The organism is Clostridium saccharoperbutylacetonicum N1-4(HMT) (assembly GCF_000340885.1).
Taxonomy (GTDB): Bacteria; Bacillota; Clostridia; order Clostridiales; family Clostridiaceae; genus Clostridium; species Clostridium saccharoperbutylacetonicum.
Genome location: NC_020291.1, coordinates 3,169,530 through 3,400,215 on the forward strand (window position 1 = coordinate 3,169,530; position 230,686 = coordinate 3,400,215).

Here is a 230,686-nt window from a genome sequence, read left to right on the forward strand (position 1 = left end):
TAAATGTATAATTTCTTCAGCACGTTTTCTTAAAAGTATCCCTTCATCTGTTAAAGTTATTCGACGTTTTCCTCTAATAAATAATACTTTTCCTAGTTGTGATTCTAAATCTTTCATTTGTCTTGATAATGTGGGTTGTGTTATATGCAAGTATTCTGCAGCACCAGAAATACTTTCTTCTCTTGCTATGGTTAAAAAATATTGCAAAGTTCTAAGCTCCATAAATTTCACCTCTATATTATTATAAAAATATTTACTATGCCTTTCAAGTATAATAAATCATGAATTATAAGTATTTGTGTTTTTTATCATGCTTATTTAGAATAATAAGTAAGGAGATGATGATATGAATGATCAAAAGTTAAGTGAAGATAATATATTAACTTACTTGGAATATTTAGGATGTGATCAAGAGACGATTAATTTATATTTGAAGTGTGAATATGCACATGATTTAAAGAGTCAAATTCAGATATTAAGAAAATATAGATGTATCCTTATTGAGAAAATTCATAAAGATCAAAGACAAATTGAAGACTTAGATTGTTACATATATTCATTAACAAAGAAAGAGTGATCCATATAGCAATGAAAGAAAATTTAGACATATTAGATTTCAAATTAACTCATAATAATTTGAAAAAATAGAAATATCAAATACCGAAAAATATTTATTTGGTCGGTATTAATCGAAGAAGACAAACTAATTACAGTATTATTTCATACTAGATTTACCTATTTTGAAAGGAGAACAATATGAAAAAAACAAGTATTACTTTATCAGTTTTTATCTTGATGAACTTTGTTATTACAATGACAGCATTTGTGTTTAATGGCATTTTAGATAAGGTTGCCATTTCCCTGAACATTTCGGTAGCTAATTCCGGTTTGTTGAATACCATGTATTCGTATGGTGCTGCATTTGGTGTTCCTATTACCTTGATCTTATTTAGGAAAATCGAACGCATCAAGATGTTGAAGATTATTTTATTTATTACGATACTGATGACATTGGCACTTGTCTTTGCACAAAACTTTGTACAATTACTAATAATTCGACTTGCTATGGGGATTTCCGCCAATAGCTATGGAGCATTGGCTATTTCAACGGTTTTATCGCTTTCTGCCAAAGGAAGACAAGGTCGTACTATGTCTTTTCTTATTATGGGATCCTCATTAGCACTTGTAATTGGTATTCCACTGACACGTCTTTTATCATCTCTACTTGATTGGCGCAGCATTTTCTGGATATTAAACATTATTATGATTTTGTCTCTCATTTACTTTCAAAGGTATCTACCTGAAGGTGATCATGAATCCACAAAACTAAATTTAAAAACTGAATTGAAATATTTTAAGGATGGAAAAACTTCATTGATCATCATATATTCTACAGCTATGTTTATTGGGTATGGCGCATTTTATAACTATGTTACGCCTTATTTACTGATTCTTTTTCCATCAATTGAAACTATGATGAGTATTATTTTGGTTATTCTAGGGATTGCTAGTTTCACAGGTAATTTGATTGGTGGTTATGTATCGGATCGCATAGGTTACGTTAAATCTTTGTTATTAGGAGCTGTACTTCAATTGGTATTTATGCTATTGATTTTTGTATCTCAACCAGTTAAGTGGTTATGTATATTTTTTGTAATACTTTGGTTAATGAGTACCTGGTTTACAGGACTGCAACTCAATACTGGAATTGCACAAGTTACACAAAATAAATCTAATTTCATGATTAGCATTAATAGTTCAGCGATTCAATTGGGTACTGCTATTGGTTCAAGTTTGGCTGCCATCAGGATTTCAATCAGTGGAATTCAAAGTATTATCTTTATTACTCTCTTAACAAGTTTGATAATTATTGTGATTCAATTGATTTCTATTAAAAAATATTCATAATATGCTCTTCAAACATATAAAGGTATTTGAAGTTACGAATAGGTTATCATAATTACAAATTTATAAGATTATTAAGGATAAATATTAGTAGGTATAAGGATAAGGTTTTTTCTATTGGTATAAAAAAGTTATAGAAAGTAATGGAGAAAATTTAGATCAAATAATATAGAGGTTGTCTAACAAAGAATAAAAGATACAGTATATTTTATATTGTAAATTTCAAAATAGGTATCTTAAAATTACAAGATAGTAGTTTTAAGGTACCTATTTTATTAACCAATAGATATGAATGAATTGGACTATTTTCATAATTATAAAAAATATAGCATATCATGTCATATTAAGTTATAATGTGATTATTATAATAACTACATCATTATAAAAACAGCCATTAATTTGATTGTTTTTCTTACAAACGGAAATACTCTTATAATTATATATGATCTAAAAAACAAATGTAAAAATTGAAAGGATGAACATAAATGATTGATGGTATAAAATATAAGAAAATATTAAAAGAGTTACCTTTTGGATATGCATTACATAAAATAATTTTAGATGCCAAAGGTGTTCCGGTTGATTATGAATACATAGAGGTTAATGAAGCCTTTGAAAAGTTTATTGGTTTAGAGAAGAAAGATATTATTGGTAAAAAAATAACGGAATTATTTCCTAGTATGGATAATAGTGATTTAGAGTTAATTAAAAGTTATGGGAATGTTGCTATAAATAATTTAGAAGTTGAATTTGAACAGTCTTCTAAAAAAATGAAAAAGTGGTATAAAGTTCAAGCATATTCGCCAAAGAAATATTATTTCATTGCTTATTATATTGATGTAGCTAATCAAATAAAGGAAAGAGAAGTTTTTAAAAGTATACTTGTATCAATTACTGAAGGAATAATAGCAACTGATTTGTTTGGACGAATTAAGATTATTAATGAGACAGCGGAGTTGATTACAGGTTTTAAGGAAAATGAATTGGCTGATGGAAATATATTTGAGATTATAGGAATATGTGATGGTACTGGAAAAGACATTTTTGATTTTATAAATAAAGGTGGAGTATTAAAGGAAAGAAAGAATATTATTAAATCAAAAACAGGAAGAGAAGTTCCAATAGAATATAGTATATCTCCAGTGAAAGATAGTAATGGGGATATATATGGAATTGTAATTAGTTTTAAAGACATAACTGAAAAAATTAGCAAAGATAAAGAACTTGATTATGTAACTTATCATGATAGTTTAACTGGAGCTTATAATAGAACCTTTTTCAATAATCAAATAGAGAATATAGATAAAATGGATAATTATCCATTATCTATTATAATGGGAGATGTAAATGGTTTAAAACTTACCAATGATGCGTTTGGACATCTTATGGGAGATAGATTACTTAAATCAGCAGCTGATATTATGAAAAGAATTTGTAGGAAAAGCGACCTTTTAGTAAGATGGGGTGGCGATGAATTTATTATTTTACTACCTAAAACTTCATATGAAGATGTTGCCCAAATAAGTGAAAGAATAAAGGAAGAATGTCTAAAGGAAAACATAGAATTATTAAATATATCAATTTCTTTAGGCTATGATACAAAAAAAGACAAAGATGAAGACATAATGAAGATAGTTACTAATGCTGAGGAAATGATGTATAAAGTAAAAATGCTTGAAAGTAAAAGTACTAAAAGCAGGACGCTGAAATTAATAATTAATACTCTACATGAAAAAAGTGAAGAGGATGGATTGCATTCAAAGAATACAAGAAAAATTTGTAGGTTAATAGGGGAAGCTATTGGAATGACAAAAGAAAAAATTTCAGAACTTGAAATTTTAGGGGAAATTCATGATATAGGAAAAGTAGCTATATCAAAAGATATTTTAAATAAACCTGGAAAGTTAAATGAAGCAGAATGGGAAGAAATGAAGAAGCATCCACAAATAGGATATCATATAGTTTCTTCTTCAAGTGATATAGCATTTTTAGCTGAAAGTGTTCTTGCACACCATGAAAGATATGATGGTACTGGTTATCCTAAAGGTCTTAAAAGTGATGAAATACCATTAATGGCAAGAATTTTAAGCATAGCAGATGCTTATGAAACAGAAGTAAACAATAGAAAATACAGAGAAAAATTAAAAAAAGAAGAGGCAATTGCAGAATTATTAAAAAATTCAGGAAGTCATTTTGATCCTAAATTAGTTAGGATATTTATCGATAAAGTTATAGATAAACTATAAGTTTGTTCTCAATTGTTGGAATAATTCTTGTGATTTAGAATGAAAAACCGCAAATTTGCGGTTTTTTCTTTGGTAAAAAGTATTAGATTAAGTATTTACTAATTATTACACATTTTGCATCAAGAGTTCAAAAAATACAAAAAATAACTATAATATACATAGACTGTATTCTAATATGGGTATTTTTATGATATATTTTATATATAAATATATTTTTTTGTATTTAAGTGTCTGAAAATTTTTAAAATTAAAATTATTTATTTATGAGAGGTGAGAAAAGTGGTTAAATTATTAAATAATACTAAATTAGGGTATAAATTAATTACAATTTTACTTATTCCCGTGTTTGCATTAACTGCAGTTAGGCCAATAACATATTAGGCCTATTATTTTTATTAAATATGATTTTACAGAAATTAAAAATACGGGGAGATGAATTTTTTTGATAAAGGAATTAAAATTAGGAACAAAAATAATTTCATTACTTATAGTACTTGTTGTTGTATCTACAGTGACAATAGGAATAATTTCAACAAATTCACAAGTTTCTATTATCACTAATAATCTAACATATACAACAAAAGAATTATCAGCAGGATTAAGTGAGAAAATTAACGCGTTTTTAAATGAACATACTTCAGTCTTGGAATCTGCAGCAGTAACAAATGACATAAAATTATACAATAATGAAGATCAAACAAAGCTTCTTGCTCAAATAAATAAAAAACATTCAGATTTTGTACTTATCTTTGTAACTAATGCTTCAGGGAAGCAAATAGCAAGATCAGATGGAAAAACTCAATTTGATGATTTGTCAGATAGAGATTACATAAAAACAGCATTATCAAGTAAAAAAACAGTAGTTAGTGATGTTATAATCTCGAAAACAACAGGAAAACCTGCAGCAGTTATAGCTGTACCAATATTTAATGAAAATAACCAGCTTCAAGGTGTTCTAGGTGGGACTTTGGATTTAGCTGTAATAGATGAAATGAGAAACAAAATTAAAATTGGAGAAACTGGATACGCGTTTGTAACTGATAAGCAAGGTCAAATATTAGTGCATCCCGATCAAAAAATGAAAGAAGAGAGAACTAATGTTTCAGATATGGAAGTTGTAAAGAGAGCTTTAAGTGGTGAAGCTGGAGCAATTTCTTATGAATATGGAGGTGAAGAAGTATTCGGAAGTTATACTGCTGTTCCAATTACTGGGTGGGCAGTTGTAGTAAGACAAACTCAAGATGATGCATTTTCTACAATTAATAATATTAAAATTAAAATGATAGGTATAGGAGTAGTTATTTTAGCAATTACAATTATAGTTGGAATTATCTTATCTAAAAGTATGGTTAAACCATTGCTAATATTGACGCAAGCAGCAAAACAATTATCTCAAGGGAATTTAAAGTATGATTTTCATACAAATATAGGTGGAGAAATTGGTGAATTATCGAAAGCATTTATAGATATGAGAGAAAATTTAATAATATTAGTTAAGCAAATATCTTTAGCAGCAGATAATGTAACAGTTTCATCTAAAGATGTATTGGATTCATCGAAGCAAGCTGAAATGGTCGCTGGCCAAATTGCTGATACAACAACACAATTAGCAATGGGAGGAGATGAACAAGCAAGAAGCGTTCAAAATACATTAGGTGCAATTAACAAAATTGTTGAATCTATTGATGAAATTGCAGAAAGCAGTAAAAATTCTTTTGAATCATCAGTTAAAGCAGAAGATTTAGTTAAAACTGGAAGCGGAATTGTTGAGACACAAAATTTGAAGATGAAGGATAGCACCAATGCAGTTGAGGAAGTAGCTAAAGTAGTTTTTGTATTAAATGATAAGACTGTTCAAATTGGACAAATTATACAAGTAATTGAAAGTGTTGCAGAGCAAACAAATTTATTGGCATTAAATGCGGCTATTGAAGCTGCAAGAGCAGGAGAACAGGGAAAAGGGTTTGCAGTTGTAGCAGATCAAGTTAGGAAACTTGCAGAAGAATCTCAAGCATCAATTGGAAAAATTCAAGCAATTATAAAAGATATTCAAAATACAACGAATACAGCAGTTGATAGTGTTAAAAATGCAACTGAAATTATTAATAGCCAAAATCAATCAGTAGAAAATACTTCAATAATATTTAATGATATTTTGAAAAATGTTAACCTAATAGCAAAAGAGATTAGGGAGGTTTCTAATTTTACGGATGGAGTGAAAGATGCAGGTGAAAATATTCAGCAAGATATGGAAAGAATTTTAGCTGTTTCAGAAGAAACAGCAGCAAGTACACAGGAAGTAACTGCGTCTACAGAAGAGCAGGCAACTTATAGTGAAAATATTGTAAATGAAGTTGAAAAATTAAGTATATTGGCTGCTGAGCTAAAGAAATGTATAAGTACATTTCAAGTATAGTCACATTAATAATAAGTATAGAGATATAAATGATGATGGAACTCACTTTTGTGGGTTCCTTTGTTTATAGCATTTTATGTTGCTTTTAAAATAGTTTTTTTAAAAGTGAATATATAAATAATAATTAATATTTAAAAGAAAGAGTATTGTTAATTAAAGTTGTAATATCTGAAGTGTGGTCTTTTAAGAAAAAATGTCCTCCAGAAAATTTTAAAAAATTACATTGTTTTTTTGTATGATATGTCCATTCTTCAATTTTACTAGCTGTTAAAAAATCATCTTGACCATATAAAATAGAGAAATTGCAAGGTAAAAGTTTGTCTTTTTTACAATAAATATAATTCTCTACAGCTTTGAAATCTGTTTTTAATATTGGAAGGAAAAGTTTTGACCATTCTTCATTTTTTAGAGCTTCTATTGGAGTTCCTCCTAATTGTAATATTTTTTGCTTAAATTCAAGATCGTTTAAATTATTGATTGGGTTAAAGCTATTTTCTATATGAGGTGCTAGTTTGCCTGAAAAGAAAACATGTGTAGGTGAATTGAAATTTTCAGATATTAATTTATAGCTAAGTTCATAAGCAATAAGAGCGCCCATACTATGTCCAAATAATGAATATTCATCTCCTTTATCTAAATTTTTTTCTATAATAAGAAATACATCTTCTAAAATATCATTTATGTTTTCTAATAAAGGTTTGTTAAATCGATTTCCTCTACCAGCATATTCTATAGGAATTAATTTAATTGAAGGATATAAAAATTTTCTCCATTTTTCATATATAACTGAGGAACCGCCAGCATAAGGGAAACAAAAAAGTTTGATTTCTTTCATAGTTATATTTTTCCTTTCACTAATACTAAATGTTCAGATATTGAGTGCAATCTAATACCTATTTTAAGTTTTTATTTGTTCAAGTAGATTTAAAGAGTATAAATTTTTTAATATAATTTCTCTTGGAAAGGAATCCTGTATTGTACAAACAGAAAGTTTGTAATTTTTATCAATATCAAATTGTTTAAAGAAGCAATTTGTAAAATCATTTTTTGTCTGAAGTATAAATTTATTTTTATGAATTTCAATTGAAAAGGAACGCAAATCTAGATTTAACCCCATACCATAGGCTTTAATATAGCTTTCTTTTAAGGTCCATAAATCATAAAAATGCTCTATTCTTTTTAGAGGAGCAATTTTAATAAGGTTAAAATACTCTTTTTCTGAAAAAAAATGTTTTGCAATATCTAAATCAAATCTATCAACCTTCTCTATATCAATGCCTATTTCGCAATCATTAATAGCACATACAACCCAGTCGCCAGAATGTGAAATATTAAAAAAGATATGAGGATCATTTATTAAATAAGGTTTACCATATGCGTTGTAGTTAAATTTTATATTTCGAATTTGAAAATCACAAAGTAGAGCTTCCCTAATTAAGATATCTCCAATTAACGACCTGTCCGCATCTTCTTTTTTTATGAATTTATTAATTTTTTTTTGTTTTTCTTCAGATAAAAAAGATAATAAATTATTAAATAATGGTTGTGGAATGTTTTGAGTTATTTTTAATGCATATAGTTTCATTATTAACATAAATCCTTCCAAATAACAGAAATGTAAAAATGAACTAAGGATTTATGTCAAGTATATTGGCATAAATCCTTAGTTATAATTGACTTGAAAATTATTTGAATATGTATTAACAAATTTAAATAATTTTAGCCCCATGGAGCACTTTCGTCTAAATGCACCTTTGCTGGGTTTGAATTATTAGTTTTTGCAGTAGTAGCATTTAAGACTAGAGTTAGCGCAAAGCAAGATAAAAATAGAGATACGCCTTTTATTAATTTCTTTTTCATATTATCACCTCAATTGCATTATACTACAAAATATTTTTAAAATGCAACAATTATAATTTAAATTTTGTGGCATTAACTAAAATTTAACATTTAAAATCTAAATTATTATGAAATATAGTTTGTAAGTGGTGTATTTTTATTTAATTCTAATGTCATTAATATATATTTTTTGGCTTCATCAATGTTATTTTCTTCTAAATATATAATGGATAGCTTATTATAAATTATAGTTAATTCTTTATGTTTATTAAGTTTGTTAAGGATCTTAATAAGATTAAAGTATAGTTCTTTTAATTTTGAAGTGCTATGCAGAATTTCATATATACGTGCAAGTTCAGAAATTCCTTTTAATATATATTCATAATCAATATAAATTTCAGCTAGCCTTAGTCCAGATTCTATTAATTCTATTGCATCATTTAAAAGACCTTGCTTAATAAAAACTCCTGATTTTTCAATGATTGTATGAGATAAATTTGTCGTATTAGTTTTTAATTTAAATTCTTCGGCCATATTAAAATATTTTAGACTATTAGTAAGATCATCCTTGTTTAAATACGCTAATCCTAGATTGTTATAAATGTATCCTAGTGGAGGAATATCAGATGTAATTTCATTTAATAAAGACTGATATGTAGTTATTGCAATATCATAATTAAACATAGCCTCATAGCAGTTCGCTTTAAGGATGATAGCGTTAACATAGTCAATAAATTCATTTTCCTTGTTAATTAAAGTCAGGTAAAGATTAATATATTTTAAAGCTTCTTCAGTTTTTTTTAATTCCATATAGCATTTTGAGCCGTTGTATAACGATCTTTTTTCTATTGTTTTATCCTTATACATTTTTGCATATTCGTTTGATAAATGAAAAAATGATAATGCTTGTGCATAACTTAATAACATAGCATTGCAAAGTCCAACTTTTAAATATAGATGAGCTATTTTTTCATTTTGATTTATATTTTTTAAAATGTCTATTGAACAATTATAATAAAAAAAAGCATTATAGTAATCTTTTTCACTATAATAATAATCTCCTGATTTCTCATTACAAATAGCTTTTATACTTGTTAAATTAAATTTATCAGCTATTTCTAGAAGTTGATTTATTTCTGTAACATTATTAATTTCTTCAATTTTTTTAAAACAATATAATTCAGCATCTTCTGCTGGAGATCGTAGTAAGAATTCAGAGCTTATGTCTAAGGAAATATCAAGTTCCTCAGCTCTTTTTTTAAATTTTTCAACTAGAGTTGAAGCAACTTTGCTGTTCAAATCTCTTTTCCCTATCTCAATCATACTAATTAGTCCTCTAGTAATGTTATCATCAGTTAAATCTTCTTGCCTCATCTTTAAATACTTTCTTGTTGATTTAAGTTTTTGACCATTAGTTAAGAATTTCATTTTAACCACCTTAATTTGAATTTTGTACTAGTTATTATAAATGATTATAACACTAATTAACAAGAAATTAAAAAAACTTTTATTTTCAAAAAATATATTATGCTAAAAAAACATAATGCAACAAAAATAATAAATATTTGTTGCATTATGTTTTTTGTTATTATATAATCCAATTAAAACATAAATTTTTAAAATTTGTATAAATTTCATGTTAAATTATGGGTTTATTTCTATTTATATTATTTCATAAATAGAGTTGAATTATTAAATTAAAAAAATGGAGGAATTGACTATGTTATTTGAAGAAATTAGGGGAATGATTTGTGAACAATTAGGGATTGAAGAGAAAGAGGTGAGATTAGAAACAACTTTTGAAGAATTAGGTGCTGATTCATTAGACTTATTTCAAATAATAACTGATCTTGAAGAAAAGTATGAAATTCAAATAGAAGATGTGGAAGGATTGAAAACAATCAAAGATGTTATAGAGTATGTAGAAAAAAGTAAATAATACTAGATTCAATTTTGTCTGTAGTTCGGATGGCGATCATACTAATAAAATTTACATAGTTTTAGGAGGGTTTATAATGGAAAACAATAGAGTTTGCGACCTATTAGAAATTGAATATCCTATATTTCAGGGGGCTATGGCGAGAATTGCAGATGCTTCTTTAGTTTCAGCAGTAAGTGAAGCAGGAGGACTAGGAATAATAACAGGAGCAGCACCAACTGAATGGGTAAGAGAACAAATACAAAAAACTAAGAAATTAACAAATAAACCTTTTGGCGTAAACATAATGCTAATGACAGAAAATGCCGATGAAATAGCAGATCTAGTTTGTGAAGAAAAAGTGCCAGTAGTAACAACTGGAGCTGGAAGTCCAGGGAAGTATATGGAGAAGTGGAAAGCTCATGGCATAAAGGTTATACCAGTAGTTGCTTCAGTAGCACTAGCTAAGAGAATGGAAAAAGCGGGAGCTAATGCAATTATAGCTGAAGGAACTGAATCAGGAGGGCATGTAGGTCAATTAACAACCATGGCCCTAGTTCCTCAAGTTGTTGATTCTGTTAATATACCTGTTATAGCAGCAGGTGGTATAGGAGATGGTAGAGGGGTTGCAGCTTCATTTATGCTTGGAGCAGAAGCAATTCAAATTGGAACAAGATTTTTAGTAGCCAAAGAATGCACAATACATCAAAATTACAAGAACAAAGTATTAAGTGCTAAGGATATAGACACAGAAGTAACAGGAAGACCAACTGGTCATCCTGTTAGAGTTCTTAGAAATAAGCTTACAAGGAATTTTCTTAAGTTAGAGAAAGAAGGAGCATCAATTGAAGAATTGGAAAAACTTGGTGTGGGCGCGCTGAAAAAAGCTGTTGTTGATGGAGATATTGATAATGGATCACTTATGTCTGGTCAAATAGCTGGGCTTATTAATAGAGAACAAACTTGTAAAGAAATGATTATAGAACTATTTGATGAAGCAAAAGTTTTGTTCACGCAATTTGGATATAGATAAGGGCAGGAATATAGTAGTATAAGTTGATGTCGAAGTGTCAATATAATGGAGGAAAACTTTAAATATGAAAAGAAGAGTTGTTATTACTGGAATGGGTGCTTTAACTCCAATTGGTAATAATGTTGATACCTTTTGGAATAGTACAAAAGAAGGAATGTTGGGGATAGATTTCATTACTGCAATAGATAAAGAATTGATGGATGTAAAAATTGCGGGAGAAGTAAAGAATTTTAACCCTGAAATTATATTTGGAAAAAAGGAAGTAAAAAGGTTAGATAGGTTTGTTCAGTTTGCTTTAGCCGCATCTGACGAAGCTATAAAAGACTCTGGGATAGATTTAAATAAAATAAATACAGAGAGATTTGGAGTGATGTTAGGGTCTGGTGTTGGAGGTTATGAAACTACTGAACAAGGAGTCACTCAGCTTTATACGAGTGCAACAAACAAATTAACTCCATTTTTTATACCAATGTCAATAATAAACTTAGGAGCAGGAAATGTAGCTATAAAATATGGTTTAAAAGGACCATGTACATCAGCTGTAACTGCATGTGCAACTGGAACAAATAATATTGGAGATGCATTTAGATCAATAAAGCATGGCTATGCAGATATAATGCTTTCAGGTGGTACTGAAGCGGCAATAACCAGACTTGGCATTTCTGGATTTAATAGCATGAGAGCCTTGAATACTAGTAATGATCCAGCAAACGCATCTATTCCTTTTGATAAAAATAGAAGTGGATTTGTAATGGGAGAAGGAGCTGGAGTCGTAATCCTTGAAGCCTTAGAACATGCAATAATGAGAGGGGCTAATATTATTGCTGAAATTGTAGGTTATGGTTCAACTTGTGATGCATATCATATTACTTGCCCAGACACAGAAGGAAATGGTGCTTCCAGAGCCATGAAGTGTGCTATAGAAGAGGCTGGAATAAAATTAGAAGAAGTTTCATATATAAATGCTCATGGTACTTCAACAGAACTAAATGATAAATTTGAAACCATAGCTATTAAAAAAACTTTTGGACAAGGCGCTTATAAAATACCAGTATCTTCAACAAAATCTATGACAGGACATCTTTTAGGAGCAGCAGGTGCAATTGAAACAATAATATGTGCAAAAGCACTTCAAGATGGTTTTATACCACCAACAATTGGATATAAAACAAAAGATGAAGAGTTAGATTTAGATTATGTGCCTAACAAAGGAAGAAAGCAAGATTTGGAATATGCAATGACTAATTCCTTAGGCTTTGGCGGTCATAATGCAACATTATTATTAAAAAAATGGAAATAACACTAGATACGAAGTAAGAAGTTAGGATAAAAGTTAAGAATATATCTAAAATTACTCAAAACTCTTAACTCCTAACTAATAACTGATTAATTTGGAGGTTTTTATGGATTTTGAGAAGGTTGAACAGTTAATTAAATTGGTAGATGTTTCAAGCTTGGCTTTTTTTGAGATTAAAAATGGAAATGAACATATAAGAATGGATAAATCATTAAATAGAAGTATTTCCAATAATGCTACTAAATTTGGTAGTTGTAATAGTATTGCTGACATGCCAGTAATTAAAGAAACAATTGAAAAAGAAAAAGTTGAAACTCAGATAGTTGAAGTGAATGAATTAGAAAAGTCTGAAAAGGAAACTATGATAGAAGATAAAAATTTAAAGGTTATAACTTCACCTATGGTTGGAACCTTTTATTCTTCAGCTTCTCCAGAAAGCGAAGCATTTGTAACAGAAGGTGACACAATAAATAAAGGAAAGATTATTTGTATTATTGAAGCTATGAAACTTATGAATGAAATAGAAAGTGATGTTAATGGTGTAGTTATTGAATGTTTAGCTAAAAGTAACCAAATGGTAGAATATGGGCAACCACTTTTTAAAGTCAAGGGGGAATAAGATATGCTTAATATTAATCAATTGAAAGATAGTATTTTGCATTGAAGTAGGATAGGTGAGAGTAATGTTAAAGAAGGTACTAATTGCCAATAGAGGCGAAATTGCAGTTAGAATAATTAGAGCTTGCAGAGAAATGGGAATAAGTACAGTTGCAGTTTATTCAGAAGCAGATAAAGAAGCTCTACATACTCAATTAGCTGATGAAGCTGTGTGTATTGGTCCTGCAATGCCTAAAGATAGCTATTTAAATATAACAAATATTTTAAGCGCATGTGTTTTAACAGGAGCTGATGCTATACATCCAGGCTTTGGATTTTTATCTGAGAATCCAAAATTTGCAAAGATGTGTAGACAATGTAACATAAAATTTATTGGGCCTGATTATGAAACAATAGAAATGATGGGAAACAAAGCAGAAGCTAGAAAGATAATGAAAATATCAGGAGTTCCTGTTGTTCCTGGATATGAGGGCGAAATAAGAGATGAAAATCATGCCTTAGAAATAGCAAAAGAAATTGGATATCCAATAATGATAAAAGCATCAGCTGGTGGTGGTGGAAAAGGAATAAGAATTGCTCATAATGATGAAGAATTTTTATTAGGCTTTAAAACTGCTAAAGCAGAAGCAAAGGCTTGTTTTGGGGATGATTCTTTATATATAGAAAAATTTGTTCAAAAACCAAAGCATATTGAATTTCAAATATTAGCAGATGAACATGGAAATGTAATTCATTTATGTGAAAGAGAATGTTCTATGCAAAGAAAAAATCAAAAGGTTTTAGAAGAAGCTCCATCTAATGTACTTACGCCGGAATTAAGAGAAAAGATGGGTGAAATTGCAAAAAAGGCAGCTCTTGCAGTAGATTATAAAAATGCAGGAACTATAGAATTCTTATTTGATAAAGATAATAATTTTTATTTTATGGAAATGAACACAAGAATACAAGTAGAACATCCAATTACAGAAATGATTACAGGTATTGATTTAGTTAAGCAACAACTAAAGATAGCAGCAGGAGAAAAACTTGAATTTACTCAAGATGATATAAAAATAAAAGGGCATGCAATAGAATGCAGAGTCAATGCAGAAGATCCAGAACATGACTTTAGACCTTGTCCAGGAAAAATAGAAGAGCTTTGCATTCCAGGGGGGATGGGAGTAAGGATTGATTCAGCAATATATTGTGGGTATAAAATACCACATTGTTATGATTCAATGGTAGCTAAGCTTATTACTTTTGGAAATCATAGGAATGAAGCAATTGTGAAAATGAATAGAGCTTTGATAGAATTTGCAGTTGGTGGAGTTAAGACTAATATTGATTTTCAGTTATCTATACTTGAAACAAAAGAATTTCTAGAAGGGGATTACGATACTTCATTTTTAGCAGAAAAGATGGTGAATAAGAATGCTTAAGGACTTATTCAAAAAGAAGAAATATGGTGTAGTTAAACATTTAATAGTAAAAAAGAACCATTCCGATAATAAGCCTAATATTCCATCGGGAATGTGGAAAAAATGTGATAAGTGTAATTCTATGATTTATATTGAAGATTTAGAAAAGTCTAAATATGTTTGTCCTAATTGTGACTATCATTTTAGGTTAAATTCTGAAGATAGAATAAAAATATTTTTTGATAAACATACTTTTATAGAATTATTTAAAAACTTAAGAACTACAAATCCGTTAAACTTTAAAGATTATGAAGAAAAACTAAAGGGTAGAAAAACAAATAGTACAGAAGCTGTTGTTACTGGAACTGGAAAAGTATATGGAATTGAAGTAGCAGGTGCAGTTATGGATAGTTTCTTTATGATGGGAAGTATGGGAACGGTGGTTGGAGAAAAGATTACAAGACTAGTAGAATATGCGACAGAAAATAAACTGCCATTAATAATTTTTACAACCTCAGGTGGAGCTAGAATGCAGGAAGGTATCTTTTCATTAATGCAAATGGCAAAGATAAGTGCAGCTATTGCAAAGCATGATGAAGCTGGATTTTTATATATAACCATACTTACAGATCCGACAACTGGGGGGGTAACAGCAAGCTTTGCTATGGAGGGAGATATTATCCTAAGTGAACCGAATGCACTTGTTGGCTTTGCAGGAAGAAGAGTAATTGAAAATACAATTAAAGAAAGTCTTCCAGATGATTTTCAAAAAGCAGAATTTTTAATTAAAAAAGGCTTTATAGATGGAATTGTACCGAGAAGAAATATGAGGGAATTAATACATAAAATTCTTGTTTTACATGAGGTGAGAAACTATGAATAAGGATTTGATAAAGATAAATGTAACACCATGGGAAAGTGTTGAAATAGCAAGACATAAAGATAGACCAACTGGAAAATATTATATTGAAACAATATTTAAAGACTTTATTGAGTTTCATGGTGATAGAACTTATGGAGATGATAAAGCTATAATTGGAGGTATTGCATCGCTTAATGACATAAGTGTTACAGTAATAGCAATTACAAAGGGATCTAACACAGTTGAAAATATAGAAAGAAATTTTGGAATGCCAAATCCTGAAGGATATAGGAAAGCATTAAGGCTTATGAAGCAGGCTGAAAAGTTTAAAAGACCTGTAATATGTTTTATAGATACTCCAGGGGCTTTTCCAGGAATTGGTGCTGAAGAAAGAGGCCAAGGACAAGCTATTGCAAACAATCTTTTTGAACTTAGCAGACTAAAAACACCTATAATATCTATTTTAACAGGCGAAGGCGGAAGTGGTGGAGCTTTAGCACTTGCAGTTGCTGATAAGATTTTTATGTTGGAACATTCTATATATTCAATTCTTTCCCCAGAAGGTTTTGCATCAATATTATGGAAAGATTCAAGTAGAGCAAAAGAAGCAGCAGCTGTTATGAAGATAACAGCTAAAGATTTAAAAGATTTTAATATAATTGATGACATTATTAGAGAACCTAGAGGTGGAGCACATAAAACTCCTAGTAAAACAGCAAAAAATATTAAAGAAGTAATTGAAAATGCATTTGAAGAATTAAAGAATAGAGAGATTAACCTTTTATTAGAAGATAGATATAAAAAGTTCAGGCGAATGGGAGACTTTTATTAAGCTAGAATAAATAATAAAGGGCTGAGCTTAGTTTAATTATTTAATGGATTATAATTGAATAAATGTAAAAAAATAAAATGAAATTTAAATTAAATTTATACTATATATGTTGTAAAAATAATTATTTAAGACATAAGGATTTCGGAAGGAAATCACCATTCAGTGATAATTCTAAAATATATATTATCACAAAGAATATTACATAAAATAATAAAAGGGGGACATGGAAATGGATGTTAATAAAATTAAGTCAATGGATATTGAGGCACAAGTTTACGAACTTATATCTAATGTGACAGGTCATAAAGTTGAGGATCTTGATTCAGAAATGTTTCTTGAAAGTGATTTAGGAATTGATTCTATAAAAATGGTTAATTTGATGAATCAGTTAATGAAATTAATTCCAACGGAAGAATTGGATAATTTCATAGCTGTTTATCCTATGACACACTTAATGTCATTGCAAACAATAGAAGAAATTGCTTCAATGTTTGAGGCGTTTTTTGGGACAGAAGAGGAAATGCATAATGAAAATACTGATAAAATAATTGAAATAGATATTAAAGCACAAGTATTTGAAATTATATCAAATGTAACTGGACACAAAATTGTAGACCTTGACTTAGAAATGTTTCTTGAAAGTGATTTGGGAATCGATTCAATTAAAATGGTTAACTTAATGAATCAGCTAATTAAGCTAATACCAGATGAGGAATTGAATAATTTTACTGATATATATCCTATGACTTACTTAATGTCTTTGCAGACAGTAGATGAAATTATTTCTATGTTCGAAGAATTTTTTAGTGAAAAATCATCAAAGGAAAGTCAATCAAAAGAATTGGAAATTTTAAATGCTCAATATCCATTCTTAGCATCGTATTGGTCAGTTGGCACTTTAACTATTTGTTCTGGAGTAAAAATTGAAGGTGAATTGAATTTAGAGCTTCTACAGGATAGTTGGCTTGAATTAGTTAAAAGACATCCAAGTTTAAGTGGTAGTTTTACAAAGGAAGCAGGGGTAAAGAGTTTCAAAGATTACAAGCTAGAAATTCAAAGTGATCTAAGATTACCTAAAATTCAAGTAGAAGATGTAAGAGGGTTACCTGTAGGTGAACAAACTCAAAAAATAAAGGGAATTATTGAAGATATTATTAATAAACCATTTGATATATTTAGATTTCCACTTCATAAGTTCTTAGTAGTTGAAACAGATAATAATAAATTCGAGTTAATATTTGCAAATAATCATTTGGTCTCTGATGGTCTTGGAAATCAACAAATAATGAGAGAAATTATTGAGATATATTCTTCAAAAATAAGTGGTAAAAGTTCAAATTTATCACATGGAACATCAGTGGAGAATTACAATAAAGTAGTTTCAGAAATAAATAACTGGAATAGTCTAGAAGAAAATAAAAACTTAGAAAAATACATACAAGCTTATGGAAAAACAAAATATAGATTTAATCCTTTTAATAAGGAAAAAGTTAAAAATGAATTTGCTACTGTGAAAACTCAAAAATATTGGGTAAATAAAGATATAACTAAGCGCTTATTAGAAAAATCTAAGGCTTGGAGAGTTTCATTATTTACACTTATGGTTGCTGCTTATTTAAAAGCAATAAATGATATGGACAAAGAAAACAATGAAGTTATTATAAATTTACCAACTAGTGGTAAAGTTTACCCTAACATTGATGCTATAGGAATTATAGGATGCTTTGCACAAAATATGGCATTAAATTTTAATTTAGATGCTACAAAAGAGGAATGGAAGACAGTAGTTGAGAAAATAGATAATGAAATTAGAAAAAAAATATATGAAGGAATAGATAGAGCTCAAATAAACAGTACAGCTAAAGTAACTAGAGAACAAGATATGCTTGAAGATGGAGAAATGTCCAAAATGACAGCTGCAATAATACGTTCAAGTTTAAAATCTAATTTATATCTTTCTTTTGTTGGTAATACAGAGCTTCAAGAAAGTTATGGTTCTTTAAAGATAGTTGATTATGAAGCATATACGTCAACTAATGCCGGGGCTATAGATAATCTTGTAGAGATATTTAAAGATCAAATTATGATTACATCAAACTATGATAGTGTATGTTTTGATGGAGATAATATTAAGTTATTAATTGAAAAACTCATAAATAATCTTAATGATATGGCCAATTCACAGCTAGAAGATAAAGCAGAAAGTTTAAATAGAGAAATTTCGGAAAATAACGTGCTAATTGATGAACTTATGAAGATATCAGAAGAGGTTTGTTTAAGGTCAATTTCTAAAGAAGATATTCATAAAGATTTAGGTGCGGAATTTGGTGTTGATTCATTGCAGGTGATCCGCATAATTACAAAAGTGTCTAAGCTACATAAAGGAATTGATAGAGAGGCTCTATTTAAATGTAGAACTTTAAATGAAATGGCTTTAATAATTCAAAAAAATATTAGTAGTCATGAGAGTAAGGTTGAACTAGTAGCAGAGATTATAGATAATGAAGAAATTCCATATATGAAAATTGTAAGGCAATGTAAATTAACACCTGATGCAATAGCTATATTATATAAAGATGAGAAAATTACTTATAGAGAATTAGATGAAGAATCCAATAAAATTGCTAATTATTTGATGGATAACGGCATTAAAAGAAATTCACTTGTTGGAATAATGGTATTTCCAGGACCAATGATGTTAATTGGTATGATAGGGATAATGAAGGCAGGAGCAGCTTATGTACCAGTAGATCCAGCTTATCCAACAGATCGTATTCAATACATAATGAAAAGTGCTGGTATAGAAATCTTGCTTACGGAACACGATTTAAAAGAAACCTTGAGTGAACTTATAGAAAAAGATTCACCAATAACTACCCTTGTATATTTAGATTATGGCAAGGTTATGGATTCAATGGGCAATTATAATCAAGTCCCAAAAGAGATGTGGCTGCAATTTTCTGAGGCTAGCCCTAAATATATAAATTCTCCAGATGATTTAATGACAATTTTATATACTTCTGGCTCAACAGGAAATCCTAAAGGGGTTATGCTTGCACATAGAGGCTATATGAATAGATTAATATGGCATCAAGATACCTTTAAACTTAAAGAAGGAGAGCGTGTTGCTCAAAAAACTTCTTGTTGTTTCGATATTTCTGTTTGGGAACTTTTCTGGCCTTTAATGTATGGAGGGGTAGTTTGTCCAGTCAGAAAAGAAGTTGTAAAAAATCCATGGGGCTTAGCAAAGTGGCTTATAGAGACTAAAATAAATATAATGCATTTTGTTCCATCTTTATTTGGTGAATTTGTAAATTCCTTAGAGGATGATGACTATGAGTTTAAGGATTTAAGATGGCTCATTTTTAGCGGAGAGGCTCTTCCTATGCCAACAATTCAAAAATGGATAGATAAGCATGGATTAGCTACAGGACTTGCAAATCTATATGGGCCAACAGAAGCATCAATTGATGTTACTTGTCATATTATTGATAGAAGACCTGGAGACAAAGGGGAAAATACCATTCCAATAGGAAAACCAATTACAAATGTGTTTATTAAAGCCTTAGATGAAAACATGAAGGAAGTACCGGATGGAGAAATTGGAGAGCTTTGGATTGGTGGTATTCAACTTGCCAAAGGTTATAAAAATAATAAAGAAAAAACAGAGGAAGCCTTTAAACCTAATCCATTCAAGGAAATCCCTGGAGAATATTTATATAAGACAGGAGATTTAACTACAAAGTTATCAGATGGAAGTTTTGATTACCTTGGAAGAATTGATAATCAAGTTAAAATAAGGGGATTTAGGGTAGAACTTGGAGAAATTGAAGCAGTGCTAGGAGCTCATCCTTCTATAAATGAAGCGGCTGTAATAGCAGTTGATTATATTGATGGACAGAAGCAATTGATAGCATGGGTTTCTGGAAATAAGGTCGAGGACAATGAATTAAAAGAATTTATATCAAAGAAGCTGACTTATTATATGATACCTCATCGTTTTGAATGGCTAGCAATTTTACCTAAAACACCAAATGGAAAATTAGATAGAAAAGCACTAAATCAAATGTATGATAAAAGCACTACTGGAGCTAGTAGTATAGAATTGGAAGCCAAAGAACCTGAAACACAAGAAGTAGTGATGAATGAAGTTCCTTTATCACCTGCACAAAAGTTTTTGATAAATTATTTTGATTATCCATATCAATGGACTGGATATACAAGATTTTTATATAAGCAGCCATTAGACTTTGAAATGTTTAATAAAGCTTTAACCATTGTAACTAATAATTATGATGCATTAAGATGTGTGTTGGTAAAAGAAGCTGGCAAGTGGATGCAGAGATTTTTACCAGAAAATCAAGAAGTAGAAGCAGATTATTATGATGGTTCTCATATGGATGATAAGGAAAGGGATGAAGCTGTTAATAATTTAATTAATGAAATCATTGGAGAATTAGAAGTTGATAAGTGGCCGCTTTGGAAAGTAGTAATAATAAAGGTTAACGATTCTGCTTATGATATTTCTGTTATAGGTCACCATCTTATGTCTGATCTTATAGGAAATCAATTATTGTTTAAGAGAATATGGGCAGTTTATGGACAGCTTATTTCTGGAACTAATGAGGTCAAACTAGAAGAGCAGAAATCATATAAGGACTTTGTTGTAAAGGTAAATAAAGAAAAAGAGCATAAAGCAGTAGAATTTGTAAGATATTACAAAGAGCAATTTCCTTCAGAATTGTCAGCTTTCAAGATTTCGGAAGATTTTAATTTAGGTGAAAACACTGAAGTATCAGCTAAGTCAGAAATATTTACTTTAGACAAAGCTGAAACCATAAAGTTACAAACCACAGCGAAAAAGTTTTTTAGAACAAGTTTATATAACATATTACTTGCTCCACTTTATAAAATGTTACAGAAAAAATATAACAAATCATGGGTTGTTGTAAGTCACAGGATGAATGGTAGGGAGTTAGGAAATGAAACTTTCTTTGAAACAGTAGGGAATTTTGCCATAAATTATCCAGTTGGAATCAAGGTGGAATATAACGAAGAATGGTCAGAAACAGTTAAAAAGATTGAAAATGGAATGAATCAGGTTCCGCTAAAGGGAATAAGTTATGATTTGGTTTCAGATGAATTACCTTCATATATGTATCCAGATTTGAACTTAACATCTATAAGAGCTAACTATTTAGGAAATAGAGATATTACAAATTATGATGTATTTGAGTTTTCAAAAGAGGGAAGTGACAGAAGGTATTCACATCCTAAGCAAAAGAGAATTTCATCAATTGAATTCTTCTTCTCTATAGTAAATGGGGAATTACTTTTAGAAATAGAATACTCTAAAAATATGTATGAAGAGTCAACTATAAGGCAGCTTGGAGAAGCGTATATTAACACTGTTAAGGAAATGATTAATTATATACAAGATGAAAAAAAATCAATGGAAGAAAAAACGTTAAAACCTATTTCCTTTATATCAAAAAGTAAAAAACAAGGTACTCTTTCAGGAAAGGTGGTAATAATAACTGGAGGAGGAAGAGGTATTGGAAGAACTATAGCAATTGAGATGGCAAAAGAAGATGCTCAAGTTGTTATTATATCTAGAACAATCAGTCAGCTTAAGGAAACTCAATCAGAAATTGAGAAATTTGGAGGAAGGGCTATTTCTATAGAAGCTGATATAAGTGATTATAATTCAGTTGAGAAAGCTGTAAATAAAGTTATTTCAGAATTTGGTAAAATAGATGTTCTTGTAAATAATGCAGGAATAACAAAACTAGAAGGCTTTACAGATACTAATATGGAGGAATGGAGAAAGATAGTCGAGGTTAATTTGTTTGGTACTTATAATATGTGCAAATTAATAGTTCCTTATTTATCTAAGCAGAAGTCAGGAAAAATAATTAATTTAGGTTCGGATTCTTCCTTTATTGGATATCCTTTAATGAGTGCCTATTCAGCTTCAAAACATGCAGTTTTAGGACTTACAAAATCCTTAGCAGAAGAGTTAAAGCTAAGCAATATTCAGGTAAACGCAATTTGTCCATCTTTTGTAGAGACAGATATGACTCCAGGTGGTTTAAGAAATAGTGCTATGCCAACAGAAAAAGTAGCTGATTTAGCTATATTCTTAGCTTCGGATAAATCTGATTATATAACTGGTGAAGCAATTAAAATATATGGTAAGCAAGACATGTATTGGTTTGGAGCTAAGCAGATGCAGGCTATCAGAGCAGTAGTTAATAGAAAATAAAGGAGATTTTGCAAAAATGCATTTCAAAGACAAAATACAATTAGTGTTTTTAGATAATAAATGGATTATTTATATGATAGGTTTACTTATTGGTGTTGCAATGGGGATTATTAATCCCCTTGCCTCTACCCATTTAAAGGAAAATAATGTGGGGAGTTTATGGATAGGTATAATTTCGTCTTCTTTTTTCTTGGCTATGTCAATGGGATCAATGTTTATTAATAAGAAGTTAAGAAACAAAGGCATTAAGGAGACTATATTAATAGGCGGAGTGATTGCAGCTGTAGCAACTATTATTTTTCCAATGGAGTCTAATTTATTTATTTTACTTCTATTGATGCTGATTATAGGTTTTGGAATAGGGTTAAATATGGTTGGAATTCAAACTATACTTCAGGAGTTAATAAAAGAAGAGATAAGGGGAGTTATAAGTGGAGTTTATTCACTTAACTTTGCTATAGGGTTTGTATTTAGTTCTGTAGTAGGTCCTGTGCTTTATGAAGTTAAACCTTGGATTCCATTTATGATTGCAATGGTTGCACTTTTATTATGCCCAGTGGTTGTTAATTTTAGCTTTAAAGAAAAATTGTTATTTCCAGTGATGGTGAAAGGTAATATGCATAAAAAGATATCTGTAGGACTTCAAGGGGCATTTTTGTATGGAGTTACAGAAACTACTCTTACAACTCTTTATCCTGTGTTTCTTATATATCAAGGTTATGGTATACAGGATACTGGATATGCCTTGGGAGTATTTGTTGTAGGGAGTATTCTAGGAACTATGCCTATAACATATCTTTCGGATAAATTTGGACGCGAAAGGGTTTTATTGCTTAGCATTTTTACATCTATATTTACAATTTTAGGAATTTCAATCTTTAGTAATTTTACATTAAGATTAATATTCTCATTTCTATCAGGTTTTATTATTGGACCATTATATCCAGTGGCTTTAGCAGTTTCAATACAAAAGCTTAATAAGGAAGAAATAGCTCTTGGAACCTCGTTATTCACATCTTTTTATGGTGTGGGATCAACTATTGGACCGCTTATATCTTCAATAGCTATGAGCTTATTAGGAGATGATCATATTTTTACTGTTTGCTTACTTCTTTTTAGTATTTTTATTTTTATAACATTTATTAAAAGAATTAAAGATAAGACAGAGGTTTTTAGTTAAATTAGTTATGAGTTTAGGAGGGAAAGCAGTGGGCTTTTCTAAAAATAGCAGATTATTTTTATAGTATGGGAGATGTAAAGATGAGCGATATAAATAATGTGAAAATGTCGATTTCTTGTGGAAAAGATATATCAGATAAATATACAAGTAAACAGAATATAGCTAATTTATTAATAGATTCAGCTAAAAATTCAAGAGATAAAGGTATAATATTTATTCAAAATGACAATTCAGAAATTTTATTAACTTATGAAGAAATTCTTGAAAAAGCTATGTATTGCTTAGGGTCACTTCAAAAAAATAGTTTAAAACAAGATGATTTTGTAATGATGTCATTCCAAGATAATATTGATTTTGTCGTAGCTTTTTGGGCATGTGTACTAGGTGGTTTTGTACCAGTTCCGATTTCTCCACCTTCAGCATTTAAAGGCAAAAATGCTTCTTTGGAAAAGCTTATAAATGTATGGAATACACTAGAAAAGCCTATAATGCTTTGCGATGCCTCAATGATAACTAATATGAAAAATAATGATATTTATCCTGAGTGTCAACAAATTGATATGTTTGATATATCAGTTTTAAGACAAAGTACAGAAAAAGGTCACATTAATTTGACTTCAACTGATAAGCCTGCATTTATACAATTCAGTTCAGGAAGTACAAATACACCTAAGGGAGTAGTTTTAACACATAAAAACCTTTTAACTAATATAACGGGAATAATCGAAAGTGCTCAGCTGACCTCTGAGGATAAAGTTCTTTCATGGATGCCGTATTATCATGATATGGGATTGATAGGATTTCATTTGACGATGGTTACACTAGGTATGTTACAGGTAAATATGAGCCCAATGAAATTTGTAAAAAGACCAACACTTTGGATGGATTTAGTTTCAAAATACAAAATCAATCTAACATCTAGTCCTAACTTTGGATATAGGTTGCTGCTCAAAAAAATTACCGATAAACATCTTGAAAGTTGGGATTTAAGCAGTTTAAGATTGATTTTTAATGGAGCAGAACCTATTTCAGTACCATTAGTTAGAGAATTCATGGAAAAGCTATCTATATGCAAGCTGCCAGAAACAAGCATGTATATGGTGTATGGTATGGCAGAAGCATGTTTAGCAGTTGCATTCCCAAGGGTAGGGACTAAACCAGAAAGTCGTTTTATTAGTAGAAATAGCCTTATAAGCAAGTCTTTAGCAGAAGAAGTTACTGAAGATAATAAAGATGCATTGCAGGTTGCTGATGAGGGATATGCTATTTCTGGTATGCAGATTCGTATCGTAAATGATGATGGAGAGGTAGTTCCAGAAAAGCTGTTAGGAGAAATACAAATAAAAGGTGATAATGTTACTTCTGGATACATTAATAATCCTGAAGCAACTGAAAAATCCTTTCAAGATGGATGGCTTAAAACTGGAGACACTGGTTTTATGATTGATGGAAAGCTATGTGTAACAGGACGTATTAAAGATATAATTTTTGTGAATGGACAAAATTTATTTGCATATGATATAGAGTTTAAATTAGAAGAAATGGATGGAGTAGAGCCGGGAAAAGTTGTAATAGGCGGTTGGCATGATGAAAAAGAAGGAAGAGAAAAAACAGCTATTTTTTCAGCTCTACGCGTAAAACAAGAGAATATTAAAGAATTTTATGGAAATATGTTAAGAAAAGTAAATGAAGCCTTTGGTATAATGGTTGATTGTGTGGTTCTAGTCAAAGCTATTCCTAAAACTACTAGTGGTAAAGTAAGGCGTTTCATGATGATACAAGCTTTACTTGATAAGGAATATGAAGATACAACCTTTACAGCAAATGAATTATTAATAGATATAGAAGAAAATAAAGTAGAAGCAAAATCAGAAGTAAGTACTGTGATAGAATCTTTAATATTAAATAACAATACAGATAAAATAAGAGAAATATGGGCAACAGTATTAGAAATGCCAGCTGAGAGTATTGGATATAATCAATCCTTCTTAACCTTAGGTGGAACTTCTATAAAAGCAGTTCAGATTTTAGGTATGCTTGAAGATGAATTCAATTTAGAGTTAGGTCACGATATACTTATTAATTGTAAGACAATAAAAGAAATGGATGAATATCTGATAAGATTATCGAAAGGTGATATATCAGGAGTTAATATTATCAAAAAAACTTCTAATGGAATTAATGAAGAAGACGATATAGCAGTAATAGAAATGTCTTGCCGTTTTCCAGAAGCATCAAATCCAGAAGAATTTTGGAATAATATTGTAGCTGGTAAATGCAGTATTGATGAAGTGCCAGAAGATAGATGGGACATAAATCAATATTATAGCAAAACTAATGATTTTACAAAGACAAATTGTAGAACAGGTGCCTTTATAAATGACGCCTTTGATTTTGATGCCAAATTGTTTAATATTTCTGATGAGGAAGCAGCAGTTATGGATCCTCAGCAAAGAATTATATTAGAATTAGTATATGAGATATTAGAAAGGGCAGGATATTCTAGAAAAACTGTAAGTGGAAAGCGTTTAGCATTGTATATTGGTGCTGGTACCAATACATATCAAGAGTATCATTTAAATACTTTGAATATGACAAATCTTAAGAATTTTGAAAGCTTCAGTTCACTTACAGAAGAAGAACAAGGATCAATACTTAATGAATGGAAAAATAAATTAGGAGTAACTGAATTTCATCCTAATCTACTTGTAGACAATATTATAAACATGATTGCTGCAAGAGCTTCTCAAGAGTTTGATTTAAAGGGGCCTAGTATAACAGTAGATACAGCATGTTCTTCTTCCTTAGTAACTATACATTTAGCTTGTGAAGCACTTAAAAAAGGTGAATGTGAATTAGCTATAGCAGGAGGAGTAAATTTATTACTTACACCAACTCCATATATTTATCTTAGTAATGCTGGAGCACTATCTACAAGTGGGGAATCAAGAGTTTTTGATGCAAAGGCTGATGGACTTGTTCCAGGAGAAGGTGCAGGCTTAGTTTTATTAAAACCTCTTAAAAAAGCTTTAAAGGATAAGGACAAAGTCTTAGCTGTAATAAAAGCTAGCTCTATAAATAATGATGGACATTCAATAGGGGTTATGGCACCTAATCCAAATGGTCAGCGTGAAGTAATTGAAGCCTTGTATTTAAATAATGATATTGATCCAAACGAAATACAATATGTAGAAGCTCATGGTACTGGTACAAAAATTGGAGATCCGAGTGAAGTAAGAGCTTTAAAAAGTGCCTTTAATAGATGGAAGCCTAAAAACAATTCTATAGCTATAGGATCAATTAAAGCAAATATTGGTCATCTTTTAAATGGTGCTGGAATAGCTAGTTTTATTAAAGTAGTTTTAGCTATGAATAATAAAATAATGCCTCCTAATGTAAACTTAAGCGAGCTTAATCCTTCAATTAAATTTGACAAAACTCCATTCTATACTATGCTTGAAGCTAAAGATTGGAAGGTTCAAGAAGGAGAAATAAGAAGAGCGGCAGTAAATTCCTTTGGTTTTGGTGGTACTAATTGTCATATGGTTATTGAAGAAGCTCAAGAAATTGGTAAGGAGGAAACTGCAAGAGAGTATGAGCATGATAAGCATATTCTAGCATTATCGGCAAATTCGAAAAGATCTCTTCAATTGAAGATTAACAATTTTGTAGAATATTTAAAAGCAAATAAGGAAATGAATCTAGGTGATATATGCTATACAGAAAACACATGCAAAACACTGTTTAAATACCGCTCAAGTATTATAGCAGAGTCAATTGAGGATTTAATAAACAAACTAGAAAATCTTCAAATAGATAATATAAATTGTGATGGTCAGCACAAAATCGCATTTATGTTTACTGGACAAGGTTCTCAATATGTTGGTATGGGAAGAAAGTTATATGAAAAGCTACCTATTTTTAGAGAATATGTTGATGAATGTACAGAAGCATTTTATCCTCATCTGAACCAAAAAATAACCGATTTAATTTATGGCGCTGACGCAGATGAAAAAATTCTTGAACAGACTAATATAACTCAACCTGTAGTATTTACTATGGATTATGCATTTGGAAAACTTCTTTTAGATTTAGGCATTAACCCTGCTTATATGCTTGGACATAGCGTTGGAGAATGGGCAGCAGCTTGTCTTTCAGGTGTAATAAATTTACGAGAAGCTGCTGAAATAATAACTGTCAGAGGAAAGCTTATGGGTGAATTACAATCTGAAGGCAGTATGTGTGCAGTATTTACATCAGGAGATAAACTTGAGCAATTACTTAAAAATTTCGATGGAAATGTATGGATAGCTGCATATAATGTAACTCATCAGGTTGTATCTGGAGAAACAAAAGATGTGGATAAATTCTGTACAATATTATTAAAAGAAGGAGTAGGGATGAAAAAACTTAAGGTTTCTCAAGCTTTCCATTCACCGCTTATGAATCCAATGCTGGATGCATTTAGAGAAGTTCTTAACAAGGTGAACTTTAAGACTCCTAATATCCCCATAGCATCAAATGTAACTGGACAAATAATGGATAAACCTTTTGATACAGAATATTGGGTAGAACATATCCTTTCATCTGTAAAATTTGAGCAAAGTATTAAGTGTTTAGCAGGCAATTCAGTGGATATTTTTATTGAGTGTGGGCCTGATAAGGTGCTGGCAAGAATGGCAGGAGGGATACAAAATGTTGGTAATAAAACAATTTTATCATCATCAGATCGTAAAGGAGATTCTTTAGAGATAATTTTAAAAACAATATCTTCACTTTTTAATTTAGGAATTGATATAAGTTTTGAAAATTTTGAAAGTGGTATCTACTATGAGAGAGTTAAATTACCTATATATCCATTTGAAAGAAAGACATATAAACCTGATTTCGGAAGAGAAAGTATAAAAGTTCCAAATGAATGGTTCTATAATTGGAAGTGGGCGCCTGGATTTCAAGAAGCATTTAGTTCATTGCAAGCAGGGAATGTAGTGATATTTGATGATGGAAGCGGTATTAATGAAGAAGTTGAAAAACTCCTTGATCCAGATAAAAACAAAGTTTATTCTATTAGAGCAGGTGAAACATATTCATATGATGGCGATAGAAAATTTGTAGTTAATCCATTAATAGAAAGCGAGTATGTTGAAGTTTTTAATGCTATTCCAGGGTCAATTGCTACAGTAATACATCTTTGGAACTTAAAACAGGAGATTTCTAACTTGGAAGCTGTATTCAATGAAAGAGTAATAAATGGAAATCTTTATAGTGTTTTATATATAGGAAAAGCTTTGTCGAGATTAAATGTAGAAGGTATTAAGTTATTATTAGCAACAAATTTAGGTGTTCCTATAGATGAAAAGCATAAAATTTCAGCTCCGCACCAATCTATTGCTATAACCTTGACTCTTGCTTTAGATCAAGAAAATAGTTTTATAAATGCACATTGTGTTGATCTAGATAAAAATGAGTTTGAATCTAATAGAGAAATAGCTAAAGTTTTGTTTAATGAAATAATGAGTGAAACAAATAGCGAAGGTATTGTTGTCATCAGAGATGGAGTAAGATATATTAGAGATTTAATAAATGTTATAGAATTAAATGAGACTTCGGAAATTAAATTTAAAGACGGTGAAACATACCTGATTACAGGAGGGTTAAGCGCAGTAGGTGGTGCGATAGCTAAAGCAATTGTAAAGAAAGCTAAAGTAAACCTAGTTTTAACAGGACGCAAGGAATTGCCGTTACGAGAAGAATGGAATAAGGAAATTGCTAATAATACTAAAATTTCTAAAAAGATTGAGTTGATTTTGGAACTTGAAGAATTTGGAGCAAGTGTTTCTTATGAAGTTGTAGATGTAACTAAAATGGATGATATGAAAGCTTTAATGATTAGAATAAATAATAGATATGGTTCTATTCATGGAGTGATTCATGCAGCAGGAACAGTTGATTCATCTAGTTATAAGCTTCTAAATAAAGAAATTCAAGTAGTGAACGACGTTATTGAACCTAAGCTTCAAGGGGCTGTAATAACTGATTTAGTTACAAGGAAAGAACCTTTAAAATTTTTTGTTATGATTTCATCAGTATCTTGCTCAAGAAAGATTTGGTCAGCAGGGCTTGGAGATTATTCTGCGGCAAATTCCTTCCTATCTGCTTATAGTTTTTATAGAGCAGGTCAGGATGCACCAGGAAAATCCATTGCAATAAACTATTCATTGTGGGCAAGCATTGGAATGGGAGCTGACTTAGGAGAAGGTGCTGATTTAGCTTTAAAAGCACAAGGATTAAATCCTCTTGCACCCAAAAAAGCTGTTGAAGCCTTTATGAGAGTTTTGTCAGATGGAAATCAAAGCGTGGTTCATATAATAGATAAGATTGAAAATTCTAATCAAAAAGAAGCTTCTAAAACAAAGGCTGTGAAATTTAATTTCAAAAAAGTAAATAATGTTAAGGAGGTTGTGTATAGTGTTATTGCTGAGCAATTACACATTGAAAAGGATCATTTGGATATTGGTCAAAATTTCCTTGAATTAGGTTTAGATTCTCTTGGTGCTATAAAAGTTATGGAGACGTTAGGAAACAAACTTGGAATGGAATTATATCCTACCTTGATATTTGAATACCAAACACCAGAAACCTTGGCAGAATATATTGAGAAAGTTTATACTCAAGATTTTGATGAAGCGGCAGCAGATAAACTAGAAACCATCAATGAAGATAATGCTAAGGATAAAAAAGTTAAAGATATTGCAATAATTGGAGCAAGTCTTAGAATACCTGGAGCAAATTCATTAGATGAATATTGGGAAATCTTAGAGCAAGGTAAATGTGTAATAAAAGAAATTCCAGAAGAAAGATGGGGTGGAAAGAACAGCTTTAGTACAGATCAAAACGCTGATCATACTTCGTATTGTAAATATGGAGGCTTTATAGAAAATCCATATAATTTTGATCCATTATTCTTTGGAATGTCTCCTAGTGAAGCCACTGTGACTGACCCTCAACAGAGAATTTTCTTAGAGATTGCATGGGAAGCACTACAGCAGGCAGGTTATGGAGGAAGATACAACTCGAATAATATAGGTGTATTTGTTGGTTGTGAACAAAATAATTATGCAGAGCATTTTGCGAATTACAGAACTTACATGGAATTAAAAAACAGTCTATTGCAAAATCAGGTGTTTAATAATATGAGTGAAGAGCAAAAACGTGAAATAATGAATAATATCTTTAATGTATTGCAGCCAGCAAAGATGGTATCTGATGCAGTTGCTGGGAATAGCTTAAATGAAGTTGCAGCAAGGGTAAGTCATTGCTTAAATCTCACTGGACCGAGCTTGACCTTTAATTCTGCATGTTCATCGTCACTTTCTGCATTACATTTTGCTTGTGAAAGCATTAGAACAGGAGAAAGTAAGATGGCAATAGTTGGAGGTGTAAATTTGAATATTACTCCAACAAATTTTGTAGGCTTAAGCAGAGTTCAAGCGCTTTCTAAAACAGGAACTTGTTATCCATTTGATAACAGGGCAGATGGTATGGTACTTTCAGAAGGTGCAAGCGCAATATTATTAAAACCTCTTGAGGAGGCTATTAGTGATGGAGATAATATAATGGCTGTAATTAAAGGCTCGGCTATTAACAATGATGGACATTCTCAAGGTATAACAGCGCCAAGACCTCAAGGACAGGCAGAAGCAATAAGAAAAGCTTATTTAAAAGCAAAGGTTAATCCTGAAACTATATCTTATGTTGAAACTCATGGTACTGGAACGCCACTTGGAGATCCAATTGAAGTAGAAGGTATGAGCCAAGCCTTCCGCTCCTTTACAGCAAAAAAAGAGTTTTGTGCTATTGGATCAGTTAAGTCTTCAATAGGACATATGTTGTCAGCCTCAGGAGTAACAAGTTTGATTAAAGTTCTTTTAGCATTTAAAAATAATAAAATACCACACACTATAAATTATGACAAATCAACAACTAATGCAAATATTGATTTTCCAAATTCACCATTTTATGTTGCTAGTGAAAAGCCTAAGGAATGGAGAAGTAATGGAGAAGATCCATTAAGGGCAGGAGTAAATGGTTTCGGCTTTGGTGGAACCAATGTTCATGTGATTTTAGAAGAAGCTCCAAAAGTAAGTAATCGTGAAAGGGATGAAGAAAAATTCCCATACTTATTACAGTTAACTGGTAGAAATCAAAATGTTGTACGAAAAATAGCTGCTAATTTAAAGAAAGATATTGGAAAGCAAGAAAACTTAACTGTTTCATCGATTTGCTATACTATGAATAACAATCAAAAAGAGCTAAGTACTAAAAATGCAGTAGTGATAAAATCTAAAAAACATTTATTAGAGGTACTTGCTAACATAGAAAAGGATATTGACACTGAGGATATTTACAAAGGTAGATCTAATCCAAATCGTCAAACAGAAGCGTATCTTGTTTTAGATGATAGCATCAAGAATATTAAAAATTATAAAGAGGATTTATTCTCACATATTGTAATATTTGCTGATGCATACAATGAATGTATGGATAGCTGTAAACAACTTAAGGATTTAAGCAGTGAAGAAATCGAACGTGTGGAAATATTTGTAGTGCAATATGCACTAGGTGTTATGTTGAGTGAGTTTGAAGTGAAGCTATATGGAATAATTGCAGAAGGAACAGGAATTATAGCAGCAGCTGTGTTAGCAGGAATGATAAGTCTAAAACAAGGTATAGCAAATGTTCTTGATACAACAATAATAGAAAATAACGATAGTTTTAAACTTGATTCAGGTGAAGTGTATGTAAATTGTCCTATATTAACACCAGCAGGGGTTATAGAAAGGGAAGAGGATATTTTTAAAAATATTGAAGCAAATATTCAAAGTTTAAAGGGATTTGTAAGTAAGAATCAAGTTGTTATATATCCAGATAGCCTTCACAAGATCAAGACTAAGGAAATTTATGATGACAAATTATTTAATTTCATTGAAATGGATTTGGAGAGTAATTCGGTTGAAGCTGTTATGAGGACATTCGCTAAGCTTTATACTTTTGGCGTAAGGTTTAATCCTAATAAGTTCTTTGCTAGTAACGAGAAGAAAGTCAAATTATCTACTTACCCTTTTGAAAATGAAGAATATAAGGTTTCTGTTTTAAAAGAGCCAGATTTTAAAGAATTAAAGTCATCAACAACATTGAGTAAAAAAGGTTTATTAAAGCTTGAAAAAATTAATGTACTTACTGAGGTTGAAAGAAAACTGATTAGTATTAATTTGGCTAAAGACATAAGATAGGTAATTATTACGATTTGGGCTAATTATACTGTAAATCATATGAAAGAAAATAACAAAATAAAAGTTCTTTGTTAATTCTTTCATATGGTTAAATTTCTATAATGTGGAGGTGACTATACTTGATAAGTATAAAGAAGATAGTAGTGATTGTTATTTGTGCTGTTATTGTAGTTTTAGGTATTTGGGGATTAAAGTATTTAATATCTATACAACAATATCAAAAAATTATTAGTAATTTAAAGATTGACACTATAGATTTATCAAATATTCATGATGGAAAGTACACAGGTTCTTTTAATACTGAGTATGTTGGGGCGGAAGTTTCAGTTGTAGTTAAAGACAAAAAAATTACTAATATAACTTTATTAAATCATAAGAATGAAAGAGGTAAACCTGCAGAGGTTATTTTGCAAAATGTTGTGAAGGCTCAGAGTTTGCAAGTAGATACAGTTTCAGGAGCAACGAATAGCAGTAAGGTGATTTTAAAAGCTATTGAAAATGCATTAAATTCAGCAAAGTAATTAAGCAAGTGTTTAAATTAAAATAAACAAACTGGATATTGGCATTTATTTTTGTATAAATTTTTTTGATTATTAAAATTAGGTCAAATATATTTTGTGAAGTAATATTAACGTAAAAAAATATATTGAATTATAAAAATTTAAGATGCAGCCATAAATTTGGCTGCATTTTTTAGAAAATAATAATATAATTTTTAATTAAAAAATTCAATTATACCAAGAATTATAAGTAATATTCCTGAAAATAATGGCGCGTATCTGCCACAAAATGTTCCTAATATATTATTTCCTATGGATTTTCCAAGTATAATTATAAGAATACTAAATATGAATGTAGAAATTACTGTTATATTAATGTTTACTCCTGTTATACTGGCGGCTAAGCCAGTACCTAAGTTATTAAACATTAATCCAAGTCCTACAAAGGATGCTTCTTTTATATTCAAATCACCAGAATTATCTAAATCAGATTTTACAGCATACTCAGCCATATCTTTAGCATTTTTTAATGCAATATCATTTGCTTTGTTATTATTTATAATATTTAAAATGCTTTGGAACAAAAAATACATACCTAATAGGATAATAATTATTGCACCAAAAGAATTAGTTATTGATATTGGGAAAAAACTTGATATATAAATTCCAAGTGACATAGACAAAAAAGTTCCCATAGATGTTATAGTAGCAATTACAAGATTTGCAATTATGCCTATATTTATTTTTTTAATTCCATATGCGATACCTATAACTAAATTATCCAAATTTGATGATAGACTATATAATAATGCAGATAAAATTAATGCCATCTTGTACCCCCATCAAGGTTTATCTTTCAATATATGATAAAAAAATCAAAAAGTTGATCGAAAGTGATGGTAAATAAACAGTGTTATTTTTAGTTAAAGAAATTTCTAATATTTACAACATCCAAAACAAGCTGAAGTGAAAACTTTTTAATGAATTCAATTACTTGTACAGCACCAATTAAAACTTTTAATAAAACCAGAGGCTAATTGATACTTGGAAAATATATACTATTGCTTATTTCTGAATTCAAGTAAATTTCTTTTATTAGACACATTAAATTTCTTATATAAATTCTGAAGGTGTTTCTTTAAGGTGTAGCTGCTAATAAAAAGTTTGTCTGCAATTTGATCACTGTCCATATCTTCAAAGATAAGCTGCAAAACTTCCTCTTCACGATTTGTTAAATTATATTTTGAAGCAAGATGAGTTATTGAATAAGAGGTACTAGAAGAGTTTTTATCATCTTTTGTGTAGAACTCATAAAAGCGAAGATTTAAATGATCACTAAAAGCTTTAACAAGAAACATTTCGTCAGAAGTAAAATCTCCTTCTTCCCTTGAACGATAAATTGTTAGTACGCCTAAAAACAAATCATTATAGACTAAATTAAGTTGTATGGAATAGTGAAGTCCAAAAGGTTCATAACATTTTTTATAGAGTGCAGTTTTTATTCTTTCTTCATCTGGCATTAAATCACTTTCACGAATAAGTAAGCATTGTCCACTCAGCATTACCCAGCGAGTATAGTCTTCATCTTCATTTAAAAGATAATGTTTTTCAGTTTCTGAATAAACTTCAGGTACACAAATTGGCTCACAAAGCAGATTTTTTGAATCGGTATGATCAGCCATTAAAATACTTGAAGCAGTATTTGGAATTAGCATCTTAAGTAAATTTAAAAATGTAATCTTCATAGTATTAAAATCTGGGATACTATATATTTGATATATTATATTATTTACTAAGAGAAATTCGTTATTTTGCATAGTAATACCTCACTGTAATTATGAAATTATTAAAAATAGTTTATCACACTAGGTATTTATTGTACATATTAGTAAAAATGCTTAAATATTGAGAGCAGCATATACTAACTAAGAAAAAATCTACTTATAAAGGAGTATAAGTACTCTTAAAATAATTCAACAACAATACCTTAGTATAATTGTAATAAGTAGTAACCTTATTTTATAATAATATCAATAAGAGAAATATAGGAAATACAAAGGCGTATTAATGTTTTAACACTAACATAATACGCCATTTTAATTTTAGAAAGGAAGTACTTATTATGGAACAAAAAGCTCAAATTATTGAAGATTTAAAGAAGGTAATAGGATATATTAAGAGTGATGAACTAACAAATGAGGAAAAAGAAAAAATAACAAAGGACACGGTTAATTATTTTGATAATTATGTAAGTCCGGGCTGGCTGAAATATAGAAAATCTGTATCAACAAATGCAGCAGTTGTTGAGTGGACTGATAAAGGAGCTTATTGTACGGGATTATATGGAGAAGAGTTTATAGATTGTCTTGGTGGATTTGGAATTTACACCTGCGGACATAGAAATGATGAGATTCTTGACGTAGTAAAGGCTCAACTTGATCACCAAGCATTACATTCACAAGAATTACTAGATCCTTTAAGAGGGTATCTTGCAAAAGCTGTTGCAGATATTACACCTGGAGATTTAGAATACTGTTTCTTTACAAATGGAGGTGCAGAAGCAGTAGAGATGGCGTTAAAGCTTTCAAGAATTGCAACTGGTGGAAGATGGTATGTTTCAACTGTAGGAGCCTTTCATGGAAAATCTATGGGAGCTGTTTCTATGGGGGGAAAGAGTACTTATAGAGTCCCTTATACACCAATGGTACAACAAGTTCAACACGTTGAATATGGTAATGCTGAAGATATGAGAAAGGTAATAAGAAATCTTGTAGCAGTAGGAGAAAAAGTTGCGGCAGTAATAGTTGAGCCTATACAAGGCGAGGCAGGAATAATTATTCCTCCTGAAGGCTATTTAAAAGAAGTTAGAAAAATATGTGATGAATACGGGGTAGCATTAATCTTTGATGAAATTCAAACTGGTATGGGTAGAACAGGGACAATGTGGAGATGTGAAGCAGAAGGAGTAGTACCTGATATTATGACCTTTGGTAAAGCTTTTGGTGGTGGGATTATGCCAATCACAGGAATTATCTGCAGGCCAAAAATGTGGACACAAGAATTAATTGATAATCCATGGCTGCTAGGTTCTCCAACCTTTGGAGGAAATCCTGTATGCTGTTCTGCTGCTCTTGCAACTATAAAATATATGTTGGAAAATAATGTTCCAGGACAATGTAAAGAAAAAGGAGCATATTTAAAAGCAGGGTTAGAAAGATTATGGAAGAAATATCCTGAAGTAATTAATGAAGTTAGAGGAACGGGATTAATGCTAGCAGTAGAATTTTGTGAAAGTGAAGTTGGATATGACGTTGCAAAAGGTATGTTTAAGAGAGGCGTTATGACAGCTGGAACTTTAGTAAATGCAAAATGCATTCGCTTTGAGCCTGCGGCTGTAATAACAAAGGAAGATATGGACAAGGTTATAGAAAGAATGGATGCTGCTTTAGAAGATACTAAAAAGGAATTTAACTTATAAAGCATATTATTTGAAAGTTATAAGTCATAAAATTGAAAATTCCCCTTTTCAGTGAGTTATTTCTTTCTTTTATATGAATAAATTTTAGGTGAGAGATGTTATATATTTTTTATATAGCATCTTTTCTTCCATGTGAAGGAGTTATGTATATGAAACAATTTATATTATTTCCAGTAATATATAAATATGAGAATTGTGAAAGCTTTTGTAGAGAATTTCGAATTGGAAAAGGTGATTTAGTAATTACACATAAGAGGATTTATGATATTTATTTAAAATCAAATATAAAGGAAGCAGCGGTTTTGCTTAAAGAAAATTATGGGAATGGAAATGCATCGGATGAAATTGTTGAAGGAATGTATGAACATATAAAGCGAATAGCTTATGAACGAGTGATAGCTATTGGAGGTGGATCCATTTTAGATATCGGGAAGTTATTTGCTTTAAAGCACATTTCATCAGTACAGGATTTATATTTTCGTAAATTAGAAATTATAAAGGAAAAAGAACTCATATTAGTTCCAACAACCTGTGGCAGCGGAAGTGAAGCTACTAATGTTTCGAGCTTAGAATTGAAGGCGCAAAATCTTAAAGCAGTTTTAAAATCAGATGAATTATATGCAGATAGTGTTATTATAATTCCAGAAGTGTTGAAAAGCCTTCCTTTTGAAGCCTTTATTGCTAGTTCGAAAAAAGCCCTTACTAATGCTATAGATGCTCATTTATCACATAAAGCTACAACATACACTAAGATGTTTTCAAGGACAGCTATTGAAATAATATTGAATGGATATAAAAAGATTATAGCTGATGGAGAAAATACTACTAATACTTTACTAGATGAATTTCTTTTAGCAAGTAATTATGCTGGAATCGCTTTTGGAAATGTAAATGGTAACGAGGTTCAAAGTGAAATTATTCATCAAGGTTTTATGGGAATTAGTGAGTTATTAGCTAAAATAATGGGAGGAAATGGAGAGTGGACTTTTGATAATATAGAAACATTATTATTACAAATAAGTAGACTTTGACTATTGACTTGGAGTGAACTATAGATGTTATAATATCAAAAAAGGAGGTGATTTCCATGACAATAGCTGAAGTAAGTAGAAAATTTGAACTTACTCAAGATACCCTTCGTTATTATGAACGTATAGGGTTAATTCCAGAAGTTAATCGTAATAAAAGTGGAATTAGAGACTATAATGAGGAAGATTTGAGATGGGTAGAATTTATAAAATGTATGAGGAATGCTGGCCTCCCAATTGAAGTTTTGATTGAATATGTTACTTTATTTCAACAAGGAAATGAAACAATTGATGCAAGAAAAGAAATATTAAAAGACCAACGTGCTCAATTAGTACAAAAGATTGAAGATATGAAAAAAACCTTAGAGCGTTTAGATTATAAAATAGAGAGATATGAAAATGGTGAAGTTGCTAAAGACAGTATACTAATGAAACCAGAAAATTAGATTATTAATATCATGCATAGCTAAGTTATAAATTAAAACCTCTGTACACTTTGTTTGTATGCAAAAAGTGTTGGAGGTTTATATTTTTACAGCTAAAGAAGAAAATTGTATTAATTTGCAGTTAATTCAAAGTGATAGGATAGATATGTAGATTTATTAATAATTAAAGTATAGTTTAGGAGGAAATTTTAAAATATGAATAAGAAGGGAATTTTTATTGTAACACTAGCATTATTGCTATCAAATGCTATGGCTGGCTTAGATGGAACAATTGTAAACACGGCATTACCTGCAATTATAAGTGATTTACATGGAATTCAATACATGGGATGGATAGTAGCGGTCTTTTTATTGGGAATGGCCGTAGTAACTCCTCTTTGGAGTAAATTAGGAGAAAGGATTGGAAATAGAAAAACTTATCAAATAGCCACCTTATTGTTTGCAATTGGTTCAATATTTCAAGCATTATCAAGTGATATTATCTTTTTCCTGATTGCAAGAACTATAATGGGAATAGGAGCAGGTGGAATGAATACTATTCCATTTATCATTTATGCAGATTTATATACAGACTTAAGAAAGAGGGCAAAGGTTATTGGATATGCTACAGCAAGTTTTAGTGCAGCTGCTATTATTGGTCCGTTAATTGGTGGGTGGATAGTTGATACTTTCAGTTGGCATTGGGTATTTTATATTAATGTACCAATTGCATTAATCTCTATAGTGAGTGTTCAGTTTTTCTTTAAAGAGAGTAAAAGAATTTCTAAAGGTGAAAAAATTGATTATTTAGGTGCTGGAATTATGGTAATAAGTTTAGTTACACTTTTAACAGGAATTCAAATGATAGAGACAGCATCCATCAGTTTTGTTAGTATCATACTTATTGTAGGTCTAATTTTATTAATAATATTATTTAAAGTTGAAGAAAAGGCAGCTGATCCTATAATTCCTAATAGACTTTTTAAAAATGGTCCATTAGTAGTTGATTTCATGTTGTTTGCTCTTTTATGGGGAGCTTTTGTTGCTTTTAATATTTACATACCAATGTGGGCACAAGGATTACTAGGAGTAAGTGCTTTGATTGGAGGAGTGACTCAAATTCCAGGTTCTATTACGAATTTTGGAGGGTCAGTAATTGGACCAGCTATACAGCCGGCATTAGGAAAATATCGCACTATTGCTTTAGGAACATTAGCTTTTATAATTTCATTTGGCATCATGGTATTAGCTGGAATAACAATACCGATGTGGGGGTTATTAATAGCAGGAGCCTTTGAAGGTTTTGGTTTAGGTTTGAGCTTTAACATTTTACAAATAAGTGTACAGCAGGATGCAGAAAAACGAGATATTCCAATTGCAACATCGTTTGCATACTTATTACGTATTTTAAGTCAAACTTTTATGTCTTCAATATATGGAGTAATATTAAATAATGCTTTAAATAAAGGTGTTGCTGAAACTCATGGAGAAGTTACTATTGAAATGCTAAATAAATTAAGTGATTCACAAACATCAGGTGATTTACCAAAAAATTTATTACCACTTATGAAACAGATTATGTATGGTGGATTACATAATATAATGTTAGTTGCACTAGTTTTGTTAATTGTTGCTTTAGTTTTTAATGTTGGATTACAATTAAAAATACAAAAAAGGAAAGTTGCTTAAATGTTCTATATTAATATTTGCTTACTTAATTGAGAAAATTTCATAATTAAGTTACTTACTAATTTTTATCAATATATAGTAGATATAATTTGATTAACTATACTATATATTGAAGATTAATATTATTGATTCAAATTATTATTTAAAATCCTCAATTAAGTAAATAAAAGAACTAGCTACAGATATTTTAGAATAGTATTTGTGCTAGTTCTTTTATTTTAGGAATTTAATAAAAATATCATAAGTTATTTATGTAAATATCATTTTAAACAAATGTATGTAGATATTATTTAACATATCACTTATGTCCATTAACATTAAATATAATTAGTAAGTATTATTTAGCAAGTAATTTATTTGTTACCCAAGTTAAAGCAGCTTTGTTTACATCTTCGCCTTGATATCCATGTGGAGCTTTAGAGTTAGACATAAAAATATTTTCAATACCAGCTTTAATAAGCGCATCTCTAAGTCTTAAACTTTGTTGAATTGGTACTAAAGTATCATGTCCTCCATGTGCTATGAACATTGGTGGGTCATCTGAAGTTACATTATTTACAGGACTAGCAAGTTCAGCTAACTTAACTTTATCCCAATAAGGAGAATTAGTTTCATTTTTATCTCTGATTTCTCTAAGAACACCTATACCTTGTCCTTTTTGAGTAAATCCAAGTAGTTTAGATTCGTTTGAATCTGTAGAATCATGTGTTGCTACAGCATCTACATGAGATTGAAGTAATGGATCCATTTCATTTGACATTGTTAATAAATCGGTTGGACCATAAAAATCAACACAAGCCATTACTTTACTTGAATAATCAAGGTTACCACCCTCATCTCCTTCAAGTTCTTTTATATCACCAGTAGTAGCAAGCTCAGCAGCTAAATGTGCACCAGCAGAAGTACCGCATACTGCAATTTTATCTGGATCAAGACCATATTCTTTTGCATGTGCACGTATATATCTTATAGCACCTTTAACATCATAGATTTGTGCTGGAAAAGCAGCTTCTGAATTTAAACGATAATCTATAGACACAAAAGCAATTCCGTTATTTAATATACTTTTAAAAATTTTGTATGAAGATGTATTATCACCAGACATTTGGCCAGTAGGTTGACCTGCTTGATTTTGTGCAGGGGCTTTTGGAGCATTTGAATCTTTAGGTGCATCATCACCTTGATAATCACTCATAGCCCAACCACCACCATGAATGTATACAAGTACAGGAGTTGCTTCAGTTTTAACTTGTGGTTTAAAGATGTTCATTTTTAAATCTTTTTTATCTCCATTATCATTATTAACAGAAGCAAAAACAACGTCTTTATATGTAGGGGCTATGCTTGTTTGATCTGTAGATGAAGATGTTGCAGTCGTTGCAGCAGTTGTTTTTTGTGAGCAACCAGATAAAGGTAGTGCAAAAGTTGCTGTTAGTAAAAGTGTAAGTGATATAATTTTAATTTTTTTATTCATATTTTTCCTCCTAATATTTGTAAATAGCCATGGTTTTGATACTTTAAACAATATTGTTATAACTTATTTTTCTTCAGATTGAAATTTGATCAAGTTATCTAAAGTCCTTTTTAGGAAACTTTCATACAAGACTACTTCATCATCAGTAAAGCCATCATAAAATATTTCACCAGCTTCATCTATAATACTCTTGTTTAAATTTACAAGGAATTCATCTCGATTTACAACTTTAACAATAGTTTTACGTTTATCAGTTTCACATGGAATTAATTTAATATGATCAGCTTTTTCAAGTTTAGAAAGTGTACTTGTTAAAGTTGATTTTTGAAGATGAGTAATTCTTGTAATATCTTTTATAGATATTTGATCTTTTTGCCAAAGTAAAAACAAGAGTCGTGATTGTGCAGCGGTTAAAGTATCAACATTTGATTCACGATGTTTTTTTGATAAGATCCTATCCAGTGATGCATCTATTGATGCGGATAATAAAACAGAAGCTCCTTTTATAATATTCATTTTTACCTCCATATTTCAAAAAAATAGTTTGAATATTTTGATTCAAGTTTCTAGTTATATACTGAAAAATATAGTTAGTTATAAGTCATATATTTTTTATGTTAATATTTTTAAGTTAGACATTTATTTATAATTTAGTAATTTTGTCATACTATAAAGTTTTGAGTAAAATATAGATAAATTGATTATAAAGTTAAAAAAATATTTATCTATTGTATAAAGTTAATAATTATTTTAATAATAAAGAGTACTATGGAGTAGATTTTTTTAGGAGTGATTGTATGACAGAGTATATTAAAGTTAAAAGAGCTGGATTAAATCTAGCAGGAATAATCGAAAAACCAGAACTTAAAGATGGAGAAAAATGTCCACTAGTTATTATTATGCATGGTTTTACATCGGATTATCAGTGTCCTCTTCTTGTTAAGATATCAGATGAATTACTTAAAAATGGTATTGCATCTTTAAGATTTGATTTCAATGGACATGGGGAAAGTGATGGATTATTTGAGGATATGACAGTTATGAGTGAAGTTGAGGATGCTAGGGAAATTTTACGCTATGCAAAGAAGCTTGATTTTGCAGAAAGTATTAGTATCCTTGGACATTCACAAGGAGGTGTAGTGGCTGGGATGGTTGCAGGGTATTATCTAGATGATATTACTTGCCTTGTGCAAATGGCGCCAGCTGCAACTTTAAAGGATGATGCAATAAAAGGAACGCTAATGGGTGTAGAATATAATACTAAGCATATCCCAGAATATGTTGAATTTGATAATAAACGCTTAGGAAGTCTATACTTTAGAATAGCACAACATCTTCCAATATATGAAGTATCATCGCAGTATAATGGGCCTGTAAGTCTTATCCATGGAACAGAAGATGGTGTGGTTAGTTGTAATGCATCTAAAAAATACCACGAAGTATATGCAGATAGTGAATTACATTTGCTTGAAGGAGAAGATCATAGCTTTTTGCATAATATGGATAAAGCTGTAGCTATTGCAGTAGATTTTATTGGGAAAAAATTAAAATAGTTTTTGTACAGCTTAGTTTACATATCAAACTAAGCTGTAATTAGTTATACTTTATTATATAATATTAAGTAATTTAGTAGAATAGGAGCCATACTTATGAATATAAATGAGTTAATAATATACAATAAAACAATTCCTAAAAGAGAAGCAATTTATGTGAATTACCCAAGTAACTTATCACAAGAATTATGCACTTACCTTTCTCAAAAAGGCATTGAAAAGTTATATTGTCACCAAGCTGAAATGTTTGAAAAAGCAGATGAGGGGAATAATATTGTAATAACTACATCTACAGCTAGTGGAAAGACTCTAAGTTTTTTGCTGCCAGTTATTCAAGAAATTTTATCAAATCCTCTAGCAAGAGCAATTTTTATATATCCTACAAAAGCACTTGCAAGTGATCAATACCGTGCAATACTGCCATACTTAGAATATTTCGGAGCTAATAGAATTTCGGCAGGAGTCTACGATGGAGATACGCCTGTAAATGAACGAAGCAGAATTAGAAAAAATGCAAATATAATTTTAACTAATCCAGAAATGATTAATGCTGCATTTTTACCGAATCATAGTAAATTTGGTTTTGAATTTATATTTTCTAACTTAAAATATGTAGTAATTGATGAACTGCACACGTATAGAGGAGCCTTTGGATCACATCTTGCTAATGTATTTAGAAGACTTGGAAGAGTATGCAGGTATTATAATTCAGTACCGAAGTATTTATGTAGTTCGGCAACAATAGCAAATCCAGTTGAACTTGCAGAAGAAATCTGTGGACAGAAATTTATTGAGGTTCATAAAGATGGCTCTCCAGCTCCAAAGAAAAATTTCAAGCTTGTCCAACCACCTAAGATTATGGGCAATGATAAAAAATATTATGGACAGTTGCAATCAACTTCAGTTGCTGCTGAGTTAATACCTGATTTAGTGGAAAATGATAATAGTTTTATTGCCTTTGCTAAATCAAGAAGGAATGTGGAAGTAATCTTAAAGGAAGCAAGAGATAAGCTAGAAACAGAAGTTTTTTTTGGTGGATCTTTAAAAGATAAAATATCTGGATATAGGGGAGGCTATACTCCACTAGAACGTAAAGAAATTGAAAATAAAATGATTACAGGAGTTTTAAGAGGACTTGTATCAACAAATGCCTTAGAACTTGGAATAGATATAGGAAAGATTGACACTACAGTTATTGTTGGATATCCAGGAACTAGGGCATCCTTTTGGCAGCAAAGCGGAAGAGCTGGTAGAAGTGGAATGGAAAGTACAAATTATCTGATTTTTGATAATCTGCCTTTTGATCAATATATAGCAATAAATCCTGACTGGCTCTTTGAAGGAGGAAGTGAAAATGCAGTTATTGATAAGAATAACTTATTAATAGAGCTTGCTCATATACGTGCTGCAGCTGCAGAAATACCATTGACCTTAGATGATATAGATGTCTTTCCTGATCTTGGAGAGACTATTCCTGTTTTAATTAGAGCAAGTGAATTAGCTAATCAAAGTGGAAAATTTGCATGGTGTGGAAACTCATTTCCAGCAGGAGATTTTAGTTTAAGGAATATAGATAAAAAAAGATATAAACTTATCAATAAAGAAAATAATAAAGAAATTACTGAAATGGATGAAATGCAGGCCTTCCGCGAAGTTCATAATGGCGCAATCTACATGCATGATAGTGTTCAATATCAGGTGGTAAAACTTGATTTAGAAAGTAGAACTGCTTTTGCAATTCCTTTTAATGGCAATTATTATACTATGCCAGGAGGTATTACAAATATCAGAATAATTCAAGGCAGCAAGGATGTAGATTATGAGAGAACTAAAGTTACCTTTGGAGATGTAAATGTTGATGATATAGTTTATATGTATAAAAAGCTTCAATTTCATAATCATCAAAATTTAGGTTTTGAGCAGTTAGATAAACCTTTATCAAAGGATTTTGATACAGAAAGCACCTGGATAAAAATTCCTGAAAATGTTGTCAATGTATATAGAAGACTGCTTCAAGAAAGTCAAAATGGAATGATTATAAGAAATAATCATTTTGAAGGTGTGTGTTTTGCTATAAAAAATGCAACAATGATGGCTACTATGACAGAGCAAGAGGATATTGGAGTTACAATGTCTAATAATGCAGTAGAAATACGTGAAAATTATGATAGAGAAGTATACATGTTTGTTTATGATAAATATGTAGGTGGTCTTGGATATGCAGAAAAAGTATTTGACTTAATTGCAGATATTATTAAAGAAGCAATTAAAATGGTCAGTGGCTGCAAATGTGATAATGGCTGCGCTGCTTGTATTGGGGATTATCAGTTAAATAAGGCTATGGTTCTATGGGGATTAAAGAATTTATTAGAAGAAATAGAAGCACCTAAAGATATTAAGTTAATAGAATATGCACCATCAACTTTCATTAGAAAGCCATTTAAATTTGTAGAGTTACAAGAAAAATGGAAAGAATTCTGTGAATATATTAAAGAAAATGGAGATAGCTTTGGAAAATTCTTGAGCACAATTCCAGTGGTTGAAATAGAAAATCGTACTTTAATCCTAGTTTTGAATAATACTTTTTATAAAGAATGGGTAATGGAAGAAAGTAATAAAAAGAGCATAATAAACATTATTTCCTTTAATACCGATGCTCCAGTAGGAATTGAGTTGCGAGTAAGAATTGAAAAAATAGAAGAAGACAGAAACAATGTGAAAAATAAATTACAAAGAAGATATAGAGATCTTGTGGAATAGGAGGGCATCATGCATTATGAAAAAGATTTAGAAAGATTAAATGAATACCAAAGAGAAGCAGTCCTTGATGAAAGTGATGCATGTGTTGTAAATGCTAATGTTGGAAGTGGAAAAACAACAATCTTAATTTCAAAGATTATATACCTTCACTATGCAAAAAATATTAGTTACAAAGATATGATAGTGCTAACTTTTACTAATAAAGCAGCAAATGAAATTAGAGAAAGGTTACTGGTTTCTGATAGTACTATAAAGCCTGAAGAGTTAGAGGGATTTGGAACTTTTCATAGTGTTGCTCTTAATTTGCTTAAAAATAAATTTTCAATTGAAGAAATGGGATATACAAAGGATTTTCTAGTAATAGAGCCTGAGGAAGAGTTAGATATTGCTCTGCAGATAATACAGGAAGAAAAGCTTAAAATTAAATATAAAAATAGATTAAAAAAGCGATTAGAAAAGGCTATGTCTATTGAAGAGGAAGAAGAAAAGACTTCGCCTTATGATGATGATATATTTAAGTTGGCCAACTTGTTAAAAGAAGAAAAGATAAAACAAAACAAGATGTCCTTTTTAGATATATTGAAAAATGCCACTACTTTATTAGAAGATAATAAGCTTTCATCAAAGTGGATTATAATAGATGAAGTGCAAGATAGTGATAAAATCCAGCTTGATTTTATAGATAAACTAAAAGGTGAAAATACAAAATTATTTGCAGTAGGTGATCCAAATCAAGTTATTTATACTTGGAGAGGGAGCTCCTTAAATGTGGTTTACACTTTAAAGCATAAATATAATGCAAAAGAGTTATCACTTCCAATAAATTATCGCTCCAACAGTTTTATTTTAAGTGCAGCAAGATATTTTCAGCAAAGTGGAAATGAATTAATAGGAGCCAGAGAAGCTGGAAATAAGATAAAAGTGAAAAAGCAATACAATTCCTTTAATGAAGCATGTTATCTTGCAGATAAAATCAAGGAAATACATAAATCGGGTGTTTCATATAAGGAAATAGCAGTTTTTTATAGATTACAGGAACAATCGCAAGCTTTCGAAGACGTATTCTTTAAAAATGATATTCCATATGAAGTATCTTTAAAGAAAACTATACGAGATATTCCAGTCTTAAATTGGGTGATTAAATTATTTAGATTTTGTGTAAATAATAATGATTTTACATCAGGAGTTTATGTTCTTAGTGATAAAGAGTATGGTGAAAGAATGACAGAAAAAACTGCTAAGATAATAGTTAAAGAACAGAATACAATAAGGTCAGAGTTACTTTTTAAAATGCATGAATTCATTAATACCTGTTCTGAACCTAAAGATTCAGAACAGCTTTATAATTATTTTGAATTTGATAAATATATAAAACCAACATCATCTACTTATACTGAAGATAAAGAATCAATTTGCACACTTATAAATATTATTATAGAGTATGTTAAGGAAAAACATATGCCATTTATATCTGGTCTTAAAGATTTTATAAATTCTTCTGCATTATATGGCGTGAATATCTTAAAAAAGGATATAAATAATGAAGCAGATTCGGTTAAATTAATGACGCTACATGCTTCGAAGGGGTTAGAATTTTCTTATGTGTTTATTACAGGGGTAAATTATGGACTAATTCCACTACAGACTAGAGATTTTGAGGAAGAAGAGGAAATGAGATTGTTTTTTGTTGGGATTACAAGAGCAAAAGATTATCTAGAACTTTCTTATTATACAAATCCAGATTACAAAAAAGTAGCACCTGGAGAAAGCAGATATATTCGTATGATTCCAGAAAAGCTTATAGAAAATGATGAAGTTAAAAATGAAAGTGTAAATTTACAAGAACTTAAGAAACAGATTATAGAGGCAAGAAAAATTATTAAGAATAATGATGCTGAAATTGAAAAAAGCAGAGTGAGTGAAGAAAATAAGGAAGAAATAATAGCTTTAAAAAAACAAAAAGAAGAAAAACTATTTACTGAAGGCCAGCGAGAAGATAATATACTTATTTCAGAAAATGAAGAGCCATTGATGGATGTTAAAGTAAATAGAGAGGTATATTTAACAGATAAAGTTAATGAAGAGGAATCTGTGGTTAATGAAATAGTAAGAGATGCGTCATCTAAACAGGTGACTCACAAAAAATATGGAACAGGAAAAGTTTTAAAAGAAGATGAAATGATGATAGAAGTAGAGTTTGAAAATTATGGAATTAAGGAATTTATAAAAGCTTTTAGTGAATTCGACTTTCTATAGATATTATTTAAATATGGGAGACTATTTTGTATATAATTTTATTATGATTATAACTAAGCATTAATCAGTGGATTTCAGCCAAAGTTGATATGTTCTAAATAATTATTTTTATCAATATAAAAAGATTGTAGAGAAAAATATTGTTTTTTAGACAAAAAGAATGACTTACTCGGGGGAATAAGTCATTAAAAAAATTACAGAATTAAAAATTAGGGTTAAATTAATTATAAAATACAACAAATATTTTGGCAAAACATTTCATAATTTATATTATTACTAAACTTTACAAAAAAACTCAACAAGCGATATCGTAAAATGTTGAAATTAATAATAAAGTATTAAAATAGAGAAAAAAAAGCAGTAATGAGTAAAATGAAAATAAGTGAGAATTATGATAAAAAATAGTAAAATTAAGGTGGGTAAAAAATACTATGAGAGGTGTGATTTTATGCAAATGTTATGGGACAGTAAATTAGCAGTTGGTGTCGATAAAATTGATAATCAACACAAGGAATTATTCAACAGGATGAATAGCCTAATGGATGCAATGAAAGAAGGTAAAGGAAAAAATGAGGTTATGGGAACGTTGAAATTTTTAGAAGAATATGCCAATAGACATTTTTCAGATGAAGAAGAACTTCAAAGGAAAAATAATTATCCGAAATTTGAAATTCAACATAAAGAACATGAAGAATTTAAAATGGCGCTAAAGGATTTAAGAATGAAGTTAGAAGAACAAGGGGTATCTGCAATGCTTGCTATTAATTTGCAACAAAGCATGTGTGGCTGGTGGAAAAAGCATATTAAAGAATTAGATATGGATTTAGGAAAATATCTAATGAGTGTATAATATAATTTTATAATTGTAAATGTATTCAAAAGAGGGCTGGCATAATTCTCTAGATAGTTATTCTTTCATGAAAAGATAACTTATTATAATACATATAAGTTATCTTTTTGAATAGTTATTTGTTGAGAAATAAATGGGAATAATAAAAATAAATTAGGGAATTCAAGGGAAGGGAATGTTATTTAATGATGTATTTATAGGGAATTGTAAATATAAATGGGGGAAGTATATGAGAGTTTTATGTAAAAGATGTGGTTTAAATTGCCATTTGGATGAATATAAGGAACGATTAGATAGTATAATGGTCAAAAAAAATTATAACTTATTAAATGATGAGGTTATTTCATTAAGCGAATTTCTTGATGATTTGGTTTATAATTGTGTATATTGTGAAGAAGATAGGCCTTATTTAAAGGGAAAAGTTTCAAATGAAAATTTATATTATTACGGGAATAATCATTTGTTTATTAATTTATATTTATATATAATGGATGAAATAAGAAATAAAAAGATTATATATATATGTACTGAACAAAATGTATATGAGAGATTAATAGAAATCTTATTAATTAATAGGGTTGCCATTGATAATGTGAAATTTAAATCATTACAAGAGGTAACATTAGAAAATAAAGATTTAAAGCATGTTAACCTAGAAAAAGAAGTAAGAGATTTTTTTCACCATGATGATAAGAAATATAATGGGATTAGTTGGATAGTTGATCCTCTATATATAAGAAATTCCACAACTCAGAAAAACTATTTTGATTTAAATAATAAAATTCATGAATACATAAAAAATATAAATTTAAATATTTTATTTATATATGATGCTTATGAAAGTATGCATAGAATGAAAATGGCAATACCTGGGGAAATGGAAAAATACTTGAAGTTTTTAAGTGATAAAAGTTTTAGTGTGGAACGAGTGAGTGGAAGAATTATATAATTAAGGATTTCTTGAAAAAATAGCTTAATATTAAAATGGAAATAGGTATTATGGATTATTAAGAAAATAAATCCGAATACCTATTTTTAATTGCAAAAATTCTAGCTAATAATTTATAAGTGAAATATGATTGGGTGGTACTTCATTAATTACTGTTGAACAATTATATAAAAGTAATTCATTTTGATAAGCAACAATATACTTGTCCAAATTTTGAGATAAAGAAACTATAAATTTATTGGTTGGGCATAAGCTAAATAACAAAAGATTTAGCAAGAACTTTCTTAATGAGATTTTATTTCTTAGTCTAAATAAATTATAATTAGTCATAATAACACCTCTTCCTATTCATTTTTACTTTATCTGTAAATATATTGTAATATATATTTGTAATTGTTTTCAAATATAATCGTAATACAAATTGTCTTATGTGGTTACATAATTTTTATTAATATGATATTATTTTCAAAAATAGAATTAATTAGTGAATAAATTATAGGTAATAGTTTTATAATTTAGAGTGTGTTTATTAATTAATTATAATTAATAAATTATAAAGAGATGAAAGGAGAAATCTTATGAGTAGCAGGGAAATAAGTCAAAAAGATGTGGAAATGCTTATTGAAATACAAAAGAAATATTTCGATACACATATTACAAAGGATATTAAATTCAGAATTGAGCAATTAAAGATTTTAAAAGCTGGAATAAAAAAATATGAAGACGAAATTTCAGAAGCACTTTATAAAGATCTTGGTAAGCATAAGAATGAAGCCTATATGACTGAAATTGGATTTTGTTATCACAGTATAGAATTTGCAATAAAAAATTTGAAGAAATGGGCTAAGCCAGAAAAAAGAAAGACTCCAATTTACTTAATGCCTGCAAAGAGCTATATTGTCAATGAGCCATATGGAATAGTACTTATAATAGGACCATATAATTATCCGTTTCAATTACTTATTGAACCGTTAGTAGGTGCAATAGCTGCTGGAAATACAGCAATTATAAAAGCGTCTGAAATGGCACCTAATATTTCAATGGTTGTCAAAAAACTTTTTAATGAGACATTCTGCAAAAATTATATAGTATGTGTGGAAGGAGCAATAGAAACAAATATATCATTAATAAATGGAAAATTTGATTACATCTTTTTTACAGGAAGCACTGCTGTGGGAAAAATAGTTATGGAGGCAGCCGCGAAAAGTTTAATCCCAGTTACTTTAGAACTAGGAGGGAAAAGCCCAGTTATTGTAACTGAAAGTGCAAATATAGAACAGGCTGCAAAAAGAATTATCTGGGGAAAGACAATTAATGCAGGCCAAACCTGTGTGGCACCAGATTATGTATTAGTACATGAAAAGGTAAAAGATGAACTTATTAAAGAAATGAAGAAGGCCCTTAATAAATATTTTGGAGAGAATATTGAAAAGAGCGAATCATTTGGAAGAATTATTAATGAAAAACATTTTAAACGGATTAAAGCAATGATTGAGAGAGATAAAGAGGGAATCGTATTTGGAGGAAATTGTCTAGAAGAACAAAAGTACATCGAACCAACGTTAATAGAAATATTTTCATGGCAAGCAGCGACTATGAATGAAGAAATATTTGGGCCTGTGCTACCAATTATGACATTTAGAGATATAGATTTAGTTATAAAGGCGATTAGAAAGTTGCCTAAACCTTTGGCACTTTATTTGTTTACTAAAAATAAAGTAGATGAAAGTAAAGTTATAAAAGAGATAAGTGCTGGAAATGTATCTATAAATGATACAATCTCTCATGTTGCAAACCCATATCTTCCATTTGGGGGTGTTGGTAACTCAGGAATTGGTTCTTATCATGGAAAGGATAGTTTCCTAACATTTTCACACAGAAAAGGAATATTAAAAAAACATTCTGGAATAAGCAATTCGGTTCAGTATCCAGCTTTTACTGAGAAGCAATTAAATCTTATTAAGAAAATTTTTAAATAATAGATTCAATTAGATTGATTTTAAATGGACGCTTGTGATATTTATAATTATGTTATAATTAAGTAAGATTAAGAATAAATAACTTGTTATATATTAAGCATTCTACGCAAATGAAAGGAATGATAAAAATGCACGAAGTAACAATGTGTCAAAGTTGTGGATTACCGTTTAATGAAGAGCATAAACATTTTATAGGAATAGAACAAGATGGAACTAAAAGTATCTATTGTACAAATTGTTATAGAAATGGGGAGTTTATCCATCGTAATATATCGATGGAAGAAATGATCGAGTTACTTATTCCTATTTTAGGCAGGGAAATTGGGGAAGAGAAAGCAAGAAAAGAAATGACAACTTTATTTCCGACTCTTGAGCGCTGGAAATAGTGGTCTTAAATAATTATATTTCTTTATAGTATTTTATAATTACTATGAAATTAACACAGACAATAAAAAACTGAAAATGACAGGATTAAATAATTTCATAGATATAGAATATTATTGAGAGGTGAAATTAATGGAATGGATTGGAGCACTTAAAGTTGCAATTAAGTATATGGAAAAACATTTGTTGGAAAATATTAATGCAGATGAAGTAGCTGATTCTGTATATATGTCGCCATTTTATTTACAGAAAGGGTTTAAGATTATGACAGGATACTCAATAGGTGAGTATATTAGATGTCGAAGACTTTATATGGCAGCATTAGATGTTCTAGCAGATAAAGAAAAAATTATAGAACTTGCATACAAGTATGGTTACGACACTCCAGAAAGTTTTACAAAAGCATTCTCCAGGTTCCAGGGGGTATCTCCAAAACAAATAAAAGGAGATGCAAAAAAAATACGAACATTTTTACCTCTTAAAATTAATGTATCAATTAAAGGAGGAAATGATATGGATTATGTAGTGGAAAAGATGAATAAAATGAAAGTGATAGGATATGAGAGGGACTTCTCATATGAGGCAGCCTATCAAGAAATTCCAAAGTTTTGGAGTGAGTTTTGTGATAGTTGTACAAACGGAAAAGATAGTGAAGATAAACAAAAAGCCATTGAAGAATGTTCTATTGGAGAGTTTGGAATCTGCATTGAAGATGATGATAAGCAAAATGGATTTCATTATATGATTGCAGGAAAGTACAATGGAATTAATGTACCTGAAGGAATGAAATTATATGAAATTCCTACACTTGAATGGGCAAAGTTCAAATGTACTGGCCCTATGCCAGGAGCACTACAATCTGTAAATACTCAAATCTTTAAAGAATGGCTTCCGGGTAATCCTGATTATGAAATTGCAGCCGGAATGAATATTGAGTGGTATTCCAAAGGGAACTCAAATTCGTTTGATTATGAAAGTGAAATTTGGATACCAGTTAAGAAAAAGTAGAAAAAATATGATAGCAAAATCCTAATTACTAATTGTGATTAGGATTTTTGTTTTGTTAAATAAAAAATTTCTTGAAAAATACGCATTATAAAATAATAAGATTTTAATCTAATTTTAATCTTTCTTATATTTTAGATTAATTTTTACTAAGTATTATATAAGCAAGATAAACAAAAAATATGGAGGTTGATTAATATGGAAAGAAATGAAATGATTAAAATTTTGATGGAAAAGGCTAAAATAAGTTATGAAGAGGCAGAAAAAGTTTTAATACAATGTGATTGGGATCTTTTAGATTCTATAATTTATTTAGAAAGAAACGGCAAAATTGAAAATGATGCTACAAATACTATAATAACAGTAGAAAATGAAAATAAAAAAGAAAGTGAGGAAAAGGAAAAGATGAAAAGTGGAGGTATTGGTGAAATCTTTGGCAGAATCTTTAAGTTTATAGGTAAAGTAATAAGTAAAGGTAATGACAACTACTTTGAAATCAAAAAAGAAAATAAAAAACCTATAAAGATATCTTTAACTATATCGGCACTATTATTGATAGTTGCATTTTGGCCAGTTGGAATATTATTAGTAATTGGTTTATTTACAGGATATAAATATTCTTTAACAGGTCCAGACATTTGTAGTGATAAGGTTAATGAAGTTTTATACAAAGCGTCTGAATCAGCTGATAATGTAAAAAGTGATTTTAAAGAAAGTTATAAGGGATAGAATTAAGTGTTCAACTAATAGAGGTTTTGAGATTATTCGAAACCTCTTATTTATATTAAAAGCTTAAGAAAAATGGTATAATTTATAAGATAGATATGGAGGAATAAATATGGAAGAGCATAAGCTTATAGAAAGATTAACGAAAGAAACTAATATAAGTTATGAAGATGCAAAAATTGCCCTTGAAATATCAAATTGGGATGTTTTGGATGCAGTTATATGTTTAGAAGAGAAGGGTAAGATCCAAAGACCTTCTAGTAGCATATTTTATACCAATGAAAATAAAGGGAATTATAATCGTAACGAAATAACTAATATACAGCAGCAAGAAAACAAACAAAATTGGAAAAAGAGGGAGCATAATTTTGAAGGTTTTTTTGTAAAAGTATGCAAGTTAATTGATACTTGTAATAATATTTTTCTTGAAATAAGAAAAGAGAATAAAACTTTTCTTAGAATTCCTATTACAGTAATTCTTGTATTGGTAGTGTTTGCTTTTTGGATTTTTATTCCTTTATATATATTAGGTCTTTTCTTTGATATAGATTTTTCACTTTCAGGACAAAGAATAGAAATCAATAAAATCAATCAAGTTCTCAAAGCTATATCATTAAATGTGAAAAGGTTAAAAGATAAATTTAAGAAAGGATATTAAGATGGTTAAGATTTTAATTGTTGAAGATGATGAAAAACTGGCAAGATTTGTAGAATTAGAGTTAGTACATGAAGGCTATGAAATATTAAAAGCAGATAATGGAAGAACTGGTCTTGAAATTGCAGAAAATGGGCAAGTCGATTTAATTCTTTTAGATATAATGATTCCAGAAATAAATGGCTTGGAAGTATTACGTAGAATAAGAAAAGCTTCAGATCTGCCTGTAATAATGTTAACTGCCAGAGATGCTGTTATGGATAAGGTTTCAGGACTTGATGCAGGTGCAGATGATTATATAACAAAGCCTTTTGCAATAGAAGAGTTATTGGCTAGAATAAGAACAGCATTAAAGAGACGAAGAGGCAGTGAAAAAATAGATTCTGATATAATAAGCTGTGGATTATTATCTCTTGATAAGATAAGGCATAAGGTTATGTATGACAATAAAGAAATAGAATTAACAAACAGAGAATTTATGTTATTAAAAATTTTATTGGAAAATAAGAATATAGTACTAAGTAGAGATATACTAATGGAAAAAGTATGTGGCTATGATTTTATTGGAGAAACTAATGTAATAGATGTTTACATAAGATATTTAAGAACTAAAATAGATGACATCTTCAAAATAAAGATAATTTCTACAGTGCGTGGAGTAGGGTATGTTATAAAAGATGAGTAAGGAAAATAAAACAAAGAATGTAACATCTATTGCAATAAAACTTAATTCTATTTTTGTGAGAAAATTATTTGTTAAATTTTTATGGATAGATATATTTTTAATAGTATTTCTTATTGTTTATTGGTGTATAGATAATGAAATTAACTATTATGGAAACTTTATAATGAATGCCAGAAGAATATTTAACTTTTTTCCTTTAGAAAATTCAAATTATACTGTGATTTGGGATAATGGCAAAGTTATGGTTAAAGATGCAAGTAGTTTTTTATACATGGTTCAAAGAGTACTTGGAGCTATAGGGATTATAGAAGGACTATTTGTATTAAAGGAAATTGTTTTTGGAACAATAAAGATAAGAAAAACTCTAAAGCCTCTTGATGAAATGGCTAAAACTGCAAGCAGACTTAGCAATATGAATTTTGATGAAGAGAAATTTCAAAATCTTGAAGAAGCTATTTCTAAAATTAGTTCAGTAACTTCAAATGAAAGAATTTATACTGGAGACAGTGAGCTGCATGGATTGGAAGATGCTATAAATAATCTTTTGGAAAGAATGAGAGATTCCTATAGGCAGCAGGCTAGGTTTGTTTCTGATGCATCTCATGAACTTAGGACACCTATTTCAGTAATTCAAGGCTATGCGAATATGTTGGATCGTTGGGGAAAAAATGATGAAAGTGTATTAAATGAATCTATTGCTGCTATAAAAAGCGAAGCTGAAAATATGAAGAATTTAGTTGAACAGCTACTATTTTTAGCTAGAGGAATTAATGGTACTACGCAGATTGACTATAAAGAATTTTTACTAAATGATATGATTAATGAAGTATTAGAAGAGTCGAAAATGATAGATGAAAAGCACGTATATAGATATGATAATTCAGAAAAAATTATAGTATATGGAGACTTTGGCTTACTTAAGCAGGCAGTAAGAATATTAATTGAAAATGCTGTTAAGTATACTGAAGAAAATGAAGTTATAACATTAAAAACGGGAAAAAATGAAAAAGGAGAATCTTACATTTCTGTTCAGGATAATGGTATAGGGATGGGTGAAGAAGATATACCGCATATATTTGAACGATTTTTTAGAGCTGATACAGCAAGAGTTAGAAAGAATGGTGGAACTGGATTAGGATTGTCTATAGCGAAATGGATTATAGATGGGCATAAAGGATATTTTTCTGTATTAAGCAGGAAAGGTATAGGAACTAGAATAACAATATTTTTACCTAAAAATTAAATATATGATTTTTAACTAAGGCATGTTAAAATTAAAACAAATAAAACATTGGAGGAAGAAATATGAAACAACTTGATATAGGAAAAAGTGGGTTAAAAACATCTGAATTAATTTTAGGATGTATGAGAATTGCTAACCTTTCAGCAGATGAAGTTAAACAATTAGTAGAAACTGCAATTGAATGTGGTATTGACTTATTTGATCATGCTGATATTTATGGTGGTGGAAGAAGTGAGGAACTTTTTGGAGAAATAATGACTTCTTCACTAAGGGATAAAATCAAAATTCAAACAAAATGTAGTATAAGAAAAGGATATTATGATTATTCAGCAGAACATATTCTTACTTCTGTTGATGGTAGTTTAAAACGTTTAAATACAGATTATGTAGATACGTTGCTGCTTCATAGACCAGATACACTTATGGAGCCAGAAGAAGTTGCTTATGCTTTTGATAAATTACATAGTAGTGGAAAGGTTAAAAATTTTGGTGTAAGTAATCATAATTCAATGCAGATAGAATTATTACAAAAATATACGAATCATAAGATTATAGTTAATCAAATGCAGCTTAGTATTACTAATACTGGTATGATTGATTCAGGACTAAATGTAAATACTCAAGATGAGAGAGCAATTGATCGTGATGGTAGTATTTTAGAATATTGCCGTTTAAAAGATATAACTATTCAAGCTTGGTCGCCATTCCAATATGGCTTTTTTCAAGGCACTTTTTTAAATAATGATAAATTTCCTGAATTAAATAAGGTACTTGATAGAATTGCTAAAGAAAAGGGCGTATCAAATTCTGCCCTAGCAATTGCATGGATTTTAAGACACCCAGCTAAAATTCAGCCTATAATTGGATCTACAAATAAAAGCAGATTAAAAGATATTTGTACTGCTACTAATGTTACCCTATCTAGAGAAGAATGGTATGAAATTTATCTTTCAGCAGGTAACAAATTGCCATAAATATTTACATTGACTTTAAAAGAAAAGTTTAGTACAATTTTATAAATTAATAATTAAAATTAATTGTAGCTTCGTATAACTCCAATAATATGGTTTGGAGGTCTCTACTAGGAACCATTAATTCCTAATTACGAAGAAGATATATCTATTATGATATGTCTTCTTTGTGATTAGGAATTTTTTTATGAATAAATATACAAAAAGGAGAATAACATGAAATTTTTTGATTTACCAAAAATTGATTTACACTGTCATCTAGATGGGAGTCTTAGACCTGAAACAATAATATCTATAGCAAAGGAAGAAAATATTGATATTCCATCTTTTGATATAAATGAAATTAAGAAGCAAGTAATTGTTCCTCTTGAATGTCCATCTCTTAATGAATATTTGAAGGCTTTTATGATTCCTAATATGGTAATGCAATCAAAGGAAAGTTTAAGAAGGGTGACTTTTGAACTTTTTGAAGATGCAGCAAAGGAAAATGTAAAATACATGGAAGTTAGGTTTGCACCAGTTCTTCATACAGTGAAAGGGGTGGAAATTGAAGACATAATCCAAAGTGTATTAGAAGGAATTCGTGAGGCAGAAGATAAATATGAGATAAATGGAAATTTAATATTATCTTGTATGAGAAATATGTCAGCAGATATTGCAAGGGAAGTAATTGAAAAGGGAAGGAAGTTTTTAGGTAAGGGTGTAGTAGCAGTAGATTTATGTGCAAATGAAGAAGAGGGTTTTTGCGAAAAATTTCTGGAACCAATAAGTTTAGCACGAAAATATGGATATAAAGTTACAATTCATGCAGGTGAAACTGGAATAGGTAAAAATGTATTAGATGCAGTAGAACTATTGGGAGCAGAAAGAATAGGACACGGCATCTTTATAAAAGATCATATGGAAGCTTATAAAATAGTAAAGGATAAAAATATTGTATTAGAAATGTGTCCAACAAGTAATGTACAAACAAAAGCAGTTAAAAACTTTAGTGAGCATCCAATATATAATTTTCATAAAGATGGGATTAAGGTGACAGTAAACACAGATAACAGAAGCGTTTCTAATATTAACATGAAAAAAGAATTTGAGATAGTATCAAAGGAATTTAATATTAGCAGTGAAGATTATAAACATATTTATTTAAATGCTATCAAAGCAAGTTTTGCTGATTTTAAAATTAAAGAGAAATTAAAAAAATTTTTATATCAAATCAAATAAATATTTCTATTATCTTATGATAATACTACTATTATGTTATATGAAAGTAGGGAGTTTTATTGAAGATATCAAAAAGATTATTATCAATCTTTACAATTGTATTTTTCATTATTTCCATGATAGTAGGATTTATTAATATTAAAGTAAAGGCAGAAGGAGTTTTATTTAGAGAAAAACCAGTTAAAATAGCGGTATTTTTATATAATTTCAAAGATACATATATTTCTTTAGTTCGTGAAAATTTTGAAGAAATACAAAAAAATAACCAAGGACAAGTTGAGTTTTCATTTTATGATGGAAAAAATGATCAGAAAGAACAAGATGATGAACTTGATATAGTACTTGAAGGGGGAAATGCTGATCTCATATTTTTAAATTTAGTAGATACTAATACAACAATGGAGGCTATTAATAAAATTAAGGCTAAGAATTTACCTGTTATTTTATTTAATAGAGAGCCAGTTGATATAAATGCAATTAAATCATATAGCAAAGCGTATTTTGTAGGAACAAATGCAGCTGAAGCTGGGAAAATGCAAGGAAAAATTATAATAGATGAATGGAATTCAAATAAGAATATGGATAGAAATGGTGATAATGTGCTTCAATATGTAATGTTGATGGGGGAAGAAGGTAATATTGAGGCAATTGAAAGAACAAGATATTCTGTTTCTACAATTAAAAGTGCTGGAATCGAAATTCAGGAACTTGCTATTAAGGTATGTGATTGGAATAGAGAAAATGCAAGAAGGGCTATGGAAGAAATATATTTACTATTTGGAAATAGAATAGAGGCAGTAATTTCAAATAATGATGAAATGGCAATAGGTGCTATCGAAACCTTACAGAAAAATGGATATAATAAAGGCGACAAAACGATTACTATTCCTGTAGTAGGAGTTGATGCTACACCAGAAGCCAGAAAGTTAATTCAGGAAAAAATCATGACAGGTTCTGTTATTCAGGATCCGCATATTATGGCTGAAGTAATATATAAAATGGGAATGAATCTTGTTTTGGAGAAAAAACCACTTGATGGGATACCATATTCCTTTGATGATACTGATGTAGCAGTTAGATTACCATATCATGAATATAAAGGTTAATTTTCATATAAAAAATTTTTAATAATATTCTAAAACAATAGAACTTTTATTTTTTCAGTAGCTTTTTTTAGTATTTCGTTATTCGCCTTTCAACATCTAAGATTTCAAAATATAACAAATACATATTTTTATTATTTGAAAATAAAGAAATATAAACAAAGTACACTTTATGTGAATTGTGCATAGAATCAAATAAAAAATAAGTTCATTAAAGTATGAACTTATGAAAAATAATATTTTAAAATATTACAATTATTTAGCATAATTATAATAAGGTATTTTAATTGTAATGCCTGTTCCGTCGAATTTATAATCAGTGTCATCAATAGGACTTCTTCCAGATGCTAGATTGATTGCTACCTCATAAATTGCCTTTGCATGAAGTTTAGAGTCTTGAACAACTGTACCTGTCATAAAACCTTGATCAATTAATTTCTTGGCTTCAGGTGCACCACCAAGCCCAACAACAGGAATATATTTTGAACTGTCACCTTTGTTGAATCCATACTTTTGAAGTGCTTCAATTGCACCTATGGCCATATTATCATTATTGGAAATTATTGCTTCGATTTTACCATTAAAAGTCAAGAACTCTGACTCAATTGCTGTCTTTGCACAATCTCTTTGCCAATTACAAAAAGTTGAGAAAAGCTCCTCAGTTTTTATTCCAGCATTATTAAGTGCACTAATAGGATACTTACTTCTGTCAAGTGTTAAGAGATTGTTGGATGGACCTTTTAACATGATATATTGAATTGTATTATCTTTATTTTTATCTAAAGTGTTCTTATGAGACTTCCATTCATCAGCTAGGAGTTCACCTTCTAAATTTCCACCTTGTTCAGTGTCACCAACTATAATAACAGATGCAGGATAAGATTTAACAATGTTTGTTAATGAAGATGTAGTAGGGAAAAATAAAATTAATGGGTGTTTCGCTGTAATTATTTTATTAAGAGCATCGCTGACTTCGTATTCATTGGAACTGATAGGAGCCACTACAAAAACATCAAAACCTGAGTTAAGTTCTTTAGAAATATCTGCATTTTGAACAGATTGATTTGCTTTTCCATCAAAAATAGTGAATTGGATTTTATCTCCACTTTCTTTTTGAAGTTCTCCTAAGCTCTTTTTTAAATCAGAATTAAACACATTACTAAGGTCGACTAAGAAGACTCCTACCTTAATTGTTTTTTGAGTAGGAATGTTTGGGCTTGCATATGAACTATTTTCAATACTATGCAATAGTAATATAAAAGTTACAATAAATAGTGAAATTTCTTTAAATATTTTCATTTTAGTCCTCCATAAGCTTTAACTTTATTAAAAGGTATAGTTATAGACTTTCTATAATTCATAGAATTTATTCGTTGCGGTACATAACATTATATGAATTCTATACTAAGTTTGAAGTTAAACTAACAATATAAGAAAAAACGAACAGAAGTTCTTGTATTGGAATGTATTGTCGAGCATAATGGAGAAGATTATAAATGTTTTTGCAATAAATTAATAAGTGAATGCATAACTGTAATAATGAATGGAATAGAGAATCAGAAGAGGAATGCAAAGTATCACCTAATGGATTTTGCACATTGTTAAAATGAGATAGAATAGTAATTGGGAAAAGAAGAAAATTGGAACATCTAATAAATTCTCAAACCCCTTTATAAAATAGTTAAGACATTTATAGAAATAAGGGTGTCTTTTTTTATACAATAAATTGTTAATAATTACAATATAAACAGTATTTCTTTTTTTGCTATGATGAAGTAGCGAAAGGAGGGATATAATGGAGAAAGTGAAAGTAATCAATCAAAAGATTTGTGAAATGAGACAAGCTTTGCTAGATTTAATCAACGAAAAACCAACTCTGATAGATCAAGAAGTTGTCACAGCAAGTCAGGAACTTGATAAAGCTTTGAATGAGTATAATAATTTACTTAACAAAGTAGACAAGTAGAAAAGGGGAGGGATTGAAAAGTCTCTCCTTGATTATTTAAGAAAATGAATTTGCATTTTTTAATACGTAATTTTAGTAACATAGGCATCACATATCAATTGAAGTGTGGTGCCTTTTGTTGTATTTAGAATACCACCGGTTACGGGTGGTATTAACTTAGTTTTAAGTATTTTGAATAAAAGTGTCAGCCATAACTCTATTATTATTGATATAATATTTGATTACTGTTTACGTGGTATATATTCATGATAAGGCATATTAATTGTAACCCCAGTTTCATCAAATTTATAATTTGTACCTTGAAGCGGGTTTAAATTATTAGCTAAATTCATTCCTACAACATAAAGAGCTTCAGCTGTTTGATTTGGATCTTGTGATACAGTACCTGACATAATTCCTCTATCAATTAAATCTATAGCTTCTGGTATTCCGTCAATCCCGAAAACAGGAATATATGTTGAGTTATCTCCTTTATTGTAGCCATATGATTGTAATGCATTAATAGCACCTATGGCCATAGCATCATTATTTGAAATTATCGCTTCTATATTTTTTCCATAGCTTAAAAATAGCAGTTTAATGGAATCTTCTGCACATTTCTCATCCCAATTACAAGTCTTGGATAGAATTTCTTGAGTTTTTATTCCAGATTGATTAATGGTTGAAATAGAATATAAACTTCTTGCAATTGTCACTGTAATATTCTCTGGACCAGTTAGCATAATATATTGCAATATATTATCTCCATTCCTATCAATATCATTTTTGCTTGAATTCCATTTATTTACAACAAGATTGCCTTGTAAAATACCTGATTGAATAGCATCAGTCGATATAACTAGAGCTTTATTATAAGATTTAATAGGACTTATTTCAAATGGTACTGTATTAAATAATATTATTGGAATATTTTTTTGCTTTGCTTTGTAGATAACTGATTCAATTGTACCTTGATCTAAACTGACTAAGTTTAATAACAATAGATCATAATCACTTTGAAGAACAGAATCTAAAAGAGTATTTTGTATCTCCTGATTTCTTTTACCATCATAAAATGTAAAATTGACACTACTAGTGTTTTTATTTTGAATTTCTTCTAGTCCTTTACGAACTAAAGAAATATAAGGATCATCAAAAGTAAATAATAATACAGCAGTTTTAATTTGTTTTTTTGGAATAACCTGTGAATTAGCATGTATCTTAGTATAAGATAGTGACATGATAGTCACTATAATTATAATGAGAAATAAGAATAGAGTTTTGAATATTTTCATTTCAAAGCCACCTTTCATATTTAGTATGGCATTAAAATTAAATAACATTCCTTAATACCAATGAATGAAAAAATAAAAGCAGCAAGTATTCGAAATCCTTGTTGCTTTTATTTTAATGGACATATATCATAAAAACGAAATGTAACATGAACTTTTTTGTTAATGCACATAGAGGATTAAAACAACATGGAGAAAATGTCGTTTATGTTAATAAATATATTGTAGAGAAGAAGAGTTCTCGGTATATAGAGTTATTGAAATTATGAACTAATAAAAAAATAGGAATCATACATAAAATATGAGTCCTTTAAGTATATACATGAACTAAGAATGTTTGGTTACTAGTATTATATCGGTTTTTTTGAAAAAAGAACAAAAGACAGTAAATTATTAATTAATTCGCTGTCTTTTGGCAACCTGCCAAGCTATAAAAGATTAGCAATTATAGTATTAGTAAATTCCCAATATTTATACTATGGATTATTTTAGTTTTATATAATATAATATTCCACAATAACATTAAGGTGGTAATTTTATTTTATGAAGAATATGACTATAGATAAAATCAAAAATACAATAAGAGATCTTCCAGAAGGTGAACAAGAAGTAATATTATAGTTAGCGGAAATATTTAAAGGTGAAGAAGAGAAAATATTAGAATATTGTAAAAATTAATAATCGTAACATATGATACATAAAACAAATGATAATTATAGTATTATTACATCATACAGTAAGCATAATACTAATTATATATATGAGAAAAATGAATTCGCCAAAAAATCGTAAAAAAGAAATGAATAAAATTATAGTATTTTGCACATTAAGGAAATCAATAAAAAAAAGAATAATGACTTAATTGCAATACATTAAGCCATTTAAATTTAGGAGGAAAAAATATGAGCGCATTTTTAGGGAAAATACATTATTGGTTATATGATAAAATAAAATTACATGAGGCATTAGTAGTTAATATAGCTGAATTAGCAAATAAGAATGGTTATAATAGTGTAGCATTAATAAATGATAGTTATGCAAAATACGGAGCACCAATAACAGGTTCATTAGAAGATGAAATTGAGCATACTAATATTCATGGTTGGCTTCAAGAAAGAATTACAAGTGTAGAAAGCAGATTGGCATACGTTGTAACTGAGTTATTAAAAGAAAATGTAATTACAAAGGAAGAGATTACTTATATATTCTCTCAGAATGGAATCGCTGCAATGAAAGAAATAGGAATTAATGAAGCTACTCCTCAAGAACTATTTAACTTAATATTTGATTTTATGCTTGAAGGGATGCCTTGTGATAGGGTGAATGATATCATTGAAAATAGCGAAACAGCAATTACATGGGAAACAACAATGGATCTTCATAAGCGTTTTTGGGATGCAGTAGGAGGAGATGTAAATAATTATCATGATTTCAGAGAGGCTTGGATTAATGGATTTTTAAGTGCAAGTGCTACAGGATATAAATATACTAGAGCAGAAGGCGGGATAAATAAAATAAGTAAATAGGAGTGATTTTAATGGATGGAATTAACTTAATGATTGAAGAGCATAAAAATATAAAGAGAATGTTGCTAGTAATTAGAAAAGCGTGTCTTGGTATTATGAATGGAAAAGAAATTGATTATGCTGATTTTGAAAGAATAATAGATTTTGTAAGAAATTATGCTGATAATCACCATCATGGTAAGGAAGAAAAACTCCTGTTTAATAGAATGGTTGAAGAAATTGGTGGACCAGCTGAAAAGTTAGTAAAATTCGGAATGCTTGTAGAACATGATTTGGGTAGATTCCATATCAAAGAACTTGAAGAGGCACTTACAAAGGTTAAGCTAGGTGATGCTGATGCAAAACTTGATGTAATAGCTTCAGCTATAGGATATGCTAATCTTCTAAATAGACATATAGATAAAGAAGATAATGTTGCATATCCTTTTGCAAAGAGAGAACTTTGCAGTGATACCTTAAATAAAGTTAATATGGAATGTGAAGCTTTTGAAGAAGATATGTCAAAAAACGGAGTTCAAGACAAGTATATTAAATTATTAGAATCACTTGAAGAAAAATATAATTAAGTAATTAATTACTCCTAAAGTTACCAGTATAATAAAAGCTATTTTAACAATACTATTATTGTTAAATAAATTATAATTTTAGGAGGAAAAAATTATGAAACCAGAAAAAATGAGTTCACCTAATACAGGAATCAAATGTGTTGTTAACACATGTCACTATTATATGTCAGGAGATCATTGTACTGCACAACAAATAGAGGTACAGCCAAAAAATGCACATGATACTCAAGAAACAGATTGTGCTACATTTATGCCTGAAAATCAAGGTTTATAAAAGTCTCAGTTATGACATTGCAAATTCTTAAAAAATTTCAAAGTTTAAGGAGAAAATAAAATGGATAACCATGAGATAATATGTTCATGTATGAATGTTTCGGTACAAGATTTAAAAGATGCCATAAAAAATGGGGCAAAATCTTTTGAGGAAGTACAAGAAGTTACTAATGTTGGCACTGGCTGTGGTGGCTGTGTTGAAAATGTTAAAGATTTAATTGAGGAATTATTAGAAAAATAATAATAAATCAAAGTCTGTAAGCTAAAGTGAAAATTGATTACGACCACTTATATGTAGATGCTAATATCTTAATATAAGTGGTCGTAATTTTTTGACAATTATTTATGAAAGGATTATAAAATAATGAAATTTAGTTTGTCATGGTAAATTTTAAAAAATTAAGCTCTCAGTTTGAAGAAATTGTTAGGAAGCCAACTGGAAATTATATCACTCGGAATTTTAATTCCAGAAATGCTTTCTCCTAGTTTTTTCAAGTGAGTGGAGAGAGTGGTAACATTCTATTCCATCGAGAGCATTTAAAGAAACTATTGAATTTAGAAATTCTTCATGGTTATTGGTATAATATCCGTATAAATGAGCAAGGAAAGCTTTACCTCCAGCCTTATGTATTAAAGCAGCCACTTCTGGAACTGTAAGATAACTTTTAGTTTGATCAAGAAAGAATGGGCTATCAGGATTATTTACACAAGTTCTATAAAAGGCATTAAGTTTATCCCATATTTCTTTAGAAAAGAATTTTTCATTTTCAGGATATTTTTTTATATCTGCATGCATTGTTTGTGTTGCAAAATATTTTCCATTAATTGATAAACTTTCACTATATTTAATTCCAAGGTTCCTGCATACTTCCATCATTTTTCTAAGATAAGTATTTTCTCTTTCCAGAAACTTTTCATCAGAAACTATGCCAAGAGAATTTATTTTCTCCAAATTTATACCATATCCCAATACCTCAATTGGTGTACCATTATGTACAACTGAAAATTCACACCCAGGTATAATTTCGCCATCGAAATAATCATGTATGTTAATATCGTTAAGTTTTCTATAAGCACCAATTGAATCATGATCGGTAATGGAAATATATTTTAAACCTGCTTTTTGTGCCTCAATTAGAATTTTCTTAGGTTCATCAGAACCATCTGATGAAGTGGTATGAATATGTAAATCAATCATTTAAATATGCTCCTTGTTATTATTTTCATGATTTATTTTAAAACAATATTTAAAAAATGGCAAATATGAATATATAAAGTATAGTTTAAGTTTGAAAATATTATATGCGCTTAATTTTATGGAAACATGAGGTTTCTATTTGTAATTTAAGTAACTAGTTGGTATTTGATAAGTTGAATATATATTTTGAACAAATTTATTGACAATTGCATAGATATACATTATAGTTATTTTCATATAATGTTTATAAAAATACTAGGAATTTAATTCAGTTAGGAGTTTTGCGCATATAAAGAGAGCAGCTATGCTTTAATAAGAAACTTTAAAATAGTTATGAGTTAAATAGTTAAATTATATTTGAAAGTCAGTGTAATATTGATAGAAAAAGTTATGTATTAAATTTTTCTATTATATTTTTCATGGTCAAAACCTATTAAACATATAAGAATAATTATAGCGATTGAAAGGAGAGGAAATTGTGAAAAAAAATAAGGGGGCTATATTAGTAATTTGTATTATTTTATTTGTTGGTATTTTTGTTAGTTTAAACAAATCGACAAAAAGTAATGCAGCTGATAGGAAATCAAAGGTTGAACTTTTAAATGTATCTTATGATCCTACAAGAGAATTTTATTCTGAATTTAATGCGAGTTTTTCACAATATTGGAAACAAAAAACTGGGCAGGATGTGTCTGTAGATCAATCACATGGTGGGTCAGGAGCGCAGGCAAGATCAGTTAGTCAAGGTTTAGATGCTGATATTGTTACACTGGCACTTGGAAATGATATTGATCAGATTAGTAAAACAGGTCTCATAAAGAAAGATTGGCAAAATCAATTTAATGAAAATAGTGCGCCATATACATCTACAATTGTTTTTCTTGTGAGAAAAGGAAATCCAAAGAATATAAGAGATTGGGATGATTTAATAAAAAATGATGTTTCAGTCATAACACCAAATCCAAAGACTTCAGGTGGAGCTAGATGGAATTACTTGGCTGCATGGGCTTATGCAGCACACAGAAATAATGGGGATCAAGAAGCAGCAAAGGATTTTGTTTCAAAATTATATAGTAATGTTAAAGTATTGGATTCAGGTGCTAGAGCAGCAACAACAACTTTTGTGCAGAGAAAAATGGGGGATGTGCTTATAGCTTGGGAAAATGAAGCATATTTAGCGCTCAATAAACTTGGAAAAGACGAGTTTGAAATAATAACACCTTCACTTAGCATTTTAGCTGAACCACCAGTTGCTATTGTTGATGAGGTAGTTGATAGGAAAGGTACGCGTGAGGTAGCTAAAGCTTATTTAGATTACTTGTATAGTAAAGAAGGTCAAGAAATCGCAGCACAAAATTATTATAGACCTAGAGATAAGGAAGTGGCTGAAGAATACAAAGGTAACTTTCAAGATATTAACCTAGTTACAGTGGATAAGGAGTTTGGAGGATGGGCTAAAGCTCAGACAACACATTTTGCTGATGGGGGGACTTTTGATCAAATATACAAACCTTAAATCAGTTAGGAGTTATGAGTTAAGAGTTGTGAGTTGATGGCAGTTTACAATTTACAGTTCACAGTTTAGGAAGAAAAATCTTCGGACTTTTCTTAGAAACGTGCAATAAGTAAAAAGGAATAAATAGAAATTATTTTTAGGATTGGAGTGTTTGAAATGGGGAGGAGCAAAAGGGTGATTCCTGGCTTTGGAATTACTATGGGTTTTAGTCTTTTGTATTTGGGGCTTATCGTATTAATTCCTTTATCTATACTAGTTATGAAGGGAGCAGGAATTGGAATAGGGAGTTTTTTTAACATTATATTTCAAGAAAGAGTTTTGCATGGATATTGGGTAAGTTTCATGTGTGCGCTGATTGCGGGAGCATCAAATAGTGTATTTGGAATAATTCTTGCTTGGGTTCTAGTAAGATATGATTTTCCATTAAAAAGGTTTGTTGACGGTTTAATTGATTTACCCTTTGCATTACCGACGGCAGTTGCTGGTATAGCTCTTACAAGTTTATATTCTGAAAATGGACTAATAGGACAGTATTTATACTCATTAGGAATAAAGTCAGCATTTTCATTATTTGGAATTACAATTGCACTTATTTTTGCAGGAATTCCTTTTGTTGTACGAACTATTCAGCCTGTATTAGAAGATTTGGATAATCAATATGAAGAAGCAGCACTAATGCTTGGAGCAAGCAAAATAAGCATATTTTTTAAAGTAATATTTCCAGAAATTCTTCCACCTCTGCTAGCTGGATTTGGACTTGCCTTTGCAAGAGGTGTTGGTGAATATGGAAGTGTGGTTTTTATTGCAGGGAATATGCCTATGAAAACAGAAATAGCCCCACTTTTAATTATGTCTAAGCTTGAACAGTATGATTATAATGGAGCGACTGCAATAGCATTAGGAATGTTGCTTATATCATTCTTAATATTATTTTCAATTAACGTAATTCAATGGAGATTAAATAAGGTTAAGCTGATATAAGGGGTGAGATGATATGGAAAGCAGGTTAAATCAAAAAGAAAATAATATTATTAAATACACGTTGATAACTATAAGTATTTTATTTTTAATCCTAATGTTAATAATACCACTAATAACTATAATTTCAGGTGCTATGTCTGAAGGTGTGAGGGTTTATATTAAAGCAGTATCAGATAATTATACTTTGAAAGCTATAAAGCTTACTTTTGTAGCTACAATAGTTTCTGTAGCATTTAACACTCTATTTGGTTTATGTGCAGCATGGGTAATGACTAAGTTTAAATTTAAAGGGAAAAATTTACTTGGAACCTTTATAGATTTGCCTTTCGCAATTTCTCCAGTAGTAGTTGGATTATTACTTGTATTAACATTTGGAAGAGGAAGTATATTAGGGGATTTTTTGAAAAATTATGATATAAGAATAATTTTTACAACTTATGGAATTGTTCTGGCTACGATGTTTGTAACATTTCCATTTGTAACAAGAGAAATAATACCATTAATGAATACTCAAGGAACCGATGAAGAAGAAGCAGCAGCAATGATGGGTGCAAGTGGATTTTATATTTTTAGAAAAATAACTCTACCTAATATAAAATGGGGACTTATATACGGAATAATTCTTTGTACAGCAAGAGCTATGGGAGAATTTGGAGCGGTATCAGTAGTATCAGGGCATATAGCAGGAAGGACAAATACTTTGCCACTGCATGTAGAGGTTCTATATAATGATTATCAATATGCAGCTGCATTTGCAGTAGCTTCTATCTTAGTAATTATTGCAGTGATTATTCTTATATTAAGAAATTTTGTCGAGTGGAAAAGTAAAAAGGAGGGCTAATGGATGTATGTTGAGCTGAAAAATGTAAATAAAACATTTGCAGATTTTAAAGCGTCTGATAATGTTAACTTTAAAATAGAGCAAGGCAAATTAATAGGGCTTTTAGGTCCAAGTGGAAGTGGAAAAACTACAATACTTAGGATGATTGCTGGCCTTGAAACTCCAGATAGCGGTGACATTATTATAAATGGGGAAAAAGTTAATGATGTTGAACCAGGAAAAAGAGGCATTGGGTTTGTGTTTCAAAGTTATGCTTTATTTAGACATATGACAGTATATGATAATGTAGCATTTGGACTTGTAATACAAAAAGCTAAAAAGGATGAAATACAGAAAAGAGTTATGGAGCTTATAGAACTTATTGGACTTAAAGGGCTTGAAAAAAGATATCCTGGCCAATTATCTGGAGGACAGAGACAGCGTGTAGCTTTTGCACGAGCCCTTGCACCAAATCCAAAATTATTATTATTAGATGAACCTTTTGCTGCCATAGATGCAAAGGTTAGAAAAGAACTTCGAAGCTGGCTTAGAGAAACCATATCCAAGCTTGGAATTACAAGTATCTTTGTAACCCATGATCAAGATGAAGCTGTAGAAGTAGCAGATGAAATAATAATAACAAACAAAGGGAAAATAGAGCAAAAAGGAACTCCAGTTGAAATCTATAAAAATCCTAAAACACCATTTGTAGCACAATTTATAGGAGAATCTAATCTTATAGAAGATTACACCAAATTAAAAGGTTTTGAAGATGATGTTAGAGAAACAAAAGCTATAGTTAGACCTGAGTTTATACAATTGGCTAAAAATGATTCTGAAATATTAACTCCTCTTGCAGCTGAAAAAGGAATTGTAAAAGGAACAGCCTTTAGAGGAAGTAATATTGAAGTAGATGTTCAAATTGGAGAGCAGTTATTAAGCGGATACAGAAGCTTAGAAGAAGAACCATTAAAAATTGGAGAAGAAGTTTTGGTTTTAATTCATAGGGTATATGCTTTCAATGATAAAAATGCAAAAGTAATTGAAAATAAAATAAAGACACAAGAGATGTCAGTATTTATTTAAAATTCCTAAGGAGGATAAAGCATGAAAATAGAAAAACTTCAAACTGATGTCTTAATCATTGGTGGTGGGACAGCAGGATGTTATGGAGCAATTACCATAGCTGAAAATTCTAATAAGAGCGTTATAGTTTTGGACAAGGCTAACATAAAGCGAAGTGGCTGCTTAGCAGCTGGTGTTAATGCACTTAATGCGTACATTGTAAAGGGAAGAAAGCCACAGGATTATGTTGATTATGCAAAACAAGATGCAGAAGAAATAGTTAGAGAAGACTTGCTTTTAACAATGTCAGAAAATCTAAATAAGGTTACTAAAAGACTTGAAGACTTTGGACTCGTAATATTAAAAGATGAAAATGGCGAATATGTAGCTAGAGGGAACAGAAATATAAAAATTAATGGTGAGAATATAAAACCATTATTAGCAAATGAAGTTACAAAACATTTAAATATTAATGTTTTAAATGGAGTAAATGCAATTGAGTATATAGTAGAAGACAATGAAATAGTAGGTGCTTATGCTGCATCAGTCCATGAAGATATATTTTATGTAATAGAAGCAAAGGCAGTGATTTGTGCAACAGGAGGAGCAGCTGGATTATACAAACCTAATAATCCTGGTTTCTCAAGACATAAAATGTGGTATAGTCCATTTAATACAGGTGCAGGTTTTGCTATGGGAATAAAAGCTGGAGCAGAAATGACAACTTTTGAAATGAGATTTATAGCTTTAAGGTGTAAGGATACTATATCGCCTACTGGAACTTTAGCTCAAGGAGTTGGAGCAGAACAGGTAAATGCTTTAGGCGAAGAATATCAATATAAATACGGAAATACTACAGCTCAAAGAGTATATGGAACAGTTAAAGAGACTTTAGAAGGAAGAGGGCCTTGTTATTTAAAAACTGAAGGAATAACAAAGAAACAAGATGAAGATTTAATGAAGGCATATCTTAACATGTCTCCAAGCCAAACTTTAAAATGGATTGAAAATGGCAAGGGACCAAGTGAAGATAATGTTGAGATAGAAGGTACTGAACCATATATTGTTGGAGGTCATACAGCAAGTGGATATTGGGTTGATACTGATAGAAGCACAACAATTAAAGGTCTTTATGCAGCAGGAGATGTAGCAGGAGGATGTCCACAAAAATATGTAACTGGAGCTTTAGTTGAAGGTGAAATAGCAGCGTTAGCAGCTTTAAATTATATAGATGGAAAAGAAAATAAAGAGATTAAAGAAGAAGTTATAAAAGATAAAGTTAATTATATTAATAAGTTCTTAAATAATGAAAAAGATTTATTTGGTATTGATGACTTAGAAGAAGCTATGCAAAAAGTAATGGATACTTATGCTGGTGGAATAGGAAGTCATTATCAATATAATGAGACGCAATTAAACTTAGCTGAAGAAAAAATAGAAAACCTTGAATCTTTAAGTGAAAATTTAAAAGCTGAAGATATGTATGAGTTGATGAAAGTCTTTGAATTAAAAGAGAGACTAACAGTTTGTAAAACTGTTATAGCTCACTTAAGAGCAAGAAAAGAAACTAGATGGCATAGCTTTGGAGAAAACCTAGATTATCCAGAAAAAGATGATGACAAATGGTTAAAGTATGTTAATTCTAAATTTGAAGATGGAAAAGTAAAAATAATCTTTAGAGATTTAATAAATGGTGGTGATAAATATGAGCATTAAAATTGATAAAAATCTCTGCGTAGGTTGTACAAAATGCAAAAATGTTTGTCCAGGAAATTTAATAACTATGGATGAAGATAATAAAGCAATCATCAAATACCCTAAAGATTGTTGGGGCTGTGCATCTTGTATAAAAGAATGTAAAGCTCTTGCTATAAAGTACTATTTAGGTGCTGACATGGGTGGAAAAGGAAGTCTGCTTTATGTAAAAGAAGATAAGGATATTATGTCTTGGATAATTGAAAAGAGTCATGGAGAGAAAAAAATAATAGAGGTTAATAAGAAAAACTCCAACGAATACTAGGAAGCAGTTTATAGGTATGGTTGAAAAGCCTAGGGCTTTTTGGAAAGGAGATATAAAAAAGTACGCAGCACAATTAGGAGTTTTTTACCTAAAATGCAGGTTAAAGCATTAAGCATAATAAATTTTAATAAAACAGGGGGATTACTAATGAGTGAATTATCACATCTTGACAAATTAGAAGCAGAAGCAATTTATATTATTAGAGAGGTAGCAGCAGAATGTGAAAAGCCAGTAATGTTATATTCTATTGGTAAAGATAGTTCTGTTATGCTACACCTTGCAATGAAAGCATTTTATCCTGAAAAGCCACCATTTCCTTTTATGCATATTGATACTACATGGAAGTTTAAAGAAATGATTGAATTTCGTGATAAGACAGCAGAAAAATTAGGAATTGAGATGATTGTCCATTCAAATGAAGATGGTATAAAGCAAAGAATTAATCCTTTTGACCATGGATCAGCTTATACTGATATCATGAAGACACAGGCTTTAAAACAAGGTTTAAGTAAATATGGTTTTACAGCAGCCTTTGGTGGTGGCCGTCGTGATGAAGAAAAATCTCGTGCGAAGGAAAGAATTTTCTCTTTTAGAAATGAAGCACAAGCCTGGGATCCTAAAAATCAGAGACCAGAAATGTGGAAACTTTATAATACTAAAATTAATAAAGGTGAAAGTATGAGAGTATTTCCAATTTCAAATTGGACTGAAAGCGATATTTGGCAATATATAAAGCGTGAAAATATTGATATAGTTCCTTTGTATTATGCAAAAGAAAGACCATGTATTGAACGTGATGGAAATATCATTATGGTTGATGATGATAGATTAAAGTTATTACCAGGCGAAAATGTAGAACACAAAAAGATAAGATTTAGAACCCTTGGTTGTTATCCATTAACAGGTGGTTTTGAATCAGATGCAGTTACTTTAGATGCAATAATTGAAGAAACCCTTAGTGCTGTATCATCTGAAAGAACGACTAGAGTTATCGATAATGAAGCAGCAGGCAGTATGGAAAGAAGAAAGAGAGAGGGGTATTTCTAAGATGAAGAGTTTATTAAAGTTTATAACATGTGGTAGCGTAGATGATGGTAAGTCTACTCTTATAGGACATATTTTATATGATTCAAAGCTTTTATATGCAGATCAGGAAAAAGCTTTAGAATTAGATAGTAAGGTTGGTAGCAGAGGTGGAGCAATAGATTATTCTCTATTATTAGATGGTTTAATGGCAGAACGTGAGCAGGGAATTACAATTGATGTTGCATATCGTTACTTTACAACTGATAATAGAAGCTTTATTGTAGCAGATACTCCAGGACATGAAGAATATACTAGAAACATGGCTGTTGGAGCATCTTTTGCAGAACTTTCTATAATATTGTTAGATGCAAAGCAAGGAGTATTAGTACAAACAAGAAGACATGCAAGAATATGCTCTTTAATGGGTGTAAAAAACTTTGTGTTTGCAGTAAACAAAATGGATTTAGTAGGATATAGCGAGGAAAGATTCTTAGAAATTGAAGCACAAATTAAAGGTTTAGAAGAAGAACTTTCTTTAGAGAATGTTTATATAATACCAGTATCAGCTACTGAAGGTGATAATGTTACAAAGAAATCAAAAAATACACCATGGTATGATGGTGATGCCCTTTTACCATATTTAGAAAATGTGGATATCAATACAAAGTCAGAAGAAGGCTTCTATATGCCAGTCCAAAGAGTGTGTAGACCTAATCATACTTTTAGAGGCTTCCAAGGAGAAATTGAAGCTGGAAGTATTTCGGTAGGCGATGAAATTATAACGCTTCCTAGTAATGAGAAGGCATTAGTAAAAAGCATTCATATTACAAACAAAGACTCACAAAGTGCAGGAAAAGGACAGGCTGTTACAATACAACTTAATAAGGAAGTAGATGTATCTAGAGGATGTGTGCTTACAAAAAACTCAAATATTAGAACTAGTAAGTCCTTTAGTACAAAAATTCTTTGGATGGATGATTCAGAATTAGCAGCAGGGAAAGAGTATTTTGTCAAAGTTGGAACAAAGATGTTAACTGGTGTTGTTACAGAGGTTAAATATAAAATAGATGTTAACACAGGAGAGCACTTGCCTACTAATGTTTTAACTAAAAACGAAATAGCAGCATGTAATATTTTACTTTCTGAAAAGATTGTAGTAGATAAATTTGATGCACATAAAACTTTAGGAGAGCTTATTTTAATAGATCGTATTACTAATATGACATCAGCGTGTGGTGTTATAGAAGGTATTAATAATAATGAGATTAAAAATGAAAAGTTTACTTTTGGATATAAAGAACTAAAAGCAAGAGGAGAGCTTTTTGAGGAATTTTATTATGAAGCGGAAACTTCGTCTATATTTAAATATAAAGCAGAAGAAAAAATTTATACTGTTGGTGATGAACTTCCTATAAAAGGTGATAGTTATGAATATCCTGAGAATTTTGATATATTAATTCTTCGTGATTGGATTGCAATTGAGGTTAGGAATAAAAAAATTACTAATATCAAGTCAATTAATAATTATGAATATCAGGAACTTCCAATAATTAATGGAAGAGGCTTTGGAGTAAATGCGTATTCTACTGAGGAAGTTGCAAGTTTCTTAGAAGAATACAAAAATAATAATGAAAATTCTCTAGGAACTTTTTTAAGAAAATGGACTAAGTTTGAAATTTACAGAAGAATTGCATTTCATAGTACAAATAGAGAAAAAACGGAAAAATCTAGAGACTATACAATTTAGAGATAAATAATTATAGAAATTACTATAAAAGTTTAAGCCATACTTATAAAGTATTTTATATGTATGGCTTTATTAATAAAACTTAATAAATATTCTTTTAAAATTAATATAATTAATTTAAGATGAATATTATTAATAAATTATTAAATTTTATTAAAAAACGGAATGTTTTACCAAAATTAGAAAAAATAATACTTTTAATATACTGATTTATATATTATAGTAATAATATAATATAATTAGGAGGGAAGAGGCTATGAAATCAACAGGAATTGTAAGAAAAGTTGATGAACTTGGAAGAGTTGTAATTCCAAAAGAAACAAGAGAATTACTTTCTATTGCTGTAGGTGATTCGTTAGAAATATTTAAAGATGAAAATACAGTAATATTAAGGAAATATGCTCCTGGATGTACTTTTTGCGGTAATATGAAAAGCATTACCCAATATAAAGGTGTATTTATCTGTGAAGAATGTATGGAGAACTTAAAATCAAATACATAAAATTGTATGGCATAATTTGATGATAAAAGGGCCTTGATACCGCATGTTCAATTGAATTTGCGGTATTTTGGTATTATGTAATTATATATAATAAGAAGAAGAGGTGTTTTTAATGAAAGTATTGCTTATTAATGGAAGCCCTAAGGATAAAGGTTGTACTTATACAGCTTTAAGTGAAATTGTAAAAGAATTAGAAGAGGAAAATATAGAAACTGAGATTTTTAATGTAGGAAATAAACCAATAAGAGGCTGTATAGGTTGTGGTGGATGCAGAGAAAGTAATAAGTGTGTATTTAATGATGATTGTGTAAATGAGATTATAGAAAAAGCCAAAGAATGTGATGGATTTATCTTTGGTTCACCTGTACATTATGCTGCTGCCTCTGGAGCAATAACCTCAGTATTAGATAGATTTTTCTATTCTTATGGTAAATTTCTTGCAAATAAGCCTGGCGCAGCAATTGTAAGCTGTCGCCGTGGTGGTTCTACAGCTGCATTTGAGCAATTAAATAAATATTTTACCATTTCAAATATGCCTATAGTATCATCTCAATATTGGAATATGGTTCATGGAAATACTCCTGAAGAAGTTAAGCAAGATTTAGAAGGAATGCAGACAATGAGAACTTTAGGAAAAAATATGGCCTGGCTATTAAAATGTATTAATGCTGGTAAGGAAGCTGGAATTGAGATTCCAGAAAGAGAAGCTAAAACATTTACTAATTTTATTCGTTAGTAAGGAAAAATTTAGTGATACAATAATTTAATCCATACTCATTCTTAGATATAGATTTAAAATGAGTATGGATTTTTAATTATAAAAAACTTGTAAATAAATTTTAATTAATTAATTAGTTGATTATATGTTAAGAGTTTAAAAGAAAGTTCTAATTTTAGTAATTTATTGGTACTATCAAAAGATATATCAAATAAATTTTGAATTTTATTTAAGCGATAAAAGAAGGTACTTCTATGTATATTTAGTTTGTGAGAAGTCTCATTTGCATTTCTATTATTTTCTATATAAGTCTTAAGAGTTTCATATAAGTCTGATTTATTCTCTTTATCAAAATCTATAAGCTTTCGAAGAAACGGATGAATTAAATTTTCTAAGCTTATCTTATACAAATCATTATTAGAATTGCTTGCCATGTAAAACATATAGTATTCAACGTAATCATCAAAGTAATATATATGTTTGCTGCTTTTCATGGATGAAGATAATTTCAAAGTATATATAGTTTGATAAAAGAAGTCTTTAATGAACTTTAAATTTTTAAAAACAAAACTGATTCCACACTTTAAGTTATTTAATTTTAAAAATTCTAGGAGACTATCTTCAGCAGTGATCACATATTCATTAGAATTACTTACTAGAATTATAATCATGTCTTTGTAATATGCAGCTATAGAATTTCCTAATATATTTTTTAATTGATTAATTAGTTGCTGTAATCCGAAATTATGTCTAAAATCGTTATATTTTTGTTTGAAAGGTATAGAGAGCATTAATAAATTTTCTTCTAAATTAAATTTACTAAATTGCAATCGCTTTTTGAAATATTCAAGGTTATCAATTTTATTTTCTAATAAATCTACTAAATAATATTCTTCAGCTAAGCCAGAGTTGCTTATAAATAAATTTTCTTTTTGAATTTGTATGGATAGAACCTTGGAGAGTATGTCCGTATATTCTAAATCACTCTCTTTCAATTTCCGAATGCTTTCTAAGACACCAATATAACCAATAGTTATATTATTGATTTTGACAGAGCAAAAAATCAAATTTTGTTCAGAATAATGAAAGAAAGAATTACTTGTATTATAAATTGTATCGATGCACTTAGATTTTTGCATAAGATTAATTGTATCAAATATAAGATAATTTTCTCCATTGTAAGTTTCAATGCTTGAATTTTCAGCTTCAGCATATTTAGAACGGGTAATAATTCTATAACTTGTATCTAAAAGAAAAATAGGATTTTGCAAAAAACTTTCGGCTTGATTTAGAATTTCATCTATGGTGTCTTGTGAAAATAAAGTATCATATAAATCTAACTTTTTCTTAGTTAAGTCATTTTTTTCATTCATAAGTATCTCCTAAATTATAATCATATTAGAAAAATGTCTAAGTTATATACAATTTAAAGTGCTTTTTTCAGACTTTTTTCTGATGTAGTCAATTTTCAATCATGTTAATATTATAACAAATGAATTAGTTTTGTAAGTCAAAAATAATTTATAAATTAAATATTGTAGAAAAATAATATAAAAAATTAATGTTACAAAAGGAGATTTAATTATGGCTTTTACTGTATTAGGAATCACTGCAGGAAGAAAGGATTCAAATTCTGAAATTTTACTTAAAGAAGCGTTACTTGCATGTCAGGAACAAGGTGCAGAAGTTAAGATGATAAACTTAAGAGATTATAATATTATAGAATGTTCAGGTTGTACAGTATGTACACATGGTATGACTAATGGAAAGAATGTTGGATGTACTTTAAGTAAAAAAGATGACAAAGAAGCTATTATGGAGGTTATGTTAAATGTAGATGCAATAATTGCATCAGCACCAACATATGATTTAATGCCAACAGCAACATTTTCTAAATTTATGCATAGAAATTTAGCATATGAATCAGCCTTTTTAGAATCTATTGGAGCTATAGAACATAAAGATAGAGTCGCTGGCTTAATTGCTGTAGGAGGTTCTACTCGTTCATGGCAGTCAATGGCCTTAGAAAGTATGCAAGCTACTTGTTTCACAAATGACTTTAATGTTGTAGATATGTATTTAGCAACAAGAGTACCAGCTCCAAAACAATGTTTACTACATGATGATATGCTTGAACGTGCTCATAAGATGGGTGAAAATATAATGAAATCATTAAATACACCAGTAGCAGAAAGAAAATGGCTTGGTGATGAAGGTATGGGATGGTGTCCACATTGTCATTCAAATGCGTTGATTTTAGGAGAACCACAATGGGATGGATTATTGTTCCCAGTTGAATGCCAAGTATGTGGTGCAGGCGGTAATTTAGAAAAGACAGAAGGAGGTAAGTGGAAGTTTGTAATTCAAGAAGATGGATTGAGTCGTGATCGTACAGATACTAAAGGTAGACAAGAACATGTAAAAGAAATTATGCATACACAAGGTGGTTTCTATACAGAAGAAAATTTAGCCACTGTTAAAGAAAAATTTATTAAATATAAAGATTTGAAATTCCCAACTATATAATAAAGTTTATTTTATTTAGAATTAAACCAACTACGTTTGGACTGCTTAATGCTAGCTTGGCATTAAGCAGTTCATTTTACGTTCAATTTTAACTTTTAAAGAGTTGGATAATTTATATTATTTACTGTTTGTAATACTGTTTTCCATAACAAGTTCCATTAACTTTTCAAAAACATCACTTTCTATTTTACTAAAGCCTTCGAGCAGAAAATTATGCCACCTATCTTGGATTTCTATAATCTTAGGATAGATTTTTATAGCTTTTTCTGTAGGAAAAACATTAAATGCACGCCTGTCGAATGAATTAATTTTTTTTGTTATATATCCTTCTGCTTCTAGTTGGCCTAAGAATTTTGTAACTGTACTTTTATCTATAATTAATTTATTGGACAATTCATCTTGTGTCTGTCCTGGAGTTTCGCAGATACAAACTATATATATGAATTGACCGCTTTTTAATTCAAGTTTTTCAAGATTCTCCTTATAAAATATCTGAGTACGACGATGGGCTACAGATATAAATTTTGATAAATTATTCATAAAAAAGCTCCCTTTAATAAAGTTTCAAATGCAACATTGATTTTATAAAAAAAAACTATAAATGTCAATGAAAATACCATAAATACCAGCAAATAATTCTTGTTTCTTGACAAATATGTAGAAGTAGTCTACAATAATAGTTGCATAAGAAACTATTATTGATCGTAAATATATCTGTTTATTCTTAATTGTTACTTATCAAGATAATTTTATTCGAGAAAGATTTTTCGAAATAACAATTTTCAAGATAGTGTCTAGTATCATACGTAACTCATCTTTTCCACGAATATTTAGAATTACTAATTTTTTTTATGAAATTTAAAGTTATATATGTTCTAATTATCAATGTTCTCATTATTAATTAATGATAATATTTTTTGCGATTTCTTAAATTGAGATTCAGAAGTAATAATATGTAAAAGGTGCATGTGGTAACATTTATAGGTATGTTTTATCTATAATTATTTTTGTTCGAAATTTATATACATTTATATACATATATGGATATAAAATGAAAAATATTTGCTGAGATAGTAAAATTTGAGGTTAAAATATATTTAATAATGCGCACTGAAATGATTTATTAGAGATTGCAACATTAATGATATGTGTATGGTATAAGTAGATAAAGTCTATAATATTAGTTTTAGTTATTATAAGTAAGTACAAGAAAATTGAATAAAAAGTGTATCTAATTGTAAAGAATAAAGATAAATTGTAATGCTACCAATTATATAAGTTGAGGAGTGAAAATTATGTTTAAAGTTGATGAATACATAATGTGTGCTAGAAATGGTGTATGTAGAGTTATTGATATAGTAGTTCCGGATATAAAAAGAGATAATAACTCAAGTGAATACTATAAATTGCAGCCGGTATATGATAATAAGAGTATCGTATATATTCCAGTTAATAGTGATAAGATTATAATGAGGGAACTAATATCAAAAGAAAAAGCTAAGGATTTAATAAATAATATTAATTTAATAGAGGATTTATCTTTTGCTGACGATAAGGTTCGTGAACAAAAATACAAAGAGATAATACATACATATAAATGTAAAGAATTAATTAAGATAGTTAAAACCTTGTATTCAAAGAAAAAGAAAAGTTCTGTGGAAAAAAGTAGAAATACTACTATTGATAATAAATATTTAAAAGTAGCAGAGGACTACTTGTTAGGAGAACTTTCAATTTCACTTGATATATCTAAAGAAGAAGTTGAAAATTATATAGTTGAATCTATGAAAAGATATGCATAAATTTTAGTATAAAATATTAACACGTTGATTGATAGAATTGAGGTTCTTGAATCAACGTATTTTTTTGTATTTAGGAATGTGATGAAATTGGATAAGTGGTATAAATTTTAACTATAATATAGTATAATAATTGCTAGGCAATAATAGAAAATTATATGAATAATATTTTTATATGTTTTAAATTAAAATTTATAATAGATAAGGAACAGAAGAAATGGCAAATGAATTAGAAAAATATTACAATAAGTTTTGTGAGGATAAAAGATTAACGAGAAAGTATGCACAAGTTGAGTTTTTAACATCCATGAAGTATATTCATGAATTTTTAGGAAATAATACTGGTGCTAAAATTTTAGATGTTGGTGCAGGAACAGGTAGATATTCTATTCAATTAGCAAATGAAGGCTATGATGTTACAGCAATTGAACTTGTTAAACACAATTTGGGTATTTTAAAGTCAAAAGGAAGTTCAGTTAAAGCAATGCAAGGAACTGCTTTGGATTTATCAAGATTTTCGGATAATTCTTTTGATATGACTCTGGTATTTGGACCGATGTATCATTTATATAAATTCGAAGATAAAGTAAAAGCACTAGAAGAAGCAAAAAGAGTAACTAAGGCTGGTGGAATTATTTTAGTAGCTTATTGCATGAATGAATATAGCGTAATTACTTATGGCTTTAAAGAAAATAATATTCGCGCAAGTATTGATAATGGCAAGCTTAGTAAGGACTTTCATGTAATATCTGAACCAGAAGATTTATATGAATATGTGAGAATTGAAGATATAAATAAGTTAAATGAAGAAGTAAAATTAAATAGGATCAAATTAATTGCAGCAGATGGTCCAGCAAATTATATGAGACCTGTTTTAAATTCAATGGATGAAGAAACATTTAAACTGTTTATGGATTACCATTTGTCTACTTGTGAAAGACCAGACTTAATTGGAGCAAGTGCACATACATTAGATATTTTAAGAAAAGAATAAATATATACATATAATAACTGCCAACGTTGAAAATATAAATCCTTGTTGGCAGCTATTGATATATGTAATATAAATATCTAATGATTAGAATCATTAAATTTCATCAATATATTCTAATCATCTAATGAATGGTAAATTGGTATCATATTTTCATAAGTGCAATAAGAATTAAAACCTAATTGTTTTAATTCATTTTTTGTAGCTTCAATATAAGCCCCTAAATGTTCTTTTTTATGTGTATCAGAACCAATGGTTAAGATTTTTCCACCAAGGTTTTTATACAATCTTAAAATATCTTTTGATGGTGTTAGATCATTTAAATCATAACGGTGTGATGAAGTATTGATTTCAATACCTTTTCCGTCAGAAATGACAATTTTAAGAATATCTGTAATGATAGTTTTAACTTTTTCAAAAGGATATTCACTGATTTCATCATATCTCTTAATCATATCTAAATGACCTAAGACGCTGTAATTTTTATAATGTTTAACCAGATGTAATATTTCTTGATAATAAAGTTCATTATATTCTTTTTGGGATTTCTCACTTTGAAAAGCTTGGTTCCAGAATTCTTTATCATCAACTTGATGGCAAGAAAGTATTATAAAGTCAAAGTTGTATTGATTAAACAATTTTTGGAACTTACCAATTGTATGCTTTTGCATACCAAACTCCATTCCTATTTTAATATTAATTTGGTCTTTATATTTTTCTTGAAGAGATTTTATTTCTTTATAGAACTTTGTATAATCAACATTGGCAATAGGGCGTTCTCCATCGTATTGAATTTTTTCGGGTTTATCCCAGTCTGATTTGACCACATAATCTACATGGTCAGTAATACATATTTCATTTAAACCAATGTCTATAGAATCGTTAACTAAATCTTCCATAATATAGGAAGAATCATCACTATAGTTAGTATGAAGATGATAATCACATAACATAAAATATACCTCCTAGGTTAACTCATATTCTTTTAATTTAACTTAAATTGTAGGTTTATTAATAAAATATCTTATTCTAGCTAATAAAACAACTATTAGTAATTATAATTTCACAATAAGTTATTTTTAAATTATAGAATGAAAAAACAAGATGTTTTATAAAAAAACAAATTTTAAATACTAAGCTTCTGTCACAAAATACTCAAAAGACCACAAATAGAAAGTCGATTATGGTATATTAAGGGTGAGAAACGAAATTAGAATCAAAAAATAATGACTTAATTTACTTTAATTAAGAACAAATATAAATGGAGGTTTTTAATATGTTACATAAGAATTTAAAAAGTTTTCCAAAGGATTTTTTATGGGGAGCTTCAACATCAGCTTATCAAGTTGAAGGAGCTAACTTAATTGATGGTAAAGGACCATCTTGTCAAGATATAAAAAAGGTACCTGAAGGAACTTCAGAATTAGATGTTTGTGCAGATCAATACCATCGTTATAAAGAAGACGTTGCTTTAATGGCAGAAATGGGCTTTAAGGTATATCGTTTTTCTATCTCTTGGTCTAGATTAATTCCAGAAGGAACTGGCGCAGTTAATCCAAAAGGAATAGAATATTATAATAATTTAATAGATGAATGTTTAAAACACGATATTATTCCATTAGTTACAATGTTCCATTTTGATATGCCAGCTGCTTTAGATAAACGTGGAGGTTGGTCTAAAAGAGAATCAATTGATTGGTTTGTAAATTTTGCAAAAGTAATGTATGAAAACTTTGGAGATAGAGTTAAATATTGGCTAACTATTAATGAGCAAAATGTATTGACTTTAATGGGAGATGTTATTGGTACAACAATGATACCAGAAGGATGTACAAATATAAGAAAAGAATTATATCAACAAAATCACCATATGCTAGTTGCTCAAGCAAAGGCTATGGCTTTATGTCACGAAATGATCCCAGATGCTAAAATTGGTCCAGCTCCAAATATAGCATTAGTTTATCCAGCAAGCTGTAAACCTGAAGATAATTTAGCAGCTCAAAATTTAAATGCAATTCGTAATTGGTTATACTTAGATATGGCTGTATATGGTAAGTACAATAATTTGGTTTGGTCATTCTTAGAAGAAATTGATGCTGTTCCAGAAATTCAAGAAGGTGATATGGAAATTCTTGCGTCTGGAAAACCAGATTTTATTGGATTCAATTATTACAGTACAGCTACGGTTGAAGGTTATAATATGGAAAAAGATGCAGCAGGTAAAAAAGATCAACAAAGAGGTATGGATGAACCAGGTGTATGTAAGAGCTTCAAAAATCCTAATTTACAAACAACGCAATTTGGATGGGAAATTGATCCTGAAGGTTTTAGAGCTACTGCAAGAGAAATTTATTCAAGATATAGATTACCTTTAATAGTAACTGAAAATGGTTTAGGAGCTTATGATAAATTAGAAGAAGATGGTTCAATTCATGATCCATATCGTATTGAATATTTAAGAAAGCATGTTGAACAACTTCGTTTATCAATTACAGATGGAGTAGATATGATGGGATATTGTCCTTGGTCTGCAATTGATTTAGTTTCAACTCATGAAGGTGTTGTTAAGCGTTATGGATTTATCTATGTAGATAGAGATGAATTTGATATGAAGACTTTAGATCGTTATCGTAAAGATTCTTTCTATTGGTACAAGAAAGTTATTTCTACTAATGGTGAAGATTTAAGTGAATAATAAGTAATATAAAAGAGATTATAACCACTAATCAGTTTAAATTTGATTAGTGGTTTTTTGACTAAACCTCAAAATTTGTTGTATTGTTAATATAGATATACAATGCAAGAATTAGACTTATGGAACAATTGCCGAAATCAGATACATTTATCTTCCACAGGACTAATGAAATTTTCGCTGGAAGGTTCTAAGTGGAAGGTTGCACCCATTTCTGCATGTTCCTAAAGTAAATTTATGACAAGCAGAAAATGAAACAACCTTCAACTAATAACCATCATCAGCTCAATTTCACATGCCTGATTCCAGAAAAATGTATCTAATTTCTAGTGTAGTGTTACGATTATAATTTCTCAATGATGCATGTATATTCCATTTATAAATTTGATTATTAATTTAGATATCTATATAATGAATGAATTAAATATTATATTGAATTTATTTAACAAAGTCTAAATAAATGATAATAATTGAAAAGAGAGGAGGAGCATAAACTTATCTTTAATTTATATATAAATTCTAATTAAGAGTATAGTATACAATTCAATTCAAAAAATCTTGAATGGATTTCGCTGTTAGCTGATAATTGAACATTAACAATTGCAATATATATGGATAAGTTTATGAAACGCATATGGAACGTGGAATTTTAGTAACAGGTGGTGCTCATGGTATTGGAAAACAAACATGTATAGATTTTTTAGAAGCAGGCGATAAAGTTTGTTTTATTGATTTTAACAAAGACTTAGGTGAAGAATTTTCTAAGAAATATGAAAATTTATATTTCTATCATGGAAATGTTTCTAAATCAGATAATTTAAAAGGCTTTGTTGAATTTGCAAAAGAAAAACTAGGTAGGATAGATGTACTTGTTAACAATGCTTGTAAAGGAAATAAAGGAATTTTATCAGATTTAGATTATGATGGTTTTGATTATGTTTTATCAGTAGGGTTAAAAGCACCTTATGAGCTTAGCCGTCTATGTAAAGAAGAACTTATAAAAAATAAGGGGAGAATTATAAATATTGCATCTTCAAGAGCCTTTCAATCAGAACCTGACAGCGAGGCTTACGCTAGCACAAAAGGCGGAATTGTAGCATTAACCCATGCTTTAGCTATGTCTTTAGGTCCTGATGTGTTGGTAAATTGTATAGCGCCAGGATGGATTGATGTTGATGAGAGTGAAAGTTTTAGTAAAGAGGATATTGCAGCATTGCCAGCTGGTAAAGTTGGGACTCCTAAAGATATATCTAGCATGATTCTGTTCCTTTGTAAGCATGATTTTATTACGGGAGAAACTTTTGTTATAGATGGTGGTATGAGTAAAAGAATGATCTATCATAATGATTGGAATTGGAAATATAGTATTGATGATAAGTAATGTAGTATAGATTTTTTATGATATTGCCACTGTTATTGGTAAATCGAAATAAATGAAGAGCTTAAACGGATATAGTAAGAAAATTACTTGATAAGTTTAAAAAAAATTTTATAGCCATAAGAGGAGTATAACTATGAAATTTGGAGAGTTAAATAGTTCTATATTTGATTCCTTGTATGATGGGGTTCTTATTGCAGACAAAGATAATAATGTTGTATATGTAAATCCAGCATATACGAGAATAACTAAAGTAGAAGCAAAGGATATAATAGGAAGAAAAATTGGAGATGTTAGAATAGGAAGTAGATTGCCAGAGGTAATTAAAAGTGGTGAAAAACTTTTGGGGATTAAAAGAAGTGTTAACAATGTAGAGTATTTTGTTAATATGGTTCCTGTATTTGAAAATGGAGAAGTTGTTGCAGGAATATCCATTTTAAATGAGATAAATGATATTTATAAACTAATGGAGGAATTAAATAATTCCAAGCGGATTATTAAGGATTTAAAGAAAAAGATAAAAGCAAATGATAAGGCAAAATATACTTTTGATAGTATAATTGGAGAAGATACCAAAACAGAAGAATTGAAGAAGTTTGGAAAGAAAATAGCAAAAAAGAAGGTAAACATACTTATCACAGGAGAAAGTGGTACAGGAAAGGAGCTATTAGCTCAAGCAATACATAATGGAAGTGATAGAAGAGATGAACCATTTATAGCTATAAATTGTGCAACATTTGAAGCAAATTTTCTAGAAAGTGAGCTTTTTGGATATGAGGAAGGCGCTTTTACAGGAGCTAAAAAAGGTGGAAAAATGGGGCTTTTTCAAAAAGCAGAAGGTGGAACTATTTTTTTAGATGAGATTTCAGAAATGGATTATAATCTTCAAGCAAGGCTGCTTAGAGTGTTGCAGGAAAATATTATAAGGCCAATTGGAGCTATTAATGAAATATCTATAGATGTTAGAATTATTGCAGCAACTAACAGAAACTTAGAAAATATGATAATTAACAAAGAATTCAGAGCAGATTTATATTATATAATAGCAGTTTTTACAATAGATACAATCCCTTTAAGAGAGAGAAAGGGTGACATTGAACCGTTAATAAATTATTTTTTGGGAGAATCAGAACAGAAATTTAATAAGAAAGTTAAACTTTCAGAAGAAGCCTTTAATGTTTTGTATAATTATAAATGGGAAGGAAATGTTAGAGAATTAAAAAACATAATTGAGTTTGGCGTTATGATGACGGATGAAGCTTTAATAAGAGTTGAACATTTACCTAAAAAGCTTCAAATAGAAGGTATAAAAGAAAGTGTTATAAATGTAAGACTATTAAAAGATGCGGTCAGAGAATTTGAAGAAAAGGAAATTAATAAAGTTATTGATATTTATGGTAACACATTAGAAGGAAAGAAAAAGGCTGCGGAAGCATTAGGAATATCTCTTGCTTCCTTATATAATAAAATGCAAAATCTCCGTTAGAGGAGAACAAAAGGTTACGCCTTTCTTAGTTTACAATTTACAGTGTACAATTTACAGTTTAGGTAAGAAATGCAAGGCATTTCTCTTAATTATTTATTTCATCCTTCATTGTAAATTCCTATATTTTTTTAATTCGAAAAGTTATCCCAAGATTTTGCTTGATTATTTGCCTAAAGAATAAAAAAGTGAGTCATTATCTTATATAAAGTTATAGGGTAATGGTTTACTTTTTTTATTAATAATTTTTAGAAGAATACTAATTCTAAAAATTTAGAAATTATATATTGGAATTCTAATTTATTAGAATAGAGCTATAATTAAGATTCTGTAGACATTTAAATTGTTGTTATATAAGTATTTATAAATAAAATTCTAAAATTTTAGAATTTTATGTTTTAATATTTAGGATTTTATATTTTTATTAGATTTTATGAATTAGCATTATAACAAGAATTAAAGACTAAATAATAAAATAATTATAAGTTGGCATAATAATTGCTTTAAATAAAAGTGAAGAATTAAATAAAGGAGATAATATAAATGAAAAGCATTAGAATTGGTGGCGGAGCTGGATATGGAGGAGATAGGATTGAGCCTGCAGTTGATTTAATTAAGTATGGAAAGCTTGATTATATTATATTTGAATGTCTAGCAGAAAGAACTATTGCACTTGGACAATTGCAAAAGCTTTCTGATAATAAGAAAGGTTATAATGAACTTTTGGAATATAGAATGGAAAAAGTATTACCATTAATAAAAGAAAAAAATATAAAAGTTATAACTAATATGGGAAGTGCAAATCCAATCTCAGCAATGAAGGTAATAAAAGAAATGGCTAAGGACATGAAGATTAGTGGCATAAAAATAGCAGCAGTTTTAGGAGATGATATTAGTGATAATATTGAGAAATATATAGAAAATCAAGTTATTGAAACAGGTGAAAAGTTAAAATCAATTTCAAACATTATATCAGCAAATGCATATATAGGCTGCAAAGGCATAGTTGAGGCTTTAGAAAATGGAGCCGATATTGTAGTTACAGGAAGAGTTGCAGACCCATCCTTAGTACTTGGACCATTAGTATATGAGTTTAAGTGGAGATTTGATGATTATGACTTATTAGGAAAAGGAACTTTAGCAGGACATCTTTTAGAATGTGCAGCTCAAGTAATGGGAGGGTATTTTGTTGATCCACCTTATAAGGAAATAAAAGATCTTTGGAATTTAGGCTTTCCAATTGGAGAGATAAATGAAGAAGGACATATAGTTATTTCAAAATTAGAACAAGCTGGTGGACAAGTTACAGTAGATACTTGTAAGGAACAAATTTTATATGAGATTCAAGATCCAGAAGAGTATTTTACTCCAGATGTAATTGCAGATTTCTCTAAAGTTAGAGTTAAAGAAATAGGAAGAGATGAAATTTTAGTTGAAGGTGCAAGTGGAAAAGCAGCAACAGAATTATATAAAACCAGTGTTGGCTATAAAGATTGCTACATTGGTGAGGGTGAAATAAGTTATGGCGGTACAGGAGCTTATGAAAGAGCAAAAATAGCAGGAGAAATAATAAAAAAGAGATTGGAATATGTAAAGCTCCCTATTGAAGAATTAAAAATAGATTATATTGGTGTAAATTCATTATATGACTCTAGTTTAAAAGAAAAAGCTTCTTATGATGAAGTAAGACTTAGAGTTGCAGCCAGAACATTAACTAAAAAGGATGCAATAGTTATAGGAAATGAAGTAGAAGCACTTTACACAAATGGGCCAGCTGGTGGTGGTGGTGCAAGAAAATATGTAAGAGAAGTAGTTTCAATTGTATCAATTCTAATTCCAGCAGAGGATATAAAAATATCTGTTCAGTATGAGGAGGTATAAAAATGAAATTAAGAAAAATTGCACATTCAAGAACTGGAGATAAGGGAGATATTTCAGTTATTTCAGTTATTGTATATGATGAAAAAAATTATAAAAAAATTAAAGAAGAAGTTACTGTAGAAAAGGTAAAGAAACAATTTGTGAATATTGTAAAAGGTAAAATAACTAGATATGAAATAGAAAGTCTTGGAGCTTTGAACTTTGTAATGGAAAATGCTTTAGGAGGAGGAGTTACGCGTTCTTTAGCAATAGATCCGCATGGAAAGTCATTGAGTTCATTATTATTAGAAATAGAATTAAGTGATTAAATAAAATTTTGAATAATTAATAACAGTTATTATAGCTAATATATAATATTTTGATTTTATTTGAGCTTGCTATAATATTGGAGGAAATAATATGAATTTAATTATTAATGCAGATGACTTTGGTTTAACATTAGGTGTATCTAAAGGAATAATTACGGGAATGAAAGAAGGAATAATAACAGATACCTCAGCAATGGTTAATTCAAAAGATTTTGACACAAGTGTCTTGTTAGCTAAGGAAGCTGGAATAGAAACAATGGGAGTTCATTTAAATATTACAGCCCTTAGACCTGTAAGTAAAATAGAGGAAGTAAAGAGTATAGTAGATTCCAATGGATTCTTTTACAAAAATCCTAATATTATTCCAACACCATACAATTACATAGAAATAGAAAATGAACTTAAGGAACAAATTAAAAAGTTTTTAAAAACAGGTCTTGGGCTTGATCATTTAGATGTTCATCATGGATTCAATACAATAGATAAAAAAATATTTAAAATTATACTCGATTTAGCTGAAAAATATAAAATACCTTTAAGAAGAAATACAGATAAGTTTGAAAATACAAAAGAAAAGACAGTAATAATGACTCAATATTTCAATAAGGAATTTTATAATGAGAATGCTAATGAAGATGGACTAAAAGATATATTAAATAAGTATAAAGATAGTAAATCTACCTTGGAAATAATGACACATCCGGGATTTGTAGATGAAGATTTAAAAAATATATCAAGCTATAATATAAACCGTAAAAAGGAATTAGAGGTATTAACTAGTGATGAAATAAAAGAATTTTTAATAAACAATGATATAAAATTAATTAGTTACAAGCTGTTAAGTAAATTATAAAAGTTATGAAATTATACTAAAGCATGGGGGAATATAAATGGAAAACAATAATTTTATGAAGAAATTTAATGATATTCTGGAAAGTAAATTGATGCCTATTGGAGATAAAATTAGTAGGCAAAGGCATTTAAAAGCTGTTAGAGATGGTATGATGAGTGTAGTTCCTTTAACTATTATAGGTGGATTATTTATGATAATTGCAGCACCACCTGTAAACAAAGATGTCTTTGCATGGAGCCCTAAGGTTCAAGGGATTCTTTTGTTACCGTATACAATGACGATGGCAATAATGGCTTTCTTTGCTACAATAGCTATAGCATATAGCTTAGCAAAACAATATGAATTAGAAGAAATAAGTGCAAGCGTTATAGCTGGGGTTATATTTTTATTGATTTGTGCACCCGCACAAAGTATCATACCTAAGGGCATGGAAGTACCTCAATCTATGTTGTCAGTTACTTATTTGGATGCTAAGGGATTATTTAGTGGAATAATTATTGCACTTGTTGTTGTTGAGATAATAAGATTTTTGAAGAAGAGAAAAATTACTATAAAAATGCCAGATGGTGTTCCACCGGCTGTAGCTGCATCTTTTGATTCGATAATACCATTATTAGTTTGTATTGTTATATTTTATTCTATAAGTGTGTTTTGTCAGTTAACATTTAATCTTTCGTTTCCACAAGTAATAAATAAATTATTAACACCTGCACTTAATGCAGCAGATACGCTTCCTTTTATATTGATTTGTGTGTTGTTAATGAAATTGTTTTGGCTTTTAGGAGTACATGGTGGTAGTATTATGATGAGCTTGCTTACTCCGATTATGACGGCTAATCTTATGACAAATGCAGCATTATCCACTGGTGGACAAAATCCAACACAAATATTTACAAGTATATTTATATATTGCTTTGCAATAACAAATATACCTCCATCAGTTTTGGCATTAAAAAGTAAGAGTGCTCATTTAAAAGCAATTGGAAAAGTAAGTTTACTCCCAGCAATTTTTAATATAGGTGAACCTTTAGTATTTGGATTACCATTTGTATTGAATCCAATATTGGCAATTCCATTTATCATTATCCCAATGATAAATATATCTATAGCATATTTTGCAGTTAAACTTGGTTTTATTGCTAAAGCTGTTGTAGAGCCACCATTTACTACTCCTGGACCTATTTATGCATTTTTGGGAACTTTAGATTATAAAGCAATTATATTATGGTGCGTTTTAACTACAATTGCTTTTGTAATATATTATCCTTTCTTTAAAATTTATGATAAAGAATTATTAAAACAAGAAGCAGAACAAATGGAAAACTAATAAATTAAGAAGATGCACTGTTTAATTATTATATCAAACAGTGCATTAAAATATAGGAGTATAAAAGTATTATAGAAGGGAGACGGGCATATCGATGGATTCTATTAAAACTTCTTTCTCAAAGGAAAGGATATCTATAAAACCAGAAACAATTATGGCCGGATATGGAGGTCGAATTTCAAAAGGAATTAATGACGATTTATATGTAAGGACTATTTTATTTAAGAGTGAAGAGGAACTTTTTATATTAATACAATTGGATCTTTTAGCAATTGATTATTATCTTAGTGATTTAATCAAAGGGAGTTTAAAAGAGCAATTTAATATTAAATACGAAAATGTAAATATTAGCTGTATTCATACACATTCAGCTATAGGTGGGATTGTTAATACAAAAGAGGCTATTAACAAAAGATATCAAAAAACATTTGGAGATTTTGATAAATATATAGCTGAAGAAATAATTCATAAGATAATGCTATGTGTTGAAAGATGTATAAGCTCCACTGAAAATTTCACTATTTCATATGGCAAAGATGTAGTAGAAGGTATATGTACAGACAGAAATAATATGGAAAATGAAATAGATAATTTGTTGCAGGTTTTACATATAAAAACTGAGAGTAACAAGCAGGCTGTTATATACAATTTTGCCTGTCACCCAACGATTTTAGAAAAAAGTAATGAGCTTATTTCAGCAGATTTTCCAGGAGAAACTTCAAAGTTTTTAGAAGCAAATAATATAGTTTTAGCAATGTTCAACAATGGTGCTTGTGGAAATATAAGTACAAGATTTACTAAAAGGGAGTCTTCATTCAATGAAGTAAAACGAATAGGCAGAGAGCTTGGAGAAAATATATTGAATATTGCTAATAAATATGAAGAAAACAACTTGAAGTTTTCAAATATAAAACAAACCCATAAAAATCTTTTTCTTAATATAAAAGAGACAAGGACTAAAGAAAATATAGAAAATGAAATTCTTGTAATTAAAGATAAAATTCAAAATGCTTTAGATAATAATTTGGATAAGAATACAATTAAGCCATTGTATTATGAACTTGAAGGAGCTAAAAGAAATTTAGAATTAGCAGAGAGCTTAAAGGATATAAAGACAATTGAAGTAAGAATAAATATAATTAATTTTGATAATATATATATTGTCTATATTCCTGGAGAATTATTTTCATCACTTGGAGATAAGATTAAAGGAGCTTTTAAGGATAAAACAATCTTAATCACATGCTATAGTAACGGATATATAGGTTATATACCTGATCAGAGAGCCTATGAAAATGGATGTTTTGAGGTTATGCTGACTGTATTAGCAAAGGGAGAAGGAGAAAAACTTGCTTTAGATATTATAAAGCAAATACAATGAATGGAAATGGCGTATTTTGGTAGATTTGAAATTTAAAAAGAATTAATTAGAATTTGGTGAAGTTTAAGTATTAACCAAATTCTAATTTTATATCTATAATAGGAATTATTTCTTCTTTATAAAATTACTATAATACAGCTTTAATTTCTATAAAACGAACTTCATGAGGCTCTAATTCTGCTGTTATTGTTAAAATGTTATTTTCAGCAGTTTCTATCCTTTTTTGAATCCTTGGAAGAGATGCAAATTTCAAATAATCAATATCTTCAAGATGCTCTAAAGGAAGACCTCCTAATTCAAGCCACTTGTCAAAAGAACTTCCATATGACTTATTTACAATAGTTTCAGTTATCTGATATTTCTTTTCAAAAAGTTTTTTTAATGGTAGAATTATTTTTAATGAATTTTGTTTTGAAAATGGTGTATATCTATTAGCAAAAGTAAGATCAAATATTTCACCAGATGCATATAGTTTTGAAAAATGCTCATAATTATATAGCATTATTTGAATATTATTTCCATCTGTTGTTATAAAGAACCCATCTCCTTTTTTTATCAATTTATCACCAAGTTTACTAAGCATTTGAAAAATGTAATAGTGAGATTTTTTAATTCTGTTATATGTAAAAAAGCCTTGACCTCCATGATATAATTGATCACTTATTTTTACTTCTTCGGTAAAGTCAGATACCTGCCAATAGCCAAAACTTTCAAGGCTATCATAGTTTTCTAATATATTTTTAGCAATATATGCTGATTTATACACCGTATCATTTAGTAATTCATTATGAGAAATTGAGGAATTCCAGCCAATTAGATATAATTTATCTGTGTTCCAATTGTTAGCTTTTATTCTATTTTTAACACGATTAATATTTTCTTTTAGAGCATTTTCAGATTCTATATATACAAGACGTCTTCTCATTTCTGCATGAACTTTCTGTGAAAGAGTAGTTGGATCTTCTCCAGATAAATTTATTGGATAAAAATGCATGTTTATAAAATCAGGTAAACAATTATTTAATTTACAATAATCCATAAAAGTATCTATCCAATCGTTCGAACCTGCTATAGTATCTGAAAATACTGGAGAACTTCCAAAGCTAATAAGTGGACTTATTTTCTTCACAGTATTGTAGGTTTCTTTATAGAATTCAAAGAAATCATTCTTATTTTCGAATCCAAACATTTTTGTTAGATCTGGTTCATTCCAAAGAAAAAATGGCCAAGACTCAACTTCCTTTCTTCCATAGCGAGATATAAAATGTTTAATTAAGATTTCAATGGAATAATTCCACTTATCCATACTTTTTGGAAGACTTATTACAGATGGAATAAGAAACATTGTACGATTAGAATCCAAAGCAAGTTCTTTGGGCATAAAAGAAAGTTCCATAAAAGGCTTTATATTAATTGAAAGTAAAAAATCAATGACTAAATCAATATAAGTAAAACACAGTTCAGGAGCTCCTGCTTTATTTTCTGAATAAAACATCATTTCGTCATCTAATAAGCCATGAAAGCGTATATATTTAAAGCCTATATCTCTTTGCATTTCTGTTAGCATATGTTGATTTTCAGAAATTAATATATTTTTTGCTTTTCCAATACCTATTAAAGTTTTAAAAGTATGTCTTAATGGAATGCCTTTTACAGAGGTATCTATTGCTTCTATTTCATATATCTCAGTGTTAGATTTATTTATTTCAGCTGAAATATTACTTTTAGGAAGATAATTTACTAAACGATTAAATGAGGTATTGTGATTTAAAGCAAAGTAATTAATACTTTCTGTCATATTTCTTTTTTGCCTAATATAATTAGTCTCTTCTTTTTTACGATACTTACTCGGAAGATAATTATACTTATTTTTAAAGGCAGCTACAAATGAACGTGTATTAGAAAAACCATTTCTTTCGGAAACATATTCAATTTTTGAATTAGGATTAGCCAAATCTTTTACAGCATGAGAAAGTCTAATTTCTGTTAAATAATCACTAAAACTAAGGCCAATATATTCTTTGAAAATTTTCGAAATATAAGGGGTTGATAAGAAAAAGGTTTCGCCTAAACTATTCAAAGAAATTTTTTCTCTATAATGTTCATTTATGTAGTTTACTATATTTTTTATTCTTTCAATGTTTTTGTTTGTATCTTTATAATTAGAATTGTATTCCCCCTTAAAATAAGTGGTTAATAAGTATAATAATTTATAAATATAAGATTTATTTAAAAGATCTATGCTATCTACTGGATTAATATTATTTTTTATAATTAATGCAATAAGCTTTTTTAATGGTGTAAATTTTGTTTTATCTGTTTCTATAGAAGAATTACAATTAAATCGCTTTTGAGAATAATGAGAAATCTCAGGATCTAATGCAGAAAAATCAATTTTTAAAGATAAAACTTCACATTTATTACCAGATACAGAGTGAACATCAAACATATTTATGAGAATAATATCATCTTCACGCAAATTATATTGAGTATTACGACAATAAACTTGAGCATTACCAGATAATACATATAGTAGTTCGATACTTTGATGCCAATACCTTTCTAAGTTTTCAATAGCAAGAACAGAAAATTGCAAAGGAGAAGATGTATTAAAATTTACTAGTTCATGATTTATATTCATAAAACCTCCTTGAGACAGTTAAGAATTAAGAATTATGAGTTAAGAGTTTAAGGTTAATTTGTTAACAATATAATATTAAATAAATTCTTAATACAAATATAATACCATTTAGTAGTAATAAATTCACTCAAAAAATATTTAAACTGTAGAATTTTAATATTTTTACTGTAAAAATTTAATATTTATAAAAAAGAAGTTTATTTTATAAAACAAAATGAATATAAAATTGTAGTTAATAAATTATGATAATAGATTTTTTATGTAAATATTAAATGTTAAAATAATAACAAGTGGTGTAAATATTTACACGAATAAAAAATGGAGGCATGAATATGAAGATTTTAGGTATTTCAGGTGGAAGAAAAGACGGCAATAATGATGCCATGTGTAAAGAAGCTTTAATGGCTGCAAAGGAAATGGGAGCAGAAGTTGAATTTGTTCATTTATTAGACTTAGATATAAAGCATTGTACTGGATGTACAGCTTGCGTTAATTCGCTTATGAGTGGAAAAGGAAATATGTGCGTACTTAAAGATGATTTTGATTGGTTACTAGATAAGATGTTAGATGCAGATGGAGTAATTTTCTCAAATCCAATTTTCTGCAAAGGCGCGCCAAGTATGTTCCTTGCAATTAGAGATCGTTTTGGACCAAGAATGGATAGAGGAAATAATGTTGTAGCAACTAAGATTGCAGAAGCAACAGGTGGAAAAGCACCAGATCCAAGAATATTAAAAGATAAAGTTGTTTCATATATAGGAATTGGTGGTTCTGATTGGGTTACAAGATTCCAATGTGATTCAGCAATACAAGCTTTGACTCCGATGTGGAAGGTTATAGATAATACTGTGTTCCCTTGGTCAACAGGAATTGTTGTTGATGAAGATAAAGTTGCAAAAGTACATCAAATTGGTATTAATATTGCAAAAGCAGCACAAGACATTGAAAATGCTACTTATAAAGGTGAAGAAGGAGTTTGTCCACATTGTCATAGCAGAAATTTCTTCCTAGATAGAGAATCTACTCATGCTGTATGTTGTATGTGTGGTATTGAAGGTGAAGTTAAAATTGTTGATGGTAAGGTAAGCTTTGAATTTCCAGAAGAACAATTAGAACATGCTCATGATACTTTATCAGGAAAGTTTATTCATGCTGAAGATATAAAGAAGACTGTTGCAATAAGTATGGAATTAAAAACATCAGATGAATATAAAGAACGTTTGGAAAATTATAAGAATTTTATTAGCGGAAGTAAGCCAGCGAGATAATTAATAAGATTAAAATTGAATTGTTAAATCTCGGATATGAAAGCAATAGTGATTTTTAGTATATAGAGATTAAGTATTTAGCAGGTAATTAAAACTACCTGCTAATGTACATTTGAACATTGATTATTTGAACAGATATATATAATTAAATAAAGAGAGAAGGATAATTGGAAATAAATGAATATTTTAGAACGTGTTCAGAAAATACCTGGAGGAATGATGGTCGTACCAATGGCCATTGCAGCAATAATTAATACATTTATGCCTAGTATTTTGCAGGTAGGGAATCCATTAACTGCTACTTTTACAGGAAAGGGAACCATGTGCGTAGTTGGAATGATGCTGGTGTTTACTGGCATTCAAATTAAACCTAGACAAATACTTCTTTGCTTAAAAAGAGGTGGCATACTAAGTGGTTTAAAAGTTGTTATTGGGATTGTCTTTGGGCTTTTAATAATGAAACTATTTGGAATGGATGGGATATTAGGTATATCAACATTAGCTTGGGTTGCCTGTTTAACAAGCTGCAATCCTGGATTATACATAGCTCTTATGAATGATTATGGGGATGAAATTGATAAGGTTAATTATGTATTGTTAAACGTAATTGGTCTTCCATTTATACCAGTATGTATTTTAGGATTTGCAAATGGAAATGGTTTAGATTATAAGAGTATAATTGCAACCATTGTACCTTTAATTGTAGGAATGCTTTTAGGATGTCTAGATCCAAAGATAAGAAGCTTTTCAAAGGATGGAGTAAAGGTATTAATTCCATTTATGGGCTTTTGCCTTGGAGCAAATATTAATCTAGGCTTAGCAATTCACTCAATTGGAAAAGGTATGCTGTTATTTGTAGTTTATATGATCTTTAATTTTATCCCTTTATATTTGATTGATACAAAGGTGCTTAAGCAAAAAGGACATTCATCAACTGCAATAAGTTGTGTTGCAGGTTTAGCTATGACAGTTCCGAGTTTAATGGCTGAAAGCGATAAAAGTTACCTTCAATATGTAAATGAGGCAACAGCGCAACTAGCTTTTGTAGTAGTGATAAGTGCAGTTGTAACACCTTGGCTAGTTAAAAAAGTTGTTAATAAAAAAGAATTTGAAAGGTCAATAGTTTCTGCAAATTTTTAATAATCTATAAGACACTATAAATTACTCATGTTCCTAAACTTTTGAGGTACTATTAAATTATATTAGAAGGAGATTTGATAATATGGAAAATATGAATTATATACCTAATGGCGGACAAACTTATATGCCTTTTCAAGATAATATTAAGGTTAAAATCTTTGATTTTAAACCTCTTGATGCACCAAAATCACCTATACCTACCTTACAGCTAAAAGATGAATTTAAGGAAAAAGGATTTTTTAAAGCTGAAGATTGTCAACATTTTATTCCCGGTGTTACTGCAGAAATGTTAGATTGGTTTTGGGCTAATATGGAGAAATGCTATTATCTATGGGCACCAGGTGCACATAAGAGATTTAGTTGGGTAAAATCTCCTGTAGAATATGGATTTATAAATTCAAAACATATGATTTCAGAAGCAATGGTTCCAGGAAGACCTGTATTCGGTGGAAATGGAGTAGTGATCAATAGATTTGATTTAAATTGGTTTCCGTTTACAACAGCACTTGAGCATGTGATAGTAGAAGGCATTCTTAATGATAAGAATGAAATAGTAGATATTAACATTCATATGTGGGAAAATGTTGAAGGAGGAATAATTCATGTGACCTCTGCAGCAATAAATACTAGAATTAGTGAACCTCCATCTTTCATTAAAGACTCCCTTGATTCAATGCCAACAAATGAAGATAGAGCAATTCATGCAGAATATGAGGCTGCTATGTGGCCAGTTTTTCTTCCAAAGCTTTATGATCTGTGGAGGGATCATCCAGATTTATCTCAAAATGTTCAATGTGATTTAAGAGTTAAAGTATCAGAAAATGGACAGTTGGAATATATATCTGAAAACAAACCAGTAACAATATAGATTATTAAAGCTATATTGCCCTTAGAGCGATTTTATCTAGTTAGGAGTGGTACTGGGTAAAATTAAATCATAATATATATTTCTAGTAAGTTCATTTTCTAGACCCTTCTAAATTGACAATTGTTAATTTAACATTGATAATTGTAATATGTTGAATTGAAAGTATATTTGAATGTATGGTAGGTGAAAATAAATTTGACTCGCAGACGTAGAGATATTTTAAATGCAGAAGAATACATAACAGGAAATGAATTAGCTAGAATTTGTAATGTGTCTATTAGAACAATAAGAAGTGATATTAAAGAGATTAATGCTCAATTAAAGTAATATTTTGAAGTAGTAATATTTTTGACCATTTGGAGGTAAGATTATATGAATATAAAGTTTGATCCAAATAATGACGTTATTAAACTATGTATGAGTGGGATGGCATTGGAGAGTAGTGGAAACATTGAAGAAGCAATAACGATGTTTTATAAAGCATGGCAGGAAGCAACAGACGACTATGATAGATTTATTTCTGCTTATTATTTAGCTAGTCAACAAAAGAGTATTACAGACAAATTGAAATGGATGGAAACATCTTTACAGTGTGCACTAAATATTGATGATGAAAATGTTAGGAGTGCATACTCAACTTTATATTTAAACATTGCCAAATGTTATGAGGAGTTGTGTGATTCTGCTAATGCAAAAAGAAATTATGAACTGTCAGATTCGTATAAGGGTGCACCTTTTGATGAAGGACCATTTTATCATGGAACAAAGGCAGATTTGCAGGTTGGTGATTTACTGACCGCGGGTGGAAATTCAAATTACAAACCTGGGCTTAAAATGAACCACATTTATTTCACTGCTAATGTCAATGGTGCAGGACTTGCAGCAACATTAGCAAAAGGAGAAGGAAGAGAACGTGTTTACATAATAGAACCAACAGGTGAATTTGAAAATGACCCAAATGTTACTGACAAAAAATTCCCTGGCAATTTAACACGCTCTTATCGCTCACAAGAACCTCTGAGAATTATTGGTGAAGAAACAGAGTGGGCGAATCTGACAACTACGGAGCGACGTGAATGGCGCGAAAAATTAGCTAAAAACAAGGGTGAAATTATTAATTGAACATATTTCAAATGAAGAATATCAAAAATGAATATATACTTTGGAATGTTGTTGACATATTTTCTTGAACAATAAAATCGTTGAATTTAAGCCTCTTGATGCACCAAAATCACTGATATCTAATTTAGAACTAAAAGATGAATTTAAGGAAAAAGGATTTATCAAAGCTCAAGATTGTCAACATTTTATTCCAGGTGTTACTACAGAAATGTTAGAAAGTAGTACTAGGTAAAATAAAAATTCAAGCATAAAATATATTTCTAGCAAGTTCATTTCTTGAGACCTTCTAAAATTGACAATTGTTGATTTAACATTGATAATTGTAATATATTAAATAGAAGGTCTATTTGAATGTATGGTAGGTGAAAATAAAATTTGACTCGAAGACGTAGAAATATTTTAAATTTAATTTTAAATGCAGAAGAATACATAACAGGAAATGAATTAGCTAGAATTTGTAATGTAACTATTAGAACAATAAGAAGTGATATTAAAGAAATTAATGTTCAATTAAAAGAATATAATGTGGAAATTGATTCTAGTGTAAAAAGTGGTTATTTTTTAAATAAGAAGAATAAAGATATTTTAAAAAGAAATAATATTATACGGAAAGTATTGGATTATGAATATATAATTGAAACGCCAAATTCTCCAGTAGATAGACAAATGTATATTTTACTAAAATTAATAAATAAAAAATATATTACTGCTGAAGAATTGGCAGAAGCCTTGTATGTATCTGTATCGACTATAAATAATGATATTGTTTTGATTAATAGTATGTTAAAGACTGATTTAAACTTAGGGATAAGTTATTCTTTAATTAAAGGAATTAGACTTAAGGCTGATGAAAAAGAAAAGAGAAATATAATTAGCTGGGTTGTGGCTAAAAAGCTTAATATTAGTACTGTGCTGAAATATTGGAATTACTTATTTAATGAAGAAAATGTTATTACAGAAGCTAGAGAACTTTATCATATTGTTAAAGCTGAAACACAAAAATATAATTATTATTTATCAGGACACAGTTATCAATTTTTTTGTTATGAAATTTTAGTAGCAGTTAAGCGGCAACAGCTAGGATTTCAGATAGAAAAATCTGATTATGTGAATGGAAGTATAGAAGAAGTTATTATTGCTATCAAAGAAAAAGTGGAAAGTAAATATGAAATCACTTTATCAAATAATGAATGGTTAAATTTACAGGAGTGTTTTAAATCAAAGCAATTTCTTCAGGAAACTAATATTTTAAATATTGAAACAAAAGAAGCAGTATGCATAATAGAAGAATTTTTTAATAAAGTTTACAAGAAATATAAAATAGATTTGGGGGATGAACAGGATAATAAAAATAAATTGATTTTATATGTGGCTCCCATGATAAATCGTATTAGACATAGACATTTCATAGCAAATACAATTGATGAAAAAGTAGTTGATAACTATAAACTAGAATATAAAATTGCTTTTGAATTTGAACATATTATTAAGAAGGAACTGAATTTAAATGTAAGCTTAATAGAGTTAGCTTATATTACTATGCACTTAGTGTCTATGTGTGGATTGTGGAAATATAAGTTAAATACTATCCTTGTTTGTGATTATGATGAGTCTATAATAACTTTTATTAAGGATAAGATTAATAACCATTTTGGTGAAAAGATAAATTTATGCAGAGTTTATGATTATCAAGAATTTATGTATGAAAATGAAGAAAATCTTAATGGAATAGATTTTATAATTACAACATCTACAATTGTTGATATTGCTAATATTCCCTTTGTGAGAATAAATGCTGAAATTGAAAATACAGATATAAATATGATAGAAGAATTTCTTGAAAGTAATAAAGTTAGTTTTAAATAATCTTATAAATTCAAAGTATTTATAGAATATATATTTTGAATTATAAGATTTATTTTTTTATAAAGAATTTTGCAGTTCAAGTGATTTCACTACCAATAGTGAAATATTTTAGTTTGCATGGAGAAAATTAAAGTGACTATAATAAGATTAGAAAACGAAATTATTTTAATTATTTAAGAGGAGGCTAAGTTATGCTTAAAATTGGATATATAGGAAATGGGAAAAGTACCAATAGGTATCATTTACCATTTGTATTACAGAGAAAAAATATTATGGTAAATACAATTTATCAAAGAAATTCTCAAAATGAGAAATGGGATAGAATAGAAGGTGTAAATTACACAACAGATTTAAATGAATTATTAAATGATCCAGAAATACAATTAATAGTGATTTGTACAACTCATAGTAGTCACTTTCAATATGCAAAAATGGTATTAGAATCAAATAAGCATTGTTTAGTTGAAAAACCATTTATGGAAACTTCAGAACAAGCAAAAGAATTATTTTCAATTGCAAAAGAAAAAAATCTAATTGTGCAGCCTTATCAAAATAGACGATTTGATAGTGATTTTTTAACAGTTCAAAAAGTTATTGAATCTGGAAAGCTTGGTGAACTATTAGAAATAGAAATGCACTTTGATTATTATAGACCAGAAGTTCCTGAAGCAATTACAAGTTATGATCCAGCAGCCTCTTACTTGTATGGGCATGGATGTCATACTTTAGATCAAGTGATAAGCTATTTTGGTAAACCAGATAATATTCATTATGATGTTAGACAATTATTGGGATCAGGTAGAATGAATGATTACTTTGATTTAGATCTTTATTATGGAATTTTAAAAATATCTGTTAAATCAAGTTATTTTAGAATAAAGGAAAGACCTAGTTTTGTTGTATATGGTAAAAAAGGATGTTTTGTAAAAGAAACTAAAGATCGTCAAGAAGAGCATTTAAAAGCATTTTATATGCCTAATAATAAGGATTTTGGTGTTGATACTTTTGCACATTATGGTGTGCTTACATATATAGATGATAAAGGTGATATGCACGAAGAAAAAGTAAAATCTGTTAATGGTGATTATGGGCGAGTATACGATGATTTATATGAAGCTATAATAAATAATAAAGCTAAGACTATTACAGATGAACAAGTTTTATTGCAAATGGAAATACTTGAAACAGGAGTAAGGGACTTAAGATAAAATGCTTGTTTGTAATTATATTATTATAAAATCCTCATTTCGTTGAGGTTGGTAGTCTTATTGTGATTACCATACATTGCGAAAGTGGTGTAATCATAGGGTAGAACCTTGGGGTGTTTAGCACTGTGTGGAGAGTAAAAATAGATTTGATAAATAATTAAGAAAAGGAGAGCGTTGACACCTCGTAAATTTAAGAACTAACAAGCATTTACGAGTATGTACCGTGAGTTGTACGGGAATTTAAGCCTTTGGAGAACTATATCAAAGAAGAGTAGTTTACTCTTTTGAGTTCGATGAATAAGGAATGAATTTTATAGAGTTTTATAAAGTTTTGTCAACGGAATAGGATAAGTGAAGGAAGATGTATTAAGAAAACTTTGTGCTGCAAAAGCTATGGAATATATCAAAAATGATACAGTAATAGGACTTGGAGCAGGAAGAAATATAGCTTGTTTAATAGAACTTATAAGTGAAGCTATGAATGATAACTTTAAATTGAAAGTTATCACTCCTTCAGACAATACAAAAAATTTGTGTATTAAGAAGGGAATAGAAGTATTACCAATATTTCTTATAGATACAATAGAGGTAGCTTTTGATGGATGTGTTGAAGTAGATGAAAACTTTTATGCATCAAAAGGTGCAGGAGGTATATTTACTAAGGAAAAAATAGTAGGGGCTATGGCTAAAAACTATATTTTGCTTGCAGATGAAAAAAAATTAACTAAAAAGTTGAGCTGTGAACTTCCAATATCAATAGAAATACTAAAAGATTCCTTAAGTTATGTAATTAAAATAGTTGAACAGTTAGGTGGTAAAGCTATGGTTAGAACTAGTGCTAATAAAGATGGATATTTAATAACTGAGGATGGTAATTTATTACTAGATATTATATTTGAGAATATATTAGATTTTGATAAATTAAATAATAATCTTAAAACTATAACAGGGGTTATAGAAACCTCCATTTTTACTAAAGAAGTTGATAAGATCATAGTTTCTGGAGAAAATGGAGTTAGAGTTATTTCAAGATAGAGGTATTAGATAAAGCTAAGTTATTTAGATATTAGGAGGCGTGAATATGAAATTAGGTATTATCGGAGCAGGAATGATAGTTAGAGAGTTCTTAACTATCACTCCAAATTTGAAGAACTTTGAACTAACAGCAATACTTGGAAGGAAGAACAATGAAACAGCAATTAATGAGTTGAAGAATGAATATGGAATAAAAAATATTTTTTATGATTATGATGAATTATTAAATAGTGAGGTTGATACTATATATGTTGCTTTGCCAAATAATCTTCATTTTGAATTTGCAAAAAGAGCCTTAGAAGCTAATAAAAATGTAATAATTGAAAAACCTATGACCTCAACTTATAAGCAAGCCGTTATATTAAGCGAATTAGCTAAAAAAAGAAATTTATTTATATTTGAAGCAATTACTAATCAGTATTTCCCTAATTATAAAAAGATTAAAGAATTAATCCCAATCTTAGGAAATATAAAAATAGTTCAAATGAATTATTCACAATACTCTAGTAGATATGATAAATTCGTTAATGGAGAAATATTGCCTGCTTTTAATCCGGAATTTTCTGGTGGTGCTTTAATGGATTTAAATATTTATAATATTCATTATGTTGTTGGTTTGTTTGGAAAACCAGAAAATATAGAATACTATCCAAATATAGAAAAAGGAATAGATACTTCTGGAATATTAATATTAGACTATGTGAAATTTAAATGTGTGTGTATTGGAGCAAAGGATTGTAAAGCACCTATTGCCAATAATATACAAGGAGATAAAGGGTGTATATATCAAGATACACCAGCCAATGTATGCGAAAAATTTGAATTATTAATGAACGATGGAAGTACTTCAGAAATAAATGAAAATAATTATGAACATAGAATGGTTAATGAATTTATAGAATTTATTAATATAATTAGCAATAATGACTTGGAAAGCTGTTATAGAATGTTAGAACACAGTTTAATAGTTAGTGAAGTTCAAACAATTGCGAGAAATAAAAGTGGAATAATATTTCCAGAAGATAATTTGAATTAAAATTGAGTGGATTTTTAACTTTCTTTTAAGATATTATGTAGATAAATTTAACAAACTAGTTGTATCATGAAATTTAAAAGAGGTATTATTACAATAAAAATCAACATATTAATGCTAAAAATTTGGTTATACAAATAAGGAGAGATAATAAATATGTTAGATAAACTAGCTAGTATTTTAAAGCATGATGATGAAGAAGAGTTAGAAAATATTATAGAAAATAAAAATATTTCAACAGTCTATCAACCTATAGTTTCACTATTAGATGGTGAAATTATAGGTTATGAAGCGTTGAGCAGGGGACCTAAAGATTCGCCGCTTCAGAACCCTGACAAACTTTTTACAGCTGCTCAAGTTTACAATAAAACCTGGGAATTGGAGCAATTATGTAGAATTAAAGCAATTGAAAGAGCTGCTGATATTGATAAGAATAAATATCTTTTTATCAATGTTGATCCATATATTTTTAAGGATGAAAAATTCAAGAAAGGCTTTACAAAGGAATTCCTTGAACAACATAATATGTCGCCTGATTCTATAATTTTTGAAATCACGGAAAAAACATGTATAGAAGATTATAAAAGTTTTAGACAAGCATTGAATAACTATGTTGAACAAGGATATAAAATTGCAATTGATGATACAGGTTCAGGTTATTCTGGACTAAAAATGTTAAATGAAACAAAGCCTCATTATGTAAAAATTGATATGGATTTAATAAGAAATGTTAATGAGGATTTTTTTAAACAATCTTTATTAGAATGCTTTGTTAAGCTATCAGAAGCAACTAATATGAAGTTAATTGCAGAAGGAATTGAAACCGAAGAAGAATTAAAGACATTAATTAACTTAGGGGTCTACGCTGGTCAAGGTTTTTTTCTAAGCCGTCCAGCAGGAAATTTTTTAGATATACAAAACTCTGTTAAGAATTTGATTATTAAGTGCAGGAGATTTAAAGAAAATAGTTACTATAATCTTCAATCAAATTATATTGGTGAAATTTTAATTCAACATAAATCCTTTGATGTATCAACTCAATGTGGGAAAATAAAAGAATATTTTACTTCAAGTGAAAATATGGGAGCCTGCATTGAAAAAGATAGCTTACCTGTAGGTCTAATTATGAAGCACACTTTAGATTCAGCTCTTGCTACACAATATGGCGTAGCTATTTTTACAAAACGTCCAGTACATCTTGTAATGGACACTAAGCCATTAATTGTAGATTATCATACCCCAGTAAATGAAGTTTCAAGGATAGCTATGTCTAGAAAACCAGAAAAAATCTATGACAATATTATTGTAACTAAAGATGATAAGTATTGTGGTATTGTATCAATAAAATCTTTGCTGAATTATACCACTAAGCTTGAATGCAATTATGCTAGACAACTAAATCCTCTAACTGAACTTCCAGGAAATACAGCTATACAAGATAATGTAAATAAGATTATTAAAAATAAATTAAAATGCTGTATTTTATATTTTGATTTAGATAATTTTAAAATTTATAATGATAATTATGGCTTTGAAAATGGTGATAGAATTCTTAAATATACTGCTCAAGTAATACAATCAAATGTTAAAATGTTATTTCCTTTTTGTGGCTTTATAGGACATGTAGGTGGAGATGATTTTGTCAGCATTATTGAAAGTTCAATTGATGAGTGTGAAAATTTATGCAAAGAAATAGTGATGAAATTCGATGAAGGTATTTTAAATTTTTTCAATGAGGAAGATAAAAATAATAAGTATATTGAAGCAATAGATAGGATTGGAAGAAAAGGGAAATTTCCAATTACTTCGATTTCAATAGCTGGAGTGCATGGAGAATTTAGTCACTTTTTGAATCCAGAAGAAGTAGGTGTATTTGTTGCTGCAATCAAAAAGGAAGCTAAGCATATTGCTGGAAGTTCTTATATAATAAGAGAGATCTGTTAGTATTAATTTGTTAATAAAAAAACAATAAAAAAATTAAAAAAAGTTAGTAATTTTATTTAAAATATGATAATCTATTCTAAGTAAAACCTTTACATAATATTATGTAAAGGTTTTACTTAAAACGAGTTTATTTATAGACATTTTTAAAGATAAGGATTGCTTAAGCTTAATATGCTATAAATTAATTAATAGTTGCCTTATATAAAAAAGTATAAGGGATTTTAAAGGAGTGGAATGAATGAGAATATTAATAATTAATTGTGGAAGTTCTTCCTTGAAGTATCAATTTATTGATATGGAGAATGAATTTCTATTAGCTAAGGGATTAGTTGAAAGAATAGGAATGGATGGATCAGTCTTATGCCAAAATAGAAGTGGAGAAAAATATAAAATTGAAATCCCTATATTAGACCATAAAGAAGCTATAAGTTTTGTGCTAAAAGCACTGTTAGATGAAAAACATGGGGTAATTAGCGATGTTTCTGAAATCGATGCCATTGGACATCGAGTTGTTCATGGAGGAGAATTTTATTCTCAATCAGTAATTGTAGATGATACTGTAATACAAAATATAAAGGAGTGCGTAAAACTTGCTCCGCTTCATAATCCTGCCAATTTAATCGGTATTGAAGTATGCAAGGGTTTAATGCCTTCAACACCGATGGTTGCAGTATTTGATACAGCATTTCATCAAACTATGCCAGAGGAATCATATGTTTATGCACTTCCTTATGAATTATATACTCAACATTCAATTAGAAAATATGGTTTTCATGGAACTTCTCATAAACATGTTTCAGAAAAAGCAGCTGAAATGCTTAATAAGAATATAAACGATTTAAAAATAATTACTTGTCATTTGGGTAATGGTGCTAGTATAACTGCAATAAAAGAGGGGAAATCTATTGATACAAGTATGGGATTCACTCCGCTTGAGGGAATTCCTATGGGGACTAGAAGTGGATCTATTGATCCTGCAATAATAACATTTATGATCAGAGAATTAAATTTATCAGTGGCTGAAATTGATGATATCTTGAATAAAAAATCAGGGGTATATGGAATATCAGGAATAAGTAGTGATTTTAGAGATATTGAAGCTGCTGATGAAGATGAAAATAAGAGAGCACATCTGGCTTTAGAAATATTTTATTCGAAAGTAAAAAAATATATTGGCTATTATGCAGCAGCAATGGGGGGCGTTGATTGCATTGTATACACAGCAGGATTAGGGGAAAATTCTCCAGAAGTGAGAGAAAAAACTTGCAGAGACCTTGAATTTTTAGGAGTTAGTATTGATAAAGATAAAAATAAAGTTAGAGGGCAAGCATTAGAAGTTAGCACTGTAGATTCAAAAGTTAAGGTACTAGTTATCCCTACTAATGAAGAACTAATGATAGCTAAAGATACACAAGAATTAGTGATGGATTTTAAACTCTTTAAGGAAGAATTAGAAGATAAAATTATTGTATAAATATAAGCTTATCTCACCAAACATATTATCGGTATTGACAATATCAAAAGTTTATGGAATGATAATCAATAGATGAAAAATAACTAATGATTTAATTACTTTTTTAATAAATATTTTTATACAAAAGAGAAATTAGTTAAGATTTAAAATGAAAAATAATATATAATAAGTTATGCAACATGCTAAATATTTTAAAAGAGGGTTAATGATTAGTATGAAGAGAGTAAATGAAGCTTTTAGTGAGTATGAATCACGTGGAAACTTAAATACAGCAATTATAGAATCAGTAGTTTTGCGTAAGAAAACAAAAATATTAGAAATGGAAATAAGTTCTGATAACTATATAGAATTGAATGAAATTGAGAGTTTTAATAATTTCATTAAGCAAAGATTTTCTTTAAATGATTCGAAGATTCGCGTTAAATATACTGATGCAGCAAATATAAAGCCTATAGAAGAAGAATTAGAAAATATTATATGTTCTTTGTCTAATAAATATCCTGCATTAAAGTCAGTTGTAAATAATTGTGAATATGAGGTTATTGATAAAAATATTAACTTTAATTTGAGAATTCCAGTATCAGGTTTTCTAAAAACTATGGATTATGATAAAAAAATTAATAGTGTTTTAAAAATTATGTATGGAAAGCAATATGATATTAAATTTATTGACACAATAAGTGGTGAAGAAATTGCTAAAATGACAGAAGAAAAACGTGCAAATGAAATGATGTATATCAAAAAAGAGATCAAAAATACACAAAGTATTGCTTCACCACCTCCTGAAGCACCTAAAAAAATTGAGGAAGTTAAAACTGATTCAAAGGCAGAAGGTGATGTTAAGAAAAACACATTATTAATTATGGGAAGAAACGCTAATATAAAGGAACCTGTAATTAAAATTAATGACATTACACCAGATGAGGGACGAATAGCTTTAGAAGGTGAAATATCTAATTTAGAAGCTAAAGAACTTAGAAGTGGAAAGATGCTGATTTCTTTTGATTTATACGATGGAACAAATTCAATGACTTGTAAAGCCTTCTGTAAACCAGGTGAATATGATGAGGTATTCTCTAGAATAAAAAAAGCTAAGGGACTTAGGCTTGCAGGAAATGCAGGTTATAGTAATTTTTCTCATGAAACTGAATTTATTGCTAACACAATAGTTGAAGCAGAAGGAATGAGAAGATATAAGAGAATGGATAATTCAGAGATGAAGAGAGTAGAACTTCATATGCATACTCAAATGAGTCAGATGGATGCAATGAGCAGCGCTTCTGATCTAATAAAAAGAGCTATGAGTTGGGGAATGAAGTCAATAGCTATAACTGACCATGGAGTTGTTCAGTCCTTTCCGGAAGCCCATAAGCTTCTTGGAAGAGATAATAAAGATATGAAGGTTATTTATGGGGTTGAAGCATATTTAGCACCAGATAAGAAACCTTCAGTAACTAATTCAAAAGGGCAGAGAATAGATACTACATATTGTGTTTTAGATTTAGAAACTACAGGTTTTTCACCACGAACAGAAAAAATTACTGAAATAGGTATTATGAAAATTAAAGATGGAAAAATATTAGATAAATTCAGCACTTTTGTAAACCCACAAAAGCCAATTCCAATGAGAGTTGTTGAAGTAACTAAAATAACTGATGATATGGTAAGCAGTGCAGAAACCATAGAAAAGGTATTTCCTAAAATGCTTGAGTTTATTGAAGGAAGTGTATTAGTTGCACATAATGCTGAATTTGATATTAATTTCTTAAAGCACAATGCAAAAGTACTGGGTTATGACTTTGATTTCACTTATGTTGATACTTTGCCTTTAGCACAAGATGTTTTTCCTGACTTTAAGTCTTATAAATTAGGAAGAATTGCAAAAAACTTAGGTATAAAGGTTGAAGTTGCTCATAGAGCTCTAGATGATGTAGACACAACAGTTAAGGTATTTAATATAATGCTTGAAATACTTAAGGAAAGAGGAGCAGAAAGTGTTGAAGAGATAGATTTATATGCTGCTGATGAAGATGCTCAAAAAGTAGCTTATAAGAAGGTAAGGACTTATCATGCAATAATACTAGCAAAGGATTATGTTGGTTTAAAGAATTTATATAAGCTCGTATCTTATTCACACTTGGACTACTTTTATAAAAAACCACGTATACTAAAAAGTATGTTTGAAAAATATTCTGAAGGTCTAATACTTGGAAGTGCTTGTAGTGAAGGTGAGTTATTTCAAGCTATCTTATTAGGTAGATCTGATGAGCAAATTGAAGAAATTGCAAAATTCTATGATTATTTAGAAATTCAACCTTTAGGAAATAATGATTATTTAGTGAGACAAGAGCAAGTTCCTAGCAGGGAATATTTAAAAGACATTAATAAGAAAATTGTGACTTTAGCAGAAAAATTAAATAAACCTGTAGTTGGAACAGGAGATGTTCACTTCTTAGATCCAGAGGATGAAATTTATAGACGTATTTTAGAGGCAGGTCAAGGATTTAAGGATGCAGATCAACAAGCTCCATTGTATTTAAGAACTACAGAAGAAATGCTTGAGGAATTTTCGTATTTAGGAAGAGATAAGGCATATGAAGTAGTAGTTACAAATACAAATAAGATAGCTGATATGTGTGAACAAATCAGCCCTATTTCACCAGAAAAATGTCCTCCACATATTGATGGCTGTGAACAAACTATTAAAGATATAGCTTATGATAAAGCTCATGAGTTATATGGGGATCCACTACCAGAAATTGTTCAGGCAAGACTTGATAAAGAATTAGATTCCATTATTAAAAATGGATTTTCAGTTATGTATATAATTGCACAAAAGTTGGTTTGGAAATCAAATGAAGATGGATATCTAGTAGGTTCTAGAGGATCTGTTGGTTCTTCTTTTGTTGCTAATATGACTGGTATTACAGAAGTTAATTCGTTACCACCTCACTATAGATGTGCAAAATGTAAGTACTCAGATTTTGAGGATTACGGTGTTTTAAATGGTTTTGACTTACCAGATAAAGTATGTCCAGTTTGTGGTGAGAATCTTCACAAGGATGGAATAGATATACCATTTGAAACCTTTTTGGGATTTAATGGAGATAAAGAACCAGATATAGATTTAAACTTCTCAGGAGAATATCAAGCAAAAGCTCATAGGTATACAGAAGTTATTTTTGGTAAAGGTACTACCTTTAAGGCAGGAACAATAGGTACTATTGCAGAAAAAACTGCTTTTGGTTATGTCAAAAAGTATTTTGAAGAAAAAAATATTCCTGTTAATAAAGCAGAGACAATGAGAATTGCTTTAGGTTGTACAGGTATTAAAAGAACTACAGGACAGCATCCAGGTGGAATAATAGTTGTACCTAAGGGACGTGAAATTTTTGAATTTTGTCCAGTTCAGCATCCTGCTGATGACCCTAATTCAGATATTATCACAACACATTTTGATTATCACTCAATTGATCAAAATCTTTTGAAGCTTGATATCTTAGGCCACGACGATCCTACTGTTATTAGAATGCTTCAGGATTTAACAGGAGTAGATCCTAAGGATATACCTATGGATGATAAGGAAACAATGTCATTATTTTATTCAACAAAGGCTCTTGGTGTTACTCCAGATCAAATTAATTCAGAAGTAGGAACCTTTGGTATTCCTGAATTTGGTACTAAATTTGTTAGAGGAATGCTTGTAGATACTAAACCTAAAACTTTCTCTGACTTATTATGTATTTCAGGACTTTCTCATGGTACAGATGTATGGCTTGGAAATGCTAAGGACTTAATCGATAATGGAGTAATTACAAGCATAAGTGATGCGGTATGTACAAGAGATGATATTATGGTATATTTAATTAAAAAAGGTCTCCCTCCTAATACTGCTTTTAAAATAATGGAAACTGTTCGTAAAGGAAAGGCATTAAAAGAACCTAAGTGGCCAGAATATGAAGCATTAATGAGATCTAATGAAGTACCAGAATGGTATATAGAATCATGTAAAAAAATAAAATACATGTTTCCAAAGGCTCATGCTGCTGCTTATGTAATGATGGCATTTAGAATCGCTTGGTTTAAGGTTCATATACCTAGAGCTTATTATGCAACATATTTTAGTATCAGAGCAAAAGCTTTTGATGCAGAATTTATGATCTTTGGTAAAGAAAAAGTTAAAGCAAAGATGCAAGAAATAAATGCTATGGGTAATGATGCAGGCCCTAAAGATAAAGATATGTATGATGATCTAGAAATAGTATTAGAAATGTATGAAAGAGGTATTAAATTCCTTCCAATAGATTTATACAAATCACATGCTACAAGATTTCAAGTTGAAGAAAGTGGAATAAGACCTTCACTTAACAGTATAGCTGGAATGGGAAATGTAGCAGCTGAGGGAATTGCTAATGCGGCTAAAGAAAAAGAATTTAACTCTGTAGATGATGTAAAGAAGCGTTCTAAAATTGGTAATGCTGGTATAGAGTTACTTAGAAAGTTTGATTGTTTAAAGGGTCTTCCAGAAAGTGATCAAATGTGTTTCTTTGATGTAGTTTAAATAATGCAATGTATTATAAATAAAGCCTATATCTTATTTAATATAAGGATATAGGCTTTTTGTTATTTTATTTTTAATTTGATTATTTATAATAAAAATGCTATACTTACCTAGGTAATAATTACTTAGGTAAGTATATGGAGGTTTAAAAATGATTTTACATGGACATAACGTGAATCAGTTAGCAAGAAGTTTTACAAAAAAATTGAATGAGAAAATTTCACCACTTGGATTATATTCATCACAATGGGGAATTGTATTATACTTACACAAGAAAAAGCAATGTACTCAAATTGAACTATGTAAGTACCTTGGAGTTGAAGCACCAACAATTACAAGAACTTTAGTTAGAATGGAAGAGATGGGAATTGTAATAAGAACAGAAGGAAAAGACAAACGAGAGAGACGTATTGAATTAACAGAAAAGGCTTATGATATGTTTCCTAGTTGGTATGAGGCTGCTACGAGTATAGAAATAGAGGCAATAAAGAATATTTCTGAAGAGGAACTTGAAAACTTTAATAAAACATTAGAAAAAATGATGAAAAACTTAAATTAAAACAAGAAGGAAAGAAGATAATATGAATATAGGTATAATAAAACAAGCGTTTAAATTAAATAAAAATCCTTTTCCATGGGAAAAGGCTCTAAGTGCAGCTCTTTGTGGAGGGTTTCCAGTACTTATAGGACTGCTATTAAATCAGGTTAGATATGGATTATTAGGTGCAATTGGAGGATTTACATATTTGTATGTATTTAATGAGCCGTATGCACAACGTGTAAAGAAAATATTTTTCATTGCTATTGGTATAACAACTTCAGTTTGCTTAGGAATTTTTGTTGCTCCATATCCAGCTCTAATTGTGCTGATAGTAGGATTAATAGGAATAATTACAACCTTCATTTTTGGCATACTTAAGATAACTGGGCCAGCTGCAGTATTTTTTATATTGAGTTTTACAATGACAACAGGGATAAAGCTTGAAAATTCTGATATACCTATATTTATTGGAGTTGTATTTGCAAGTAGTATGTTTTCTTGGATAGTTAGTTTAATTGGATACTTTTTTAATCCTCATGGTCCTGAACTGAAAAAGATAAAAGTAGTATACTTAGCATTGACGGAATTTGCAGAAGTTATTGGAAGTAAAGATATCAGCCAAGTACGAAATCGAGTAGTTAATTCACTGAGGGAAGCGGAAGAAATTCTTAATGTAGGTTATAATAGCTGGAAGGTTTCATTTATATTTAATCGGCTAGTGCTTTTAAATAAACATGCTAATAAATTATTCTTAACATTACTTGAACTAAATTCAAAGAGTTCAAATGAATTACCAAAAGAACTAATTGAAATGATAAGAAAATTACAGGCTGGTGTTGACTTGAGTCAAGATGAAACTATTAGAATAAACAAAATATCGAGAGAATTTCATACTGAATATAATAAGGTTTTGGAGGTGATTTATGATATAGAATCTATTATGAATTTACCGTTAAGATATATTGGACATAGTATTGAAATCAAAAAACCATCAATAACAATAAAATTTATTAAGGCCATAAATAAAGATTCAATAGTATTTGTTAATTCAATAAGATATGGAATAGTACTTTCGGTATCAGCAATTGTAGCATTTTATTTTCCATTTACAAGGCCATATTGGATAACTTTATCTTGTGCTGCTGTTATGTGTGGATCAACAATTATGGCAACTTTTCATAGGGCAATTCAACGTTCTGTAGGAACAATAATTGGTATAGTATTAGCTATAGCTATCTTAAGTTTTCAACCACAGGGATTTATGGTTGTAGTAGTAAATATGTGTTTAACAGCATTAATAGAACTTGCTATTTCAAGAAATTATGCTCTAGCTGCAATATTTATAACACCTAATTCTATACTTATAGCAGAAAATTCAACTCAAATTCATAATATAGGTTATTTTGCTACAGCACGTATTACTGATATAATTGTTGGGTCTGCAATTGGTTTAATTGGAACATATATAATTGGACGTAAATCAGCATCAAGTAGATTGCCAGATTTAATGGCAAAATTATTGCGTAGTCACTCTAGAGTGCTCGTGTTTTTAGCAAGTAATAACAGTGATAATGATACAAATGCTATAAGAGAAAAAATGGAAATTGATCACATGAACTTTAAAATGGCGTATAATACAGCATTGGGAGAGATTCCTAATAATGAAGAAATGCTTGAAATGATGTGGCCTGCATTTTATTCGTTGGAGCATATTAGTTACTTATTGACCCAATATTGTTCTGAAAAAGGACATATAAGTATAAAAGATGATGAGTTAGCTAAATTGATACTTATCTATGAAACAATGGCTAACAATATGGAACAAAGAAATTCTATAAAACTTAGAACAGTTGAGATTATTAAAGAAATTTCTGAATTATGTGAAGAAATTAATAATCTTCAAAGTGCGTTAAGTATAAAAAACTAGCTTAATAAATTTAGTTTTAAAGCGATTACAATAGATAAAGATATCAAAAGCGAGAATTAGACTTATGCAACAATTACCGAAATCAGATACATTTATCTTCCACAGGACTAGTGAAATTTTCACTGGAAGGTTCTAAGTGGAAGGTTGCACTCATTTCTGCATGTTCCGGATGTAAAATATTTATAAGCTGTAAATGAAACAAGCCATAGAGGAAACTCGACTCACGTTCGTTCACTGAGTAAGCGATTCACACCAAATCAGTTTTTTTAAAGGAGGTTAACTCATGATGAGTTAACTAAGTTCAAGAAACCAAATCATAGATTTGGTTTCTTGAACTTATCTGCTTAATAACCATCATCAGCTCAATTTCACATGCCTGCTTCCAGAAAAATGCATCGGATTTCTAGTTTAGTATTATAATTATAATTTCTCAATTATTCATGCTTATTACATTTCTAAGTAAAACTCTTAAATTGGATATCTATAAGTTTATTATAGATTAAATAGTAATGTTAAATTGCTAAATATAAATTTAAAATTCAAGAGAGAATTGATAGCATAAATTAAAAGGTGATGTCGCACTAAGATTTTAATCTGCTAATGCTACAACACCTTTTAATTTTAATATTATATTTTGTAAATAATTAGTTTTTAGAACTACTTTTTGTTACTTTATTTATTACAGTTAATATAATAATAGCTGCGATAGCCAATGCTATGAAAACTACAAAGCCATTTGAATATCCTGTTAAATTTGATCCGGAATTATCAATGAAAGAAGCCATAATTGGAGGAATTATAAAGCCTCCTAATGCACCAATTCCACCTATCCATCCTGAAGCACCACCAACTGCATGGGGTACAGCTTTAGGGACAATTTTAAAAACTGCTGCATTAGTTGCACCCATACCAAGTGCTAAAATCAATATACCTGTTACTGAAAATGCAATAGAAGAACTTAAAGTTAAAAATACAGCACCTATAAGCATAACACTAAGGGAGATAAGTGCAGTAGCTTCTCCACCTTTTTTATCAGCTATTTTACCTGCATAAATTCTTGTTATAGAAGTAACAATTGAATATAAAGCTGTTAATAAACCGGCAGTTTTCATAGATACTTTAAAAAGGCTTGTCCAATATGTAGGGAACCAGCTTGTTAAAGCCATAAAACCTCCAAAAGTAGCAAAATATATTCCAACTAAAGCCCAAGTTTTCCACGACTTAGCTGACATTCCTAGACTTTCACTAACCTTGTTGTTTGGGAATAACTCTTGACCGTATTTATTAGCAGCTATTTTTCTTGCTTCTTCCTTACTTACTCCTTTTTCAAGAAGTTGAAAGTACCAAGCATTTTGTCCTATAAAGAAATAAATTATTGTACCAATTGTTAAGAATATTAACCATGCTAAATATGAACCAGAAAGTCCCCAAAGAGGTAACGCTATATTAGGGATAATAACCATGAAAATCCCTGGTGCTATATTTCCTACACCACCATAAATACCTGCAGCATATCCTTGTTTGCTTTGTGGAAACCAGTATGATGTTTGGCTTACACCTACAGAGAAGGTTGCTATACCACATCCTGATAAAATTGCTAAACTAAATAATAGCCAATAATATTGACCTAAATTTTCTTTAAAAAATGCCATTACAATATATAGTCCTAACATTCCTATTATAGATAATACCAATAAAACTAGAAAAGGTTTACGACCACCTGTTGTATCAACCCAAGCGGCAAAAGGTATTCTAAGTAGCGAGCCAGATAAGGATGGTGCTGAAACTAGTAAAGCTAATAAGATTGGATTTATACCAGCAAAACTTTGCTTAAAAACGGTTACTGTCGACCCATAAAGTGCAACAGCAGCAAATCCAATAAAAAAACCAAGTGTGGCACCAGTAAGTCCTTGTTTTGAATCGCCCTTTAATTCCATATTATTCATATTACGCCTCCATTTAATATATTTTGAGATAAGGTTATCATATTTAATTTCATTAAACCGTGATATTAATCACGTTTTTTCTGAATTTGTTAATTAAATATCAAATTCTTTAAAATATAAAGTCTATATTAATATTTTAGTAAAAATGTGGTAGAATGAGTTTTAATGAGGAAAATAATAGTTGTATTCATTATTTATGGAGAATTACTATATAAAAAGGAGGTATAGTTAATACTATAATAGAAGAACTTAAAAATCTAAAAATTTTTTCTGATGTATCTGATGAAACAATAGCATTAATAAGTAAATATGGGAAAATAAAAAAGCATTCTAATGGAAGTATGCTTTTTTCAGAAAGAGAGAAGATAAATTTAGTATATATAGTAGTAAGTGGCTCTGTATCATTATACAAAGTTAATGAAAATGGTCAAAAAAAAGTTATGTTCATATTAGATAATGGAAAAATAATAAATGAAGTTATAGTTGAGGATATGCCAGAATCAATAAATTGTGAAGTTTTTGAAGAAGCCGAAATATTTGAAATAAATAGAGATATTTTAATAGAGATAATGAAAAGAGATTTCAATTTAACAAAAGTAATTATAGAATCCTTATCAAATAAAGTTAGACGTATGTATAGGCAATTGAAGAACACACCTTCCTCAATAAAGATTGAAAAGAAGCTTGTAGCAAAAATATATAAACTTGGAAGAGATTATGGAGTTAGATGCAATGATGGTATCATTATTGATATGAACATAAGTATTACCTACCTTGCAGATTTATTAGGAAGTCAAAGAGAAACTGTTTCGAGAGCAGTAAAAGTATTACAGAGTAAAAACTTATTTTATTATAAAGATAAAAAAATAGTTATACCTGATTTACAGAAACTTTCAGATTATTTTAAGACATCGTGATGTATATCACGGTGTTTATTTTTATTTTTATTTATTCTATTAGTATAGAGGATAAAAATTACGTATAAAAAATTTTATGCCTTGAAAAGTGAAAAAATTAACAAGTAATAGGAGTGGTAAAATGGGATATAAAATAATTACTGAAACAGCAAATTCTCTTTTAAGTACTCTTTCAAAAGAGTATTTAATTTATGCACCAAAAGTATTTAAAGGTGATGGATGTTTTTCAGATACTGATACTATTAGATATGGTGAAGTATCAACAATAGATGAAATTGTCTTTGATAGAAAATCTGATTATTCATTTAAGGAAATACTAATGCCTATCAATGAAACTTTATTTTATTTTACTGAGGACGAAGTTAAAGTATCAGCTTCACCTAAGAAGGGGGCTATTGTCTTTTTAAGAAGCTGTGATTTAAATGCATTAAAGCGTCTAGATCAAATTTATTTAAATAATGGTCCAGAAGATTTTTATTATAAGCGACTTAGGGAAAATACTAAATTCATTCTTATGGGATGTAGTAAAACTTTTGATAACTGCTTCTGTGTTGATATGAAAACAAATACAACTAATGATTATGATGCTTATATTAAAGTTCAAGATGATTTTACATTAATAGACTGTAAATGGGACAAGCTAGAAGAATTAATAAATCAGGAAAAATTTAAAGAGGAAGCTGTTACACCTGAATTTGTAAACGACAATAAAGTCAACGTAAAAATACCAGATAATTTAGATACAAAAGTTTTTAAATCTAAAATGTGGGATGAATATACAAGCCGTTGTATTGGCTGTGGCCGCTGTAATTTTGTCTGTCCAACATGTACTTGCTTTACCATGCAGGATATTTTCTACAAAGATAATGGAAAAGCTGGAGAACGTCGCAGAGTATGGGCTTCTTGCCAGGTAGATGGATATACAGATATGGCTGGAGGAATTACTTTTAGAAAACCACAAGGCGAGAGAATGAGATTTAAGGTTATGCATAAGGTTTATGATTATAAAAAACGTTTTGGATATCATATGTGTGTAGGATGTGGTCGATGTGACGATGTTTGTCCTGAATACATATCTTTCTCAAATTGTATAAATAAACTTGAAAATGCTGTGAAAGAGGTGGAATAAATGAAAAATGAATATATCCCATTTTTATCTGAAATAAAAGAAGTTATCAAGCATACTGATATAGAATATACATTTAGAATTACATTTGAAGGAGAAGTTAAACCTGGCCAATTCTTTGAAGTTTCTCTACCTAAGTTTGGAGAAGCTCCAATATCTGTTAGTGGAATAGGCGAAGGAACTGTAGATTTAACAATACGTAGAGTTGGCAAAGTTACAGATGAAATATTTACAAATTATGTTGGAGATAAGCTATTTTTAAGAGGACCCTATGGTAATGGATTTAACGTAAAAGATTATGAAGGAAAAGAAGTTACTGTAGTCGCTGGAGGAACAGGACTTTCACCAGTAAGAGGTGTAGTTGATTATTTTGCAAATAACATGACTAAATGCAAAAGTTTTAATTTGATTTGTGGTTTCAAATCACCAAATGATGTTTTATTTAAGGCTGATTTAAAACAATGGAAAGAAGATATAAATTTAGTCTTAACAGTAGATAAAGCTGAAGATGGTTATGCAGGGAAAACAGGCTTAGTTACGACTTTCATTCCTGATCTTGAAATTAAGGATGTTAATAATACTGCCTTTGTAGTAGTTGGGCCTCCTATAATGATGAAGTTTACTGTTATAGAAATTTTAAAAAGAGGAGTACCAGAAGAAAATATATGGATATCTCAAGAAAGAAAGATGTGCTGTGGTCTTGGAAAATGCGGACATTGTAAGATGGATGATACATATATTTGTTTAGATGGGCCTGTATTTAATTACACTAAAGGAAAGGAACTAATTGATTAGGGGGGAGAAATGTATGGATATAAATACAAAGAAACTTAAAAAGAATGCTTTTAGAGTTACAAAGGTTAGAGGTGTTACTGCTGCAAGAATCAGAGTTCCTGGTGGAGATTTACAAGCTGAAATTCTTGGTATGGTGCAAGAAATTGCAGAGAAGTATGGTAATGGAATAGTTCATTTAACTTCAAGACAAGGCTTTGAAATAGAAGGAATAAGTTTTGAAGATATGGATGCAGTAAATGCACTTTTAAAGCCTATTATTGAAGGTTTAGAAATAAATCAAGTTGATACTGAAAATGGATATGAAGCATCTGGAACAAGAAACATTTCAGCTTGTGTTGGTAATAAAGTTTGTCCTTTTGCTAATTTTAATACTACAGATGTAGCAAAAAGAATAGATAAAGCTATTTTCCCAAATGATTTACATTTTAAAGTTGGAATTACAGGATGTTCAAATGATTGTGCTAAAGCTAGAACCCAAGATTTTGGAATAATCGGAATGACAGAACCTCAATATGAAGCAGATAGATGTATTAGCTGTGGAGCTTGTATTAAGGCATGTAAAAAATTGTCTGTAGGAGCTTTATCCTTTGAAAATTATAAAGTTGTTAGAAATACAGAAAAATGTGTAGGGTGTGGTGTTTGTATAACTAAATGTCCAACTAGAGCATGGACTAGAAGTAAAGAGAGGTATTATAAGTTAGCTATTATGGGTAGAACTGGAAAGAAAAATCCAAGATTAGCAGAAGACTTTTTAATTTGGACGGATGAAGAAACAATCACAAAAATAATATTAAATACTTATAAATTTGTTGAAAAATATATTGATCCGAATGCTCCTGGCAGGAAAGAGCATATTGGATATATTATCGATAGAGTTGGTTTTGAAGAATACAAAAAATGGGCACTTGATGGAGTTGAATTAGGACCAAAAACAATCAAAAAAGATTGCGTATATTGGAGTGGAATTAATTTTAATTCTATTAACAACGGTTAAGCATTTTTGAATTAAAGTGTGTTTCAAATTGATTAAACTTTGATAACTATTTAGAATCAAGAGTATTATCTTTTAAGTATAAACACAATCTTAAAATAAATGCCTTCATGACCTTTTATGACTTAAGAAAGGAAGGATATAGTTATGAAAAAAGTTCAATCCACGTGTAATTATTGTGCTTTAGATTGCAATTTAGACTTTTATGTTGAGGAGAATAAAATAGTTAAGGTTGTACCAACTAAAGATTATCCAGTAAATAATGGATTTTCTTGTATTAAAGGATTATCTTTAGATAAACAGCAAACGATAATAACAGATTCAACTTTGCCTAGAATAAAACAAGAAGATGGGTCTTTTAAGAGAATACCTTGGGATGATGCATATAAAATTGTAGCTGATAAGTTTATAGATCTTCAAGCAAAGTATGGAACAGAAAGTATTGCAGGTATAAGTACTGGACAATTAACTTTAGAGGAATTCGCAATTTTTGGTAATGTTATGAGGAATTATTTAAGAACAAATGTAGATGGTAATACTAGATTATGTATGTCTACAGCTGTAGTTGCTCATAAACAAAGTTTTGGGTTTGATGCACCTCCTTATACTCTCAAGGATGCAGAATTATCTGACACTATTATATTAATTGGGGCTAATCCAGTAATAGCCCATCCTATATTGTGGGATAAAATTAGAAGCAATAATGAGAAAAAATTAATTGTTATTGATCCAAGAAAATCAGAAACAGCTCAGAACGCAGATTATTGGTATGGACTAAAAGGAAAAACTGATTTATATCTACTTTATGCTATAGCTAATAAGCTTATTGAAAATTCCTATATTAGTAATGAATATATAGCTAATTATACGGAAGGCTTTGAGGAATTTAAGGAATTTGTTAAGCAATATACTACGCAAAATGCTGCAAGTGTAACTGGACTTAGCGAAGCTTCAATTTTAGAACTTGTAGAACTTATACATAATGGAAAGAGAGTATCTTTCTGGTGGACAATGGGGGTTAATCAAGGATATGAAGCTGTTAGAACAGCGCAGGCTATTATCAACTTAGCGTTGATGACTGGAAATATAGGAAGACCAGGCACAGGTGCTAATTCTCTTACTGGCCAATGTAATGCAATGGGTTCACGTGCATATAGTAATACTGCTGTTTTATATGGTGGTGGAGATTTTGATAATATGGCTAGACGTGAAAGAGTGGCCGAAGTACTTGGAGTTCATGAGTCTGACCTGGCTGCTAAGCCAACAATTACTTATAATGCAATCATTGAAAAAATAATTTCTGGAGAAATTAAAGGTCTATGGGTAATTTGTACAAACCCACGTCATTCATGGACAAACAATAAAACCTTTAAAGAAGCTATGAAAAAATTAGAATTCTTTGTTGTTCAAGATATTTATGGAGATACGGATAGTTCAGAAGATTGTCATATTTATCTTCCAGTTGTTCCAGGTATAAAAAAAGAGGGAACATATGTAAATACTGAAAGACGTATATCAGCAATGCGTCCAGCCCTTGAAAAAACAGAAGATGAAAAGAGCGATTATGAAGTGATTTATGGTATTGGAAAAGCCTTAGGGATGGGAAGTCTTCTTGATAAATGGAAAACACCAAAAGATGCATTTAATTTAATGAAAGAATGTTCAAGAGATATGCCATGTGATATGACAGGTGTTACTTATGATGGTTTAGTAAATTCAAAAGGAATTCAATGGCCTTTTAGAGAAGGTGAAATTCTTAAAGACGACTTTAGACGTTTGTTTGAAGATAATAAATATTATACTCCATCAAAGAAAGCAAAATTTATATTTGAAGAAGTACGTGAGAATCCACTTCCAACTACAAAAGAATTTTCTTTTATATTAAATACAGGAAGAGGAAGTGTTGGACAATGGCATACACAAACTCGTACTAGGGAAGTTGCATTTATAGAAGATGTTAGTGCTAAAGAAGCATATCTTTATATGAATATTAAATTAGCTAAAGAAATGAATATAAAGGAAAATGATTTAATTAAAGTTTCATCCATAAATGGACATTCTTCAGAATTTAAAGTTAAGCTTACAGACATGGTTAGATATGATGAAGTATATGCACCTATACATTATTTAGAATGTAACAATTTAACTCCTTCATTGTATGATCCTTATTCAAAAGAACCATCTTATAAAACAACTCCTATCAATGTAAGTAAAATTGAAGGGGGAATGTAATCATGAAAAGAATTAAAATTGACAGAAGTAAATGTATTGGATGCCTAACCTGCGTTACTGCTTGTGTTGTAAGCCATGAAAGCTGCGATTCAAGAAACAGAGTTACTATAGATAGTAGCTCAAAGGCAGCGCCTATTTTCTGCCGTCACTGTGACAAACCTGAATGTGTGTATACATGTATGACAGGAGCTATGTCTAAAAATAGAGAAACTGGTTATGTTGAATATGATAAAGAATGTTGTGCAAGTTGCTATATGTGTATTATGGCATGTCCTTATGGAGTGTTAAAAAGTGATAGAATTGAGCATAAAGAAATAATGAAATGTAATATGTGTGTACATCGCAGTCAAGATAATGAGCCAAAGCCAATGTGCGTTGAAAAATGTCCAATGGCAGCAATAACCCTAGAGGAGGCGTAGAGATTAATAATCTTTATGTACTAATAAGGAATACAGGAGGATAGTCTTATGAAGTATGTTGTTTTAGGTGCTTCAGCATCAGGAGTTAATGGAGCTAGAGAGCTTAGGAATTTAGATAAAGAAGCTGAAATTACATTAATATCGAAAGATGATAAAATATACTCAAGATGTATACTTCATCATTATATGGAAGGAATTCGAGATATAAAAAAGCTTGAATTTATTGAAGATGATTTTATAAACAAGAATAAAATTAATTGGATAAAGGGAACTGAAGTTACTGGAATAGATGTAAATGAAAAAAAAGTTATAGTTTCAACTGGCGAAGAATTTCAGTTTGATAAGCTTCTTATTGCAACAGGTGCTAATACCTTCTTTCCACCTATACTAAATTTAAAAACTGCAAAAAATGCTATTGGTTTCCGTAATTTTGATGATTGTGAAAAAATCATGGAAATGTCAAAAACAAGGAATAATATTGTAGTAATGGGGGCGGGTCTTGTTGGAATAGATGTTATTTCTGGCTTGACACATACAGGTAAAAATATTGCTCTTGTTGAAATGAAAGATCATATGCTTTCAATACAGCTTGATAAAAAGGCAGCATTAGCTTATGAACAAGGTTTTGAAAAGAAGGGTGTAAAACAATATTATGAAAAAGGTATAAAAGAACTTATTGTTAATGAAGAAGGAGAAATTACTGAAATATTATTAACAAGTGGCGAAAAAATACCTTGTGATTTATTAATAGTTGCAGCAGGTGTTAGATCAAATGTTAGTTTTTTAGAAGGGTCAGGTATTGAAACAGATAAATTTGGATTACTGATAAATACTTTTGGGCAAACAAATTGTGAAGATATTTATGGCGCAGGCGATGTTACTGGAAGAAATCCTATTTGGCCGACAGCAGTAAAAGAAGGAATCATTGCTGCAAATAATATGGCAGGAGTTAAAAGTGAGATGACAGACTTCTTTGCTAGTAAATCAACTATGAACTTTCTAGGAATTCCAACAATGTCACTTGGAATTAATGAACCAGTAGATGAAACTTACATAGTAAACATTGAAAGTGATAATAAGGGAAATTATAAGAAGATTATACATAAGAATGGCAAGATTTATGGAGCAATAATTCAAGGCGATTTATCTTATGCTGGGATTTTAACTCAATTAATTAAGAATCAAATTGATATTTCAAAGGTAAAAAAAACAATATTTAAAATCGATTATTCAGACTTTTTTAACATCAAAGATAATTTTGAATTTGCATATGACAATGAACTTAATATAAAATAAAACTAAAAAAGAATATTTATAAAATAGCTGAGGGTGGTTCATATGAATATTGGAGCATTAATTCTTGCTGGTGGAAAAAGTAGGCGGATGAACGGCAATAATAAAGCTTTTCTAAAATTTCAAAATAAGAGTTTTATTGAAAGTATAGCAGATAGGTTTGCTGGCTTTGATAATATTTATATTTCTGTAGATGAAAAAGAGAAATATAAACATTTAAGCTTTACTTTAATTGAAGATATGTATAAGGATATAGGCCCAATAGGGGGAATATACTCAGCCTTAAAATCAATTGAGGAAAAATATATTTTTGTAACTGCATGTGATATGCCTAAGATAAATAGGGAATTCATAAACTTTGTTTGTGATTCACTAACAGAGGATATTGAATGTATTGTGACTCAAGATATAAAAGGTAGAATTTATCCTTTGGGTGGAATATATTCTAAAGCTTTGTTAGGTAAAATTGAAGAAATGATAAAGGAAGAGGATTATAAGCTTTTGAATTTAATTAAGCGCTCAAACACAAAAATTATATCTTTATCAGAAAACAATTTTAGTGAAAGTATTTTGGATAACATTAATGATATAAATGACTATAATAAACTAAAAGTCTTATAGATATCCAACGCGGGAATTAGACTTAAGCGAAAATTACCGAAATCCAATACATTTGTCTTCTACAGGACTAGTGAAATTTTCGCTGGAAGCTTCTAAATTGGAGCTTATCGCCATTTTAGCTTGTTCCTAAAGTAAATTTATGACAAGCTATAAATGGAACAAGCAATAGAGGAAACTCGACTCACGTTCGTTCGCTGAGTAAGCGATTCACACCAAATCACAGATTTGGGTTCTCTGCTTAACAATCTTTGTCAGCTCAATTTCACATGCCTGCTCCAGAAAAATGCATCGGATTTCTAGTGTAGTATTGTAATTTGAATTTCTCAAGAATGTATGCATATTCTATTTATAAGTTTGATTATTAATTTGGATATCTATATGGTAATAACTATAAATATAATTAAATAATCTCCGTGCAAAAATATCTAAGGGCTAATTTAGTCTAGGATATTGCGCCAAAGCGAAATAGGGAATAGGAATGAAAATATAGCTTTAAGCTTTTCGCTTTCTGGGTTACGTGGGAAACCATTTAGCCTTCCGTATTAGAGAAGGAGCATTATTTACAAGAATAGATTATTCTATTTTTGTAAATAATGATTGATATTTAGAGCAAAATACTAATAGTATAAAGCTGTATTTTTCATACCTAATTTTGTACGGTTGAAATAATACAGCTTTTTTAATGCTTAGAAAAATATTGAATTTCAGAGACGTGAGAGGTCGATGAAATATTAGATTATAAAAGATGAAATATGAATAATTCATCATTACTTATTCATATTAGAAAGAAGGTTTTATATGAAGAAAATAGCTACTGTTGATGCCGTAGGACACATAATTTGTCACGACATAACAAGAATAATAAAAGATGTAGTTAAGGATGTGGCTTTTAAAAAAGGGCATACAGTAAGAGAAGAAGATATTCCAGTATTACTATCTATAGGAAAAGAACATTTGTATGTTTGGGAAAAAAATGAAGGAATGCTTCATGAAAATGAAGCGGCAGAAATTTTATATGATTTGTGTAAAAATGAAAATATAAAGCCTTCAGAAGTTAAAGAAGGTAAGATTGAATTAATTGCTGATATAGATGGTTTATTTAGAATAGATGTAGATAGATTAGATAAAATAAATGAATTAGATGAAATTATGATTGCGACAAGACATACAAATTATCCAGTGAAAAAAGGAGATAAATTAGCTGGTACAAGAGTTATACCGTTAGTTGTTGAAGAAGCTAAGTTAAAGCGTGCTCAAGAAATTATCGGAAATAACCCTCTTATGGAATTATTACCATTTAGAGAAATGAAAGCAGGAATAGTTACAACAGGTAGCGAAGTTTATCATGGAAGAATTAAAGATACTTTTACGCCTGTAGTTATTGATAAACTTAAACAATATAATATTACTGTTTGCGGACATAAAATAGTTAATGATGAAAGTAAAATGATAGTTGATGCTATTTTAGAACTTAAGCGAAATGGTTCAGATTTTATTGTTTGTACTGGCGGAATGAGTGTAGACCCAGATGATTTAACACCAAGTGCAGTTAGAGATAGTGGCGCAAAAATTATTTCCTATGGTGCACCTGTTTTACCTGGAGCTATGTTCTTAATTGGTTATTTTGAAGATGGAACCCCTATTGTTGGCTTACCTGGTTGTGTAATGTATGCTAAAGCAACTATTTTTGATTTAGTATTACCAAGGATAGCAGCAGGAGTTAAGATATCAAAAAAAGATATAGCAAGAATGGGACATGGTGGATTATGTCTTAGCTGCAAAGTATGTACATATCCTAATTGTGGATTTGGAAAGGGTGTATAGTTTATGCTCAATATAGAACTTGAAAAAGCTGTAGAGTTAATTGTTGAGAGTGTTAAAGAAACTCAGGCAACTGAAGAAATTGAATTAATTGATGCAGCTGGAAGAATAATTGCTGAAGATATTTATGCGCCTATGAACAATCCACCTTTTGATAGATCGCCTTTAGATGGATATGCATTGATAGCTCAGGATACAAAGGGAGCTAGTAGAGAAAACATAAAAAAGTTAGTAGTTGTAGATTGTATATTTGCAGGTGGGTATAGTGAAAGAGAGCTTCAAAGAGGAGAAGCTATTAGAATTATGACAGGTGCTAAAATTCCCAAAGGAGCAAATTGTGTTATAAGACAAGAAAACACTGATTATGGTGAAGATGAAGTTGAAATTTACGAAGAGCTTCGTGAATATGATAACTATTGTTTTTCTGGTGAAGATATAAAGAAACAGGATTTATTAATAGAAAAAGGGCAACAGCTTACCTATGTTCATCAAGGAATACTATCAAGTATGGGTGTTTCAAAGGTTAAAGTTAAAGTTACCCCTAAGATAGGTTTAATTGTTACTGGAGATGAAATTGGAATACCAGGACAAAAATTAATGAAAGGTAAAATTTATGATAGCAATCTTCATTTAATATATTCTAGATTAAAGGAATTAGGAATAAGACCAGTTATTGCAGAAATTATTGAAGATAGTCCTGAAAAAGTTGGAAGAAGAATAAATGAAGTTATCAATGATATGGATTTGATAATAACTACAGGAGGTGTTTCTGTAGGGCAAAAAGATATTTTACATAATGTAATCCAATTAATAGAAGCAAATATGATTTTTTGGAAGGTTAATCTAAAACCAGGAACTCCGGCTATGTATTCATTATATAAAAATAAACCTATATTATCACTGTCAGGAAATCCTTTTGCAGCTCTTACAACTTTTGAACTTTTAGGAAGACCACTTTTAGCTAAATTATGTGGCAATAAAAATTTGAAGCCTGTTCATGTTAATGGAATTATGGAAGATGAATTTAATAAACCTAGTTCAAAAAGAAGGTTTATACGTGCTTATTTTAATAATGGAAAGGTTAAATTTCTTGAAAATAAACATTCATCAGGGATGCTTGCGTCTATGGTTGGGTGCAACTGTTTGATAGACGTTAAAAAAGGAACGAAAAAATTGAGTAAAGGTGATAAAGTTGATATTATTATATTATAGATAAATATATTTCAAAGGAAGTGTAATAATGGAAAATAAGTTTAATCATTTCGATTCAAAGGGAAATGCTATTATGGTGGATGTTTCAGAAAAAAATGTTACAGAAAGAACAGCTATAGCAAAAGGGAAGATTTATGTTAACAGTGAAGTGATGGATGCGGTTTTAAATCAAACAGTAAAAAAAGGTGATGTACTTGGAGTAGCAAGAATCGCTGGAATAATGGGAGTTAAAAGAACTTCAGATTTAATTCCAATGTGCCATCCACTTATGATTAGCAAGTGTTCAGTTGATTTTGATATAAATAAAGAAAAAAATTACATTGAAGCTATTTGTATTGTTAAAGTTGAAGGAAAAACTGGAGTTGAAATGGAAGCCTTAACTGGTGTTAATATTACACTTCTTACAATTTATGATATGTGTAAAGCTATAGATAAGACTATGGAGATTTCAGATATACATTTATTGAAGAAAACTGGTGGGAAAAGTGGAGACTTTTTAAATGAAAAATAAACCTTTTATAGTAGCAATAAGTGGCGTTAAAAATTCTGGAAAAACAACCTTAGTAACCAAGCTTATTACTAAGTTAACTACTTTAGGGTATAAGGTAGCAACAATAAAACATGATGGACATGATTTTGAAGGAGATGTACCAGGCACTGATTCTTTTAGGCATAAAGAAGCAGGAGCCTATGGAACTGCAGTATTTTCTAATTCAAAGTTTATGATAATCAAAGAGCAAAATAGTATTACAGAAAAAGAATTAATAAAGAATTTTAAAGAAGCAGACTTTATTTTATTAGAAGGATTTAAATTCTCAAATTACCCAAAGATAGAGGTTGTAAGAGAAGAAATTTCAAGAAGTTATGTCTGTAAGAAAGAAACAATAATTGCTATAGCAACAAATTTAACTTGTGGTTTTGATGGAATCAATACTGTTGATATTAATGATATAGAGAAAATTATTGAAGAGATATTTAACTATATGAATATTAGGATTATAAATAATGATTCCAATTAAAATATATGAAGTAATATGTTTAATACTTCCGTTATTTTATAAAGTAATAAACAGGGAAATGGAGGTGACATAATATGTTTGATAATTATAATAGAAAAATTGATTATATAAGAATTTCAGTTACTGACAGATGTAATTTAAGATGCATTTATTGCATGCCAGAAAAAGGAATAAAGTGCTTGGAGTCTAAAGAGATATTATCTTATGAGGAAATAATTCATTTGTGTGAAAACTTTGCTAAAATTGGAATAAGTAAAGTTAAAATTACTGGAGGAGAACCTTTAGTAAGGAAGGATTTAGCATTGTTGATTAAAGGAATTAAAAACATAAAAGGTATTAATAATATTACATTAACTACTAATGGCATTTTGTTAGAAGAACAAATAGACGCATTGGCCGATGCAGGAATTGATGCAATTAATGTAAGTATAGATTCATTAGATAAAAATACATATAAAAATATTACACGTGTAGGGAATGTTGATAAGGTTATCAGAGGTATAAATAAAGTCCTAGAATATAAAGATATTGCAGTGAAAATAAATTGTGTTCCAATAGAAGGATTTAATGAAAAAGGAATTTTGGATGTAATTAAGTTAGCGCAAAATAAAAATATACATATTAGATTTATAGAATTAATGCCGATTGGATTTGGTAAAAAAATAAATGGAATTAGCGAAGATAAAATCAAGAAGATGATTAATGGGAGGTATGGAGAACTTATACCGCATAATAAATCTATAGGAAATGGACCTAGTAAATATTATACTTTAGATAATTTTCAAGGAAAGATAGGTTTTATCAGTGCAGTTAATCATAAGTTCTGTGATACGTGTAACCGAGTTAGGCTAACATCTAATGGATTTTTAAAAGCATGTCTTCAATTTAATGAAGGACAAGATCTTAAATCTATTATAAGAAATGGAAAAAGTGACGACGAACTTATGGAAGTAATTAGAAAAGTAATTTATGATAAGCCAAAAGAAAATAGATTTTTAGATTTAAATAGCAGTGAAAAGTTTGAAGAAAATATTATGTCTCAAATAGGTGGCTAAAATATGGACTATATTATAGATTTGGAGGAAGCAAAGATGGGGAAAATTATTGCTATATGTATAAGTGAAAAAAGGGGAACTGAAAAAAAGAATATTGGAGAATGCAATATTATAGAGGGGTTTGGTTTGGAAAATGATGCACATGGTGGAAACTGGCATAGACAGGTAAGCTTGTTGTCATATAATAAAGTGCTTGACTTTAATGAAAGAGGCGGAGCTGTAGAAGATGGGGCTTTTGGAGAAAATATATTAGTTGAGGGAATAGATTTTAAAACTTTACCAATTGGAACAATATTTAAATGTAATGAGGTTGTTTTAGAGCTTACACAAGTTGGGAAGGAATGTCATGCTCACTGCGAAATATATAAGCGAGTTGGGGATTGCATCATGCCTAGAGAAGGAGTTTTTGCAAAAGTAATTCATGGTGGAAAGATTAAAGTAGGAGATGAGTTAATATGTTTAGAGTAGCAATTATAACTTCAAGCGATAGTGGATATAGAGGAGAAAGAGAAGATAAAAGTGGACCAGTTATTAGAAATATAGTTGAAGAAAATCGATATGAAGTTGTTTATACAGTATTATTACCAGATGAAAAAGATCTTATAAGCGCAGAAATGAAAAAAATCTGTGATGAAAACATTGCAGATCTTATACTAACTACAGGTGGAACAGGGTTTTCACCAAGGGATTGTATGCCAGAGGCAACATTAGCAATAGGCGAAAAGATAGTTCCAGGCATACCTGAAGCTATGCGTGCTTATAGCATGCAGTTTACAAAAAGAGCTATGTTAAGCCGTGCAGCAGCTGTGATTCGTAAAAGTACATTAATCATAAATCTACCTGGAAGTCCAAAAGCGGTTACTGAGTGTCTTGAATATATTATTACAGAATTGCATCATGGTTTAGAAATATTAAATGAAAAAACATCAAATTGTGCGAGAAAATAATTTTGTAAGAAACTTTAATTAAAATATTATTTTTCTAAAAAAACATAAATATTGTCGGAAATTATTGGGATAATTATTATCAAAAGATATAGATTATTTATAGACAATATGTTAATATAATCTTATCCCATAGAACTAACACCCTTTAACCTAAAATTAAATTTCTCTCAAAATGCAGCCATAATTTTGGCTGCATTTTTAAATTATATAAATTTTAATTAGCGATGTTCAATTATTAATTTTCAATTAACTTTTCATTTCTTAGTTATCTTTTAGTGTAATTTCAATTAAGTTGTATAATTTCAATTTGATGCTATTAATATAGCTATTCGCATAAAAATCAATTATAATTGTAATGAGTTATACAAAGGAAGTGAGGTGTAAAATAGGAAGATATAACTAAAATTATTTTGCAGTTAATATGTATCTATCCTATTAAACAGAATGAATGAGTCAGGTATATGTGGTTGGTTATCAAGAGATGGAAATTTTTATGAGTGTGGTGAATCAAAACATAATCTATTAGCAGGTAAGCTAGAAAGAGAGTTAGATTTAAAATTATTTGATGAAGTTAAAGGAATTTATCTTCATGATACAGCTTTATTGGAAACATTAGGTTTTATTAAATTTACTCAATCAACTTATGGATTAATAGGTGAAGTTTATGATAATCAGTTTATGCTTTTCTTTGGAGATAGATTTTCTCTTAAGCAGCGTAAATGGATGGAGATGAATATATTAAGAATGTCTCCTCGGCAAAGAGCAGAATGTCGTCAAAGATTAATTCGTGGGTATTAGTTTAAAAGTAATATATGAGTAAATATAAACATGAATTTAAGTATTGTTTGTTTCTGGAAATTATAATATTAAATTAGTCTTAAAATTCTATTAAATTCCACTTAAATTTCTATTTTTAGGTCAGAAAATTTAATTTATTTGCGTATAATATAGTGAGTGGAAAATACAATAATATTCACCCCTTAGAATATTATTAGTTACCACATAAATAAATTCAATACCCTATTACCCATTTTTACATAAATGCCCTGTATAATACAGGGTATTTTTATTTTATATCGTTTTTAGTAATCATGAATTTACTATTGCAATCATGAAGTTACTTTTTCATTTTAGCCACGATTTTTGGTATTATCTATTGACTTAGAGTTAACTTCAAGTACTATAATAGTAAATAAGGAAAATAATTATTATTGTATATATTTAGGTAACAACGAGAAAGGTGATGACAATATGGTAAATGTTACATTGGGAAGAACAAAAATTACAGTGAATAGAAATGGGTTTGGAGCTCTTCCAGTTCAACGTGTTTCTGATGAGGAAGCAATTAAGTTATTAAGAAAGGCTTATGATAACGGTATTAATTTTTTTGATACTGCAAGAAGCTATAGTGATAGCGAATACAAAATAGGTCTAGCTTTAAGTGACGTAAGAGAAAAAATTTTTATTGCAACCAAAACTCCTTCAATAACTGTCGAAGGTTTTTGGAGTGATTTGGAGAAAAGCCTAACTTTGCTTAAAACAGATTATATAGATATATATCAATTTCATAATCCAAGTTTTTGCCCTAAACCAAATGATGGGACAGGGCTTTATGAAGCAATGCTTGAAGCAAAAGAACAAGGGAAAATTCGTTTTATAGGTATAACAAATCACAGGCTTGCTGTTGCTATGGAGGCTGTTGATTCTGGTCTTTATGATACTCTACAATTTCCATTTAGTTATTTGGCGGATAAAAAAGAAGAAGATTTAGTAAACTTATGTAAAGAAAAGAACATTGGATATATTTGCATGAAAGCATTGGCTGGAGGTCTTATAACAAGAAGTGATGTAGCTTATGCATATCTTTCTCAATTTTCTAATACTTTACCTATTTGGGGAATTCAAAGAGAAAATGAGCTTGATGAATTTATATCATATATAGAAAATCCACCTGTAATGACAGCAGAAATCAAAGAATATATTGAAAAAGAGAGAAATGAACTTGTCGGTGAATTTTGTCGCGGCTGTGGATATTGTATGCCATGTCCAGTAGGAATAGAAATTAACAATTGTGCAAGAATGTCCTTACTTCTTCGTAGATCCCCAGCTAAAGACCATCTTTCAGAAAAAGGTCAAGCTAAGATGAAAAAAATTGAAGAATGTATAGAGTGTGGAAATTGTAAAGCACATTGTCCTTATGGACTCGATACTCCTAACCTTTTAAAAAGGAACTATGAAGATTATAAAACCTTTTTATAGAATATTTAACTTTATGAAAGATGGTGAGTTTAAGAAATGCATATACCAGATAATTATTTAAGTCCTACAACTTGTGCAACCTTGGGAGTAGTTATGTTGCCTGTTTGGAAAAGAGCAAGCCATAAGGTAAAAGCCGAAATAACAAGAAAGAAAATGCCACTTCTTGGAGTTGCAGCCGCCTTTTCTTTCTTAATAATGATGTTTAACGTACCCCTTCCAGGAGGAACTACAGGACATGCTATTGGAGGGGCACTTGCAGCTATTTTACTTGGACCATATTCTGCTGTTTTTGCAGTTACCATAGCCCTTGTAATTCAAGCGTTATTCTTTGGAGATGGAGGTATTTTAGCAATAGGCGTAAATTGCTTTAATATGGCCTTTATAATGCCATTTACAGCATTTTATATTTTCAGGCTTATAAAAAGTTTATTTAAGAATGAAAAGGGAGAATATATCGGAGCGTTTTTAGCTGGATACTTATCTGTAAATTTAGCAGCTTTATTTGCTGCAATTGAATTTGGGATTCAGCCATTACTTTTTAGGGATTCTGCAGGATTGCCTTTATATAGCCCATATGGCTTAGCAATTTCAATTCCTGCTATGATGATTCCTCATTTATTAGTAGTTGGAATTTTAGAAGGAATAATTACTGTTGGAGCATATAGCTATGTAAAAAAGGCTTCACCTGAGGTAATATATGAAGGCACAACAAAAAAGATAAATTATCTTTATATTATTATAGGAATTCTAATTTTAGCTACCCCTTTAGGGCTTATAGCTACTGGAACTGCATGGGGAGAATGGGGTACGGATGAAATTTACAAGCTTTTGGGGTTTGTACCAAAAGGAATGGAAAATGGATTTCAATTTAATTCTCCAATTTCAGATTACAACTTTAAATTTTTGAATGAACATTTAAGTTATATATTGTCAGCACTAAGTGGAGTAATATTAATTTTACTAATTTTTAGATTATTAGCGAAAATATATTTTAAAACAAATATTAAGGAGAATAGATGATTCCAGAATGGCTTTCAGAAAAAGATAATTATATTCCCAAAGAAGAAAAAAACTTATATATAGAAAAAAGTATTTTTTCTTTAATCAAGATAATATCAATAATTAGGCAGAATAAAAGTCAAGATAAATTAATATATTCAATAAATTCAGCATTAAAAATCATATGTACTTTATTAGTTATAATTTGTATATCAATTTCAAGAAGTATTACATTTTTATTAATAATGGATATATATGTTTTAAGCAATTTATTTCTAATGGAAAAGATGGCAAGGAAGAGGATCTTTTTAAGAAGTTTATTATTTCCAATAATAACTTTAATTGCTTTGATTCCTTCTATGTTTTATGGAAACATATATAATAGTATGTTGATTTTTCAAAAATTAATTTTATCTATATTACTTATGAATTTATTAGCGCATAATACTAAATGGAGTGAGATGAGCAAAGCTCTAAAATTAATATTTATACCTGATATTTTCATATGGATTATGGATATAACCTTAAAATATATTGTACTTTTAGGCGAATTTTCAATTAACTTGTTGTATGCATTAAGACTTAGAGCAATTGGAATAACTTCTAATAAATACAATTCTCTTACTGGAATTATTGGAAGCTTATTTTTTAAGTCTTATAAAATGAGTGAAGAAATGTTTCATGCCATGGAATGCAGAGGCTTTATAGGAGAATATACAACAAAGGTAAATTTGAAATTAAAAAAAGTAGATTATATATATCTTATTATTAATATATTTATGATTTGTTTGTTTATCTATTTTTGAGTAGCCTACAAAAAATACAAGGAGAAATATAATGATAAAACTTGAGAATATTTCATTCACATACAAAAACAAGGTAGCACTTGATAATGTGAATATTGAAATAAAAGAAGGAGAAGCTATAGCTGTTATAGGTCCAAATGGAAGTGGAAAATCAACCCTTTTAAAATTATTAAATGGAATTCTTTTTGCAAGTAAGGGAAACTATATTTTTGATAGAGAAGAAATAAATGAACAAAAACTAAGAAATAATAAGTTTTTAAAATTATTTCATAAGAGAGTAGGTTTTGTTTTTCAAAATTCTGATGCTCAATTATTTTGTTCTACTGTCTTTGAAGAAGTGGCTTTCGGCTTAATGCAAATGCAATTACCAGAAGCTGAAATAAATCTAAGAGTAAGCGATAGTCTTAAGCTACTGAATATTGAAAAATTGAAAGATGAACATCCTTACAACTTAAGTGGTGGAGAAAAAAAGAGAGTTGCAATTGCAAGTACATTAGCTTTAAATCCAGAAGTAATTACTTTAGATGAACCAATGAATGGTATAGATCCAAAAGGAAAACGGTTCTTAAAGGAATTATTAGCAGCACTTAATAAAAGTGGGAAAACAATAATTTGTGCAACTCATGATTTTGAATATATAGATGGTATTTTTAATAGAGTTATCGTATTTTCAGAAGATCATAAAATAATAAGAGATGATAAATATGAATCTGTTTTAAAAGATCGTGAATTTTTACGTGAATATAATATTATATAAATTCTAATCAATGTTGCATATTTCAATTATAGAAAGACCGAATGAATTTAGCGCTTAATTGAAAATTGATAATTAAAATATATAAGTATGAAGTGGAGTGATAGCAATGAAAATTTTATATTATGATTGTTTTTGTGGAATAAGTGGAGATATGAATTTAGCAGCTTTAATTGATTTAGGGGTACCTAAAGAATACTTATTGGAAGAACTAACAAAACTTAATTTGAATTCAGAATTTAAAATTAATATAGAAAAGTCTGCAAAGTTAGGAATAACAGGGACAAGGGTTGATGTTTTATTGAATAATAATACTCAAATGCCAGAAGAAGCTTTATCTAATAATAAACATGAGCACACTCATGTACATGATCATTTTAATACGAATGAACACAGCCACACATATGAGCCCGGACATATTCATGAACATAATCATACTCACGAGCACGAACACACTCATGAGCATGATGAGAGCAATCACCATCACAATGATAGTCATAGTGAACATTCGCATAATCATGAACATCACCACAGAAATTTAAAAGACATAGAAGATATAATAAATTCAAGTGACTTAAGTGATAAAGTAAAAAAACTTAGTTTGGATATGTTTATAAAGGTTGCTGAGGCTGAAGCAAAGGTTCATGGAAAAGAGATATATGAAGTACATTTTCATGAAGTTGGAGCAATTGATTCAATTGTAGATATAGTAGGTGCAGCTATTTGTATAGATTATTTAAAGGTTGATAAAATTATTGCTTCGCCAATACAAGTTGGAGGTGGGTTTGTTAAATGTGCCCATGGTCTTATGCCAGTGCCTGCACCAGCAACAACAGAAATATTAAAGACTATTCCTATAAATACTGGAATAGTTCAATTTGAAACAACTACTCCTACAGGTGCAGCTATAATAGCAGCAAATGTAAAGGAATTTACCTCTAAAATGAATTTTTCAATTAATAAGGTTGCTTATGGTATAGGACATAAAGATTTAGAAATTCCTAATGTTTTAAGAGTATATTTAGGAGAAACTGAAAGCTTAGAACAAATAGAAGAACAATACATATTAGAAACTAATATAGATGACATGAATCCAGAGCTTTATGGTTATGTTGAAGAAAAGCTTTTTGATGCAGGTGCATTAGATGTATATAAATCATCAATTTTTATGAAAAAAGGAAGACCAGGAATAAAATTAAGTGTTTTAATCAATGAGAAAATTGAAAAAGATATTTTAGATATTATATTTGAAGAAACTACATCAATTGGAGTAAGAAAATATAAGGTAGAAAAAATAATGTTAAATAGAGAATTTTCAAAGGTCGAAACTGAATATGGAGATATTACAATAAAAAAATCTTATTATAATGGGAATTTAGTAAAATATAAACCAGAATATGAAGAATGCAGAACAATAGCAAAGGAACAAAATATATCTATAGATAAAATATATAAAGCAGTTTATAAGAAAAATATAAATTAATTGGAGGTTGAAGTTTAAATGATTAATAATGAAAAATATAATGAATTAGTTAATTATCTAAAAGGATTAGGAAAAGTTGTTTTAGCCTTTTCTGGTGGAGTTGATAGTACTTTCTTACTTAAAGTGGGTAAGGAAGCTTTAGGAGAAAATTTAAAAGCTGTGACAATAATGTCACCGTATATTCCTAAATGGGAAATAGCTGAAGCAGAAGAACTAGTTAAAGAATTAGGAGTAAAGCATGAAATTATAAAAGCGCCAATTATTGATTCAATTAAGTTTAATCCAGAAGACAGATGTTACCTTTGTAAAACAGCAGTGTTTAATATGATATTAGATGTAGCAAAAACTCAAGGATATGATTGTGTGATTGATGGTACAAACTTTGATGATATCAGCGATTATAGACCAGGTCTTAAAGCACTTAAAGAGTTAGATGTAAGGAGTCCTCTTTTAGAATGCAAAGTAACTAAAGCAGAAATAAGAGCATTTTCAAAGGAATTAGGCCTTAATACTTGGGATAAACCACCATATGCATGTCTTTTAACAAGAATTCCATACGGAAATGAGTTAAAAGAAGAAGATTTTGAAAAAATTGAAAATGCTGAAAAGTACATGATGAGTATAGGTTTTAGAGCTGTAAGAGTAAGATGCCATGGGGATTTGGCAAGAATTGAAGTTAGCAAGGATGATAGAAGCAAATTATTTAATGAAGAGCTTTTAGATACTATTGCTGAAAAAATAAAAGAATGTGGATTTAAATATGTATCTTTAGATCTTCAAGGATATAGAGTAGGAAGTTTTAATGAAACTATAGCAAAAATTTCAGAGGGACAAATTTAAGAATTAGGGAGGATAGAGCTGGTGAATAAAGACGAAATAAAAGTTTTGCTAGAACAGGTTAAAGACAATAAAATAGATGTAGTACAAGCTCTTGAGCAATTAGAAGATTTACCTTTCAAAGATTTAGGTTTTGCTAAAATTGATAACCATCGTGAATTAAGAGTTGGTTACCCAGAAGTAATATATTGTGAAGGGAAAACAGTGGAGCAGGTTAAAGATATTATTAAATTTATGCTTACAAAAAATAATAATATTTTAGGGACTAGAGCTACAGAAGAAATGTATGATGCTGTAAAAGAAATATGCGAGGAAGCAGAGTACAACAAACTTGGGAGAACAATAGTAATTAAGAAAAAAGAGCAACAAACTACAGAGAGCTACATAGCAATTGTTGCTGCTGGAACTTCTGACTTACCAGTTGTAGAAGAAGCCTATGAAACTGCAAGAATACTAGGAAACAGGGTTGAAAAGATAATAGATGTTGGAGTTGCAGGCATACATAGGCTTTTTTCAAGACTTGATGAAATTAGAGGAGCAAAAGTTGTTATAGTGATAGCGGGGATGGAAGGCGCTTTAGCCAGTGTTATAGGCGGCCTTGTTGATAAACCAGTAATAGCAGTGCCTACAAGTGTAGGCTATGGAGCTAATTTTGGAGGTGTGGCAGCGCTTTTATCGATGTTAAATAGTTGTGCAAGTGGTGTTACAGTAGTTAATATTGATAATGGATTCGGTGCAGCCTATAATGCTAGCATAATTAATAAGTTATAATTCATAATGGAACTTGGCATGTATAAAAAATGTGACAAGTTCTATTTTTTATGTATAATTAGAGTATTAGAAAATTATTCTAAAGAAAAACATATGAGGTGAAGAAGATGGAAAGTTTACATAAAAAAATTTTAGAAGAAGGTAAGGCTTTATCAGGAAATGTATTAAAGGTTGATTCGTTTTTAAATCATCAGGTAGACCCTGATTTAATGTTTGAAATGGGTACATATTTTAAAAAGTATTTTGAAAATCATGGTGTTACGAAGATATTTACTATTGAAAGTTCTGGAATAGCGCCATCTGTAATGACTGCAATGCAAATGAATATTCCAATGGTAATATTAAAAAAGCAAACTTCAAAAATATTAAGCAACGATTTTTATCAAACTACAGTTCATTCATTTACAAAAGGACATGATTATGAATTGACTTTAGCTAAAAAATATATTAATGAAGCTGATAGAATATTAATAATAGATGATTTTTTAGCAAATGGTGAAGCTGCACTTGGTGCTATAAGGTTAGTTGAAGATGCAGGTGCAGAAGTGGCTGGTATAGGAATAGTTATCGAGAAATCTTTTCAACCTGGATACAAAATACTAAAAGACAAAGGATATGATTTATATTCCTTGGCTAGAATAGCTAAATTAGGAGATAATATTATAGAATTTGCAGATTAATATCTTAACATATAAGAAAGAAGGTTAGGTAAATGGTAGATTTGCTTTTATTAGGCTGTGGTGGAGGAATGCCTATGCCTAATAGATTTTTATCAGCTACATTGTTAAGTTACAAAGGACGAAAAATTCTTATAGATTGTGGAGAGGGGACTCAAGTATCTATGAGAATATCTAATACTGGTTTTAAGAGTATAGATGTTATTTGTATCACTCATATTCATGGTGATCATATAGTAGGGTTACCTGGTCTTCTTGGAACTATTGGAAATAGTGGTAGAACAGAACCTATAACAATAATAGGACCTGAAGGAATTGAAGATACAATTAATAAGTTAAGAGTAATTGCAAATTGGCTTCCGTATAAAATTAATATTATAGAAAATCCTAGGAAACCTATAAATATTGCTACTGAGTTTGCTGATTGGAATACAATAATTTCAACTATAGAATTGGAACATTCAGCACCATGTATTGGGTATAGCTTTGATTTCAAACGTCAAAGGAAATTTGATGTGGAAAAGGCAACCCAAAATAACGTGCCTAAAAATTTGTGGGGCAGACTTCAAAAAAATGAAAAAAAAATTAATTTTGAAGGGATAGATTATACTGATGAAATGGTACTTGGTGAGGAACGGAAAGGAATAAAAATCAGCATAACAACTGATACTAGACCTATTGATAGCATAAGTGATTTTATTAAGGAAAGTGATTTTTTTATATGTGAAGGAACTTACGGTGATGATGAAGATTTACCTAAAGCAATAAAAAATAAACATATGACCTTTACTGAAGCTGCAACTTTAGCTGAAAATGGGAAAGTTAAAAACTTATTGTTAACTCATTTTGGAACTGCTATGACTGAACCAGAAGAATATGTAGATAATGCGAAAGTAATATTTAATAATAGTATAATTGGTTTTGACAGGTATAAAGTTACGTTAAACTTCGAAGAAGAGTGATAAGAAAGAAGGATAAATTTTGGAACAAAATATTGGAATTTTAAGAGAAGATACTAACCAAATAAAAGGAATAGCAATATTACTTGTACTCTTAGGTCATTCGAGAATGTGGTTTCAAATTAGTGATATTATACCTAATAGAATGACTACTGCAGGTGCTTGGGGGGTAGCAATCTTTCTGACATTATCAGGTTATGGTTTAACTGAATCATTCTTTAAAAATGGTTTATCAATTTCTTTTATTAAAAGGCGGGTGATTAAGGTAATCCTGCCATATGCAGCTGTTTCTGCTTTATGGTTTATAGTTGATTTTATTGCTTTTCATCAAACAACCTCAATAAAAAATGTTATTACAACATTGTTAGGTGTTTTACTCTATGAACCATATTTGGATCCAACTATGTGGTATATCACTTTTATGTTATTTTGGTATGTAGTATTCTTTATTATATTCTTATTACCTGTACATAAAGGCTTAAAAGTGGCGATATTGCTTTTGGTTGCTTTTTTACTGCAGCACAATACAATTAATTTAAATTCAAATTGGGAATATAATTATTTTACTTTTCCAATAGGAGTATTAATAAGTTATCTAAAGCCAATAATATTTAATAAAAACTCGAGAATAATTATAAATAATACTGCAATTATTGTTTTATTAATTATATCACCTTATACAATAGAATTTTCAAATTATACAGAAATTTCTATTGCAGGAATATGTGTTACGTTGTGGGTTATCACATTGATATCAATGTTAGACTATAAATCAAAAATACTAGGATTCCTTGGATATATTTCTTTTGAGATATATTTACTTGAAGGTGTTATTGGGGGGAAATATCGTGAAATAATAGGACTTGGAGTTACGATTAGAGCTTTTATTGCTTACTTATTTATAACAATTTGTTTGGCATATGTATTTAAAAAATTACAAATATTTATTGGTAAAATTTCAAAAAAGACAATATACGAAAAAGCTAATTTTGCAGCATAGTTCAATATTTATAATGATATTATTTAATATGGACATTATTTGTAAAAAGTGATATATTGTTAATATATTAGAGAAAGGGCAAGGTAATTTCAACAATGAGAATGTAATTTACAATCAGATTTTTAAGTATGACAAAATGATAGAAATTTAATAATTGTTTTACAATTAGTTAAATTTACTTATAAACCTAAGTCAATAGGTTTTGTTGTTGTATTTTAATTCAAGGAGAGTAGATTATAATCTATAATTTGGAGATTATCATGCGTGAGCTAAAAATATGAAAATTTTTAGCTGTATTAGTGAAGTCTAAAATTATTATAAAATGTTGTATATGAATCAATTACTGTTATAAATTCTTTAGTAATTATTATTTGTAATTGGCACTTTCAAATAAGAAAGTTAAGAAAACATTTTATAATACATTAAACATAGATATAACTTCTCTCCTATACAAAATAGGAGGGATTTTTTTGTTAGCAAAATTTAATAAATTAAAAAAATATTATGGGGATAGATTAATCTTAGATATTGATACTTTCGAAGTCTTTGAAAAAGATAGAATTGGGATAGTTGGCAGAAATGGTGCTGGTAAAACTACTATGCTTAAAGTGTTAATGGGAATTATTATTCCAGAAGAAGGAGAGATTTCTTTAACAGATAGTTATTCATATATAAGCCAAATGGAAAACTATTATGGTGAATGTGAAGAAAATAAGGTAATGAAAATACTTAAGGCACCAGTGAAATATGATAAATTTTTGTCAGGTGGAGAAAAAATAAAATTAAAGATTTCAAAAGCTTTAAGTGAGGATAATAAACTAATAATTGCCGATGAACCAACTTCAAACTTAGATAGTGCAAGTATTAGTGTCCTTGAAAAAATGCTATTAAGTTATAATGGAGCTTTAATCCTAGTATCTCATGATAGAGAATTTCTAGATTCATTATGTAATACTATTGTAGAAATTGATGAAGGTAAATTAAAGGTTTATCAAGGTAATTATTCAAAGTATATAGAATTAAAACAAGAAGAAAGAAAAAGGGAAGAAATTGAGTATAACAAATATGTAACAGAAAAAAAACAATTAGAAGAAGCTATTATAGATAAACAAGATATGAGAAATAAGATGAGAACAACTCCTAAGAGAATGGGAAACTCTGAAGCTAGATTGCATAAAATGGGTGGACAAAAGCAAAAAAGAAAACTTGATAAAAATATAAAAGCCATGAAAAGTCGAATTGATCATTTAGAAGTTAAAGAAAAACCAAAAAATATAAATGAAACTAAAGTTAACATTCAAAAAAGTGCAGAAATAATTTCAAATAATATAATTGAAATCAGTAAGCTAAATTTATATGTTAATAATGAACTTTTAATAAAAGAAGCTTCATTTAGAATTAGAAAAGGAATAAAAGCTGCAATTATAGGTGAAAATGGCTGTGGAAAATCAACATTATTAAAAGAAATATTAACAAGAAATAATGAATATATAAGAGTAGCTAATAGTGCACTTATAGGTTATTTTGATCAAGACCAAAATATTTTAGAAGAAGGTAAAAGCATTCTTGAGAATGTATCAAAAACTAGCTCTTTTAATCAAAGTTTTATAAGAATTAACCTTGATAATTTTGGATTTAAGGGTGACGATGTTTTTAAAAAAGTTAGTTCATTGAGTGGTGGCGAAAAAGTTAAAGTTGCACTTAGTAAGGTTTTACTTAGCGATAATAACGTATTAGTATTAGATGAACCAACAAATTATTTAGATATTGAGGCAATGGAAGCATTGGAAAGGGCATTAATAAATACTGAAAAAACAGTTATTTTAGTTTCCCATGATAGAAAATTCATTGAAAATATATGTGATTTTATAATTGAAATTAAAGATAAAATTTTAAAAGGGTATGAAGGAAGTTATAAGAATTATATTAAGGAGAAGAATAAACCTCAAAGTAATAATAATGAAAAAGATATTAAAGAAAAGTTAATGGTATTAAGAAATAGGCTGTCGGAAATAATTTCTCTTATATCAATAGAAAAAAATGAGTTGATTAAAGAAAGGTTAGATCATAAATATAAACTATTGTTGAAAGAGATTAGGATTTTGGAATTAAATAATAGTAAGAAATAAGATGATATTAATAACAATATAAAATTTATTATTAGCATATTTAACAGAAAAATAGTATAATGTTTTAAGAATTAGACTTATTAGTATAGAAATTATATTTTAAGTGATTTTTAAAATATTTTAGTTGAAGTTTAATAAAAAAATTATAACCATAAATTATAAAGTAATTATGGAAACAGAAAAGAGGAGAATAAAAAAGATGTTTTTCAAAAAAATATGCTATGGCTTCTATATGCTTTGGATTAGAATTAAGGGATATAAGTTTTGGTATATAAAAAAAACTAAAGGCGAACCAGCAGCTATAGAATATCTAAAAAAAGTAGGATATTTATGGAGTAAGTTTACAATGGATATTATAGGTATAGATTTAGAAGTAACAGGTTTAGAGAATATACCTAAAGAGGCTTGTGTTTTTATAGGGAATCATTCAAGTATATTGGATATACCTATACTACTTTATAAAACAGATAGAGCATTAGGATTTATATCTAAAAAGGAAATATTAAAAACTCCTATAATAGGTTACTGGCTTAGAAATAGCAAATGTGTTCCTATTGACAGAGAAAATCCACGAGCTGCTATTGAATCTATAAATAAAGCTATAAAAAATATTAATGAAGGGTATTCAATGGTAATTTTTCCAGAAGGAACAAGAAACAAAGAAGGAAAAGTTGGGCCTTTTAAAAAAGGAAGCTTAAGACTTGCAACTAAATCAAAAGCTCCAATAGTACCAGTAAGTATAGATAGAGCATCTAGAGCTTTTGAAGATACAAGAACATTTGTCCCTACAAAGATAAAAGTTGTTTTTGGAAAAGCAGTAGAAACCAAAAATTTATCAAAAGAAGAAGAAGCTAATTTAGCTGATAATATAAGAAATATAATTATTACGAATTTGAATAATTAAACATAATAAATCAATTTGTTTATAGATATACAATGCAAGAATTATACTTATGCAAAACTTACCGAAATCAGATATATATTTATTACAGCGGACTAATGAAATTTTCGCTGGATAGGTTCTAAGTGGAAGGTTGCACCCATTTCTGCATGTTCCTAAAATAAATTTATGACAAGCAGAAAATGGAACAACCTTCCACTAACAACCATCACAGCTTAATTTCATATGCCGCTTGCACAAATATATATCTAATTTCTAGTGTAGTGTTACGCTTATAATTTCTCAATGATGCATGTATATTCCATTTATAAGTTTGATTATTAATTTGGATATCTATAGAAGGTGTTGTATAATAATTTAAATATTATGCAACGCCTTTTTTATAAAAGTAAGCTAATTAACTAAGGCATTGTGATATAATTATTTTACATGCTTAATATATTTTGAAATAGACAATAATTTATAATTATAAGCAGCAAGGGGAAAATATAATGAAAAAGACAATAGGCATTTTAGCTCATGTTGATGCTGGGAAAACTACTTTCTCAGAACAATTGCTTTATCATACTAACAGTATTAAGAGTAGAGGAAGAGTGGATCATAAGGATTCATTTTTAGACAATCATGATATTGAAAGACAAAGGGGAATAACAATTTTCTCAGATCAAGGAGTATTTAAATTTAATAGTTCTACATATTATTTAGTTGATACCCCAGGACATATTGATTTTAGCTCAGAAATGGAGCGTTCAATTGCCATTATGGATTATGCAATTATTATTGTGAGTAGTGTTGAAGGGGTTCAAGGACATACTAAGACAGTTTGGAATTTATTAAGAAAATATAATGTTCCAAGTATATTTTTCATAAATAAATTAGATAGGGTTGGAGCAGATAAGAATAGAGTTATAAATGAAATAAGAAGAGATTTAACTAAAGATGTTTGCTTTGTAGATAATGTAAATGATTTTATAGATAAAATAAATTTAAGCGAGGAACTAATAGAGTTTATAAGTGAATATGATGATGTGCTTTTAGAAAAATATCTTAAAGGAAATTATGATGCTAACATTTGGGGAAGCACTTTAAAGAAATTAATAAAAGAAAATAGAGTATTTCCTTGTTTTGGAGGTTCTGCACTTATGGATGAGGGAGTAATAGAATTTCTTAATACATTAGATAATTTAACTTATACTGATTATAATGAGAAAAATGGTTTTTCAGGGAGAGTATATAAGATACGCTATGATGAAAATGGTAATAGGATTACTTTCATAAAAGCCTTATCTGGAACACTGAGAGTTAGAGATGAAATTAGATATAATGAAGAATATATTGAAAATAGCAATGTTGGAGATACTATTGCTAGCGGAATAACTGAAAAGATCACTGCCATAAGGATATACAATGGTAGTAAATTCAAAACAGTTAATTGTGTCGAAGCTGGAGATTTATTTGCAGTTCAAGGTCTTTCTAAGGCTGTAGCTGGCGATGGTTTAGGTTTATTAAAAGATAAGACTAAATTTGAAATGATCCCAACCCTAATGTCAACAGTTATTTTTGATAAAACATTAAATATTCGTGAAGTATTAAGATATTTTAAAATATTAGAAGCTGAAGATCCGTCCTTGAACATAATATGGAATGAAGCTTTGCAGGAAATTAACGTACATATAATGGGGAAAATACAACTAGAAGTTATAAAAGAAGTTGTAAAGGAAAGATTTAATTTAAAAGTTGAATTTGGTCCATGTCAAATTCTTTATAAGGAAACTATTGCAGATGTAACAATCGGTCGTGGACATTTTGAACCATTAAGGCATTATGCTGAAGTTCACTTAAAGCTCGAACCATTACCTCGAAATAGTGGTATTATTTTTGAAAATAAGTGTCATAGTGACAATTTAACTTTTGGAAATCAAAATTTAGTGAAAACACATATTTTTGAAAGAGATCATCATGGACTATTAACTGGATCACCAATAACTGATATTAAAATCACATTGCTAACAGGAAGAGCACATAATAAACATACTTGCGGAGGCGATTTTAGGGAAGCTACCTTTAGAGCTTTGAGACAAGGACTTGAAAAGGTTGAAAGCATACTTTTAGAACCATATTATAAATTTAATATACAAGTTTCAAGCGAATATATGGGCAGAGTTATATCAGATATTCAAAGATTATATGGGACTTTTGAACCAGCAGAAATATATTTAGATACAACAATTATTAACGGAAGAGGTCCAGTTGCGACATTTATGGATTATTCTATGGAAGTAATTGCTTTCACTAAGGGCAAAGGTAGCATTAGTTTAATGTATGATGGTTATGATATTTGTCATAATAGTGAAGAAATAATAGAATCAATAGGATACAATAAAAATGCTGATATAGAATATACATCTACATCGGTGTTTTGTTCACATGGTCAAGGATATTTAGTTCCTTGGGATAAGGCAGATGAATCAATGCATTGCGAATTTATAGATTAAACAATTAGTTGAAAAGAATTTTATAATTAGAATAACTACATAGGAGAAAAGATGAAATTAAAATTTGAGTATGAACGTCAGGAAATAGAATTTGAATTAACTAGAAGAAAAAGAAAAACTATATGCATCAAAATTGATGAAGCAGGACAAGTTATGGTTAGTGCACCATTAAAAATTAGTAAAGAGTATATTTTACTTGTTGTTAAAAATAGAGGAAGTTGGATAATAGCCAAGAAAAAAGAAGTTACACAAAGAAGCTTAAAAAGAATTACTAGAAATTTTTCTGAAGGTAATACTTTTATGTATTTAGGAAAAGAGTATCCTTTGAAAATAGTGTTACAGTCAAATAGAAAAAGTATTTTAATAAAATTTAATGAAAAATTTGAAATTTATACAAACACTATGGAAGAGGAAAAATTAAGGAGTGCCTTAGAAAAATGGTATAGAACTGAAACATTAAAAATAGTGACTGAAAGAATAGCTTTTTATTCAAGTAATTTCAAGGACAAAGTTACTGAAATAAAGGTTAAAGAGCAAAAAAGAAGATGGGCTAGTTGTACAGGGAAAAATGCAATTTTATTTAATTGGAGAATAAGTATGGCTAAACTTGATGTAGTAGATTATATTGTTGTACATGAAATGTGTCATATGGATTATAGAAATCATTCGAAATTTTTTTGGAATAGGGTATCAGAAATAATGCCTAATTATAAAGACAAACATGAGTGGCTAAAAATACATGGTATGGATTTGTACATATAAAAAATATATTTAATGTATTTTTATGTAAGAGAATGTCATAAAAAATATAAAGGTTTTTAATATATGATAGAGAATTATGAGATTAGAGGGGGGATTTCATAATGTATGAAAGCAAGTTTAAAATGTTCAGAAATTTATGTATTGTAGCAATTAGTGTTATTACACTAATTGCAATAATAATTTCTTCAGATAAAAAGAAAAATGAAGTTATTAGTGTAGGGTTTTCAGCGCAATTAACCGGCAGACAAGCAGAATTAGGGGTCCAAGAGCGAAATGGTGCACAGCTAGCTATAGAAAAGGCGAATAATGATAGAGGAATTAATGGTCACATGCTGTCTTTAATTGTTCATGATGATCTTGGAATTCCACAAGAGGCGAAAAATGCAGATAAGGAACTGATAAGAGAAGGTGTAGTAGCGATTATTGGTCATGCAACAACGGCACAAACTTTGGCAGGTATTGATGAGGCAAACAAAGCCAAAGTAATAATGATGGGACCAACCGTATCAACACCCAAGCTAAGTGGAATAGATGATTATTTTTTTAGAATTCATCCGTCATTTGAAAAAAGCTCTCAAAATTTTGCTAAATACATTTTTGAAAATAAAGGAATTAAACACATTGCAGTTATCTTTGATAAAGATAATCTAGCATATTCTCAAACTTATAGTGATATTTTTTCTGATAAATTTAAAGCTCTTGGAGGGGAAGTTACAGATATACTTGATTTCTCTTCAGTTGCTCAACCAGATTTTTCAAAATTTATTTCGGAACTACAAAAATCTAAAGCTGAAGGAGTACTTATAGTTGCTTCTGATATGGATACAGCACTTATTGCACAAAGAGCGCGGCTTATGAATTGGTCAAATCCTATGTTTTCATCTCCTTGGGCCCAAACTAAAACCTTAATTGATAAAGGTGGACAGGCTGTTGAAGGAATGATAATTGAACAAGCTTATGATTTAGAAAATGATTCGGAAAATTTTGTTGAATTTAAATCGAAATATAGAGCGAGATTTGGCAATGATCCATCTTTTGGAGCTGCATATAGTTATGAATCAACAATGGTACTTATTGAAGCTATAAAAAAATCCTATAGGACTAATCTTAGTCTTAAGGATGCTTTATTAGAAATCCATGATTTTAAAGGGTTAACGGATAATTTATCTTTTGATAAATTTGGAGATATTCAAAGAAATAGTTATTTAAGTTCTATCAAAAATGGAAAATTTATTAGAATTGCGAAACTCAACACAGTAGAATCTGGAGGTGAGTAAGTAAATGGAAAATACAAAAGGTTACCCTTATCTACGCCAAGTATTTTTTCGCATATTGTTGTTTCGCATGTTTATTCCTTTGATTATTTTAGCCATAGTCGCAGGTATTTGTGCTGAATCCTTAGGTCAACGTAATGTTCAAAGTAATCAAAAGCAAGTCGTCCAGTCAATAGGAAATATTGTGGAATATTATCTTGATCACGGTGGAAGAATATTAGATGCTATTGCTAAAATGGCTGAAACCTCTGATAATGCAGATATATCTGCATTTATGAATAGTACATGGAAAGCATATGGTTATTTTGAAACAATATACTGTTTAGATAAAGAAAATAAAATTTTAATAATGGCGCCTTCGGATCCAATTTATACTGGATTGGATATGTCTAATTTGCCTGACATAAAAAGTTCACATAATCAAGATAATCTTATTATATCGCGTCCTTTCATTTCATTTAGGACAGGTGACCCAATAGTTTATTTAATAAGACCGTTATCTCAAGGAGGCTACATTATTGGGGAATTGAATTTAGGAGTATTTCAACATGAAATTGAAAATATTACGAAAATACAAGGAGATCAATTTGCTTTTATTGTTGATCAATCAGGAACACTAATATCTCATCCTGATTTATCCTTAGTTAAGGAACAAACAAATATAAATAATTTAGAAATAGTTAAAAATACTGTTCGCGGAGAAAATAATAGCATCTATATATATAATGATAAGCTAATGCTGGGAAGTTCTGTTAAACTTCAAACAACTGGCTGGATAGTTGTTTCTCAAATACCTTTAACATCGGTTATAAGTTCCTATAAATGGTTATTCATTTTTGGAATGTTTGCCATATTTGTTTTAATGGTAGCTGTAATATTTAGCTTTCGGAAGCAAATACAAAATCATATTATAACTCCACTTGAACAATTGACCGATAGAACAACTTCTTTGGCGGTTGGTGATTTTAGTAATGGTAGTACCCTACCATTAATTTCTTCAAATTTCATTGAAATACATAATCTTATGGTTGATTTTCAGCTGATGAGCGATAATCTTCAATCACGCGAAATTGCTTTGAAAGAAAGTGAAAATAGTAATCGAGGCTTAGTTGAGAGACTTCCATTAGGACTTTTTACTGCAGAATTAAATGGTGAAATAGTATATGTTAATCCAATGGCAAGACTGATATTAGGTTATGATAAAATTGAAGAAACGGTAGGCATAAATATTACAAATTTTTTAGTTGAAGCATTAATAGATAAAGATCAAAAGGAATTTTTAATAGAGAATATATTTAACTTAAATAACTATGAAATTCAGATAAAAAATAATAATGAAAAAGTTATGTGGATTGAAATAAATAGCCATGTCGTTTATGATTATCAAAAGCATGCAGATTTTTTTGAGATAAGTATTCAAGATATTACAGAACGAAAGCAAAATGAGTTTAAAATAAAAGAACAACAAGAACTCTTAATTCAATCAGAAAAAGAGAAAAGTGAAACTCTTGAAAAAACGCTTGCTATGAAAGATGAATTTATTTCATTAATCAGTCATGAACTTAAAACACCACTTAATGTTATTTATTCAGCTATTCAATTAATCGAATGTGTATATATGAGTAAAATTCCTGAACGGGTGCAAGAACTTATAGGAAATATTAAGCAGAATACCTTTAGACAATTAAGATTAGCTAACAATCTACTAGATATTACTAGAATGAATTCTGGGCAAATTAAAATAAATATGAGGACAATAGATGTTGTATTTTTAATTAAGGTTATTTGTGAATCAGTTGAATTGTACGCAAATCAGAAAAATATAAGTATTAATTTTGATTCAAATATTACTAGTAAGATGATAGTTATTGATGATGAAAAAGTTGAGAGAATAATATTAAATATCCTTTCAAATGCTATTAAATTTACAGAAAGTGAAGGAAATATTACTATAAAGCTATCAGATAGTATAAATTCAGATTCTATACAAATTGAAATTTCTGATACTGGCATAGGAATCCCAGAAGATAAGATTGATGTTATATTTGAACGATTTGGTCAAGTTGATAGTAATTTATCTAGGAGGGCTGAAGGTACTGGAATTGGATTGTCTCTTGTAAAATTATTAGTTGATAATTTAGGTGGAACTATAAATGTTAGTAGTAAACTAGGAGTAGGTAGCACTTTTACAATAATACTTCCTACCAATAATGAATTAGTAAGTACCGAAAATAATGGACGTCTTGATGTTGAAGACAGATTGGTGAGTGAGATAAAAGTTCAATTCTCTGATATCTATTTATAATTCGAAATAATAATAAATTATTAAATTAGTAATTATTTAACACAATAAAAATAAGGTTTCATATTAAAATATAAATATGGAGCCTTATTTTTTTATTGAATATACTAGTGCTTACAAAACTGAAATTTCATCTAATTTAGAATCGACATATAAATTGTATGTAAGTCCAATAACAACTAGTATTCCTCCAGAAATTTTAGTTATAGATACTGAATTTAGAGTCAAACAATCTAGTAAAATACCTGTAAAAAGCTGTCCAACAAAAATTATTAACGTAGCATAAAATGAGGACATTTTAGGTGTTATTACACTGTTTAAGATTACAATTGCTATCCCTAATATTCCACCGAAATAAGCATAAAAAGGAATATTACTAAAATTACTAGATGAAAAATTTTCTTTAAAAATAATAAATAATACTAAAGATGCTAATACTCCTGTAAAATAATTAAAAAAACTAGATTCAATTAATCCTACTTTTTCAGAAAGTTTAGTATTAAGAATTCTTGAAACTACTACAATAGCACCTGCTATAACAGAAATTAAAATATAAAACATTATTTCACCTCCTAATTAATTAAATGCCATAATTGAAATTCCTATTATTATAAATAATAATCCAATAAATTTCTTTTTATTAAAACTTACCTTTGGCATACCTAGAAATCCACAATGATCAAAAGCTAAGGAAGTTATTAGCTGACCTAAAAGTCCTAAAGCAACTGGAAGAGAAACTCCTAATGCAGAATAGCTTAAATTGTTAAACATAACCGTAAATACACTTATAGCCCCTGCAATATAAAAATATAAAGGTATATTATTTCTAAAAGATATTTTTATTTTTTTGCAATACAGCAATATTAGAATAGCAAAAAATCCAATTGCATGTATTATAAGTAATGAAGTATAGCTACCAACACCATTAGATAATTTCCCATTAAATGCTATCATAATAGAAATGAGGATACCAATTAATAAGGATAAAAGATTGTACATATTGTGCCTCCATTAAAATGTTTTTTCAAACAATAGATATAAATTTGATTACTCTCTATATTTTAGGCTATTATTATAATATACAAATAGGACATATGTCATGTTTGAAAAAATAATACAAATTAAGGAGTAAAAAAGAGTGGATTTAATTGATAATAATATAAAACTTGAAAAATACATACGAATATTCAAACTTGAAAATTTATTTACGGAAGATATGAAGGAAAATATGACTTTATACAAGTTTATTAAAAATGAATATATATGTAAGGAAAATGAGTATTTGGAGAATTTATATTTCTTGGCTAAAGGAAAAGCAAAAGTATCTAAGCATTTGGAAAATGGAAAATCGTTACTAATTTCTTTTTATTCTCCATTAAAGATAATAGGAGATGTAGAGCTCATAAGAAACAATCCTACAGATTGCAGTGTACAGGCCATAGAAAACACTTATTGTATAGGTCTTAAATTCGATTATGCTAGGAGTAATCTTTTGAATGATTGTAAATTCTTAATAAATCTATGTGATTATATGTCGGAAAAACTTAAAAATGGAAGTAATAATAGTTCTATTAATTTACTTTATCCTCTTGAAAATAGACTTGCCAGCTATATACTAGCATTTGCAGAAATAAGTGATGATAAAATTAAAAAGTTTATTTTCAAAGAGAATTATAATGAAATTGCAGAATTACTTGGTTCAAGTTATAGACATTTAAATAGAACTTTAAATAAGTTTTGTTCTGATGGTATTTTGAAAAAGAATAATAAAGAATATGTAATAGAAGACTATAAGAAATTGTTATATTTAGCTGGAGATTTATATAAATGAAAATTTACCAAAATTGTCTAGTATTTATATATGAATTATGTTATTATTTTAATAATTATTATTAAATAAGAAAATATTTTAATTATTATTACTTAAATAAATTAAAATTTAAAGGATTGGAGGGTGGTGATACCATTGATGAAATTAATTAAATATGTACCAAATACTATTAGTCTAACTAGAATTATTATGTGTATCTTCTTTGTTAATGGAATAATTAGTCAATATAATAATGGACAAGATAATACACATACTCTATTTATATTATTCTTTATGATTTGTATTTCAGATTTTTTAGATGGTAAAATTGCTAGAAAAACAAATTCTGTTTCTGTACTTGGAGCAAAACTCGATGTATTTGCTGATTTATTTTATATAACAGTTTCCTACATAGCATTAGTGAGTTTTAAGATTATACCTATATGGTTTTTGCTTTTTATTATATTTAAATTTTCTGAGTTTGTATTAACATCAAAATTTATAAAGAATAATATTAAGTTGTCAGACAAGCCTTTTGTTTTTGATAAGGTTGGAAGAATTGTATCAGCCACTTTTTTAATCATTCCGGGAATTGTTTGTATCAGCAAATGCTTAAATGTACATTATATAAATTCTATATTTTCATGCATTTTGTCTATGATATTTATAGCAGGAATGTACTCTTCCTATAGTAGAATAAAGGATTGTTTTAAAATTTACAAATTAAATAATAATCTAGAAAGAGGTAAACTATGAAAAAGAAGCCAGGAATTTTATTAATATTATTCTCTATGATAATTACTTGGGCTTTGTGGGTATTCATTAAACCTACAAGAGAAATTTCTACCTTAAGTGAATATTCTCAATTAATAGCATCCTTTGCATTGGTTGCATTTGCTTTAATAAATTTCATATCAACACGTAATAAGATTTTGGATGTACTATTTGATGGATTAGATAAATCATATATTTATCATAAATATTTAAGTATTTCAGCTCTTGTGTTAGTTATAATTCATAATATTACAATTGAACTAGGAAAAGGCATTGAAAGATCTCAAGGAATACCTATTCCTCGTGATCCCTATGCAATGTATGGAGCTTTTAGTATGTATTTATTTATAATTCTTGTACTTATAGCGATAATCGCAAAAAAATTAAATTACGAAAGATGGAAAGCAATTCATAAATTTATGATTATTCCATATGCTATGGGTATTTATCATTATTATGGAAGTGCAACTTATGCTGTTTTTTCTTTTAAACCCTTTAATATATGGTTAAATATTGTTAATATTATGGGAATATCATCTGTTATCTATAGCATCTTCCTATATGAGAAAATATCTTTTAAATATAAATATAAGGTTTCAAGCTTAAATATAGTTGCTGATGGTACCTTAGAGATTACAGGAAGTGCACTTAAAAAAGATATAGATTATAAGCCAGGACAATTTGCATTTATAAAAACACTACAGAATGATAATAAATTTGTATCACATCCATTTACAATTAGTGAAGCACCCAAAAAAGGGGAATTGCAATTTACAATTAAAGGGTTAGGAGATCATACAAAAGAATTATTTGATACATTGAAAGTTGGAGATAAATTTGAAGTATCAGGTCCTCATGGGAAGTTTAATTATAAATCTGGTAGAAAAAGGCAAGTGTGGATAGCAGGTGGCATTGGAGTTACACCATTTAGAAGCTTTTCACAAGCAGAAATTCCAAAAGATTTTTTAGTTGATTTCTTTTATGCTTTTAATAATGAAGAAGAAAGTGCTTATAGTGAAGAGTTAGAAGGATTGCAAAGAGATAACTTGCGAGTACACCTTTTTAATTCAAAAGAAAAGGGATTTTTATCAGTATCTGAAATTGAAAAATATATAGATACTAAAGATACGATTGATATATATTTTTGTGGACCAGCTCCTATGAGGGAAAGTTTAAGAAAACAATTTGCCAATAGTCATTTAAATATTGGTGAGTTACACTATGAGCATTTTCAATTTAAGTAAATTCAAGTTTTAAACATGCACATATTAATAATATTTACATATGTTAATGTTGTAATCAAGGTACAAAGAGTTTATGCTATGCGCGTAGAGAAAATAATATCAGAACTAATTTATATTTATAATACTTACTCATCATCTGAAAAATTATTTGAGTTAAGAAAGAAAATATATTTATATAGACAATTTCCATATAAAATTCAAGTTATTGCGGAAAAACTATATGTACCATGGGCTATAGCTATATCAGAAGATGGCAGCTTATACTTTACAGAAAGGTCTGGAGCAATTAGAAAAATTAAAAATGAAAAACTTCTACCTGATCCACTATATTTATTTGGTACGCCATTTGTAAGTCAAGGGGAAGGTGGATTGATGGGAATTGCTTTAGATCCGAACTTCTCTCAAAACCATTTTGTTTATGTTATGCATTCTTTTGCAGAAAATCATAAAACTTATAACCGTATAGCTAGATTAATTGAAAATAATGATAGATTGTTAATGGATAAGATCCTTATCGATAAAATTCCAGGAGGACAAATTCATAATGGAGGACGAATAAAGATAGGTGTAGACAACAAATTGTATATAACTACTGGAGATTCGGGAAATCCATCACTGGCACAAGATCCACTTAGTACAGCAGGTAAAATATTACGTATAAATTTAGATGGCAGTATTCCCAAAGATAATCCTTTTCCTAACTCCCCAATATATAGCTTAGGTCATAGAAACCCAGAAGGTTTAGCATGGAATTCTGAAAATGTTCTATATGAATCAGAACATGGATCAATTGCTCATGATGAAATTAATATAATAGAGCCTGGGAAAAATTATGGTTGGCCTATAGTCGAAGGAAATGAGGAAACAACAACTAATATTATACAAAAACCATTAATCCAAAGTGGAAATGAAACATGGGCACCATCTGGAATAACGTTTATAAGTCAAGGGCCTTGGAAAAATAAGTTACTTATGGCTAATTTACGTGGGCAACAATTAATACTAATTACATTAGATGAAAAAGGAGTAGCTGTAACTATGGTTGAGTCGTTACTAAAAGGTGAATATGGACGGTTACGTGAAGTCATAGAAGGAAAAGATGGGTCGATTTTCTTAGCTACAAGTAATATGGATGGGAGAGGTAATCCTAATATAAATGATGATAAAATTATACAACTTACATTACAATGAAAAATAACGAGGTTAGATATAATATTTAGATTTTTTAATATATTATATCTAACCTCGTTTGGAATAAATTGGTTTAAAATATCTATAAAATCACATCTCGTCTAGTAATTTCAAAACCAATAGTTTCTTCAATTTCTTTAAGAGCTCTGAGATTCTTTGGATCTATAAACAGACAAGTATAGCCGGTTTCTCCAGCTCTACCAGTTCTTCCTATACGATGAATATAGCTTTCTACAGTTTCTGGGATATCATAATTATATATATGAGTTACTCCAGTAATATCTAAGCCTCTTGCTGCAACATCAGTTGCAATTAAAAACTGTATATCAGCATTTCTAAAAGATTTCATTATTCTTTCTCTTTTATTTTGAGGAATGTCACTATGTAACTTTAAGCAATTGTAATTACGAGTATGTAGTACAGTCTCTAATTCATCGACTCTTCGCTTTGTCCTACAAAATATAATTGCCATAAAAGGGTTATCTTCATCCAATACTTTACATAAGGCATCACGTTTATTTCTATCAGTTGTCTCAACAACTTCTTGTTTAATTGAATCTAAAGTAATTTCTTCTTTTTCTATAGAAATTTCAATTGGGTCTTTCATATATCTATAAGCTAATTTTTTTACTGCCGAATCCATTGTCGCTGAGAAACAAAGCATTTGTTTCTTCTTTGGCATTGAAGCCAAAATTTTTTCAACTTCATTTTTAAAGCCCATAAATAACATTTGATCAGCTTCATCTAAAACAAAGGTTTTTAATTTACTTAAATCAATACTTTTGCGATTAATATGATCTAAAAGTCTTCCAGGAGTTGCAATAATCAAATGAATATTATTATTCAATTTTTTTAGTTGAGAGGAAATGTCTTTTCCTCCATAAGCCGCTAATATATTTATTTCTTTAGCATCTTTTAACTTATTCGCTTCATTAGTAATTTGAATAGCTAGTTCTCTTGTTGGAGTTAAGATTAACACTTGTATATCATTTGATTTTGAATTTATGTTTTCAATTAATGGTAATAAAAAAGCTAAAGTTTTACCTGTTCCAGTTGCAGCTTCTGCTATTATATCTTTTCCATCTTTTATAGGTGATATAGATTTTTCTTGGATAGGAGTAGGAACATTAATTCCAGATCTAGTTAAAATACTAATTAATTCAGGACTGATATTAAGTTGTTTAAAATTCATTTTTTCATACCTTTCTTTAAGTACATATAGATATATATTTTAATTAACGATGTTCAATTAATAAAGCAAGTTCCACGGATAAAGTTCATGTCTCCAAATATATAAATATCCAAAGCAAGAATTAGACATATGCGGAACTTACCGAAATCCAATACATTTGTCTTCCATATGTATATTCCTTTTATAAGTTTGATTATTAATTTGGATATCTATAAAATTTGGACATTCACTTTTCTTTGAGAATTATTAAAATTAAGATGTACAATGTTAATTAGAACTTATATAAATATCATATGTATACAATTAATTCCTATAAGTTAATAGGATAAATGCTTTTTAGTTAATTATCAATACTAATAATAATATAAGAATCTAATTTATTAAAGGAAAATATTTAATATTATATATAAATATTTATTTTAAAACAGTTTTATAAAAAGAAAAAATGTGGTAAATTAGAATATATACTAATAATATGGGAATTGTAAATAAATCTTAGTTAATAAACTGACTAAATAATATACTTCCATTAAAAATTGAAAGGAAAAATGGTGATTTTATGAAAATTTCAACAAAAGGTCGATATGGATTAAGGGCTTTAATTGATATATGTTTATTCTCTTCATCAGATATGGTTACTGTAAAAAGCATATCTGAGAGACAAGGGATATCAGAAAGATACTTGGAACAAATATTTTCTTCTTTAAGAAAAGGTGGAATAATTAATGCTAAAAAAGGAGCTCAAGGAGGATATTTTTTAGCAAAGAAGCCTAAAGATTTTAGAATAGGAGATATTTTAAGTGTTTTAGAAGGTGATTTATTGCTGATTGATATTGAACGCGATGAAAATGATATAGAAAATTTTATAAGTGAAAACTTATGGAATGTAATAAATAATAAGATAGTTAATTTCTTTAATTCTATGACATTAGAAGATTTAGTGAATAATTATAAAGAATACAAAAAAGAAGATATGTATTATATTTAATGCCTATACTTTATGATGCTAATATAAAAAATAATTCCAATTGAATGAATTTTACGAAAATTTTTTAAAAAAGCCTTGTAACTGATAGGAAAATATGTTATATTTTTTACAAGTTAAAACCGTTGATAAGAATAGTAGATAATAAAACTAAGTATAAAGAGAATTCGATGTTTGGTGAGAATCGAATGCTAAAGATGTTATTGAATGGGTCTTTGAGGTGATATCTTGAAATTTTAAGAGTAGGGATATACGGGGGTCAGCCGTTAAAATGACAGGATATAAATTTTGAGAGTTAAATAGTATTTTTATAATAGGAAATATTTTTAGTTTAGAAGTATAGTTAATTTTCTCAATTTTAGTATCTGATAATATATACATTAGGTGGTATAACGGAATTATAGCATTTCGTCCTATTTGGACGAAGTGCTTTTTGTATATATAAATTTATTAATCAATAGTTGTATTGGGATAAGGTTTTATTTTTATACAAATTGATTAGACTTTTTATATATAATAATTCACATCACTTGATATTAAGATTTGGGTGGCATAGCGAGTCACTTCGTCCCAATTTGATGGACGGAGTGGCTTTTTATATTTCTAAAAAATATAGATAAATTACTATTGAGTTCTATTTAGCTGGTATTTGAAACAAATAAAATGGCCAAGATCAAAGGAGGTAAGAATATGATCAATATTTCAAAAGAAAGTTTTATTGCAAAGAAAAAATCAAATATTATTTTTTCAGTAATAAGTGAATTTCGAGGTGATGAAATTACACCAATAAAAATACTAAGAGGGTTTAGTGGCAGTAGAAGATTTATTTTTGAAAGTGGAAGTAAAGAAAATTATTTTGGTAGATATTCATATATGGGAGAAAATCCATATAAAGAAATTTGTGGCGATGGTCAAGGAGAAGTAGACCAATTAAAAAAAGAAATTAGAGTTAGTTTTGATAAAAGTACAAATCCATTTTCATTTAATGGTGGAGCTATTGGATATATGGGATATGATTCTATACAACTATATGAAAAAAAACTAAATTTTAAAAATCCAGATGATTTAAAAATGCCTATAATGCGTTTCAATTTTTATAATAGATATCTCTGTTATGATCATTTTACTCATAAGGTATATATTGTAGATAACATTATGGAGAATGATCAAAGAGAATATGATGAAATAATTGCATCACAAAAAGAATATATAAACAGTCTTCTTTATAAGCCAGTTCTAGCAGAAGAACCTGACGATAGAGAGGAAGTTTCCTTTGAATTCTATACCTCTAGAGAAAAATTTATTGAAAATGTTAAAAAAGCAAGAGAACATATTTTAGCTGGAGATATTTTTCAAATTGTTTTATCTCAAAGGATGAAGTGCCAAACTGAAAAGTCATACTTAGAAATATATAGAAGATTAAGAGAAGAAAATCCTTCTCCTTACATGTTCTTACTTGATTTTGATGATTATCAGGTTGTTGGATCATCTCCAGAAAGTCTGGTATCAGTTAAAAATGGCAAAGTTTCTACGAATCCAATAGCAGGTACTAGAAAAAGAGGAGAAACACCAGAAATTGATAGCATCCTTGAAAAAGAACTTACGGAAGATGAAAAGGAACTTGCAGAACACGTTATGCTTGTAGACCTTGGAAGAAATGATATAGGTAAAGTTAGTAAAATAGGAACCGTTAATGTAAGTGATTTTATGAAAGTTGAAAAATTTTCTCATGTAATGCATATAACCACAAAAGTTGTTGGAGATATATTAGATAATAAAGATGGCTTTGAAGCATTAGCAGCATGTCTTCCAGCTGGTACAGTTTCAGGAGCCCCCAAAATAAGAGCTATGGAAATAATAGAGGAACTTGAAGAATGTAAAAGAGGTATTTATTCAGGCTCAGTGGGATATTTTTCTTATGGTGGAGATATGGACATGGCAATTATTATAAGAACTATAATCTTAAAAGCTAAAACAGCATATCTCCAAGCTGGAGCAGGAATTGTATATGATTCAGTGCCAGAAAAAGAATTTGAGGAAATTCAAAATAAATTGATGGTTTTAAAGGAGGTTTTGAGATGATAATTTTAATTGATAATTATGATTCCTTTACATTTAATTTATATCAATATTTAAGTGAGTATGCTGAAACTAAAGTATTTAGAAATGATGAAATTACCATTGATGAGTTAGAAAAGCTTAGTCCTAAAGGTATAGTAATATCACCAGGACCTGGAGTACCAGAAGATGCTGGAATTTCTATAGAAGTTATACAAAAGTTAGGGGAAACAATCCCTATTTTAGGAATATGTCTTGGACATCAAAGTATAGCAACTGCTTATGGTGGTAAGGTCATTAGAGCTGATGAAATTTTTCATGGGAAAACTTCAAAGGTACAAGTTAAGGGAAAAGATATTTTTGAAGGAGTACCAAGAAAAATAGATGTGATGAGATATCATTCCTTAATTGTTGAAAATAGCTCCCTTCCTAATTGTCTTGAAGTTATAGCAGCTACCATTGAGAAAAATGACATTATGGCTATAAAGCATAAAGAATTTGATGTATTTGGGCTTCAGTTTCATCCTGAATCAATATATACACCAAAAGGTAAACATATGATTGGAAATTTTGTAATTAACATCTGTAAAGATACATTAGAAAATTAAATGAAAGAGGGTGAAGATAAAATGACAATAGAAATTGCAATAAAAAAATTAACTTCAAGAGAAGTTTTATCAGAAGATGAAGTTAGAGCTGTAATTAATCAAATAATGAGAGGAGAAGCAACTTCAGCACAAATAGGTGCTTTCTTAATAGGTCTTAAGATTAATGGAGAAACTCCAAGTCAAATTTTAGGTGCTGTTAAAGCATTAAGGGATAATTTTACACCAGTAAAAATTGTAAAGCCAAAGCATTTGATAGATACTTGTGGAACTGGTGGAGATGGTGCTAAGACGTTTAATATTTCCACTGCAGTAGCAATAGTAGCTGCAAGTGGTGGTGCAAAAGTTGCTAAACATGGAAATCGTGCAGTTTCAAGCAAAAGTGGAAGCGCTGATGTTCTTAATGAACTTGGTATAAAGATTGATTTTGATGAAAATCAAAGCAGAGAAATAATCGAAAAAAATGGAATGGCATTTTTGTTTGCACCAATGTACAATGGAGCAATGAAAAACGTTGCAAATGAAAGAAAAGAATTAGGAACAAGAACTATTTTCAATATAATAGGACCACTTTCAAATCCAGCACCATTAACTGGACAACTTTTAGGAGTATATGATAAAACATTAATTCAACCTATTGGAGAAGCTTTATTAAATTTAGGATTAAATAGAGCAATGGTAGTATGTGGTGATGACGGGCTAGATGAAATAACAACAACTACAACAACAAATGTTTGTGAAATTAAAAATGGGAAATTAATATCTTATAAATTAGATCCTGAGACCCTTGGATTTAAAAAAGCTGAATTAAAAGAAATAAAAGGTGGAGATGCTAAAGAAAATGCAAGAATTATCTTAAAAATCTTAAAAGGTGAAAAAGGGCCCGCTAGAGATATTGTTGCTTTAAATGCTGGAGCAGCACTTTATGTAGCAGAACTTGTTGATTCAATAAAAGTTGGCATAGAAAAAGCCAATGAGCTTATTGATTCAGGAATTGCATTTGAGAAATATAAAGAACTTGTGAATATAAGTTAATGTGAGGTGATATTTTGATTTTAGATGATATTATAGCAAAGAAAAAAATAAGAGTTAATAAGAGAAAACAAGAAATTCCAATAAAAGAATTAGAAAAGCAAGCTCTACAAATTGTTAAAGCTGAAAAAGAATCAAATTATATAAATCCTTTCAGAGCTGAATTAGTTAATGATGGCTTATCTGTAATAGGAGAATTTAAGAAAGCTTCGCCATCAAAAGGTATAATAGTTGAAAATTTTAATATAAAAGAAATATTAAATTATTATACCTACATAGGTGTAGATGTATTTTCGATTTTAACTGAAGAAGATTTCTTTTTAGGTAGTGATAACTATCTTAAGGAAATACGAAAAGCTTCACATATACCTATTCTTAGAAAGGATTTTATAATAGATTTTTATCAAATTTATGAAGCTAAAGTTCTTGGAGCAAGTGGTATTTTACTTATTGTAAGTGTTTTAGGTGATAAGTTAGGAGAATTTTATAAGGAAGCAAAGAGATTTAATTTAGAACCTTTAGTTGAAATTCATAATAAAGAAGAATTGGATTTGGCCTTAAAATTTGATTGTGAAATTATTGGGATAAATAATAGGGATTTAAAGACCTTTAATGTAGCACTTAATACAACAAAAGAACTTATTAGCTATATACCAAAAGATAAAATAATTATAGCTGAAAGTGGAATTATGAGTATTGAAGATCTAAAAACCATAAGTCAGTTTGGAGCTAATGGAGTATTGATAGGAGAATTGTTTATGAGGAATATAGACAATAAAGCTTTTAAAAATCAATATAAAAATTTTAGAAACAACAACCAAAAAAATAAAGAAATTATACACCTATAAAAAGAGCAGCTATGCTGCAATAAGGATCATTTTTAAAAAGAGACAAGGATCAATTTTAAGAATAGGAGCTATGATGCAATAAGAATAGAGATAAAGATGAATTTAAAAGGAGCAGCTATGCTGTAATACGGAACTAGTCTGCAATTCGGATCAATCTTAAAAGGAGCAGCTATGCTGCAACATAAGAACTTATATTAGCAATTTACGACTTGTTATTTATTTTTCAATGTTCCTTATGATTTTTAGCAGCAAATGTGAGGAGTATATATGATTAAAATTAAAATATGTGGAATAACTAATGAAACAGAAATAGAATATTTAAATATTTTAAAACCAGATTATGTAGGTTTTTTATTTACAAAGAGTAAGAGACAAATTGATGTAAATAAGGCCAAAATATTAATTAATTTATTAAATAAAGATATTAAAACAGTTGGAGTATTTAAAGATAATCCAATTGATGAGATTTTAAAAGTTATTAAAGAGATAAATCTCAATGCTATTCAACTTCATGGAGAAGAAAATGAAAATTATATAAGCAGCCTAAAAGGTAGCTTGAATAAACAAATTGAAATCTGGAAAGCATTATCAATAAATAATATAGAAGAAATTGAAAATTACAATTTAAAAAATAATAATAGAGAAGATAAATTAGTTGATAATTTTCTTATTGATGGTTCTAATCCAGGAAGCGGGGAAACATTTTCTTTAGAAAAAATTAAAAATTACTTTGGAAAACAATCCTTGAAAAATACTAATAACAAAAAGAATAATTTCATTTTAGCAGGAGGATTATCTCCGGAAAATATAGTCGAAAGAATTGAAAAAGCTAATCCTATTGGTATAGATGTTTCCTCTGGAGTTGAGATTGTAGATGATAATGAAAAACAAACGAAATCTTTTGATAAAATGAAAGATCTTATTGAAAAGGTCAGAGCTTTAAATGATTAAGGATGATAAACTTCAATTATCAATATTCAATGTCAAATGATCAATTAAGTTGATTTTAAATGGAGATATTTAAGTTTTGAATAACTATTTTTACAAAATATATTAATTAAATCAATTATTAAATATGGATTGTACATGACTAAAATATGAAAGGTAGGTATGACAATGGAAGGAAGATTTAATGAGTTTGGTGGACAATATGTTCCTGAAACTGTAATGAATGCTCTTATTGAACTTGAAGATGCTTATAATAAGGTAAAAGATGATAAAGAATTTATGGACGAGTATATGTATTATTTAAAATATTATACTGGAAGACCTAGTCCTTTATACTATGCTGAAAATATGACTAAAGATTTAAATGGTGCGAAAATTTATTTAAAAAGGGAAGATTTAAATCATACAGGAGCTCACAAAATAAACAATGCTTTAGGACAAGTGCTTTTAGCTAAAAGAATGGGGAAAAAGAAAGTTATCGCAGAAACTGGTGCTGGTCAGCATGGAGTTGCTACAGCTACAGTTGCAGCAAAATTTGGAATGGAATGCAAAGTCTTTATGGGAGAGGAAGATATAAAGAGGCAGGCAATTAATGTTAAAAAAATGGAGCTTTTAGGAACAGAAGTGGTTCCAGTATTAAATGGTGCTAGAACCTTAAATGATGCAGTAACTGAAGCCATAAGGTATTGGGCTTCCAATGTTGAAGACACCTTTTATATTATAGGTTCAGCCTTAGGACCACATCCATATCCTACAATGGTTAGAAATTTTCAAAGGGTTATAGGAGATGAAGCTAGAAAGCAAATTTTAGAACTGGAAGGAAAACTTCCAGATTATATCCTAGCTCCTGTTGGTGGAGGAAGTAATGCTATAGGAATATTCTATCCTTTTATAAATGATAAAGAAGTAACTCTAATAGGAGTTGAGGGTGCAGGAAAAGGTCTTGAAACTGATAAGCATGCTGCAACTATGTCAAAAAGGGAAAAGGGAATTATTCATGGAATGTTAAGCTATGTTCTTCAAGACAATGATGGTGGAATACTCGAGGCTTATTCCATATCAGCAGGTCTTGATTATCCTGGTGTTGGTCCTGAACATGCTTATCTTTGTGAAACTAATCAAGCAACTTATGTTAGTGTAACAGATGATGAAGCTGTAAGAGATGGATTTATGTACTTGACTAAAATTGAAGGAATAGTACCAGCTTTGGAATCAGCACATGCAATCGCTTATGCAAAAAAATTTGCGCCAACTTTGAGCAAGGATAAGATAATGATTATAAATCTATCAGGGAGAGGAGATAAAGATATGGATGCTGTGCTTTCATATCTTGGTGAAGAATAATGAATAGAATAGATATATCTTTTAATGAACTTAAAAAAAATAATAAAAAAGCACTTATACCATTTGTAACTTGTGGAGCAGATCTTACAATTGAAGAAACAGCAGAATTAATTATAGAATTAGATAGGGAAGGAAGCACATTAGTTGAAATTGGAGTTCCTTTTAGTGATCCTCTTGCTGATGGTCCAGTAATACAAAATGCATATACTAAAGCCTTAAATAACGGTACTAAATTAAGAGATGTATTTAATTGTGTTAAATTAGTAAGAGAAAAATCACAAATACCAGTTGTTTTAATGGTTTATTTCAATGTTGTCTATTTTAATGGGATAGAAAATTTTATTAAAGAAGCAGCAATGAGTGGTGCAGATGGATTAATTGTACCAGATGTTCCTCTTGAAGAAAGAGGAGAACTTAATAAGATTTGCGAGATCAATGGGATATATTTGATACCATTAGTAGCAAGAACATCAAGAGATAGAATAGCAGTAATAACAAAGGATGCTAAAGGCTTTGTATATTGTGTTTCTACCAATGGAACAACAGGGGAAAGAACAACTTTGGACAGCGGAACTCAAGAATATTTAGCTGAAGTTCGAAAAATAGTAAACATACCAATGTGCATTGGTTTTGGCATTTCATCAAGAGAAGTCGTAAAAGAAATTAAAGATTACTGTGATGGAGTAATTGTTGGTAGTGCAATAGTAAAAAGGATGGCAGAAGGCAAGCAACCAGTGATTGAATTTATAAGAGATTTGAAGGACGGTTTATACTAAATTAATTAATAATAAAAATTCTATTATTTTATTTCAAAAATTGTGCTATAATTTTTTGGAAATGAGGTGTTTTTAAATTATGGCAAAGAAAAATAGTAGAAATACAGATATTTTAAGTGAAAGTAAAAATACAACTTCACCTAAAGTATATTCATTATTAGTTGATTTAGTAAATGAAAATAAAGATGACTTAGCAGAAGATGTTTTAAAAATAGATTACTTACTAACATATACGAGTAATTGCATTAAGGATAAAGATTTTAAGGAAGCAAAAAGTACAATAAAGATGGCAAAAGCAAGAATGGATAAATTAATAGAGAATAAAGTTAATATTGAATATTTACAATATCTTTATGATGGAATTAATGCAAAAATAAAATAAAAAAACATTATTATGTTATAATGTTATAGACTTCATCATTTTATGTGAAGATTAAATTAATATGAAAAGTGAGTAGTTTAAATGAGATTTGAAAAGTTAGAAAAAACAATTAATAAATTGGATAATGATATTGATGCTTTAAAAAGAGTTAAACAATACTTATCGAATAAAGATGAAATTAATGAAATAACTGATTTATTAAATAAGGAACGTCAAGTATATGCAGATGAATTATATTTAGGTGATGGAATAGCTTACCTAGAATGTGTAAATATAATTCGAGATTTGTTAAATAAAGAATTATATAAAGATGAGCAAGTTAGTCTTTTAGAAGATATAAAAGAAATTCACGGAAGAAAATCACCAAATGTAAGTAAAAAAAGCCATGGGCTTAACGCTTGGCTTAAATTCTTAGATGTAAATTGTGATTGGATAGAGAATAAAAATAGTGATTGGTCAACATTAATCTTGAGAAGCATTAATCCTAAAATTAATAATTAAGCACTGGATTAATTGGTTTAGACTGAAATCTCTTAGTTCCATCAAAAATAGGCTGATGAATTAAGTGTGATATATAACTAAATTTCATCAGCTCATAATAATCAATTAGACTTTCAAGAAATTTATAAGCGTTTTAGCAGCAATGGATAAATCTGTAGAATTTTTGTAAATGACAGTTATATATCTTGAAGGAATTGGTGTTCTTAGTGGTAGTTCAACAAGAAGTCTATTTTGCAAATCTGTAAGAGAAAATTCTCTTATAACCGACGTTATTCCAAGATCTAATTTTGCACCTTCAACTAAGAAGTCCATATTGCTAGCTTCAATATCTGGAGTAATGCTTAAATTTTGAGATATTAAATAATTATCAATGTATTCCCTGGTTGAATTAGGACTTTCTAATAACATAAAGGAACCTTTTTTAAAAATATCATCAGTAGATGATATTTTTATTTTTTTTATATAATTATTGCTAGCAACGAAAATATCATGTATTTCTTTGATTTTAATAAATTCTAATTCCAAATTATTAGATGTGGTTGCAATTATGCCTAAATCTAATTTTCCTTCCTCTACAAGTTTTATTGTATCTAAAGTAGGTTTATTAATTATCTTAATCTTAAAAGCAGAATATTGTTTTGAAAACTCCTGAAATTTAGGTAAGAAATAACTTTTTCCTATAGTTGTACTAACTCCTAAATTAATATTTCCCATCTCTTTATTTTTTAATCTTTCTAAAATGTGCTCACCTAATGAAAATTGGTCGAAGGCTATTTTTATATGTTCAAATAATACTTGTCCTTCTGGCGTTAAAGTTACGCCTTTGGAACTTCTAGAAAAAAGACTAATTTTAAGAGAGTTTTCTAAGGTGCGGATAGATTTGCTTACAGCCGGTTGAGAAACATAAAGAACCTCAGCAGCACGTGATATATTTTTACATTTTGCAACTATGAAAAATACTTTATAAAGATTTAAATCAATACTCATATCATAACTCCTGTTTATAGTATTCATAACTAATATATATTTCAATTATATCTAAAAACATTATACAATGTAAATACGAAAAGGAATTATTGAATGTATAAGATTCAAGAAAGGAAGAAGTTGTTATGAAAATAGGAATAATAGGAATGGGAGCAATAGGCGAATATATTAGTTCAATGCTTTCTAAAAACAATGAAGAGGTTTATGTAATTGCAAAAGGAGAAGCTTTAAAAAAATTAAAGAAGGATGGAATAGTTTTAGATAATAATGAAAATGAAAAATTATCAGTATTTCCAACTTTAATTACAGATAATGCAGAAGAAGCTGGAATCATGGATATCGTATTTATTTGTGTAAAAGGTTATTCATTAAAAGCTGCTGCAAAGGCTATAGAGAAAATGGTACATGAACATACTCTGGTCATTCCTATTGTTAATGGTGTCGATATTGGATACAAATTATTTTCTTACTTAAGAAAAGGTAAAATATTAGATGCAGCAATGTATACTAGTTCAAAAGTTGTAAATGATAGAAAAGAAATAATTAAGAGTAATAAAATAGTTATATCCACGAACAAAAACCGTCCTGTTTATAAAATATATTTAGAATTGATTTATAATGTTTTAACGAAAGCAGGTATAATTTGTGAAATAAAAAAAGATGTTGAAGTTTTTGCATGGAATAAATATGTTTTCAACTGTGCATTTAATATAACAGATTCATATTATGACGTTGGAGTAAAAGGTATATTAGAGGATAAAATGAAATTTGAAACATTTTGTAATGTTGCAAAAGAATGCGAAGAAGTAGGTCGATCAAAGGGAATAAAACTTGCTGAGAATATATATGAAGTTTCAATTGAAACTTTAAAAAAGTTATCAAAAAAGAGTATCAGCTCTATGCATAGAGATGTGATTTCAGGCAGAAAATTTGAATTAGAACTGTTTTGTGGTGACTTATGTCGTATGGGAAAAGCGGTAGGAGTGCCAACCCCATATACACAAAAAGCTTATGAAAAACTTAAAATTTTACAAGCAGCTAATTAATATGGTTTTGAAATATAGGTAATAATTTTACCTATATTTTTTTCTATATTTCAACATTTTCATAATACATGAACTAAGAAATAAATTATTAATAAGGTAAGAAATATAAAATTCTTATGTATATTGTTATAAATTGTCTTTGTGCACAAAAAATATATCTTATTGTTTTACATATCTATAATTAGGTATCGGAATAAATTTAGAATATTAAACATAGTATATTTTAGAGTAACTGAAGGAGGAATAAGAGATGAATTATTTACTTAATAAACTAAATGCTACTTTTAGGGATAAAAAAGCCTATTTTTTTATTGTATTAATAATGTTTTGTTTAGGAATATCCTTTGGACTTTATACTGTAAAATATATGGGGACATCGGATAAAAGAGATTTAACTAATTATTTTTCTAGTTTTGCTAATTCCATTGGCAGTCAACCTACTAATTATGGGAATTTACTATTTGAAGTCATAAAGAAAAATATATTACTAATTATACCTATATTTTTATTAGGTTTAACATTTTTTGGAGCCCCGGTTATATTGATTTTAGATTTACTAAAAGGTTTTACATTAGGGTATACTTTTTCTTTTATTGTTATAACTTTTGAAGGAAAAGGTCTTGGACTAGCCTTGGCATCTGTTATTCCTCAAAACTTAATATATATTCCCTGTTATATAGCATTGAGTGTTATCAGTTTATCCATGTCAACAGAAAAATTCAAAGGAAAATTTATTAAACGAGTAAAGATTCAAAGTCAATTTTTTGATGGTGTTTTTTCTAAGTTAATTGTAATCATAATACTTTTTGCAATTGGTATATTAATTGAAACTTATGTTTCACCATCTTTAATACGATTTGTGGCACAAAAATTCTATTTATAAAATACGCACATAACGATAACTAAAGGAAATTTGACAAATATGTCAAATAATATTCATAATCAATGGTATAGGAGATAGTAATGATAAATTGTATAAATAATTATAAAAATTATTTGTTTGATAGTGGGAAAAGTGAGAATACAATATATGCATATGTAACTGATGTAAGCCTTTATCTTAAATTCTTAACTAAAAAGGATTTAGATTTGTACAGTAGTGATAAGTTAACAGTAATGTCATATATTGATAATTTAATCAATCAGGGAAAATCAGAAAGATCTATAAATAGAATTGTAATTAGTCTTAGAAATTTCTATTCATATTTAAAAAATGAAACATTAATAAAAGAAGTCCCTAAAATTGAATATAAAAGTACTAAGAATAATAGAAAATTGCCGCAAATCTTAACAGTTGAAGAAGTTGACAAAATAATTAGAATCGTTGAAAAGGATTGTTCTAAAGGGATACGGGATAATGCATTATTAGAACTTATGTATGCTACTGGAATGAAAGTTTCTGAATTAATTTCAGTGAATGTTGAAGATGTTAACCTTGATTTAAATTTTGTAAGATGCACTGACAACAGACATTTTGAAAGGCTTATCCCAATTGGAAGGAGTGCTTGTAAAGCCCTAGAAGAATATTTAAGTATAAGATATAAAATTGCACAATGTGGAGTAGCTAATCTTTTTGTAAATTTAAATGGAAATAAACTTACTAGACAAGGTATTTGGAGAATTGTAAAAGAGTATTCAAGAAAAGCTGGAATAGATAAAGATGTAAATTTAAATACTTTCAGGCATTCTTTTGCAGTTCATTTACTTCAAAATGGAGCAAATGTACGAGCAGTTCAAAAGTTGCTTGGTAATCAAGTCTTAACTTATATGGATACCTATTATGAGATTATTAATAATGATAAGATAAATTATATTTATATGCATACCCACCCAAGAGCTTAATTTTAATCATAATCTTAAAGTATTAAATAAATAGTACTCAATATAATATTTTTTTATTACCAGCTATTTGCCACCTATATTCTTAAGTAGGTGGCAATTTTTATTGTGAGTAAAATATATGCACACAATAAAAAAGCCAACAACTAATGTTCTATCAGAACATAATTAATTATAAATTAATAGTTTGAACTTGGTTGTATCACGATAGAGTAATTCCACCAAACACTTGCTGCTTTTACTAAATTTGCTGATAAGTAGTATCTATCTTTCCCTTTTTCTTGTCCATCGTTATATTGTTCATCCCAATTATTTGGATCATAAACTTCAAAATAAGTTTTTCCATCTACAACTCTATAACCCTTTACTACAATGAAATGTCCACCATCATAACTATAGAATCGTCCTACTCTTTGTTCACTATTTTTATTATAAGGTATGTAAGACATTTTAACACATAGTATAGCTATGTTACCTTTTTTTAATTCACTTTTTAAAAGATTTTCTGTAACATTTTGTTTAACGGCATATGTTTTTACGTTATTTAAATCAAGGAAGTTTGTAACATCGTTTGTATACCACCAACCATCATTTTCAGGATAAGTGTTTCTTGCAGCTTCAACAGTTCCAATGAAATTAGGCTTAAGCCACTTAAGTGCCATCACAGTACTAGTTGGACCGCAATTATTATTTGAATCTTGACCTGTGTGTCCTTGATCTATATACCAATCATAGGATTTGTTATTACTAACATATTCGGTTTGTTTTGAACCTAATCCCCAGCTAGTATTTAATGCTTGTCCATTATTTCCATTTAAATTTGATACTGTAGTGTTAGATTTCCCAGTGTTTGGGTTTAATGTTTTAGCTTGTGCAGCTGTAGTGTTTCCAATTACTAATGTTGAAAATACTAATGCTGTAGCAATAAAACGAGATATTATATTTTTTTTCATGATTTTCCCCTTTCAAAAACAATATTAATTAATTTTTGTTGAATGTATTTTTATACAAAACCTCCTTTTAATTTCTAATTTTATATTATTTTGGCGAAATGTAAAGTATAATTACCTTAAATGTATAAATTTTGGTATTAAAAGAAGTCTTTTAAATAAATAATGGATATGTGTCATAATTTTATGTAGATCTTATGATGTGAAAATCTTTTATTGTTAGATAATTATCCTATTTTATATAGATAAAATATTGAAAAAAGTATTATTAATAATTATAATAATAAGTAACTTATAATACTTTATTTATTGATTTTTCTATTTTATTAAATATTTGACTATGGAGTCTAATTTCTATACTTATAGGTATATTAATTGGGCTTTTTTTATATTATTTTTTAAAGACTAAATAATTGTTATTGATGATTTATTTCACAAAGTATTAATATACCGTGAATGAAAATAATGTATAAAAGGAGAGAGTTATGATTAAAAAAATTGCAATATACGAAAATAATTTGGGAGAAATAACTGATTTAAGTGCAAATGGATTTGTTAGAATTTATTCTAAGAATAATGATAAATGGAGTGTAGAAGAAGAAACATCAGTAGAGATTTTTAATTTAGATGAAAATATACTTTTAAATACTTTAAATCTTTCAGAGGCTTTGAATAATTGTAAAGTTTTTGTTTCAAAAGAAATACCTGATTTAATTCATGAAATGCTTAATAACTTTGGGATCAGTATATGGAAAATGGAAGGAAAGCAAAATGAAATTCTTGAATATGTTTCTAAAAAAGAAGAGGAAGAGGAAGAAGAAATTAAATTTATAATAACTTCAAAATATAATGAAAAAAGGCGTACTATTTATCCAAAGGAGATTGGCAAAAAAGGATATTATATTTTAAGTTTAAAAGAAATACAAAAACACAACACTGGGACCACAACTAAACAGGCCTTGAGACCTTTTTTAAATAATAATAACTTTAATGAATTAATTGTAATTTGCAGTCATATTCCCAATTGGTTAGAACCTGAATTGAAAACACAAAATTTGAATTATGAATTTTCAAAAACAGGACAAAACGATTATATTATCTTAATTAATCATAATAATTAAGATATATAAGAAGATAATTACAAGGTTAATTATAGATTTTAACTTTAAATTATAGAATATTACAAATTAAGAAAGGAGGAAATCTGATGGAATATATAGAAAATACCAGTTTAAATAAAATAAATATTAGTTCCTTTTCTGAAATCATTTCAAATAATTTAAATATAGATAGTGATATAATAAAAAATTATATTTTTGCGAATATAAGTCTTGGTATAGCTAAAAGGAATGATATAAAAGAAGAGATTGATAAACTATACTCTGATACACTTCAAAGGTATCACAATATAATTATTAATCCTGCAAGTGCTGATAATATCATTATTAGTCAAGGAACTCTTCAACATGAGATATCTGCAAGAAAAGTTTTAGGAATACTATTGGAAGCTGAATATGAAGTTAACCTAAGAAATAAATTACTTAAGCTCCTTAGAAAATACTATCCTATTATATATACAACTGTAAAAAAACATGATAAAGAAAAATTAAAAAATAAATATATGAAAATGGATATTTTAACAAGAAATATAGAAGCTAAATTTGATGCAGCCCTTTATTTATATTTTGCAGTGTATATATCACCTGAAAAGGTAGATCAAGGGTTTGTAATGTCTATTTTAAATGATATAGAGGAGTTTGAATTTGGAAATTTAATCAATCAAGATGTTGAAAATGAGCTGAAGAAATATAAAATTCAAATACAAGAAATTAAAACATTAATTAAAAATAAATATGGAAAATTCTTTAGTTACAAAGATATTTTAAGCCATAGAAATGAGGATATTCATAATTTGGGAGACTTTATGGATGACTTGTTTATATCTAATAAAATAAATATAAATCACACCTTTGTTGAATCTGAATTTATTGATATTGATAAAATAATTTTATCTTATATAAGGGGAAGTAAAAATAAGAAACAAGATTTAATTATGCCTAGTATTGTAAGTGGCATATTTATACAATCTCTTATTAATGAATACAAAAATACAAGACAAAGATATATAGAAAATAATGGGGAAGTAAAGCAATGTGAATTAGATGATATAAAAGCTAAGTTAAATTATATTGAAAAAGAAAATGATACTTTAAAAGTTGAAGTTGCAGACTTAATCAAAGAGAAATTAGTTTACGAAAAAAATTTGAATAATGAACTAAAAAAACTCAACAATCTTCACAAGCAAGAAATTAAAACTATGGAAAATAGAATTGCAACACTTGAAAATAAATTAAAGGAAGAAAAGAATCTTAGGTTGGAATTAGAGTCTTTCCAAGAATATCAATATAATTCTATAGATAATTCTGAAAAAATTCATATATATAACGAGCTAGAGGAATATATTAATAATAGGAAAATTATTATAATTGGTGGGGATAAAGAATGGAGAAGACGATTTAGAATAAAGTATCCAAGAATAAGAACTTTAAATGGATTTAATGAAAACTTTGATATTGCAACACTGAATAATTCTGATTACATATTTTTTTATACAAAATATATGAACCATTCAACCTTCTATAAAGCTATGAATTATATTAAATTCAATAAATGTAAATTCGGATATATAGGAAAAACAAATATAAACCTTGTAGAACATGAAATAATAGAAAATATAAATAAATGCGAATATGTTAAATTTGAATAAAAATTTTTCAAAAATATAGATATCCAAAACGAGAATTAAACTTATGCAACAATTACCGAAATCAGATACATTTATCTTCCACATGACTAGTGAAATTTTCGCTGGAAGGTTCTAAGTGGAAGGTTGCACCCATTTCTGCATGTTCCTAAAGTAAATTTATGACAAGCAGAAAATGGAACAACCTTCCACTAACAACCATCAATAGCTCAATTTCATATGCCTGCTTCCAGAAAAATGTATATGATTTCTAGTGTAGTGTTACGGCTATAATTTCTCAATGATTCATGTATATTCCATTTGTAAGTTTGATTATTGAATTGGATATCTATAGAGTCTTTTGAAAATTAATTTTTATTTTTTCAGAATATATAGAAAATTGATGAAATATTAGCAAAATTAATTGAAATATGGATTAAATATACTTATAATTAAAATAATAGAAATTACATTTGAGGAGGAGTATTATGAAGTTAAGTGCAAGAAATCAATTCGCTGGAAAAGTGGTAGAAATCAAGGAAGGAGCAGTAAATGCATCTGTAAAAATAGAAATAGCTAAAGATATAGTTATTTCATCTACTATATCAATGGAGGCTGTAAAAGAATTAAATTTAAAAGTTGGTTCAGATGCTACTGCAGTCATTAAAGCTACATCAGTTATGGTAATGGCTTAAGCAACTTTTGATGAAATATGAACATAAAAAAAGTAATGAAGAATTCTTCAGAAATCCTTCATTACTTTTTTGCTATATAATCTATACAGTGGTTATTTAAAAATAAAATAAACTATCTTTAGGAAAAGTTAACGAGATTATTTCATTTATGCAATATTTCATATACTTTTTTTCAAGTTTATATTCAATTTGACTTGAAGAAGGAACCAATTTATTCTTCAAAAATAGAGTGAATTCAAAGGGGTTTTCTATTATGTTTTCAATAACAAAAGAAAAAGTATTTTCTAATTTCTCACCATTGTAAACCTCTAGATCATGTGCGCGTATACAAAGGTATTGTACATTGTCAAGAACCTCATCAGCTGTTACAAATTCATATCCCCAATCTTCAGTGTAAATAGTATATGTACCTGTCTTCTTAGCTTTAGAAATGTTTTTGCAACCTGTTAAAGTTGCTTCAGAAAGTGTTTTGGGGCGTTTAAATAAAGCTTTCTTTTCTCTTTTTTCTAACGATTTTCCATTTTCATATACAATGATATCGTCACAAACTCTATATGCTTCAGCTATATCATGAGTCACAAAAATAACATTGCCTTTATAGCTTTTTAATATAGACAATAATTCTTTTTCTAAATTGTTTCTAAGATGTTGATCCAGTGCTGAAAAAGGTTCATCTAAAAGCAAAGTATCAGGATTAGTGATTAGTGCTCTAGCTAAAGCTACTCTTTGCTGTTGTCCTCCAGATAGTTGCCAGGGATAATGCTTTTCTAATCCAGAAATTCCTAAGCGTTCTATATACTCTTTACATACAGCTTTTTTTTCTTTATCCTGTAAACTAGAAATACCAGCTTCAATATTATCTATTATATTCATATGAGGAAATAAAGCATAATTTTGAAATAAGTAACCAACTTTTCTTTTTTGTGGGCATAAATTTATTCTTTTTTCTGAGTCAAAAAAAGTTGAATCATTAATAATAATTTTTCCCTTTGATGGAGTAACTAGACCTGAAATACATTTTAAGGTCATGCTTTTGCCACAGCCGGAGGCTCCTAAAAAACCTAGAATTCCTCTTTCATGCTTAAAGTTTACGTTTAACTTGAAAGAAGAAAATTCCTTTTCAACATCTATGTATAATGACATATTTATGACCTTCTTCCCATTAGTTTAAGTTGAATCTCTGACCAATAATTCATTAATAATATTAATATCAGTGATAATAATACAATTATTATAACCCAAAGCAATGCTTTTTCCATATCTCCACCTTCAGCTGCAAAAAAGATGGCAAGTGGCATGGTTTGAGTCTTACCAGGAATATTCCCAGCTATCATTAATGTAGCACCAAATTCACCAATAGCTCTAGCAAAAGATAGAACTAGTCCTCCAATTATACCTGGCATTGCTAATGGAATAGCTATTTTATAAAATATTTTAAATTCGTTAAGACCTAGAGTCCTAGCAGCAGAAATTATATTTATATCTATTTGCTCAAAAGCAGCACGTGTAGTTCTGTACATCATTGGGAATGATACAACTATTGCTGCAATTACTGTAGCACTCCAGCTGAAGATTATTGAAGTGTTAAAAAGTTCTAATAGCTTTCCTATTGGACCATTTTTTCCAAAAAGTAATAGCAAAAAGAATCCTACGACAGTTGGAGGAAGAATTAAAGGCAAGGTGAAAAGTCCATCTATTATTCCTTTAGCTTTTCCATTGAAATTTGCCATCCAATAAGAAATTAAAATTCCTACAAAGAATGTTATCATAGTTGAAAGAATAGCTGTTTTTACTGAAATCCATAAAGGTGCATAATCCATATTAAGTCCTCCTTAAAAAGTAATTAAAGAATAGGTGAATTTATAGATAATAAGGCACATTTGGAAAATTAACAACCTTGTCCAGATTATAATTTTTCTAATGTGCCCAATTGCATTTGCTGAAATTGTCAACTATCAAAATTCAATTGTGAACTGATAATTGTATACGGTTAAGCTATACCATAACCATATTTTTCAAAGATCTTTTTGCATGTGTCAGTAAATAGAAAGTCCTCAAATGATTTTGCTGCATCAGCATTTTTACTAGCCTTAATTATTCCGATCGGGTATGTAATTGGTGAGTGCTTGTCATCAGGAACTGTTTCAATAATTTTTGCATCCTTACTACTTAGTGCATCACTTTTATAAACAAAACCTATATCAGCATTTCCGGAAGTAGACCAGGCAAGTACTTCTTTTACATCCTTTGCAAATACAAGTTTTGATGTTATTGCATCTTTTATACCAAGCTTAGTAAATACTTCATCTGCATATTGTCCAGCAGGTACACTCTTAGGTTCACCCACAGCAATCTTTTTGACCTTATCGGTATTTAAATCTGCTAATCCAGTTAATTTAGTATCTTTTGGTCCAACAAGTACTAAATCATTTTTAACTAAATCCTTCTTGGTATTCTCAAGAAGTAAAGATTTACTATCTAAAGCTTTCATTTGACTTTGGCCTGCTGAAATAAAGATATCACAAGGAGCTCCTTGTTCAATTTGTTGTTGAAGAGAACCTGAAGCACCAAAATTAACTGTTAAGGTTACATTGGGTTTAACCTTTTTAAATTCAGTTTGAATATCAGTCATTGCTTCTTTTAAGCTAGCAGCAGCAGATATGTTTAATTCAATAGCTTTTTCAGTAGATGCTGTATCCTTAGGTGCAGAAGGGGAATCTTTTTGTGTGCCACATGAAATAATTGATACGGATAGAATAATTGTCATTAATGTTGAAAATATAATATTTTTTTTCATAAAACAAAACCTCACATTCATATTTATAAATTTGATTAATTGTAATGTTTAGATATGTTTAGTCTATTTATGCTTGTTTTTGCTCGATGATATAGTTTTTATTATACTAACATTAAATTTGAAAAAATGCAATACGATAGGAAAAGAGTATTTTTATGTCTTGACAAAATATATTATAATATGGTTATATAAAGTTATAGTAATGTTAGTTATGTTTTTTAGCATCTCAAAGATGAGTGTACAGGAATGTATAGGATTTTTTGGGGTGTTTTTTATTTGCTTAAAGACGTTCATGTTATAGTTGAGTTTTCATTGTTGAAAGGAGTTGATAAGGTTGAAATTTATTACATTTTCCGGACCGCCATCATCTGGTAAAACTTCAGTAATTTTAAAAGTTATCGCTAGTCTAAAAAACGATAATGATCGTTTCGGGGTGGTAAAATTTGATTGTCTTACAACTTATGACGATATACTTTATAATAAGGCAGGCGTTGAAGTGTTAGTTGGACTATCAGGAAATTTATGCCCAGATCATTTTTATATTAGCAATATTAATGAATGTATAAAATATGCAATTGATAAACATCTAGATGTGTTGATAAGTGAAAGTGCAGGATTATGTAATAGATGTTCTCCTCACATAAAAGATATTTTAGCAGTATGTGTTATTGATAGTCTTTCTGGAATTAATACACCCAAAAAAATCGGACCTATGCTGAAATTTGCAGATATAATAGTCATTACAAAAGGAGATATAGTATCTCAAGCGGAAAGAGAAGTTTTTACTTTTATGGTGAAAGAGACAAATCCTAATGCTAAAATTTTATATGTCAATGGATTAACAGGACAAGGTGCGTATGAATTAAGCATGTGCTTAAAAGAAACAAATGACATAGAAACTCTTGAAGGTAGAAAACTTAGATTTACAATGCCTTCGGCATTATGTTCTTATTGCCTTGGTGAAACTATGATAGGTAACGATTATCAAACTGGAAATGTTAAAAAAATGAGTTTTAATGAAAAGAAAAATTCTAATAGCATAATAAATAATATAACAATGGCAAATAATAACGACGCACTTGTAGAAAATAATAACGTTATTATTAAAACAATATCAATTTTAGGTGGACATGATAAAAATGGATGTAAAGAAGAAGTTAATTTAACTATTAATTCAGGTGAGATTATATGCATAGTAGGGTCTACTGGATCTGGTAAAAGCAGATTACTCGAAGATATAGAGTGTATTGCAAGCGGTGACACACCTACAGGTAGAATTGTAAAAATATTTGGAGAAAATTTATATTCAGGCAAGTTGGTTGCTCAGCTTTCTCAAAACATGAATTTTGTAATGGATGTAACTGTTAAGGAATTCATAAAAATTCATGCAAAGAGCAGAAGGGTTAAGGGAATTGATGAGGTTACAAAAAAAATCATCTACCATGCAAATGCACTTGCAGGTGAAAAATTTGATGAATGCACTTCTGTAACTGCATTGAGTGGAGGCCAATCAAGAGCATTAATGATTGCAGATACTGCATTTTTAAGTACTTCTCCAATAGTGCTTATTGATGAAATAGAAAATGCAGGAGTTGATAGAAGTAAAGCTTTGAAGTTATTGGTTAAAGAAGGGAAGATAGTCTTTGTTTCCACCCATGATCCTATTTTGGCATTGCTTGGTGATAAGAGACTAGTAATTAAAAATGGTGCAATAAATAAAGTTATTACTACAAGTGAAAAAGAAAAAGAAAATTTGAAAATTATTAAAAGATTTGATAATAAAATGCTCGAAATCAGAAATTCTTTAAGATATGGGGAATTAATAGATTGGAATATGGAAAAATATTTCACATAGGCATAATTAAATTAAGAATAATGATTAAGATTCTTAATTTTCTAAAGAAAAACATAAATAGAAAAAAATGTTGTTGCAGGTTATATTTTCTGTAAAGTATAATTAAAATAAAAAAATTACATGATATTTTAGGAGGAATAAATATGAAATTAAGCGCAAGAAATCAATTAGCAGGAAAAGTTGTAGAAATTAAAGAAGGGGCAGTAAATGCAACTGTAAAAATCGAAATTGCTAAAGATATAGTAATTTCATCAACAATTTCATTAGATGCAGTTAAAGAATTACGTTTAACAGTAGGATCAGATGCTACTGCAGTGATTAAAGCAACTTCAGTTATGGTTATGGCATAAAATTCTACATAAAAATTAAGGCAATACATCATTACAAAGCTATAATAAGGATATCTTAAATTATTTTAAGATATTCTTTTTTATCATTTAGATATCCTAAAATATTTATACACTATATCAAAACTAATTGGAAGATGAATGATAAAGTGTTTTGTTATGTTTTATCATGTTTTGTAAATTTAATATAACATAGTGATTATAAAAAAGCAATAGTTTTTATGAAAAAGTTTTTTTGAAATTAAAACTATCATAATTTTATTGTGTTTTGATGTGTTATGTTTGTTTATGTTTTCAAATACAATATTTAAAGTGTGACTTAGTTATGAATTTTATATTCTCAGTCGTACAATATATAATTATAGATTAAGGAGGGGCTGTATTAATGAAAACTATTATTGATAAGTCTGAATATGATTTTATTGGACTATTACCGTGTCCGATTAAGGTTCCTGTAGAGATTAGCTTTAATAATATGATAAATAATTTAAAAAATGTAGAGAACTTTAAATATCTTCTAGAAGGAAATGCAAACTATGAGGTGATGTGGATGGATGAATCATCTCATGTACCACTCAAAGATGAGTTGCCAAAGATAATTATAAGCTCTGGAATTAATAGTTTTTATAGAAATGATTTTAGAACTACCGCTCTTAAGGAAAAATATTTCAAAAAAGTTCATAATACTAATTATGAATACATTGATAGTGATTTTAATGATCCAGAAGGAAATTATTATATAATTTCTTTGAATTATTTAGTTATGGCAGTAGATTTAACAAAATTAAAAAATAGAAACATTCCTAAGTCATGGAAAGAACTATTAAATAGTTCTTTAAAAAAAGAAGTTGCTATAAGGGGTAAAAAAGGTAAGTATTGTGAGACGACTTTATTAGGAATTTACAAAGAATTTGGCATGGAAGGAATTAGAAAATTAAAAGAAATTGTTGGTTATGGAGGTCATCCTGCTGAAATGGTTAAAAATATGGGAAAGGCAGTGGATAATTCACCAACTGTAAGCATTTTGCCGTATTTTTACGCTAATTTACTTAAAAACAACAAAAATATTAAGCTTGTATGGCCTGAAGAGGGAGCAATTATTAGCCCAATTACCTTATTGGTTCAAAAGGATACTTCAGATGAATTGGAAAGTATAGTTAATTATTTTAATGATGAAGAATTTAGAAGCATATGCAAAGATGCAATGTTACCACATCCAGTAGATTATTTAAAATATTTAAGAGATAATAATTATAGGCTAAACTGGGTGGGATGGGATTTTATAAAGAATAATGATATTAATAAATTAATGTTAAAATTAAATGATTTCTTTAAAGAATAAAAATTATTTATAAAGAAATTGTTCTTATGTGTTAAAATAGAATTATGAAATATTATTTAATAATTAAAATAATACTTTTTAGATGTAAAATATTTTTGAAAGAGAAGGAGGGGAATTCTAATGGAGAATCAGAAATCCCTAACAGCAGTAGACGTTGCAGAACTGTTGAAGATTACTAAAAATACTGTTTATGAGATGGTGAAAAGAGGAGAACTGCCAGGTTATAAGGTTGGGAAAAAATTAAGAATAGATAAAGCTGATGTTGAAAATTATATAAATAATCAAAAGATGCCGTTAAAATATAGTAATCCGTTGGTTTTAAATAATGAAGTGGCACAAAAAGAAACCAAAAATAATATTCTAAAATTTGAAAGTAATAATGATATTATAATATCGGGGCAGGATGTAATTTTAGATATTTTGGCAGAAAGTATAAGGGCAAAGGTTAATGATATACGAGTACTTAGATCTAATACTGGAAGTTATGCTGGACTTTATGATTTATATAATGATAAAATTTCTGCAGCATCAGCGCATTTATGGGACGGAGATACAGGTGAGTATAATTTAGCATTCGTTAGGAAAATGATGCCTGGAATCCCATGTTTAATTATAAATTTGGCATATAGAAATGTTGGTTTTTATGTGGCTAAAGGAAATCCTTATAATATAAATAGTTGGAGCGATTTAGTTAATCCCAATATATCTATGATTAATAGAGAAAAAGGTTCTGGTATAAGGATTTTATTAGATGAGAAATTAAGAGCAGCTAAAATTCCAAATGAGCAAATAAATGGATATAATACAGAAAAACAGTCTCATTTTGCGGTAGCTAGAAGTATTGCCAGAGGTGAAGGCGATGTTGGAATTGGGAATGAAAAAATTGCAAAACAGGTAGAGGAGATTGATTTTATTAAGCTTCAAGAAGAAAGATATGATTTAGTTATTAAAGAAGCAGATTTAAAGTATTCTATATATCAATTAATTGTTAATACAGTTCAAAGTGAAGAATTTAAAAAAGAAATACAAAGCTTGGGTGGATATGATTTAAAAGATAGTGGAAAAATACTTGCTAAAACATAAAGAATGGTATAATATAAAGTTAATAATAACAAGTTGACTTGCAAAGATGCAGCGGTTTTGCTGTATCTTTTTTTGTTATCCAAAAATAAAATTTAAAGGAGGAAGAGTTGTATGAATGAGATAGGAGTATTCCTTTCCGAAAAAGACAATATAAGTTCTTTTGAAGATGCAAAATATATTAAAATTTTTATAAAGGATAAATGCACATGGGAAATTAGAAAAGTTATTTTAATTAATCGAACAAATGGAAAAAGGGGAATAAATGAAATTAGATTAGAATATCAAAATCTTATTAAAGAATTTGGGGAATGCAAAATTATAATGGTCACTAAAGCTTTTGGAATCCCGTATAGTGTTTTTTATATGGAAGATTTTAGTGTTTGGGAATTTGAGGGTAATCCATTGAAGTATCTAGATGAAGTAATGGATGGTGAAATAGAGCAGGAAGAGTTAAGTAATCAGCAGATGGATATTGCTAAAAAAATGAAAGACGGATATTATTTTATAGATTTACAGGAACTCGAACTGACTAATCCAGAGATATCATCCAAGATGGCAATAAATCCTTATTTAGAAAATGATGAAGTGGAAAAAATTGAAATACGTTGTTGTCATGTACCGCCATGGCTAGTAAATAAAGAAAATAATGGTGAGATAAAATTGGAAGTTAATGAAATTGGAAGAAATGATTATAAAGTTATACTATGCAAAAAATAATTAAATTATTTATGGAGGTGTAGTAATATGAAAAATATAGAAATAAAATGCGGTATACTAAATGATGCATTTATTGCAGAGTATTATTCAACAGGAGAAACTGAATCTTATAGCGTGGAAGAAAAGAGCGAGTTGGAGATATTAGAATATAAATTTGTGCCTTTATATGATTTTCCACATGAAAGAAGAAAAGAACTTCCATCAGTAAAGGTATTTAAAAGTGGAAATATAAAAAGTATAGCTTTAAATGAATTGAGCAGTATTGTAACAACAATAGGAAGTTTTGAAGTGGAAAAAATAACTTTTTATGAAAATGGGTCAATTAACAGATTATTTTTGTTGGATGGAAAATTGTCTGGATATTGGTCTGAAGATGATGAATATAAGTTAGCTAAAGCGTATAAATTTGATTTTGAATTTTCATCTTTTGAAGCTAAACCTATATCACTGCACTTTTATGAGACACGAGAATTAAAGAGTATTACTTTATGGCCTAAAGAAAGGGTTAAATTAAATATTGATGAATATGAATTAATAATACGAGTAGGTTTTTCTTTGTATAAAAGTGGGAAACTAAAATCCTGCGAACCGTTTAGACCAACTTCTATTAATACACCTATTGGAAATATAGATGCATATGATATTAATTCTGTTGGGATTCATGGTGATACAAATTCTTTGAATTTTTATGAAAACGGAAAGCTAAAATCATTAATAACGTCAACAAATATAATAACAATTTACACTGCTAATGGTGATAAAATTATACATTCCCCAAGAAAAGTTAGATTATATTCGAATAGTGAAGTGATGGATACTATAACATTGAAGGTAGAATTTACAGATAATAAGGTAATTATGGACTCTATGTATGAATATGCTCTTAATGAAAATAAATTTGAAATAAAAGAATTTGGTGAAAAACAATTGACACTAACTGGTGATAGAAAATAGGGTTGGCATATTGACTTGTTATTTTTCTTAATACCCCTAATATTAATTTTGAAAATAAGAAATATGAAATATTAAGTGTTAAACAATGAAATCATTATCATAAAAAAATAAAAAATATATATTAAAAAGTATTTGCAAAATCATTTTTTTATGGTATTATAATTCCAATAAGCAAACAAAAAGCAACTTTAAAAATAGTATAAGAATAGAAATTATAATTAAGGCAATGAAGTCTAAGTTTTTAGTTTTTGGAAGAGGCTAAAATCTTAGATTTTTTATTATATATATTGCAAAAAGAATTCTTCAAAGCTTAAAGATTTCCAAAGGAAATCAACCTTCATTGACAATTGAGCATTGAACATTGATAATTGCAACATATATATATCATATTCTATTGAATGCATAAAAATGCACAAGTATTTGTAGTTTTATAATAATCTTTACTTTAATATTAGTTAAATCATGAATATTTATTAATCTATATAGTTAGATTAATTTATTAAGTAAGTATGGAATGATTAATATGAAGATTTAAGTATGATAAACTATGAGAATTATGAGTTACATCATTACATTATTATAATAAGGGCGAAGGAGTCTAGTTTATTGTAACTTTTGTAGTTAGATAAATGTAGACTCTTTTTTTTATTAGATTCTACAGTAAAAATATCACATAATTGATATAATTTCCTTTTTGGGATTTATATAAATAATAAAAAATATAGTAATTAAAATTTAAAGGAGGATACTAATATGAGACAAGTAGCTATTTATGGAAAGGGTGGTATAGGAAAATCTACAACCACACAAAATTTAACTTCAGCTTTAGCTGAAATGGGAAAGAAAATAATGATAGTGGGGTGTGACCCAAAAGCAGATTCTACAAGATTGGTTCTTGGAGGTTTAGCACAAAAAACTGTTCTAGATACTTTAAGAGAAGAAGGCGATGATATTGAATTAGATGCAATCTTAAAACCAGGATATGGTGGAATTAAATGTGTTGAATCAGGCGGACCAGAACCAGGAGTTGGATGTGCAGGTCGTGGTATCATTACTTCAATAGGAATGCTTGAACAATTAGGAGCCTACACACCAGATTTAGATTATGTATTTTATGATGTATTAGGAGACGTTGTATGTGGTGGATTTGCAATGCCAATCAGAGAAGGAAAAGCTCAAGAAATATACATCGTTGCATCTGGAGAAATGATGGCATTATATGCAGCTAACAATATTTCCAAAGGTATTCAAAAATATGCTAAAACTGGTGGAGTAAGATTAGGCGGAATCATCTGTAACAGTAGAAAAGTTGATAAGGAACTAGATTTGTTAGAAGCTTTTGCAAAAGAACTTGGAAGTCAATTAATTCACTTTGTTCCTAGAGATAACATGGTTCAAAGGGCTGAAATACACAAACAAACAGTAATAGAATTTGATCCAAGTGCTGATCAAGCTGATGAATACAGAACTTTAGCAAAAAATATTGAAAATAACAAGTTATTTGTTATTCCAAAACCAATGAAACAAGAGAGACTAGAGGAAATCTTAATGGAATATGGTTTAATGGATATCTAAGATAAAAAAATGCAAATTATACAAGAACATACAATGTTTTTGTATGAGTTCAAATTAATATCTAAAACAAAATATTAAATAAAAGGAGATAGAGAGATATGTATATGATTCGTGCGATAATAAGACCGGAAAAGATTAGTACTGTACTTTCAGAATTATTAGATGCTGGATTTCCAGAAGTAACTAAAATGGCAGTTTACGGAAGAGGAAAACAAAAAGGAATAAAAGTTGGAGAAATCCATTATGATGAACTTCCAAAGGAAATGCTTCTAATTGCAGTTAAAGACGAAGATAAAGATGATGTTATTAAGGTAATAATGAGAAATGCAAGAACAGGAGAAAAAGGTGCATTTGGGGATGGTAAAATATTCGTTGCACCAATTGAAGAAGTATACACTGTAAGTAGTGGAAAAGCAGGATTATAAAATTAATTTAGGAGGGATAGCTTTATGAAAGAAGTTATGTGTATTATTCGTTTGAATAAAGTAAATAAAACTAAAGAAGCACTTGCAGAAGCTGGTTTCCCATCAATTACTTGCAGAAAAGTACTTGGAAGAGGTAAAAAATCGATTGATAAGGCTTTGCTTGAAGCTTATATGGAAGCAGGTGAAGTACCAGCATCTTCATATGGTGAAAACTTATCAGAAAGAGGTAGATTGATACCTAAAAGATTAATTACTTTAGTAGTAAAAGATGATGAAGTTAAAAATGTAGTGGATACTGTAATAAGTGTAAATTCAACTGGAACGCCAGGAGATGGAAAAATATTTGTATTACCAGTTGAAGAAACATATAGAGTTAGAGATGGAAAAGCAGGAGAAGAAGCAATTTAAAGCGTGGAGGTGAAGTCAATGAGTAAAGTAGATAGTGTTTTAGACAAATATAGTGCTAAAGTCTACAAGAATAGAAAGAAACATATGTTAGAACTTGAGCAAGAAACTCAAGAAATAGATGCAAATAGAAGAACCATACCAGGAGTTATGACACATAGAGGATGTTGTTATGCAGGGTGTAAAGGTGTTGTTCTTGGACCATTAAAGGATATCGTTGTTTTAACTCATGGACCAATAGGATGTGGATATTATTCATGGGGAACAAGAAGAAATAAGGCTCTACCACAAAAAGGTGATGGAAGTTTCATTCAATATTGTTTTACTACAAATTTAAGTGATAGTGATATAGTATTTGGTGGAGAAAAGAAATTAAAACAAGCAATTAAAGAAATTGTTGATATATTTAATCCAAAAGCTATATTCATATGTTCAACATGTCCAGTTGGATTAATTGGCGATGACCTTCCAGCTGTTGCAAATGAAACTAAAGAATTGTATGGAATTGAATGTATATCATTCCCTTGTGAAGGATATAAAGGTGTATCACAATCAGCTGGTCATCATATTGCAAATAACAAGCTGATAAAATCTGTAATTGGAACAACAGCTTATACACCTAAAACTCACTCTGTTAATATTCTTGGGGAATATAACATAGGTGGTGACGCTTGGGAAATAGAAAGAGTTCTTAAGAAAATAGGCTATGAAGTAATATCTATCATGACTGGTGATTGTAGTATTGATGATCTACGTAAAGCCCACACTGCAGATTTAAATCTAGTTCAATGTCACCGTTCAATTAATTATATCGCAGAAATGATGAAAATTCAATATGGAACTGCATGGATAAAAGTGGATTTCATAGGTGTTGATTGTACAGTTAGAACTTTAAGAGACATTGCGAAATTCTTTAATGATCCAGTATTCACAGAAAGAACAGAAGCTGTTATAGCTGAAGAACTTGAAGATATTAAAGCTGATATGGAATATTATAGAGGTAAATTAACTGGTAAGAAAGCAGGATTATATGTTGGAGGTTCAAGATCTCACCATTATCAAATGCTTTTAAATGATTTAGGAGTGGAAACCTTAGTTGCTGGATTTGAATTTGCACATAGAGACGATTATGAAGGTAGAGAAGTAATACCAACTATTATTGAAGATGCTGACTTAAAGAATATTGAAGTATTAGAAGTTGAAAAAATTCCAGAAAAATATAAAACTGTAAAAACAGATGAAGAATTAGAAGAATTAAAGAAAGAAATTGTTAATTTCGAATACTATCCAGGTATGATGCGTGATATGAAAAAGGGAACAGTTGTAGTTGATGATTTAAATCACTTTGAAACTGAAGAATTCATTAAACAGTTGAAGCTTGATATGTTCTTCTCAGGTATTAAGGATAAGTACGGAATTCAAAAAGGCGGAGTATTATCTAGACAATTACACTCTTATGATTATAGCGGACCTTATGCAGGATTCAATGGTGCTGTAAATTTCGGTAGAGATGTAACTATGAGTTTATATACTCCAGCATGGGGATTCACAGTAGCTCCATGGAAGACAGAATCTATACTAGAAGGAACATTTGGAGGTGAAGTATAATGTTAGATTTAACACCAAAGGAAATTAAAAAAAGAGAAGCCATTACTATTAATCCTAGTAAAACATGTCAACCAGTTGGTGCTATGTATGCAGCTCTCGGTGTTCATGGATGTATGCCACATAGTCATGGTTCACAAGGATGTTGTTCATATCATAGAACAGTTTTATCTAGACACTTTAAGGAACCAGCTATAGCAACAAGTTCATCATTTAGTGAAGGTGCTTGCGTATTTGGTGGAGGAAGTAATATTAAAACTGCTGTAAAAAATATCTTTGATATGTATGATCCAGAAATAATAGCTGTTCACACTACATGTTTATCAGAAACTATAGGTGATGACTTAAATGCATTTATTGAAGATATAAGTATTCCAGATGGAAAACGCGTAATATATACTAATACTCCAAGTTATGTTGGATCACATATTACAGGGTTCTCTAACATGGTTAAAAGCTTTGTTAATAGTTTAGCTGAATCAACAGGAGTAAAGAATGGTAAAATGTGCGTAATTCCTGGATTTGTTAATCCTGGCGATATGCGTGAAGTAAAGAGATTACTAAAACTTATGGGTGTGGATTTCACAATGTTACCGGACACAACTGGAGTTTTAGATGCTCCAATGACTGGGAAATATGAAATGTATCCAAAGGGTGGTACAAAGATTCAAGATATTATCGAATTAGGCGATTGTGAAAAAACATTAGCACTTGGAAGTTTTGCGTCAGAAGCAGGTGCATCTGAACTTGAAAAATTATATAAAGTTCCTTATACAACTTTAAACATGCCAATAGGTATTGGTTCTACAGACGAATTGATTATGGAATTAAGCAAATTTAGCAAACAACAAGTCCCATATGAAATCGAAGAAGAAAGAGGACAATTAGTTGATATAATGATAGATTCTCATCCGTATTATGATAAGAAGAAAGTGGCTTTATATGGAGATCCAGATCAACTTATAGCTTTATCTAAATTCTTATTAGAGCTTGGAATGATTCCTAAGTATGTAATTACAGGAACTCCATCAAATGTATTTGAAAAACAAATGAAAGCATTATTTGATGAATTTGGCGTTGAAGGATGTATCGCAAAACAAAATGCTGACCTTTTCGAATTACATCAATTAATAAAGAACGATACAGTTGATTTGCTAATGGGTGGAACTCATGGTAAATACATAGCTAAAGCTGAAGATATCCCACTAATAAGAATTGGATTCCCAGTGTTAGACAGATATGTACATTCATATATGCCAAATGTTGGATATAAGGGTGCTATGAGATTGTTAGAACTAATGCTTGGAGCTCTAATGGATAGACAAGATAGAGACGCAAAAGATGAAGACTTTGAGTTAGTAATGTAGCTCAAAATTAAATAGTGTGTGAAGTAAATGCAGATGGAAAAGATATGAAATATGTAACTATTAATTAACAAAAATCATTATATTAAAGTTCTATGTTAAAAATTTGTATAACTCAGAGTTGAGCAATTGTATGAGATAAGATCATTTCAATTGCTCAACTTTTATAAAAAACATTTATTAATATTAATGAATTTATAATTTTCATTATTGTTTTAAATAAGCTCTTGTTAGAAAAGTAACTTTTAAGTTTACAGTTATTGTTTTATTTCATTTGTTACTGATTTAAGTTTTATTCATAGATTTATCTTTAAATTACAGCATAGAATTTGAATCCGAGACATAAAGAAAGGTGGTGCAAAAACCTTATGGAAAAGAAAATAAGTAATTCACTTCTTGAGGAAAGAGAGGACTTTGTATGTTTTAAGGAAGGCCATAATAAAAACTCTATGAAATGCGATGGCAACAGTGTGTCAGGTTCAGTAAGCCAAAGAGCTTGTGTATATTGTGGAGCGAGAGTAGTTTTAAATCCAATAACAGATGCATATCACATTGTTCATGGACCAATAGGTTGTGCTAGTTATACTTGGGATATAAGAGGAAGTCTTTCGAGCGGTGAAGATTTATATAGAAATAGTTTTTCAACTGATTTAAGTGAACAAGATGTAATTTTTGGTGGAGAAAAGAAATTAACAGCAGCAATAGAAGGAATTATGGAGAAGCATAATCCAAAATTAATTTTTGTTTATGCAACTTGTATTGTTGGAGTCATAGGTGATGACATTAAAGCAGTTTGTAAAATGGCTGAGCAAAAATATAATGTTCCTGTTATACCTGTTATGGCGCCAGGTTTTTCTGGAAATAAGTCTAAAGGTTATAAGATGGCATGTAATGCTCTAATGAATCTTTTTTCAAGAAATGTATTACCTAAGACAAAGGGGATAAATCTTCTTGGTGATTTCAATTTAGCAGGTGAGATTTGGATCGTTAAAGAGTATTTAAAAAAGATTGGCATTGATGTAGTATCAACTATTACTGGAGATGCTAGTTATGACAAGTTAATAAAAGCTAGCAGTGCAAGTTTTAATGTTGTTCAATGTGCAGGTTCCATGACCTATTTAGCAAAAAGAATGGAAGCTGAAATGGAAATTCCTTTCGTTAAGATAAGTTTTGTAGGGGTTGAAGACACTAAAAATTCATTACTAAGAATTGCTGGTTTATTTGAGGATGAAGAGACTTTAAATAGAGCTAAGGCATTGATTAAAGAGGAAGAAGAGAAAGTAATGCCTATAATAAATTTATATAAAGAAAATTTAAAAGGCAAAAAAGCAGCTATATATGTTGGTGGAGGTTTTAAAGCGATTTCTCTAATTAAGCAATTTAATGAATTAGGAATAGATACTGCCATGGTTGGAACTCAAACTGGAAAAAAAGAAGATTATGAAGTTATAAGCAGTTTGGTTAAAGATGGAACAGTTATTTTAGATGATGCAAATCCTTATGAATTGGAAAAATTTATGTTAGAACAAGATGTTGATATTTTAGTAGGAGGAGTAAAAGAGAGGCCTCTTGCTTATAAACTTGGAGTTGCATTTTGTGATCATAATCATGAAAGGAAACATCCATTAGGAGGATTTATAGGAGCAGTTAATTTTGCAAAAGAAATAAATCTTTCAATAAATAGTCCAGTATGGAAGTATGTAAAGGAGAGTGAAGAGAATGAAGATAGCTAAGGAAAGTTATGTAAATTTAACTGTTAATCCATGTAAAATGTGTATGCCTATGGGCGTTGCTACTGCACTTTATGGAATCAAGAATTGTATGACGATTTTACATGGTTCTCAAGGCTGCAGTACATATATCAGAAGACATATGGCAACACATTATAATGAACCAGTGGATATCGCTTCCTCTTCACTAACTGAAGAAGGAACTGTATATGGAGGAGAAAATAACTTAATTAAAGGAATAGAGAATTTAATTAAATTATATAATCCAGAAGTTATAGGAATAGGAACTACTTGTTTAGCTGAAACCATTGGGGAAGATGTAAAGAGGCTTTCTAAGATATTTTATGAAAAACATCCTGAATGTAAAGTTAAGTTGATTCCAATTCAATCACCAGGTTATGGAGGAACACAATTTGGTGGGTATTTTACAGCATTAAGAGCATTGGTAGAAAACGTAGAAATGAATTCGGGTAAAAATGAAAAAGTTAATATTGTTACTGGACCAATAAGTAGTGCAGATACTAGACATTTAAAAGAAATATTAGATGATTTTGATATTGATTATATTTTGCTTCCGGATATATCTGAAAATTTGGATGGAGGGCATAGTAAAAAGTATAATAGATTGCCAAGCAATGGTACACGTATAGATGAAATTGAACTAATGGCTGGTGCAAAGGCTACTATTGAACTAACTACATTTATTAAAGAAGAATATTCTGTTGGTAGTTATTTAGAAGAAGAATTCGGAGTTAAGAATTATAGAATTAATGTACCAAGAGGTCTTAGAGATACTGATATCTTTTTAAAAGTATTAGCTGAAGTTTCAGGAAATTCAATTCCAGAAAAGTATAAAAGGGAGAGAGAAAGGTATTTAGATGCCATGATTGATTCTCATAAATACAATGCAGAGGCGAGAATAGCCATATTTGGAGAACCAGATTTTGTATACTCTTGTGCAAGATTAGCTATAGAAAATGGATCAGTTCCTATGCTTATTTCAACAGCAGATGTATGTCCAGGACTCGAAGCAAGCTTAAGGAAAGAAGTAGATGAACTTTCAAATAATTTATTTGCTGATAAATGTGCGATTTTAGATCAAGCTGATTTTAAGGTTATAGAAAAGTATGTTTTAGAGGCTGATGTAAATGTAATGCTTGGAAGCTCTGATGGTAGAAGAATAGAAGAAAAACACAAAGTTCCACTAGTTAGAACTGCATTCCCTATTCATGATAGAATTGGTGGGCAAAGAATTTTATCCATTGGATATGAGGGTTCACTTAATTTAAGTGATCAGATAGCTAATGTAATGTTAGCTAAAACAGAATCTACCTTTAGGGAAGATTTATATAATGAATATTATAAAGAAGGAAAAATTGAAGAAGAGTTTATTGAAAATGATGAAGCAGCAATAAAGGAGGATAAAAAAGTGGAATTAAAAGTTTTAGATAAAGAAATAGTAGCAGAAAAAACAAAAACTCATCCCTGCTTCAGTTGCTCATCAGCTCATAAGTATGCAAGAATGCACCTTCCTATAGCGCCAAAGTGTAATATAAGCTGTAATTACTGTTTGAGAAAATTTGATTGTGTTAACGAAAGCAGACCAGGAGTTACAACAGAGGTATTATCTCCAGAAGAAGCTTTTGCAAAATATAAACTTGTGAAATCTCAAATGGATAATTTAAAAGTAGTTGGTATTGCAGGTCCTGGAGATGCACTAGCAAATTTTGATAATGTTAAAAAGACTCTTGAGCTTATAAGAGAACATGATCCAGAAGTTACTTTCTGCTTATCAACAAATGGTTTAATGCTTCCATTTTATGCGCAAGATTTAATTGATCTAGGTGTAAGTCATGTAACAATTACTATGAATGCTATTGATCCTAAGATAACTGCTAAGGTATATAAATTTGTGGATTATTTAGGTATTACTTATACTGGTGAAGAAGGTGCACAAATTCTTTTAAATAATCAATTATCAGGCCTTAAGTATTTAGCGGATAGAGGAATAATGTGCAAAGTTAACATTGTAATGTTAAAGGGAATCAATGACCACCATATAGAAGAGGTAGTTAAAAAAGTTAAAGATTTAGGTGCTTCAATTACCAATATAATGCAAATGATACCTGTAAAGGGAAGTGTATTTGAAAATATGCCTCTTACAAGCAATAAAGAGATAATGGATTTAAGAAAAAAATGTGGTGAACATTTAGAGCAAATGTATCATTGTAAACAATGCAGAGCTGATGCTATAGGACTTCTTGGAGATGATCAATCTCAGAAATTTAATAAACCTATAGATAAGGTTACTGATGAAAAGCCATTAAGATTTGCTATTGCATCAAAGAGTGGAATCGGGGTTGATATGCATTTTGGACATGCCACAGAATTTATTATTTATGAATATAAAAATGGAGATGTAAAATATATAAAAAAAAGAGATGTAGAAAAGTATTGTAATGGAAAAGAAGTTTGTGAGGAAGAAGAAGATAAATTTGCAAAGTTATCTAAAGTTGTTTATGATTGCGCTGGAGTAATATGTCTTAGAATTGGTGATGAACCTAAAAAGAAGTTTAAGAATATGGGAATAGAAGTATTTATGACTTGTGAAACAATTGAAACAGCTGTTATAAAAGCTGCTGAAGCTATTTTAAAGGGAACAGAATTAAAAGAAATGCTAAGAGCCTAGAGCTCTAAGAGGGTTTAATTTTACTAAAAAATATTTAATAAAAAGAGGAGAGAATAAAATGATTAATTTAAAGTATCATATTTTTGTTTGTGCAAGCTGCAGGGTTAATGGAATTCAAAAAGGAATGTGTTATTCTAAAGATTCTGTAAAAGTTGTACAAAAATTTATGGAAGAAGTAGAAGACAGAGATCTAATAAACGAAGTAATGGTAACTAATACAGGGTGTTTGGGAGTATGTAATAAAGGTCCTATTGTAGTTGTATATCCTGAAGGAACTTGGTATGGAAATGTAACAGTTGACGATGTAGAAAAAATTGTAGAACAACATATCGAAGGTGGAAAAGTTGTGGAGGAATTAGTTATTTAAAAAATAAATATGTTTAAGTTTCAACTATAAATTTGAGATGTGTTATTGCACATCTTTTTTTATGCGCCTTTCTTAAAAGTTTGATTTAAATAGTTATGAAAAGAAGTACTTTGAGTATAATGTAGTTAGAGCAATGCCTGGAGTAGGATATGTTTTAGCACCAAGATTAATAGGTTCTATTGGAGATATAAGGCGATTCCATAATGGCAAAGCTTTAATAGCTTATGCGGGCATAGATGCACCACCATTTGAGTCATGTAATTTTAAAGGGACAAGGCAAAAGATATCGAAACGAGGATCAGCATATTTGAGAAAAACAGGATATGAAATAATGACTTCTTTAAATGCTATAAAACCGATAGAGGATTCAGTTGTATATGATTATATGTTAAAGAACAATGTTGATATTGGCATATGCAAAACTTGTAAATAAATGCAATTACAGTATAATATGTGTATGAAGTAATACAGAATAGTAATTTATGACGAACATAATGGATTATTATATATGAAAAAATGAAATTATTGGGAGTATTTATATGAAAAAATTGTTAATATTAATCTGCACTGTTATTATTATGTCTCAATTTCTAATTGGCTGTTCAGCAAACAAAAATGTTGAATTTAAAGAATTTTTTTCTCAAGTAATTGGATTTAGCGAAAATGACAAAAAATCAGAACCTATACAGCAGGATATAATCCTCATGTTGACTAATGACGATTTTCAGAAGTTTAAGGATGAATACTTTACACCAAGAGAAATTCCAATGGAATCACCTGATAAAGAAAAGGCGGTTTTATTCTTACAAATACCGTCTCAAACTTCATCAGTAGACTCTTATAGTGTTGAAAGTATAAATGTAAGTGATAATACTTTAACAGTAAACTTAAAACAATCTAGATGTTACGAAGTAGATGGCATAAGTGGCTTCAATGGCTCGTGGAAATTGGTTATATTAATAGAAGTCGATAAAACTAATTTAAAAAACAATATGGAGATTGTTGTAAACAAATAATTTAAACATACGTAAGGACTACAATTGTGGAAATATAATATCACTAAAAATAATACACAATGTTCTTAATTTGTGTATCAGCAAATAATATAACAGAATGAAAAACTATTTGCATAGAGGAGACCAATAAAAATTTTAATATATTGATTGGTCTATTTTTCGTGTAAATCTTTATTAAAGAAAAATGGTGAGAAAACCTGCTAAAAAGTATTGACTTTGCTTAGCAGGTTTTTATTTTAAAACTAATAAGGATGTGATAAATATCTTTAATACTATGTTTATCAATGATAATTCTAATGTTAGCAGGATGTAGTAAAATTGTGAAATCAAATAAAATATCAGATGGTGAATTAAAAATAGCATAATCAATTTAAATTAGGAGGAATTGGTAATGAATTTACGCCAAGCAGAAAGGTTTCTGGATCCATATTTGCAATTTCTACAATTGAAAATGCGATTCCAATTTTACATGGTTCAAGTGAGGGTGGATTTCATTATAAATATGTTTGTAGGAGGAGCTGGAAACCAGCATAAGCGAAAAGTTTATATCGAAGAGAGGCTAAAAGAACAATTTCTTAAGTTAAGTAAATATACTTGTGTAATATATTGCAAGGATTTTAGAAATATAGGTAAATTAATAAACTTTTATGGTTATCTATTGAAATTAAAAATAAAATATATAGCTGTTACAGTAAAACAAAATAGGTATATGAGTTTGTTTTCTGAAAATCAATTATTTGAGATGGCAAAAGAGAATATAATAGGTGGTTTAAGTAAGTTAGATTATGAAGCACCTTGGGAAATTAATTCTAATAATGAAGAAATAATTACATTTGAAAAAGATGCGGATATATATGCTGGGGATATGCCTATTAAAAGTTCTAAACATATAAATCCACCAGCATTTATACCATTAGATTTCGATAATTATGAAAAATTTATACTTCATTATATAGATATAATTAAAGGTAAATAATAAGATGTTTAATTAGAAAATTGATATTTAAAATAGCCTAGAGTATAAAAAAATATTCTAGGCTGATTTACATGTTTGGGGGAAATTTGATAAATTATTTGAAATTTAATTACTAAATAAAGGTCATTTAGATAAAAAATATGATATTTAATAAATTAAGAAGGGGAGATATTTACAGTCATTAATTCATTTGTGTTAGATGATATTTGGTAATTAAAGCCTATTTCTGGTAATGATTTATCAAACCATTTGGGAATATGATCGCAGATAATTTCTAAATTTTTTACATCCTCTTTTTTCAAAAAGGGAATTATTAGTTGTTTAGATGTGATTTTTTCATTAGATTGTAAAATTTTATATAAATCAAGCTTATAATTACCGAATTTGTCTACTTTTTGGGGCGCAAACATGTCTATGGTTTGTGATTGTAAAAAAATTTTCTTTTCTTGTTTTCTCTTTTCGGAATCTAATATTGAATCTAAAAAATTAATAGGTGTTCCAGTAAATTCATATATTGTAAAACCGTTAAAATCTAAAAAATTTATTAAGAATCCAGAAATTTTTTTTGCTACAAAGATTTTGCAATTAACAAGCTCAGATAATAAATTTGTATAATAAGTTCTTATAAAATTCAAATCATAATCATCTAATCGAAGTTCATAGGGGATGCTTTTGGCCTTTAACCATTTTCCATTAGATTTTTCGTATAATATCACTGTGCCATTAGTTTGCCAACTGCAAGTTTCTTTGTGATTATTTAATAAAACTGCAACTATATCCATAAAATCACTCCTTAATAAAATTTAAATTTAGAACTGAATAGTATTTTTGAATAGTATAGAATATTAACAATGTAAAAGCAATACAAATATTAAATATAAAAAAAGTAAAATTTTATAAAAATGTATTGACAATATAATTTGTGAATGTATAATAAGAACTAATAAAAGCAAACAAAAACAAATAACAAAAGCAAATAAAAACTAACAAAAGCAAATAAAAAATAACATTATCTAACGAAAATGAAAGGTGATCAATGTTATTGATTCATTTAAATAACTAGATATTATGTATGAATAATTTGTACAAAGAGGTATTAATTTATTTTAATAAATTATGCCTCTTATTTTTTATCTTATAAATACCACGAATATTTATAAGATAATTGAAAAATTTTTAAAGTATAAATAAAAAATACTTACACTCAATATCTTTTTCTACAGTGTAATAAAAAAGATAAATTGAGATCTTGACTATGGCAGTCTTGATATATATAAATTAATTATTGAAAGGAGTGATGCTTTATGGCTTAAAGAGTTACTTTTTAAAGAATTAAAGAAAACAAGAAAAACTTTTTATCATACCACGAATATAGTATAAAGTTATGATAAATTTTAATCCTATGGCACCAGGTCTATTAAAGTCACCTATTTTATTGGAAATAAAGCTTTTTCATTGTAATTTAGAAAAAATATAATGTAAATATCTAAATAAAAACAAAATACCTCATGTTATACCACGAATATAACATGAGGAAATAGTAATAAATAATCCTAGTGGCACCAAGCTTATAAAATCACTTATTATATTGTACCAAAATAAGTGTTTTTTATCAATAAAATTTTAATTGATAAAAGGTAAGAGTCTTAAATTTTTTAAAAAGTAAAAATTATATAAATTATTTGAATGAATATTTAATTTCGGAAGGAGAATATTAAAATGAGAAAAATAGCAATATATGGAAAAGGTGGAATTGGTAAATCAACAACTCAACAAAATACAGCAGGTGCAATGGCGCACTTTTATGGAAAGAATATATTTATACATGGTTGTGATCCAAAAGCAGATTCAACAAGACTTATTCTTGGAGGAATGAACCAAAAAACTTTAATGGATATGCTAAGAGATGAAGGGGAAGAAAAAATTACTGTAGATAGAGTTGTTAAACAAGGATTCCTTGGCATAAGATGCGTTGAATCAGGCGGCCCAGAACCAGGAGTTGGATGTGCAGGTCGTGGAGTTATTACAGCAATTGATTTAATGGAGAAAAATGGAGCATATACAGATGATTTAGATTTTGTATTCTTCGATGTACTTGGTGATGTTGTTTGTGGAGGATTTGCAATGCCTATCAGAGATGGTAAAGCGCAAGAAGTTTACATCGTTGCTTCAGGAGAAATGATGGCTATATATGCAGCAAATAATATCTGTAAAGGTCTTGTTAAATATGCAAAACAAAGTGGTGTAAGACTTGGTGGGATTATATGTAACAGCCGTAACGTTGATAGAGAAAGAGAATTTTTAGAAGAATTTACAGCAGCAATCGGAACACAAATGATTCACTTTATGCCTCGTGACAATATTGTTCAAAAAGCAGAATTTAATAAGAAAACTGTTGTTGAATATGATGCTGATTGTAATCAAGCAAAAGAATATGGAGAATTAGCACGTAAGATAATAGAAAATGAAATGTTCGTTATTCCAAAACCATTACAAATGGATGAATTAGAAGCTATGGTTGTTAAATATGGTATAGCTGATTAGTTAAATAAAAAGGAGGAATTAATTATGCCAAAGCATTTATTTAAATGTAGTGAATGTATTCCAGAAAGAGGAGAACATGCAGTTATAAAAGGTGAAGGTGAAGATTTAACTGATGCACTTCCATTAGGATATCTTAATACAATTCCAGGAAGTATTACAGAACGTGGATGCGCCTATTGTGGAGCTAAACACGTTATAGGAACACCTATGAAAGACGTTATTCATATGAGTCATGGACCAATAGGGTGTACTTATGATACTTGGCAGACAAAACGTTATATAAGTGACAATGATAATTTTCAAATTAAATATACTTTTGCTACAGACGTAAAAGAAAAAAACATTATATTTGGAGCTGAAAAATTATTAAAGAAGAATATGATTGAAGCTTTTGAGGCTTTTCCAAATATAAAAAGAATGACAATTTACCAAACTTGTGGAACTGCTTTAATAGGAGATGATATTGAGGCGGTAGCTCAAGAGGTTATGGAGGAAAAGCCAGATGTAGATATATTTGTTTGTAATTCCCCAGGATTTGCAGGACCAAGCCAATCTGGAGGACATCACAAAATAAATATCGCATGGATTAATAATAAAGTTGGAACATACGAACCTAAAATTACTAGTGATTATGTCATTAACTATGTTGGTGAATATAATATTCAAGGTGATCAGGAAGTAATGCAGGATTTCTTTAAGAGAATGGGAATACAAGTGCTTTCTACTTTTACAGGAAATGGTTCTTATGATGATTTAAGAGGGATGCACAAAGCTCACTTAAATGTTCTAGAATGTGCTCGTTCAGCAGAGTATATTTGTAATGAACTTAGACAAAGATATGGTATTCCACGTCTTGATATTGATGGATTTGGTTTTGAACCATTATCTAATTCATTAAGAAAAGTAGGATTGTTTTTTGGAATAGAAGATAGGGCTCAAGCTATAATTGATGAAGAAACTGCACGTTGGAAACCTGAACTAGACTGGTACAAAGAAAGACTTAAAGGTAAAAAAGTATGCTTATGGCCAGGCGGATCAAAGCTTTGGCACTGGGCTCATGCAATACATGAAGAAATGGGGGTAGAAGTTGTTTCTGTGTATACAAAGTTCGGGCATCAGGGAGATATGGAAAAGGGTATTTCAAGATGTGAAGAAGGAGCTCTTGCAATAGATGATCCAAATGAATTGGAATCTCTAGAAGCAGTACAAACGTTAAAGCCAGATGTTATATTTACTGGCAAACGTCCTGGTGAATATGTCAAGAAACTTGGAGTGCCATATTTAAATGCTCATGCATATCATAATGGACCATGGAAAGGCTATGAAGGCTGGGTAAGATTTGCACGTGATATATATAATGCTATATATTCTCCAATGCATCAGCTTGCTATGATTGATATAAGCAAAGATGAAATATCTAAAGAAAATAGATTCTTAACTCAAAGATTGATTTCAGATGCTAGTCTAAGTGAGGATGTAGTATCATCAACGACTTTGAGAGAATATACAGGTAAATATGATTGCCTTGTAGGAATTCGTGATAAAGAATATCCGCATTTGGAATCTAGTGAAAAAATTACCGATGTAGTATAAAGGAGGCGGAGTTTATGATAGATCCTAAAAAGGAAAAAATGAATCAGCTTGTAGATTATATTATGAAAAACTGTTTGTGGCAATTTCATTCTCGTAAATGGGATAGAGAGAGACAAAATGAAAATATATTGCTTAAAACAAAGCAGCTTTTAGTGGGTGAGCTAGTTAAAACAGACACACCAGAAGATAAATGCTACTGGGTAGATGCAATATGTCTAGCAGATGCTTTTAAAAGCAGATATTCATGGATTACAGATATGACAAAAGAAGAAATTGAAAAACTTATGAATGAAGTTAAAGAACGTATGGATTTGATAACTATATACGGATCGCTTAATTTGGAATTAACTGATCCGCGTTATTAGAAAGGAGTGATTGTAATGTCTTGCGGAATAGAAATAAAAGAAAAAGAACGTGCTGGTGTAATCAATCCAATATTCACATGTCAGCCAGCAGGAGCTCAATTTGTAAGTATTGGAGTTAAGGATTGTATAGGATTGGTACATGGGGGACAAGGTTGTGTTATGTTTGTAAGACTAATATTTTCACAACACTTTAAAGAAAGTTTTGAAATTGCATCTTCATCTTTGCATGAAGATGGAGCAGTATTTGGTGCTCTTAACAGAGTTGAAGAAGGTGTTGATGTACTTTTAATGAGATATCCAGATGTTAAGGTTATTCCTATTATATCAACATGCTCAACAGAAGTTATTGGTGATGATATCGATGGTGTAATAAGAAAGCTTAATGATGGATTATTGAAAGAAAAATATCCAGGTAGAGAAGTTCATTTAATTCCAGTCCATACACCAAGTTTTAAAGGCAGCCAAATAAGTGGATATGATGTAGCTGTTGAAGCTTTTGTGAAACATTTTGCTAAAAAAAGTGAGCCAAATGGAAAATTAAATCTTATTACAGGATGGGTAAATCCAGGTGATGTCACAGAAATTAAGCATATTTTAAATGAAATGGAGATTGATGCTACGGTTCTCTTTGAAATTGAAAGTTTTGATTCGCCATTGATGCCGGCAGAACATACAGTTTCTCATGGCGAGACTACTATAGAGGACTTAGTTGATACTGCTAATGCTACAGCAACTTTAGCACTTAATAGGTATGAAGGAGCAAAAGCAGCTGAATATTTAGAAGATGAGTTTCAAGTCCCTGCTACAATAGGACCAACTCCTATAGGAATCAGAAATACAGATTTATTTGTACAAACATTAAAAGAAATAACTGGAAAATCAATTCCAAAATCTTTAGCTTATGAACGTGGAGTTGCAATTGATGCAATACAAGATCTTACACATATGTTCTTAGCAGATAAAAAAGTGGCTATATATGGAAGTGCAGATTTAGTTATTTCATTAGCACAATTTTGCTTGGATTTAGAAATGAAACCAGTATTGCTTTTACTTGGTGATGATAATACCAAGTATGTAAAAGATCCAAGAATTGAAGAACTTAAAAAGCTTCAAGAAAATGTAAATTTCAAAATGGAAATCGTTACTAATGCAGACTTCTGGGAACTAGAAAACAGAATAAAGAATGAGGGACTAGAATTAGATCTTATATTAGGTCATTCAAAAGGTAGATTTATCGGAATAGATTATAAAATTCCAATGGTAAGAGTTGGATTCCCAGTTTATGACCGTGCAGGAATGTATAGAGATCCGATAGTAGGGTATAAAGGAGCAATGAGGCTCGCTGAATTAATGGCAAATACTATATTTACTGATATGGAGTACAAGAAAAACAAAGAATGGGTTCTAAATATGTGGTAAAAACCTGCCTTTATGTAAGTTTAATTAAAAATTTTATTTGATCTTGTTAGTGAATATTTAATCAAAGCATAGGAATGAAATTATGACTCAAATATTTGTTTATTTTTAATATTTGTAAATAGATTATCATGGATATAATAAAACTCCCCTTTATTATATAGGGTAAAACTATTTAGATGTTATTTTATCTAAATGGTTTTACCTCAAAATTACAAAAATATATTGAATAAGTTAAATAATGCGAGCTTATTATTTAACTATGATTAGATTTTAAGTGGTTCGCTAGCAGAAATATATAAAGGAGTAGGTATAATGATTAAAATCAAGATTAATGGAGCGGATCCAGATACATTTAATAAAAATTATAAAGATGCAAAAGCTTACCATAATAGGGCGGAACAATTTTTGAGTGAGGGACAATATCCCAGCGTGGTATTTAATGTAGCTTCAATAGCATTAGAGCGTTATTTAATAGCGTTAGGTAATTTATATGGTATAGATGCGGAAAATCATAATTATGGATCGCTTATGGATTCGGTTGAAATTGTTATTGATTTTCCAGAGGATTTAAATAAAGAAATAAGATTTCTTGATGTAGTCTATGATATCTGTTCTGTTGATAATTCTTATTCCAAAAATCCTGATTTATTAGACTTGCATCAAATACTTGTAATATGCAGTAAAGTTAAGAATATAATTGATGAGATAAATGATTATCCACAAAATTTCTGAAAATAAAAAGGAGTTAATAAAATTAACAATACTTTAAGTCATATTATCTAAGGAATTTATGATACATGACTTATAAAGTGAATTATTAAAAAATATAAGTTTTGGAGATAGGAGGATGTATATATGTTGATGGTACGAGCAATTATTAGGATTGAAAAAGTAGATGATGTATTAAAAGAATTAAGTGTGGCAGGTTTCCCATCAGTAAGTAAAATGGATGTTGTAGGAAGAGGAAAACAAAAGGGGTTCAAATTTGGTGATGTACTTTATGATGAAATACCTAAAGAAATGTTATTGCTTATAGTAAATGATGAAGACAAAGATGATGTAGTTAATATAATCATGAGAATAGCAAGAACTGGTGAAAATGGTGCGTTTGGTGATGGTAAAATATTTGTTAGTCCAGTTGAAGAAGCATATACAGTAAGTACTAACAGTAAAGGATTATAGGAGGGAAAAGTATGAAAGAAGTAATGGCTTTTATTCGTATAAAAAAGATTAACAAAACCAAAAAAGCTCTTTTAAATGTAGGATTCCCTTCTATGACATGTAGAAATATTTTAGGAAGAGGTAAGAAAAAAATAGATTTTAAGTTAACGATATCACCTTTAGAAGCAGCTAAGGAAATTCCAGAGATTTATGAAGCTAGCTCAGAAGAACATAGATTGGTGCCAAAGAGATTGATAACGCTGATTGTTAATGATGATGAAGTGGAAAAAGTAGTTGAAGCAATTATGGAAGTAAATTCAACTGGAAATCCTGGGGATGGAAAGATATTTATAATTCCAATTAGTGAGACCTATAGAATTAGAACAGGTGAAACTGGAGAAGAGGCTTTATAAATAAAAGCTAAAATATTACAATTGAAATGAGGTGATTTTGAATGAGGATTCATTATTTGCAGCATGTGCCATTTGAAAATCCAGGAAATATTATTGAATGGGCTCATAAAAATGGCCATAAACTAACAGGAACTCATTTATATAATTTTGAGGCAGTTCCTACAATGGAACAGTTGGATTGGCTAATAGTTATGGGTGGGCCAATGAATATTTATGAAGAGGAAAAATACGAATGGCTTAAATATGAAAAAAGGTTTATCAAGGAAGCTATAGAGAACAATAAAATTGTAATTGGTATTTGCCTTGGAGCACAGCTTATTACTGATGTTTTAGGTGGGAAAGTTACTAAAAATCCTAAAAAAGAAATTGGATTTTTCCATATAAATTTTGATAATGGAATATTAAAATCAACGTTATTCAAAGGTTTTCCAAACGTTATAAACGTTTTCCATTGGCATGGTGATACATTTAGTGAAATTGGCGAGGGCTGTGAAATTGTTGCTAGCAGTGAGGCTTGTAATAATCAAGGTTTTATTTATAATGAACATGTTGTTGGATTTCAATTTCATATGGAATGTAAAGAAAAAAATGTTTTGTCTTTAATTACAAATTGTGGCGATGAAATAGTTACTGATATGTATATTCAATCTGAAGAAGAAATAAAAGCCAATTTAGATTATTTACAAAATGCCAATTCTCTAATGTATACTTTTTTAGATAACTTAGAAAAATATTATCTAAAGAGGTGGAAGTAAGATGGAGCAAATAAGATATACGCAAAGGATATGCGGAGATAAAAATAAAATTAACAACTTCTTAGAAGATAAAAGAGTAGGAGCCCTAAGCATGTGTGATGAATATGGAAATCCTTATGTGATACCTGTAAATTATATATATTTAAATGAAAAAATATATATTCATGGAATGGGAAGTGGTAAAAAGAATAGGATTATAGAAACAAAACCGTCAGTGTGCTTTACTGTTTTTGAGGAATTCGGAACAGTCGTAGATATTGTTCCATGTAAATGTGATACATCATATTTTAGTATTGTTATTATGGGAAAAATGTTTTTGGTTAAAGATATAAATGAAAAAACTCAAGTTTTAACAAAGCTAGTTGAAAAGTTTATGCCTAATTTCTTTAAAAATCCTTTATCTAATCAATTTGTTGAAAAATATAAATCGTCTTTTGATAAAATGCCTGTTTCAGTGTATTGTCTCTCTCCAGAAATTCTTACAGCTAAAGAAAATCCAATTGATATGGAGCACATGTTTAAAAATATGAAGCAAATCTAAATAATATGTTGTTATATAATAGGAAAATGTATGATGAGTTAAAATTTAATAACTGAGGTCATAGTAAAGATCCTGATGTAAACTGTGCTTTAGAAGGTGTTGCCAGTGTTATTGCTGGAATAAAAGATAAGCATCGCAATACATTTCCTCAAGGCTGCGCAACAACAGTAGCAGCAGCTTTTGATAGTCATGAAGTGGATTTTACTAAAAGAAAGGTTGGATATACAAGATTATTTGAATCAGATATAATTTTAGGAGCAGGAGAAAAGCTTACTAATCTTATATTGGAAGCAGATAAAACATATAAATATAGAAAAAAGAGTTGAAATGTTAATAGAAAAAGGTGAAAAATCAATTATTAACATTCTTAGAAGAAGAGCACTTATAATATTTCTCGCTTAGGGGAAATATTAGGTGAGACTTAAAATAAATAATTATGACAAAGAGGTCTAGTTCAATAATGAATTAGACCTCTTTTTGTTAATTATTATATTAATTTTGTTACCAAAGTAATTTCTATAATGATGGTGGAAGTTGCTTTAGACATATATAAAATGATAAGAGTGGTTAATTTATGTACATGATTTGAGCAATCATTAGACCTGAAAAGGTAAATGTGGTTCTAGCGGAACTGCTAGACGTAGGGTTTTCACAAATCACAAAAATGGATGTGTTTGGAAGAGGAAAACAAAAAGGGATAAGAGTAGGGAGTGTAGAATATGATGAGCTTCCTAAAGAGATGCTTATGATTAGAGTTAATAACGAAGATAAGGATGAAGTAATAAAAATAATAATGCAAAATTCTAGAACAGGTAGCAAAGGAACTTTTGGTGACGGTAAGATATTTGTGTTACCAATTAAAGATAGCTATAGGATAAGAGATGGTAAATCAGGTGAAGATGTTCTGTAAGAATATGTGATTTTCAAGTGAAAAGATGTGTGTAAAGTAAATTTAAACTAAAATATTAAAATGATATATGGTGTGTATAGGTGTAAGTCTTATAGGACGAGAAATAATCTTACCTATAGGATTTACATTTTAAAATAGAAAAAAATATATAATTTAATGATAGATAACCTTGAGGAGGCAAATTATTATGAATACTTTAGAAATTACTGAATATATAAATTATAAACAAGAAAAAACTCAAAAACATCCTTGTTTTAGCTGTGATTCTGCTCATAAATATGCAAGGATGCACTTACCAATAGCACCAAAATGCAATATCAGCTGTAATTATTGTTTAAGAAAATATGATTGTATGAATGAAAGCAGACCAGGGGTCACAACCGAGATATTGTCGCCAAAGGAAGCTTTAGCTAAGTATAAGTTTGTTAAATCTAAAATGCCGAATTTAACTGTTGTTGGTATAGCTGGTCCTGGAGATGCTTTAGCTAATTTTGAAGAAGTAAAGGAAACTTTAAGTCTAATTAAAGAATATGATAAAGACGTAACTTTTTGCTTATCAACTAATGGATTAATGTTGCCTTTTCACTGTGAAGAAATTATTGAACTTGGAGTTAGTCATATTACAATAACTATTAATGGAATTAATCCCAATATAACTGCTAAAATTTATAAGTATGTTGATTATTTAGGGGATGTATATACTGGAGTAGCTGGAGCTCAAATACTTTTGGATAATCAATTATCTGGATTAAAATATCTAAGCGAAAGAGGGATAGTATGTAAAGTTAACATAGTTATGCTTAAAGGAATTAATGATAAACATATCGAAGAAACAGTTAAAAAAGTTAAAATGCTCGGCGCCTCAACAACTAATATAATGCAAATGATACCAGTTAAAGGAAGTGTGTTTGAAGAAATGCCCTTGGTTAGCAATAAAGAAATAATGGAGCTCAGGAATGTATGCGAGAAACATTTGCCACAAATGTATCATTGTAAACAATGTAGAGCTGATGCTATTGGAACATTGGATGATGATCAATCTTTGAAATTTGCAAATCACAACAATTCAGAAGAAAAATTAAGATTTGCAATAGCATCAAAAAGTGGTAAAATTGTGGATTTACATTTTGGACATGCTACTGAATTTTATATTTATGATTATGTAAATGATAAAGTTAAATATATTGAAAAAAGAGATGTTGATAAATATTGTAACGGTAAAGATGGTTATGAAGAAACCACAAAATTTGAAAATACTCTAGAGGTTTTATCAGATTGTAATGGCGTAATATCATTAAGGATTGGAAGCAACCCTTCAAATAAATTTCAAAGTAAGGGTATAGAGGTTTTTATGACTTGCGATAGAATTGAAAGTGCAGTAGCAAAAGCAGCAGAATCAATTATAAATGGAATTGAAGTTGAAAATATTCTTAAAGTTTAATATCAAATATAAATTATCAATGTGAAATCGTAAATTAAACATGCTATTCATATAAAATTTATTAAATTTAGATGTACAATAGTAATTAGAACTTATATAATTAATTAAATAACTTGAAAAGTATATGAAATTATTAAAGAATATGGTAATATTATTATAATAGAATAAAAGGTAAAGAAGCCTAAAAATGAACTGATTATAAGGTGATTTTTAGGTTATTTTTATTGGCAAGGGAGCCTATTTAATCTAAAGATTAGTATTAAATAGGTTTTTTCATTTTATTTAAGAAAATTTGAATATAAAAGGGAGTGGAATTAATTATGGAAGAAAGAAAATTAGAAATTGTAGACAAAACTTTAGTTGTGCTTGAATCAATATATGGAGATAATATCAGAAAAAAAATTCCACAGCTGCGAATTTTAATTAAGTTACTGCATGAAATTGGATGTGACTATATAGAGATGACACCTGAATTATATAAGGCTTTGTGTCCATTTCCTGAAAGTATGTATATTAGAATTTACAACAAGTTAAGAGATGTTCAAGGAGGAATAAATATATATGGTAACTTAAATATAGAACTTATGGACAAAGATAGCAATAACTTTAGAATTGTTGGATTAGATGATCTAATATTTTATGATTATAAAAAGATTTTTCTAGAGATAATTAAGAAATTTGGTAATAACATTGAAATGTGTATTAAAAATGAATACAACTCAGCAATAGCTATGAGCTTGGAATGGATTCGTTCTGGAGGAAGAAAAATTACAACAACTTTTTCTGGAATAGGAGGATATGCATCTTTGGAAAGCTTATTAGGATCTCTGGAATTTTTGGAACATATGAAACATGGTGGTAATTATGTGTTATTTCCAGAAGTACTTAAAATCTTCGAAGAAATAACTGAAAATGAAATTAAACCTAATACTCCATTTATAGGAAGAGATATTTTTAACGTAGAATCTGGCATACATGTAAATGGTATTGCAAAGAATCCAAAAACCTATGAACCTTATGATCCTAGTAAAATAGGAAGAATGAGGAAAATAATAATTGGAAAACATTCTGGTATTAGTTCACTGGAAATGAAATTAAAAGAACTGCACATAGAGTATAAAGATAACAATTTAAGCAACATGCTGGAGAAGATTAGAAAAATTTGTACTCAAAAAAAACGTGGACTTAATGATGAAGAATTGAAACAGTTATTTATGAGTTGCGGTAAATGTATTTAGTCAAGTATCATGAAATGAGGTGAAAATATTGAATTTAGAATATATAAATATTGTAGATACAACTTTAAGAGACGGTGAACAAAGTGCAGGGAAAGCCTTTTCTATAGATGAAAAGCTTGAAATAGCTAGATGTATGGATGAAAATGATATATATCAAATAGAAGCTGGAATACCAGCTATGGGGGATTTAGAAAAGGAATGTATTAAACGAATATTGAATATCAGAAAAAAATCATTAATTTCCACATGGAATAGAATGAATATTAAAGATATATCAGATTCAATAGATTGTAAGCCTGATATAATTCATATAAGCGTTCCTACATCAGATATACAAATATTTTCAAACTTAAAGAAAGATAAGAAATGGGTTGAAGATAATCTTAGAGAATGTGTATATTTTGCAAGAAATAAGGGTTATGAGGTAACTATTGGTTTTGAAGATGCCTCAAGAGCTGAAATTAATTATCTTATTAAATTATGTCAAATCATCAAAGAATTTGGGGTCAAAAGAATTAGATATGCTGATACTGTAGGAATATTAACACCATCACTAGTTAAACATACAGTTCCAATCCTAATTGATACAACTGGTATGGAAGTAGAAATTCATGCCCACAATGATTTTGGAATGGCAATTCCTGTTTCAATGGAAGCAGTGAAATGTGGAGCAAACTATGTGAATTGTACCTTAAATGGAATTGGAGAAAGAGCAGGTAATTGTAATTTACAGGACTTTATTAAAGCATTAGATTCATATATAGAAAGAAGTAAAAATCATAAAATTTTTCCATAATAAAGGAAGTTAAATTATGATTGAGAAAGAAATCATAATAATAGATAAAACATTGGTAGTACTAGAGGCATTATACAAAGATAAGCTTATTAAAAAAATACCGCTACTTAGAACTTTAATTAGATTGTTACATGAAATTGGAAGTGATTATGGCGAGGATTAAATGATGAAGAAATTAAACAATTATTTAAAAATTGTGGAGTGCTATGTAAATAATAAAATAAAGTGAACTTATTATAAATGAAGGCAAGGGATAATATTTTAATTTCCTTGCCTTTACTTAGGTTAATAGAAAAACTAATCTTGATGAAAATATTTTGAGCTGTTCCAAGTTATGATATAATTTATTTCAGAAGTGATTAAATTTAATTAATATGTTAATATTATTATAAGAACTGGTGTTTTCATAATAGAGTTTTTTGCTATTCTTAAATTATGATAAACATATGTTGCAGATTATATATTTAGGAGCAAAAGTATGCTAAATGAATTAAATAGTATTTTAGATAATGTAATATATTTAGATATAGAAACAACTGGGCTTGATGAAAAGAGTTCAGAAATCATTGAAATTGGTGCAGTTAAAATCAAAAATGGAATAATATCTACCTATGAGACTTTAATAAGACCAAGGGGAAGAGTTCCTATAAGCATTTATAAATTATGTATAGGTCTAAACGAAACAGATTTATATAATGCAAGACCTATAAGCAGTGTTAAAGAAGAAGTTATAGAATTTTTAGAAGATCTTCCTTTAATTTGCCATAACGGAGGCTTTGAAAGAAAATTCTTAGGATATCATATTCCAGAAATTAAAAATAAAATAATGGATTCATTGGAGCTTGCTGCAATATTAGAGCCATGGCGCAAGGAATTTAATGTCGATGCTTTGTTAAAGGCAATTACTAATCTTAAAAAAAATGAAATTCATAGAGGCTTATCAGATTCAGTTGATACACTTAAAGTAGTAAATTCTCTTCTTTTGAGACAGTGGGCAAGAGAAGAAACCGGAAGAAAGAAAAATAAAACCTTATATGATAGACTGAATAGAGAATATCAATATTTGAATAAATGGATATGGACACAATATTTATTAAAACCTCCCTTTTTAACAGATGAAGATTTTCCATATGTTAATTATGAAGAAAATAAGAAAGAAGAAATTAAACTAAAAAGGCTTTCAATAGATTATTCCTTGTATGAGAATTTACTTGAAAATGAAGAAATTTGGAATAACGGTGGAGACTTTGGTTACCAATATAGAAAGGATCAAAAAGAATTTTCAAAAAAAATAAGGGAAAACTTTGAGAAATCTGAAAGAATATTTATTGAAGCTCCAACAGGTAGTGGTAAAACTTTCGCTTATGTGTTAATCGCAGCCATTGAGACTTATATCAATAAACAGAAAAATAAAAAAGACGATTCTAGTTTTATTATTTCAACAAATACAAAAGAATTACAAAACCAATTAATTGAAAGAGATATACCCACAATTCTTAAGAAGTTAAGATTGGATGATAAGCTAAAATACGGTGCTATGAAAGGCAAGGGAAATTATCTTTGTGTAGATAGATTGAATAAATGTGAAGCTCTTGAATTTGATGAAAAAGGAAATCTAGCCTTATTATTTTTAAGAAGACTTTGTGAAAATGGCGAATATGGAGATATTGAAAATATAAATTATGCTTTGCAGAAACATTTTGAATTAGATAAATACTTAAATGAAGTCAATTGTGACAGTGAACAGTGTAATTTGGATAAATGCCATAAACCTTGCTTTTTAAGAAAAAGATATAATGAGCTTCCACATGAAAATATAACGGTAATAAATCATTCGTTATTATCTTGCTGGCCATATAGTGAAAAAAAGAAAATCAATCATCTTATAATTGATGAGGGACATAATTTGATGGAGAAATGTTATGATTTCTTTGCTGAAGAGTTTTATTCTATTCAATTTTTAGAGTTATTAGATATGATTGAAAAAGGTCATCCAAGTATTATTGCAATGCTTTTAAGTTTAAACGCAAGCTATGGTCATAGAGAAACCATAGAAAAAGATAAGCTAGTTTATCTTGTAAATGATATTGTGATAAATATAAATATTTTAATGAATGATTTTAGAAGTATGAGATTAGTAAGTGGGGAATATAATTTTACTACTGAATTTTTTATTCCAAGAGATGATTTAAAGAATATGACTAAACCTGTTTGGAATGAAATTTCAGCTTTAAAAGAAAGCATATATCCGTTATACAAAATATTAAATGATTATGTGAGTAATATTACCTTAGATGAAGAAACCAATGGTGATAATGATCATAAAAATCTATCAGACTATATTTCAAAGCTTAAAGCTAATTTTGATGTTTTAGATAAGTTTTTAGAAAACTCAGTGTTTTATGCTAAAGTTTTGGAGGTTGATTCTGAATACAAATCCTTTACCTTTAGAAATGTACCCTTAAATGTTGGGGAATTAGTAAATGAACACATGCTTAAAGATGTTAAAAGCACAACATTTTTATCAGCAACGCTTAGAATAGAAAATTCCTTTAATAAGATAAAGAAGCATTTAGGGCAAGAAAAGGCAAAGGAATTTATTATTCCTCCAACCTTTAATTTAAAAAATAGAACAAAAATTTATGCTTTAAATAATGTTGGACGATATGATGAACCAGCATATATTAAAAATATATCTAAATTTATATTTGAAACAGCTCAAAAAATTAATGGACATATTCTTGTTTTATTTAATAATAATGCTCGAAGAACAGCTGTAAATGAAGAATTGGAATTGCTTACAAGGGGAACTAAAATAGAAGTTCATATTAGCAAAAAATCAGTTTCAGCATTAAATGATTCAAATAGACAGGTTATTATTTTAGGGAGCAAAGGATTTTTTGAAGGTATAGATGTACCTGGAGATGCATTAAGTTGTGTAATGCTAGATAAAATACCTAATTATAGTCCTGAATACCCAATTTTAAGGGCAATTACTACTTATCAAAAGAAAAATTATCAAGATGTAAATTACCCTCAAGTTTGTATTAAAGTTAAACAGATTTATGGAAGGCTCATTAGAAGTACTTTTGATTATGGATACTTTATAATATTAGACCCAGGACAAAATGCAAATACGATTCGTAATTTAGAAAGGGACCTTGGAGGACCAAGTATTGAGCATACATCAACACAAAAAGTACTTTCTGAAATGCAATTTGATTATAATAATTGGAAAAGAAGTAATATCAATAATATAATCAATAATATGAAGAAAAATAATAAAAACCTAGTTGAAGATTTTAATAATGAAGCTAAAAAGCATAAATTATTCTGGGAACTTTCGAAAGTAGAAAATGATGAATTTTACTTTGAAAATATGGACTTTAAGTTAAATGGTAAAATAAATTAAAAATAACTGCTTTATCAAGCACAATTAAAAATGCTAATTGCATAGAATTAATTGTGCTTTAAGCATTTTGCCATAAAATGGCATTAGCAGTATGTTCTTAGCTTAATTTTTATAAAATATAATTTTTGAAGACCTATTCAATTTTTATGAAATAAATGGTATAATTTTATTAATAATTAGTATATTTTTAATATATATTTGTATAATTTTAATGGGAGGAGGAGATAATAGTAAAATAAGATTAACTTTTATATGAATTTTTATAAAAAAAGGGAGTGTATTGGGTATGGAAGAGAATGTAAAACAATTATTACAAGAATATAGAAGTACGAAGGAATCATTGGAAAGTGGTCTAAAATGGTTACCTAAAAATGAATATGCTAAATCTAAGATTGAAGTTATCAATATGGTTATAAAAGATTTAGAACAATTGGAAAAAACATTTGCTTAGAATTAAATAATAGTTTTGAGAGAAGTAACTTAAAAATTAAAAGTTATTAATATAAAAACTGCCTCGAAGTGATATGGTATCATTTTGAGGCAGTTTTCTATATTTAATGGAATTTAAAGGAATATCATCCTTTATGTTGAATATTGTATTTAACGGAAGGAGTGTTTTGTATGAATAATATAGAAATTAAGGACTTTTTTTTGGAATGCATTTTTAATTTTTATGATTTTAAATATCAAAATATGGTTAATAAAATAGATTCCTTAAACCTTATAAATGACAAAAGTATTCTTTATGTAAAAGGACTTGGAAATAATGAAGAAATAATGGTTATTTATATCTTCAATGAAGAAAAAGTAATTATGGTTGAATGTGATCCAAAAGAAAATGGACAAATTAATTTTAAGATTACTAAAAAATCATCTATTAAAAACATAACCTTTTCTATAGACAAGGACAACTATTATTCAGTTTCATTAGGTCTAGAAGAAGATATAATTTTTCTTAGCAAAAAAGATGGGTCAAGTGATTACAAATTTTATTATAGAAATGTTATAAAATTAATTGTTGACTACTTAATTAAATAACTTTTAATTTATTTTAAATATTTTTGTTTTGCCTAAAAATATTAATTAATGATATAATAATATCAGTATTTATATTTAGGGGTGAAGTATGCATGGAGGATGTATTAAAAGGTAATATCAAAGAGACAATTAAATTTCTTCCAGAGGAAAAACAAAAGATAATATTACGTTTAACAGAAATATTTGAGGGTGAAGAAGACACTATCCTAGAATACTGTGAGAGAGAATTTATCGATGTAAACTAAATACCAATGTAAATGCAGTCATTAATTTGGCTGTATTTTTTTGTTAATAAAATTTAAGCTAATTCAGTATACTTATATAGTTAAAGCTTCATTACATTCTCTTTTTCAATTTCGTCAAAGTTTTTAATATACTTATCTATAAGGTTGACCATTTCTTTAATCTTTATCAATAAATTGGAGATATTGTAGAAGATTCTCGTATTTTTTGTTATAATTAATTTTATGAAAGAGGTGATGATATGGGATTTAATCAAAAGTCGTGGATTGAAAATTATGTGCAAAGTTTATGTCCCCTAAAAATTACGCGTGAAAAGGTAGATGAAGAAATAAAAAACATAGTAAACTTAATGAATGAATTATTCAATGGTCAAGATATAAGTAAAAAAGTAGAGTTTGTTGAAGGGGATAATTTAATAATATTTCCAGGCAGAAAATCAAATATTTTCATTGTGTATAGTGTTGATGAAAAGAATAACGAATTAAAAATTGTTAGGCATAAAAAGCCAGATTTAAACAGTGAAATTGATAGAGCAACATTAATAAATTGTAAAGTTGAACAATATTTAGTTCAAGACGAACCTTCTATTACAATGGATGAAATAACTTTTGATAACTTAAATGAAGCTATAAATTGTGCATTTAGTAGAATATTAAATTAACTAAAAAATATGTATTTAATAAATATTATAATAAGAACTGCCTTAAAGTGATTTAGTATCATTTTAAGGCAGTCTTCTATTCATATAACAATTATATAAATAAATTATTTATATTTTTTCATATCCATTTTTTCTTGGATATGGTCTAGGCATTCACCAAATCTTTGAAAGTGAACTACTTCTCTTTCTCTTAGAAATGTAAGAATTTCTTTAATCTCTGGTTCATCGGTTAAGTGTATTAAATTCTCATAAGTTGCTCTGGCTTTTTGCTCTGCAGCTAAATCTTCATGTAAATCAGCTATTGGATCGCCTTTTGCTTGAATATATGTGGCAGTCCATGGGTTGCCAGTTGCATCAGTATAAAATAATGCTTTTCTATGATCAGCATAATGGCCAGCAAGGCCTGCCTTTTTAATTTCCTCTATAGTTGCATTTTCCATAAGCTGATATACCATTGTAGCAATAATCTCCACGTGAGCCATTTCTTCTGCTACTATTGCTTAAAGGTAAAACAACTTGCCTTGGACGTTCTTTATCTGATCCAATTAATATAATATCTAAAATTCTTGTTTTACTATCCCAAACAACATATTTAACAAGACTTCTAATTAATCTTTTCCTGTCTTCAAACTTTTCGGTAAAATCATAGAACTTTTGGAAATTATCCAAAGTAGTTAATATTTCATCTAAAGATTCATAAGTTGAAGCAATGCTATCATTAGCTAATGATAATTCATTAATTAATGAAGTAAGTTCATTATTTCTATCAGTAAGCTTTTTTATTTCAGTTTTGAATGGTTCAAGCAATTCAGGATCATTATCTAGATATACCATTTTCATTACTAAGTTACTAATAGACTTTTTATTGCTTTCAATTTCCTTTGTGAAGTTTGCAATTTGAGCTTTGTTACTAATTTTAACTACATTTTTCTTTTTTAGTTTCTCATAATTTTTAATTATATCATTATGAGTTAAGGATTTTAGTGTATTAACAACAAAATCTTCAGCATCATAAGCATTTAGAGCATCGTTAGTACATCTATTTGCATTTGAATTTCTTGAATTACAAGAATAATATCTGTAAGCATATTTACTACTTAAATTTTGCCTTGGAGCCATGGCTGATTCACATTCTTTACATACAACTAATCCAGATAACAAAGCCTGCTGGCTTGTACCTTTTCTGTTAGAAGAATTAATATCTTTTATTTCATTTGCGATATGCTGACACCTAATCCATGTATCGCTAGCAATAATTCCAGGATGTTCACCAACGGATATAATCCAATTTTCTATAGGAGCAAAACTTCCTTTTTCAGTTCGTCTATTATAGGCCATAACACCATTAATACCATTTATTTTTTCATATCCAAATACTTCAGCGCCATGCTTTTTTAAATAATCCAATATATTTTTATCTGCAACTGAGTAAGTGGGATTATCAATAGTTTGTTTAACTAAGTTTCTTGAGAAAAGAGAACCCTTTCTACTATAAATTCCTTGATCTTCTAATAACCTGCTTACTTTTTGATAACTTTTGTATTTCATGAATAGCTCATAAACAAGCTTAGGAATTTCACATTCATTAGGGTTAATTTGAAGAATATGCTTTTTTCTATTTTTTCCATTAGAATCGTTATTCTCAACTTCAATAGATTCATAACCAAGTGGAGGAGGACCACCAAGCCATCGTCCAGTCTTGGATAATTCTCTTAAATTATCTTTTATACGTTCTGCAATAGTCTCTCTTTCAAGCTGAGCAAAAGTAGCAGAAATATTCATCATAGCTCTACCCATAGCAGAAGAAGTATCAAATTGCTCTCTAATTGAAATAAATGCAGTATCATATTTATTCAGTATTTCTATAGTGCTTGCAAAATCAGCAACATTTCTAGATATTCTATCAAGCCTATAACAAATAAGATGAGTAAATTTCTTAGCTTTTACGTCTCTCATAAGTTTCTGGAATTTTGGCCTATTTGTATTACCGCCAGAAAATCCTTCATCCTCATAAATTTCATAATCATCTATACCAATATTTTTAGCATATTGTATACACATATGAATTTGATTTTCTATTGAGTCTCCTTTCTCTGTAAATTTACTTTTACGAGAATAGATTGCTGCTTTCAATATGAATCAATCCTTTCTAGAGTTTATAGTAATTAAGTTAAAATACATATCTATATATAGCTATCTTATTATTACGGAGATAGATAAATTCTTAAATATAGGTAGTGAGTTAATTTAATATTTTGGTTAAGAGTTATTGAGAATATTATAGCATAATTCGAGCTAAGAACCGAATATATGTTTGCAAATATATTTAAGAAAAATTATAGTTTATAAAATGGCTAAAAATAAAGGTGATTTGGAATGATTGTAGAAATATATATACAAGGAAGTAAGCAATTGGAAGGATTGGATTAATGTGAATAATATTTTAATAAAAGATATAGTTGAAAAATTAAATTCAGATGTAGTATGTGATGAGCATATAGTAAAATTAGAGAAGATTAATAGCACAGAAAATGTGGAGTGCGAAATTTTAGAAAAGTACATAAACCTATTTAAAGAAAAAAAAATTAATATAACAAAAGAGAATATTGATAAAATTAACAACATTCTATGTATAGATGATGATGGTAGTGAAGAAAATTTAGAAACGGATTTATTAAAATATATAAATATAAATGATAGCAAAATATATTTCTATTCATTTCAAGGGTTTAGCAAGGAATTTTTAAGTGCATATAAAAAAATGAAAAAATGCTCATTTTTAAGATATTTGTTTGATGCATATTTTGAAGATTATAATGAAATAAAAAATATCCAAGATTATATTTCTGTTCAGTTAAGAGAATATGTTAATTCTTTAGCGGATAAAGTAGATAAAAACAATAATTCTAACTGCGATAATAAACAAAAATATTTAAAAAATATATATGATCAAATTAATTATATATCAACTTTAACTTATGAAGGAAGCAATGTGTCGGCTAAAATTGTTCTTCTAAAGGAAGAATTTTTCTCAAAATATATTCGCTTTTACATAAAATTAAAGGATCCAATTAATTTTGAAGAGTATAGAAAAGTAAGAAAATTATTAGAAACTTCAGATAAAACTACATATTTGATTGGAGATAATGAGAGGATTTATGGATTAGGTAGCTTTAAAAATATAAGTGAATTTGAAACAGAAAATATAGACGTTTTTGTAATTGATTTTATAGGAAGATTTGAATATAAAATAAGTACTTTGACACGTAATATTAGTACTGTTAAAGAGGATACCAATAAGAATACTGAATTAAAGTCATACAAATTAAAAGAATGTAATTTAGTAAATGTGAGATATGGTAAGCCGAACTTAAAAGAACATATATATTCTGAAGGTGATTTGGTTGGAGCAATCAAAAGCATTTTCAAAAATGATCTTAAAGATAACTCCGATGAGAAAATAGAGTTATTAAAAAATATTATAAATTATGCAAAAGATCAAAAGCATGGTACAACTGTTGTAATAACAACACCTGAAAAGGCAAAAAAGGAAGTTGTAAATTTAGAAAAGCAATCTATGAGAATTGAAGAGAAAAAGCTTGAAAATAATGAATATCTATCAAATATTATTAATAGAATAACCAATATAGATGGGGCTTTATATATAGATATTAATGGTACATGTCATTCAATAGGTGTTATTCTTGATGGGGAAGCAGATAGTATGCATGGTGACTCATCTAGAGGAGCAAGATTTAATTCTGCCATTAAGTATTCATTAAAAAAGGATCTTATAGATAAATGTATTATAGTTGTCATTTCTGAAGATGGAATGGTTAATATAATACATAATGGTGAGGATTATAAGGAAGAAAAAACGCTTAACCTAAATAAATTATTTAATGAATCTAAAAGATTATTAGATAATAATGAGTATACTAAATTATTAGAAAAATCTAATGAAATAATAAATACAGACATAAATAATGCAAAGGCGTATTTTGTGAAAGGTCTAACTTTAAGGAAGTCAGGACAAAATGAAGAAGCCATAGAGTGCTATAATAAAGCAATAGAATTAAAACCTGACTATGCTGAAGTTTATAATAATAAAGGGAATATATTACAAGATTTAGGACAAAATGAAGAAGCCATAGAGTGTTATGATAAAGCAATAGAATTAAACCCAGATTATGTAAAAGCATATAACAATAAAGGGAGTGCACTACAGAATTTAGGACAAAACGAAGAAGCCATAGAGTGCTATGATAAAGCAAAAGAATTAAGCCCAGATTATGTAAATGCATATTACAATAAAGGGACTGCACTAATGAATTTAGGACAAGATGAAGAAGCCATAGGGTGCTATGATAAAGCAATAGAATTAAGCCCAGATTATGTAAATGCATATAACAATAAAGGGACTGCACTAAAGAATTTAGGACAAAATGAAGAAGCTATAGAGTGCTATGATAAAGCAATAGAATTAAGCCCAGATTATGTAAATGCATATAACAATAAAGGGAATGTACTACAGAATTTAGGACAAAATGAAGAAGCCATAGAGTGTTATGATAAAGCAATAGAATTAAACCCAGATTATGCAAAAGCATATTATAATAAAGGAAATGCATTAAAAATTTTAGGCAAAAATGAAAAAGCTAATATATGTTTTGAAAAGTATGAGGAATTGAAAAAACAACAAAATGATTAAAAAAATAAGTTTTCGGTAAATAAAGACAATATAAATACCACAGTTCATGAATTTGTGGTATTTTTGTTATTTTATAGAACTTTATTACAAAATATGATATAATTAGAAAAAATATATAAAAAGTGAAGCTTGTAATTTAAGTAAGAACGAATTAATTATGTTGAAAATATCTATATAAAATTTGAGTGAAATTTAATAAAGAGCACTTAAAAATATAATATAAGGATTTTTAGTAAAAAAGTTTGATGATGTAGCAGGTGGAGAAATGAATAAAATTAAGACGCTAATGAAAAAAAATAGGACTATAGTAACAATAATTTTCATGAGCATATTAGCTATGATATTATATCAGATGAAAGTTGTTTGGGGCATAGATTTATACGTCGAGCCTATGCAAAAGGCTGTTTTGAATTATTTAAATAGGAAATTGAATTTATCACTTGAAGTTTCTAGTAGTATTTTTTCAAATAGTTTTGTTTTCATATTCACAATTATAGGTGGTGCAATTGAAAGTTACTTTAGTAGGGATAATACTGTAATGGGAGAACATTCTACTCCTATTGAAATGGAATTTAAAGAAAAAAATTATAAAGATGAACTCAAAGAATTTATAAATAGTTTGAAAAATGAACTTGATAAATTAGACAGCGAAACTAATTGGAGTCAATTTTGGTTCACTCCATTAGAAGCATCAGTTGAAATACATAATGGTAAAGGTAAAATAAAAAAGAAAATAAAAGAGCTTATTAATGCAATAAAAGCAGACAAAAAAAGCAAAACATTTTTAGTTATTGGTGATCCAGGTGGAGGAAAGAGCGTAGCCTTACGCCGACTTAGTAGAGAGCTATTAAAGGAAGTTGAAAAGACATGGAAAATACCTGTTTATATTAATTTAAAAGAATGGACAAACGATAGGGAATGGAGTGAGAAAGAACCGCCTAAATCGGAAGAATTGTTAACATTTATAATGAAAAACTTAAAAGAAAGATTAAATAATGTTTTTACAGAGAGATTTATTGATAAATACTTTGAAAAAATGGTTGAACATGGTCGAGTATTTTTTATATTTGATTCTTTTGATGAAATTCCATCTGTCTTAGATGTAGACGAATCATCATGGCTTATCAAAGAACTATCAGCATTATTATATAATTTTATTACAAGTGGCAAAGAATCTAGGGGAGTTTTAGCGTCAAGAATGTTTAGAAGACCAAGCAATATATTTAGAAAGAATGCAGTATTAGAAATAAGACCATTTTCTGAAGGGAATATAAGAGATACATTGCATAAGTCTCTAAAGAATTATACTGTTGATTTTGAAAAGAAACTGTTCCATGAAAAGTGTTTTCTTATTTCAAGTGCAAGAAATCCTTTTATAACAGCATTAATAGCCAATTATGCAGATTGCAATAATAATGAATTGCCTAATAATCAAGCAGAATTATATGAAGAATATATTAATTCTAGGTTATCAAGTTGTGAATCTAGAATTTCTAAAAAGAATTTAAGAAGAGATGATATAATTAAATTTTGCATGGAAACATCATTTATTATGTTTGATGAACCACTATATGGATTAGAGATTCCGCTAGAGATACTAGAAAAAAAGCTTCCTGATTTTAATGTAGCTGATATTGTAGATGTAATTGTTTATGCTAGGTTAGGACGACTTGGGCAAGGAGAAGAAAAAAGATTTAGTTTTGTACATAGAAGGTTTAATGAGTATTTTATTGTTAAAAAATTTATGGGAGATACTAATTATGTAAATTCTATGTATAAGGATACTATAATGAATGACTTAAGATTAAGAGATGCGCTAGTTTTATATTGTGAAATTGCTGATGATAAAGAAACTGAGCAAATTGCTAAATTTTGTTGGGAAGAATTATCTAAAATTAAGGATGATAATGTTGATATAAATACGATACAATATCTAAAATCAATTCATTGTCTGAGATTTTTAACAGAGGCACTTAGAAATAGAAAAGAATTAACAGCTAGTTTCAGAAGTGAACTTAATTTATATATATTAGATATTATAAATAATCGACAAAATCTTTTAGAACAAAAATTAGCAATAGAATCTACGGGGATTTTGGAAGAGAAAATTATTGATGAAGTAATATTAAAAGCATTAAGTATTAATAATACTTGGATTAGTGAATGTGCAATTCGTTCTTGCAGATACTTGCAAGGTTTAAGTAAAGAGCTAAGAGATAGAATTTTAAAATATTTAAAATACTATGATGAATATAAATTTATAAAAAGAAGAAAAGAATTTCTGTTTATATTTTCCTTATCAGATGAGATGGGGAGATTATTAAAAGCTTGTTATGCAAAGTATGTAAATATTATTATAAATGGTATCGCAGTACTGCTATCAGTTATATTAAGTCCCAGAACATTCTTACCGACATATGGTACGGCACTTATTGCAGTTATTTTATTTCGAACATTAGAAACAAGAATGGAAAACTATAGAAATAACTTTAATATGCCTATTTCGCTTACATTTAAAATAGTGACAGTTATTAATATAATCCAAGTAGGTTCAAAACTTTTAGGATTAAATATTCAAAATACTAATATAGAATTTTTTATAACAAACTTAAGAGCACAGTGGATATTTTTTGTTATAATAATACTATTATCTATACCTTACTGCACGTTATACTACTATATTGTCTTGATGGAAATACGAAAAATAGAACTAAAAACATTTTTACCATTACTTTATATTGTTATACCTATAATCGCTTTTACGTTACTAATAATCGCTTTATCAAAAATAATACCTATAAATATATTAATATCAATAATATTTACTCTTTTATTATTAGTAGGAGTGTATTTTTTATTCAATGGAATTAAGATGGTGTATAAGATTATAGTAGATATTATATTTATTCATAAATTAAAAGGTAACTTAATTGTTAAAAGAGAGGTTATTTCGGAAAATTTTTATAAATTAAAAGGATGTAGTTCGAGGTGCAAATATTTAGAATTGATTCGAGAATGCGGTATAAAAGCAATTGGAAAATGGCCAGACGGTGATTTACCTAATATTAATAATGATAAATCTAGCACACTATTAGCCTCGTTAGAAGAAAAGTGGTTGAACTTAGACTAATAAATTATATATTCCTAAATTAAATAAAATAAAATGCTTATTTATTTTATTTAATTTAGGAATAATTCATTAATTTTAATAGCTCAATTTTTGCTGCAAATTTAAAAAGTATTATAGTGATAAGTTAAATATTTAATTATGTTTATCATATAATGAATATACTTATAGAACATATTGTATTATTGAGAATTTTCTATAATACAATATGTGTTGTTGAAAATTAAATTTATATGTTATTGAATTTTAACCTCATAATCTCCACCGGAACATAATAACTCCTAGCCAACTGTTCCAAAGAAAATCCATCCAACTCAAGCTGATCCACAACTACATCATCAATCAAAAACTCAGCATTAAATATATTATATAAACATATAGGTAGTTAGGGAATACCACATCATTCATAAATGAATTTGTGGTATTTTTGTTATTTTATAGAATTTAATTGCTAAAACATGTTACAATAAATATAAATTTTAATTATTATGAAATTAAATTTACTTAAGTAACAGAATAAATTATGCAACAGAGTAAGGGGGAGAAAAATGGTTGAAGCTTTAGATTTTGATAAAATGAAAAAAGAAATTGCAGATAGAGATTATTACTGTAAAGAACAATTAGTATGCGTATTAATGGCAAGATACAGTATTTCAGAGATAGAAAAAGTAATTAACGATAATTATTTTTATTGGGATAGAAATTCTGGAAAAGGCTTAGATATCTATTTACCGGGATATGGTGAATATATATGTCCAGATGTGTTAAAGAAAGGGCAGATAATTTTAAAATTCGATTCAAATGATACTCGAGTTTATTTTGATGGAGAAGCATTTATTTTATTTAAAGATGAACTTTCAAATAAAATAGAAAAGTTTAAATATAAAGATAGAATGCAAATGCTAATTTTTAATTGTAATGATAACAGATTAGATTTCAAAGATGTTGTTGAAATTGATTTTAGTGTAGATTCAAAAAAATACGGTTTTGAGAACATTAATGAATTTATGGAAGAAATCGTAATATATGCCAAAAAATACACAAAGACTAAGGAGTTAGTAGATGAGTTAAGAAAAAAACGAATAAAATATCTAATTTTAAATAATACCAGTAAAGTTGTCGGTGCAATAGGTAAAGCAGTTGTAAGTGCAATTAAGGGTAGTGTTATATAGAGGAGAGCATATGAAAATAGAAATTGATGCAAAAAAGATAAGTAGTTCTCCTAATTTATTTAACTATGAAAATACTCTAGATGATGAAACAAAAGAAATTTTAAATCAATTGAAACAACAATTAATATTTGGAAATAATTCTTGCTTTTTGATTTCAGGTTATAGAGGTGCAGGGAAAACTACATTGGTAAATATATTGAAAGAAGAAATTAAAAAGAGTAATAATAAAACAATGTTTATTCATTTAAATTTTTCTAGATACGAAGATTATTCATTAGTCTTAAGAAAATTAATTAGAGAAATTTATATGACATTTTTAAATAATGAGAATTATAAAGAAATTGAGAAGAAGGATAGAGAACTTGTTGATAGTATGAAGTTATTGTATGAACGGACATTTTTTGAGATTAATAACACATCAAATAGGAAGATGCTTACAGAGTTAGATATGAAATTAGAAAGTAGCTTTAGTATAAAAGATATTTTTGAAAAACTTGGTCCATCTATGGCTGTTATATTTGCGGGCGTTAATTTATCTTTTGATTTTATTCCAAATGTAATTAAATATTTTAATATTTTTTTACTTTTTGGAAGTTTAGTATGGTTTATTTATCAATCTTTTAAGTTAAACTCATATTTTGAAAAGAAAAAAACGGTAATTTCAGAATTAAGCATAAAGTCTTTATATGATAATGAGATAGCAGAGTTTCATCTAAAAAATATGTTGAAAGATTTAGAACTACAAGATATTAAGATTGTATTTGTTTTTGACGAATTAGACAAAATAGAAAAAGATGATGAAATGGAAAAATTAATTTCAGATTTTAAACCCATTTTACTCTCAGGTTTAGCGAGCTTCATCGTAATTTCGGGTCAAAAATTATATTATAAGTTTTCAAACGCTAATATATTAGATGATTCAATAATGGCTAGTATTTTTTCAAAAAGTATACATATACCTTTGACAATAAATGAGACTTTAGAAAATTTATTTAGTTTTTATATATCAGACCCAACAAATTTAGAGAATGAGTTACTTAAACTTTATAGGGATTCATTAATTTTAAATTCAAATAGAACTGTAAGACGTTTTATCAATATTATAATTCAAGATCTAACATGGCAAGATGGAAAAGCATACTTACTTATTGAAGAAGAAAATATAAAAGTATATAAAACTGATTCAATAATATTAAATATTTTAAACGAAGTAATAGAAGCTAATATAGAAGATTCACAATATGATGCTGGAATAAAGGATTTTCTTGCTTATCAATTATTTATATGGATAAAAAAAATGAAATTAAAAGGAAAAGTATATTTTGCATTTGTTGATATTTTTAATTTTGACGAAAATTATCCAGAAATATATCCAATGTGGTGTAAAACTCCATTAAAAGATTTATGTAATAACCTTATCAAATCTTTATTAGAAAATAATTTATTAGAATCTAAAGAAGAAATAGAGGCTGAAGAAAAAGTAATTTATTATGTTTGGACAAGTGAAGCAGAGATTAGGACTGAAGGAACAATTAATAATTTAGATAATGCTAAATCAGCAATTCTAGAAAACATGATTGAATTAGAAAAGTATTGTAGGGAAATAATTCTTGATTTAAATGATGAAAAAGGACATTATATATTGCCATTTAATAAACTTATAAATGAACTTCGAGAGATTAATGTAATTGATATACAATTACTTTATCAAATAAAAAATGTAACAAAAATATCTAATAAAGTAAGACATGGAATAAAGTTAACCGACATTGAGGAAAATGAATTGTATAATTGTGTAAGTATATCTAAAATGTTAATTTATAAACTAATTGAAAGCTATTGTTATTATGTGGTTAATAGTTATATAAGTAATAAAGAATATAAAATAAATAATAATTATATTCAAAAGAATGTTGATTTTATTGCGCAAAACAATCAAAATAATCACCCTGACTTGATATTTGAAGTTAGATATAAAAACAGTTTTTCTGGTAGTGATAAGAATACTATTCGTAATTTAATTAGAAAATTAAATGATTATAATTTACTTACCCAGAAACAAAATAAATTAATATTATTAAATTTTTCTAAAGATAGGGGAAGAGTATTTGAAAAGTTTGCTAATGCTTTTTATACTATAATTGAGTCGGAATATCCAGAGTTAAAAGAATATATATATTTATTTTATGAACATGAGGTAGATAAAATTTTTGATTATAGAAAAATAGAATCATTTTTAGACACTGTTGCTACAAACCACTAAACACAAATATTTATGGAAATAAAATTTAAGGAATAGAAGTAATTTCAGTAAATTTTATTTACTAGGAGTAACAATATATAATAATATTAAAGTATTTAGTTGTTTCAAATTGTAATTGAGGACTTTAGTACTATATTTTAATCTTAATGTATTCAACTGAGAATAATAACTTCAAGCAATTGATCCAAAGAAAATCTATACAACTCAAGCTGATTAACAGCCAAAACATCAATAAATAATTCTCATGCAGATGTATTAGCTTAAAATTTAGGCTAAATTATGATAATATATCAATGATAAGTAGATTTGAAACTTCTTATTTGGACGGTCACTGTTTAACGATATACTTTTCAAGTCGGACAAGGTCTTATCTACATCAGAATGAAGTGCAGTACTAAGGAGATGTTTAAACTAGAGCTTCGAAAAAGGACTGTTGAAACAACAAAGTTTTGATTTTTAAAAAATTAAATTCAAGGCTTTTTAAATTGTACATTTAAATAAATAAATCTGAAATTAACACTAATTAATCCAAGAATAAATCCAGTAAATCTCAGATTAATGACACAAATAAAAGTAAAGAAGATATTAATATCTTTCAGAATAGCGAAAATACAATTTAATAGAAAATAATAAAAAGCTATTTATATATAGTTTAAAGATATCAATAGCTTTATTATTTTCTTATTTTACTACTATTAAATTCACCAGCACATAATAACTTCCAGCAAACCATTCCAAAGAAAAAACATTCAATTCAAGTTAATACAAAGTTAAATAAGTAATTAAAATTCTTGCTATAGTATAAGATTTATTGAAATAATATATCTATTATTTTATGTAATTTAGTTTTCGTAATACTGGTAAAATTATTTTTTTCTTCATAAGATACATGAGAATCGTTCTTTGTTGAATTTAAATTACTATTAGTATTTTCGAGAGTATCATTTTGATATTCTAAGTTATATTTAAATTTCGCTTTATAAAGAAAAGTTTTTAAAATTTTATATGAATCTTTTTCATCAGAAATTTTGTTAGGAAAATCAATAATTGATGTTAAGAATGTATAAATTAAACCAATAATAATAGAACTTCCTAAAATAAAAGGTATCAATTGGTTGCTATTTGTGATAAATTTTGTTGTGAGTGCACTACTAGCAGATACAATAAAAGCAAGTATAGAGTTAGTTATTAATGTTCTTTTTGCGTTATAATTAGGATCACCAATTAAATTTTCTTCTTGGTTTTTTATATATGTGATTAAAATGTTGAAGTTTTCATCACCTAAAGTATTTATAGTATTATTAAGTAAGAAGCAATAAAAAATATCAAATCTAACTTGATCATATTTTTTCAAATTGAGTGAATGTGTAACATTATAACTTTTAATATATTCATCAGTTCTTTTGGTTATCTTTCTGCTTAAGAAAAATGCGATTAAGAAAAATGAAATCAGTAAACTGATTATAGATAAAGAGATTATGTCTAAACCATTATTAAAAAAATATATTACCATTGCTAGGATAAACGCTAAAATAAAAGATGTTATTATTAAATACTTTACCGTAAGATTATTTGGTTTCTTTATTAAATAATATGAAGATGTACTTTTAAAATAATCAATAATAGAATCTAAATCACTATAATTCATCTGTTCCCCCTTATAAAAGATTACGATCTGTTAAGTTATATGAACATTGCGCTTCTCAACCTTAGGAAATACAATAGGTTTGAGAGACTTAATAATACCCCCTTAAGAAGGAGAGAAACGTAATGAACAAAACTAATATAAAATGTCCATGCTGTTGTTCTGATAAACTATATAAGTTTGGTTTGAATAAGCAGGCTAATCAAAAGTATCAATGTAAGCAGTGTAAGCGTCAGTTCGCCTTAGGTGACGGTGACGGATTGCCTAAAATGAATTATCCTAAATGTCCAAAGTGCGGTAAATGTACATACTTGCATCACTCCTATAAGCATTACAACCGTTATAAATGCAATAACATAATAGTTAAACATCATACATTAAATATTGATGAAGCTTCTAGCGAAGCAGTTACCGGGTCCCTTTCTATGAAAGGAATGCGTTTTCCACTGCATGTTATCCTTACAGCATTAATACTGCATTTTTTTAACAATTCATCAACTAGAGCTATCTCTCAATTTTTAATGATAAACTCTGGAATTAAAGTATCTCATGTTACAATAGCTAACTGGACTAATAAATTCGCGCCTTTTTTCAAGCAAAAAGCTGACCGATTCACAACCAATCTCAATTTATTGTCAGATTATTGGCATGCTGACGAAACAGTTGTATTTATTAATGGACAGAAATACTATCTATGGTTAGCTATTGACTCAGAAACTAGATTTGTTTTAGCATTTCATCTAACTAAATCTAGAAGTTCTA

Annotated in this window: 195 protein-coding genes, 4 pseudogenes and 2 riboswitches (2 of these 201 only partly in view); of the genes and pseudogenes, 169 read left to right on the forward strand and 30 right to left on the reverse strand. The window is 28.9% G+C overall.

Features of this window, described 5'->3' with window-relative positions:
• Positions 1–222: the 5' portion of a LysR family transcriptional regulator gene (locus CSPA_RS14195; protein WP_015392998.1), read on the reverse strand. The gene continues 660 nt to the left of window position 1, outside the view; the window shows 222 of its 882 coding nt (coding positions 1–222); it begins with the start codon at positions 220–222; its stop codon lies beyond the left edge, outside the window.
• A gap of 124 nt (positions 223–346) precedes the next feature.
• Between CSPA_RS14195 and CSPA_RS14200 the strand changes: the two genes are divergently transcribed.
• The 4 genes from CSPA_RS14200 (at position 347) to CSPA_RS14215 (ending at position 6,567) form a co-directional block, all read left to right on the forward strand.
• On the forward strand, positions 347–577 hold the full coding sequence (locus CSPA_RS14200; protein ID WP_015392999.1) for a hypothetical protein: 231 nt from the start codon (positions 347–349) through the stop codon (positions 575–577).
• Between the two features lie 179 nt (positions 578–756).
• Positions 757–1,908 (forward strand): MFS transporter, encoded by a 1,152-nt coding sequence (locus tag CSPA_RS14205; protein WP_015393000.1) that lies wholly within the window; start codon positions 757–759, stop codon positions 1,906–1,908.
• A gap of 482 nt (positions 1,909–2,390) precedes the next feature.
• Positions 2,391–4,151: an HD-GYP domain-containing protein gene (locus CSPA_RS14210; protein ID WP_015393001.1), complete on the forward strand. Its 1,761-nt coding sequence runs from the start codon at positions 2,391–2,393 to the stop codon at positions 4,149–4,151.
• Between the two features lie 442 nt (positions 4,152–4,593).
• Positions 4,594–6,567, forward strand: a complete 1,974-nt coding sequence (locus CSPA_RS14215) for a methyl-accepting chemotaxis protein (RefSeq protein WP_015393002.1) — start codon at positions 4,594–4,596, stop codon at positions 6,565–6,567.
• Positions 6,568–6,691: 124 nt separating this feature from the next.
• Here the strand turns inward: CSPA_RS14215 and CSPA_RS14220 are convergent, their stop codons facing one another.
• From CSPA_RS14220 to CSPA_RS14230, 4 genes are all read right to left on the reverse strand, one after another.
• Positions 6,692–7,402: a thioesterase II family protein gene (locus CSPA_RS14220; RefSeq protein ID WP_015393003.1), complete on the reverse strand. Its 711-nt coding sequence runs from the start codon at positions 7,400–7,402 to the stop codon at positions 6,692–6,694.
• A 63-nt stretch (positions 7,403–7,465) separates the two neighbouring features.
• Complete coding sequence (locus tag CSPA_RS14225; RefSeq protein WP_241425115.1) at positions 7,466–8,161, reverse strand: 4'-phosphopantetheinyl transferase family protein; 696 nt, start codon at positions 8,159–8,161, stop codon at positions 7,466–7,468.
• A 125-nt stretch (positions 8,162–8,286) separates the two neighbouring features.
• On the reverse strand, positions 8,287–8,427 hold the full coding sequence (locus tag CSPA_RS30170) for a hypothetical protein (RefSeq protein WP_015393005.1): 141 nt from the start codon (positions 8,425–8,427) through the stop codon (positions 8,287–8,289).
• 105 nt (positions 8,428–8,532) lie between these two features.
• Positions 8,533–9,834, reverse strand: a complete 1,302-nt coding sequence (locus CSPA_RS14230) for a helix-turn-helix domain-containing protein (protein ID WP_015393006.1) — start codon at positions 9,832–9,834, stop codon at positions 8,533–8,535.
• A gap of 292 nt (positions 9,835–10,126) precedes the next feature.
• On the opposite strand from CSPA_RS14230, the gene CSPA_RS14235 reads away from it, so the two are divergent.
• From CSPA_RS14235 to CSPA_RS14285, 11 genes are all read left to right on the forward strand, one after another.
• A complete protein-coding gene (locus CSPA_RS14235) occupies positions 10,127–10,345 on the forward strand; it encodes an acyl carrier protein (RefSeq protein ID WP_015393007.1) in 219 nt (72 codons plus the stop codon).
• A 76-nt stretch (positions 10,346–10,421) separates the two neighbouring features.
• Complete coding sequence (fabK, locus tag CSPA_RS14240) at positions 10,422–11,357, forward strand: enoyl-[acyl-carrier-protein] reductase FabK (protein WP_015393008.1); 936 nt, start codon at positions 10,422–10,424, stop codon at positions 11,355–11,357.
• Between the two features lie 64 nt (positions 11,358–11,421).
• Complete coding sequence (gene fabF / locus CSPA_RS14245; RefSeq protein ID WP_015393009.1) at positions 11,422–12,657, forward strand: beta-ketoacyl-ACP synthase II; 1,236 nt, start codon at positions 11,422–11,424, stop codon at positions 12,655–12,657.
• 103 nt (positions 12,658–12,760) lie between these two features.
• Positions 12,761–13,273 carry an acetyl-CoA carboxylase biotin carboxyl carrier protein gene (gene accB, locus CSPA_RS14250; RefSeq protein WP_015393010.1) on the forward strand — a complete coding sequence of 171 codons (513 nt, stop codon included), beginning with the start codon at positions 12,761–12,763 and terminating at the stop codon, positions 13,271–13,273.
• Between the two features lie 64 nt (positions 13,274–13,337).
• Positions 13,338–14,690, forward strand: coding sequence for an acetyl-CoA carboxylase biotin carboxylase subunit (locus tag CSPA_RS14255; RefSeq protein ID WP_015393011.1), 1,353 nt, complete (start codon positions 13,338–13,340; stop codon positions 14,688–14,690).
• Positions 14,683–15,552, forward strand: coding sequence for an acetyl-CoA carboxylase, carboxyltransferase subunit beta (accD, locus tag CSPA_RS14260; RefSeq protein ID WP_015393012.1), 870 nt, complete (start codon positions 14,683–14,685; stop codon positions 15,550–15,552). The genes CSPA_RS14255 and accD overlap by 8 nt, the downstream gene beginning before the upstream one ends.
• Positions 15,545–16,363 carry an acetyl-CoA carboxylase carboxyltransferase subunit alpha gene (locus CSPA_RS14265; protein WP_015393013.1) on the forward strand — a complete coding sequence of 273 codons (819 nt, stop codon included), beginning with the start codon at positions 15,545–15,547 and terminating at the stop codon, positions 16,361–16,363. Before accD ends, CSPA_RS14265 begins: the two co-directional genes overlap by 8 nt.
• A 229-nt stretch (positions 16,364–16,592) precedes the next feature.
• Positions 16,593–22,628 carry a non-ribosomal peptide synthetase gene (locus CSPA_RS14270; protein WP_015393014.1) on the forward strand — a complete coding sequence of 2,012 codons (6,036 nt, stop codon included), beginning with the start codon at positions 16,593–16,595 and terminating at the stop codon, positions 22,626–22,628.
• A 16-nt stretch (positions 22,629–22,644) separates the two neighbouring features.
• On the forward strand, positions 22,645–23,808 hold the full coding sequence (locus CSPA_RS14275; RefSeq protein ID WP_015393015.1) for an MFS transporter: 1,164 nt from the start codon (positions 22,645–22,647) through the stop codon (positions 23,806–23,808).
• Between the two features lie 80 nt (positions 23,809–23,888).
• On the forward strand, positions 23,889–33,101 hold the full coding sequence (locus tag CSPA_RS14280) for a type I polyketide synthase (RefSeq protein ID WP_015393016.1): 9,213 nt from the start codon (positions 23,889–23,891) through the stop codon (positions 33,099–33,101).
• A 119-nt stretch (positions 33,102–33,220) separates the two neighbouring features.
• Complete coding sequence (locus tag CSPA_RS14285; RefSeq protein WP_015393017.1) at positions 33,221–33,622, forward strand: FMN-binding protein; 402 nt, start codon at positions 33,221–33,223, stop codon at positions 33,620–33,622.
• Positions 33,623–33,816: 194 nt separating this feature from the next.
• Here CSPA_RS14285 and CSPA_RS14290 read toward each other — a convergent pair whose 3' ends face one another.
• Both CSPA_RS14290 and CSPA_RS14295 read right to left on the reverse strand, forming a co-directional pair.
• Positions 33,817–34,431 (reverse strand): MntP/YtaF family protein, encoded by a 615-nt coding sequence (locus tag CSPA_RS14290; RefSeq protein WP_015393018.1) that lies wholly within the window; start codon positions 34,429–34,431, stop codon positions 33,817–33,819.
• Positions 34,432–34,659: 228 nt separating this feature from the next.
• A complete protein-coding gene (locus CSPA_RS14295) occupies positions 34,660–35,418 on the reverse strand; it encodes a helix-turn-helix domain-containing protein (protein WP_015393019.1) in 759 nt (252 codons plus the stop codon).
• 305 nt (positions 35,419–35,723) lie between these two features.
• Between CSPA_RS14295 and CSPA_RS14300 the strand changes: the two genes are divergently transcribed.
• The 4 genes from CSPA_RS14300 to CSPA_RS14315 all read left to right on the forward strand — a co-directional run bounded on the left by CSPA_RS14300 (position 35,724) and on the right by CSPA_RS14315 (position 40,221).
• Positions 35,724–37,079, forward strand: a complete 1,356-nt coding sequence (locus CSPA_RS14300; protein WP_015393020.1) for a putrescine aminotransferase — start codon at positions 35,724–35,726, stop codon at positions 37,077–37,079.
• A 149-nt stretch (positions 37,080–37,228) separates the two neighbouring features.
• On the forward strand, positions 37,229–38,110 hold the full coding sequence (locus tag CSPA_RS14305) for an iron-containing alcohol dehydrogenase (RefSeq protein ID WP_017810607.1): 882 nt from the start codon (positions 37,229–37,231) through the stop codon (positions 38,108–38,110).
• 56 nt (positions 38,111–38,166) lie between these two features.
• Complete coding sequence (locus CSPA_RS14310) at positions 38,167–38,553, forward strand: MerR family transcriptional regulator (protein ID WP_015393022.1); 387 nt, start codon at positions 38,167–38,169, stop codon at positions 38,551–38,553.
• A 195-nt stretch (positions 38,554–38,748) separates the two neighbouring features.
• Positions 38,749–40,221: an MFS transporter gene (locus CSPA_RS14315; protein WP_015393023.1), complete on the forward strand. Its 1,473-nt coding sequence runs from the start codon at positions 38,749–38,751 to the stop codon at positions 40,219–40,221.
• 337 nt (positions 40,222–40,558) lie between these two features.
• Here the strand turns inward: CSPA_RS14315 and CSPA_RS14320 are convergent, their stop codons facing one another.
• Together CSPA_RS14320 and CSPA_RS14325 are read right to left on the reverse strand one after the other, a co-directional pair.
• A complete protein-coding gene (locus tag CSPA_RS14320) occupies positions 40,559–41,695 on the reverse strand; it encodes an alpha/beta hydrolase (protein ID WP_015393024.1) in 1,137 nt (378 codons plus the stop codon).
• Positions 41,696–41,758: 63 nt separating this feature from the next.
• Positions 41,759–42,223 (reverse strand): MarR family winged helix-turn-helix transcriptional regulator, encoded by a 465-nt coding sequence (locus tag CSPA_RS14325; RefSeq protein WP_241393397.1) that lies wholly within the window; start codon positions 42,221–42,223, stop codon positions 41,759–41,761.
• 269 nt (positions 42,224–42,492) lie between these two features.
• Between CSPA_RS14325 and CSPA_RS14330 the strand changes: the two genes are divergently transcribed.
• From CSPA_RS14330 to CSPA_RS14350, 5 genes are all read left to right on the forward strand, one after another.
• The gene (locus CSPA_RS14330; RefSeq protein WP_015393026.1) at positions 42,493–43,248 is read left to right on the forward strand and encodes an alpha/beta hydrolase family protein; all 756 of its coding nucleotides are present in this window, start codon (positions 42,493–42,495) and stop codon (positions 43,246–43,248) included.
• A gap of 96 nt (positions 43,249–43,344) precedes the next feature.
• A complete protein-coding gene (locus CSPA_RS14335) occupies positions 43,345–46,008 on the forward strand; it encodes a DEAD/DEAH box helicase (RefSeq protein ID WP_015393027.1) in 2,664 nt (887 codons plus the stop codon).
• Between the two features lie 9 nt (positions 46,009–46,017).
• Positions 46,018–48,264 carry an ATP-dependent helicase gene (locus CSPA_RS14340; RefSeq protein ID WP_015393028.1) on the forward strand — a complete coding sequence of 749 codons (2,247 nt, stop codon included), beginning with the start codon at positions 46,018–46,020 and terminating at the stop codon, positions 48,262–48,264.
• Between the two features lie 448 nt (positions 48,265–48,712).
• Complete coding sequence (locus CSPA_RS14345; protein WP_015393029.1) at positions 48,713–49,114, forward strand: bacteriohemerythrin; 402 nt, start codon at positions 48,713–48,715, stop codon at positions 49,112–49,114.
• Positions 49,115–49,343: 229 nt separating this feature from the next.
• On the forward strand, positions 49,344–50,063 hold the full coding sequence (locus tag CSPA_RS14350) for an MEDS domain-containing protein (RefSeq protein ID WP_042314704.1): 720 nt from the start codon (positions 49,344–49,346) through the stop codon (positions 50,061–50,063).
• Positions 50,064–50,168: 105 nt separating this feature from the next.
• On the opposite strand, the gene CSPA_RS14355 is transcribed toward CSPA_RS14350, so the two are convergent.
• Positions 50,169–50,393, reverse strand: coding sequence for a hypothetical protein (locus CSPA_RS14355; protein ID WP_015393031.1), 225 nt, complete (start codon positions 50,391–50,393; stop codon positions 50,169–50,171).
• A 248-nt stretch (positions 50,394–50,641) separates the two neighbouring features.
• On the opposite strand from CSPA_RS14355, the gene CSPA_RS14360 reads away from it, so the two are divergent.
• The 10 genes from CSPA_RS14360 (at position 50,642) to CSPA_RS14405 (ending at position 60,038) form a co-directional block, all read left to right on the forward strand.
• On the forward strand, positions 50,642–52,042 hold the full coding sequence (locus tag CSPA_RS14360; RefSeq protein ID WP_015393032.1) for an aldehyde dehydrogenase: 1,401 nt from the start codon (positions 50,642–50,644) through the stop codon (positions 52,040–52,042).
• Between the two features lie 128 nt (positions 52,043–52,170).
• A complete protein-coding gene (locus CSPA_RS14365; RefSeq protein WP_015393033.1) occupies positions 52,171–52,428 on the forward strand; it encodes a zinc ribbon domain-containing protein in 258 nt (85 codons plus the stop codon).
• Positions 52,429–52,558: 130 nt separating this feature from the next.
• Complete coding sequence (locus CSPA_RS14370; protein ID WP_015393034.1) at positions 52,559–53,434, forward strand: AraC family transcriptional regulator; 876 nt, start codon at positions 52,559–52,561, stop codon at positions 53,432–53,434.
• 195 nt (positions 53,435–53,629) lie between these two features.
• On the forward strand, positions 53,630–54,160 hold the full coding sequence (locus CSPA_RS14375; RefSeq protein WP_015393035.1) for a DUF4342 domain-containing protein: 531 nt from the start codon (positions 53,630–53,632) through the stop codon (positions 54,158–54,160).
• Between the two features lie 109 nt (positions 54,161–54,269).
• Positions 54,270–54,815, forward strand: a complete 546-nt coding sequence (locus CSPA_RS14380) for a UBA domain-containing protein (RefSeq protein WP_015393036.1) — start codon at positions 54,270–54,272, stop codon at positions 54,813–54,815.
• Between the two features lies 1 nt (position 54,816).
• Positions 54,817–55,497: a response regulator transcription factor gene (locus CSPA_RS14385; protein ID WP_015393037.1), complete on the forward strand. Its 681-nt coding sequence runs from the start codon at positions 54,817–54,819 to the stop codon at positions 55,495–55,497.
• The gene (locus CSPA_RS14390) at positions 55,490–56,740 is read left to right on the forward strand and encodes a sensor histidine kinase (protein WP_015393038.1); all 1,251 of its coding nucleotides are present in this window, start codon (positions 55,490–55,492) and stop codon (positions 56,738–56,740) included. Before CSPA_RS14385 ends, CSPA_RS14390 begins: the two co-directional genes overlap by 8 nt.
• Positions 56,741–56,802: 62 nt before the next feature.
• Positions 56,803–57,714: an aldo/keto reductase gene (locus CSPA_RS14395; RefSeq protein ID WP_015393039.1), complete on the forward strand. Its 912-nt coding sequence runs from the start codon at positions 56,803–56,805 to the stop codon at positions 57,712–57,714.
• 51 nt (positions 57,715–57,765) lie between these two features.
• Positions 57,766–57,865, forward strand: a riboswitch (purine riboswitch).
• A gap of 62 nt (positions 57,866–57,927) precedes the next feature.
• Positions 57,928–58,932 (forward strand): adenosine deaminase, encoded by a 1,005-nt coding sequence (gene add, locus CSPA_RS14400; protein ID WP_015393040.1) that lies wholly within the window; start codon positions 57,928–57,930, stop codon positions 58,930–58,932.
• Between the two features lie 59 nt (positions 58,933–58,991).
• Complete coding sequence (locus CSPA_RS14405; RefSeq protein WP_015393041.1) at positions 58,992–60,038, forward strand: galactose ABC transporter substrate-binding protein; 1,047 nt, start codon at positions 58,992–58,994, stop codon at positions 60,036–60,038.
• 252 nt (positions 60,039–60,290) lie between these two features.
• Here CSPA_RS14405 and CSPA_RS14410 read toward each other — a convergent pair whose 3' ends face one another.
• Entirely contained in the window at positions 60,291–61,334 is a 1,044-nt protein-coding gene (locus tag CSPA_RS14410) for a galactose ABC transporter substrate-binding protein (protein WP_015393042.1), read from the reverse strand.
• 496 nt (positions 61,335–61,830) lie between these two features.
• On the opposite strand from CSPA_RS14410, the gene CSPA_RS14415 reads away from it, so the two are divergent.
• Positions 61,831–62,001 (forward strand): aspartyl-phosphate phosphatase Spo0E family protein, encoded by a 171-nt coding sequence (locus tag CSPA_RS14415; RefSeq protein WP_015393043.1) that lies wholly within the window; start codon positions 61,831–61,833, stop codon positions 61,999–62,001.
• A 221-nt stretch (positions 62,002–62,222) separates the two neighbouring features.
• On the opposite strand, the gene CSPA_RS14420 is transcribed toward CSPA_RS14415, so the two are convergent.
• Positions 62,223–63,275, reverse strand: coding sequence for a galactose ABC transporter substrate-binding protein (locus tag CSPA_RS14420; protein ID WP_015393044.1), 1,053 nt, complete (start codon positions 63,273–63,275; stop codon positions 62,223–62,225).
• 899 nt (positions 63,276–64,174) lie between these two features.
• Between CSPA_RS14420 and CSPA_RS14425 the strand changes: the two genes are divergently transcribed.
• The 4 genes from CSPA_RS14425 (at position 64,175) to CSPA_RS14440 (ending at position 65,878) form a co-directional block, all read left to right on the forward strand.
• Positions 64,175–64,798, forward strand: a complete 624-nt coding sequence (locus tag CSPA_RS14425) for a hypothetical protein (RefSeq protein ID WP_015393045.1) — start codon at positions 64,175–64,177, stop codon at positions 64,796–64,798.
• Between the two features lie 11 nt (positions 64,799–64,809).
• Positions 64,810–65,364 carry a hemerythrin domain-containing protein gene (locus tag CSPA_RS14430; protein WP_015393046.1) on the forward strand — a complete coding sequence of 185 codons (555 nt, stop codon included), beginning with the start codon at positions 64,810–64,812 and terminating at the stop codon, positions 65,362–65,364.
• A 94-nt stretch (positions 65,365–65,458) separates the two neighbouring features.
• A complete protein-coding gene (locus CSPA_RS14435; RefSeq protein ID WP_015393047.1) occupies positions 65,459–65,638 on the forward strand; it encodes a DUF1540 domain-containing protein in 180 nt (59 codons plus the stop codon).
• A gap of 60 nt (positions 65,639–65,698) precedes the next feature.
• Complete coding sequence (locus CSPA_RS14440; protein WP_015393048.1) at positions 65,699–65,878, forward strand: (2Fe-2S)-binding protein; 180 nt, start codon at positions 65,699–65,701, stop codon at positions 65,876–65,878.
• Positions 65,879–66,097: 219 nt separating this feature from the next.
• Here the strand turns inward: CSPA_RS14440 and CSPA_RS14445 are convergent, their stop codons facing one another.
• Positions 66,098–66,835, reverse strand: a complete 738-nt coding sequence (locus CSPA_RS14445) for a PHP domain-containing protein (protein WP_015393049.1) — start codon at positions 66,833–66,835, stop codon at positions 66,098–66,100.
• A gap of 478 nt (positions 66,836–67,313) precedes the next feature.
• On the opposite strand from CSPA_RS14445, the gene CSPA_RS14450 reads away from it, so the two are divergent.
• From CSPA_RS14450 to CSPA_RS14495, 10 genes are all read left to right on the forward strand, one after another.
• The gene (locus CSPA_RS14450) at positions 67,314–68,351 is read left to right on the forward strand and encodes a sulfate ABC transporter substrate-binding protein (protein ID WP_015393050.1); all 1,038 of its coding nucleotides are present in this window, start codon (positions 67,314–67,316) and stop codon (positions 68,349–68,351) included.
• Between the two features lie 156 nt (positions 68,352–68,507).
• Positions 68,508–69,332 carry a sulfate ABC transporter permease subunit CysT gene (gene cysT, locus CSPA_RS14455; RefSeq protein ID WP_015393051.1) on the forward strand — a complete coding sequence of 275 codons (825 nt, stop codon included), beginning with the start codon at positions 68,508–68,510 and terminating at the stop codon, positions 69,330–69,332.
• Between the two features lie 13 nt (positions 69,333–69,345).
• Positions 69,346–70,173: a sulfate ABC transporter permease subunit CysW gene (gene cysW, locus CSPA_RS14460; protein WP_015393052.1), complete on the forward strand. Its 828-nt coding sequence runs from the start codon at positions 69,346–69,348 to the stop codon at positions 70,171–70,173.
• Between the two features lie 3 nt (positions 70,174–70,176).
• Complete coding sequence (locus CSPA_RS14465) at positions 70,177–71,238, forward strand: sulfate/molybdate ABC transporter ATP-binding protein (protein WP_015393053.1); 1,062 nt, start codon at positions 70,177–70,179, stop codon at positions 71,236–71,238.
• A gap of 21 nt (positions 71,239–71,259) precedes the next feature.
• Positions 71,260–72,933, forward strand: a complete 1,674-nt coding sequence (locus CSPA_RS14470) for an adenylyl-sulfate reductase subunit alpha (protein WP_015393054.1) — start codon at positions 71,260–71,262, stop codon at positions 72,931–72,933.
• A complete protein-coding gene (locus CSPA_RS14475; protein ID WP_015393055.1) occupies positions 72,923–73,237 on the forward strand; it encodes a 4Fe-4S dicluster domain-containing protein in 315 nt (104 codons plus the stop codon). The genes CSPA_RS14470 and CSPA_RS14475 overlap by 11 nt, the downstream gene beginning before the upstream one ends.
• Before the next feature lie 147 nt (positions 73,238–73,384).
• Positions 73,385–74,284: a sulfate adenylyltransferase subunit CysD gene (gene cysD, locus CSPA_RS14480; RefSeq protein ID WP_017810604.1), complete on the forward strand. Its 900-nt coding sequence runs from the start codon at positions 73,385–73,387 to the stop codon at positions 74,282–74,284.
• A 1-nt stretch (position 74,285) separates the two neighbouring features.
• Positions 74,286–76,010, forward strand: a complete 1,725-nt coding sequence (locus CSPA_RS14485) for a sulfate adenylyltransferase subunit 1 (RefSeq protein ID WP_015393057.1) — start codon at positions 74,286–74,288, stop codon at positions 76,008–76,010.
• A gap of 256 nt (positions 76,011–76,266) precedes the next feature.
• Positions 76,267–76,512, forward strand: coding sequence for an AbrB/MazE/SpoVT family DNA-binding domain-containing protein (locus CSPA_RS14490; protein ID WP_015393058.1), 246 nt, complete (start codon positions 76,267–76,269; stop codon positions 76,510–76,512).
• A gap of 112 nt (positions 76,513–76,624) precedes the next feature.
• Positions 76,625–77,248, forward strand: coding sequence for a flavodoxin family protein (locus CSPA_RS14495; RefSeq protein ID WP_015393059.1), 624 nt, complete (start codon positions 76,625–76,627; stop codon positions 77,246–77,248).
• Between the two features lie 107 nt (positions 77,249–77,355).
• Here CSPA_RS14495 and CSPA_RS14500 read toward each other — a convergent pair whose 3' ends face one another.
• Positions 77,356–78,603, reverse strand: coding sequence for a PucR family transcriptional regulator (locus CSPA_RS14500; RefSeq protein WP_015393060.1), 1,248 nt, complete (start codon positions 78,601–78,603; stop codon positions 77,356–77,358).
• Positions 78,604–78,814: 211 nt separating this feature from the next.
• Here CSPA_RS14500 and CSPA_RS14505 point away from each other — a divergent pair, with 211 nt between their 5' ends.
• Positions 78,815–79,756, forward strand: a complete 942-nt coding sequence (locus CSPA_RS14505; RefSeq protein ID WP_015393061.1) for a flavodoxin family protein — start codon at positions 78,815–78,817, stop codon at positions 79,754–79,756.
• Between the two features lie 117 nt (positions 79,757–79,873).
• On the opposite strand, the gene CSPA_RS14510 is transcribed toward CSPA_RS14505, so the two are convergent.
• Positions 79,874–80,296, reverse strand: coding sequence for a MarR family winged helix-turn-helix transcriptional regulator (locus CSPA_RS14510; RefSeq protein WP_015393062.1), 423 nt, complete (start codon positions 80,294–80,296; stop codon positions 79,874–79,876).
• Between the two features lie 755 nt (positions 80,297–81,051).
• Between CSPA_RS14510 and CSPA_RS14515 the strand changes: the two genes are divergently transcribed.
• The gene (locus CSPA_RS14515; protein WP_015393063.1) at positions 81,052–81,558 is read left to right on the forward strand and encodes a CarD family transcriptional regulator; all 507 of its coding nucleotides are present in this window, start codon (positions 81,052–81,054) and stop codon (positions 81,556–81,558) included.
• A gap of 214 nt (positions 81,559–81,772) precedes the next feature.
• Positions 81,773–82,549, forward strand: coding sequence for a class I SAM-dependent methyltransferase (locus CSPA_RS14520; RefSeq protein ID WP_015393064.1), 777 nt, complete (start codon positions 81,773–81,775; stop codon positions 82,547–82,549).
• A 113-nt stretch (positions 82,550–82,662) separates the two neighbouring features.
• On the opposite strand, the gene CSPA_RS14525 is transcribed toward CSPA_RS14520, so the two are convergent.
• Positions 82,663–83,499 carry a histidinol-phosphatase HisJ family protein gene (locus tag CSPA_RS14525; RefSeq protein WP_015393065.1) on the reverse strand — a complete coding sequence of 279 codons (837 nt, stop codon included), beginning with the start codon at positions 83,497–83,499 and terminating at the stop codon, positions 82,663–82,665.
• Between the two features lie 323 nt (positions 83,500–83,822).
• Between CSPA_RS14525 and CSPA_RS14530 the strand changes: the two genes are divergently transcribed.
• The 8 genes from CSPA_RS14530 to CSPA_RS14565 all read left to right on the forward strand — a co-directional run bounded on the left by CSPA_RS14530 (position 83,823) and on the right by CSPA_RS14565 (position 93,849).
• Complete coding sequence (locus tag CSPA_RS14530) at positions 83,823–85,241, forward strand: glycoside hydrolase family 1 protein (RefSeq protein WP_015393066.1); 1,419 nt, start codon at positions 83,823–83,825, stop codon at positions 85,239–85,241.
• Between the two features lie 631 nt (positions 85,242–85,872).
• Complete coding sequence (locus CSPA_RS14535; RefSeq protein ID WP_015393067.1) at positions 85,873–86,619, forward strand: SDR family oxidoreductase; 747 nt, start codon at positions 85,873–85,875, stop codon at positions 86,617–86,619.
• Positions 86,620–86,752: 133 nt separating this feature from the next.
• The gene (locus CSPA_RS14540) at positions 86,753–88,102 is read left to right on the forward strand and encodes a sigma-54 interaction domain-containing protein (protein ID WP_015393068.1); all 1,350 of its coding nucleotides are present in this window, start codon (positions 86,753–86,755) and stop codon (positions 88,100–88,102) included.
• Between the two features lie 540 nt (positions 88,103–88,642).
• Positions 88,643–89,980 (forward strand): acyclic terpene utilization AtuA family protein, encoded by a 1,338-nt coding sequence (locus CSPA_RS14545; protein WP_015393069.1) that lies wholly within the window; start codon positions 88,643–88,645, stop codon positions 89,978–89,980.
• A 2-nt stretch (positions 89,981–89,982) separates the two neighbouring features.
• Positions 89,983–90,288, forward strand: coding sequence for an AtuA-related protein (locus CSPA_RS14550; protein WP_015393070.1), 306 nt, complete (start codon positions 89,983–89,985; stop codon positions 90,286–90,288).
• Positions 90,289–90,379: 91 nt separating this feature from the next.
• A complete protein-coding gene (locus tag CSPA_RS14555) occupies positions 90,380–91,141 on the forward strand; it encodes a carbohydrate deacetylase (protein ID WP_015393071.1) in 762 nt (253 codons plus the stop codon).
• Positions 91,142–91,178: 37 nt separating this feature from the next.
• Positions 91,179–92,468 (forward strand): PTS sugar transporter subunit IIC, encoded by a 1,290-nt coding sequence (locus tag CSPA_RS14560; protein ID WP_015393072.1) that lies wholly within the window; start codon positions 91,179–91,181, stop codon positions 92,466–92,468.
• A 94-nt stretch (positions 92,469–92,562) separates the two neighbouring features.
• A complete protein-coding gene (locus tag CSPA_RS14565; RefSeq protein ID WP_015393073.1) occupies positions 92,563–93,849 on the forward strand; it encodes a neutral/alkaline non-lysosomal ceramidase N-terminal domain-containing protein in 1,287 nt (428 codons plus the stop codon).
• Between the two features lie 127 nt (positions 93,850–93,976).
• Here CSPA_RS14565 and CSPA_RS14570 read toward each other — a convergent pair whose 3' ends face one another.
• Entirely contained in the window at positions 93,977–96,490 is a 2,514-nt protein-coding gene (locus CSPA_RS14570; RefSeq protein ID WP_015393074.1) for a GH39 family glycosyl hydrolase, read from the reverse strand.
• A 332-nt stretch (positions 96,491–96,822) separates the two neighbouring features.
• Between CSPA_RS14570 and CSPA_RS14575 the strand changes: the two genes are divergently transcribed.
• From CSPA_RS14575 to CSPA_RS14635, 15 genes are all read left to right on the forward strand, one after another.
• Complete coding sequence (locus CSPA_RS14575; protein ID WP_015393075.1) at positions 96,823–97,758, forward strand: flavodoxin family protein; 936 nt, start codon at positions 96,823–96,825, stop codon at positions 97,756–97,758.
• Positions 97,759–97,935: 177 nt separating this feature from the next.
• Entirely contained in the window at positions 97,936–98,898 is a 963-nt protein-coding gene (locus CSPA_RS14580; protein WP_015393076.1) for a 2-keto-3-deoxygluconate permease, read from the forward strand.
• Between the two features lie 82 nt (positions 98,899–98,980).
• A complete protein-coding gene (locus tag CSPA_RS14585) occupies positions 98,981–99,766 on the forward strand; it encodes a DAPG hydrolase family protein (RefSeq protein WP_015393077.1) in 786 nt (261 codons plus the stop codon).
• Positions 99,767–99,949: 183 nt separating this feature from the next.
• Complete coding sequence (locus CSPA_RS29160) at positions 99,950–100,093, forward strand: HTH domain-containing protein (protein ID WP_077363164.1); 144 nt, start codon at positions 99,950–99,952, stop codon at positions 100,091–100,093.
• A gap of 381 nt (positions 100,094–100,474) precedes the next feature.
• Entirely contained in the window at positions 100,475–100,888 is a 414-nt protein-coding gene (gene arr / locus CSPA_RS30995; protein WP_390624471.1) for an NAD(+)--rifampin ADP-ribosyltransferase, read from the forward strand.
• Between the two features lie 64 nt (positions 100,889–100,952).
• Entirely contained in the window at positions 100,953–101,120 is a 168-nt protein-coding gene (locus CSPA_RS29555; protein ID WP_017810600.1) for a hypothetical protein, read from the forward strand.
• A 143-nt stretch (positions 101,121–101,263) separates the two neighbouring features.
• The gene (locus tag CSPA_RS14595) at positions 101,264–102,754 is read left to right on the forward strand and encodes a BglG family transcription antiterminator (protein ID WP_015393079.1); all 1,491 of its coding nucleotides are present in this window, start codon (positions 101,264–101,266) and stop codon (positions 102,752–102,754) included.
• Positions 102,755–102,945: 191 nt separating this feature from the next.
• Positions 102,946–103,962, forward strand: coding sequence for an oxidoreductase (locus tag CSPA_RS14600; RefSeq protein ID WP_015393080.1), 1,017 nt, complete (start codon positions 102,946–102,948; stop codon positions 103,960–103,962).
• Positions 103,963–104,313: 351 nt separating this feature from the next.
• The gene (gene rpiA, locus CSPA_RS14605) at positions 104,314–104,997 is read left to right on the forward strand and encodes a ribose 5-phosphate isomerase A (protein WP_015393081.1); all 684 of its coding nucleotides are present in this window, start codon (positions 104,314–104,316) and stop codon (positions 104,995–104,997) included.
• 46 nt (positions 104,998–105,043) lie between these two features.
• A complete protein-coding gene (locus CSPA_RS14610) occupies positions 105,044–106,033 on the forward strand; it encodes a Gfo/Idh/MocA family protein (RefSeq protein ID WP_015393082.1) in 990 nt (329 codons plus the stop codon).
• A 153-nt stretch (positions 106,034–106,186) separates the two neighbouring features.
• Positions 106,187–107,974: a GGDEF domain-containing protein gene (locus tag CSPA_RS14615; protein ID WP_015393083.1), complete on the forward strand. Its 1,788-nt coding sequence runs from the start codon at positions 106,187–106,189 to the stop codon at positions 107,972–107,974.
• A gap of 238 nt (positions 107,975–108,212) precedes the next feature.
• Positions 108,213–109,448 (forward strand): acetate kinase, encoded by a 1,236-nt coding sequence (locus CSPA_RS14620; RefSeq protein ID WP_015393084.1) that lies wholly within the window; start codon positions 108,213–108,215, stop codon positions 109,446–109,448.
• A gap of 214 nt (positions 109,449–109,662) precedes the next feature.
• On the forward strand, positions 109,663–114,009 hold the full coding sequence (gene polC / locus CSPA_RS14625; RefSeq protein ID WP_026106388.1) for a DNA polymerase III subunit alpha: 4,347 nt from the start codon (positions 109,663–109,665) through the stop codon (positions 114,007–114,009).
• A 151-nt stretch (positions 114,010–114,160) separates the two neighbouring features.
• Positions 114,161–114,568 (forward strand): MarR family winged helix-turn-helix transcriptional regulator, encoded by a 408-nt coding sequence (locus CSPA_RS14630; RefSeq protein WP_015393086.1) that lies wholly within the window; start codon positions 114,161–114,163, stop codon positions 114,566–114,568.
• Positions 114,569–114,590: 22 nt separating this feature from the next.
• Positions 114,591–116,477, forward strand: coding sequence for an FUSC family protein (locus tag CSPA_RS14635; RefSeq protein ID WP_015393087.1), 1,887 nt, complete (start codon positions 114,591–114,593; stop codon positions 116,475–116,477).
• A gap of 644 nt (positions 116,478–117,121) precedes the next feature.
• On the opposite strand, the gene CSPA_RS14640 is transcribed toward CSPA_RS14635, so the two are convergent.
• A complete protein-coding gene (locus CSPA_RS14640; RefSeq protein WP_015393088.1) occupies positions 117,122–118,423 on the reverse strand; it encodes an MFS transporter in 1,302 nt (433 codons plus the stop codon).
• Between the two features lie 224 nt (positions 118,424–118,647).
• Here CSPA_RS14640 and CSPA_RS14645 point away from each other — a divergent pair, with 224 nt between their 5' ends.
• From CSPA_RS14645 to CSPA_RS14800, 32 genes are all read left to right on the forward strand, one after another.
• Positions 118,648–119,340, forward strand: a complete 693-nt coding sequence (locus tag CSPA_RS14645; protein WP_026106387.1) for a Crp/Fnr family transcriptional regulator — start codon at positions 118,648–118,650, stop codon at positions 119,338–119,340.
• A gap of 121 nt (positions 119,341–119,461) precedes the next feature.
• Positions 119,462–120,469, forward strand: coding sequence for an anaerobic sulfite reductase subunit AsrA (gene asrA / locus CSPA_RS14650; RefSeq protein ID WP_015393090.1), 1,008 nt, complete (start codon positions 119,462–119,464; stop codon positions 120,467–120,469).
• The gene (gene asrB / locus CSPA_RS14655; protein ID WP_015393091.1) at positions 120,470–121,261 is read left to right on the forward strand and encodes an anaerobic sulfite reductase subunit AsrB; all 792 of its coding nucleotides are present in this window, start codon (positions 120,470–120,472) and stop codon (positions 121,259–121,261) included. It abuts the gene before it with no gap.
• Between the two features lie 13 nt (positions 121,262–121,274).
• Positions 121,275–122,255, forward strand: a complete 981-nt coding sequence (asrC, locus tag CSPA_RS14660; protein ID WP_015393092.1) for a sulfite reductase subunit C — start codon at positions 121,275–121,277, stop codon at positions 122,253–122,255.
• A gap of 144 nt (positions 122,256–122,399) precedes the next feature.
• Entirely contained in the window at positions 122,400–124,484 is a 2,085-nt protein-coding gene (locus CSPA_RS14665; protein WP_015393093.1) for a molybdopterin oxidoreductase family protein, read from the forward strand.
• A 2-nt stretch (positions 124,485–124,486) separates the two neighbouring features.
• Positions 124,487–124,903, forward strand: a complete 417-nt coding sequence (locus CSPA_RS14670) for a 4Fe-4S dicluster domain-containing protein (protein ID WP_015393094.1) — start codon at positions 124,487–124,489, stop codon at positions 124,901–124,903.
• 48 nt (positions 124,904–124,951) lie between these two features.
• The gene (locus CSPA_RS14675) at positions 124,952–126,199 is read left to right on the forward strand and encodes an NAD(P)/FAD-dependent oxidoreductase (RefSeq protein WP_015393095.1); all 1,248 of its coding nucleotides are present in this window, start codon (positions 124,952–124,954) and stop codon (positions 126,197–126,199) included.
• A gap of 42 nt (positions 126,200–126,241) precedes the next feature.
• A complete protein-coding gene (gene mobA / locus CSPA_RS14680; RefSeq protein WP_015393096.1) occupies positions 126,242–126,817 on the forward strand; it encodes a molybdenum cofactor guanylyltransferase in 576 nt (191 codons plus the stop codon).
• Positions 126,818–127,214: 397 nt separating this feature from the next.
• Positions 127,215–127,387, forward strand: a riboswitch (molybdenum cofactor riboswitch).
• A 228-nt stretch (positions 127,388–127,615) separates the two neighbouring features.
• Positions 127,616–128,641, forward strand: a complete 1,026-nt coding sequence (locus CSPA_RS14685; protein ID WP_015393097.1) for a molybdopterin-binding protein — start codon at positions 127,616–127,618, stop codon at positions 128,639–128,641.
• A gap of 3 nt (positions 128,642–128,644) precedes the next feature.
• A complete protein-coding gene (locus CSPA_RS14690; protein WP_015393098.1) occupies positions 128,645–129,850 on the forward strand; it encodes a molybdopterin molybdotransferase MoeA in 1,206 nt (401 codons plus the stop codon).
• Between the two features lie 28 nt (positions 129,851–129,878).
• Positions 129,879–130,361 carry a cyclic pyranopterin monophosphate synthase MoaC gene (gene moaC / locus CSPA_RS14695; protein WP_015393099.1) on the forward strand — a complete coding sequence of 161 codons (483 nt, stop codon included), beginning with the start codon at positions 129,879–129,881 and terminating at the stop codon, positions 130,359–130,361.
• Entirely contained in the window at positions 130,351–130,869 is a 519-nt protein-coding gene (gene mobB, locus CSPA_RS14700; protein WP_015393100.1) for a molybdopterin-guanine dinucleotide biosynthesis protein B, read from the forward strand. Before moaC ends, mobB begins: the two co-directional genes overlap by 11 nt.
• A 74-nt stretch (positions 130,870–130,943) precedes the next feature.
• Entirely contained in the window at positions 130,944–131,924 is a 981-nt protein-coding gene (moaA, locus tag CSPA_RS14705) for a GTP 3',8-cyclase MoaA (RefSeq protein WP_015393101.1), read from the forward strand.
• 36 nt (positions 131,925–131,960) lie between these two features.
• Positions 131,961–132,392 carry an MOSC domain-containing protein gene (locus tag CSPA_RS14710; RefSeq protein WP_026106386.1) on the forward strand — a complete coding sequence of 144 codons (432 nt, stop codon included), beginning with the start codon at positions 131,961–131,963 and terminating at the stop codon, positions 132,390–132,392.
• Positions 132,380–132,871, forward strand: a complete 492-nt coding sequence (locus CSPA_RS14715) for a MogA/MoaB family molybdenum cofactor biosynthesis protein (RefSeq protein ID WP_015393103.1) — start codon at positions 132,380–132,382, stop codon at positions 132,869–132,871. Before CSPA_RS14710 ends, CSPA_RS14715 begins: the two co-directional genes overlap by 13 nt.
• A 444-nt stretch (positions 132,872–133,315) precedes the next feature.
• Entirely contained in the window at positions 133,316–133,669 is a 354-nt protein-coding gene (locus tag CSPA_RS14720; RefSeq protein ID WP_015393104.1) for a hypothetical protein, read from the forward strand.
• Positions 133,670–134,122: 453 nt separating this feature from the next.
• The gene (locus tag CSPA_RS14725) at positions 134,123–135,130 is read left to right on the forward strand and encodes an aldo/keto reductase (protein WP_017810596.1); all 1,008 of its coding nucleotides are present in this window, start codon (positions 134,123–134,125) and stop codon (positions 135,128–135,130) included.
• A 36-nt stretch (positions 135,131–135,166) separates the two neighbouring features.
• Positions 135,167–136,150: a cobalt transporter CbiM gene (cbiM, locus tag CSPA_RS14730; protein ID WP_015393106.1), complete on the forward strand. Its 984-nt coding sequence runs from the start codon at positions 135,167–135,169 to the stop codon at positions 136,148–136,150.
• On the forward strand, positions 136,147–136,935 hold the full coding sequence (locus tag CSPA_RS14735; protein ID WP_015393107.1) for an energy-coupling factor transporter transmembrane component T family protein: 789 nt from the start codon (positions 136,147–136,149) through the stop codon (positions 136,933–136,935). The genes cbiM and CSPA_RS14735 overlap by 4 nt, the downstream gene beginning before the upstream one ends.
• A 31-nt stretch (positions 136,936–136,966) precedes the next feature.
• On the forward strand, positions 136,967–137,692 hold the full coding sequence (locus tag CSPA_RS14740; RefSeq protein ID WP_015393108.1) for an energy-coupling factor ABC transporter ATP-binding protein: 726 nt from the start codon (positions 136,967–136,969) through the stop codon (positions 137,690–137,692).
• A 106-nt stretch (positions 137,693–137,798) separates the two neighbouring features.
• Entirely contained in the window at positions 137,799–139,172 is a 1,374-nt protein-coding gene (gene larC / locus CSPA_RS14745; protein WP_015393109.1) for a nickel pincer cofactor biosynthesis protein LarC, read from the forward strand.
• 18 nt (positions 139,173–139,190) lie between these two features.
• Positions 139,191–140,012, forward strand: coding sequence for an ATP-dependent sacrificial sulfur transferase LarE (gene larE, locus CSPA_RS14750; protein WP_015393110.1), 822 nt, complete (start codon positions 139,191–139,193; stop codon positions 140,010–140,012).
• A gap of 21 nt (positions 140,013–140,033) precedes the next feature.
• Positions 140,034–140,780 (forward strand): nickel pincer cofactor biosynthesis protein LarB, encoded by a 747-nt coding sequence (gene larB / locus CSPA_RS14755; protein ID WP_015393111.1) that lies wholly within the window; start codon positions 140,034–140,036, stop codon positions 140,778–140,780.
• 107 nt (positions 140,781–140,887) lie between these two features.
• Positions 140,888–141,460: a xanthine phosphoribosyltransferase gene (locus CSPA_RS14760; RefSeq protein WP_015393112.1), complete on the forward strand. Its 573-nt coding sequence runs from the start codon at positions 140,888–140,890 to the stop codon at positions 141,458–141,460.
• A 32-nt stretch (positions 141,461–141,492) separates the two neighbouring features.
• The gene (locus CSPA_RS14765) at positions 141,493–142,419 is read left to right on the forward strand and encodes a ribonuclease Z (RefSeq protein ID WP_015393113.1); all 927 of its coding nucleotides are present in this window, start codon (positions 141,493–141,495) and stop codon (positions 142,417–142,419) included.
• Positions 142,420–142,438: 19 nt separating this feature from the next.
• Positions 142,439–143,416, forward strand: a complete 978-nt coding sequence (locus CSPA_RS14770) for an acyltransferase family protein (protein WP_015393114.1) — start codon at positions 142,439–142,441, stop codon at positions 143,414–143,416.
• Positions 143,417–143,886: 470 nt separating this feature from the next.
• Positions 143,887–145,545 (forward strand): ABC-F type ribosomal protection protein CplR, encoded by a 1,659-nt coding sequence (cplR, locus tag CSPA_RS14775; RefSeq protein ID WP_015393115.1) that lies wholly within the window; start codon positions 143,887–143,889, stop codon positions 145,543–145,545.
• Between the two features lie 199 nt (positions 145,546–145,744).
• Entirely contained in the window at positions 145,745–146,449 is a 705-nt protein-coding gene (locus CSPA_RS14780) for a lysophospholipid acyltransferase family protein (protein ID WP_015393116.1), read from the forward strand.
• A 488-nt stretch (positions 146,450–146,937) separates the two neighbouring features.
• The gene (locus CSPA_RS14785) at positions 146,938–148,941 is read left to right on the forward strand and encodes a GTP-binding protein (protein ID WP_015393117.1); all 2,004 of its coding nucleotides are present in this window, start codon (positions 146,938–146,940) and stop codon (positions 148,939–148,941) included.
• 51 nt (positions 148,942–148,992) lie between these two features.
• Positions 148,993–149,703: a M48 family metallopeptidase gene (locus tag CSPA_RS14790; protein WP_015393118.1), complete on the forward strand. Its 711-nt coding sequence runs from the start codon at positions 148,993–148,995 to the stop codon at positions 149,701–149,703.
• A gap of 101 nt (positions 149,704–149,804) precedes the next feature.
• The gene (locus tag CSPA_RS14795; protein WP_015393119.1) at positions 149,805–150,980 is read left to right on the forward strand and encodes an ABC transporter substrate-binding protein; all 1,176 of its coding nucleotides are present in this window, start codon (positions 149,805–149,807) and stop codon (positions 150,978–150,980) included.
• Positions 150,981–150,984: 4 nt separating this feature from the next.
• The gene (locus CSPA_RS14800; RefSeq protein ID WP_015393120.1) at positions 150,985–153,282 is read left to right on the forward strand and encodes an ATP-binding protein; all 2,298 of its coding nucleotides are present in this window, start codon (positions 150,985–150,987) and stop codon (positions 153,280–153,282) included.
• A 111-nt stretch (positions 153,283–153,393) separates the two neighbouring features.
• Here the strand turns inward: CSPA_RS14800 and CSPA_RS14805 are convergent, their stop codons facing one another.
• Positions 153,394–153,840, reverse strand: a complete 447-nt coding sequence (locus CSPA_RS14805) for a DMT family transporter (RefSeq protein ID WP_015393121.1) — start codon at positions 153,838–153,840, stop codon at positions 153,394–153,396.
• Positions 153,841–153,855: 15 nt separating this feature from the next.
• Positions 153,856–154,278: a DMT family transporter gene (locus CSPA_RS14810; protein ID WP_015393122.1), complete on the reverse strand. Its 423-nt coding sequence runs from the start codon at positions 154,276–154,278 to the stop codon at positions 153,856–153,858.
• Between the two features lie 139 nt (positions 154,279–154,417).
• On the opposite strand from CSPA_RS14810, the gene CSPA_RS14815 reads away from it, so the two are divergent.
• The 4 genes from CSPA_RS14815 (at position 154,418) to CSPA_RS14830 (ending at position 158,298) form a co-directional block, all read left to right on the forward strand.
• The gene (locus CSPA_RS14815; protein WP_015393123.1) at positions 154,418–155,110 is read left to right on the forward strand and encodes a cyclic nucleotide-binding domain-containing protein; all 693 of its coding nucleotides are present in this window, start codon (positions 154,418–154,420) and stop codon (positions 155,108–155,110) included.
• A 138-nt stretch (positions 155,111–155,248) separates the two neighbouring features.
• Positions 155,249–155,845, forward strand: coding sequence for a CDP-alcohol phosphatidyltransferase family protein (locus CSPA_RS14820; RefSeq protein ID WP_015393124.1), 597 nt, complete (start codon positions 155,249–155,251; stop codon positions 155,843–155,845).
• Positions 155,842–157,107: a ferredoxin reductase family protein gene (locus CSPA_RS14825; protein ID WP_015393125.1), complete on the forward strand. Its 1,266-nt coding sequence runs from the start codon at positions 155,842–155,844 to the stop codon at positions 157,105–157,107. Before CSPA_RS14820 ends, CSPA_RS14825 begins: the two co-directional genes overlap by 4 nt.
• A gap of 78 nt (positions 157,108–157,185) precedes the next feature.
• Positions 157,186–158,298 carry a PQQ-dependent sugar dehydrogenase gene (locus CSPA_RS14830; RefSeq protein WP_017810585.1) on the forward strand — a complete coding sequence of 371 codons (1,113 nt, stop codon included), beginning with the start codon at positions 157,186–157,188 and terminating at the stop codon, positions 158,296–158,298.
• A gap of 82 nt (positions 158,299–158,380) precedes the next feature.
• On the opposite strand, the gene CSPA_RS14835 is transcribed toward CSPA_RS14830, so the two are convergent.
• The gene (locus tag CSPA_RS14835; RefSeq protein ID WP_015393127.1) at positions 158,381–159,490 is read right to left on the reverse strand and encodes a DEAD/DEAH box helicase; all 1,110 of its coding nucleotides are present in this window, start codon (positions 159,488–159,490) and stop codon (positions 158,381–158,383) included.
• Positions 159,491–160,049: 559 nt separating this feature from the next.
• On the opposite strand from CSPA_RS14835, the gene CSPA_RS14840 reads away from it, so the two are divergent.
• The 10 genes from CSPA_RS14840 (at position 160,050) to CSPA_RS14885 (ending at position 168,969) form a co-directional block, all read left to right on the forward strand.
• Positions 160,050–160,478, forward strand: a complete 429-nt coding sequence (locus CSPA_RS14840; RefSeq protein WP_015393128.1) for an RrF2 family transcriptional regulator — start codon at positions 160,050–160,052, stop codon at positions 160,476–160,478.
• A 687-nt stretch (positions 160,479–161,165) separates the two neighbouring features.
• Positions 161,166–162,557 carry an anthranilate synthase component I gene (trpE, locus tag CSPA_RS14845; protein WP_015393129.1) on the forward strand — a complete coding sequence of 464 codons (1,392 nt, stop codon included), beginning with the start codon at positions 161,166–161,168 and terminating at the stop codon, positions 162,555–162,557.
• On the forward strand, positions 162,554–163,141 hold the full coding sequence (locus tag CSPA_RS14850; RefSeq protein ID WP_015393130.1) for an anthranilate synthase component II: 588 nt from the start codon (positions 162,554–162,556) through the stop codon (positions 163,139–163,141). Before trpE ends, CSPA_RS14850 begins: the two co-directional genes overlap by 4 nt.
• 21 nt (positions 163,142–163,162) lie before the next feature.
• Entirely contained in the window at positions 163,163–164,173 is a 1,011-nt protein-coding gene (gene trpD / locus CSPA_RS14855) for an anthranilate phosphoribosyltransferase (protein ID WP_015393131.1), read from the forward strand.
• Positions 164,174–164,187: 14 nt separating this feature from the next.
• Positions 164,188–165,018, forward strand: coding sequence for an indole-3-glycerol phosphate synthase TrpC (gene trpC / locus CSPA_RS14860; protein ID WP_015393132.1), 831 nt, complete (start codon positions 164,188–164,190; stop codon positions 165,016–165,018).
• A 267-nt stretch (positions 165,019–165,285) separates the two neighbouring features.
• Entirely contained in the window at positions 165,286–165,969 is a 684-nt protein-coding gene (locus CSPA_RS14865) for a phosphoribosylanthranilate isomerase (RefSeq protein ID WP_015393133.1), read from the forward strand.
• 165 nt (positions 165,970–166,134) lie between these two features.
• Positions 166,135–167,310: a tryptophan synthase subunit beta gene (gene trpB, locus CSPA_RS14870; RefSeq protein WP_017810583.1), complete on the forward strand. Its 1,176-nt coding sequence runs from the start codon at positions 166,135–166,137 to the stop codon at positions 167,308–167,310.
• Complete coding sequence (trpA, locus tag CSPA_RS14875; protein WP_015393135.1) at positions 167,310–168,086, forward strand: tryptophan synthase subunit alpha; 777 nt, start codon at positions 167,310–167,312, stop codon at positions 168,084–168,086. Before trpB ends, trpA begins: the two co-directional genes overlap by 1 nt.
• Positions 168,087–168,165: 79 nt before the next feature.
• Complete coding sequence (locus CSPA_RS14880; RefSeq protein ID WP_015393136.1) at positions 168,166–168,468, forward strand: hypothetical protein; 303 nt, start codon at positions 168,166–168,168, stop codon at positions 168,466–168,468.
• Positions 168,469–168,549: 81 nt separating this feature from the next.
• Positions 168,550–168,969, forward strand: a complete 420-nt coding sequence (locus CSPA_RS14885) for a hypothetical protein (protein WP_015393137.1) — start codon at positions 168,550–168,552, stop codon at positions 168,967–168,969.
• A 105-nt stretch (positions 168,970–169,074) separates the two neighbouring features.
• Here CSPA_RS14885 and CSPA_RS14890 read toward each other — a convergent pair whose 3' ends face one another.
• Entirely contained in the window at positions 169,075–169,956 is an 882-nt protein-coding gene (locus CSPA_RS14890; protein ID WP_015393138.1) for a LysR family transcriptional regulator, read from the reverse strand.
• Between the two features lie 125 nt (positions 169,957–170,081).
• Here CSPA_RS14890 and CSPA_RS14895 point away from each other — a divergent pair, with 125 nt between their 5' ends.
• The 3 genes from CSPA_RS14895 (at position 170,082) to CSPA_RS14905 (ending at position 172,844) form a co-directional block, all read left to right on the forward strand.
• Positions 170,082–171,002: a ketopantoate reductase family protein gene (locus CSPA_RS14895; RefSeq protein ID WP_015393139.1), complete on the forward strand. Its 921-nt coding sequence runs from the start codon at positions 170,082–170,084 to the stop codon at positions 171,000–171,002.
• A gap of 250 nt (positions 171,003–171,252) precedes the next feature.
• A complete protein-coding gene (gene spoIIM, locus CSPA_RS14900) occupies positions 171,253–171,885 on the forward strand; it encodes a stage II sporulation protein M (protein WP_015393140.1) in 633 nt (210 codons plus the stop codon).
• An 80-nt stretch (positions 171,886–171,965) separates the two neighbouring features.
• Positions 171,966–172,844, forward strand: coding sequence for a tyrosine-type recombinase/integrase (locus CSPA_RS14905; RefSeq protein ID WP_015393141.1), 879 nt, complete (start codon positions 171,966–171,968; stop codon positions 172,842–172,844).
• A 176-nt stretch (positions 172,845–173,020) separates the two neighbouring features.
• On the opposite strand, the gene CSPA_RS14910 is transcribed toward CSPA_RS14905, so the two are convergent.
• Entirely contained in the window at positions 173,021–173,794 is a 774-nt protein-coding gene (locus CSPA_RS14910; protein WP_015393142.1) for a C39 family peptidase, read from the reverse strand.
• 482 nt (positions 173,795–174,276) lie between these two features.
• Between CSPA_RS14910 and CSPA_RS14915 the strand changes: the two genes are divergently transcribed.
• From CSPA_RS14915 to CSPA_RS14925, 3 genes are all read left to right on the forward strand, one after another.
• Positions 174,277–174,912, forward strand: a complete 636-nt coding sequence (locus tag CSPA_RS14915; RefSeq protein ID WP_015393143.1) for a Fe-only nitrogenase accessory AnfO family protein — start codon at positions 174,277–174,279, stop codon at positions 174,910–174,912.
• 86 nt (positions 174,913–174,998) lie between these two features.
• Positions 174,999–176,558: a hypothetical protein gene (locus CSPA_RS14920; protein ID WP_015393144.1), complete on the forward strand. Its 1,560-nt coding sequence runs from the start codon at positions 174,999–175,001 to the stop codon at positions 176,556–176,558.
• Between the two features lie 464 nt (positions 176,559–177,022).
• Positions 177,023–177,229, forward strand: a complete 207-nt coding sequence (locus tag CSPA_RS14925) for a TOBE domain-containing protein (RefSeq protein WP_015393145.1) — start codon at positions 177,023–177,025, stop codon at positions 177,227–177,229.
• Positions 177,230–177,325: 96 nt separating this feature from the next.
• Here the strand turns inward: CSPA_RS14925 and CSPA_RS14930 are convergent, their stop codons facing one another.
• The 3 genes from CSPA_RS14930 to modA all read right to left on the reverse strand — a co-directional run bounded on the left by CSPA_RS14930 (position 177,326) and on the right by modA (position 180,026).
• The gene (locus tag CSPA_RS14930; RefSeq protein ID WP_015393146.1) at positions 177,326–178,372 is read right to left on the reverse strand and encodes a sulfate/molybdate ABC transporter ATP-binding protein; all 1,047 of its coding nucleotides are present in this window, start codon (positions 178,370–178,372) and stop codon (positions 177,326–177,328) included.
• A gap of 2 nt (positions 178,373–178,374) precedes the next feature.
• Positions 178,375–179,049 (reverse strand): molybdate ABC transporter permease subunit, encoded by a 675-nt coding sequence (gene modB / locus CSPA_RS14935; RefSeq protein WP_015393147.1) that lies wholly within the window; start codon positions 179,047–179,049, stop codon positions 178,375–178,377.
• 170 nt (positions 179,050–179,219) lie between these two features.
• On the reverse strand, positions 179,220–180,026 hold the full coding sequence (modA, locus tag CSPA_RS14940) for a molybdate ABC transporter substrate-binding protein (RefSeq protein ID WP_015393148.1): 807 nt from the start codon (positions 180,024–180,026) through the stop codon (positions 179,220–179,222).
• Positions 180,027–180,360: 334 nt separating this feature from the next.
• Here modA and CSPA_RS14945 point away from each other — a divergent pair, with 334 nt between their 5' ends.
• The 17 genes and pseudogenes from CSPA_RS14945 to CSPA_RS15025 all read left to right on the forward strand — a co-directional run bounded on the left by CSPA_RS14945 (position 180,361) and on the right by CSPA_RS15025 (position 198,476).
• Entirely contained in the window at positions 180,361–181,881 is a 1,521-nt protein-coding gene (locus CSPA_RS14945; RefSeq protein WP_015393149.1) for an ATP-binding cassette domain-containing protein, read from the forward strand.
• A 143-nt stretch (positions 181,882–182,024) separates the two neighbouring features.
• Positions 182,025–182,231 carry a TOBE domain-containing protein gene (locus tag CSPA_RS14950; protein WP_015393150.1) on the forward strand — a complete coding sequence of 69 codons (207 nt, stop codon included), beginning with the start codon at positions 182,025–182,027 and terminating at the stop codon, positions 182,229–182,231.
• Positions 182,232–182,613: 382 nt separating this feature from the next.
• Positions 182,614–183,570: an ABC transporter substrate-binding protein gene (locus tag CSPA_RS14955; RefSeq protein ID WP_015393151.1), complete on the forward strand. Its 957-nt coding sequence runs from the start codon at positions 182,614–182,616 to the stop codon at positions 183,568–183,570.
• Between the two features lie 120 nt (positions 183,571–183,690).
• Complete coding sequence (locus CSPA_RS14960; protein ID WP_015393152.1) at positions 183,691–184,653, forward strand: helix-turn-helix transcriptional regulator; 963 nt, start codon at positions 183,691–183,693, stop codon at positions 184,651–184,653.
• 111 nt (positions 184,654–184,764) lie between these two features.
• Complete coding sequence (locus CSPA_RS14965; protein ID WP_015393153.1) at positions 184,765–185,370, forward strand: Fe-only nitrogenase accessory AnfO family protein; 606 nt, start codon at positions 184,765–184,767, stop codon at positions 185,368–185,370.
• A 27-nt stretch (positions 185,371–185,397) separates the two neighbouring features.
• Positions 185,398–186,324, forward strand: coding sequence for a hypothetical protein (locus tag CSPA_RS14970; RefSeq protein WP_015393154.1), 927 nt, complete (start codon positions 185,398–185,400; stop codon positions 186,322–186,324).
• Positions 186,325–187,077: 753 nt separating this feature from the next.
• Entirely contained in the window at positions 187,078–187,899 is an 822-nt protein-coding gene (gene nifH / locus CSPA_RS14975; protein WP_015393155.1) for a nitrogenase iron protein, read from the forward strand.
• 98 nt (positions 187,900–187,997) lie between these two features.
• The gene (locus tag CSPA_RS14980; RefSeq protein WP_015393156.1) at positions 187,998–188,324 is read left to right on the forward strand and encodes a P-II family nitrogen regulator; all 327 of its coding nucleotides are present in this window, start codon (positions 187,998–188,000) and stop codon (positions 188,322–188,324) included.
• Between the two features lie 24 nt (positions 188,325–188,348).
• Positions 188,349–188,732 carry a P-II family nitrogen regulator gene (locus CSPA_RS14985; RefSeq protein ID WP_015393157.1) on the forward strand — a complete coding sequence of 128 codons (384 nt, stop codon included), beginning with the start codon at positions 188,349–188,351 and terminating at the stop codon, positions 188,730–188,732.
• A gap of 18 nt (positions 188,733–188,750) precedes the next feature.
• A complete protein-coding gene (locus tag CSPA_RS14990; protein ID WP_015393158.1) occupies positions 188,751–190,337 on the forward strand; it encodes a nitrogenase component I subunit alpha in 1,587 nt (528 codons plus the stop codon).
• Positions 190,337–191,701: a nitrogenase molybdenum-iron protein subunit beta gene (gene nifK, locus CSPA_RS14995; protein WP_015393159.1), complete on the forward strand. Its 1,365-nt coding sequence runs from the start codon at positions 190,337–190,339 to the stop codon at positions 191,699–191,701. Before CSPA_RS14990 ends, nifK begins: the two co-directional genes overlap by 1 nt.
• Positions 191,702–192,066: 365 nt before the next feature.
• Positions 192,067–193,431, forward strand: a complete 1,365-nt coding sequence (nifE, locus tag CSPA_RS15000; protein WP_015393160.1) for a nitrogenase iron-molybdenum cofactor biosynthesis protein NifE — start codon at positions 192,067–192,069, stop codon at positions 193,429–193,431.
• Entirely contained in the window at positions 193,418–196,117 is a 2,700-nt protein-coding gene (gene nifB, locus CSPA_RS15005) for a nitrogenase cofactor biosynthesis protein NifB (protein WP_015393161.1), read from the forward strand. The genes nifE and nifB (CSPA_RS15005) overlap by 14 nt, the downstream gene beginning before the upstream one ends.
• Positions 196,118–196,175: 58 nt before the next feature.
• Positions 196,176–196,484, forward strand: coding sequence for a 2Fe-2S ferredoxin (locus CSPA_RS15010; protein ID WP_015393162.1), 309 nt, complete (start codon positions 196,176–196,178; stop codon positions 196,482–196,484).
• A 100-nt stretch (positions 196,485–196,584) separates the two neighbouring features.
• Positions 196,585–196,917: pseudogene (locus CSPA_RS15015) on the forward strand (IS110 family transposase); the annotation flags it as partial.
• Positions 196,918–197,023: 106 nt separating this feature from the next.
• A complete protein-coding gene (locus CSPA_RS15020; RefSeq protein WP_015393164.1) occupies positions 197,024–197,500 on the forward strand; it encodes a hypothetical protein in 477 nt (158 codons plus the stop codon).
• A gap of 391 nt (positions 197,501–197,891) precedes the next feature.
• Positions 197,892–198,476 (forward strand): hypothetical protein, encoded by a 585-nt coding sequence (locus tag CSPA_RS15025; protein WP_015393165.1) that lies wholly within the window; start codon positions 197,892–197,894, stop codon positions 198,474–198,476.
• 155 nt (positions 198,477–198,631) lie between these two features.
• On the opposite strand, the gene CSPA_RS15030 is transcribed toward CSPA_RS15025, so the two are convergent.
• A complete protein-coding gene (locus CSPA_RS15030; RefSeq protein WP_015393166.1) occupies positions 198,632–199,258 on the reverse strand; it encodes a Fe-only nitrogenase accessory AnfO family protein in 627 nt (208 codons plus the stop codon).
• A 937-nt stretch (positions 199,259–200,195) separates the two neighbouring features.
• Here CSPA_RS15030 and nifH (CSPA_RS15035) point away from each other — a divergent pair.
• The 20 genes and pseudogenes from nifH (CSPA_RS15035) (at position 200,196) to CSPA_RS15110 (ending at position 217,006) form a co-directional block, all read left to right on the forward strand.
• Positions 200,196–201,020, forward strand: coding sequence for a nitrogenase iron protein (gene nifH, locus CSPA_RS15035; RefSeq protein WP_015393167.1), 825 nt, complete (start codon positions 200,196–200,198; stop codon positions 201,018–201,020).
• 24 nt (positions 201,021–201,044) lie between these two features.
• Positions 201,045–202,613: a nitrogenase iron-iron protein, alpha chain gene (gene anfD, locus CSPA_RS15040; RefSeq protein ID WP_015393168.1), complete on the forward strand. Its 1,569-nt coding sequence runs from the start codon at positions 201,045–201,047 to the stop codon at positions 202,611–202,613.
• 14 nt (positions 202,614–202,627) lie between these two features.
• Positions 202,628–202,978 carry a Fe-only nitrogenase subunit delta gene (gene anfG / locus CSPA_RS15045; protein WP_015393169.1) on the forward strand — a complete coding sequence of 117 codons (351 nt, stop codon included), beginning with the start codon at positions 202,628–202,630 and terminating at the stop codon, positions 202,976–202,978.
• A gap of 15 nt (positions 202,979–202,993) precedes the next feature.
• Positions 202,994–204,397 carry a Fe-only nitrogenase subunit beta gene (gene anfK, locus CSPA_RS15050; RefSeq protein WP_015393170.1) on the forward strand — a complete coding sequence of 468 codons (1,404 nt, stop codon included), beginning with the start codon at positions 202,994–202,996 and terminating at the stop codon, positions 204,395–204,397.
• 312 nt (positions 204,398–204,709) lie between these two features.
• Positions 204,710–205,129, forward strand: coding sequence for a HEPN domain-containing protein (locus CSPA_RS15055; protein WP_015393171.1), 420 nt, complete (start codon positions 204,710–204,712; stop codon positions 205,127–205,129).
• A 123-nt stretch (positions 205,130–205,252) separates the two neighbouring features.
• A complete protein-coding gene (locus CSPA_RS15060) occupies positions 205,253–205,579 on the forward strand; it encodes a P-II family nitrogen regulator (RefSeq protein WP_015393172.1) in 327 nt (108 codons plus the stop codon).
• Between the two features lie 11 nt (positions 205,580–205,590).
• The gene (locus CSPA_RS15065) at positions 205,591–205,971 is read left to right on the forward strand and encodes a P-II family nitrogen regulator (RefSeq protein ID WP_015393173.1); all 381 of its coding nucleotides are present in this window, start codon (positions 205,591–205,593) and stop codon (positions 205,969–205,971) included.
• 41 nt (positions 205,972–206,012) lie between these two features.
• A complete protein-coding gene (locus tag CSPA_RS15070) occupies positions 206,013–206,726 on the forward strand; it encodes a type 1 glutamine amidotransferase (RefSeq protein ID WP_015393174.1) in 714 nt (237 codons plus the stop codon).
• A gap of 1 nt (position 206,727) precedes the next feature.
• Positions 206,728–207,267 (forward strand): pyridoxamine 5'-phosphate oxidase family protein, encoded by a 540-nt coding sequence (locus CSPA_RS15075; RefSeq protein ID WP_015393175.1) that lies wholly within the window; start codon positions 206,728–206,730, stop codon positions 207,265–207,267.
• Positions 207,268–207,362: 95 nt separating this feature from the next.
• Positions 207,363–207,593 (forward strand): annotated as a pseudogene (locus CSPA_RS29165) (nitrogenase component 1); the annotation flags it as partial.
• Positions 207,594–207,859: 266 nt separating this feature from the next.
• Positions 207,860–208,177, forward strand: a complete 318-nt coding sequence (locus CSPA_RS15080) for a P-II family nitrogen regulator (protein WP_242832607.1) — start codon at positions 207,860–207,862, stop codon at positions 208,175–208,177.
• Positions 208,178–208,403: 226 nt separating this feature from the next.
• Positions 208,404–209,618: pseudogene (gene nifB, locus CSPA_RS15085) on the forward strand (nitrogenase cofactor biosynthesis protein NifB); the annotation flags it as partial.
• 320 nt (positions 209,619–209,938) lie between these two features.
• On the forward strand, positions 209,939–210,856 hold the full coding sequence (locus tag CSPA_RS15090) for a homocitrate synthase/isopropylmalate synthase family protein (RefSeq protein ID WP_015393178.1): 918 nt from the start codon (positions 209,939–209,941) through the stop codon (positions 210,854–210,856).
• A 28-nt stretch (positions 210,857–210,884) separates the two neighbouring features.
• Positions 210,885–211,652 (forward strand): beta/alpha barrel domain-containing protein, encoded by a 768-nt coding sequence (locus tag CSPA_RS15095; protein WP_015393179.1) that lies wholly within the window; start codon positions 210,885–210,887, stop codon positions 211,650–211,652.
• Between the two features lie 16 nt (positions 211,653–211,668).
• Complete coding sequence (locus CSPA_RS30175) at positions 211,669–211,815, forward strand: hypothetical protein (protein WP_015393180.1); 147 nt, start codon at positions 211,669–211,671, stop codon at positions 211,813–211,815.
• A 315-nt stretch (positions 211,816–212,130) separates the two neighbouring features.
• Complete coding sequence (locus tag CSPA_RS15100; protein WP_015393181.1) at positions 212,131–215,064, forward strand: helicase C-terminal domain-containing protein; 2,934 nt, start codon at positions 212,131–212,133, stop codon at positions 215,062–215,064.
• A 286-nt stretch (positions 215,065–215,350) separates the two neighbouring features.
• Positions 215,351–215,515, forward strand: a complete 165-nt coding sequence (locus CSPA_RS30180) for a hypothetical protein (protein WP_015393182.1) — start codon at positions 215,351–215,353, stop codon at positions 215,513–215,515.
• Positions 215,516–215,685: 170 nt separating this feature from the next.
• Complete coding sequence (locus tag CSPA_RS15105) at positions 215,686–216,102, forward strand: hypothetical protein (RefSeq protein ID WP_015393183.1); 417 nt, start codon at positions 215,686–215,688, stop codon at positions 216,100–216,102.
• Positions 216,103–216,194: 92 nt separating this feature from the next.
• Complete coding sequence (locus tag CSPA_RS30185) at positions 216,195–216,347, forward strand: hypothetical protein (protein WP_015393184.1); 153 nt, start codon at positions 216,195–216,197, stop codon at positions 216,345–216,347.
• A 239-nt stretch (positions 216,348–216,586) separates the two neighbouring features.
• Complete coding sequence (locus tag CSPA_RS15110) at positions 216,587–217,006, forward strand: hypothetical protein (protein WP_015393185.1); 420 nt, start codon at positions 216,587–216,589, stop codon at positions 217,004–217,006.
• Positions 217,007–217,110: 104 nt separating this feature from the next.
• On the opposite strand, the pseudogene CSPA_RS15115 reads toward CSPA_RS15110, so the two are convergent.
• Both CSPA_RS15115 and CSPA_RS15120 read right to left on the reverse strand, forming a co-directional pair.
• Positions 217,111–217,503: pseudogene (locus CSPA_RS15115) on the reverse strand (manganese catalase family protein); the annotation flags it as partial.
• Positions 217,418–219,139 (reverse strand): recombinase family protein, encoded by a 1,722-nt coding sequence (locus CSPA_RS15120; RefSeq protein WP_015393187.1) that lies wholly within the window; start codon positions 219,137–219,139, stop codon positions 217,418–217,420. The pseudogene CSPA_RS15115 and the gene CSPA_RS15120, both read right to left, overlap by 86 nt.
• Positions 219,140–219,437: 298 nt before the next feature.
• On the opposite strand from CSPA_RS15120, the gene CSPA_RS29170 reads away from it, so the two are divergent.
• The 4 genes from CSPA_RS29170 (at position 219,438) to CSPA_RS15140 (ending at position 228,279) form a co-directional block, all read left to right on the forward strand.
• On the forward strand, positions 219,438–221,717 hold the full coding sequence (locus CSPA_RS29170) for a tetratricopeptide repeat protein (RefSeq protein WP_015393188.1): 2,280 nt from the start codon (positions 219,438–219,440) through the stop codon (positions 221,715–221,717).
• Positions 221,718–221,982: 265 nt separating this feature from the next.
• Complete coding sequence (locus tag CSPA_RS15130; RefSeq protein ID WP_015393189.1) at positions 221,983–224,847, forward strand: NACHT domain-containing protein; 2,865 nt, start codon at positions 221,983–221,985, stop codon at positions 224,845–224,847.
• A gap of 545 nt (positions 224,848–225,392) precedes the next feature.
• Positions 225,393–226,016 (forward strand): hypothetical protein, encoded by a 624-nt coding sequence (locus tag CSPA_RS15135; RefSeq protein ID WP_015393190.1) that lies wholly within the window; start codon positions 225,393–225,395, stop codon positions 226,014–226,016.
• A gap of 10 nt (positions 226,017–226,026) precedes the next feature.
• Positions 226,027–228,279 (forward strand): ATP-binding protein, encoded by a 2,253-nt coding sequence (locus CSPA_RS15140; protein WP_015393191.1) that lies wholly within the window; start codon positions 226,027–226,029, stop codon positions 228,277–228,279.
• Between the two features lie 808 nt (positions 228,280–229,087).
• Here the strand turns inward: CSPA_RS15140 and CSPA_RS15145 are convergent.
• On the reverse strand, positions 229,088–229,927 hold the full coding sequence (locus CSPA_RS15145; RefSeq protein ID WP_015393192.1) for a hypothetical protein: 840 nt from the start codon (positions 229,925–229,927) through the stop codon (positions 229,088–229,090).
• Between the two features lie 122 nt (positions 229,928–230,049).
• Between CSPA_RS15145 and CSPA_RS15150 the strand changes: the two genes are divergently transcribed.
• Positions 230,050–230,686: the 5' portion of an IS6 family transposase gene (locus CSPA_RS15150; protein ID WP_015393193.1), read on the forward strand. 362 nt of this gene lie beyond the right edge of the window; 637 of the gene's 999 nt are visible here — the first part of the coding sequence; its start codon is at positions 230,050–230,052; its stop codon lies off the right edge, out of view.

Coding starts and splice junctions, on each gene's coding strand:
- CSPA_RS14200 (WP_015392999.1), top strand. CDS start 347: ATGAATGATCAAAAGTTAAGTGAAGATAATATATTAACTTACTTGGAA.
- CSPA_RS14205 (WP_015393000.1), top strand. CDS start 757: ATGAAAAAAACAAGTATTACTTTATCAGTTTTTATCTTGATGAACTTT.
- CSPA_RS14210 (WP_015393001.1), top strand. CDS start 2,391: ATGATTGATGGTATAAAATATAAGAAAATATTAAAAGAGTTACCTTTT.
- CSPA_RS14220 (WP_015393003.1), bottom strand. CDS start 7,402: ATGAAAGAAATCAAACTTTTTTGTTTCCCTTATGCTGGCGGTTCCTCA.
- CSPA_RS14225 (WP_241425115.1), bottom strand. CDS start 8,161: ATGTTAATAATGAAACTATATGCATTAAAAATAACTCAAAACATTCCA.
- CSPA_RS30170 (WP_015393005.1), bottom strand. CDS start 8,427: ATGAAAAAGAAATTAATAAAAGGCGTATCTCTATTTTTATCTTGCTTT.
- CSPA_RS14230 (WP_015393006.1), bottom strand. CDS start 9,834: ATGAAATTCTTAACTAATGGTCAAAAACTTAAATCAACAAGAAAGTAT.
- CSPA_RS14235 (WP_015393007.1), top strand. CDS start 10,127: ATGTTATTTGAAGAAATTAGGGGAATGATTTGTGAACAATTAGGGATT.
- fabK (WP_015393008.1), top strand. CDS start 10,422: ATGGAAAACAATAGAGTTTGCGACCTATTAGAAATTGAATATCCTATA.
- fabF (WP_015393009.1), top strand. CDS start 11,422: ATGAAAAGAAGAGTTGTTATTACTGGAATGGGTGCTTTAACTCCAATT.
- accB (WP_015393010.1), top strand. CDS start 12,761: ATGGATTTTGAGAAGGTTGAACAGTTAATTAAATTGGTAGATGTTTCA.
- CSPA_RS14255 (WP_015393011.1), top strand. CDS start 13,338: ATGTTAAAGAAGGTACTAATTGCCAATAGAGGCGAAATTGCAGTTAGA.
- accD (WP_015393012.1), top strand. CDS start 14,683: ATGCTTAAGGACTTATTCAAAAAGAAGAAATATGGTGTAGTTAAACAT.
- CSPA_RS14265 (WP_015393013.1), top strand. CDS start 15,545: ATGAATAAGGATTTGATAAAGATAAATGTAACACCATGGGAAAGTGTT.
- CSPA_RS14270 (WP_015393014.1), top strand. CDS start 16,593: ATGGATGTTAATAAAATTAAGTCAATGGATATTGAGGCACAAGTTTAC.
- CSPA_RS14275 (WP_015393015.1), top strand. CDS start 22,645: ATGCATTTCAAAGACAAAATACAATTAGTGTTTTTAGATAATAAATGG.
- CSPA_RS14280 (WP_015393016.1), top strand. CDS start 23,889: ATGAGCGATATAAATAATGTGAAAATGTCGATTTCTTGTGGAAAAGAT.
- CSPA_RS14290 (WP_015393018.1), bottom strand. CDS start 34,431: ATGGCATTAATTTTATCTGCATTATTATATAGTCTATCATCAAATTTG.
- CSPA_RS14295 (WP_015393019.1), bottom strand. CDS start 35,418: ATGCAAAATAACGAATTTCTCTTAGTAAATAATATAATATATCAAATA.
- CSPA_RS14300 (WP_015393020.1), top strand. CDS start 35,724: ATGGAACAAAAAGCTCAAATTATTGAAGATTTAAAGAAGGTAATAGGA.
- CSPA_RS14305 (WP_017810607.1), top strand. CDS start 37,229: ATGAAACAATTTATATTATTTCCAGTAATATATAAATATGAGAATTGT.
- CSPA_RS14310 (WP_015393022.1), top strand. CDS start 38,167: ATGACAATAGCTGAAGTAAGTAGAAAATTTGAACTTACTCAAGATACC.
- CSPA_RS14315 (WP_015393023.1), top strand. CDS start 38,749: ATGAATAAGAAGGGAATTTTTATTGTAACACTAGCATTATTGCTATCA.
- CSPA_RS14320 (WP_015393024.1), bottom strand. CDS start 41,695: ATGAATAAAAAAATTAAAATTATATCACTTACACTTTTACTAACAGCA.
- CSPA_RS14325 (WP_241393397.1), bottom strand. CDS start 42,223: ATGGAGGTAAAAATGAATATTATAAAAGGAGCTTCTGTTTTATTATCC.
- CSPA_RS14330 (WP_015393026.1), top strand. CDS start 42,493: ATGACAGAGTATATTAAAGTTAAAAGAGCTGGATTAAATCTAGCAGGA.
- CSPA_RS14335 (WP_015393027.1), top strand. CDS start 43,345: ATGAATATAAATGAGTTAATAATATACAATAAAACAATTCCTAAAAGA.
- CSPA_RS14340 (WP_015393028.1), top strand. CDS start 46,018: ATGCATTATGAAAAAGATTTAGAAAGATTAAATGAATACCAAAGAGAA.
- CSPA_RS14345 (WP_015393029.1), top strand. CDS start 48,713: ATGCAAATGTTATGGGACAGTAAATTAGCAGTTGGTGTCGATAAAATT.
- CSPA_RS14350 (WP_042314704.1), top strand. CDS start 49,344: ATGAGAGTTTTATGTAAAAGATGTGGTTTAAATTGCCATTTGGATGAA.
- CSPA_RS14355 (WP_015393031.1), bottom strand. CDS start 50,393: ATGACTAATTATAATTTATTTAGACTAAGAAATAAAATCTCATTAAGA.
- CSPA_RS14360 (WP_015393032.1), top strand. CDS start 50,642: ATGAGTAGCAGGGAAATAAGTCAAAAAGATGTGGAAATGCTTATTGAA.
- CSPA_RS14365 (WP_015393033.1), top strand. CDS start 52,171: ATGCACGAAGTAACAATGTGTCAAAGTTGTGGATTACCGTTTAATGAA.
- CSPA_RS14370 (WP_015393034.1), top strand. CDS start 52,559: ATGGAATGGATTGGAGCACTTAAAGTTGCAATTAAGTATATGGAAAAA.
- CSPA_RS14375 (WP_015393035.1), top strand. CDS start 53,630: ATGGAAAGAAATGAAATGATTAAAATTTTGATGGAAAAGGCTAAAATA.
- CSPA_RS14380 (WP_015393036.1), top strand. CDS start 54,270: ATGGAAGAGCATAAGCTTATAGAAAGATTAACGAAAGAAACTAATATA.
- CSPA_RS14385 (WP_015393037.1), top strand. CDS start 54,817: ATGGTTAAGATTTTAATTGTTGAAGATGATGAAAAACTGGCAAGATTT.
- CSPA_RS14390 (WP_015393038.1), top strand. CDS start 55,490: ATGAGTAAGGAAAATAAAACAAAGAATGTAACATCTATTGCAATAAAA.
- CSPA_RS14395 (WP_015393039.1), top strand. CDS start 56,803: ATGAAACAACTTGATATAGGAAAAAGTGGGTTAAAAACATCTGAATTA.
- add (WP_015393040.1), top strand. CDS start 57,928: ATGAAATTTTTTGATTTACCAAAAATTGATTTACACTGTCATCTAGAT.
- CSPA_RS14410 (WP_015393042.1), bottom strand. CDS start 61,334: ATGAAAATATTTAAAGAAATTTCACTATTTATTGTAACTTTTATATTA.
- CSPA_RS14415 (WP_015393043.1), top strand. CDS start 61,831: ATGGAGAAAGTGAAAGTAATCAATCAAAAGATTTGTGAAATGAGACAA.
- CSPA_RS14420 (WP_015393044.1), bottom strand. CDS start 63,275: ATGAAAATATTCAAAACTCTATTCTTATTTCTCATTATAATTATAGTG.
- CSPA_RS14425 (WP_015393045.1), top strand. CDS start 64,175: ATGAGCGCATTTTTAGGGAAAATACATTATTGGTTATATGATAAAATA.
- CSPA_RS14430 (WP_015393046.1), top strand. CDS start 64,810: ATGGATGGAATTAACTTAATGATTGAAGAGCATAAAAATATAAAGAGA.
- CSPA_RS14435 (WP_015393047.1), top strand. CDS start 65,459: ATGAAACCAGAAAAAATGAGTTCACCTAATACAGGAATCAAATGTGTT.
- CSPA_RS14440 (WP_015393048.1), top strand. CDS start 65,699: ATGGATAACCATGAGATAATATGTTCATGTATGAATGTTTCGGTACAA.
- CSPA_RS14445 (WP_015393049.1), bottom strand. CDS start 66,835: ATGATTGATTTACATATTCATACCACTTCATCAGATGGTTCTGATGAA.
- cysT (WP_015393051.1), top strand. CDS start 68,508: ATGGGGAGGAGCAAAAGGGTGATTCCTGGCTTTGGAATTACTATGGGT.
- cysW (WP_015393052.1), top strand. CDS start 69,346: ATGGAAAGCAGGTTAAATCAAAAAGAAAATAATATTATTAAATACACG.
- CSPA_RS14465 (WP_015393053.1), top strand. CDS start 70,177: ATGTATGTTGAGCTGAAAAATGTAAATAAAACATTTGCAGATTTTAAA.
- CSPA_RS14470 (WP_015393054.1), top strand. CDS start 71,260: ATGAAAATAGAAAAACTTCAAACTGATGTCTTAATCATTGGTGGTGGG.
- CSPA_RS14475 (WP_015393055.1), top strand. CDS start 72,923: ATGAGCATTAAAATTGATAAAAATCTCTGCGTAGGTTGTACAAAATGC.
- cysD (WP_017810604.1), top strand. CDS start 73,385: ATGAGTGAATTATCACATCTTGACAAATTAGAAGCAGAAGCAATTTAT.
- CSPA_RS14485 (WP_015393057.1), top strand. CDS start 74,286: ATGAAGAGTTTATTAAAGTTTATAACATGTGGTAGCGTAGATGATGGT.
- CSPA_RS14490 (WP_015393058.1), top strand. CDS start 76,267: ATGAAATCAACAGGAATTGTAAGAAAAGTTGATGAACTTGGAAGAGTT.
- CSPA_RS14495 (WP_015393059.1), top strand. CDS start 76,625: ATGAAAGTATTGCTTATTAATGGAAGCCCTAAGGATAAAGGTTGTACT.
- CSPA_RS14500 (WP_015393060.1), bottom strand. CDS start 78,603: ATGAATGAAAAAAATGACTTAACTAAGAAAAAGTTAGATTTATATGAT.
- CSPA_RS14505 (WP_015393061.1), top strand. CDS start 78,815: ATGGCTTTTACTGTATTAGGAATCACTGCAGGAAGAAAGGATTCAAAT.
- CSPA_RS14510 (WP_015393062.1), bottom strand. CDS start 80,296: ATGAATAATTTATCAAAATTTATATCTGTAGCCCATCGTCGTACTCAG.
- CSPA_RS14515 (WP_015393063.1), top strand. CDS start 81,052: ATGTTTAAAGTTGATGAATACATAATGTGTGCTAGAAATGGTGTATGT.
- CSPA_RS14520 (WP_015393064.1), top strand. CDS start 81,773: ATGGCAAATGAATTAGAAAAATATTACAATAAGTTTTGTGAGGATAAA.
- CSPA_RS14525 (WP_015393065.1), bottom strand. CDS start 83,499: ATGTTATGTGATTATCATCTTCATACTAACTATAGTGATGATTCTTCC.
- CSPA_RS14530 (WP_015393066.1), top strand. CDS start 83,823: ATGTTACATAAGAATTTAAAAAGTTTTCCAAAGGATTTTTTATGGGGA.
- CSPA_RS14535 (WP_015393067.1), top strand. CDS start 85,873: ATGGAACGTGGAATTTTAGTAACAGGTGGTGCTCATGGTATTGGAAAA.
- CSPA_RS14540 (WP_015393068.1), top strand. CDS start 86,753: ATGAAATTTGGAGAGTTAAATAGTTCTATATTTGATTCCTTGTATGAT.
- CSPA_RS14545 (WP_015393069.1), top strand. CDS start 88,643: ATGAAAAGCATTAGAATTGGTGGCGGAGCTGGATATGGAGGAGATAGG.
- CSPA_RS14550 (WP_015393070.1), top strand. CDS start 89,983: ATGAAATTAAGAAAAATTGCACATTCAAGAACTGGAGATAAGGGAGAT.
- CSPA_RS14555 (WP_015393071.1), top strand. CDS start 90,380: ATGAATTTAATTATTAATGCAGATGACTTTGGTTTAACATTAGGTGTA.
- CSPA_RS14560 (WP_015393072.1), top strand. CDS start 91,179: ATGGAAAACAATAATTTTATGAAGAAATTTAATGATATTCTGGAAAGT.
- CSPA_RS14565 (WP_015393073.1), top strand. CDS start 92,563: ATGGATTCTATTAAAACTTCTTTCTCAAAGGAAAGGATATCTATAAAA.
- CSPA_RS14570 (WP_015393074.1), bottom strand. CDS start 96,490: ATGAATATAAATCATGAACTAGTAAATTTTAATACATCTTCTCCTTTG.
- CSPA_RS14575 (WP_015393075.1), top strand. CDS start 96,823: ATGAAGATTTTAGGTATTTCAGGTGGAAGAAAAGACGGCAATAATGAT.
- CSPA_RS14580 (WP_015393076.1), top strand. CDS start 97,936: ATGAATATTTTAGAACGTGTTCAGAAAATACCTGGAGGAATGATGGTC.
- CSPA_RS14585 (WP_015393077.1), top strand. CDS start 98,981: ATGGAAAATATGAATTATATACCTAATGGCGGACAAACTTATATGCCT.
- CSPA_RS14600 (WP_015393080.1), top strand. CDS start 102,946: ATGCTTAAAATTGGATATATAGGAAATGGGAAAAGTACCAATAGGTAT.
- CSPA_RS14610 (WP_015393082.1), top strand. CDS start 105,044: ATGAAATTAGGTATTATCGGAGCAGGAATGATAGTTAGAGAGTTCTTA.
- CSPA_RS14615 (WP_015393083.1), top strand. CDS start 106,187: ATGTTAGATAAACTAGCTAGTATTTTAAAGCATGATGATGAAGAAGAG.
- CSPA_RS14620 (WP_015393084.1), top strand. CDS start 108,213: ATGAGAATATTAATAATTAATTGTGGAAGTTCTTCCTTGAAGTATCAA.
- polC (WP_026106388.1), top strand. CDS start 109,663: ATGAAGAGAGTAAATGAAGCTTTTAGTGAGTATGAATCACGTGGAAAC.
- CSPA_RS14630 (WP_015393086.1), top strand. CDS start 114,161: ATGATTTTACATGGACATAACGTGAATCAGTTAGCAAGAAGTTTTACA.
- CSPA_RS14635 (WP_015393087.1), top strand. CDS start 114,591: ATGAATATAGGTATAATAAAACAAGCGTTTAAATTAAATAAAAATCCT.
- CSPA_RS14640 (WP_015393088.1), bottom strand. CDS start 118,423: ATGAATAATATGGAATTAAAGGGCGATTCAAAACAAGGACTTACTGGT.
- asrA (WP_015393090.1), top strand. CDS start 119,462: ATGGGATATAAAATAATTACTGAAACAGCAAATTCTCTTTTAAGTACT.
- asrB (WP_015393091.1), top strand. CDS start 120,470: ATGAAAAATGAATATATCCCATTTTTATCTGAAATAAAAGAAGTTATC.
- asrC (WP_015393092.1), top strand. CDS start 121,275: ATGGATATAAATACAAAGAAACTTAAAAAGAATGCTTTTAGAGTTACA.
- CSPA_RS14665 (WP_015393093.1), top strand. CDS start 122,400: ATGAAAAAAGTTCAATCCACGTGTAATTATTGTGCTTTAGATTGCAAT.
- CSPA_RS14670 (WP_015393094.1), top strand. CDS start 124,487: ATGAAAAGAATTAAAATTGACAGAAGTAAATGTATTGGATGCCTAACC.
- CSPA_RS14675 (WP_015393095.1), top strand. CDS start 124,952: ATGAAGTATGTTGTTTTAGGTGCTTCAGCATCAGGAGTTAATGGAGCT.
- mobA (WP_015393096.1), top strand. CDS start 126,242: ATGAATATTGGAGCATTAATTCTTGCTGGTGGAAAAAGTAGGCGGATG.
- CSPA_RS14685 (WP_015393097.1), top strand. CDS start 127,616: ATGAAGAAAATAGCTACTGTTGATGCCGTAGGACACATAATTTGTCAC.
- CSPA_RS14690 (WP_015393098.1), top strand. CDS start 128,645: ATGCTCAATATAGAACTTGAAAAAGCTGTAGAGTTAATTGTTGAGAGT.
- moaC (WP_015393099.1), top strand. CDS start 129,879: ATGGAAAATAAGTTTAATCATTTCGATTCAAAGGGAAATGCTATTATG.
- mobB (WP_015393100.1), top strand. CDS start 130,351: ATGAAAAATAAACCTTTTATAGTAGCAATAAGTGGCGTTAAAAATTCT.
- moaA (WP_015393101.1), top strand. CDS start 130,944: ATGTTTGATAATTATAATAGAAAAATTGATTATATAAGAATTTCAGTT.
- CSPA_RS14710 (WP_026106386.1), top strand. CDS start 131,961: ATGGGGAAAATTATTGCTATATGTATAAGTGAAAAAAGGGGAACTGAA.
- CSPA_RS14715 (WP_015393103.1), top strand. CDS start 132,380: ATGTTTAGAGTAGCAATTATAACTTCAAGCGATAGTGGATATAGAGGA.
- CSPA_RS14720 (WP_015393104.1), top strand. CDS start 133,316: ATGAATGAGTCAGGTATATGTGGTTGGTTATCAAGAGATGGAAATTTT.
- CSPA_RS14725 (WP_017810596.1), top strand. CDS start 134,123: ATGGTAAATGTTACATTGGGAAGAACAAAAATTACAGTGAATAGAAAT.
- cbiM (WP_015393106.1), top strand. CDS start 135,167: ATGCATATACCAGATAATTATTTAAGTCCTACAACTTGTGCAACCTTG.
- CSPA_RS14735 (WP_015393107.1), top strand. CDS start 136,147: ATGATTCCAGAATGGCTTTCAGAAAAAGATAATTATATTCCCAAAGAA.
- CSPA_RS14740 (WP_015393108.1), top strand. CDS start 136,967: ATGATAAAACTTGAGAATATTTCATTCACATACAAAAACAAGGTAGCA.
- larC (WP_015393109.1), top strand. CDS start 137,799: ATGAAAATTTTATATTATGATTGTTTTTGTGGAATAAGTGGAGATATG.
- larE (WP_015393110.1), top strand. CDS start 139,191: ATGATTAATAATGAAAAATATAATGAATTAGTTAATTATCTAAAAGGA.
- CSPA_RS14760 (WP_015393112.1), top strand. CDS start 140,888: ATGGAAAGTTTACATAAAAAAATTTTAGAAGAAGGTAAGGCTTTATCA.
- CSPA_RS14765 (WP_015393113.1), top strand. CDS start 141,493: ATGGTAGATTTGCTTTTATTAGGCTGTGGTGGAGGAATGCCTATGCCT.
- CSPA_RS14780 (WP_015393116.1), top strand. CDS start 145,745: ATGTTTTTCAAAAAAATATGCTATGGCTTCTATATGCTTTGGATTAGA.
- CSPA_RS14785 (WP_015393117.1), top strand. CDS start 146,938: ATGAAAAAGACAATAGGCATTTTAGCTCATGTTGATGCTGGGAAAACT.
- CSPA_RS14790 (WP_015393118.1), top strand. CDS start 148,993: ATGAAATTAAAATTTGAGTATGAACGTCAGGAAATAGAATTTGAATTA.
- CSPA_RS14795 (WP_015393119.1), top strand. CDS start 149,805: ATGTATGAAAGCAAGTTTAAAATGTTCAGAAATTTATGTATTGTAGCA.
- CSPA_RS14800 (WP_015393120.1), top strand. CDS start 150,985: ATGGAAAATACAAAAGGTTACCCTTATCTACGCCAAGTATTTTTTCGC.
- CSPA_RS14805 (WP_015393121.1), bottom strand. CDS start 153,840: ATGTTTTATATTTTAATTTCTGTTATAGCAGGTGCTATTGTAGTAGTT.
- CSPA_RS14810 (WP_015393122.1), bottom strand. CDS start 154,278: ATGTACAATCTTTTATCCTTATTAATTGGTATCCTCATTTCTATTATG.
- CSPA_RS14820 (WP_015393124.1), top strand. CDS start 155,249: ATGAAATTAATTAAATATGTACCAAATACTATTAGTCTAACTAGAATT.
- CSPA_RS14825 (WP_015393125.1), top strand. CDS start 155,842: ATGAAAAAGAAGCCAGGAATTTTATTAATATTATTCTCTATGATAATT.
- CSPA_RS14830 (WP_017810585.1), top strand. CDS start 157,186: ATGCGCGTAGAGAAAATAATATCAGAACTAATTTATATTTATAATACT.
- CSPA_RS14835 (WP_015393127.1), bottom strand. CDS start 159,490: ATGAATTTTAAACAACTTAATATCAGTCCTGAATTAATTAGTATTTTA.
- CSPA_RS14840 (WP_015393128.1), top strand. CDS start 160,050: ATGAAAATTTCAACAAAAGGTCGATATGGATTAAGGGCTTTAATTGAT.
- trpE (WP_015393129.1), top strand. CDS start 161,166: ATGATCAATATTTCAAAAGAAAGTTTTATTGCAAAGAAAAAATCAAAT.
- CSPA_RS14850 (WP_015393130.1), top strand. CDS start 162,554: ATGATAATTTTAATTGATAATTATGATTCCTTTACATTTAATTTATAT.
- trpD (WP_015393131.1), top strand. CDS start 163,163: ATGACAATAGAAATTGCAATAAAAAAATTAACTTCAAGAGAAGTTTTA.
- CSPA_RS14865 (WP_015393133.1), top strand. CDS start 165,286: ATGATTAAAATTAAAATATGTGGAATAACTAATGAAACAGAAATAGAA.
- trpB (WP_017810583.1), top strand. CDS start 166,135: ATGGAAGGAAGATTTAATGAGTTTGGTGGACAATATGTTCCTGAAACT.
- trpA (WP_015393135.1), top strand. CDS start 167,310: ATGAATAGAATAGATATATCTTTTAATGAACTTAAAAAAAATAATAAA.
- CSPA_RS14880 (WP_015393136.1), top strand. CDS start 168,166: ATGGCAAAGAAAAATAGTAGAAATACAGATATTTTAAGTGAAAGTAAA.
- CSPA_RS14885 (WP_015393137.1), top strand. CDS start 168,550: ATGAGATTTGAAAAGTTAGAAAAAACAATTAATAAATTGGATAATGAT.
- CSPA_RS14890 (WP_015393138.1), bottom strand. CDS start 169,956: ATGAGTATTGATTTAAATCTTTATAAAGTATTTTTCATAGTTGCAAAA.
- CSPA_RS14895 (WP_015393139.1), top strand. CDS start 170,082: ATGAAAATAGGAATAATAGGAATGGGAGCAATAGGCGAATATATTAGT.
- spoIIM (WP_015393140.1), top strand. CDS start 171,253: ATGAATTATTTACTTAATAAACTAAATGCTACTTTTAGGGATAAAAAA.
- CSPA_RS14905 (WP_015393141.1), top strand. CDS start 171,966: ATGATAAATTGTATAAATAATTATAAAAATTATTTGTTTGATAGTGGG.
- CSPA_RS14910 (WP_015393142.1), bottom strand. CDS start 173,794: ATGAAAAAAAATATAATATCTCGTTTTATTGCTACAGCATTAGTATTT.
- CSPA_RS14915 (WP_015393143.1), top strand. CDS start 174,277: ATGATTAAAAAAATTGCAATATACGAAAATAATTTGGGAGAAATAACT.
- CSPA_RS14920 (WP_015393144.1), top strand. CDS start 174,999: ATGGAATATATAGAAAATACCAGTTTAAATAAAATAAATATTAGTTCC.
- CSPA_RS14925 (WP_015393145.1), top strand. CDS start 177,023: ATGAAGTTAAGTGCAAGAAATCAATTCGCTGGAAAAGTGGTAGAAATC.
- CSPA_RS14930 (WP_015393146.1), bottom strand. CDS start 178,372: ATGTCATTATACATAGATGTTGAAAAGGAATTTTCTTCTTTCAAGTTA.
- modB (WP_015393147.1), bottom strand. CDS start 179,049: ATGGATTATGCACCTTTATGGATTTCAGTAAAAACAGCTATTCTTTCA.
- modA (WP_015393148.1), bottom strand. CDS start 180,026: ATGAAAAAAAATATTATATTTTCAACATTAATGACAATTATTCTATCC.
- CSPA_RS14950 (WP_015393150.1), top strand. CDS start 182,025: ATGAAATTAAGCGCAAGAAATCAATTAGCAGGAAAAGTTGTAGAAATT.
- CSPA_RS14955 (WP_015393151.1), top strand. CDS start 182,614: ATGAAAACTATTATTGATAAGTCTGAATATGATTTTATTGGACTATTA.
- CSPA_RS14960 (WP_015393152.1), top strand. CDS start 183,691: ATGGAGAATCAGAAATCCCTAACAGCAGTAGACGTTGCAGAACTGTTG.
- CSPA_RS14965 (WP_015393153.1), top strand. CDS start 184,765: ATGAATGAGATAGGAGTATTCCTTTCCGAAAAAGACAATATAAGTTCT.
- CSPA_RS14970 (WP_015393154.1), top strand. CDS start 185,398: ATGAAAAATATAGAAATAAAATGCGGTATACTAAATGATGCATTTATT.
- nifH (WP_015393155.1), top strand. CDS start 187,078: ATGAGACAAGTAGCTATTTATGGAAAGGGTGGTATAGGAAAATCTACA.
- CSPA_RS14980 (WP_015393156.1), top strand. CDS start 187,998: ATGTATATGATTCGTGCGATAATAAGACCGGAAAAGATTAGTACTGTA.
- CSPA_RS14985 (WP_015393157.1), top strand. CDS start 188,349: ATGAAAGAAGTTATGTGTATTATTCGTTTGAATAAAGTAAATAAAACT.
- CSPA_RS14990 (WP_015393158.1), top strand. CDS start 188,751: ATGAGTAAAGTAGATAGTGTTTTAGACAAATATAGTGCTAAAGTCTAC.
- nifK (WP_015393159.1), top strand. CDS start 190,337: ATGTTAGATTTAACACCAAAGGAAATTAAAAAAAGAGAAGCCATTACT.
- nifE (WP_015393160.1), top strand. CDS start 192,067: ATGGAAAAGAAAATAAGTAATTCACTTCTTGAGGAAAGAGAGGACTTT.
- nifB (WP_015393161.1), top strand. CDS start 193,418: ATGAAGATAGCTAAGGAAAGTTATGTAAATTTAACTGTTAATCCATGT.
- CSPA_RS15010 (WP_015393162.1), top strand. CDS start 196,176: ATGATTAATTTAAAGTATCATATTTTTGTTTGTGCAAGCTGCAGGGTT.
- CSPA_RS15020 (WP_015393164.1), top strand. CDS start 197,024: ATGAAAAAATTGTTAATATTAATCTGCACTGTTATTATTATGTCTCAA.
- CSPA_RS15025 (WP_015393165.1), top strand. CDS start 197,892: ATGAATTTACGCCAAGCAGAAAGGTTTCTGGATCCATATTTGCAATTT.
- CSPA_RS15030 (WP_015393166.1), bottom strand. CDS start 199,258: ATGGATATAGTTGCAGTTTTATTAAATAATCACAAAGAAACTTGCAGT.
- nifH (WP_015393167.1), top strand. CDS start 200,196: ATGAGAAAAATAGCAATATATGGAAAAGGTGGAATTGGTAAATCAACA.
- anfD (WP_015393168.1), top strand. CDS start 201,045: ATGCCAAAGCATTTATTTAAATGTAGTGAATGTATTCCAGAAAGAGGA.
- anfG (WP_015393169.1), top strand. CDS start 202,628: ATGATAGATCCTAAAAAGGAAAAAATGAATCAGCTTGTAGATTATATT.
- anfK (WP_015393170.1), top strand. CDS start 202,994: ATGTCTTGCGGAATAGAAATAAAAGAAAAAGAACGTGCTGGTGTAATC.
- CSPA_RS15055 (WP_015393171.1), top strand. CDS start 204,710: ATGATTAAAATCAAGATTAATGGAGCGGATCCAGATACATTTAATAAA.
- CSPA_RS15060 (WP_015393172.1), top strand. CDS start 205,253: ATGTTGATGGTACGAGCAATTATTAGGATTGAAAAAGTAGATGATGTA.
- CSPA_RS15065 (WP_015393173.1), top strand. CDS start 205,591: ATGAAAGAAGTAATGGCTTTTATTCGTATAAAAAAGATTAACAAAACC.
- CSPA_RS15070 (WP_015393174.1), top strand. CDS start 206,013: ATGAGGATTCATTATTTGCAGCATGTGCCATTTGAAAATCCAGGAAAT.
- CSPA_RS15075 (WP_015393175.1), top strand. CDS start 206,728: ATGGAGCAAATAAGATATACGCAAAGGATATGCGGAGATAAAAATAAA.
- CSPA_RS15090 (WP_015393178.1), top strand. CDS start 209,939: ATGGAAGAAAGAAAATTAGAAATTGTAGACAAAACTTTAGTTGTGCTT.
- CSPA_RS30175 (WP_015393180.1), top strand. CDS start 211,669: ATGATTGAGAAAGAAATCATAATAATAGATAAAACATTGGTAGTACTA.
- CSPA_RS15100 (WP_015393181.1), top strand. CDS start 212,131: ATGCTAAATGAATTAAATAGTATTTTAGATAATGTAATATATTTAGAT.
- CSPA_RS30180 (WP_015393182.1), top strand. CDS start 215,351: ATGGAAGAGAATGTAAAACAATTATTACAAGAATATAGAAGTACGAAG.
- CSPA_RS15105 (WP_015393183.1), top strand. CDS start 215,686: ATGAATAATATAGAAATTAAGGACTTTTTTTTGGAATGCATTTTTAAT.
- CSPA_RS30185 (WP_015393184.1), top strand. CDS start 216,195: ATGGAGGATGTATTAAAAGGTAATATCAAAGAGACAATTAAATTTCTT.
- CSPA_RS15110 (WP_015393185.1), top strand. CDS start 216,587: ATGGGATTTAATCAAAAGTCGTGGATTGAAAATTATGTGCAAAGTTTA.
- CSPA_RS15130 (WP_015393189.1), top strand. CDS start 221,983: ATGAATAAAATTAAGACGCTAATGAAAAAAAATAGGACTATAGTAACA.
- CSPA_RS15135 (WP_015393190.1), top strand. CDS start 225,393: ATGGTTGAAGCTTTAGATTTTGATAAAATGAAAAAAGAAATTGCAGAT.
- CSPA_RS15140 (WP_015393191.1), top strand. CDS start 226,027: ATGAAAATAGAAATTGATGCAAAAAAGATAAGTAGTTCTCCTAATTTA.
- CSPA_RS15145 (WP_015393192.1), bottom strand. CDS start 229,927: ATGAATTATAGTGATTTAGATTCTATTATTGATTATTTTAAAAGTACA.